Source organism: Aestuariimicrobium sp. T2.26MG-19.2B (assembly GCF_950101875.1).
Lineage (GTDB): Bacteria > Actinomycetota > Actinomycetes > Propionibacteriales > Propionibacteriaceae > Aestuariimicrobium > Aestuariimicrobium kwangyangense.
In genome coordinates this window covers 685,961-916,646 of the sequence record NZ_CATNLW010000001.1, presented here as the reverse complement: position 1 = coordinate 916,646, position 230,686 = coordinate 685,961, and the positions used below count along the sequence as shown (strand labels likewise).

184 protein-coding genes, 7 tRNA genes, 1 other RNA gene and 1 pseudogene (2 of these 193 cut by a window edge) are annotated in these 230,686 nt (G+C 69.3%); 93 read left to right on the top strand and 100 right to left on the bottom strand.

Going from position 1 to position 230,686, the window contains the following annotated elements; translation table 11 throughout:
• Both QQZ11_RS04115 and QQZ11_RS04110 read left to right on the top strand, forming a co-directional pair.
• Positions 1 to 259: the 3' end of a hypothetical protein gene (locus tag QQZ11_RS04115; RefSeq protein WP_022909139.1), read on the top strand. It extends 407 nt beyond the left edge of the window; 259 of the gene's 666 nt are visible here — the last part of the coding sequence; the start codon falls outside the window, past its left edge; the stop codon is at positions 257 to 259.
• A 25-nt stretch (positions 260 to 284) separates the two neighbouring features.
• Complete coding sequence (locus QQZ11_RS04110) at positions 285 to 1,013, top strand: class I SAM-dependent methyltransferase (RefSeq protein ID WP_284548833.1); 729 nt, start codon at positions 285 to 287, stop codon at positions 1,011 to 1,013.
• On the opposite strand, the gene QQZ11_RS13625 is transcribed toward QQZ11_RS04110, so the two are convergent.
• On the bottom strand, positions 973 to 1,548 hold the full coding sequence (locus QQZ11_RS13625; protein ID WP_446698810.1) for a DUF3995 domain-containing protein: 576 nt from the start codon (positions 1,546 to 1,548) through the stop codon (positions 973 to 975). The two genes, QQZ11_RS04110 and QQZ11_RS13625, sit on opposite strands and share 41 nt — an antisense overlap.
• Before the next feature lie 46 nt (positions 1,549 to 1,594).
• Positions 1,595 to 2,992 carry a type VII secretion integral membrane protein EccD gene (eccD, locus tag QQZ11_RS04105; RefSeq protein ID WP_284548832.1) on the bottom strand — a complete coding sequence of 466 codons (1,398 nt, stop codon included), beginning with the start codon at positions 2,990 to 2,992 and terminating at the stop codon, positions 1,595 to 1,597.
• 82 nt (positions 2,993 to 3,074) lie between these two features.
• On the opposite strand from eccD, the gene eccCa reads away from it, so the two are divergent.
• A complete protein-coding gene (eccCa, locus tag QQZ11_RS04100; RefSeq protein WP_284548830.1) occupies positions 3,075 to 7,193 on the top strand; it encodes a type VII secretion protein EccCa in 4,119 nt (1,372 codons plus the stop codon).
• Between the two features lie 7 nt (positions 7,194 to 7,200).
• Here eccCa and QQZ11_RS04095 read toward each other — a convergent pair whose 3' ends face one another.
• A complete protein-coding gene (locus QQZ11_RS04095; RefSeq protein WP_284548829.1) occupies positions 7,201 to 8,583 on the bottom strand; it encodes a S8 family peptidase in 1,383 nt (460 codons plus the stop codon).
• A gap of 92 nt (positions 8,584 to 8,675) precedes the next feature.
• On the opposite strand from QQZ11_RS04095, the gene QQZ11_RS04090 reads away from it, so the two are divergent.
• Both QQZ11_RS04090 and pheA read left to right on the top strand, forming a co-directional pair.
• Positions 8,676 to 9,611, top strand: a complete 936-nt coding sequence (locus QQZ11_RS04090) for a DUF2510 domain-containing protein (protein ID WP_284548827.1) — start codon at positions 8,676 to 8,678, stop codon at positions 9,609 to 9,611.
• 65 nt (positions 9,612 to 9,676) lie between these two features.
• Positions 9,677 to 10,579: a prephenate dehydratase gene (gene pheA / locus QQZ11_RS04085; RefSeq protein ID WP_022909145.1), complete on the top strand. Its 903-nt coding sequence runs from the start codon at positions 9,677 to 9,679 to the stop codon at positions 10,577 to 10,579.
• Positions 10,580 to 10,675: 96 nt separating this feature from the next.
• Here pheA and QQZ11_RS04080 read toward each other — a convergent pair whose 3' ends face one another.
• Positions 10,676 to 12,235, bottom strand: coding sequence for a diacylglycerol kinase family protein (locus QQZ11_RS04080; protein ID WP_284548826.1), 1,560 nt, complete (start codon positions 12,233 to 12,235; stop codon positions 10,676 to 10,678).
• Between the two features lie 108 nt (positions 12,236 to 12,343).
• Between QQZ11_RS04080 and QQZ11_RS04075 the strand changes: the two genes are divergently transcribed.
• Together QQZ11_RS04075 and serS are read left to right on the top strand one after the other, a co-directional pair.
• The gene (locus QQZ11_RS04075; RefSeq protein ID WP_022909147.1) at positions 12,344 to 12,697 is read left to right on the top strand and encodes a YciI family protein; all 354 of its coding nucleotides are present in this window, start codon (positions 12,344 to 12,346) and stop codon (positions 12,695 to 12,697) included.
• 23 nt (positions 12,698 to 12,720) lie between these two features.
• Complete coding sequence (gene serS, locus QQZ11_RS04070) at positions 12,721 to 13,995, top strand: serine--tRNA ligase (protein ID WP_284548824.1); 1,275 nt, start codon at positions 12,721 to 12,723, stop codon at positions 13,993 to 13,995.
• Positions 13,996 to 13,998: 3 nt separating this feature from the next.
• Here serS and QQZ11_RS04065 read toward each other — a convergent pair whose 3' ends face one another.
• The 3 genes from QQZ11_RS04065 to QQZ11_RS04055 form a co-directional block, all read right to left on the bottom strand.
• Positions 13,999 to 14,784 carry a Cof-type HAD-IIB family hydrolase gene (locus QQZ11_RS04065; protein ID WP_022909149.1) on the bottom strand — a complete coding sequence of 262 codons (786 nt, stop codon included), beginning with the start codon at positions 14,782 to 14,784 and terminating at the stop codon, positions 13,999 to 14,001.
• Between the two features lie 97 nt (positions 14,785 to 14,881).
• Positions 14,882 to 20,437, bottom strand: a complete 5,556-nt coding sequence (locus QQZ11_RS04060) for an ATP-binding protein (protein WP_284548823.1) — start codon at positions 20,435 to 20,437, stop codon at positions 14,882 to 14,884.
• Between the two features lie 124 nt (positions 20,438 to 20,561).
• The gene (locus QQZ11_RS04055; protein WP_022909151.1) at positions 20,562 to 21,125 is read right to left on the bottom strand and encodes a WhiB family transcriptional regulator; all 564 of its coding nucleotides are present in this window, start codon (positions 21,123 to 21,125) and stop codon (positions 20,562 to 20,564) included.
• Between the two features lie 788 nt (positions 21,126 to 21,913).
• Between QQZ11_RS04055 and QQZ11_RS04050 the strand changes: the two genes are divergently transcribed.
• From QQZ11_RS04050 to QQZ11_RS04020, 7 genes are all read left to right on the top strand, one after another.
• Positions 21,914 to 24,031 carry a GxGYxYP domain-containing protein gene (locus tag QQZ11_RS04050; protein ID WP_284548821.1) on the top strand — a complete coding sequence of 706 codons (2,118 nt, stop codon included), beginning with the start codon at positions 21,914 to 21,916 and terminating at the stop codon, positions 24,029 to 24,031.
• 132 nt (positions 24,032 to 24,163) lie between these two features.
• Positions 24,164 to 26,137, top strand: a complete 1,974-nt coding sequence (locus QQZ11_RS04045; RefSeq protein WP_284548820.1) for an ABC transporter ATP-binding protein — start codon at positions 24,164 to 24,166, stop codon at positions 26,135 to 26,137.
• Positions 26,134 to 28,098, top strand: coding sequence for an ABC transporter ATP-binding protein (locus tag QQZ11_RS04040; protein WP_284548819.1), 1,965 nt, complete (start codon positions 26,134 to 26,136; stop codon positions 28,096 to 28,098). The genes QQZ11_RS04045 and QQZ11_RS04040 overlap by 4 nt, the downstream gene beginning before the upstream one ends.
• On the top strand, positions 28,086 to 29,090 hold the full coding sequence (locus QQZ11_RS04035) for an ABC transporter ATP-binding protein (RefSeq protein ID WP_284548817.1): 1,005 nt from the start codon (positions 28,086 to 28,088) through the stop codon (positions 29,088 to 29,090). The genes QQZ11_RS04040 and QQZ11_RS04035 overlap by 13 nt, the downstream gene beginning before the upstream one ends.
• Positions 29,087 to 29,923 carry an ABC transporter permease gene (locus QQZ11_RS04030; protein WP_284548816.1) on the top strand — a complete coding sequence of 279 codons (837 nt, stop codon included), beginning with the start codon at positions 29,087 to 29,089 and terminating at the stop codon, positions 29,921 to 29,923. Before QQZ11_RS04035 ends, QQZ11_RS04030 begins: the two co-directional genes overlap by 4 nt.
• A 1-nt stretch (position 29,924) precedes the next feature.
• Positions 29,925 to 30,719 (top strand): ABC transporter permease, encoded by a 795-nt coding sequence (locus QQZ11_RS04025; RefSeq protein ID WP_284548815.1) that lies wholly within the window; start codon positions 29,925 to 29,927, stop codon positions 30,717 to 30,719.
• A 172-nt stretch (positions 30,720 to 30,891) separates the two neighbouring features.
• A complete protein-coding gene (locus QQZ11_RS04020) occupies positions 30,892 to 32,175 on the top strand; it encodes a M23 family metallopeptidase (RefSeq protein WP_284548814.1) in 1,284 nt (427 codons plus the stop codon).
• Here QQZ11_RS04020 and QQZ11_RS04015 read toward each other — a convergent pair.
• The 4 genes from QQZ11_RS04015 to QQZ11_RS04000 form a co-directional block, all read right to left on the bottom strand.
• Positions 32,147 to 33,886, bottom strand: a complete 1,740-nt coding sequence (locus QQZ11_RS04015; RefSeq protein ID WP_284548813.1) for a DUF2264 domain-containing protein — start codon at positions 33,884 to 33,886, stop codon at positions 32,147 to 32,149. The two genes, QQZ11_RS04020 and QQZ11_RS04015, sit on opposite strands and share 29 nt — an antisense overlap.
• Positions 33,887 to 33,898: 12 nt before the next feature.
• Positions 33,899 to 35,317 carry an argininosuccinate synthase gene (gene argG, locus QQZ11_RS04010; protein ID WP_022909159.1) on the bottom strand — a complete coding sequence of 473 codons (1,419 nt, stop codon included), beginning with the start codon at positions 35,315 to 35,317 and terminating at the stop codon, positions 33,899 to 33,901.
• Positions 35,318 to 35,409: 92 nt separating this feature from the next.
• The gene (locus tag QQZ11_RS04005) at positions 35,410 to 36,609 is read right to left on the bottom strand and encodes an MFS transporter (protein WP_284548812.1); all 1,200 of its coding nucleotides are present in this window, start codon (positions 36,607 to 36,609) and stop codon (positions 35,410 to 35,412) included.
• Between the two features lie 368 nt (positions 36,610 to 36,977).
• Positions 36,978 to 37,757 (bottom strand): HAD-IIA family hydrolase, encoded by a 780-nt coding sequence (locus tag QQZ11_RS04000; protein ID WP_284548811.1) that lies wholly within the window; start codon positions 37,755 to 37,757, stop codon positions 36,978 to 36,980.
• Between the two features lie 76 nt (positions 37,758 to 37,833).
• On the opposite strand from QQZ11_RS04000, the gene QQZ11_RS03995 reads away from it, so the two are divergent.
• A complete protein-coding gene (locus tag QQZ11_RS03995; protein ID WP_284548810.1) occupies positions 37,834 to 38,439 on the top strand; it encodes a DUF2461 domain-containing protein in 606 nt (201 codons plus the stop codon).
• A 15-nt stretch (positions 38,440 to 38,454) separates the two neighbouring features.
• Here QQZ11_RS03995 and QQZ11_RS03990 read toward each other — a convergent pair whose 3' ends face one another.
• Positions 38,455 to 39,471: an NAD(P)H-quinone oxidoreductase gene (locus QQZ11_RS03990; protein ID WP_284548809.1), complete on the bottom strand. Its 1,017-nt coding sequence runs from the start codon at positions 39,469 to 39,471 to the stop codon at positions 38,455 to 38,457.
• 54 nt (positions 39,472 to 39,525) lie between these two features.
• Here QQZ11_RS03990 and QQZ11_RS03985 point away from each other — a divergent pair.
• A tRNA-Ser gene (locus QQZ11_RS03985) sits at positions 39,526 to 39,608 on the top strand.
• 86 nt (positions 39,609 to 39,694) lie between these two features.
• Entirely contained in the window at positions 39,695 to 40,162 is a 468-nt protein-coding gene (locus QQZ11_RS03980; protein WP_284548808.1) for a hypothetical protein, read from the top strand.
• A gap of 85 nt (positions 40,163 to 40,247) precedes the next feature.
• Here QQZ11_RS03980 and QQZ11_RS03975 read toward each other — a convergent pair whose 3' ends face one another.
• A complete protein-coding gene (locus QQZ11_RS03975; RefSeq protein ID WP_284548807.1) occupies positions 40,248 to 42,245 on the bottom strand; it encodes an LCP family protein in 1,998 nt (665 codons plus the stop codon).
• A 151-nt stretch (positions 42,246 to 42,396) separates the two neighbouring features.
• Between QQZ11_RS03975 and QQZ11_RS03970 the strand changes: the two genes are divergently transcribed.
• A tRNA-Ser gene (locus QQZ11_RS03970) sits at positions 42,397 to 42,489 on the top strand.
• A gap of 47 nt (positions 42,490 to 42,536) precedes the next feature.
• On the opposite strand, the gene QQZ11_RS03965 is transcribed toward QQZ11_RS03970, so the two are convergent.
• Positions 42,537 to 44,450, bottom strand: coding sequence for a phosphoenolpyruvate carboxykinase (GTP) (locus tag QQZ11_RS03965; RefSeq protein ID WP_446698809.1), 1,914 nt, complete (start codon positions 44,448 to 44,450; stop codon positions 42,537 to 42,539).
• A gap of 244 nt (positions 44,451 to 44,694) precedes the next feature.
• Here QQZ11_RS03965 and QQZ11_RS03960 point away from each other — a divergent pair.
• From QQZ11_RS03960 to QQZ11_RS03950, 3 genes are all read left to right on the top strand, one after another.
• Positions 44,695 to 44,767: transfer RNA gene (locus QQZ11_RS03960), tRNA-Arg, on the top strand.
• A 170-nt stretch (positions 44,768 to 44,937) separates the two neighbouring features.
• Positions 44,938 to 45,225, top strand: a complete 288-nt coding sequence (locus tag QQZ11_RS03955; RefSeq protein ID WP_284548806.1) for a hypothetical protein — start codon at positions 44,938 to 44,940, stop codon at positions 45,223 to 45,225.
• Positions 45,226 to 45,242: 17 nt separating this feature from the next.
• Positions 45,243 to 45,965, top strand: coding sequence for a glycerophosphodiester phosphodiesterase (locus QQZ11_RS03950; RefSeq protein ID WP_284548804.1), 723 nt, complete (start codon positions 45,243 to 45,245; stop codon positions 45,963 to 45,965).
• Between the two features lie 186 nt (positions 45,966 to 46,151).
• Here the strand turns inward: QQZ11_RS03950 and QQZ11_RS03945 are convergent, their stop codons facing one another.
• The 6 genes from QQZ11_RS03945 to QQZ11_RS03920 all read right to left on the bottom strand — a co-directional run bounded on the left by QQZ11_RS03945 (position 46,152) and on the right by QQZ11_RS03920 (position 53,031).
• On the bottom strand, positions 46,152 to 48,212 hold the full coding sequence (locus QQZ11_RS03945; RefSeq protein WP_284548803.1) for a M3 family metallopeptidase: 2,061 nt from the start codon (positions 48,210 to 48,212) through the stop codon (positions 46,152 to 46,154).
• Between the two features lie 72 nt (positions 48,213 to 48,284).
• Entirely contained in the window at positions 48,285 to 50,327 is a 2,043-nt protein-coding gene (locus tag QQZ11_RS03940) for a S9 family peptidase (protein ID WP_284548801.1), read from the bottom strand.
• A gap of 9 nt (positions 50,328 to 50,336) precedes the next feature.
• Entirely contained in the window at positions 50,337 to 51,023 is a 687-nt protein-coding gene (locus tag QQZ11_RS03935) for an ATP-binding cassette domain-containing protein (RefSeq protein ID WP_284548800.1), read from the bottom strand.
• Positions 51,016 to 51,807, bottom strand: a complete 792-nt coding sequence (locus tag QQZ11_RS03930; protein WP_284548799.1) for an ABC transporter permease — start codon at positions 51,805 to 51,807, stop codon at positions 51,016 to 51,018. The genes QQZ11_RS03935 and QQZ11_RS03930 overlap by 8 nt, the downstream gene beginning before the upstream one ends.
• Positions 51,800 to 52,495, bottom strand: coding sequence for a molybdate ABC transporter substrate-binding protein (modA, locus tag QQZ11_RS03925; RefSeq protein ID WP_284548798.1), 696 nt, complete (start codon positions 52,493 to 52,495; stop codon positions 51,800 to 51,802). Before modA ends, QQZ11_RS03930 begins: the two co-directional genes overlap by 8 nt.
• 125 nt (positions 52,496 to 52,620) lie before the next feature.
• The gene (locus QQZ11_RS03920; RefSeq protein ID WP_284548796.1) at positions 52,621 to 53,031 is read right to left on the bottom strand and encodes a TOBE domain-containing protein; all 411 of its coding nucleotides are present in this window, start codon (positions 53,029 to 53,031) and stop codon (positions 52,621 to 52,623) included.
• 131 nt (positions 53,032 to 53,162) lie between these two features.
• Between QQZ11_RS03920 and QQZ11_RS03915 the strand changes: the two genes are divergently transcribed.
• Positions 53,163 to 53,666, top strand: coding sequence for a MogA/MoaB family molybdenum cofactor biosynthesis protein (locus tag QQZ11_RS03915; protein ID WP_284548794.1), 504 nt, complete (start codon positions 53,163 to 53,165; stop codon positions 53,664 to 53,666).
• Between the two features lie 37 nt (positions 53,667 to 53,703).
• Here QQZ11_RS03915 and moaC read toward each other — a convergent pair whose 3' ends face one another.
• Genes moaC through moaA form a run of 13 tightly spaced genes read right to left on the bottom strand, consistent with a single transcriptional unit; the run spans position 53,704 to position 68,052 of the window.
• Complete coding sequence (gene moaC / locus QQZ11_RS03910; RefSeq protein WP_284548791.1) at positions 53,704 to 54,189, bottom strand: cyclic pyranopterin monophosphate synthase MoaC; 486 nt, start codon at positions 54,187 to 54,189, stop codon at positions 53,704 to 53,706.
• Positions 54,186 to 55,448: a molybdopterin molybdotransferase MoeA gene (locus QQZ11_RS03905; protein ID WP_284548789.1), complete on the bottom strand. Its 1,263-nt coding sequence runs from the start codon at positions 55,446 to 55,448 to the stop codon at positions 54,186 to 54,188. Before QQZ11_RS03905 ends, moaC begins: the two co-directional genes overlap by 4 nt.
• A complete protein-coding gene (locus QQZ11_RS03900) occupies positions 55,445 to 56,209 on the bottom strand; it encodes a HesA/MoeB/ThiF family protein (protein WP_284548787.1) in 765 nt (254 codons plus the stop codon). The genes QQZ11_RS03905 and QQZ11_RS03900 overlap by 4 nt, the downstream gene beginning before the upstream one ends.
• Entirely contained in the window at positions 56,200 to 56,640 is a 441-nt protein-coding gene (locus tag QQZ11_RS03895; protein WP_284548785.1) for a molybdenum cofactor biosynthesis protein MoaE, read from the bottom strand. The genes QQZ11_RS03900 and QQZ11_RS03895 overlap by 10 nt, the downstream gene beginning before the upstream one ends.
• On the bottom strand, positions 56,640 to 58,040 hold the full coding sequence (locus QQZ11_RS03890) for an MFS transporter (protein WP_284548783.1): 1,401 nt from the start codon (positions 58,038 to 58,040) through the stop codon (positions 56,640 to 56,642). The genes QQZ11_RS03895 and QQZ11_RS03890 overlap by 1 nt, the downstream gene beginning before the upstream one ends.
• 34 nt (positions 58,041 to 58,074) lie before the next feature.
• Positions 58,075 to 59,385 (bottom strand): MFS transporter, encoded by a 1,311-nt coding sequence (locus tag QQZ11_RS03885; protein ID WP_284548781.1) that lies wholly within the window; start codon positions 59,383 to 59,385, stop codon positions 58,075 to 58,077.
• Between the two features lies 1 nt (position 59,386).
• Entirely contained in the window at positions 59,387 to 60,142 is a 756-nt protein-coding gene (narI, locus tag QQZ11_RS03880; protein ID WP_284548780.1) for a respiratory nitrate reductase subunit gamma, read from the bottom strand.
• A gap of 3 nt (positions 60,143 to 60,145) precedes the next feature.
• Positions 60,146 to 60,796: a nitrate reductase molybdenum cofactor assembly chaperone gene (narJ, locus tag QQZ11_RS03875; RefSeq protein WP_284548778.1), complete on the bottom strand. Its 651-nt coding sequence runs from the start codon at positions 60,794 to 60,796 to the stop codon at positions 60,146 to 60,148.
• On the bottom strand, positions 60,796 to 62,379 hold the full coding sequence (gene narH, locus QQZ11_RS03870) for a nitrate reductase subunit beta (RefSeq protein WP_284548776.1): 1,584 nt from the start codon (positions 62,377 to 62,379) through the stop codon (positions 60,796 to 60,798). The genes narJ and narH overlap by 1 nt, the downstream gene beginning before the upstream one ends.
• On the bottom strand, positions 62,379 to 66,089 hold the full coding sequence (locus QQZ11_RS03865; protein WP_284548774.1) for a nitrate reductase subunit alpha: 3,711 nt from the start codon (positions 66,087 to 66,089) through the stop codon (positions 62,379 to 62,381). Before QQZ11_RS03865 ends, narH begins: the two co-directional genes overlap by 1 nt.
• Positions 66,090 to 66,142: 53 nt before the next feature.
• Positions 66,143 to 66,745: a molybdenum cofactor guanylyltransferase gene (gene mobA, locus QQZ11_RS03860; protein ID WP_284548773.1), complete on the bottom strand. Its 603-nt coding sequence runs from the start codon at positions 66,743 to 66,745 to the stop codon at positions 66,143 to 66,145.
• A gap of 3 nt (positions 66,746 to 66,748) precedes the next feature.
• On the bottom strand, positions 66,749 to 67,003 hold the full coding sequence (locus tag QQZ11_RS03855; protein WP_022909188.1) for a MoaD/ThiS family protein: 255 nt from the start codon (positions 67,001 to 67,003) through the stop codon (positions 66,749 to 66,751).
• A 23-nt stretch (positions 67,004 to 67,026) separates the two neighbouring features.
• A complete protein-coding gene (moaA, locus tag QQZ11_RS03850; protein ID WP_284548771.1) occupies positions 67,027 to 68,052 on the bottom strand; it encodes a GTP 3',8-cyclase MoaA in 1,026 nt (341 codons plus the stop codon).
• 102 nt (positions 68,053 to 68,154) lie between these two features.
• Here moaA and QQZ11_RS03845 point away from each other — a divergent pair, with 102 nt between their 5' ends.
• Both QQZ11_RS03845 and QQZ11_RS03840 read left to right on the top strand, forming a co-directional pair.
• Positions 68,155 to 68,787 carry a helix-turn-helix transcriptional regulator gene (locus QQZ11_RS03845; protein ID WP_284548770.1) on the top strand — a complete coding sequence of 211 codons (633 nt, stop codon included), beginning with the start codon at positions 68,155 to 68,157 and terminating at the stop codon, positions 68,785 to 68,787.
• A 69-nt stretch (positions 68,788 to 68,856) separates the two neighbouring features.
• Positions 68,857 to 69,381, top strand: a complete 525-nt coding sequence (locus tag QQZ11_RS03840) for a 2'-5' RNA ligase family protein (protein WP_284548768.1) — start codon at positions 68,857 to 68,859, stop codon at positions 69,379 to 69,381.
• A 139-nt stretch (positions 69,382 to 69,520) separates the two neighbouring features.
• On the opposite strand, the gene QQZ11_RS03835 is transcribed toward QQZ11_RS03840, so the two are convergent.
• Entirely contained in the window at positions 69,521 to 71,521 is a 2,001-nt protein-coding gene (locus QQZ11_RS03835) for an alpha-amylase family glycosyl hydrolase (protein WP_284548767.1), read from the bottom strand.
• Between the two features lie 65 nt (positions 71,522 to 71,586).
• Between QQZ11_RS03835 and QQZ11_RS03830 the strand changes: the two genes are divergently transcribed.
• The 4 genes from QQZ11_RS03830 to QQZ11_RS03815 all read left to right on the top strand — a co-directional run bounded on the left by QQZ11_RS03830 (position 71,587) and on the right by QQZ11_RS03815 (position 78,850).
• The gene (locus tag QQZ11_RS03830) at positions 71,587 to 74,613 is read left to right on the top strand and encodes a glycine--tRNA ligase (RefSeq protein WP_284550149.1); all 3,027 of its coding nucleotides are present in this window, start codon (positions 71,587 to 71,589) and stop codon (positions 74,611 to 74,613) included.
• A 66-nt stretch (positions 74,614 to 74,679) separates the two neighbouring features.
• The gene (locus QQZ11_RS03825; protein WP_284548765.1) at positions 74,680 to 75,615 is read left to right on the top strand and encodes a 1,4-dihydroxy-2-naphthoyl-CoA synthase; all 936 of its coding nucleotides are present in this window, start codon (positions 74,680 to 74,682) and stop codon (positions 75,613 to 75,615) included.
• A 293-nt stretch (positions 75,616 to 75,908) separates the two neighbouring features.
• Complete coding sequence (locus QQZ11_RS03820) at positions 75,909 to 77,540, top strand: molybdopterin-dependent oxidoreductase (protein ID WP_284548763.1); 1,632 nt, start codon at positions 75,909 to 75,911, stop codon at positions 77,538 to 77,540.
• A gap of 107 nt (positions 77,541 to 77,647) precedes the next feature.
• Entirely contained in the window at positions 77,648 to 78,850 is a 1,203-nt protein-coding gene (locus QQZ11_RS03815; RefSeq protein WP_284548762.1) for an MFS transporter, read from the top strand.
• A gap of 23 nt (positions 78,851 to 78,873) precedes the next feature.
• On the opposite strand, the gene QQZ11_RS03810 is transcribed toward QQZ11_RS03815, so the two are convergent.
• The 9 genes from QQZ11_RS03810 to QQZ11_RS03770 form a co-directional block, all read right to left on the bottom strand.
• Complete coding sequence (locus QQZ11_RS03810) at positions 78,874 to 79,980, bottom strand: glycoside hydrolase family 172 protein (protein WP_284548761.1); 1,107 nt, start codon at positions 79,978 to 79,980, stop codon at positions 78,874 to 78,876.
• Between the two features lie 229 nt (positions 79,981 to 80,209).
• Positions 80,210 to 80,455, bottom strand: coding sequence for a DUF6457 domain-containing protein (locus QQZ11_RS03805; RefSeq protein WP_284548759.1), 246 nt, complete (start codon positions 80,453 to 80,455; stop codon positions 80,210 to 80,212).
• Positions 80,456 to 80,494: 39 nt separating this feature from the next.
• A complete protein-coding gene (locus QQZ11_RS03800; RefSeq protein WP_284548758.1) occupies positions 80,495 to 81,607 on the bottom strand; it encodes a uroporphyrinogen-III synthase in 1,113 nt (370 codons plus the stop codon).
• A gap of 63 nt (positions 81,608 to 81,670) precedes the next feature.
• Positions 81,671 to 82,129, bottom strand: a complete 459-nt coding sequence (locus QQZ11_RS03795) for a precorrin-2 dehydrogenase/sirohydrochlorin ferrochelatase family protein (protein ID WP_284548757.1) — start codon at positions 82,127 to 82,129, stop codon at positions 81,671 to 81,673.
• Positions 82,126 to 82,590, bottom strand: coding sequence for a nitrite reductase small subunit NirD (nirD, locus tag QQZ11_RS03790; RefSeq protein ID WP_284548756.1), 465 nt, complete (start codon positions 82,588 to 82,590; stop codon positions 82,126 to 82,128). Before nirD ends, QQZ11_RS03795 begins: the two co-directional genes overlap by 4 nt.
• Positions 82,587 to 85,157, bottom strand: coding sequence for a nitrite reductase large subunit NirB (gene nirB, locus QQZ11_RS03785; RefSeq protein WP_284548754.1), 2,571 nt, complete (start codon positions 85,155 to 85,157; stop codon positions 82,587 to 82,589). Before nirB ends, nirD begins: the two co-directional genes overlap by 4 nt.
• A gap of 3 nt (positions 85,158 to 85,160) precedes the next feature.
• A complete protein-coding gene (locus tag QQZ11_RS03780; protein ID WP_284548753.1) occupies positions 85,161 to 86,660 on the bottom strand; it encodes an FAD-dependent oxidoreductase in 1,500 nt (499 codons plus the stop codon).
• The gene (locus tag QQZ11_RS03775) at positions 86,657 to 88,813 is read right to left on the bottom strand and encodes a molybdopterin oxidoreductase family protein (RefSeq protein WP_284548751.1); all 2,157 of its coding nucleotides are present in this window, start codon (positions 88,811 to 88,813) and stop codon (positions 86,657 to 86,659) included. The genes QQZ11_RS03780 and QQZ11_RS03775 overlap by 4 nt, the downstream gene beginning before the upstream one ends.
• Positions 88,814 to 88,815: 2 nt before the next feature.
• On the bottom strand, positions 88,816 to 90,297 hold the full coding sequence (locus QQZ11_RS03770; protein ID WP_284548749.1) for an MFS transporter: 1,482 nt from the start codon (positions 90,295 to 90,297) through the stop codon (positions 88,816 to 88,818).
• A 169-nt stretch (positions 90,298 to 90,466) separates the two neighbouring features.
• Here QQZ11_RS03770 and QQZ11_RS03765 point away from each other — a divergent pair, with 169 nt between their 5' ends.
• Together QQZ11_RS03765 and QQZ11_RS03760 are read left to right on the top strand one after the other, a co-directional pair.
• Positions 90,467 to 91,006 (top strand): YbaK/EbsC family protein, encoded by a 540-nt coding sequence (locus QQZ11_RS03765; RefSeq protein ID WP_022909206.1) that lies wholly within the window; start codon positions 90,467 to 90,469, stop codon positions 91,004 to 91,006.
• Between the two features lie 4 nt (positions 91,007 to 91,010).
• Entirely contained in the window at positions 91,011 to 92,552 is a 1,542-nt protein-coding gene (locus QQZ11_RS03760; RefSeq protein ID WP_284548747.1) for a GMC oxidoreductase, read from the top strand.
• On the opposite strand, the gene QQZ11_RS03755 is transcribed toward QQZ11_RS03760, so the two are convergent.
• Positions 92,497 to 93,198 carry a GNAT family N-acetyltransferase gene (locus QQZ11_RS03755; RefSeq protein WP_284548746.1) on the bottom strand — a complete coding sequence of 234 codons (702 nt, stop codon included), beginning with the start codon at positions 93,196 to 93,198 and terminating at the stop codon, positions 92,497 to 92,499. The genes QQZ11_RS03760 and QQZ11_RS03755 overlap by 56 nt on opposite strands.
• 167 nt (positions 93,199 to 93,365) lie before the next feature.
• Between QQZ11_RS03755 and QQZ11_RS03750 the strand changes: the two genes are divergently transcribed.
• Complete coding sequence (locus tag QQZ11_RS03750) at positions 93,366 to 93,938, top strand: CueP family metal-binding protein (RefSeq protein WP_022909209.1); 573 nt, start codon at positions 93,366 to 93,368, stop codon at positions 93,936 to 93,938.
• A gap of 17 nt (positions 93,939 to 93,955) precedes the next feature.
• Here the strand turns inward: QQZ11_RS03750 and upp are convergent, their stop codons facing one another.
• Positions 93,956 to 94,582 (bottom strand): uracil phosphoribosyltransferase, encoded by a 627-nt coding sequence (gene upp / locus QQZ11_RS03745; protein ID WP_026377677.1) that lies wholly within the window; start codon positions 94,580 to 94,582, stop codon positions 93,956 to 93,958.
• A gap of 261 nt (positions 94,583 to 94,843) precedes the next feature.
• On the opposite strand from upp, the gene QQZ11_RS03740 reads away from it, so the two are divergent.
• The 6 genes from QQZ11_RS03740 to QQZ11_RS03715 all read left to right on the top strand — a co-directional run bounded on the left by QQZ11_RS03740 (position 94,844) and on the right by QQZ11_RS03715 (position 102,176).
• Positions 94,844 to 95,587, top strand: a complete 744-nt coding sequence (locus tag QQZ11_RS03740) for a tRNA adenosine deaminase-associated protein (RefSeq protein WP_284548744.1) — start codon at positions 94,844 to 94,846, stop codon at positions 95,585 to 95,587.
• 88 nt (positions 95,588 to 95,675) lie between these two features.
• The gene (gene tadA / locus QQZ11_RS03735) at positions 95,676 to 96,110 is read left to right on the top strand and encodes a tRNA adenosine(34) deaminase TadA (protein ID WP_446698808.1); all 435 of its coding nucleotides are present in this window, start codon (positions 95,676 to 95,678) and stop codon (positions 96,108 to 96,110) included.
• Positions 96,111 to 96,175: 65 nt separating this feature from the next.
• Positions 96,176 to 96,263 (top strand) — tRNA-Ser (locus tag QQZ11_RS03730).
• A 119-nt stretch (positions 96,264 to 96,382) separates the two neighbouring features.
• Entirely contained in the window at positions 96,383 to 98,419 is a 2,037-nt protein-coding gene (locus QQZ11_RS03725; protein ID WP_284548742.1) for a cytochrome c oxidase assembly protein, read from the top strand.
• Entirely contained in the window at positions 98,416 to 100,683 is a 2,268-nt protein-coding gene (locus QQZ11_RS03720) for a heavy metal translocating P-type ATPase (RefSeq protein WP_284548740.1), read from the top strand. Before QQZ11_RS03725 ends, QQZ11_RS03720 begins: the two co-directional genes overlap by 4 nt.
• Positions 100,680 to 102,176 carry a potassium/proton antiporter gene (locus QQZ11_RS03715; protein ID WP_022909219.1) on the top strand — a complete coding sequence of 499 codons (1,497 nt, stop codon included), beginning with the start codon at positions 100,680 to 100,682 and terminating at the stop codon, positions 102,174 to 102,176. Before QQZ11_RS03720 ends, QQZ11_RS03715 begins: the two co-directional genes overlap by 4 nt.
• Here the strand turns inward: QQZ11_RS03715 and QQZ11_RS03710 are convergent.
• Positions 102,173 to 102,727: a LytR C-terminal domain-containing protein gene (locus QQZ11_RS03710; RefSeq protein WP_022909220.1), complete on the bottom strand. Its 555-nt coding sequence runs from the start codon at positions 102,725 to 102,727 to the stop codon at positions 102,173 to 102,175. The two genes, QQZ11_RS03715 and QQZ11_RS03710, sit on opposite strands and share 4 nt — an antisense overlap.
• Positions 102,728 to 102,755: 28 nt before the next feature.
• Positions 102,756 to 103,049, bottom strand: coding sequence for a type II toxin-antitoxin system VapB family antitoxin (locus tag QQZ11_RS03705; protein ID WP_022909221.1), 294 nt, complete (start codon positions 103,047 to 103,049; stop codon positions 102,756 to 102,758).
• Between the two features lie 121 nt (positions 103,050 to 103,170).
• Between QQZ11_RS03705 and QQZ11_RS03700 the strand changes: the two genes are divergently transcribed.
• The 7 genes from QQZ11_RS03700 (at position 103,171) to QQZ11_RS03670 (ending at position 111,033) form a co-directional block, all read left to right on the top strand.
• Positions 103,171 to 104,880 carry a helicase HerA-like domain-containing protein gene (locus QQZ11_RS03700; RefSeq protein WP_284548739.1) on the top strand — a complete coding sequence of 570 codons (1,710 nt, stop codon included), beginning with the start codon at positions 103,171 to 103,173 and terminating at the stop codon, positions 104,878 to 104,880.
• A gap of 19 nt (positions 104,881 to 104,899) precedes the next feature.
• Positions 104,900 to 106,129, top strand: coding sequence for a multidrug effflux MFS transporter (locus QQZ11_RS03695; RefSeq protein ID WP_284548737.1), 1,230 nt, complete (start codon positions 104,900 to 104,902; stop codon positions 106,127 to 106,129).
• On the top strand, positions 106,126 to 107,097 hold the full coding sequence (locus tag QQZ11_RS03690) for an N-acetylglucosamine kinase (RefSeq protein ID WP_284548736.1): 972 nt from the start codon (positions 106,126 to 106,128) through the stop codon (positions 107,095 to 107,097). Before QQZ11_RS03695 ends, QQZ11_RS03690 begins: the two co-directional genes overlap by 4 nt.
• 137 nt (positions 107,098 to 107,234) lie before the next feature.
• Positions 107,235 to 107,951, top strand: a complete 717-nt coding sequence (locus QQZ11_RS03685; RefSeq protein WP_022909226.1) for an EcsC family protein — start codon at positions 107,235 to 107,237, stop codon at positions 107,949 to 107,951.
• 175 nt (positions 107,952 to 108,126) lie between these two features.
• Positions 108,127 to 109,272: a LolA family protein gene (locus QQZ11_RS03680; RefSeq protein WP_284548735.1), complete on the top strand. Its 1,146-nt coding sequence runs from the start codon at positions 108,127 to 108,129 to the stop codon at positions 109,270 to 109,272.
• A complete protein-coding gene (locus tag QQZ11_RS03675; RefSeq protein ID WP_284548734.1) occupies positions 109,269 to 110,219 on the top strand; it encodes an ABC transporter ATP-binding protein in 951 nt (316 codons plus the stop codon). The genes QQZ11_RS03680 and QQZ11_RS03675 overlap by 4 nt, the downstream gene beginning before the upstream one ends.
• Positions 110,209 to 111,033 (top strand): ABC transporter permease, encoded by an 825-nt coding sequence (locus tag QQZ11_RS03670; RefSeq protein WP_284548733.1) that lies wholly within the window; start codon positions 110,209 to 110,211, stop codon positions 111,031 to 111,033. Before QQZ11_RS03675 ends, QQZ11_RS03670 begins: the two co-directional genes overlap by 11 nt.
• 136 nt (positions 111,034 to 111,169) lie before the next feature.
• On the opposite strand, the gene QQZ11_RS03665 is transcribed toward QQZ11_RS03670, so the two are convergent.
• Positions 111,170 to 112,360, bottom strand: a complete 1,191-nt coding sequence (locus QQZ11_RS03665; RefSeq protein ID WP_284548732.1) for an MFS transporter — start codon at positions 112,358 to 112,360, stop codon at positions 111,170 to 111,172.
• A 166-nt stretch (positions 112,361 to 112,526) separates the two neighbouring features.
• Between QQZ11_RS03665 and QQZ11_RS03660 the strand changes: the two genes are divergently transcribed.
• The 5 genes from QQZ11_RS03660 (at position 112,527) to QQZ11_RS03640 (ending at position 119,407) form a co-directional block, all read left to right on the top strand.
• Positions 112,527 to 113,381, top strand: a complete 855-nt coding sequence (locus tag QQZ11_RS03660) for a phytanoyl-CoA dioxygenase family protein (RefSeq protein ID WP_284548731.1) — start codon at positions 112,527 to 112,529, stop codon at positions 113,379 to 113,381.
• The gene (locus QQZ11_RS03655) at positions 113,378 to 114,280 is read left to right on the top strand and encodes an AraC family transcriptional regulator (RefSeq protein ID WP_284548730.1); all 903 of its coding nucleotides are present in this window, start codon (positions 113,378 to 113,380) and stop codon (positions 114,278 to 114,280) included. The genes QQZ11_RS03660 and QQZ11_RS03655 overlap by 4 nt, the downstream gene beginning before the upstream one ends.
• A gap of 101 nt (positions 114,281 to 114,381) precedes the next feature.
• The gene (locus QQZ11_RS03650; protein ID WP_284548729.1) at positions 114,382 to 116,580 is read left to right on the top strand and encodes a sialate O-acetylesterase; all 2,199 of its coding nucleotides are present in this window, start codon (positions 114,382 to 114,384) and stop codon (positions 116,578 to 116,580) included.
• 53 nt (positions 116,581 to 116,633) lie between these two features.
• Positions 116,634 to 117,683 (top strand): Gfo/Idh/MocA family protein, encoded by a 1,050-nt coding sequence (locus QQZ11_RS03645; RefSeq protein ID WP_284548727.1) that lies wholly within the window; start codon positions 116,634 to 116,636, stop codon positions 117,681 to 117,683.
• Positions 117,684 to 117,733: 50 nt separating this feature from the next.
• A complete protein-coding gene (locus QQZ11_RS03640) occupies positions 117,734 to 119,407 on the top strand; it encodes a glycoside hydrolase family 13 protein (RefSeq protein ID WP_446698807.1) in 1,674 nt (557 codons plus the stop codon).
• A gap of 343 nt (positions 119,408 to 119,750) precedes the next feature.
• Here the strand turns inward: QQZ11_RS03640 and QQZ11_RS03635 are convergent.
• The 3 genes from QQZ11_RS03635 to QQZ11_RS03625 form a co-directional block, all read right to left on the bottom strand.
• Positions 119,751 to 119,838 (bottom strand) — tRNA-Ser (locus tag QQZ11_RS03635).
• Between the two features lie 72 nt (positions 119,839 to 119,910).
• Positions 119,911 to 120,153, bottom strand: coding sequence for a hypothetical protein (locus QQZ11_RS03630; RefSeq protein WP_022909236.1), 243 nt, complete (start codon positions 120,151 to 120,153; stop codon positions 119,911 to 119,913).
• Positions 120,150 to 120,536 carry a hypothetical protein gene (locus QQZ11_RS03625; RefSeq protein ID WP_284548725.1) on the bottom strand — a complete coding sequence of 129 codons (387 nt, stop codon included), beginning with the start codon at positions 120,534 to 120,536 and terminating at the stop codon, positions 120,150 to 120,152. Before QQZ11_RS03625 ends, QQZ11_RS03630 begins: the two co-directional genes overlap by 4 nt.
• A 142-nt stretch (positions 120,537 to 120,678) precedes the next feature.
• Here QQZ11_RS03625 and QQZ11_RS03620 point away from each other — a divergent pair, with 142 nt between their 5' ends.
• Positions 120,679 to 121,947 carry a sensor histidine kinase gene (locus QQZ11_RS03620; RefSeq protein WP_284548723.1) on the top strand — a complete coding sequence of 423 codons (1,269 nt, stop codon included), beginning with the start codon at positions 120,679 to 120,681 and terminating at the stop codon, positions 121,945 to 121,947.
• On the top strand, positions 121,944 to 122,600 hold the full coding sequence (locus QQZ11_RS03615) for a response regulator (RefSeq protein ID WP_284548722.1): 657 nt from the start codon (positions 121,944 to 121,946) through the stop codon (positions 122,598 to 122,600). The genes QQZ11_RS03620 and QQZ11_RS03615 overlap by 4 nt, the downstream gene beginning before the upstream one ends.
• Positions 122,601 to 122,604: 4 nt before the next feature.
• Here QQZ11_RS03615 and QQZ11_RS03610 read toward each other — a convergent pair whose 3' ends face one another.
• Entirely contained in the window at positions 122,605 to 123,489 is an 885-nt protein-coding gene (locus QQZ11_RS03610; protein WP_284548720.1) for an oxygenase MpaB family protein, read from the bottom strand.
• Between the two features lie 104 nt (positions 123,490 to 123,593).
• Here QQZ11_RS03610 and ffs point away from each other — a divergent pair.
• From ffs to recR, 5 genes are all read left to right on the top strand, one after another.
• An RNA gene (gene ffs / locus QQZ11_RS03605) (signal recognition particle sRNA small type) lies at positions 123,594 to 123,684 on the top strand.
• A 1-nt stretch (position 123,685) separates the two neighbouring features.
• Positions 123,686 to 126,382: a DNA polymerase III subunit gamma and tau gene (locus tag QQZ11_RS03600; RefSeq protein ID WP_446698806.1), complete on the top strand. Its 2,697-nt coding sequence runs from the start codon at positions 123,686 to 123,688 to the stop codon at positions 126,380 to 126,382.
• 23 nt (positions 126,383 to 126,405) lie between these two features.
• On the top strand, positions 126,406 to 128,493 hold the full coding sequence (locus QQZ11_RS03595) for an NAD(+) synthase (RefSeq protein WP_284550146.1): 2,088 nt from the start codon (positions 126,406 to 126,408) through the stop codon (positions 128,491 to 128,493).
• Positions 128,494 to 128,578: 85 nt separating this feature from the next.
• Positions 128,579 to 128,890, top strand: coding sequence for a YbaB/EbfC family nucleoid-associated protein (locus tag QQZ11_RS03590; RefSeq protein ID WP_022909243.1), 312 nt, complete (start codon positions 128,579 to 128,581; stop codon positions 128,888 to 128,890).
• Position 128,891: 1 nt separating this feature from the next.
• Positions 128,892 to 129,509 (top strand): recombination mediator RecR, encoded by a 618-nt coding sequence (gene recR, locus QQZ11_RS03585; RefSeq protein ID WP_022909244.1) that lies wholly within the window; start codon positions 128,892 to 128,894, stop codon positions 129,507 to 129,509.
• 51 nt (positions 129,510 to 129,560) lie between these two features.
• On the opposite strand, the gene QQZ11_RS03580 is transcribed toward recR, so the two are convergent.
• The gene (locus tag QQZ11_RS03580; RefSeq protein ID WP_284548717.1) at positions 129,561 to 130,994 is read right to left on the bottom strand and encodes a threonine/serine ThrE exporter family protein; all 1,434 of its coding nucleotides are present in this window, start codon (positions 130,992 to 130,994) and stop codon (positions 129,561 to 129,563) included.
• 135 nt (positions 130,995 to 131,129) lie between these two features.
• Between QQZ11_RS03580 and QQZ11_RS03575 the strand changes: the two genes are divergently transcribed.
• On the top strand, positions 131,130 to 131,906 hold the full coding sequence (locus QQZ11_RS03575; RefSeq protein ID WP_022909246.1) for an alpha/beta hydrolase: 777 nt from the start codon (positions 131,130 to 131,132) through the stop codon (positions 131,904 to 131,906).
• A 115-nt stretch (positions 131,907 to 132,021) separates the two neighbouring features.
• Positions 132,022 to 133,671 (top strand): glycoside hydrolase family 10 protein, encoded by a 1,650-nt coding sequence (locus tag QQZ11_RS03570; protein ID WP_284548715.1) that lies wholly within the window; start codon positions 132,022 to 132,024, stop codon positions 133,669 to 133,671.
• 133 nt (positions 133,672 to 133,804) lie between these two features.
• On the opposite strand, the gene QQZ11_RS03565 is transcribed toward QQZ11_RS03570, so the two are convergent.
• The 5 genes from QQZ11_RS03565 to QQZ11_RS03545 form a co-directional block, all read right to left on the bottom strand.
• The gene (locus tag QQZ11_RS03565; protein WP_284548714.1) at positions 133,805 to 136,198 is read right to left on the bottom strand and encodes a glycoside hydrolase family 2 TIM barrel-domain containing protein; all 2,394 of its coding nucleotides are present in this window, start codon (positions 136,196 to 136,198) and stop codon (positions 133,805 to 133,807) included.
• On the bottom strand, positions 136,179 to 136,892 hold the full coding sequence (locus QQZ11_RS03560; protein ID WP_284548713.1) for a YesL family protein: 714 nt from the start codon (positions 136,890 to 136,892) through the stop codon (positions 136,179 to 136,181). Before QQZ11_RS03560 ends, QQZ11_RS03565 begins: the two co-directional genes overlap by 20 nt.
• Before the next feature lie 123 nt (positions 136,893 to 137,015).
• A complete protein-coding gene (locus QQZ11_RS03555; RefSeq protein WP_022909250.1) occupies positions 137,016 to 138,587 on the bottom strand; it encodes an ABC transporter substrate-binding protein in 1,572 nt (523 codons plus the stop codon).
• Positions 138,588 to 138,678: 91 nt separating this feature from the next.
• The gene (locus QQZ11_RS03550) at positions 138,679 to 139,707 is read right to left on the bottom strand and encodes a carbohydrate ABC transporter permease (protein WP_022909251.1); all 1,029 of its coding nucleotides are present in this window, start codon (positions 139,705 to 139,707) and stop codon (positions 138,679 to 138,681) included.
• Positions 139,708 to 139,735: 28 nt separating this feature from the next.
• On the bottom strand, positions 139,736 to 140,710 hold the full coding sequence (locus QQZ11_RS03545; RefSeq protein ID WP_022909252.1) for an ABC transporter permease: 975 nt from the start codon (positions 140,708 to 140,710) through the stop codon (positions 139,736 to 139,738).
• Between the two features lie 522 nt (positions 140,711 to 141,232).
• Here QQZ11_RS03545 and QQZ11_RS03540 point away from each other — a divergent pair.
• Positions 141,233 to 141,526: a DUF2249 domain-containing protein gene (locus QQZ11_RS03540; protein ID WP_022909253.1), complete on the top strand. Its 294-nt coding sequence runs from the start codon at positions 141,233 to 141,235 to the stop codon at positions 141,524 to 141,526.
• The gene (locus QQZ11_RS03535) at positions 141,526 to 142,011 is read left to right on the top strand and encodes a hemerythrin domain-containing protein (protein WP_284548711.1); all 486 of its coding nucleotides are present in this window, start codon (positions 141,526 to 141,528) and stop codon (positions 142,009 to 142,011) included. The genes QQZ11_RS03540 and QQZ11_RS03535 overlap by 1 nt, the downstream gene beginning before the upstream one ends.
• 117 nt (positions 142,012 to 142,128) lie before the next feature.
• Here QQZ11_RS03535 and QQZ11_RS03530 read toward each other — a convergent pair whose 3' ends face one another.
• On the bottom strand, positions 142,129 to 143,025 hold the full coding sequence (locus QQZ11_RS03530) for a MerR family transcriptional regulator (protein ID WP_284548710.1): 897 nt from the start codon (positions 143,023 to 143,025) through the stop codon (positions 142,129 to 142,131).
• A 137-nt stretch (positions 143,026 to 143,162) separates the two neighbouring features.
• Between QQZ11_RS03530 and idi the strand changes: the two genes are divergently transcribed.
• The 3 genes from idi to QQZ11_RS03515 are packed head-to-tail and all read left to right on the top strand — an operon-like array spanning position 143,163 to position 147,177.
• On the top strand, positions 143,163 to 144,812 hold the full coding sequence (idi, locus tag QQZ11_RS03525; RefSeq protein ID WP_022909256.1) for an isopentenyl-diphosphate Delta-isomerase: 1,650 nt from the start codon (positions 143,163 to 143,165) through the stop codon (positions 144,810 to 144,812).
• Complete coding sequence (gene crtI, locus QQZ11_RS03520) at positions 144,797 to 146,287, top strand: phytoene desaturase family protein (RefSeq protein WP_284548709.1); 1,491 nt, start codon at positions 144,797 to 144,799, stop codon at positions 146,285 to 146,287. The genes idi and crtI overlap by 16 nt, the downstream gene beginning before the upstream one ends.
• Positions 146,284 to 147,177: a phytoene/squalene synthase family protein gene (locus QQZ11_RS03515; protein ID WP_022909258.1), complete on the top strand. Its 894-nt coding sequence runs from the start codon at positions 146,284 to 146,286 to the stop codon at positions 147,175 to 147,177. Before crtI ends, QQZ11_RS03515 begins: the two co-directional genes overlap by 4 nt.
• Here QQZ11_RS03515 and QQZ11_RS03510 read toward each other — a convergent pair.
• Genes QQZ11_RS03510 through QQZ11_RS03495 form a run of 4 tightly spaced genes read right to left on the bottom strand, consistent with a single transcriptional unit; the run spans position 147,130 to position 150,812 of the window.
• Entirely contained in the window at positions 147,130 to 148,824 is a 1,695-nt protein-coding gene (locus QQZ11_RS03510; RefSeq protein WP_284548707.1) for an FAD-dependent oxidoreductase, read from the bottom strand. The two genes, QQZ11_RS03515 and QQZ11_RS03510, sit on opposite strands and share 48 nt — an antisense overlap.
• On the bottom strand, positions 148,821 to 149,171 hold the full coding sequence (locus QQZ11_RS03505; RefSeq protein WP_284548706.1) for a lycopene cyclase domain-containing protein: 351 nt from the start codon (positions 149,169 to 149,171) through the stop codon (positions 148,821 to 148,823). The genes QQZ11_RS03510 and QQZ11_RS03505 overlap by 4 nt, the downstream gene beginning before the upstream one ends.
• Positions 149,164 to 149,550, bottom strand: coding sequence for a lycopene cyclase domain-containing protein (locus QQZ11_RS03500; protein ID WP_284548705.1), 387 nt, complete (start codon positions 149,548 to 149,550; stop codon positions 149,164 to 149,166). Before QQZ11_RS03500 ends, QQZ11_RS03505 begins: the two co-directional genes overlap by 8 nt.
• On the bottom strand, positions 149,547 to 150,812 hold the full coding sequence (locus QQZ11_RS03495; protein WP_284548704.1) for a cytochrome P450: 1,266 nt from the start codon (positions 150,810 to 150,812) through the stop codon (positions 149,547 to 149,549). The genes QQZ11_RS03500 and QQZ11_RS03495 overlap by 4 nt, the downstream gene beginning before the upstream one ends.
• Positions 150,813 to 150,916: 104 nt before the next feature.
• On the opposite strand from QQZ11_RS03495, the gene QQZ11_RS03490 reads away from it, so the two are divergent.
• From QQZ11_RS03490 to ileS, 5 genes are all read left to right on the top strand, one after another.
• Positions 150,917 to 152,332 carry a cryptochrome/photolyase family protein gene (locus QQZ11_RS03490; RefSeq protein ID WP_284548703.1) on the top strand — a complete coding sequence of 472 codons (1,416 nt, stop codon included), beginning with the start codon at positions 150,917 to 150,919 and terminating at the stop codon, positions 152,330 to 152,332.
• A complete protein-coding gene (locus QQZ11_RS03485; protein WP_284548702.1) occupies positions 152,325 to 153,086 on the top strand; it encodes a CPBP family intramembrane glutamic endopeptidase in 762 nt (253 codons plus the stop codon). Before QQZ11_RS03490 ends, QQZ11_RS03485 begins: the two co-directional genes overlap by 8 nt.
• A 1-nt stretch (position 153,087) precedes the next feature.
• The gene (locus tag QQZ11_RS03480) at positions 153,088 to 154,017 is read left to right on the top strand and encodes an NAD(P)H-binding protein (RefSeq protein WP_284548701.1); all 930 of its coding nucleotides are present in this window, start codon (positions 153,088 to 153,090) and stop codon (positions 154,015 to 154,017) included.
• A complete protein-coding gene (locus tag QQZ11_RS03475) occupies positions 154,014 to 154,820 on the top strand; it encodes a tryptophan-rich sensory protein (protein WP_284548700.1) in 807 nt (268 codons plus the stop codon). The genes QQZ11_RS03480 and QQZ11_RS03475 overlap by 4 nt, the downstream gene beginning before the upstream one ends.
• A 215-nt stretch (positions 154,821 to 155,035) precedes the next feature.
• Complete coding sequence (ileS, locus tag QQZ11_RS03470) at positions 155,036 to 158,293, top strand: isoleucine--tRNA ligase (protein WP_284548699.1); 3,258 nt, start codon at positions 155,036 to 155,038, stop codon at positions 158,291 to 158,293.
• Here ileS and QQZ11_RS03465 read toward each other — a convergent pair.
• Both QQZ11_RS03465 and QQZ11_RS03460 read right to left on the bottom strand, forming a co-directional pair.
• Complete coding sequence (locus QQZ11_RS03465; RefSeq protein WP_284548698.1) at positions 158,274 to 159,296, bottom strand: Gfo/Idh/MocA family protein; 1,023 nt, start codon at positions 159,294 to 159,296, stop codon at positions 158,274 to 158,276. The genes ileS and QQZ11_RS03465 overlap by 20 nt on opposite strands.
• Before the next feature lie 26 nt (positions 159,297 to 159,322).
• Positions 159,323 to 159,805, bottom strand: coding sequence for a DUF1707 SHOCT-like domain-containing protein (locus tag QQZ11_RS03460; protein WP_284548697.1), 483 nt, complete (start codon positions 159,803 to 159,805; stop codon positions 159,323 to 159,325).
• 465 nt (positions 159,806 to 160,270) lie between these two features.
• Here QQZ11_RS03460 and QQZ11_RS03455 point away from each other — a divergent pair, with 465 nt between their 5' ends.
• From QQZ11_RS03455 to QQZ11_RS03445, 3 genes are read left to right on the top strand one after another with little or no spacing between them, the layout of a single operon-like run.
• On the top strand, positions 160,271 to 161,551 hold the full coding sequence (locus QQZ11_RS03455; RefSeq protein ID WP_022909268.1) for an aspartate kinase: 1,281 nt from the start codon (positions 160,271 to 160,273) through the stop codon (positions 161,549 to 161,551).
• 54 nt (positions 161,552 to 161,605) lie between these two features.
• The gene (gene murJ, locus QQZ11_RS03450; RefSeq protein ID WP_284548696.1) at positions 161,606 to 163,345 is read left to right on the top strand and encodes a murein biosynthesis integral membrane protein MurJ; all 1,740 of its coding nucleotides are present in this window, start codon (positions 161,606 to 161,608) and stop codon (positions 163,343 to 163,345) included.
• Positions 163,345 to 164,307, top strand: a complete 963-nt coding sequence (locus QQZ11_RS03445; RefSeq protein ID WP_284548695.1) for a DUF1648 domain-containing protein — start codon at positions 163,345 to 163,347, stop codon at positions 164,305 to 164,307. Before murJ ends, QQZ11_RS03445 begins: the two co-directional genes overlap by 1 nt.
• Here QQZ11_RS03445 and QQZ11_RS03440 read toward each other — a convergent pair.
• From QQZ11_RS03440 to QQZ11_RS03425, 4 genes are all read right to left on the bottom strand, one after another.
• The gene (locus QQZ11_RS03440; RefSeq protein ID WP_284548694.1) at positions 164,282 to 165,706 is read right to left on the bottom strand and encodes a bifunctional dTDP-4-dehydrorhamnose 3,5-epimerase family protein/NAD(P)-dependent oxidoreductase; all 1,425 of its coding nucleotides are present in this window, start codon (positions 165,704 to 165,706) and stop codon (positions 164,282 to 164,284) included. The genes QQZ11_RS03445 and QQZ11_RS03440 overlap by 26 nt on opposite strands.
• Before the next feature lie 165 nt (positions 165,707 to 165,871).
• The gene (locus QQZ11_RS03435; protein ID WP_284548693.1) at positions 165,872 to 166,528 is read right to left on the bottom strand and encodes a DUF6320 domain-containing protein; all 657 of its coding nucleotides are present in this window, start codon (positions 166,526 to 166,528) and stop codon (positions 165,872 to 165,874) included.
• Entirely contained in the window at positions 166,525 to 167,940 is a 1,416-nt protein-coding gene (locus QQZ11_RS03430; RefSeq protein WP_284548692.1) for an alcohol acetyltransferase, read from the bottom strand. Before QQZ11_RS03430 ends, QQZ11_RS03435 begins: the two co-directional genes overlap by 4 nt.
• Entirely contained in the window at positions 167,937 to 168,923 is a 987-nt protein-coding gene (locus QQZ11_RS03425) for an alpha/beta hydrolase (protein ID WP_284548691.1), read from the bottom strand. The genes QQZ11_RS03430 and QQZ11_RS03425 overlap by 4 nt, the downstream gene beginning before the upstream one ends.
• Before the next feature lie 101 nt (positions 168,924 to 169,024).
• On the opposite strand from QQZ11_RS03425, the gene QQZ11_RS03420 reads away from it, so the two are divergent.
• The 6 genes from QQZ11_RS03420 (at position 169,025) to QQZ11_RS03395 (ending at position 173,450) form a co-directional block, all read left to right on the top strand.
• Positions 169,025 to 169,570: a PadR family transcriptional regulator gene (locus QQZ11_RS03420; protein ID WP_284548690.1), complete on the top strand. Its 546-nt coding sequence runs from the start codon at positions 169,025 to 169,027 to the stop codon at positions 169,568 to 169,570.
• Complete coding sequence (locus QQZ11_RS03415; RefSeq protein ID WP_284548688.1) at positions 169,558 to 170,562, top strand: zinc-binding alcohol dehydrogenase family protein; 1,005 nt, start codon at positions 169,558 to 169,560, stop codon at positions 170,560 to 170,562. The genes QQZ11_RS03420 and QQZ11_RS03415 overlap by 13 nt, the downstream gene beginning before the upstream one ends.
• Positions 170,559 to 170,741: a hypothetical protein gene (locus QQZ11_RS03410; protein WP_284548686.1), complete on the top strand. Its 183-nt coding sequence runs from the start codon at positions 170,559 to 170,561 to the stop codon at positions 170,739 to 170,741. The genes QQZ11_RS03415 and QQZ11_RS03410 overlap by 4 nt, the downstream gene beginning before the upstream one ends.
• A complete protein-coding gene (locus QQZ11_RS03405; RefSeq protein ID WP_284548685.1) occupies positions 170,731 to 171,390 on the top strand; it encodes a hypothetical protein in 660 nt (219 codons plus the stop codon). Before QQZ11_RS03410 ends, QQZ11_RS03405 begins: the two co-directional genes overlap by 11 nt.
• Positions 171,391 to 171,490: 100 nt before the next feature.
• Positions 171,491 to 172,321 carry a hypothetical protein gene (locus tag QQZ11_RS03400; protein ID WP_284548684.1) on the top strand — a complete coding sequence of 277 codons (831 nt, stop codon included), beginning with the start codon at positions 171,491 to 171,493 and terminating at the stop codon, positions 172,319 to 172,321.
• Between the two features lie 394 nt (positions 172,322 to 172,715).
• Entirely contained in the window at positions 172,716 to 173,450 is a 735-nt protein-coding gene (locus QQZ11_RS03395) for a DUF72 domain-containing protein (RefSeq protein WP_284548683.1), read from the top strand.
• A gap of 384 nt (positions 173,451 to 173,834) precedes the next feature.
• Here QQZ11_RS03395 and QQZ11_RS03390 read toward each other — a convergent pair.
• The 6 genes from QQZ11_RS03390 to QQZ11_RS03365 form a co-directional block, all read right to left on the bottom strand.
• Positions 173,835 to 173,917, bottom strand: a tRNA-Leu gene (locus tag QQZ11_RS03390).
• A gap of 91 nt (positions 173,918 to 174,008) precedes the next feature.
• Positions 174,009 to 174,638, bottom strand: coding sequence for a histidine phosphatase family protein (locus QQZ11_RS03385; protein WP_284548681.1), 630 nt, complete (start codon positions 174,636 to 174,638; stop codon positions 174,009 to 174,011).
• Positions 174,639 to 174,706: 68 nt separating this feature from the next.
• Positions 174,707 to 175,951: an MFS transporter gene (locus QQZ11_RS03380; protein WP_284548680.1), complete on the bottom strand. Its 1,245-nt coding sequence runs from the start codon at positions 175,949 to 175,951 to the stop codon at positions 174,707 to 174,709.
• A 76-nt stretch (positions 175,952 to 176,027) separates the two neighbouring features.
• Positions 176,028 to 177,242 carry a cutinase family protein gene (locus QQZ11_RS03375; protein WP_284548678.1) on the bottom strand — a complete coding sequence of 405 codons (1,215 nt, stop codon included), beginning with the start codon at positions 177,240 to 177,242 and terminating at the stop codon, positions 176,028 to 176,030.
• An 89-nt stretch (positions 177,243 to 177,331) separates the two neighbouring features.
• On the bottom strand, positions 177,332 to 177,796 hold the full coding sequence (locus QQZ11_RS03370; protein ID WP_284548676.1) for a YbhB/YbcL family Raf kinase inhibitor-like protein: 465 nt from the start codon (positions 177,794 to 177,796) through the stop codon (positions 177,332 to 177,334).
• 125 nt (positions 177,797 to 177,921) lie between these two features.
• Positions 177,922 to 179,418 carry an aminotransferase-like domain-containing protein gene (locus tag QQZ11_RS03365; RefSeq protein ID WP_284548674.1) on the bottom strand — a complete coding sequence of 499 codons (1,497 nt, stop codon included), beginning with the start codon at positions 179,416 to 179,418 and terminating at the stop codon, positions 177,922 to 177,924.
• Between the two features lie 94 nt (positions 179,419 to 179,512).
• Between QQZ11_RS03365 and pdxS the strand changes: the two genes are divergently transcribed.
• The 3 genes and pseudogenes from pdxS (at position 179,513) to QQZ11_RS03350 (ending at position 181,749) form a co-directional block, all read left to right on the top strand.
• On the top strand, positions 179,513 to 180,418 hold the full coding sequence (gene pdxS, locus QQZ11_RS03360; RefSeq protein ID WP_022909290.1) for a pyridoxal 5'-phosphate synthase lyase subunit PdxS: 906 nt from the start codon (positions 179,513 to 179,515) through the stop codon (positions 180,416 to 180,418).
• Positions 180,393 to 181,020 (top strand): annotated as a pseudogene (pdxT, locus tag QQZ11_RS03355) (pyridoxal 5'-phosphate synthase glutaminase subunit PdxT); the annotation flags it as partial. The gene pdxS and the pseudogene pdxT, both read left to right, overlap by 26 nt.
• Before the next feature lie 81 nt (positions 181,021 to 181,101).
• Positions 181,102 to 181,749: a hypothetical protein gene (locus tag QQZ11_RS03350; protein WP_284548670.1), complete on the top strand. Its 648-nt coding sequence runs from the start codon at positions 181,102 to 181,104 to the stop codon at positions 181,747 to 181,749.
• A gap of 21 nt (positions 181,750 to 181,770) precedes the next feature.
• On the opposite strand, the gene QQZ11_RS03345 is transcribed toward QQZ11_RS03350, so the two are convergent.
• The 4 genes from QQZ11_RS03345 to QQZ11_RS03330 form a co-directional block, all read right to left on the bottom strand.
• A complete protein-coding gene (locus tag QQZ11_RS03345) occupies positions 181,771 to 182,856 on the bottom strand; it encodes an ABC transporter ATP-binding protein (protein WP_284548668.1) in 1,086 nt (361 codons plus the stop codon).
• Positions 182,853 to 184,337: an ABC transporter permease gene (locus QQZ11_RS03340; RefSeq protein ID WP_284548666.1), complete on the bottom strand. Its 1,485-nt coding sequence runs from the start codon at positions 184,335 to 184,337 to the stop codon at positions 182,853 to 182,855. Before QQZ11_RS03340 ends, QQZ11_RS03345 begins: the two co-directional genes overlap by 4 nt.
• Before the next feature lie 83 nt (positions 184,338 to 184,420).
• A complete protein-coding gene (locus QQZ11_RS03335) occupies positions 184,421 to 185,467 on the bottom strand; it encodes an iron ABC transporter substrate-binding protein (RefSeq protein ID WP_022909295.1) in 1,047 nt (348 codons plus the stop codon).
• Positions 185,468 to 185,596: 129 nt separating this feature from the next.
• A complete protein-coding gene (locus tag QQZ11_RS03330) occupies positions 185,597 to 186,277 on the bottom strand; it encodes a hypothetical protein (protein ID WP_284548664.1) in 681 nt (226 codons plus the stop codon).
• 296 nt (positions 186,278 to 186,573) lie between these two features.
• On the opposite strand from QQZ11_RS03330, the gene QQZ11_RS03325 reads away from it, so the two are divergent.
• The gene (locus tag QQZ11_RS03325) at positions 186,574 to 187,665 is read left to right on the top strand and encodes an SH3 domain-containing protein (RefSeq protein WP_284548662.1); all 1,092 of its coding nucleotides are present in this window, start codon (positions 186,574 to 186,576) and stop codon (positions 187,663 to 187,665) included.
• 120 nt (positions 187,666 to 187,785) lie between these two features.
• Positions 187,786 to 189,462 (top strand): glucose-6-phosphate isomerase, encoded by a 1,677-nt coding sequence (pgi, locus tag QQZ11_RS03320; RefSeq protein WP_284548660.1) that lies wholly within the window; start codon positions 187,786 to 187,788, stop codon positions 189,460 to 189,462.
• Between the two features lie 154 nt (positions 189,463 to 189,616).
• On the opposite strand, the gene QQZ11_RS03315 is transcribed toward pgi, so the two are convergent.
• Complete coding sequence (locus QQZ11_RS03315) at positions 189,617 to 190,042, bottom strand: MarR family winged helix-turn-helix transcriptional regulator (protein ID WP_284548659.1); 426 nt, start codon at positions 190,040 to 190,042, stop codon at positions 189,617 to 189,619.
• 125 nt (positions 190,043 to 190,167) lie between these two features.
• Between QQZ11_RS03315 and QQZ11_RS03310 the strand changes: the two genes are divergently transcribed.
• Positions 190,168 to 192,000 (top strand): ABC transporter ATP-binding protein, encoded by a 1,833-nt coding sequence (locus QQZ11_RS03310; RefSeq protein ID WP_284548657.1) that lies wholly within the window; start codon positions 190,168 to 190,170, stop codon positions 191,998 to 192,000.
• 71 nt (positions 192,001 to 192,071) lie between these two features.
• Here the strand turns inward: QQZ11_RS03310 and QQZ11_RS03305 are convergent, their stop codons facing one another.
• From QQZ11_RS03305 to QQZ11_RS03295, 3 genes are all read right to left on the bottom strand, one after another.
• Positions 192,072 to 193,238 (bottom strand): nucleotide sugar dehydrogenase, encoded by a 1,167-nt coding sequence (locus QQZ11_RS03305; RefSeq protein WP_284548656.1) that lies wholly within the window; start codon positions 193,236 to 193,238, stop codon positions 192,072 to 192,074.
• 47 nt (positions 193,239 to 193,285) lie between these two features.
• Complete coding sequence (locus QQZ11_RS03300; RefSeq protein WP_284548655.1) at positions 193,286 to 194,206, bottom strand: hypothetical protein; 921 nt, start codon at positions 194,204 to 194,206, stop codon at positions 193,286 to 193,288.
• A gap of 105 nt (positions 194,207 to 194,311) precedes the next feature.
• On the bottom strand, positions 194,312 to 195,154 hold the full coding sequence (locus QQZ11_RS03295) for an aldo/keto reductase (protein ID WP_284548653.1): 843 nt from the start codon (positions 195,152 to 195,154) through the stop codon (positions 194,312 to 194,314).
• Between the two features lie 121 nt (positions 195,155 to 195,275).
• Between QQZ11_RS03295 and argS the strand changes: the two genes are divergently transcribed.
• The gene (gene argS, locus QQZ11_RS03290) at positions 195,276 to 196,943 is read left to right on the top strand and encodes an arginine--tRNA ligase (RefSeq protein ID WP_284548651.1); all 1,668 of its coding nucleotides are present in this window, start codon (positions 195,276 to 195,278) and stop codon (positions 196,941 to 196,943) included.
• Between the two features lie 109 nt (positions 196,944 to 197,052).
• Here the strand turns inward: argS and ppgK are convergent, their stop codons facing one another.
• From ppgK to QQZ11_RS03260, 6 genes are all read right to left on the bottom strand, one after another.
• Entirely contained in the window at positions 197,053 to 197,865 is an 813-nt protein-coding gene (gene ppgK / locus QQZ11_RS03285) for a polyphosphate--glucose phosphotransferase (protein ID WP_284548650.1), read from the bottom strand.
• 315 nt (positions 197,866 to 198,180) lie between these two features.
• Positions 198,181 to 199,623: a PH domain-containing protein gene (locus QQZ11_RS03280; RefSeq protein ID WP_284548649.1), complete on the bottom strand. Its 1,443-nt coding sequence runs from the start codon at positions 199,621 to 199,623 to the stop codon at positions 198,181 to 198,183.
• Complete coding sequence (locus QQZ11_RS03275; RefSeq protein ID WP_022909307.1) at positions 199,620 to 200,108, bottom strand: PH domain-containing protein; 489 nt, start codon at positions 200,106 to 200,108, stop codon at positions 199,620 to 199,622. Before QQZ11_RS03275 ends, QQZ11_RS03280 begins: the two co-directional genes overlap by 4 nt.
• A gap of 43 nt (positions 200,109 to 200,151) precedes the next feature.
• Positions 200,152 to 200,883: a DUF1707 SHOCT-like domain-containing protein gene (locus tag QQZ11_RS03270; protein WP_284548648.1), complete on the bottom strand. Its 732-nt coding sequence runs from the start codon at positions 200,881 to 200,883 to the stop codon at positions 200,152 to 200,154.
• Between the two features lie 124 nt (positions 200,884 to 201,007).
• Positions 201,008 to 202,819: a hypothetical protein gene (locus QQZ11_RS03265; protein WP_284548647.1), complete on the bottom strand. Its 1,812-nt coding sequence runs from the start codon at positions 202,817 to 202,819 to the stop codon at positions 201,008 to 201,010.
• A complete protein-coding gene (locus QQZ11_RS03260) occupies positions 202,816 to 203,367 on the bottom strand; it encodes a SigE family RNA polymerase sigma factor (protein ID WP_040437725.1) in 552 nt (183 codons plus the stop codon). The genes QQZ11_RS03265 and QQZ11_RS03260 overlap by 4 nt, the downstream gene beginning before the upstream one ends.
• Before the next feature lie 322 nt (positions 203,368 to 203,689).
• Between QQZ11_RS03260 and QQZ11_RS03255 the strand changes: the two genes are divergently transcribed.
• The 3 genes from QQZ11_RS03255 (at position 203,690) to QQZ11_RS03245 (ending at position 207,089) form a co-directional block, all read left to right on the top strand.
• Positions 203,690 to 205,318, top strand: a complete 1,629-nt coding sequence (locus tag QQZ11_RS03255; protein WP_284548646.1) for a PxKF domain-containing protein — start codon at positions 203,690 to 203,692, stop codon at positions 205,316 to 205,318.
• Between the two features lie 340 nt (positions 205,319 to 205,658).
• Positions 205,659 to 206,546: a serine/threonine-protein kinase gene (locus QQZ11_RS03250; RefSeq protein ID WP_284548644.1), complete on the top strand. Its 888-nt coding sequence runs from the start codon at positions 205,659 to 205,661 to the stop codon at positions 206,544 to 206,546.
• Positions 206,547 to 206,603: 57 nt separating this feature from the next.
• The gene (locus QQZ11_RS03245) at positions 206,604 to 207,089 is read left to right on the top strand and encodes a MarR family winged helix-turn-helix transcriptional regulator (protein ID WP_022909313.1); all 486 of its coding nucleotides are present in this window, start codon (positions 206,604 to 206,606) and stop codon (positions 207,087 to 207,089) included.
• Between the two features lies 1 nt (position 207,090).
• On the opposite strand, the gene QQZ11_RS03240 is transcribed toward QQZ11_RS03245, so the two are convergent.
• Both QQZ11_RS03240 and QQZ11_RS03235 read right to left on the bottom strand, forming a co-directional pair.
• Positions 207,091 to 207,405 (bottom strand): hypothetical protein, encoded by a 315-nt coding sequence (locus QQZ11_RS03240; RefSeq protein ID WP_284548642.1) that lies wholly within the window; start codon positions 207,403 to 207,405, stop codon positions 207,091 to 207,093.
• A complete protein-coding gene (locus QQZ11_RS03235; RefSeq protein WP_284548640.1) occupies positions 207,402 to 208,418 on the bottom strand; it encodes an SDR family oxidoreductase in 1,017 nt (338 codons plus the stop codon). Before QQZ11_RS03235 ends, QQZ11_RS03240 begins: the two co-directional genes overlap by 4 nt.
• A gap of 127 nt (positions 208,419 to 208,545) precedes the next feature.
• Here QQZ11_RS03235 and QQZ11_RS03230 point away from each other — a divergent pair, with 127 nt between their 5' ends.
• Positions 208,546 to 210,312, top strand: a complete 1,767-nt coding sequence (locus QQZ11_RS03230) for a glycoside hydrolase family 15 protein (RefSeq protein ID WP_284548639.1) — start codon at positions 208,546 to 208,548, stop codon at positions 210,310 to 210,312.
• Positions 210,313 to 210,345: 33 nt separating this feature from the next.
• Here QQZ11_RS03230 and QQZ11_RS03225 read toward each other — a convergent pair.
• The 9 genes from QQZ11_RS03225 to QQZ11_RS03185 all read right to left on the bottom strand — a co-directional run bounded on the left by QQZ11_RS03225 (position 210,346) and on the right by QQZ11_RS03185 (position 219,468).
• Positions 210,346 to 210,416 (bottom strand) — tRNA-Gly (locus tag QQZ11_RS03225).
• 65 nt (positions 210,417 to 210,481) lie between these two features.
• Positions 210,482 to 211,081, bottom strand: coding sequence for a type II toxin-antitoxin system PemK/MazF family toxin (locus tag QQZ11_RS03220; RefSeq protein ID WP_284548638.1), 600 nt, complete (start codon positions 211,079 to 211,081; stop codon positions 210,482 to 210,484).
• A 39-nt stretch (positions 211,082 to 211,120) separates the two neighbouring features.
• A complete protein-coding gene (locus QQZ11_RS03215) occupies positions 211,121 to 211,807 on the bottom strand; it encodes a hypothetical protein (protein ID WP_284548636.1) in 687 nt (228 codons plus the stop codon).
• 207 nt (positions 211,808 to 212,014) lie between these two features.
• Positions 212,015 to 213,325, bottom strand: coding sequence for an MFS transporter (locus QQZ11_RS03210; protein ID WP_284548635.1), 1,311 nt, complete (start codon positions 213,323 to 213,325; stop codon positions 212,015 to 212,017).
• Between the two features lie 49 nt (positions 213,326 to 213,374).
• On the bottom strand, positions 213,375 to 214,592 hold the full coding sequence (locus tag QQZ11_RS03205) for a M20 metallopeptidase family protein (protein ID WP_284548634.1): 1,218 nt from the start codon (positions 214,590 to 214,592) through the stop codon (positions 213,375 to 213,377).
• 184 nt (positions 214,593 to 214,776) lie between these two features.
• Positions 214,777 to 216,291, bottom strand: a complete 1,515-nt coding sequence (locus tag QQZ11_RS03200) for an acetyl-CoA hydrolase/transferase family protein (protein WP_022909321.1) — start codon at positions 216,289 to 216,291, stop codon at positions 214,777 to 214,779.
• A 269-nt stretch (positions 216,292 to 216,560) separates the two neighbouring features.
• A complete protein-coding gene (locus QQZ11_RS03195) occupies positions 216,561 to 217,391 on the bottom strand; it encodes an aldose epimerase family protein (protein ID WP_284548633.1) in 831 nt (276 codons plus the stop codon).
• 41 nt (positions 217,392 to 217,432) lie between these two features.
• Positions 217,433 to 218,347: a phosphoserine phosphatase SerB gene (gene serB / locus QQZ11_RS03190; protein WP_284548631.1), complete on the bottom strand. Its 915-nt coding sequence runs from the start codon at positions 218,345 to 218,347 to the stop codon at positions 217,433 to 217,435.
• Complete coding sequence (locus QQZ11_RS03185; protein WP_284548630.1) at positions 218,344 to 219,468, bottom strand: class I SAM-dependent methyltransferase; 1,125 nt, start codon at positions 219,466 to 219,468, stop codon at positions 218,344 to 218,346. Before QQZ11_RS03185 ends, serB begins: the two co-directional genes overlap by 4 nt.
• Before the next feature lie 165 nt (positions 219,469 to 219,633).
• Between QQZ11_RS03185 and QQZ11_RS03180 the strand changes: the two genes are divergently transcribed.
• The 5 genes from QQZ11_RS03180 to QQZ11_RS03160 all read left to right on the top strand — a co-directional run.
• Positions 219,634 to 221,070: an FHA domain-containing protein gene (locus tag QQZ11_RS03180; protein ID WP_284548629.1), complete on the top strand. Its 1,437-nt coding sequence runs from the start codon at positions 219,634 to 219,636 to the stop codon at positions 221,068 to 221,070.
• A gap of 26 nt (positions 221,071 to 221,096) precedes the next feature.
• Entirely contained in the window at positions 221,097 to 227,234 is a 6,138-nt protein-coding gene (locus QQZ11_RS03175; RefSeq protein WP_284548628.1) for an Ig-like domain-containing protein, read from the top strand.
• 73 nt (positions 227,235 to 227,307) lie between these two features.
• Complete coding sequence (locus QQZ11_RS03170) at positions 227,308 to 228,279, top strand: AAA family ATPase (RefSeq protein WP_022909327.1); 972 nt, start codon at positions 227,308 to 227,310, stop codon at positions 228,277 to 228,279.
• A 5-nt stretch (positions 228,280 to 228,284) separates the two neighbouring features.
• The gene (locus tag QQZ11_RS03165) at positions 228,285 to 229,604 is read left to right on the top strand and encodes a DUF58 domain-containing protein (protein WP_284548627.1); all 1,320 of its coding nucleotides are present in this window, start codon (positions 228,285 to 228,287) and stop codon (positions 229,602 to 229,604) included.
• Positions 229,601 to 230,686: the 5' portion of a transglutaminase family protein gene (locus tag QQZ11_RS03160; RefSeq protein WP_284548625.1), read on the top strand. Its footprint extends 1,281 nt past the window's final position; only the first 1,086 of its 2,367 coding nucleotides appear in the window; its start codon is at positions 229,601 to 229,603; the stop codon falls past the right edge of the window. The genes QQZ11_RS03165 and QQZ11_RS03160 overlap by 4 nt, the downstream gene beginning before the upstream one ends.

The window sequence follows — 230,686 nt, the reverse complement described above, 5'->3', positions numbered from 1 at the left end:
GGCATGGCAGGCGATGGCGACGATCACCTCGACCTCGTCGAGTTCGGCGGTGCACGCTCTGCGGAACTGTGACCTGGCGCTGATCGGGCAGACGAGCGGCAAGTCCGTCGACCACCTGCGGAGGGCCTATCTGCTCAGCCCCCAGCACACGGCCCTGTTCGATGACCTGGGTTCGGCGGTGGTGCTGGCAATGCCGCGCAGGGCGGTCCGAGTGGAGTTCCCGCCCACCCAGACCGAGTACGAATTGCTGTTCGCATGACGTGCTGGACCGGGGGCGGTGAGCCGTGACCTCCGAAACTCCGCTCCAGGAGCAACCCCCGGATCACTACGACGCCTTCGCGGATGCCTACGCGACGGCGAACGAGAACGGCCTGTTCAACCGGTGGTACGCGCGGCCAGCAGTCCTTGACCTGCTGGGTGACGTCACCGGACGCCGGATCCTCGACGCCGGCTGTGGGTCGGGGCCGCTGCTGGGCGATCTGAGGGAACGGGGAGCGAGCGTCGCTGGCTTCGACGCGAGCCCCGAGATGATCCGGCTGGCGCAGCAGCGGCTCGGGGACGACGCGGCACTTCAGGTGGCCGACCTCAGCCAGTCGCTGCCGTACGGGGACGAGTCCTTCGACGATGCACTGGCCGTGCTGGTGCTGCACTACCTCGAGGACTGGTCGGGGCCGCTGCAGGAACTGCGCCGGGTGCTGAAGCCCGGTGGGCGCCTGGTTGTCGTGGTCAATCACCCGGCCATACCGCTGGTCATGTACCCGGAGGTCAACTACTTCGCGACGGTCGCCCATGAGGAGGAGTACGACTTCGGCGGGGTCTCGGCGACGCTGACCATCTGGTACCGACCGCTGGGCGCCATGTCGGAGTCGTTCACTGCGGCGGGGTTCAGGATCGCGGCGATCCGCGAGCCAGCCGTGTCGCCTGGGACGCCGCCCGAGCTGCTGCCGTCGAGCGCGTCGGACCCCCGTCGCTTCATCGGGTTCCTCTTCTTCGCCCTCGAGGCGATCGCGTAGGCAGCTCCTCTGTCGGGGCGGTCGCTGTCGAGTTCTCGTCAGCGTCGGGGCCCACGCGCCTGCGAGTGGCGAAGAGCCCTGTCGCAACGGCCGCACCCCAGAGCAGGAAGAGCGGATCCCACAACCAGGCGTGACCGATCATGCCAGGCCGGTCGAAGCCCGACTGCGGCTCGATGGCACCTGCGAGAACCAAGTTGGCGACGACGGTGTTCAGACCGCCCCAGATGATGAGGACCGAAGCGCCGAGCCAGCAGGCCGACCGCGTGAGGCGCCGAGCCGGCCAGCCCCAGAGGACGAGCGCCATCGGAGCCACGGCTGCGATCAGCTTGATCGCCCCGATGGGCGCGAGGAGCCACTCTCGCCCGTGGAAGCGTGCCACCAGGTCGCTGCCCAGCGACCACGCCAGAGCCGTCCCACCTGCCGCCCAGTAGAAGCTGAACCCGGCGTGGATGCCGCCCAGTACTGTCGCCGCAACGAACCAACGACTTGGCCCGGGGAGACCCGCGCCCTTGGACGCGCGAGTGTTCCGACTCACTCGCCGGCGACGCGGGGAGAGTTCACCCCGGCCCCACTCAGTCGCCTCATCCGCCGAGACCCCGCACGCGCACGTAGAGGTCGAGGACGCCCAACAACAGCGGCACCATGGTCAACAGCGAGACCCACTCGAGAATGTCCCCGGCCCGTCCCCAGGTGGGGGCGACGATGGTGTTGTACATGCTGGTGGCGAAGATCGCCAGCAGCAGCACGGCACCCACCAGCACCAGCCCGCTCACCAGGGCCTGCCACACCGGTGGCAGCCGTACGAGCGACAGGCCGAGGGCCCCCATCAGCACGAATGCTCCCGACAGCAGCAGGGCCAGGCGTTGCTGCAGGCCGACGAACGCTCGTCCGCGCAGGGCGAGGGCCAGACCGACGGCGGCGGTGAACCCCAGGGCCCACCACGATCCCGACAGCACCAAGGGGACGGCGAGCACGCTGACCACCAGACAGGTGGCGACCAGCAGGGCGGCCACCAGACGGTCTGCCAACAGGGCACGCGACACGATGTCGGACTGCACGGGCGTCTCGTCGGCCATCATCGCCTGGGCGTCGGGAGGAACGGCGGGCAGGGCGATCCGGGCGATCCGGTAACTCCACGTCGGGAGGACAGAGGTGGTGGCGACCATCACGGCGATGGTGACGGCTGCCACCGAGGTGGCCCAGGTGGGCTGCACCACCATCACCGTCGAGGCCACGAGCAGCACCGCCGCCGTGACCGCCGCGGTGAACAGTCCCATCACCTGCACCCCGGCCGCCAACGCACAGGCCGCAGCCACGACGAGCACCGCCGCCGCAGCCACCGTCACCCGCAGGGGCAGGGCAGAACCCGTCGGCAACACACCGAAACCCGCGAGCGCGGCGAGCGCCACGGCCGTCCACGAGAAGGTTGAGGCGACGCGGTACTCCCCGGCCGCACGTGACACCGAGACGGCAGCGATCGCGCAGCCGAGGGCGAGCACGCCGGCGGCCGCCGCCGCCCAGGCCGCGATGTCACGGAGCCCCGGTTCTCGTAGGGGTTGCACGACCATCAGCAGGGGGAGCCCGAACAGCAGGGCGACCATCACGCCGAGCGCCAGGCGCTGGGAGTGACGGGGCGCCCAGGAAGGACGGCGCTCGGTCGAGGTCGCGACAGCGTCCACCACGTCATCGAACGCGGCATCGGGCAGGGCGTTCTCGCGCTGCCTCAGGTGCAGCGTCTCGCCGTCGTTGAGCCCCAACTGCGAGACCAGCTGATGGGGGTCGAGCGGATCCTCCCCGAGGCGCTGCAGCACCCACGAGTGCACCGCATCGGAGGTCGTGTTCGACTCAAGACCTGCGAACCGGACCACACTGGGCAGCACCTCACCCAGGGTCACCTGACCCGGCAGGGCCAGGTCGACCCGCCGGTTCGGCGAGATGACGGTGACCCGGGCGATGTCTTCGTCGGTGGGGGTGCTCACGAAGACGCAGACTAGTGCCCGCAGGGGGCGTGAGCCGTTCGCCGACGCGACGGCTGAGCCTGACCACCGGCATGATGAGCGGGTGGCGACGATCACTTTCAACCGTCCGCGGCGTGCGACCCCACCGGTCATGCCGCGGGGTGACCTGTTGCTCGAACCGCCGCCCGAGATCCCGCCCCCGCAGAGCGCCAAGATGTTCACGCGCCTGCTGCAACTGCTTCCGATGGGCGCCGGCGCGGTCGCGATGGGTCTGATGATGATGGGCGGCAGCGGGGCGCGCGGTCCGATGGCGGGGGTCATCGGCGGCATGTACGCGGTGTCCATGCTGGGCATGATGCTGAGCCAGGGCGGACGTGGCCAGGACGAGCAGGCCCAGCAACTCGACGCCGGACGACGCGAGTACTTCCGCTACCTCGGGCAGACGCGCAAGCAGGTCAGGGCCGCCGCCGACCAGCAGCGTGCGGCCGTCGCCTACCGCCACCCCGATCCCGAGACCTTGTGGACCGTCGTCGGCAACAAGCGCATGTGGGAACGGCGCCGCGACCACGACGACTTCGCCTCGATCAGGGTCTCGGTGGGCCCGCAGCAGTTCGCCAAGAAGCTCACCCCACCCGAGGCCCAGCCACTGGAAGACCTCGAGCCGCTGACCACCGGGGCACTGCGCCGGTTCATCCGCACCCACCGGCTGGTGCAGGGTGTGCCGCTGGCCATGAACCTCGACGGATTCCGTGAGATCAGGCTGGTCGGTGACGTGCAGGCCTGCCGCCAGCTGGCCTGGTCGATGGTGGCGCAGATGGCCACGTGGCACGCCCCCCAGGACGTGCGGTTGATGGTCTGCGCCGACCCCTCGGTGCAGCACCAGTGGCAGTGGGTGAAGTGGTTGCCGCACCTGCAGCACCCCGCCAAGGTCGACGGCGTGGGCAGGGCACGCCTGTTCGCCACCAACGCCGACGACCTGGTCGAGCTGTCGCTGGGCGGTCCGGGCCTCGAACAGCCACCCGCGCAGATCGTGGTGGTCGTCGACGGGGTCGATGAGGTGGCCGCCGGACAGTTCCAGACCGGCACGTCGCACGCCATCGGGCTTCACGTGACGGGTGAGACCACGGTGCCGGCACGCCTGCTCGACCAGGTGGCCGTGCTCGAAGTGCGTGACCAGACGGTCACCCTGCACCGGCGCACCTCGCGTGGGGTGATCGCGAGGACGCCGCTGGGTCGTCCCGATGCCGTTCCCATGGTCTACATGGAGATGCTGGCGCGGGCCATGGCCCCCTATCGGCTGCCCGTGACGAGCGCCACCGGAAGTGAGGACGACGAGTCGTCCGAGGTCGTCTTCGAGCCTCCCCAGGACTACCCGGCCATGCTCGGGGTGGGTGATCCGCTCACCCTCGACGTGCGGCAGGCGTGGAAGCTCCGGCCCCTGCGGCAGCACCTGCGCATCCCCTTCGGCACCGCCGAGGACGGTCGTCCGGTCGAGCTCGACATCAAGGAGGCGGCCCAGGGCGGTATGGGGCCGCACGGCATCTGCATCGGCGCCACCGGGTCGGGCAAGTCGGAGTTCCTGCGCACCCTGGTGCTCGGGCTCGCCATGACCCATTCGACCGAACAACTGAACTTCGTGCTGGTCGACTTCAAGGGCGGCGCCACGTTCCTCGGGCTGGACGACCTGCCCCACGTCAGTGCCGTGATCACCAACCTCGAGGGCGAGGCCAGCCTGGTCGAACGCATGCAGGACGCCATCGGCGGCGAACTCGACCGCCGCATGGAGGTGTTGCGCGCAGCCGGCAACTTCAAGAACCGCGAGGACTACGAGCACGCCCGTCAGGCCGGCGCCGACCTGCCCCCGATGCCCCACCTGTTCATCGTGGTCGACGAGTTCTCGGAACTGCTCACGGCTCGTCCTGAGTTCATCGACCTGTTCCTGCAGATCGGACGGGTCGGCCGCTCCATCGCCGTGCACCAACTGCTCGCCTCCCAGCGTCTGGAAGAGGGCAAGCTCAAGGGCCTCGACACCTTCCTCTCCTACCGGATCGCGTTGCGCACCTTCTCACCGTCGGAGTCGCGCACGGTGATCGGGGTACCGGACGCCTACGAACTGCCACCGGGCCCCGGGAACGGTTACCTCAAGTTCGACACGGTGGGCATGACCCGGTTCAAGGCCGCCTACGTCTCGGGACCGTGGCACGGCAATGCCGCCACGCCCGCGGCCAGCGGGGTGGCCGGTGAACTCGGGGCCTCGGTCATCGAGCGGCGGTGGGTACCGCCGGTGCTGGAGTTCCTGGCCGAACCCGTCCCCGTCGTGCAGGCACCGCCAGCGGAGGACCCACGCCCCCAGGCCGTCCGGGCCGGGGTGGAGGGTGCCTCCGTGACCGACCCCATGGCTCAGCCCGCCGACGCGGCTGCCCCGAAAGCCGATGCCGACCCCGAGGACGACGAGGAGACGATGCTCTCCATCGCCGTCAACCGGATGAAGGGTCACGGTTGGCCGGCGCACCGGGTGTGGCTGCCACCGCTGGACGACCCGCCGACGATGGACCTGTTGCTGGGTGCCCCGGTCGTGGTCGCCGGACGAGGCCTCACCGCTCCCGACCCGTCGACGCACGGTCAGTTGCGCGCCCCCATCGCCCTGGTCGATCGTCCTCGTCACCAGCGACGCGACCCCTGGTGGCTCGACTTCTCGGGCTCCGGCGGCAACATGGCCGTGGTCGGGGGCCCCCAGTCGGGCAAGTCCATGGCCCTGCGCGCCACCATCGCCGGTCTGGCCCTGACCCACACCCCGCGGGAGGTGGGCTTCTACGTGCTCGACTTCGGCGGCGGGGCGCTCACCTCGATGCGCGAACTCGTCCACGTCGGCTCGGTCTGTGGACGACTCGACGTCGACCGGGTGCGCCGGACCATCGCCGAACTGACGAGCCTGCGCACCAGCCGTGAAGTGTTCTTCGCCGAGCACGGCATCGACTCGATGGCCACCTATCGGCGCGGTCGCCGGGACGGGACCATCCCGGCGGACCGGTTCCCCACCGATGTCTTCCTGGTGGTCGACGGGTGGGGCACGGTCCGGCAGGAGTTCGAGGCGCAGGAGCAGGTGATCACGAACCTGGCGAACGGCGGCCTCGGATTCGGCATCCACGTGGTGCTCGCCGCGTCCAAATGGTCGGAGATGCGCTCCACCATCCGCGACAACCTGCAGACCCGGGTCGAACTCAAGCTCGGTGACCCATTCGAGTCCGAGGTCAACCGCAAGGTGCAGGCGCTGGTGCCGGCAGGTCGTCCGGGTCGGGGGGTGCAGGCCGAGGGGCTGCACACGCTCATCGCCCTGCCTCGCATCGACTCCGTCGAGAACGCCGACGACGTGCAGCGCGGGCAACGCGACCTCATCGCCCGCATCAACCAGGCCTGGGACGGGCCCCGGGCCGCCGAGGTGCGCCTGCTGCCGCTCAGCCTGCCGCCGCAGACGCTGCCGGCCATCGGGTACGACGGCACGGACCGCCGTATTCCCTACGCCATCGACGAACTCGAGTTGGCGCCGGTCTGGTTCGACCCGACCGCTGATCCGCACCTGGTCGCGTTCGGCGCTCCCGAGACGGGCAAGTCCAACCTGGTGAAGCTGATCCTGCGTGGCATCACCGAGCGGTACACGCCGAAGGAGGCCAAGATCGTCCTGATCGACTACCGCCGCTCGCAACTGGGCTTCGTCGAGACCGAACACCTGATCGGCTACGCACCGTCGGCCGGTGCCGCCGGGGAGATGCTCAAGAACTCGGCGGACGCGGTGCGAGCCCGGCTGCCCGGGCAGGACGTCACCCAGCAGCAACTGCGGGATCGGTCGTGGTGGACCGGCGCCGACCTGTTCGTGGTCGTCGACGACTACGACCTCGTCGCCACCTCCATGGGAAACCCGCTGGCACCCTTCGCCGACCTGGTCAACCAGTCCCAGGACATCGGGCTGCACCTGGTGATCGTCCGCTCAATGGGTGGTGCGGGACGCACCGTCTTCTCCGACCCGATCGTCGCCCGCATGAAGGACGCCCAGATGCCGGCACTGATCATGAGCGGCACCAAGGACGAGGGGGCACTGTTCTCGGACGTGAAGCCCTCACCGCTGCCGCCTGGACGGGCGACCCTGGTGAACCGCTCGGGCAAGGTGATGGTGCAGATGGCCCACCTCGACCACGGACGGGACCCGGGCCAGCAGCCCGACTGAGACGAGGTCAGCCGCGCCGCGGCCGAGCCGCCCGGAACCCTCGCCGGGCCGCGGCCGGAACGACCAGCCGCAGCACCAGACCGGCACCCGCGAGGGTGAGGGCAACCGCGGCCACCGCCAGGGCCAGCCACATCGGACCGCGGTCGATCGTGACCGACTCGCGTGGTGGCACCGGCGGGGGAGTGGGGCTGGACGAGGGGTGGCTCGAGGTCGGCGCGGCCGGTCCGGTGAGCGCCCGCAGTGGGTTCACCACACCGCTGCCCAGGTAGGGGTCGGGCACCGATGCCACGGGCGGGTCGGCCGTCTCGACCAGCCGCTGCTTCACCTGGGCCGGCGTCAACCCGGGATGGCGTTGCAGCATGAGCGCCACCACCCCGCTGACGATCGGGGTCGCGAAGCTCGTGCCGCTCACCTGCGCGTACGCCTGGTTGGCCAGCTTCGCCTCGACACCCGACCCCTTGCCTGACGGAAGGGGCCGGCTGGGGGAGAGCGCGAGGATGCCCGCGCCGGGGGCGGCCACCGTCACCCGCATGGCGGAGTTCTGGTAGGCCTCCGCGGGTACCGCCTGGTCTTGTGGGTTGGTCATGCCCACCGCGATCACACCCGGGTACGAGGCGGGGAAGGCCGGCCCCTGCAGTCCTTGGGCGGCGTTCCCGGCGGAGGCGACCACCACGACCCCGTGGTCGATGGCGTTGCGGACGGCCGCCGCGTACTCATCGGTGCCGAAACTCATGGCCTGCGAGATGTTGATGACGTCGACCCCCATGGCCACCGCGTCGTTGATGGCGGCGATCGTGGCGCTGGGGTCCTCCTTCTGGGCCGAACCCTGGTCGTCCGCCTGGTTCGTGAGGGCACGCATGGCGATCACCTTCGCCCCCGGGGCGACACCGGAGTAGCTGGTGCGCGGGTCTACACCGGGCTCGCCGACGATGATCGAGGTCACATTGGTGCCGTGGGTGCAATTGATGCCCTGCTCGGTGTCGCCCGGACCGCGCGGCCGCAACCTTTCCTTGTCGTCAAGGGGGAGGTAGTTGCGGGTGGAGATGCGTCGAGGGTCGAGCAGGGCAGAGTTGAGGTTCGAGACCCCGGTGTCGATCACTGCGATCGTCACCCCCGAGCCGTCGGCCAACTGCCACGCGCGGGTCAGGTCGAGTCGCTCCAGGTGCCACAACTTGGGAATGGCCGCCCCCGGTGTGGGCGAGACCGTCTGACACAGCGAAGCGTCCAGCCCGACGCCTTCGGCGCGGGCCGGGACGGGTGCCTGCGTGACCAGCAGCGACACCAGCGCACCGACGACGGCCGCCTGTCCCAGGCGGGAGCGAGGGGCCAGGCGGGGGCGGGGAGCCACGGTGGAGTGGGGGGCCAGTCGTGGTTCTCGGGGGCTGGTCACGCTGATCAGGCTAATGGGCCCCGGTGGCAGCGTCCGCGCCGTCGCCCGCACGCAGGGGGCCGGTGACATCACCCGCGGCTAGGGTGTCGGCCATGGTCGGCAAGCGTGGACTGCCCCTCGGCAAGGGTCCTCGGGCGGGGTGGTACCCCGACCCGGACGTGTCCGCGCGGTTCCGCTGGTGGGACGGCGGCCGGTGGACGACCTGGTTGTCGTCGACCAGGGAGCAGACCTTCCCGCCGCCCGGCGGAGCCACCGTGGTGCCCGTGCCCACCCGTCGCGACCGGGTGACCCGCGCCCTCTGGCTGGTGCTCGCGGTGCTCGTGCTGGCGATGGCCGTGATGGCTGCCGTCGGCATGGTCGTCAACCAGAGACGTGCAGAGGCTCGTCCACAGGTGTCGTGGGCACGGTCGGTCGCGCCGGCCCCCACACTCACCCCGGCAGGCCAGTACGGCACCATGCGCATCGACGGGTCGGGACTGGTGACCTTGGACGGCTACCTCACCGTGCGAGCCCCGCACGGCAGCGGGTGGACCGTGGGGAACGATGGGGGGACCACATCGTTGTCACCCTTCCTCGACCCGGCGCTGACCGTCGCTCATGCGTCGTCGGTCGACCCCAAGGGGTCCAATGGCACGTTCCTGGTGGGTCTCCCCGAACAGGCGCTGATCCCCGAGACGATCGACCAGACCGGGCCGGCGACGACACGCGCGCTGATCGAGGCGGCCTGGGGGGCCGACGAGAAGGAGCCCACCCGGGTCTCGATCCGCTCCTCCCGCAAGGCACCGGCGATCGGCCAACCGCAGGGCACGACCGGTGCCGGGACCTCGCTGAGCGCGTGGCGGGTGACCGCCGACTTCGTCACGGGGCCGCGCTCGTCCGAGAAGGCCATGGTGCTCGACCTGACCTTCCTGCAGGTCACCCCGGGGCAGTGGGTGGTCATCGGCATGGCGATGGGACGCGCCGTCGAACCCGAGTTGATGCCGCAGCTCGACGCGGCGCTCGCCTCGGCTGCGACGGCCCAGCGCTGACCGACGCAGCCATCCGGACGAGACCCCGGGCGAAGGGGGCGGGTGGTCGTCCTAGAGTGACAGCCATGCTCGGATACTTCGGCCCCGCCGGAACCTTCACCCACCAGGCACTGCTGAGCCTCGACCAGGGTGATGGCATCCCCTTCGCGACCGTGGGGGCAGCCCTCGACGCCGCCGCGGTCGGTGAGGTGTCAGCGGCGCTGGTGCCCATCGAGAACTCGGTCGAGGGAGGGGTGTCGGCCACCCTCGACACGCTTGCCTCCATCGGCTCGCTGTGGATCGTCCGTGAGGTGCTGCTGCCCGTTCAGTTCGGGCTGTTCGTCCGTCCGGGCACCCCGCTGACGGAGGTGCGGCGGGTGCTCACCCACCCCCACGCCGCGGCCCAGTGCCGCGACTGGTTGCGGACGAACCTGCCCGGTGCCATCGTCACCGAGGGCGGCTCGACTGCCGGTGCGGCCCAGGAGGTGTCGGATCCCTCGTCCAAGTACGACGCCGCCGTGTGCGCGCACGTCGCGGGCGAGATGTACGGGCTCGAGCTGGCCGCCGACGCCATCGCCGACAACACCTCGGCGGTGACCCGGTTCGTGCTGGTGGCCCGCCGCGGGCAGGTGCAGGAACGCACGGGCGCCGACAAGACGACCCTGGTGGCCTACATGCACGAGGACCACCCGGGCGCCCTGCTCGAGATCCTCGAACAGTTCGCCACCCGCGGCATCAACCTCTCGCGCATCGAGTCGAGGCCCACCAAGACCACGCTCGGCTCGTACTGCTTCTCGATCGACGCCGACGGCCACCTGAGGGACGCACGCATGTCCGAGGCCCTGCTCGGGTTGAAGCGGGTGTGCAAGGACGTCATCTTCCTCGGTTCGTACCCGCGTGCCGACCGTGCCCAGCCCTCGCTGGCGCGGGGCACCTCGGACGCCGAGCACGAGGCCGCCAAGGCCTGGCTGGAGGGCCTGGGCGCCTGACCCCACCGCCGGCAAACTCACCTCTTGGTCACACTGCATGGCCATGAGCGTGAAGTTTGCGCGAGAAGGTGAAGTTTGCGGGTGCCGCCCAGACGATCAGGGGCGAACGATCAGCAGACAGCCGGGCTCGATCCGGGCCTCGAAGCTGCGTGCCTGGTCGATGGTGTCGCCGTCGAGTTCGTAGGGCAGGGGTTCGGCCACGTCGAAACGCAGGTGGCGCCCTTGGCGCATCAGTACCTTGTGCCGTCGCCTGAGCAGCACACCCACCCCGTAGGCGAACCACTCCCCGACGTTGCGGGGTGCCGTCACGACCACGTCGAGCAGGCCGTCGGACGGGTCCGCCTCGGGGAACAGCGACAGCCCCGACTGCACCTCGCCGACGTTGCCGACCAGCATCAGGGTGGCCGGCCCCTCGTGGATGACGTGCCCATCGAGGGTGACCGTGGCCTGGACCGGCGGGGTCAGCAGGTTCTGGGCGATGGCGACGGCATAGGCGACCGACTTCACGGTGCGCTTGAGGCGCGGATCGGTGGAGGCCATCACCAGTCCGTCGATGCCGAGCCCGGCCATGACAGCGACGTGCTCGGACTGCCCGGCTCGTCCGTCAACGGTGACCTTCAGCAGGTCAATGGCGCTGGGACGACCGTCCAGGGCCAGGGCGAGGGCGGCGTCCAGGTCGGTGGGGACCCCGAGGTTGTGGGCCAGCAGGTTCGCCGTGCCACTGGGGATGAGGGCGAGCGGCACCCCACTGCCCGCGAGTTCCCCGGCGACGATCCGGACGGTGCCGTCACCGCCGGCCGCCAGCACCAGGTCAGCCTTCGCCGCGATGGCGTCGCGCGCCATCTGGTGACCCGGGTCGGCCACCGACGTCTCGAACCACAGCGGCTCAGCCCAGCCCCGGGCAGCGAGTTCTCGGGTGAGCACCCTGCGGAAGGTGGCCAGGTCGAGCACCTTGGCGGGATTGACGATCACCGCGCACCGCGGCAGCGGCCCCTCGACCGCCGGTGGTGCCAGCGCCCAGCGAGGGTCGACGTGCACCCCGCAGACCCACAGCGACAGCGAGGTCAGACAGGCGCCCAACAACACCGCGCCCACGAGATCGGTGGTGTGGTGCGCCGCGAGCAGCCATCGGTTGACCCCGATCGCCACCACCGTGAGCACCGCCAGCACCCGCACCAGCACCTGGGTTCGGCGCTTGCGGCGGGCGATGGTGACCGCCACCGAGACCAGGATGGCCGCGACGGTGAAGGCGAGCACGTGCCCGGACGGATAGGCCCAGCCCCGGTCGGTCGACAACTCGGAGAAGTCGTTGGGCGGACGAGGTCGGTGCAGCACCCGTTTGAAGAGTTGGTCCACCAGCCAGCCCACGGAGGCCGCCACCACCACGGCGGTGCCGAACCGACGCAGATTGGCCCGCAGGGCCCACCAGCCGAGGGCGATCGTGAGCAGCGGCATCACCACGACCGGCTGGGTGACGAACGCGATCGCGGTTGCGGCCTCGGCCCACCAGGTTCCTGGTTGCACGGTGAAGTGGTCGGCGTCCAAGGGGGCCAGCACGGTGGTGCGCAGGGTCAACCACGTGAAGACGGCGAAGGCGACGCCGAACCCCAGACTCGTCCACGCAGCGAGTCGCACGGGGTGGGGACGCGGTGCCATGGCGCGAGCCTAGCGAGAGCGCACCCGCCAACGGTGTCGAATGGGTGCCACCCCATCCGTGGACCAGGTGAGGCGGCACCCGACCGTCGCACACGAGAGGAACCTGTCATGCCCCAGTACCTGATCGCGTTCAATGACGAGTGGGTGCCCCCGCACACGCACGACCAGCTCATCGACAAGCGCGACCGGTCCCTGGCCGTGCTCGACGAGATGGAGCAGGCGGGGGTGTTCGTGTTCGGCAACGGAGGCATCGACGCCTCCACTGCCCTGTTCTCGGTCGAGGCCCGCGAGGGCCAACCGGTCTTCACCGACGGCCCCTTCGTCGAGACCAAGGAGCACCTGGGCGGGTTCACGGTCATCGACGTCCCCGACGACGAGGCCGCCCGAGACTGGGCCGGACGACTGGCCGTCGCCCTCGACTGGCCGCAGGAGGTGCACCGTTTTCCCGGCATGCCCGAGTGAGCGGTGGCCGATAGGCTGAGGCCATGATCGACCCGAAGCTGCTGCGCACCGACCCCGACCGCATCCGTCGCTCCCAGATCGCCCGCGGCGAGTCGGTCGAGATCGTTGACGAGCTGATCGACGCGGACGAGGGACGACGCGCGGGTATCGGTGGGTTCGAGGCGCTGCGTGCCGAACAGAAGGACCTCGGCAAGCAGGTCGCTCGCGCCTCCGGCGACGAGAAGGCCGCCCTCCTGGCGCGAACCAGGCAACTGGCCGGCGAGGTCAAGCAGGCGCAGGTCGACGCCGACCTTGCCGGAGCCCGATATGACGAACTCATCCGCCAGATCGGCAACCTGGTGATCGACGGCGTTCCGACCGGGGGGGAGGACGACGGCGTACTGCTCGAGACCGTCGGCACTCCCCGTGACTTCGCCGCCGAGGGCTTCGAGCCCGAGGACCACCTCGCCATCGGTGAGCGGCTCAAGGCCATCGACATGGAGCGCGGTGCCAAGGTCTCCGGCAGCCGCTTCTACTTCCTGACCGGGGTGGGCGCCCAGTTGGAGTTGGCCCTGCTCAACCTGGCCATGCAGAAGGCCGCGGAATGGGGCTTCACGCCGATGATCCCGCCGGCCCTGGTGAAGCCCGAGGCGATGGAGGGCACCGGGTTCCTGGGGCAGGCCGCCCAGGACGTGTACCGGCTCGAGGCGGACGACCTGTACCTGGTCGGTACGTCCGAGGTGGCCCTGGCCGCCTACCACTCCGACGAGATCCTCGACCGGGGCTCGCTGCCGCTGCAGTACGTGGCCTTCAGCCCCTGTTACCGGCGCGAAGCCGGTTCCTACGGCAAGGACACCCGTGGCATCTTCCGGGTGCACTGGTTCGACAAGGTGGAGATGTTCGTACACTGCCGGCCCGAGGACGCCGAGGAGTGGCACCAGAAGTTGCTGGGGTTCGAGAAGGAGTTCATCCAGCTGCTCGAGATCCCCTTCCAGGTGCTGGACGTGGCCGCCGGGGACCTGGGGTTGTCGGCTGCCCGCAAGTACGACTGCTACGGCTGGGTGCCGAGCCAGAACCGCTACCGCGAGATCACCTCGGCCTCCAACTGCACCGACTTCCAGGCCCGCCGGCTCAACATCCGCTCCCGGGACGAGCACGGGGTGGGGCCGGTGGCCACGCTCAACGGCACGCTGTGCTCGATGGCTCGTCCGATCATCATGATCCTCGAGAACCACCAACAGGCCGACGGTTCGGTGCGGGTGCCGCAGGCTCTTCGTCCGTACTTCGGTGGCAAGGAATTCCTCACGCCCCCGAACTGAGCGTCAGCCGAACCAGCGATCGAGCTCTGCGGCGGTGCCGTGGTCGTCGAAGTCGCCGGTGACGTCGTCGGCGACCTCGTGCACGCCGGTGGGGGCGTTGCCCATGGCGACCCCGCGCCCGGCCCACTGCAGCATCTCGAGGTCGTTGAACCCGTCACCGATGGCGAGCACGTCTGCGCGGTCGACACCCAGGTCGTCGGCCACCTGCGCCAGGCCCGAGGCCTTGTTGACGCCCAGCGGCGCGATGTCGAGCCAGGTCGACCAGCCGATGGCGTAGCTGACCCCGTGCAGGCCCACGTGTTGGGCCAACTCCTCGAACTCCTCGATGGGGGCATCGGGGTCGCGGATCACCACGCGGCTGGCGGGCTCGGCGCACAGCTGTTCCACCGACTCGATGATCATCTCGCCCTGCAGGTCCCCGTCGGGAAAGGGCTTGGTGATGCGGTAACCGGTGCCGATCACCTCGACGGCGATGGCCGCGTTGGGCGCCAGTTCGTTGACCCGCCGGATCACGGGCCCCGGGTCGAAGGTCTGCACGACGCGCAGGTCGAAGGGTGGGTAGTGCACGACCACCGCCCCGTTGGAACTGACGTGGACGCCGCGGGGGAGCCCGAGTTGGTGGACGACCGGCTCGGTCGAGAACCAGCCTCGTCCGGTGGCGAGCACGACGGGAACGCCGGCGTCGACCACGCGCCCGACCGCCTCCCTGACCGGGTCGGGCAGCACACCGTCATGGGACAGCAGGGTGCCGTCGATGTCGAGGGCGACAAGGCGGGGGCGGAAGCTCATGGACCCAGCCTGCCAGTCGTTGCGGCATGCACCACATCGGCCCGTGTGGCCCGGACCCGAACTTTGGGTGACACGCCCATGTCAACGCTCCGCGCGACTACCGGCCAGCCGCCTTCTTCGCGGCCGCCCGCAGGATCTCGATGATCCGGGGACGAAGCCTCGCCACCGACACGATCTCGTCGACCGAGCCGACCTGCACGGCTCGCTCGATGGAGTGCACCGCGTCGAACTCCTGACCGACGATCGAGATCATGTCGGCCCGCACCGTCTGGCGCAGTTCGCTGAGCTCGGCCTGCAGCAGGGAGCGCTCCTCGTCGCGGGCGCACTCGAGCCGGGTGCGCAGGTCGACGATGCGGGGATCGTCCTCGACCCGCTTGGCGACGTCACGGGAGAAGACGACGGCTGCGGCCGGGGCGCCACCGAGCACCGACGCGTAGGAACCCTCGAGCGCCAACACCGTCATGTTGGGGTTGAGCGCCTTCGAGAAGACCACGAAGGCCCCACCGTGGTATCGGGAGATGACCACGAAGATGATCGGTCCACGGAAGTTGACCATCGCCCGGCCGATCTCGGCGCCGTACTCCAACTGCAGGTGGCGCAGGCTCTCGGGCGACCCGTCGAAGCCCGACAGGTTCGCCAACACGACCAACGGACGATTGCCCGAGGCCGAGTTGATGGCCCGTGCGGTCTTCTTCGAGGACTGCGGGAACAGGGTGCCGGCCGTGAACTGGTCGGGACCGTCGGCAGGGAGGAAGCCAGCGCGGGGGATCGCCTTGGACTCGATGCCGACCAACTGCACCGGCATGCCGCCGATGGTGGTGTCGTGCACCACTGCGGTGTCGGCGTCGGCCATGCCGGCCCACCGCTCCAGGGGTTCGTGGTCGCTGTCGGCCAAGGCCCTCATCACCGTGCGGATGTCGAACGGCTTCTTGCGCTGCGCGTTCTTCTCCACCGAGAAGATCTCGCCGACGGTGGCGAAGTCGCTGCCCTCCAGTTCGTGGGGGGTCGACGAGATGTCGCGGTCGTCCGGGTCGTTGGTCTCGATCACCCGGGGCCCCGGTTCGCCGGGTGCGACCCAGGCGTGTTCGTGGTGGCGCATCAGCACGCTCTGCGCGGCAGCCAGGTCGGGCGCCCAGTACTGCGCCTCACCGTTGGGACCCATGATCCGGTCGTAGCCGCCCAGCCCGAAGTTGTCCTCGGCGCTGACGCCACCGGAGAAGTCGAGTGACTGCTTGCCCGTCAGCACCATGGCCGAGTCGGGGGTCATCACCAGGATGCCCTTGGTGTGCATCAGCATGGTCGCCTCGGCGTTCCAGTACGGCTGGGCGCCGACGTTGATGCCGGCCACGACCACGTTGATCTCGCCGCCGTCCTGGGTGAACTCCACGATCCGCTTGAGGGCGAAGGCCACCGCGTCCATGTTCTCGGTGCCGGAATCCATCGAGATCCGCGCCCCCGAACTGAGCGTGAACCAGTCGACGGGTACCTGCAACTGCTCGGCGAGGTCGAGGGCAGCGACGATCCGGTCGGCCTCGGGTGCGCTGATCGATCCCAACGACTTCAGCGGGTCACCGAACAGCACGATCCGACGCACACCGTCCGGGTGCACGGCGGTCGGCGTCGAGACGTCGGCGACGACGATGCCCGCGGTGTTCCGTCCGGGTGCGCGGTCAACGGGGACGAGGCGACCCGACTCGTCCAGGTCGAGTTCGACGGCGCGGCCGCGTGAGCTGGCGACCAACCCGAACAACTCGTAGGGGTAGACCAGGCCACGGCGGCGGGCTCGGAGCACCAGTTCGTCGTAGCGGCTGATCTCGGCGACCGGGTCGGTGGTGGGATCCTCGATCTGGAACCGCACCCCGAAACCGGGCTGGTGCGAGAAGCGGACGACCGTGGGCACCGGTTCGCTGGAACCGGGGCGGGTCACCAGCGACTGGATGCGTACCTCGGTGATGCCGGCGTCGGCGGTCAACGGTGCGAGCTGTTGTTCGATGCGTCCGAGGTTGCGCAGGTCGACGTCGAACTCGCCCCACACGTGGATCCACACGTGGTTGTGGTCGAGTTGCTTGGGAGCCAGGTCGGCGCGGGCGCGGCGGATGGCCTCGACTGCGGTGATCAGGGCTCGCTCCAGGTGGGGGAGTGCAGAGATCTGACCGTCCTCGTCGCGCACCAGCGACAACCGGCGCACCTGGGTGAGGGCGAACAGGCGCTCGTCGGCGGGGTTCGACTTGGCGACGGCGTCGAGCAGCAGCAGGTTGCCGGGGGTCTCGATGCGGGTCAGGTCGAAGTTCGACAGTCGCCACAGGTTGAGTCGACGGGCGACCATAGGGTGCACCCCGCGCTCGAGGCGGTCCTCGACCACCTCACCCGGCTCGTCCGGGCTGCCCGAGGAGCTCAACCGGAACGTGTACGAGCCCACCTGGCCGCTGCGCATGGGCAGTACCGCGATGGCGATGCGGCGCAGGTCGCGCATGACGGGCAGGTCGGCCAGTGTCGCCCGCAGTTGGTCGGCGAGGGGGTCGCCGTCGTCGCCACGTTCGCAGGTGAGATACAGGTCGACGACGGCCTGGTGACCGGCCGGACGGGCCGCCACCTCGGCAGCCAGCAGGTCGGCCAACTCACCGTCGGGGGTCAACTCGTCGAGCGTCGCCACCATCGAGACGAGCCAGATCGGGTCGCCGTCAGCCACGAAGCTGGCGGTGGCGACCGCGTGCATCTGCACGACCTTCTCGTTGAGGTCGGTGAGCTGCATGGCGTTGTAGTGGCGCAGGGCCAGGATGCCGAGCAGGGGCTGTTCGGCCGTCACCCGCTGTGCCGGGTCGGTGGTCAGGAAGCCCACCAGTCGGTCGGGGGCGGCCACCAGTTCGTCGGCCACGACCCTGCGGGCAGGGCCGTGGGGGAGGGCGTCGAGGTGTCCCAGGAGTTCGGGCACCTGGGCCAGCGCCGCCGACTGCTCGGCGTCGACCATCGGCTTGTCGAACCAGCGGAAGCGGATGGAGCGGGCCAGGTCACCGATGGCGGGGAAGCGAACCTGGGTGGCCAGCACCAGTCGGTCGAGGGTCGCCCTGGTCGAGGGACGGGGTCGGTTCGAGCGGCTCCAGGCGCGCAGGATGCCGGTGGCCACGGCCAGTGCCGGTGACCAACGCTGCTGCACGAGGAACAGTCGGAAGACGGCCTCGCTGAGCTCGTCGCCCTGCTCGAGGTCGTCGACCCCGTAGTGGGCGAGCACCGTCGAGAGTCGGCGGGCGAAGGTGCCGGGCAACTTCTCCCGCTCGACGTCGAGGCTGCGCAGGTAGCGCTGGAAGAACTCCCGCGAGGTGTGCACCCGGGAGTCCGAGAAGGCCTCCTGGTCGCGCTCGTCGGTGGCACGTCCGTTGCTCGGCTTGTTGCGGTGCAGTTCCGCCACGTCGGCGAACACCTCGAGCAGCACGGCCTCACGGGCCAACGTCTCGGGGTCGTCGGTGCGACCGTCCAGGTAGGTGCGCAGCAGGGTTCCGGGGTCGCCCTGGTCGGCGTCGTACCCCAGCACCACGTTGCGCAGGGAGTCGAGCAACTGTTCCTGGCTGGCCTGTTGGGCAGCCTCGGGGAGTTCCAGGTCGATGCTGGACTCCTCCTCGTCGGCCTCCGGCTGGTCCTGCAACGGCTCGAGGCGAGCCAAGGGGGCACCGGTCTCGACCTGGGTGCCGGCGCGCACCATCACCTCACGCACGCGGGCAGCGAAGGGGGCCGCGATGATCGTCTCCATCTTCATCGACTCGAGCACCAGCACGCGGTCGCCGGCAGCGACCAGGTCGCCCTCCTGGACGGGGGTGGCCACGACCAGGGCCGGCGCCTGCGAGCGCAACACGCCGCCCTCGTCCCGGCTGACCCGGTGGGTCTGGCCGTCGATCTCGATCATCTGCACCGGGCCCGGTGCGCCCAGCAGCACCCGGTGCACCCGGTCGCCGAGCGTGAGCCGGGCGTTGAACTCGTCGAGCCGGTCGAAACGGGCCAGCACCGATTGGGCCGCCGCGTCGGTTCCGATGGTCACCTGGAACTCGTGCCGTCCGACCCGCAGCGCACGGACCACATGGGTGACCCCACGCAGCTTCAGTTCGATCGGGCGTTCCAGGTCGTGGTTGGCCAACGGACGACCCCGTCGCGCCGTGTCGAGGAAGCGGGCCCGCTCGATCTCCTCGGCGGCCAGGTAGGCCTCGATGGTGGCCACCACGAGGGCGGCCCCGGAGTGGGCGGTCTGCTGCAGACCACCCTCGGCGCGCACCCGGTCGATCCAGCCGGTGTCGGCCCAGCCCTCGGGGCCTGACCCGTCGGTCACCTCGGGGTGGCGCAGCAGGTCGAGCACGAAACTCTTGTTGGTGGTGCCTCCGTCGATCACCACGGAGGTGTCGGCCATTGCGCGGCGCAAACGGGCCAGCGCCTCACGGCGGGACGATCCGTAGGCGATCACCTTGGCGATCATCGAGTCGAAGTCTGCCGGGATCGTGTCGCCCTGCTCGACTCCCGAGTCGACCCGGATGCCCGGGCCCTGGGGCAGGTGCAGGTGTTGGATGCGTCCCGGGGCGGGCGCGAAGTCGCGGTCGGGGTCCTCGGCGTTGAGGCGGGCCTCGACGGCATGGCCCAGTTCGGCGGGACGATCGCCTTCGAGACGCCCGCCCTGGGCGACGTGGATCTGCAACTTCACCAGATCGGTGCCCGTGGTCAGCTCGGTGATCGGGTGCTCCACCTGCAGTCGGGTGTTGACCTCGAGGAAGGCGAAGGCGTCCTGGTCGGGTTGGTAGAGGAACTCGACGGTGCAGGCGCCGCGGTAGCCGACCCGCAGGGCGAGTCGCTCGGCGCTGGTCTTGACGTCGGCGACCCGCTCGCCGCTCAGCAGGGGGGAGGACGACTCCTCGATGATCTTCTGGTTGCGCCGCTGCACGGTGCAGTCACGCACGCCCAGCGCCCAGGCGGTCTCGCCGTCGCTGATCACCTGCACCTCGACGTGGCGGGCGCCGCTCACCAGGCTCTCGAGGAAGACCACCCCCGAACCGAAGGCCCGCTCGGCCTCTCCCCGAACCCGGTCGAAGACGTCGCTCAGGCTCGCGTCGTCGACCACCTTCTGGATACCGCGACCACCGCCGCCGGCGGTCGCCTTGAGCATCAGCGGGTAACCGATCCGGTGGGCGACATCCAGAGCCTCGTCGAGGGTGTGCACCTCGCCGCGGCTCCAAGGCGCGACCGGGACACCGACCTCCTCGGCGATGAGCTTGGAGCCGATCTTGTCGCCCAGTTGCCGCATGGCGGCCCCGCTCGGGCCGATGAAGGTCACGCCCAGTCGTTCGCACAGTTCAGCGAAGGCAGGGTCCTCGGCGACGAATCCCCAGCCCACCCAGACTGCGTCCGCGCCGGTGGCGAGCAGTGCCTGCTCGAGCAGTGCGTGGTTCAGGTAGGGGCGCTCCGAGGCCGGTCCCAGGTTGTAGGAGACGTCGCTCTCGCGGACGAACATGGCGTTCGACTCGCCCTCGGTGTGCAGGGCGATCACCTGGATGGGTGCCTCGTCCAACCGGTCGGCGTTCAGGTCGCGTACCGCACGGATGAGGCGGACCGCCGCTTCTCCACGGTTGACGACGGCGATGCGACGAAGCCGCGTGGGCGAGGCAGGGGTCGAGGCCATGGGTACGTCCTGAGGATGGGCGAATGGGTCACCCTGACGCTACGGCCAAGTGGGTGTCGGGGGTGGGATGCTCGCTCAGGACTTCACCGACGGATTTTGTGGGGTTCCCACAAATCCGGCTCGGTCAGGCGGCGGATCGCTCGCGCCGGTTCGAGCGCTCCACGACGTCACGGTGGGCTTGGAGCACCTGCTCGACCGAGGGCCTCACCGACTGCAGCGTGGCTGTCGGCTCGGGCGCGTCGGCGGCGCGAGCCTTGCGCAGGTGCCGCTTGACCGTGGAGAGCGAGCAGCCGAGTCGACGCGCGATCGAGTCGAGCGATTCGTACGGGTTGGCATTGCGGAGCCGGATGACCTCTTCGTGGTCGATCTGCCGATTGGGGGTGGTGACGCCGGCCAGGGTGTCGAGGTCCTGGGCTGCCACTCGGACGCCGAGTCGGGCACGGATCTCTGCCCGCTGCCGTTGGGTGGTACCAGCGACGAACCCGGCCACATCGTGGTCGACGACTGCTGTGTAGAGGCAGTCGGCCATCAGGGGGCAAGCCGCGCAGGCACGTTCCGCCCGGCGGATCAGCAGGTTCTGCTGCTTGCGGGCCTCGGCCCCGGTGACGGTCCCGTCCTCGAGGAGGGGGTGCTGGAAGACCTTGGGCATGGTCGCGCAGGCGGGGGCGGTGATCGCGGTGGTGCTCATCAGTGGTCCAACTTTCTTTCCCTGACCTGACCCCAGCGTGGGCGATGCTCAGTGGGACAGATCTTTCTTCCATGGGCGTTCAATGCCTCGTGTGACGAATCCATTGGCCCTCCGGTTCCCCCGGAAAGTGCCCGGGTTCAACCCTTGCAGAGGGCGCCCGAACCGGCCATGGCTAGCGGTGACGTGCGTGACTCAACTTCTCTGTGCGCCCTTGCCCAGACCGTCTGAGTAGGTGCACAAGTGGCACTGAGTACCGCTACTTATATTGCTTCAATGCTGAATTCTGCAGCCGTGAACCAATGGCGTGGAGGTGCGGCCAGGACTCGGTCGGCATGAATGCTGCATGAACGGACGGCTCTGTTTGATCGCGTTGAACGACTGCCCTTCTGCTACGTCTTGTCGTAGACGTCTGACGCGCGACACGATTCAGGGCCAGACCTCCATGTTCGTGGGCTTTGACGGGCGGCGGACGGCCCCGGCATGGGCTCGGACGTGCTGCCCACGGGCAGTTCTTCCCCATCGCTTGACAGTCCCCGCGGTGCGGGTGAGGGTGAGGGAATGCATTCCCAACAATGAACTGGCGTGGAAATCTCGGTTCCGTTCAGAATCGCGCGGATCGTCGAGACCCATACCGTCATTGTGTCCTTGGGGGGAGGGTCTGACGCCGTCGTGTGCTCCTCTGCCGCGGTGGCGACCTCTGGATGCTGGTCGGCGACGTCGCCGAGGGGCGACGTCACACCGATGTGATGTCAACCACGGACCATCCCACCACCACAGGAGAAACATCCATGCAGGTTCATCGCCGCTCCATTCTTTCCGCGGGAATTGGTGCCACAGCACTGTCGCTCGCCGGTCACATTGCCGGTGCCCCACCCGCCCATGCGGGTCCACAGCCGTCCACCGGCATCAGCTGGCCGCAGGGTCAGGTGTTCCCCACCTTCGCCAAGGCGAAGAAGGTCGTGATCGCAGACGCCACCAGACTGGACGGGTTCGACCGGTTGCTGCTGACGAGCCTGCAGGGGGTCATCAACGCCCGGGTACCCGAGATCTACCTGATCGTCGACCCCGTGGACAGCACCTGGGTGGCGAACCTGCCCGTGACCACGTCCTCCGTCGCTGATCCCATGTCACTGGTGTCCCGCTACCGCGACCGGGTGAACGGTGCGATCGTGTACGACCTCGCTGCTCCGGACACCATCAACCTCGCCACCACCATGGCTGGACTCAAGGGTTGCGTGGTGGCGTCGGCGGCACAGGCAGAGGCCCACCAGTTGCCGATCGTCACCGACCTGCGGGGTCAGTTCGCCGATGACCCAGCGGCCATCCATGAGTGGCAGATGGCCAATCTGTGGCCGCAGTGCACCCACCGCGTCCTGGTCGGGTTGCCGCCCGCCACCACCGTTGAGGTCGCCGATGTCACCTGGACGGAGGTGGCGCGGGAGGGAAACGAAGTGCGCGACTCCTCGAATCGGAAGGTGTACACGTTCGACCTCTCTGCCCATGTGTCGGGCAGTGAACTGTTCGTGAAGTTCTCGGACTCGTTCCCGACAGACGGATGGGGAGCCTCCGTCCACAGTGTGACAGCGCTCGCGAACGGCGCCACCATCGCATCCTTCACCCCCGGGTCGGATGAGGAGGCGAGTCATCTCTTCGATGGTGCGCACAGCCAACTGGGGGGCAGCAGCAATCGCTTTGCCGATGGCAACAATTACTTCATCTACCGATTCGCGATTCCTGCCGGCACGACGTCGTTCGTTCTCGAGGTCGACCTCGAGAACGAGTACGTCGTCTCCACCACGGCGACAGCGCCGACCCGACTCGAGCCGTTCGCGCAGTTCCGCGACTTCGCCGTCGCCACCAAGGCCCTGGTGTCGTGGCTGCCACCGTCGGGCGACAGTGGTTCGCAGTTCGCGGACCTGCTCAACCGCGTCGAGCCCGGCAGTGCCTACGCGGGGTGGTTCTCCAACGACGTCTCGGGCGAGTGGTCGGGAGTCCAACTCTGCAGTGAGCACGGCGTCGTCGTGGTGGCAGCGGACTTCTATGCCAACGCCAGCGTGCTGTCAGGAATCCAGGTCAGCACGAAGGCGTCCCCGTCCAGGCGCACCACCCCGTCGGTGCGCAACACCACCTATCTGACGCTCACCATCGGGGAGGGCGACAACGTCCAGTACTGCCAGCGCCGCATGCGTGACCTGTGGGACGACCCGGGGCGCGGTCGCGCGCCCATGAACTGGACGGTCTCACCCCTGTTGGCCGAGATCGGTCCGGCCCTGCTCCGCCACTACCAGCAGACGGCGACGACCAGTGACCTGCTGGTGTGTGGCCCCTCCGGGGCCGGCTACACCTACGGTGACTCGTGGCCACAGGACACGCTGGACACCTACACGACCATGTCAGGACGCTCCATGGCGGCGACCGGGCTCGACATCGTCTACGCCTACTCCACGCCGAACTCGTCGGGCTTCCCGAAGCTGCCCGACTGGGTCGTCCAGTCCTATGCGCGCAACACCAACCTGCGCGGAATCATCCAGACCGACGAGCACGGCCGCTACAGCGAGCCGGGCGCGTCCGTGCCCCTGATCGGCACCCTGTGGCCGCAGGGGAGCCCCGCCGACTACAAGCAGGGGCTGCTGGACCACATCTCGGCCATGGGCGGCACCAGCGATCAACCCCTGTTCATCGCGGGCCTGGTCAACGCCTGGCAGTGGACGCCCTACGACATCTGGACCCTCGTGCGGTCGCTGCCCTCGTCCATCGAGGTCGTGCTCGCCGACCGCTTCTTCGACCTGTTCGCCCAGACCCGCCAGCGGGCGACCACCGCGCCCGCCCAGAAGGTGACGGTGGCGTCGTCGGCCAAGCCCCACGGCTCGTCCAGCGCGGCGCCGACACCCGGCCCCAAGCGCTGAGGAAGTCGGCACCGCATCGACGACCCATCGCGGCCGGTGGCTGCCAGCTTCGCCACCGGACGCAGGGGGCCGTCACCCCCACCGAAAACCGGTTTAGTGGGAGGTCCTCCCGCCCTTAGGCTTGACCCCGTCATGGAGACCTTCCCGCCGCGGATTCACGCGTATGGGCTGCCCTCGGTCGCAGCCAACCCCACCCCTCGTCCCCTTCCCACAGCGGATGAGCGCCCCGACGTCCGCTCACCCCTGCGATTCCTGCTCTGGTTCCTGGGCAGGCAGTGGAAGATCCTCGTCCTGTCGGCGCTCAGCTCGGTGCTGTGGTTCGGTTCGTCCGCCATCACCCCGTGGATGTTCGGACGAGCCGTCGACACCGGTATCGGCCAGCGTGACCTCCCAGCTGCGCTCGGCTGGGCAGGCTGGATGCTGCTGGCCGTCTCGATCGGCGTGTTCTTCGGTGTCTTCGGGCACACCATCGTGGTGGCCGGCTGGGTCGTGTCCATCTACCGCACCGTCGGGCTGATCAGCCGACGTGCACTGTCGATGGGTCACGTGCTGCCCCGGCGCACCCCCACCGGGGAGGTGCTCTCGGTGGCCGGCGGTGACGCCGACACCTTCGGTGCCACCCAGGAAGTGCTCACCCGCGCCATCGGGGCAGTCTCCGCCTTCATCTTCGTGACCGTGCTGGTGTTGGGGGAGTCCCCCAAGTTGGGTCTGGTCGTGCTGGTCGCCGCGCCGCTGCTGGTCGGCGCCGCAGCACCCTTCCTGCGCCCCCTGCAGGCAGCCCGCACCAAGGAGCGCACCCGCTCGTCCGAGCTCACCGGCATGGCCACCGACATCGTCGCGGGACTGCGCATCCTGCGCGGTATCGGCGGCGAGAAGACCTTCGGCGACAACTACGTGCGCCAGTCGCAGCACGTGCGTCGGGCCGGCGTCGAGGCCGGCGCCTGGCAGTCGGCCGTCGACGCCCTGGCCACCCTGCTGGGTGGACTGCTGCTGGTGCTGTTGACCTGGCTGGGCGTGCGGGAGGTGCTGGCCGGGACGTTGTCGGTGGGCCAGCTGATCAGCTTCTTCGGCTACGCCGTCTATCTCGTGTGGCCCGTCTACACCATGTACGAGTTCGTGCAGAAGTGGGTACAGGGTCTGGTCGCTGCCAAGAAGACCGTCGTGGTGCTCGGCCAGAGCGCCCCGTGGAAGGCAGGCACCGACACCGTCGAGCTGCCCCGCGATGCGGTCATCAAGGACGAACAGTCGACCTTCCTCGCCCAGCCGGGACAGTTGACCGTGGTCGTCTCGTCGCTGCCCGACGACTCCGCTGCCCTGGCCGACCGGATCGGTCGCTACCTCACCGGCAGTGAGGACCCCGTCAGCCACGAGATCGACGAGAACCTCAAGGGACGAGCCGCCAAGCGCGCCCGGGCCGAGAAGGCGGCCGAACTGGAGGCCCTTGCCCAGGCCGACGAGGAGCGGGCCAATCTTCCGTGGGGAGTGACCTACGACGGCATCGACGTCTCGCGCTTCGACCTCGCCGAGTTCCGCCGCCGCGTGTTGGTGAGCGACACCTCCGCGATGATCTTCGCCGGCACCCTGCAGCAACTGGTCGACCCGCTGGGGCGAGCGACCCGCGAGCAGGCGGAGGAAGCCCTGCGCGTGGCATCGGCCGAGGACGTCTACGACCTGGTTCCCGGCGGCTGGCAGGGCCGCATCGACGAGCGGGGACGAGGCCTCTCCGGTGGCCAGCGCCAGCGGCTGGTGCTGGCCCGCGCACTGCTCGCCGACCCCGAGGTGCTCGTGATGGTCGAGCCCACCTCGGCCGTCGACGCGCACACCGAGGCCCGGATCGCCACCCGCCTGGCCGAGGCCCGCCGCGGTCGCACCACGATCATCACCACGGTGTCGCCGCTGGTGCTGCACGTGGCCGACGAGGTGGTCTTCATGGTGGACGGGGTCTGTGTCGAACGTGGCACCCACCACGACCTGATGCAGCACTCCCCGGCCTACCGCAGCGTCGTCGAGCGGGGCATCGACGACGACCCGGCCGCCATCGAGCACCCCCTCCGCGACCACGCCCTTCTCCCGACCCCTTCCGGGGCAGTGCAGGACCACTCATGACCGCCACCGACAACCTCGTGATCGAGGGCCTCGCCGTGACCACCTTGGTCGACTCCGCAGAGACCTGGCTCGACCACACCGGCGACGACACCCGCGTCGACCCCTCCCTCGACACCGACCACCGCGGGTCCGCGGTCGAGCGGTTGACGGCCTGGCGTGCCCGCCACCGGATGCGTCGCCAGTTGGCCGAGGCGGTGCTGGCCCGCCAGCGCAACCCCGACCGCGGCCTGCCCGTGGCCAGCAACGAGCGGGTCTTCGCCTTCCTGCGCACCCTGGTCGCCAGCCGCAGACGGACGATCATCGCCCTGATCACGTTCTCCCTGCTCGCCGCCGTGGCCGGGCTGATCGTCCCCCGCATCCTGGGTGGTGTGGTCGACCGTGTCACCGGCGGCGACCCGACCCTGGCCTCGTCCCTGAACGGCATCTGCCTGGCGGCTGCCGGAGTCGTGCTCGTGCAGGGAGCGCTCACCTACCTCACTCGCCTGATCACCACCGTGTTCGGCCAAGACCTGCTCTCGTCGGCCCGCGAGGAGGTCGTGCGCACCGTGCTCCGCCTGCCGCTGTCGCGCGTCGAGACCGCCGGCACCGGTGACCTGGTCACCCGAGTCACCCGGGACGTGTCAGCGATGGCCTCGGCGGCGCAGTGGGCCCTTCCGCAGTTCGTGACCACCGTCGGCCTGGTCGGCCTGACCCTGGTCGCCCTGTTCCTGAACTCACCGTTGCTGACCATCCCCACCCTGCTGGGCATGGCCCTGCTGTTCTTCACGGTGCGCACCTACCTCAAGCACGCCCTGGCCGGCTACATCGCCGAGGGCGACTCGTACTCGACCATCAACTCCACCCTCACCGAGTCGGTGGAGGGCGCCCGGACGGCCGAGGCTCTGGGCCTGCAGCGTCAGCGTGCCCGCCAGACCGACCTCGACGTCGAGGTCTCGGCGCAGACCGAGCGCTACACCATGAGCCTGCGCAACCTGATGTTCCTCACCATGGACTATGCCTTCCAGGGTCCGCTCATCCTGGTCGTCGTGCTCGGCGCCGTCGGCTACACCCAGGGCTGGGTGACGCTGGGGCAGGTGACGGTGGCCGCCCTCTACCTGCAGCAACTGATCGGGCCCATGGACGTGCTGGTGCAGACCCTCGACCGGGCCCAGGTGGGCATGGCCTCGACCACCCGACTGCTGGGCATCGCGGAGGTGCCGCAGGACCGCACCCCCTCCGGTGAGGAACCTCGTGACTCCCACCTGGTGGGCCGCGACCTGCGGTTCGCCTACCGCGAGGGTCATGACGTGTTGCACGGTGTCGACCTCGATCTGGTGCCCGGTGAACGGCTCGCGATCGTCGGGCCGTCCGGGTCGGGGAAGTCAACGTTGGGACGACTGCTGGCCGGCATCAACGGACCGCGCACCGGCGAGGTGACCGTGGGTGGGGCGAGCCTGATGGGGCTGCCGCTCGACCGGTTGCGCACCGAGGTGGCCCTGGTCACCCAGGAGCACCACGTCTTCGTCGGGACGATTCGCGACAACATCGTGCTGGCCCGCGAGACCACCGCCACCGAGGACGAGGTGCGCGAGGCGCTCGCCGCCGTCGACGCCCTCGAATGGGTGGAGCGGATGCCCCTCGGCATCACCACCAAGGTGGGGTCGGGCAACACCAGGCTCACCCCGGCCCAGGCCCAGCAGGTGGCGTTGGCCCGCCTGGTGATCGCCGACCCGCACACGCTGGTGCTCGACGAGGCCACCTCGCTGATCGACCCCCAGACCGCTCGTCACCTCGAGGGTTCGATGTCCTCGTTGCTGACCGGACGAACCGTGGTCGCCATCGCCCACCGTCTGCACACCGCACACGACGCCGATCGGATCGCGGTGGTCATCGACGGGAACATTGCCGAACTGGGTTCCCACGATGAGTTGATGGCCCTGGACGGGGAGTACGCCAAGCTCTGGCGGGCGTGGACGAGTTGAGCTCGCCGGCCATGATCGAGGTCGACGCGCTGGTCAAGGAGTTCCGGACCGCCGGCAGCGTCGACGGTCGTCTCGCCGGGCTCCGACGCCTGTGGGCGCCCAGTCGGCTCGTCCGCGCCGTCGACGGCGTCTCGTTCACGATCGAGCGGGGTGAGGTGGTCGGCTACCTGGGCGCGAACGGTGCCGGGAAGTCGACCACGATCAAGATGCTGACCGGGATCGTGCGTCCCACCTCGGGCACGGTGCGGGTGAACGGAGTCGTGCCGTGGCAGAACCGGCGGGCCCATGCCCACAACATCGGGGTCGTCTTCGGCCAGAAGTCGCAACTCTGGTACGACCTGCCCCTTCGGGTGTCGCTGGAGACGATCCGTGACCTCTACCGGGTCGAGGACCGCGACTACCGTGCCCGGCTGGCCGAGTTCGACGAGGTGCTGGGTGTGCGCGACTTCCTGGACACCCCGATCAGGTCGCTGTCGTTGGGTCAGCGGATGCGCGGCGACCTGGTCGGGGCGATGCTCTACCGGCCCGAGGTCTTGTACCTCGACGAACCCACCGTCGGTCTCGACGTGGTGGCGAAGCAGGCGCTCCGGGAGTTCATCGCCGCCCAGAACCAGCAGTACGGCACCACCGTGGTGATCACCACCCACGACATGGACGACATCGAACAGTTGTGCCGCAGGATCGTCATGATCGACCACGGGTCGGTCGTCTACGACGGGGACCTGCCGGTGCTCAAGAAGCGCTACCTGCCGTTCAGGGATGTGGTGATCACGCCCGCGGACGACTCCGATGCGGCCCTGATACGCGCCGACCACAGCGAACGGATCGAGGGCGAGGACGGCACCATCACCCTGCGCTTCGACCCCGACGTCACCACGGCGCCAGCGGTGATCGCCCAGGCTGCGTCCGCCACGGGGATCGACGACCTGAAGGTGATCGAGCCCGACCTGGAGGACGTCGTCAGGCTGATCTACGCCGAGGCGGGCCGGTGACCGCAGGAGCCCGGACGTCGGTCGCCCGTGGTGTGCATGACACCGTGGGCAGGGCATGGGCGATGGTGCGCCTGGGTGCCGCCAACGCGCTCGTGTTCCGGGCCAACGTGGTGGTCTCGATGCTCAGCGTCGCCCTGCAGACGGTGCTGCTGGTCACCGTCTGGAGGGCCGTCTACTCGGGTCGCCACTCCGTCGCCGGCGTGACCGGTGAACGTGCGGTCTCGTACGCGGTGCTGGGGCTGGTGCTCGGGCACCTGGCCCTTCCGTGGCGGCTCTCGTCCCTGCCCGAACGGGTGCGTGAAGGGACGGTCGCCACCGACATCATCCGCCCCGTGGGAGTGGTGGGGCAGAGTCTGCTGCAGTCGATCGGTGCTGCCGTCGGTGCCCTCCCGGGGGTGGCCACGGCGCTGCTGCTCGGTGCACTGCTGGGAGGGCTGACCATGCCCGCCACCGTGTCGGCCGCGTTCGGCTTCATGCTGACAGCCGCCCTCGGCTGGCTGATCGCGACCCTGCTGAACCTGGTGGTGTCGATGGTCGCCTTCTGGACGACCGACACCAGAGGCCCCTTCTATGTCTACCGCGCCGTCGCCAGCTTCGCCTCGGGAGCCCTGGTGCCGTTGTGGTTCATGCCCGACTGGCTGCGCCCCACGCTCGAGGCGCTCCCGTTCGCGCTGCAGGTCTTCGCACCGCTCCAACTGTGGTTCTCGGAGCAGCCCCTGGGCGGGGTCGGGGGAGTGGTGCTGGCACAGGTGGGATGGCTGGTGGTGGCGGCGCTGCTCACCGCCCTCGTGTCGTGGCGTGCCCTGCGAACGGTCGTGATCAACGGTGGTTGAGGTGGCCAGGGACTTCCGGACCCTGCTGCGGGTGGCCTGGCTGACCGAGATGGAGTACCGGGCGAACTTCCTCATCTCCATCGTCGGCGCGCTCGCCTACAACGCCAGCCAGTTGCTGTTCATCTCGGTGTTGTTGCACGCCTTCGGAGGGGTCGCGGGCTGGACGGGCCCCCAGGTCTTCGTCCTGTTCGGCATCCGCATGGCCAGCCACAGTGTCTGCGCCTTCTTCTTCCGCCGGATGACCGACCTCGACACCGTGGTGCACACCGGCGAGTTCGACCGCTACCTGCTCCGTCCGGTCAGCCTGTTCCTGCAGTTGTTGATGCGTCGGTTCAACCTGCAGCAGTTCGGCGACGTCGTGATCGCCGCCACCGTCCTCGGCTTCGCGCTGCCCCGGGCAGCCATCGACTGGACACCGGCCAAGGCCCTGTGGCTGGTCGCTGCGGTGGCGGCCGGGGGCATGTTGGAGGCAGGGCTCCAACTCGTCCGGGGGGCGCTCAGCTTCCGGTGGACGAACACCGAGTCGATGACGGGACTGATCGAGACCGTCTTCGGCACCTTCGGGAACTTTCCCCTGCAGGTGTTCGGCGCGGTGGGGGCCGTCTTCTTCACCCTGGTGCTGCCGCTCGCCTTCGTCGGCTGGATTCCCGCCGCCATGCTGCTGGGTCGGCAGGACTCCTTGTGGTTCCCCGGGTGGCTCGGTTGGTGGAGTCCCCTGGTGGGGCTGGGCTGCTTCGCTCTGGCCATCGTGTTCTTCGGCCGCCAGTCGCGCCACTACGCGAGCCCCGGCAGCTGAGGCGGTGGGGTCGGGGCGCCGACTTCTGTCAGGTCCCACCGGCGGGCATGGGGATCCGCCGCTGTGGGCTGCAACTCGGAGCGCAGCGGCTCACGGATTCGCTCACTCGCCCCTACCCATTCGGACGAAACCGTGCTCTGATGGGTCCGTCGAGCTGACGGGGGGAGGCACGATGCGACGCCGCGCCGTGTACGGGCACAGGTGCGCCACCATGGTGGTGGCGCTCTGGCTCGGTTTCGTGGCGTTCGTGGGCGCCCATGCCGCCTCCCTGAGTGTAGGCGCGGCCTACCTGGCGGTGCCGGTGCAGGAGCCATCGTCGGTGGTCGTGCAGGCAGTCACCCGGTCTGCACCGTCCCAGCGACCCGAGGGTGGTGCCGTGCTTCGCGTGGACGAGGAGGCGCTGCCCTGGGTTTCGCTGCTCACCGACCCTGGCCATCTCGTGGACGAGGGGGTCGCCGTCGACCTGAAGCCGCCGCGGGTGATTCCCACGCGCGTGACTCCGGCGGTGGTCTCCACGACCGGTGCCCTGCTGTCCCGGCCAGTGATGGGGGCGATCACGTCGCCGTTCGGCATGCGGGTGCACCCGATCACGCACATCTACAAGTTGCACACGGGCACCGACTTCGGGGTCCCTTACGGCACCCCGGTCGGTGCCGCCGCGGCCGGAACCGTGCTGTCGGCCGGCTGGGGCGGTGCCTACGGCATCCGGGTCACCATCGACCACGGCATGCTCGGTGGCCACCGGGTGGTGACCACCTACAACCACCTGTCCTCGCTGGCGGTGCGCGCCGGTGATCGGATGAGGGTGCACCAAGGGGTCGGGCGGGTGGGCAGCACCGGCTACTCGACCGCAGCCCACCTGCACTTCGAGGTGATCGCGGACGGGCAGTTCACTGACCCCGTGCCGTGGCTGGACGGCCGTCCCGTGGTCGTCGACCTGAATGCGGCGGAGTATCGGACCGGTGGTCTGACGCCTGTGCGCCCTCCCGCAGGGGCGCTGGCTTCCAGTCCTTCGGCCACCAGTTCGCCGCAGCCCACCCCCACGCCGAGCCCAACACTCACGCCGAGCCCAACACTCACGCCGAGACCGACACCGGCGCCGATCCCGACACCCACCGTGGCCCTGACCCCCACACCGAGCCCGACACCCACGGGCGGGGCATCGCCCGAGGCCAGCCCCGACCCGACCGGCTCGCGCTCGCCGACGGCTTCGCCCACGCCGACGCCAACTCCCACGCCGAGCCCAACACCGACGCCGACGCCGAGCCCAACACCGACGCCGACGCCGAGCCCAACTCCGATGCCGAGCGCGACGCAGCCACCCCCCGAACCCAGCCCGGTGCCGACCAGTCCGGCCGCGTCCAGCCCAGTCCCGACCACTCCAGTCCCGACCACTCCAGTCCCGACCACTGGGTCATCGTCCGCGGTCAGTCCCGAGCCCTCAGCCTCACCCTGACGACGATCCACTCCCCGGCGGCCACCTCGAACTCGACGCCCGCCACCGTGACCGCCGCAGCCATGGGCTGATCGGCGTGGGTGGCGACCACCCGGCGCCGCACCTGCCCGCGCACCGGGTCGATGGTTGTCTCGAGGTCGGGGCCGACGGCCCAGCCGCTGAGGGTCACGAGCCCGGGTCGGTCGAGGCGGACGGCGCGCAGTTCACCTCCGTCGACGACGGTGGCCAGCGCCGTCACCACGGGGGCGTCGGCGGCTGTGCCAGTGCGGTTGCCCGTGCTCCAGCGGCTGAGGGCGACCGGTCGTCCGCGTCGGGTGTGCCGCATGTCGCAGTCGGTGAGCAGTCGCTGTGACCAACGGCGACCTGCGGCGTCGACGACCGCCACCTGGTTGTCGACGAGCGATTCGGGGTCGTCGGTCTCGACGGGGGCGGTGGCGGTCGAGTAGGCCAGCCGGTCGTAGAGCGGGTCGCTGGTGCCACTCGGCGAGGCGTGGTCGACACCGTGGTTGAGCACGCGGACGATGCCGTCATCACCGGGGTCGATGATCCAGCCGACTGCGCCCACAGCCATGGGCTCCGACGGGCGGTCGGCGGGACCAAGGGGCGGCAGGGTTCGGTCGATGTGGGCCGGGTCGGGGGTTGGCGTGGTCGTCCACACCGGATGGTCGACGGGCAGCGCCAGACCGGCGAACCCGTGCAGGGCCCAGTACGGCGAGCCGGGCCCTGAGTAGGGCTGCCGGAGGCGCTCGTGGGCACCGAACCAGCCCAGGCTCAACAGTCCGTCGGGCTCGGTGAAGCAGCCATGGCCCACGAAATGCTGCATCGTCCGCCCGGCGATCCTGCGCACACGGGCCGGATCGGGGCCCACACCGCTGGCCGCCGCGTCCCACAGGCCGGCCAGCACGCCGAATCGGTAGGTGAGCGACCGGCCCTGGTGGAGGGGGGCGCCGTCGTCCCCGAAGAGATGGACGGCCTGTTCGGCCCAGTCCCCCAGGCGCTGCTTCCACAGGGGAGCGAGGCGTGCGGTGGTCGGCTGGTCGGGGGCCATGCTCGCCTGGTGGTGGAACAGGTGATGGATGACCCAGGAGTTGTACCAGTCGACCTGGGGTCGTCCGGCGTCGAGGGGGGCGTCGGAGTACCAACCGTCCCCGAGGTGACAGGAGGTCATGAACTCCAGGTGCTCGGCCACCCGGCCGTCGTCGCCCCCGGCACCCACCGAGGCGAGGAAGGCCTGGGTGACGGTGTGGAAGAGCACCCAGTTGCAGCGCGGGTAGTCCACGGAAGCCGAGTCGGCCAACCAGTCGACCAGGTGTTGCTGGGTGCGCCCGGGCAGCCGCTCCCAGATCTGGTCGCGGGTCTGGTGCAGGGCGACCGCCAGTGCGGCAGCCTCCACCCGGGGCTGCCCCTGCTCGGTCAAGGTCGGCCAGCGCTCGGGGGATGCTGGATCGACCCCCGCCGAGATGCCCGCGGCATACCACTCGGCGAACCCGTCCGGGTCGTCCGCCTGCCCGGCGAGCAGGTTGCCGACCCCGATGAACGAGCGGGCGAAGGCCTCGAGCGCGTCGGAGTCACGGCCCGATGAGGAGGTGGGACCGGGCAGGTCGAACCGTGCCCGGCCAGGCGAGGCGAACGGACGAAGCGCCAGCAGCGCTCGGGTGAGGACCTGTGCGTGCTCGGCTCGTCCCCAGCCGGGCTCAGACTCGGCGTGCACGGTGGCGGTGGATCAGTCGACGCCCGACTCGATGGCCGCCCGGTCGAGCGACTCCTCGTCGTCGGTCGTGGTGAGGCCCAGGCTCGGGATGGTTCCCGCCTGTCCCTGCTCGAGTTCGCCCACCAGCTTCGCCTGGGCACCCCCCAGCTGCCCCTGGGCGGCGTAGAGCTCGAGCTTCTCGCGGGTGTCGGCGATGTCGAGGTTGCGCATGGTCAACTGGCCGATGCGATCGGTGGGACCGAAGGCGGCGTTCTCGACGCGCTCCATCGACAACCGATCGGGGTGGTAGCTGAGGTAGGGGCCGGTGGTGTCGAGGATCGTCCAGTCCTCACCGCGGCGTAGTCGCACCGTCACTTCGCCCGTGACCGCTGAGGCCACCCAGCGGATGATCGACTCGCGCAGCATCAGCGACTGCGGGTCGAGCCAGCGTCCCTCGTAGAGCAGCCGACCCAGCCGCAGGCCCTGGGAGTGGTAGTTGGCGAGCGTGTCCTCGTTGTGGATCGCGTTGAGCAGACGTTCGTAGGTGATGAACAGCAGGGCCATGCCCGGCGCCTCGTAGATACCGCGGCTCTTGGCCTCGATGATGCGGTTCTCGATCTGGTCCGACATGCCCAGGCCGTGGCGTCCGCCGATGGTGTTGGCCTCCATCACCAGGTCGACGGGTGAGGCGAAGGTCTGGCCGTTGATGGCCACGGGACGTCCCTGGTCGAAGCGCACGGTGACGTCCTCGGTCTCGATGACCACGCTGGGGTCCCAGTACTTGACCCCCATGATCGGCTCGACGGTCTCGAGCGAGACGCTGAGGTGCTCCAGGGTCTTGGCCTCGTGGGTGGCCCCCCACAGGTTGGCATCGGTGGAGTAGGCCTTCTCCTGCGAGTCGCGGTACGGGAGCTCGCGTTCGGTGAGCCAAGCGCTCATCTCGTGGCGGCCGCCGAGCTCGCGGACGAAGTCCTCGTCGAGCCACGGCTTGTAGATGCGCAGGGCCGGGTTGGCGAGCAGCCCGTAGCGGTAGAAACGCTCGATGTCATTGCCCTTGAAGGTCGACCCGTCGCCCCAGATGTTGACGCCGTCCTCATGCATGGCGCGCACCAGCAGGGTGCCGGTGACCGCTCGTCCCAACGGGGTGGTGTTGAAGTAGGCGCGCCCGCCGGAGCGGATGTGGAAGGCGCCGCAGGCCAGGGCCGACAGGCCTTCCTCGACCAGCGCCTCGCGGCAGTCGACCAGCCGTGACAGCTCGGCGCCGTACTGCATCGCGCGCCCGGGCACCGACTCGATGTCGGGCTCGTCGTACTGCCCGATGTGGGCGGTGTAGGTGCACGGGACGGCACCGTTCTCGCGCATCCAGGCGACGGCGACGGAGGTGTCGAGACCACCGGAGAAGGCGATGCCGACCTTCTCGCCGGCGGGGAGCGATGTGAGGACCTTGGACATGCCCTCGAGCCTACCGCATAAGTATTCCGTCCTCCGAATAAGTATTCCGTCCTGAGATCGGGGGGCGGAGCAACGGACTGACGGCCGGGCGATCAGGGGGTCGGTGCCGCCAGTCGTCGACGGCGCAGGCCTTGGAGGGCCATCAGTGCCGGAGCGAGGACAAGACCGACCCCGCCCGCGAGGATGAAGCCCGCGTGCCATCCGCGCAGGTCCATCGCCAGACCGACGGCGGGTGGGGCGAGGGTGTTGCCGGCGGTCATGAAGGATCCCTGCCAGCCGAGCAGCTGGCCACGCTCGCGCGGGGAGACGATCTGCTGGAGTTGGTCCTGGGCAGCAACCAGGGTGGGAGCGCAGAAGGCCCCGGCGACCAACAGCAGCAGGTTGAGGGTGAACACACCCGTGGCCAACGAGACCAGGGCGGTCGACGCGCCCAGTCCCAGCACCAGCCAGACGACGGGGACTGCCCGGTGGAGGCCGCCGTAGGCCAGACCCGCGACCGCCGACCCCAGCCCCCACACGGCCAGGGTGAGCCCGATCAGTTGCGGGGCCCCCAGTTGGCGCAGGGCAGCCACGACACCGATGTCGGTGCCGGCGAGGATGAACCCCGCCACTGCGCTGGCAGCGAGGATTCCCAACACCTGCGGGGTCGCCCAAGTGAGTCGGCGGCGGCCGGGCTCGGGCTCCTCCGAGCGGTGCCCTGCCTCGTCCGGGCTGACGATCGCGACGTTCACGAGGGTGAGAACCAGGGCGCCCAGGACGGTCATCATGCCGAAGATCAGCAGCGCCCAGGTGGTGCTCCACATGGTGCCGATCCAGATTCCGAGCGCGGGGCCGACCATGAAGCAGACCTCGACGATGGTCGAGTCGAGCGAGATTGACGTCCGTCGCATGGCCGGCGGGGTCGCGGCCAGCACCGCCTGCCGGATGACCGAGAACGAGGGGAACATGACCAGGCCGAGGAGCGCCGCCAGCACCAGCAGCAACCAGTACTGGCGCACGAAGGGCAACAGGATGAACACCGGGGTGAGCACCACGAGCGAGGGCACCATGGTGCGACGCAAGCCGATGCGGTCGAGCAGGGATCCCCGCCAAGGGGCGCTGATGGCCAGGCCGATCGTCCACACCGCCGAGACGATGCCGGCTCGCGAGTAGGGCAGGTGCAGGGCCTCGACCAGATGCACCGTCAGCAACACTCCGAAGCCGAACTGCCCGATCCGGGAGATGGTGCCGAGGATGATGATGGTTCGCACGCTCGCCAGGGCCAACACTTCTCGATACGCGCCGAACTTCACCGGACGATCATAGGGCCCGGGCCGGGTGGGGCTTCGGGGGGTTTCGCCGGGGTTGCCGGGAGCGGTTGGGTGTCTCTGCCGATGCCTGGTTGCGCGCGGTTGCCCTTGTTCAGCGCGGATGCCCGCGTGAGGAGCACTTGCACTCGTTCCTGCCCAGTTGCCCTCGCGAGGCGCACTTGCCCTGCCCCTGGCCGGGGGCAACTGCACCGGACGAGGGCAGGTGGTGCGTTACGTGGGCAAGTGCGAGCGGGACGAGGGCAGGTGGTGCGTTACGAGGGCAAGTGCGAGCCGGACGAGGGCAGGTGGTGCGTTACGAGGGCAAGTGCGAGCGGGACGTGGGCAGGTGCGAGCCGACGCCGTCCCGAACCTCAGAGCATGTCGCGCAACTCGGCGACCGACTCGACCACCAGGCTGGGCTGGTAGGGGAAGCGCTCGAGGTCGTCCCGGCTGGTGATTCCGGTCAGCACCAGCACGGTGAACAGGCCTGCCTCCATGCCAGCAACGATGTCGGTGTCCATGCGGTCGCCGATCATCGCGGTGGTCTCGGAGTGGGCCTCGATCTTGTTGAGGGCCGAGCGGAACATCATCGGGTTGGGCTTGCCCACGATGTAGGGACGACGGTTGGTCGCCGTGGTGATCATGGCGGCCACGGCGCCGGTCGCGGGCAGCAGTCCCTCGGGGCTCGGGCCGGTGGCGTCCGGGTTGGTGCAGATGAATTTCGCACCCTTCGAGATCAACCGGACGGCGGTGGTGATCTGCTCGAAGGAGTAGGTACGTGTCTCGCCGAGCACGACATAGTCGACGTCCACCTCGGTGAGGATGAATCCCGCCGAGTGCAGGGCGGTGGTGAGACCAGCCTCACCGATGGCGTAGAGACGGGCCCCCGGGTGCTGGTCGCGCAGGAAGGCGGCGGTGGCCAGGGCAGAGGTCCACAGTGTCTCCTCCGGCACCGACAAGCCGCTCCGCTCCAGTCGTGCGGCCAGGTCGCGCGGGGTGAAGATGGAGTTGTTGGTGAGCACCAGGAACCGGTGCGAGGTGTCGACCCACAGGCTCAACAGGTCGGCCGCTCCGGGGATGGCGGCGTTCTCGTGCACGAGCACGCCATCCATGTCGGTCAACCAGCATTCGATGTCGCGAGGTGTGCGCATGTCGGCAGTGTAGGCGGGCCATGTTGCGCTCCGATGACAGGGGTCGACGCGGCGATCCCGACCTAGAATCTGACGGGTGAGCTTCTCGCAGGCGACCTTCGACTTCTACCGCGACCTCGAGGTCGACAACTCCCGGGAGTTCTGGACGGCCCGCCGCCAGGACTGGGAGGAACACGTGCGCCAACCGATGCTCGAACTGGTCGAAGCGCTCGCCGGCGAGTTCGGGGAGGCCAAGATCTTTCGTCCCAACCGCGACGTGCGGTTCGCCAAGGACAAGTCGCCCTACAAGATGCACCAGGGCGCCTGGGTGCCGGTGGGACCAGCGATGGGCTGGTACGTGCAGGTCTCGGCCGACGGCCTGATGACCGGTGGAGGTTTCTACCATGCCGAACCGGCGGTGCTGAAGAGCTTCAGGGACGCCGTGAACGGCGACGGCGGCACCTTGCAGAGACGGCTGGACGAGCTACCCCGGGCCTTCGAGGTGGCCGGGGACCGGCTGGTGCGCGTCCCCCGGGGCTACGACCCTGAGCATCCCCGGGCCGATCTGTTGCGGCACACCACGCTGACGGTTGGCAGGCGCTACCAGACCCTGCCGGCCAACGTCGTCTCCCAGGTGCGTCGCGACTGGCGTGCCCTGCTTCCGGTGATCGACTGGCTGGACGAGGCACTCGCCGACATCTGAGGGTCGGCTCGGCCGTCAGTGCACCAGCACCAGCTTGCCGCTGACCTCACCCGACTCGAGTCGGGCATGCGCGGCCGCGACCTCGGTGATCGGGAACCGCTCCACGGGAGCGGGACGGATGGCACCCGATTCGAGCAAGGGCCAGACCACCTCCGCGACCCGGCTGCAGATGGCCGACTTCTGGTCCACGGGCCGGAAGCGCAGGGAGGTCGCTGTCACCGTTGCTCGCTTGGCCAGCAACGAGGCGATGTCGAGGGTGCCCTTGGTGCCTCCCTGCATGCCGATGATGACGCAGCGGCCATCGGTCGCCAGCGCCTCGACGTTCTGCTCGAGGTACTTGGCGCCCATGATGTCAAGGACGACGTCGGCACCGTGGCCGCCGGTGGCCTCCTTGAGCCCGGCCAGCCAGTCATCGTGGTAGTCGAGCGCGATGTCGGCGCCCAGGTCACGGCAGTACTGCAGCTTCGCCTCGCCGCCTGCGGTGACGGCGACCCGGCAGCCGAGGTGCTTGGCGTACTGGATCGCGAACGAACCGATGCCGCCCGCGCCGCCGTGCACGAGGAAGGTCTCCCCCTCGGAAAGGTGTACGTGGTCGGCGTTGGAGACCACGGTGGCCGCCACCTCCATCAGGGTCCCGGCAATGACCAGGTCAACACCTGCCGGTGCCCGCACGACCTGACCGGCCGGCACCACGAAGTACTCGCCGTAGCCGCCACCCGACAGCAAGGCCACCACCTCGTCGCCCACCGACCAGCCGTCGACCTCGGAGCCCACCTGTGCGACCACGCCGCTGGCCTCGAGGCCGATCACATCGGTGATGCCGGGCGGCGGCGGGTACAGGCCCTGGCGTTGCAGCAGATCGGCTCGGTTCACCCCCGACGCGACGGTGCGCACCAGCAGTTCGTCCGATGCAGGGGTGGGTCGGTCGACCTCGACCAGCCGGAGCCGGTCGGCGCGCGGACGGACGGGTCGTCCCTTCTGGTCGAGGGGTGCCTCACCGGCGGGGTAGGGCTCAACGCTCACGGCTCGCATGCCCCCAGCCTGCCATGGACGCTACGATGACGCTCGAGCAGGGCAACCTGCTCTGGCGAGGTCGCATAGTGGACTAGTGCAGCCGCCTTGAAAGCGGCCGAGGGCAACCTCCGTGGGTTCGAATCCCACCCTCGCCGCGTACCCAACAATCGCCAGCTCCGGGACTCGCGGCACTCTGTGTCGCAGGCGCCAGGTGTTGCCGGGACCAGGCAGGGAGGCCACCGTGGCGGAATACGTGCTCCGACCCCGTCCGGCGATCCGCGCGTTCGCCGTGGCGGCCGTGCTGAGTGTGATCGGTGCCGTCATGGTGGTCGGCGGCCAACTCGCCAGCTCGACGACCTGGGTGACCATCACCGGTGTGGTCGTGCTGGCTCTCGCCGTCGCCCTGGTGGCGCTCGCGTGGCTCGCGAGCCGGACGAACGCGGTCACGGTGCAGCTCGACGCCGAGGGCTATCGCGTGCTCGCGCCGAAGCTCTCGCGGGGCGGCGGCGGCGACAGACACGGACGGTGGTCGGAGGTGACCAAGGTCGGGGCCTCCGAGGACGGGTCGCACCTGGTGATCAGCCACGGCGAGGTCGAGCGGGTGCACATCTGGTCACCCCTGGGCGGCTCCGACCCGCAGATGCTGGGGCTCCAGGCCGAGATCGTCGAGCGACTCGACGCCGACCGCGGTTACACCCACTTCGGCTGAGGCTCGTCCCACTCACCTCGCACTCTGCAAGGACCGGATGTGGCACGGGGCTTCCGGTCTCTCCTCGATCCGCGAGTCGGGCAGATCAGCGACGAGGAGTCGCCGACGGACTCGCCGTCGAAGCCGGGTCCCAGGCGCAGGCGTCGACCAAGCTCTCGGCCGGTGCCGGCGTGGCCGAGGTCGACCCGGCGGGGGCGCTGGGCGTGGCCGAACTCTCTGATCCGCTGGGAGTGGCCGAGCTCGGCACGGCACTGGGAGTACCGGACGGCTGCTCGTCCACGGCCTTGATCGCGGCGGCGACCCGGGCGCGCATCATCGCGTAGTCGGGGTCGTAGGTGATGAATCCGTCCTTCTGGTGGACGAAGAGCACCCGCGCCTGCCGACCGTTCTTCACGCGCACGGCCAGTTCCAGCAGTGCCGGCAACAGGTCTTGCGGGATGTCGGTCTCGACCATCTTCTCGGACGCCTTGGCGATCGCCTCGTAGCGGGTGAGCATGGTGGCCGGGTCGGCCTGGTCGAGCACTCCCTTGATCACGCAGGTCTGGCGGCCCATGCGTGAGAAGTCGCCGCCGTCGAGACCGTGCCGGGCCCGGGCGTACCACATGGCGTAATAGCCGTTCAGCAGCTTGTTCTGGCCGGGTTCGATGTAGCCGACCGGCCCGCGGACGTCGTTGCCACCGATCGGGATACGCTGGTTGACGTTGAGGCGGACGCCGCCCATGGCGTCGATCAGGGCCATCAGCCCGTCGATGTTGAGGGCGACGAAGTAGTCGATCTTGAGGCCCAGGGCACCTTCGAGCCCGTACTTGAGGGCGTCGGCGCCCGGGTAGTCGGTGTTCTTGAACAGATCGGGCTGCTCCGCAGGCAGGTGGCCCCAGATGGCGTTGGCGAAGTAGTTGGAGTTGTCGGCGTTCTTGCCGTCGTACCAGCCACGCGGGTACCGCTTGGACAGCTCACTGCCGGTGGGGAAGGGCACCCGGGCCATGTTCCTCGGCACCTGGGTGATCACCATGTTCCCCGTGGAGGTCTCGATCGAGGCCACCATCATGGTGTCCGTGGAGACGTCGACGTCGGAGTAGTGGCGTGCCGCGGTGTTGTCCAGACCCACGAGCAGGATGTTCAGACGCGGCTTCTTCGCCCACACGTCCGCGGCCTTGCCCTTCGTGTCGATGGTGGGGCGGGTCTGCGACTTCTTCTGGTCGCTGCTCGAGAAGACACCCTCGACCAACCCGGCCTGGGTGGCGGAGTAACGGCTGGCGACTGCCATCGGTGCCGCGATGGCGAAACTCAGCCCGCCCACCACGAGCGCGCCCACGATCGACTGCGCCCGGGTGCGGTGCGCCGGACGGGTGATCAGGTGCGTCCCCACGATGACGACCACCCACAGCAGGGCGACCACGACGAGGACGATCGACAAGGGGTGCAGCACGGAGGGCTTGACGGCGGTGGCGGCAGCCGCCACCGGGTCGCTCAGGGCCCATCCGCCGATCACGATCACGGCCAGCAGCACGGCCCCGGTCAGTGTGACGCCCAGCCACCGCGCCCGGGAACGGATCAGTCCCAGCCCGGGGATGATGGCCGAGGCCAAGGTCTTGACCAACGAGCGGGTGAACGGGTGGTGCCGGTCGAACTCGCCCACCTGGGGACCGCCCTGTGGCGGCTCGCCCGACTCGCCGGCGGCGGTGAAGGGGCGTTGGGCGCCTCCGCCCGGGGGGCCGCCTCGTGGCTCGTCCGTGGGCTGGGCGGGGCGGGCCGCACCGGCCGCGAAGGCCTGATCCCACGAGCCAGGGAAGTCAGAGGCAGGAAAGTCAGAGGCGGGCAGGTCGGAGGACAGGAAGGGACCGAAGGCGTCGACCCGTTTGGGACTGTAGCCACCGGTCTGGGGGTTGACCACTGCCTCGGGATGTCCGTCGTCGGGGGCCGCCCGTCGCCGGCTGCGCCGGAAGAGGGTGTCGTCGGTGAGTTCGTCCCCGAACTTCGAGACCGGACGATGCCACATGCCCTCGCCCTCGGTTCCACCGCGGAACAGCCCGTCGGGCAGGCGCGAGCCATCGTCGGGCTCTCCCGACTGGTCGTCGCTCATCCTGCTCCCTCCGCAGCGCTGCCAAGCAATCATAGGCACGCCGATCCACCGCAGCGGAGTCGCCTGCGTTGGCGGCATGCTCGGGCGTCGGATAGTCTGAGCCGTCGATGCCAGCCTCGTGCTGGTGTCATGGAGCCCCACGGGGCACCACGGAGGCGTCGCCTAGTCCGGTCTATGGCGCCCGCCTGCTAAGCGGGAGCGGTCTACAAGCCGCACGCGGGTTCAAATCCCGCCGCCTCCGCCAGACCAGACAGCACCCCCGGCCCACCAGGGCCGGGGGTGCTGTCGTCCTCAACCGAGACGTGCCTCCACCTCGTCGACCTGCCGGTGCAGCGCCGCAGGCACTCGCTCGCCCAGGGACGCGAGCCACGCCCGGATGCGCGGCACCTCGGCCCGCCACTCGTCCGGGTCGACCCTGAGCGCCTCGCTCACCTGTTCCACGGCTAGCTCGAGCCCGGTCAGGTCGAGCGCGTCCACCGTCGGGACGACCCCGATCGGGGTCTCAATGCCGGTGGCGGTGCCCTCGAGGCGGCCTACCATCCACGCCAGTACCCGGCTGTTGTCGCCGAACCCCGGCCACAGGAAGCCGTGCTGGTTGCGTCGGAACCAGTTCACCTGGAAGATCCGCGGCAGCTGGCGTCCCGGGGCGTCCTGCGCGAGCCAGTGGGCGAAGTAGTCAGCCACGTGGTAGCCGATGAACGGCAGCATCGCCATCGGGTCACGGCGCAGCACACCCACCGCGCCGGACGCTGCGGCCGTGGTCTCCGACGAGAGGGTCGCTCCCAGGAACACCCCGTGCGTCCAGTCACGTGCCTCACTGACCAGTGGCACGGTGGTCGCCCGACGCCCGCCGAAGATGATCAGGTCGACCGGCACCCCGGCCGGGTCATCCCAGTCGGGATGCAACGTCGGGCACTGTTCGAGCGGGGTGCAGAAGCGACTGTTGGGGTGGGCCGCCTTCTCGGGTGAGTCGGGGGTCCAGTCATGGCCGCGCCAGTCGATCAGGTGGCCGGGACGGTCCGGGGTCATGCCCTCCCACCAGACGTCACCGTCATCGGTCAGAGCCACATTCGTGAACAGCGACTGCCCCGGCTCGAGGGTGCGCATGGCAATCGGGTTGGTCGCCATCCCGGTGCCCGGTGCCACCCCGAAGAACCCGAACTCGGGGTTGATCGCCCTCAGCCGCCCTTGGTCGTCCCAGCGCAGCCAGGCGATGTCGTCGCCCAGCGTCTGCACCGTCCAACCGGGCAGCGTCGGTTCGAGCATGGCCAGGTTCGTCTTGCCACAGGCCGAGGGGAACGCGGCGATGGCGTGGTGGGAGCGTCCCTCGGGACTGGTGAGACGGATCACCAGCATGTGCTCGGCGAGCCATCCCTCGTCTCGCCCCATCACCGAGGCGATGCGCAGGGCGTAGCACTTCTTGCCCAGCAGGGAGTTGCCGCCGTAGCCCGATCCGAAGCTCCAGACGCTGCGTTCCTCGGGGAAGTGCGCGATCCAGATGTCGGGGTTGCAGGGCCAGGCGACATCGTCGGAGCCCGGCTCGAGTGGGGAGCCGACCGAGTGCAGGCATTCGACGAACTCGACCTGATGGGCATCCATCACCTGCTGCACGGCGGAGCCCATCCGGGTCATCACCCGCATCGACAGCACCACATAGGCCGAGTCGGAGACCTCGACACCGAACTTGGCCCCGGGGGTCACAGGGCCCATGCAGAACGGCATCACGTACATCGTCCGGCCGCGCATCGACCCCCGGAAGAGGGGACGCAGGTGCTCCTTCATGAGGTTCGGGGCCATCCAGTTGTTGGTGGGCCCGGCGTCGGCCTCGTCCACGGAGCAGATGAAGGTGCGGTCCTCGACCCGGGCGACGTCGCGAGGGTCGGTGCGCGCGAGGTAGGAGTTCGGACGACGGCGCTCGTCCAGCCTGATGAAGGTGCCCACGTCGACGAGGTGGTCGGCGAGGCGATCTGCCTCCTGCCGGGATCCGTCGCAGAAGTGCACGGCGGCCGGTTCGACGAGTCGGACGACCTCGCGCAACCACGCCAGCATGCGGGTGTGCGTCGGCAGGACTCCGGTGGCGGGGACACCCTCGAACAGGTCGTCGGTCGCCTTCTGCTGCGTATCGGCGAGGGGTTCGGTGGCCGGGGGTGTGGCGGCGCGGGGTTCTGCGGCCAGGTCGGTGTGGGAACGGTCGGTGAGGGTCATGACGCGGTCTCCTGTACGGCGGTGTACGACAGCGAATCGGATGGCCACCGACGGTGGTGGGCTGGGCGGACCTCGTCGTCCGGCAGTTCCGCGACATCGTCGGCAACGTGTCTGACTCCACGGTACGAAGCTGGAGGGTGCGGACGAAATCGCCGCACGCGGTGTGGGGTGCTTCGGTTTGGCGACTCGCGCGCGGCTGGTCTAGAGTGGGGGACTGCCCAACGATGTTCCGCATCGGGGCAAAGCGCTCGTGGCTCAACGGATAGAGCATCTGACTACGGATCAGAAGGTTGGGGGTTCGAATCCCTCCGAGCGCGCAGCTGGCCCCGCAGAGAGTTCTGCGGGGCCGTTTGCGTTCCATGGTCCCGGGCTGAGTGATCGTTCAGTACGAACGGGCTGGTGGGAGAGGGATTCCTCTCGGTGATGTGGGATGAATCACACCGGACGCTGGGCCCGACCCGACCCCGCGGCTCCCTACCATCGACGCATGGCTGGAACGGGATTGTTGGTGCTGGCGCTGATCGCCGGCCTCGGGGTACTACTGGTGCTCGGCGTGGTGTTGCTGGTGGTGACCCTGACCCGTCGGCGGGAGCCCGAGTCGTACGGGGAGCCCTCCCAGTACGGCGACGCCGTTCCGAACGAGTCAGCCCAGTACGAGTCAGTCCAGTACGAGCCAGTCCAGGACGAGTCAGCCCACTACGACGAGCTTGGGGGCAGTCCCGCTGAGTCGCCCTGGGCGCCGCGGACCACGATGGAGCCACCCACGCAGCGCTGACGGGTAACGTCAGGACCATGACGAAGATCCTCGCGCATCGAGGCGCCAGCGCCTACGCACCCGAGAACACCATGCCCGCCTTCGAGCTCGCCCTCGAGCAGGGGGCGGACGGCTTCGAGCTCGATGTTCACCTCACCAAGGACGGCCAGATCGTCGTCATCCACGACGAGACCGTCGAGCGCACGAGCAATGGCGAGGGCCGGATCGTCGACCTGACCCTCGAAGAGCTGCGCGCGTTCGACTTCTCGGCGGGGATGGGTGGCTATGCCAACTCGACGATTCCCACCCTGCGTGAGGTGCTCGACCTCGTGGTCGGCACGGATGCCCTCGTCAACATCGAACTGAAGAACACCATCGAGCCCTACCCCGACCTGGCCCAGGACCTCGACGCCCTGGTCACGAGCATGAACCTCGCGGGTCAGGTCATCTACTCCACGTTCAACCACTACTCGGTGCGCGACATGATCGCCGCCGGCACGCCGGTACCCGTGGGGGTGCTGCACTCCGACATGCTCGTGGAGCCGTGGGACTACGCCGTCTCGCTCGGCGCGCAGGCCCTGCACCCTCACTACGGGCTGGTCGCGGTCAACGGCGACTACGTTCCCCACGCCCATGAGGCGGGGCTGCGGGTCAACGTCTGGACGGTCAACGACCCCGGACACATGGCGATGATGCTGCGCGACGAGGTCGACGCCATCATCACCAACCACCCCGACGTGGCGGTTGCGCTGCGCGGCTGAGGATCGTCCGGTTTCATGTCGCTGTTCCGGACGACACCGGGCGCCGAGCTCCACCGGACCCCCCACCCCCGCAAACTCTCACCGTTTGGGCAAACTCTCGCGCCAGAGCGCGAGAGTTTGCCCCGAAGGTGAGAGTTTGCGCACGGGGCGGGGGCAGGGGCAGGGGCACGGGCCGGAGCCGACGGGTCAGGCGTCCAGACCCAACCGGGCGAGCAGGTGGCGCACGTCCGGGTCGGAGCCGCGGAAGCGTCGGTACGACTCCTTGGCCTCGATCGAGCCACCGCGTCCGAGCAGCTCCCGGCGGAACCGATCACCGGCGGCGCGGGTCATGCCACCGGGCTGCTGGTCGTCGGCCTGCTCACGGAACCAGGCGACGGTGTCGGCGTCCATCACCTCCGACCACAGGTAGGAGTAGTAGCCGGCCGCGTAACCACCGCCGAAGATGTGGCTGAAGTACGACGACCGGTAGCGCGGCGGGACGAGGCGCGACCAGGCGCCGGTCCGTTCCAGGGCCGCGCGCTCGAACTCCTCGACACCCTCACCGCTGGCGGGTAGTTCGTCCACCGAGGCCTGGTGCCAGGCTTGGTCGAGCAGCATCGCGGCCAGCAGTTCGAAGGTGTGATACCCCGACTCCTGACGGTTGGCGACCAGTTGGTCGATCCACTCCTGGGGCACCGGCTCGCCGGTCTGGTGGTGGCGGGCGTAGCGGGCGATCAGGGCGGGCTCCCAGGCCCAGATCTCATTGACCTGGCTGGGGAACTCCACGAAGTCGCGCGGCACGGCCGTGCCCGCCTTCGACGGGTATCGCACCTTCGACAGCAACCCGTGCAGGTCGTGGCCGAACTCGTGGAACAGGGTGATCACGTTGTCCCAGCTCATCAGGCTGGGTGACCCCGTCGCGGGCGGTGGCACATTGCAGGTGTTGGTCACCACTGGCAGGTCGCCGAGCAGGTCGGACTGGTCGACGATCGAGGTCATCCAGGCTCCGCCCTTCTTGGTGGGCCTGGTGTAGGCGTCGATCACGACGGCACCCACGGGGCTGCCGTCACCCTCACGCACCTCGAAGACGCGAGCCTGGTCGGTGTAGCCGACCAACTCGGGACGCTCCACGAAGGTGATCCCGTACAGGGCGGTGGCGGCGGCGAAGACGCCTTCGTGCAGCACGCGCTCGAACTCGAGGTAGGGCTTCAACTGGTCGGTGTCGAAGGCTGTCTCGGCCGCCTGCTGGGTGGCCAGGAACTGCCAGTCCCACGGCTCCAGCGTTGCTCCCGGGTCGATCGCGTGCAGACGCTCCTGCAGCTGGATGGCCTCCCGGTTCACGATGCTGGCGACCCCCGGGGTGAGCTGCGCGAGGATCTGGTTGACGGTCGCGGTGTCGCCCGCGCACGTGACCTCGTGGGCCCACGAGGCGTGATGGGGGTGGCCGAGGAGCTGGGCACGTTCGGCCCTCAGCCGGGCGATCCGCACCAGCGTCTCGCGGGAGTCGTGCTCGCCCGACAGGTTGCGGGTGACGGAGGCCTCGTACACCCGGCGGCGCAGTTCTCGGTTCTCGAGGGAGTCGAGCACCGGCTGCCCCGAGGTGTTGACGATGGGGATGAGCCACCCGTCCAGGCCGCGGGCGGCCGCATTCTCGGCGAGGGCCTGCCGTTCCGCTTCGTCCAACCCAGCCAGTTCAGCCTCGTCGGTGACGTGGACGGCTGCCGCGTTGCGCCCGGCCGTCAGCTGGGTGTCAAAGGTGGTCGACAGGCTCGCCAGTTCGGAGTTGAGCGCCCGCAGCCTGTCCTGCTGGTCCGCCGGCAGTCCGATGCCCGAACGGTCGTAGTCGCGCAAGCGATCGGTGAGCAGCCACCTGTCCTGCTCGTCAGCCTCGACCTCACCGGCATCCACGCGCGCCTGCAGGGCCAGCAGGCGCTGGTGCAGGCGGGAGTCGAGGGCGATGGTGTCGCTGTGCGCGGCCAGCAGCGGCGATGCCCAGGCCATCAGTGCGTCCCGATCGGGCGTGGAGTGCGCCGACCGCGCCACCCAGAAGGCGTTCAGTGAACGCTCCAGGGTTGCCCCCGAGCGCTCCCAGGTGCCGAGCACGTTGTCGAGGGTGGCGGGTGTCTCGTCCGTCGCCACCTGCTCGAGTGCGGCCAACTGCTCGGCCATGCCGACCGCGATGCCCTCCCGGTACTGCTCGGTGGTGAGGGTCGCATAGTCGGGCAGCTTGAACGGCAGCGTCGAGGGGGAGAGCAGGGGATTGGTCATGGGTGTCCTGTCGTCATGCGTGCTGGCTGGTCATGGTTGCGGGTTCGTGAGGGGCGATGCGGCGTTGGGAAGTCAGGCCTTGACGGGGAGGTGCTTGCCCCAGAACTCCAGGATCTTCTCGAAGCGCTGGCGACGGTGCCACGGGCTGCCCGACCGGGTCAGTTCGTGGTTCTCGCCCGGGAAGACCAGCAACTCGGCGTCAACCCCCGCCTGCTTCAGTCGTCCGTAGTAGTTCAGACCCTGCGCGATCGGGCAGCGCAGGTCGAGTTCGGAGTGCAGCACCAGTGTCGGGGTGGTCACCTGGTCGGTGAGCCACATCGGTGACTGGCGGTTCATCTCCTCGGCTGAATGGCCCTGGTACTCACCGGCGAAGAACCAGCCGATGTCGGACGATCCCACGAAGGTCGCCCCGTCGAGGAAGCCGCGTTCGACGATGGCACCGGCCCAGCGGTGGTCGTGACCGATGATCCACGCCGTCATGTAGCCGCCATAGGAGCCGCCCATGATGCCGACCCGGTCGGCGTCCAGATCGGGGTTGGCTGCGAGCGCCCCGTCGAGGAAGGTGAGGATGTCGGCCATGTCGAGATTCCCGAAGTCGCCCTTGATGGCCTGACCGTGCTCGGCTCCGTAACCCATCGCACCGCGGGGGTTGCAGGCGACCACGGCGTACCCGGCCTCGAGGTAGGCCTGGAACTCGTCGAAATAGGTCTCGTGGTAGGCGGCGTAGGGCCCGCCATGGATGTTGAGCAGGACCGGGGTGCGTCCCTTGCCCCGGCGGGTCGGCTTCAGCACCCAGCCGTGCACGGGGTAGCCGTCGGCGCCGGTGGTCTCGAACTCGATGGGGTCGACGATGCTGGTCTGCTGCTGCAGGGCTGCCGAGAAATCGGTCAGCACCGTGACCGAGCCGTCGCGGACGAGGGCGACCTCGCCCATCGTCCGTGAACCGGCCACGGTCGCGACCACGGTGTCGCCCACTGCGGCGACGGCCTGGGCCATCAGCGCACCGTCGAAGATCACCTCGACCTTGCCCTTCGCCGTGGCCGTGAGGATTCGTCCCGACCCTCGATGGTCGTCGGTGAAGATGACCCCGTCGTCCCCGAAGGGTCGGGGCTGGCTGGCCACGGTGATGGAGGCATCGGTGACGATCGTGGGCTTGCCCTTGACGCCCTTCTCGGTGGTGGCAGGCAGCACGTACACCTGCGCGTGGTGGCCGATGAAGTCCCGACCCGTCTCACCCAGGGGCTGTCCCACGAAGAAGAGGTGCTTGCCGTCGGACGAGTGCACCGGGGCAGCGGCGCCGATCCACTGCTTGGGCTTGCCGGTGTTGGTGAGCCGGGTGAGCTGCCCGGACTTCTTGCCCTGCAGTTCGAGGCGGTAGAGATCGTCGACCAGGTCATTCTCGCGGCCGTCGTGGGCCTCGCCGGAGACGATCAACGCGGCGCCGTCGGGGGTGAAGGTGGGGTTGGACCAGTCGACCTGGTCTTCGGTGACCCGCGTCGCCCTCGGAACCAGCGTGACGGCCTCGGGGTCGTCCTTCTCGCCCGAGGGGCTCGGCTTGGCCCGCCCGACGGGCTTCAGTGCCGGTTCGCCATCAAGGGCCGGCACCGTCAGGGTGAACACCTGCAGCGGTCGACCGTTGAGCCACCCCAGGCCGTTCATCTGCAGCTTGTTGCCGGTGAAGTGCCGGGGGTCCTCAAGGGCGGCGGGAATGTCGTCGTCGGTGCCGTAACGCCCCGCCTCGGGCACACGGGCGGTGAAGGCGATGGTTGACCCGTCGGGTGAGAAGCAGAACTCGCGCACCCCCAACTTCTGGTCGGTCACGGCCAACGGCTCCCCGCCGGTGGCCTCCATCAGGTGCAGTTGGGGCTTGCCGTCGACGGCGCGCAGGAAGGCCAGCACGCTGCCATCGGGGCTGAACCGGGCACCGGAGTCGGCTCGTCCGCGGGTGATCCGCCGCGGCTGGCCCGCCCCGTCAAGAGGGATGCGCCACAACTGGCCCACGTAGGAGTCCACCTCGAAGCTGGGGCGGCTGGTCGAGACGACGGCCCAAGTTCCGGAGGGGTGGATCTCGGGTTCCGAGACGGTGGTCAGCAGGTCAAGTTGGTCGGGGCGCATGGGCCCAACTTACCCAGCCGAGAAGTCACGCATGAATGTGGTGGGTTTGGTCGCCACCCTGCCGCCGGCCAGTTCGACCAGGTGGTGTGCGAGCACCCGGACGTCCTCGGGGTCGTGCGTCACGAGCGCTGCCGTGCAGCCGGCCAGACGTGCCCCGAGCACCGACCTCAGCTCCGGCAGCGCGGTCGCGTCGACGCCCGCGAAGGGCTCGTCGAGGAGCACGAGTCTCGGGTCGACGGCCAGCGCCCGGGCGATCGCCACCCGCTTGGCCTCGCCCCCACTCAACTGCCGCGGACGACGGTCGGCCAGACCGGACAGGCCGAGTGAGTCGAGTTCGGCCCTGGCCCGGTCGCGGGCGAACCGTCGGGAATGTCGGTGGGCGAGGGGGCCGTAGGCGACGTTGTCGAGCACCGACAGGTGGGGGAACAGTCCCGTCGTCTGGCCCACCACCGCACAGCCCCGTCGTTCGGGGGGCACCCACACCCGTCGTCCCTGACCGATGCGCACCCAGCGACGCTCACCAAGCGCGATCTCCCCCTCGTCGGGCACGACCGAGCCCTGCAACAACTGCACGAGGGTCGACTTGCCGGCCCCGTTGGGCCCGACCACGGCGGTGGTCAGCCCCGCCGGCAGGGTGAGGTCGAGCGCGACCCCTCGTGCGTCCACCACGGCCCGCACCCGCGCCGCGTCAGCCACGGTTCCCGCTCCAGCGGGAGGTGGCGACCACCAGCACCGCGGCCACGACCAGCAGTACCAGGGAGAGGGCCAGCGAGAGATCGGAATCGGACTCACGGAGCAGGTAGATCTCCAGCGGCAGGGTGCGGGTGACCCCCGGCAGGGAGCCGGCGAAGGTCAGCGTGGCGCCGAACTCCCCCAGGGCGCGGGCGAAGGCCAGTGCCGCCGCGGCGCCGATGGAGGGGGCAGCCATCGGCACCGTGACCGTCAGGAACACCCGAAGAGGGCTCGCTCCCAGACCCGCAGCCACGACCTCGTGTTGGGTGCCGGACGACCGCAGCGCCCCCTCGAGCGAACCGATCATGAACGGCAGCGAGACGAACACCTGCGAGATGACCACCGCCGTGGTGGTGAACCCGATCTCGATCCCTGCGTGGGAGAGCGGACGGCCCACCACGCCCCAGCGGCCGAAGGTGGCCAGCAGGGCCAGTCCCGCGACCACCGGCGGCAACACCATCGGCAGGCTGAAGAGGGTGCGGGCCACCTGCACCCAGCGCCCGGTGGATCGGGCCAGCACCAGCGAGGTCGGTACTCCCAGCACCACCACGACCGCGGTGCTGACCAAGCAGGTGCCCAGACTCAGCACGAGCGCCTGCTGTGCCTCGTGACCGGCCAGCAGTGAGGGCAGGCGCGCCCACGGGGCACGCACCATGAGCCCGAGCAGGGGCAGCCCGATGAGGGCAGCCGCGAGGCTGAACGCCAGCCAGGCGGTGCGGGGTGGTGGAGTGACGAGCGGTTCAGCCACCAGCGCCGAACCCCCGTTGGCGCAGCAGGGTCTGGCCCGTCGTGCCGACGACGGCGGAGATGAACGCGTCCGCGGCCGCAGGGTGCGGGGAGTCGGTGACGACGGCGATCCACAGGGTGGTGAGGTGTCGTTCCGCGCCGGGCAGGGGGACGACGCTCACCCGGTCGGTGCCGTCGGTGGTGTAGGCCAGCCCGGCGTCGGCTTCGCCAGAGGCGACCTTGCCGACGACGTCGGCCACCTTGAGTTCCTGGGAGACGGGTCGGAGCGGGATCGACCGGTCGGCGGCGATCTGGGCGGCGGCTCGTCCGCAGGGAACCTCGGGCGCGCAGACGACGAGTTTGCGCCCCGTCAGGTCGGTGAGGTCGGTGATGGACAGGGGGTTGCCGCGGGCGACCACGATCGCCAACCGGTTGGTGGCGAACTGACGGGGGGTGCTGACCAGTCCCGCCTTGACCGCGCGGTCCATGGTGGTGCGGTCGGCCGTCGCGAGCACGTCGGCCGGGGCCCCGCCGGCGAGTTGGTCGACCAGGCCCGAGGAGCCGTCGAAGCTGAAGGTCGCGGGGGCCCGGGCCGCGTCCGAGATCTGCGGGAAGACGGTGGCCAGGGATGATGCGGCGAAGACCGTGGTCGTCCCGTTCCCGGAGCGACAGCCGCTGACGGTCAACCCCACGATGAGGAGCAGGACCATGCCGAGCCTGGTCCGGCGAAGCGATCCAGAACCGTGCTGAGGCAGGGAATGTTGCTCACCACGAGCAACATGTCCGGCCACGGCACGGTTGTGGATCGGAGCTTGCGAAGCACCACGGGCCGACGTCACTCCGGAGCTCCTTCGAGCCCGACGTTGGTGGCCTTGATGACGGCGGTGGCAACGGATCCGACCTGCAGACCCAACTCGTTCACGGCCTCGGTCGAGATCAGGGAGACCACCCGGTTGGCGCCACACTGCAGTTCGACCTGGCTCATGACGGGGTCGCTCACCACCCGGGTGACGATCCCGGTGAGGTGGTTCCGGGCGGAACGCCGGTGGCTGCCCGGGTCGAGGCCGTCCCGATCGAGGTCGGCAGCCAGGTCCTGGGCCAGTCGCGCCACGTCCGCCCCGTCGGCGACCAGTCGATTGGCCTCGTCACGGTGGGCAGGCAGGCGGTCCTGGTCAACCCAGCGACGCACCGTGTCATCGCTGACGCCCAGCAGCGTCGCCACCTGTGAGATCCGAAGGTGCGGCATGGATGAAAGGTAGCAGCCGCATCTGCGGAGGGAACGCGGTCCGCGAGGTGATCCGGTCGAGCCCCGGCTGGAGCCGGTGACCGGGCCTCCCTGCCCCGTGGCCGGTGCTGGCTCATCACTAGGATGAGTGCATGAGTCGAGCCCTCGTGATCACCTGCTCCGACCGCGCCCATGCCCAGCTCTACGAGGACAGGTCGGGCCCGATCCTGCGCGACGGGTTGGTCGACCTGGGGTTCGAGGTCGACGCGGCGGTGATCGTGCCGGACGAGGTCGAGGCGATCAGGCAGGCGATCATCGACGGTGTCGAGTCCGGCGCGCGGGTGGTGATCACGACCGGGGGCACCGGGGTGGGGCCGCGTGATGTGACGGTGCGGGCCACGCGCGACCTGCTCGACCAGGAGATCCCCGGTATCAGCGAGGCGATTCGCGCTGCTGGTGCCCACAAGACCCCGCAGGCGTGGTTGTCGAGCGGTCTGGCCGGGGTCGCTCGACGAGAGGGACGAGCGCCGGCGCTGGTGGTCAACGTTCCCGGCAGCCGGGGTGGTGCCCGCGACGCGCTGACCGTGCTCGGCCCGCTGCTGGGCCACGTGGTCGACCAACTCGACGGCGGCGACCACCCGGTGGACCCCGTCTGACCGGGACCACTCTGGCGCGACCCGTCCCGTCGGCCCGCTACTGGGACGAGGTGTCCGGTCGCTCCCAGTCGCCTGACTTGCCACCGGTCTTGGCGACCACCATGGCCCCGGTGATCTCGGTGAACTTGTCGACGCCCTTGACCATGTCGACCACGGCCAGCGCGGCCACCGTGGCGGCCGTCAGGGCCTCCATCTCGACGCCCGTGCGGTCGGCCGTGCGTACGGTGGACCGCACCGACACGCCCTCGTCGGTCACCTCGAGGTCTACCACCACCCCGTGCACACCGATGACGTGGGCGAGGGGGAGCAGGTCGGGCACTCGCTTGGCGGCGGCGATCCCGGCCACGCGGGCCACGGCGAGCACGTCGCCCTTCGGGACCGTGCCGTCACGCAGGGCTGCCACCACTGCGGCCGAGGTGCGGACGAAGGCAATCGCCGTCGCGCTGCGCACGGTCGGTTGCTTGCCCGTGACGTCGACCATGCGCGCCTGACCGCTGGCGTCGAGGTGGCTGAACTCGCTCATGGGCCAACCCTAGGGCCGTGCAGGGGGAGCACCTCGACCAGGTCGCCGACCCTCACCTCGGTCACCTGCTCGTCGACCACCACCAAGCAGTCGGCCAGGGCGAGGGAGGCCACCAGGTGCGACCCGGAGCCCAACCGGTGCACCGGCTCCACGCCCGAGTCGACGCGTCGGGCCGGCAGGTACTGGCGGCGGCCCGGAGGGCTGCGCCAGCCCTCGCGCGCCGGCAGGTCCACCCCCGGACCATCCCGCAGCCCGTCACCGGGCCAATCCTCACTCCACCCGCCCAGCTTGGCCACCAGGGGGCGGACGAACAACCAGCTCGACACGAACACACTCACCGGGTTCCCAGGAAGGCCGAGCAGGGGGACGCGTCGTCCGTCGGGCGCGGCGACCAGGCCGCAGGCCTGCGGCTTGCCCGGTTGCATGGCCACTCGGGTGAACGTGACCTCACCCTCGACCACCTGTCGGACCACCTCGAAGGCCCCCACGGAGACCCCGCCCGTGGTGACGACCAGGTCGCTGGCGCCGGTCGCCTCGGCCAGGGCGGCCCGAAGGGCCTGTGGGTCGTCGCCCACCCGAAGGACGGGTCCGAGGTCGGCGCCGAACGACGAGAGCAGACCGGCGACCAGCGCGCTGTTGGAGTCCGGGATCTGCCCCGGCCCGAGGCGGTGACCGGGTGCGACCAGCTCAGACCCGGTGGCGATGACCGACACCCGCGGGCGGGCCACCAGCCTCACCTGACCATGACCCAGCGAGGCCGCGGACGAGGCTGCGCCGGGGGTCCAGCGCAGGCCGGCGGGGAGCACCACCTCGTTGACCTCGACGTCCTCTCCTCGCTGGCGCACGTGGCGGCCGGCGGGGACCGTCTCGTGCACGACGACGAAGGCCGGCAACGCCACATCACCCCAGGGCTGGTCGGTGAGTTCGACCGGCACCACGCAGTCGGCGCCGGGGGGCATCGGCGCACCGGTCATGATTCGCGCGGCCTCTCCCGGCCCGATCGACGGCCACGACGTGGCCCCGGCGGGAATGTCACCCACCACCCTCAGCCGGGCTCCGGTGACCAGGTCGCACGAACGGACCGCGAAACCGTCCATCGCCGAGTTGTCGAAGGGGGGAACGGCCACCCGGGCCGAGACGTCATCGGCGAGCACCCGTCCCAGACCCTCGTCGATGGGGCACCACTGGGGAGGTAGCCGTTGGCCGAGGGCGAGCACCTGCTCGAGGTGGTCCTCGACGCTGAGCAGGGGGCTGCTCAACGCTGTCCCCTCGAGCGGAGCGGCAGTACGGACCAGCGGGCCGTCAATGCGTCGAGCACCATCACCCGCCCGACGAGCGGCTGGCCGACCCCGGCGAGCAGTTTGATCGCCTCGGTGGCCTGCAGTGACCCGATCTGGCCGACCATGGCGCCCAGCACGCCGATCTCGGTGGCGCGAGGGTAGTCGTCGGGGTGTGGCTCCTCGGGAATCAGGTCACGCAACCACAGCCGGTCGCCGTGCCTGTCGGGCACCCCGAACACTGAGCACTGGCCCTGCATGCCCACGGCGGTCGCCCAGACCAGCGGCCGACCCGCCCGGCGACAGGCATCGCTGATCATGAACTTGGCGTCGAAGGTGTCGCAGCAGTCGACCACCAGGTCGTAGCCGGCGAACAGGTCGGGGGCCTGATCGGCGCTCAGGTACTGCTCGAGCGCCTCGACCCGCACGTCGGGGTTCAGCAGCCGCAGCCGCTCGGCGGCCGATTCCGCCTTGTTGCGTCCCAGGTCGGTGTGCAGCACCTGCCGCTGCATGTTCTTGAGCTCGACGACGTCGCCGTCGACGATGCCGATCCGGCCCACGCCGGCGGCCGCGAGGTAGGGGAGGGCCGCCGAGCCCAGTCCTCCGGCGCCGATCACCAGGACGGACGAGGCCAACAAGCGCAGTTGCCCCTGCTCACCGAGTCCGACCACTGAGGTGTTGCGCAGGTAGCGCTCCCGCTGCACCTCGTCCAGCCCAGCCACCGGCACCCCGCTCACGGGCATTCAGACCACTCGTGACTGCCGTCGGCCAGGTACTGCTTCTTCCAGATCGGTAGCCGGGCCTTCACCTCGTCGACCAGTTCGCTGACGGCGGCGAACGCCTGCCCGCGGTGGGAGGCCGCGACGGCCACGAACAGCGCCACGTCGCCCACCACCAGTGAGCCCACCCGGTGCTCGGCCGAGATGGCGTGCACCCCCTGGCGACCGGCGAACTCGGCGACCACCTGGGCCATCACCTCGGACGCGGTGGGGTGGCCCAGGTAGTCGATCGAGGTGACGTCTCGTCCGTGGTCGTGGTTGCGGACGATGCCCGCGAACGTGGCCACCGCGCCCGCAGCCGGGTCGTCCACCTCGGCCAAGAGGCGGGCGGTGTCGATGGGGTGGTCGGTGACGCCGGACGAGCCGATGCGTGCCGTGGTGGGGGCCGCTGCCATCAGCTCGGCTTCGGAGCGTGCTTGCGGGCGTAACGCCACCATGTGATCGCGATGCAGGCAACGGCCCAGCAGGCGCCGATGACGTAGAAGGCGGTGGCAGACATGATCGTCAAACCTACCCCGAACAGGAAGGGGCCGAACGCTGCGATCGCGGCGGTCCAGCCGATCACCCCGCCGGCCTGGCGGCGCTCGAAGATCATCGGCATCTGTTTGAAGGTGGAGGCATTGCCGATGCCCGCGAACAGGAAGATGGCCAGCATGCCGCCCAGGAAGAGGTTGAACCCGCTCTGCAGGCTCGCGGCCGATGAGGTGTCGGGGGTGAGGGAGGGGATGGTGACGATGATCGACACCAGGATTCCCAGTCCCGAGATGAGCGTCCAGATGGCACCGCCCATGCGGTCGGTGAGGGGTGAGAAGATCACGCGGGCGGCGGCACCGACCAGCGGCCCCAGGAAGACGAACTTCACCGGGTCGGGCACGTGGTAGCCCTCGATCAGCACCCGCGCGGCGGCGCCGGTTCCCTGGACGATGGCGGAGTTGCCACTGCCGTAGAGGTTTGACATCAGCAGTCCGAACTGGGCCGAGAGCCCCGAGAAGGTGCCGAAGGTCATGATGTAGAGCACCGTCATCCACCAGGTGTCTTGGTTGCGGAAGATGTCGAACTGCTGGCGGATGCTGGCCTTCACCGGCACGGACCGCAGCACGATCCACGCCCAGATGGCCACGCACACGATCAGCGGCACGTAGAAGAAGGCTGCGTTCTGGTACCAGACGTCGACCGGCTGTTGGCCGGGGCGCTTCATCGCCTGCGAGGCACCCAGGAAGCCGACCATCGAGAAGCCGATCATCCACGGGGTCAGCAGCTGCACGAGCGAGACACCGAAGTTGCCGATGCCGGCCTGCAGGCCCAGGGCGGTGCCCTGCATGCGCCGCGGGAAGAAGAACGAGGTCGAGGGCATGAATCCCGAGAAGGCGCCACCGCCGATACCGGCGAGGAAGCTCAGCGCGAGGAACTTCCAGTAGGGGGTCTGTCCGATGTGCTGCACCTCCACTCCCCAGCCCAGCATCGGCAGCAACAGCAGCAGGGTGGTGGCGGCCACCATCTTGCGGGTGCCGATCTTGGGTGGCAGCACCATCCAGAACAGGCGCAGCAGACCGGCCGACAGTCCCGGCATCGAGGCGAGCCAGTAGAGCTGTGACTTGGTGAACCCGAAGCCCAGCGCGTTCAGCTTCGGGATGATGGCGCTCGGCAGGAACCAGGCGACGAAGCAGAGGGTGAGGCTGACGGTGGTGACGATCAGGGTCTGCCAGGCGAGCGGCTTGTTCCAGCGCTGCTCGTCCTCCGGGTCCCAACTGGTCAGCCAGTCCCCCTGGGTGGCGGGTCGTGTGGTGGTGGTCATGGTGATGTCCTCGATTGTTCTCGTGAGGGGTTTCTCAGGTGGGTTCGATCTGGCCGGCAAGTTCGGGGGCTGCCCGGTGCAACATGCCGTGGATCGTCCACTGCATCCAGGCGCCGCAGATCACGACCAGCACGAAGATGCAGAAGAAGGTGGACGAGGGAAAGCCTGACCACTGCTTGGAGTAGGCGAACAGGGGCGGCAGCACGAACCCGCCCAGGCCGCCGAGCATGCCGACCAGCCCTCCGACGGAGCCGACGTTGTCGGGGAAGTACTCGGGGATGTGCTTGAACACCGCCGCCTTGCCCAGACCCATCGCGCAGCCGAGCACGAAGACCAGGGCCACGAACGCCGGCAGCGCCATCCGGTAGGCGAGGTGTTCGGTCTGGGTGCCGTCGGGGTGGGCGATCACGATGTGCCCGTTCGGCATCATCAGGATCCCGGAGGTGATCGCCATCAGCACGAAGGTCAGGTACATCACGCGTCTGGCCCCGAAGCGGTCGGACAGCCACCCGCCGACCGGACGCAGCAGGCTGGCGGGGAAGATGAAGGTGGCGCTCAACAGTCCGGCGACGGTGAGCGACACGTCGAAGTTGTCGACGTAGTACTTCGGGAGCCAGGCCGACAGGGCGACGTAGACCCCGAACACGGCCACGTAGTAGAGGCTGAACCGCCACACCCGCACGTGCCTGAGCGGTTGCAGCATCTCGCGCACCGGCTTCGATCGGCCGGGCACGTGGTCGGGACGGGGCACGACCAGCAGGGTGATGACCCCGACGACGACCAGCAGCCCGGAGTAGATCACCGGCACCAGCCGCCAACCACCCTGGATGCCGAAGGCGAAGGTGGTGCCGGCAGTCGCGAGGATGAGCGGGGGTCCGATGAATTTTGTCACCGACGCGCCGACATTGCCGGCCCCGAAGACGCCCAGGGCCAGTCCCTTGCGCTCCTTGCCGAACCAGGCGGAGTTCCACGCGGTGCCGACCGAGAACAGGTTGCCGGCGAAGCCGACCAGGAAGGCGAGGACGAGCACGGCCCCGTAGCTCTCTGCCCGCGACACCAGGAAGGCCGGGACGGCGGTGGCGAAGATCAGCACCAGCGTGACCACGCGTCCGCCGAAGCGGTCGGCGAGGATGCCGGCTGGCAGTCGCCACAGCGAGCCGTTGAGCACGGCCAACGCTGAGATCCAGCTCAGTTGTTCGTCCGAGAGGCCCAGTTCCTTCTGGATGGGGATGCCGAGGATGCCGAACATCAGCCAGACGGCGAACATCAGCGTGAACGCGATGCTCGACATGGCCAGCACGCGGCCGGCCCCCCGCTGCGTGGGGACCACGGTTGCCTCGCTCATGTCAGCGGCGGCGGTTGTCGGGGGTACCGATCGGGTCCCACCCACGGCCCTTCACGGTGGCCGAACGGCGGGCTCCGACCGCGTCACGGGAGCGGTAGACGATGTAGGGCCTGAACAGGTAGTGCACCGGTGCAGAGAATGCGTGCACCAACCGGGTGAACGGGATGCCCGCGATCAGCAGCAGGGCGATCACGACGTGCGCCTGGAACTGCCAGGTCGAGGCGGCCATGGCGTCGACGTCAGGCTGGAAGGTGAACAGCGAGCGGAACCACACCGAGACGGTCTCGCGGTAGTTGTGCTCGGCTCCCGACGGGGTGCGACCACCGGTCAGGGTTGCGAACAGTCCGAGTCCGACGACCAGCGCCAGCACCAGGTACATGATCTTGTCGTTCCAGGTGGTGGCCCGGAACACGGCCGGCGTGCGGCGTCGCCGCCAGACGAGCAGCGCGAGGCCGAGCACCAGACCCAGCCCCGCCAGGCCGCCGCCGTAGAGGGCCCCGGCGTGGTAGTTGTGCTGGCTCAGCCCGATCCAGTCGGTGAACGACTTGGGCACCATCAACCCGACCACGTGTCCACCGAAGACGGCCAGCAGTGAGAAGTGGAAGACGGGTGAGGCGATGCGCAGCACCTTCGACTCGTACAACTGGGACGACCGGGTCGTCCAGCCGAAGGCGTCGTACTGGCGCCTCCAGATGAGACCACCGACGAGCATCAGCAGCGTCAGGTAGGGCAGCACGCCCCACAGCAGCACCTTCACGGATCAGCTCCTCACGCTGGGATAGGGCAACAGCACGGGTTCGACGCCGACGCTCTCGGCGGGGGGCCCGGCCATCAGGGTGCGAACCAGCTCGCGGGTCTGCGGCGACTCCCCGCCGAGCTCATGGCAGATGGCGGCCACCAGGCCGGCGTGGGGGAGGGAGTCCTTCTCGAGGCCGATGCGCAGCAGTTCGAGACTGGCGCGGTAGCGGTTGAGGATGGCCCGTCCCAGCTCGGGGTGTCCGGTGGCGGCGAACTCCAGCACCATCGGCAGGTGGTCGGGCAGTTCACCGTCGAGGTCGACCAGCAGTCCGGAGTCGCGGTAGGTCTGCTTGATGCTGGCCAACACCTCGCCGCGGCGACGGGTGTCCCCGTCGGTCCAGTAGGTCAGGTGCAGGGCGTGACGGCGGGAGAGGTCGAACTCCTGCACGTGCCACGACTGCAGTTCCATCAGCGGCAGGCGACGCAGGTGGGCCAGCGTCTCGACGAAGAACTCGCGTGCCCCCACCTCGGTGACCGCCTCGTCGATCAGGTCGAGGTTGTCGATCATGGCCTGGTCGGGGTAGTCGAGCAGCAGGCCAGCGGCCCGGAACACGACAGCGCTGCGGCGTTGGGCGTCGATGGGTGAGTGCTGGCTCGTGGCGGACTTCGCCATCACGCCCCGCTCTCGTCGCGCTGGCGCGCCTTGGCGTCGGCGTACGACTCGATCGCGACCGGCACCACCCGACCGGACGAGGACCCGAATGGCCCCTCACCACCCGAACCGGGACCGCCCTCGAAGTCGAGCGAGCAGCCCATCTCCTCGAGGTTGTGGGCCTGTTCGCGGTGGGCCTTGGGAATGACGTAACGGTCCTCGTACTTGGCGATGGCCAGCAGCCGGTACATCTGTTCCATGGCGGCGGGCTCCATGCCCACGGCCCGCGCCAGTTCGGGCTGGCGATCACGCCCCAGGGTGACGTCGCGCATGTAGGAACGCATCGCCGCCAACTTCTGCAGCACCCCGCGGACGACCTCGACGTCACCGGCCGAGAACAGTTCGGCCAGGTACTCCAGCGGGATCCGCAACGAATCGATGGCCCCGAACAAGTTGCCCCCGGCCTCGGAGTCGTGACCCTGCGCCTTCAGCAGGTCGACGACCGGCGACAGCGGCGGCACGTACCAGACCATCGGCATCGTCCGGTACTCGGGGTGCAGCGGGAGGGCGACCTTGAAGTGCTTGATCAGTGCGTAGACCGGGGAGCGCTGGGCGGCCCGGATCCAGTCCATGGGCACGTCGTTGGCCTGGGCGTCGGCGATCACCTGGGGGTCGTTGGGGTCGAGCATCAACTCGAGTTGTGCCTCGTAGAGGTCCTTGTCGTCGGCCAGGGCGGCCTCGGTGACGCGGTCGGCGTCGTAGAGGATGATGCCGATGTAGCGCAGTCGTCCCACACAGGTCTCGGAGCAGACCGTCGGCAGTCCGACCTCGAGGCGGGGGTAGCAGAAGGTGCACTTCTCTGCCTTGCCCGAGCGGTGGTTGAAGTAGATCTTCTTGTAGGGGCAGCCGGTGATGCACTGGCGCCAACCGCGGCACTTGTCCTGGTCGACGAGCACGATGCCGTCCTCGGCGCGCTTGTAGATGGCGCCCGAGGGGCAGGAGGCCATGCACGAGGGGTTGAGGCAGTGCTCGCAGATGCGGGGCACGTAGAACATGAAGGTCTTCTCGTACTCGAGCTTGATCTGCAGGTTCGCCTCGTCGCGAAGCTTCCTCAGGATCGGGTCGGACTCGGCGGTGGCGCCGACGCCGCCCAGCGCGTCGTCCCAGTTTGCCGAGGCCTTGATCTGCAGGTCGTCGCCGGTGATCAACGACTTGGGACGGGCCACCGGGAAGTCGTCGCCCAGCGGTGCCTGGACCAGGTTCTCGTAGTCGTAGGTCCACGGCTCGTAGTAGTCACTGATCTCGGGCTGCACTGGTGAGGCGAAGATGCTGATCAGCTTCTTGAACCGCCCTCCGGAGCGCAGCTTGAGGCGTCCCGAGCGGGTGCGGACCCAGCCGCCCTGCCACGTGTCCTGGTCCTCGTAGCTGCGCGGATACCCCTGCCCGGGTCGGGTCTCGACGTTGTTGAACCAGACGTACTCGGTGCCGGCCCGGTTCGTCCAGGCCTGCTTGCAGGTGACCGAGCAGGTGTGGCACCCGATGCACTTGTCGAGGTTCATCACCATGGCCACCTGGGCCATCACGCGACGTGGCTTGGTCGCCATCAGTACTGAACCTCCTGGGAGCGGCGGCGCACGGTCGAGACGATGTCTCGCTGCACGCCGGTGGGGCCGATGTAGTTGAAGGCATAGGCCTGGTGGGCGTAGCCGCCGATGAGGTGGGTGGGCTTGAGCAGGATGCGGGTCACCGAGTTGTGGATGCCCCCGCGTCGGCCCGTCGCCTCGGACTTGGGCACGTCGATCGTCCGTTCCTGGGCGTGTTGCACGTAGCAGATGCCGTCGGGCAGTTTCGAGGTGACGACGGCGCGGGCCACGAACACGCCGTTGGCATTGGTGAGCTCGATCCAGTCGTTGTCGGCAACCCCGATCGAGGCGGCATCGGCGACGCTCAGCCACGCCTGGGGGCCGCCTCGTCCGAGGCTCAGCATGAACAGGTTGTCCTGGTACTCGGAGTGGATCGACCACTTGTTGTGCACCGTCAGGTAGCGCACGGTGATCGCCTTCTCACCGGTCGGGCCCAACTCGGGTTCCCCGTAGGCCCGCCGCATGTCCAGGGGTGGACGGAAGATCGGCAGCTGTTCGCCGGCGTCGATCATCCAGTCGTGGTCGAGGAAGAAGTGCATCCGGCCCGACAGGGTGTGCCAGGGCTTGAGCCGCTCGGTGTTGATGGTGAACGCGGCGTAGCGGCGTCCACCGGTCTCCGACCCCGACCACTCCGGTGAGGTGATCACCGGCTGGGGGCTGGCCTGGGTCTGGGCGAAGGTGATCAGTTTCTCCTCCGAGCCCGCAGCCAGGTCGACCAGGGATCGTCCGGTCTTGTGTTCGAGGGTGCGGAACCCCTGGGTGGCCAGTTCGCCGTTGGTGGTGCCCGAGAAGGTCAGGATGGCCTCGGCCAGCCGCTGGTCGGTGTTGATGGCCGGACGACCCGCCGCAGGGCCCGACGGGTACACGCCGTGGAGCCTGCCCAGTCGCTGCACCTGGTGGGTGACGTCGTAGGTGATGTTCTTGGTGGTGAAGCCGAGCTTCTCGGCCAGCGGTCCGACCGTGAGCAGCTTGTCGGCGATCGCGGTGTAGTCACGTTCGACGACCTGCAGCACCGGCAGGTTCTTCCCGGGGACGGCCGGCAGGTCGGTGTCGAGCCATTCGGGCACCCGACCGCCGGGTTGGGCGATCTGTCCGGGGGTGTCGTGCTGCAGTGCGACCGCCACCAGGTCGCGGCGGGTGTCGAGCCGTCCCTTGGCCAGTTCGGACAGCTTGAGGGCCAGTTCGGTGAAGACGTCGAAGTCGCTCTTGGTCTCCCACGGCGGGTCGATGGCCGGGGTGAAGGCGTGCACGAACGGGTGCATGTCGGTCGAGGAGAGGTCGTGCTTCTCGTACCAGGTCGCCGCCGGCAACACGATGTCGCTGAGCAGGGTCGAGCTGGTCATGCGGAAGTCGGCCGTGATCAGCAGGTCGAGCTTGCCCTCGGGTGCCTCGTCGTGCCAGACGACGTGCTCGGGTCGCAGGTCTGCTCCGTGGCCGTTCTCCATCACGTTGTTGTGGGTGCCGAGCAGGTGCTTGAGGAAGTACTCATTGCCCTTGGCCGAGCTGCCGAACAGGTTCGAGCGCCACAGGATCATGGTGCGTGGCCAGTTCTGGGGGGCGTCCACGTCCTCGACCGAACTGCGCAGCGTGCGGTTCTTCAACTGTGCGGCCACCCACGCCTGCGGGGTCTCCGCCTCGCCGCGTTCCACGGCTGCGGCGGCCTCGTCGGCGAGGTCGAGGGGATTGCGGTCGAACTGGGGGTAGAAGGGCATCCATCCGAGGCGGTGCGACAGGGCCACGGCGTCGGCGGTGTGCAGTCCGTCGAGCTTGCCGGTCGACAACGGCGACTTCACCGAGTCGGACGAGAACCCGTCGGTGCGCCACTGGTCGGTGTGCATGTACCAGTAGGCGGTGCCGATCATGGTGCGCGGGGGCCTGCTCCAGTCGAGTGCGTTGGCCATGTTGAACCAGCCGGTCATGGGTCGGCACTTCTCCTGGCCGACGTAGTGGGCCCAGCCGCCGCCGTTGCGACCGATGCAGCCGGTCATCATCAACAGGGCGATGATGGCCCGGTAGGTGACGTCGGCGTGGAACCAGTGGCAGATGCCCGCACCGATGATGATCATGGTGCGGCCCTTCGACTCGGCCGAGTTGGCGGCGAACTCGCGGGCGATGCGAACGCAGGCCTCGGCGGGCACCGAGGTGATCTCGGCCTGCCAGGCGGGGGTGTAGGGCACCGATGCGTCGTCGTAGTCGGCGGGCCAGACACCGGGAAGGCCCGGGCGTCCCACCCCGTACTGGGCGAGCATCAGGTCGAAGACGGTCGTGACCAACTGGCCGTCGATGACGGTGGCGGGCACCCCACGACGGATGATCGTGCCCTCACCCTTGGCGTCCTCGAAACAGGGCAGGGCGATCTCGACGGCGCGTGTGTCGGGTTGGTCGATCAGGCTGAGGGCCGGCTGCAGGTCGCCGAGCTCGAGGTTCCACTGGCCCGCACCGTCCTCGGAGTAGCGGTCGCCCATGGTGCCGTTCGGCACCACCGGTGCGTGGCGGGCGGTGTCGTACATCACCGTGCGGAAGGAGGCATCGCTGCGGTGTGCCTCGGCGGGCAGGTCGGCAGCGGTCAGGAACTTGCCGGCCGTCAGCCCATGTCCCTCGGGGTGGTCGACGAGGGTGACCAGCATGCCGAGGTCGGTGTACTGCTTGACGTAGTCGGTGAAGTAGTCGACCGACCCGTCGACGAAGTTCTCCTTGAGGATGACGTGCCCCATGGCCATCGCCAGGGCCGCGTCGGTACCGGCCTGGGCGGGCAGCCACTCGTCGGCGAACTTCACGTTGTCGGCGTAGTCGGGGCTGACGGCGACCACCTTGGTGCCGCGGTAGCGCACCTCCGCCATCCAGTGGGCGTCGGGGGTGCGCGTGACCGGGACGTTCGAGCCCCACATCATCAGGTAGGTGGCGTCCCACCAGTCACCCGACTCGGGAACGTCGGTCTGGTCACCGAACACCTGCGGGCTGGCCACCGGCAGGTCGGCGTACCAGTCGTAGAAGCTGGTCATGGCCCCACCGATCAGGTGGGTGAAACGGGTGCCGATGGCGTGGCTGACCATGCTCATGGCCGGGATCGGCGAGAACGAGACGCAGCGGTCGGGTCCGTAGTTCTTGATGGTGTTGACATAGCTGGCGGCCGCGATCTCGACGGCCTCCTGCCAGCTGATGCGCACCAGTCCGCCCTTGCCGCGGGCCCGCTGGTAGCGGCGACGCTTCTCGGGGTCGGTCGAGACCTCGCGGAAGGCCTCGACGGGGTCGCCGAGGCGGGCCTTCGCCTCGCGGTACATCTCGATCAGCACCCCGCGGCCGTAGGGGTAGCGCACCCGGGTCGGGGAGTAGGTGTACCACGAGAACGCGGCTCCGCGGGGGCAGCCGCGGGGCTCGTACTCGGGACGATCGGGACCGGTCGTCGGATAGTCGGTCTGCTGCGACTCCCAGGTGATGATCCCGTCCTTGACGTAGACCTTCCAGGAACATGATCCGGTGCAGTTCACCCCGTGGGTCGAGCGCACCACCTTGTCGTGGCTCCACCGGTCGCGGTAGAAGACGTCACCGGCCCGGCCGCCCTCGCGGAAGACGGCGCGCCCGTCGTCCGTCTCGTCCCAACGACTGAAGAACCTGCCCAGTTTCAGCAGGGCATCCGAGGCAGGTCCGTCGATCCGGGCGGGTGAACTCATGCCGCGATTCAAGCATGCCCGCTCAGGTTTCCACCGGCGGAGGGGGGAAATTCCTACAACGTGTCGTAGACCCCTGCCTCGCGGGCCTGCTCAGGCGTGTCGAGATCGGAGACCGCGCTCGTCGGGGCGGGAATCAGCCTGAGGCGCAGTGGCTTCAGTGCCCGGTGCACGCCGCGGTTGCGGGCATGCTCCGGGGTGCCGACCAGGGCCGCGAGCGGTCGCCGCAGGTAGCGGGCCGCCAGGAACTGCGTGAATCCCTCCGCATCGACCAGGGCCGCACCGTCGAGCGGCGGCTCACCGGCGTCGGGCAGAGGGTCGGTCAGCAGGTCGACGGTCTCGTCGGGATGGGCCAGGTCTCCGGCCAGTACCAGCACCTGGTCGACATCGGGCGGCAGGACGGCAAGCGCCGCAGCCAGACCGGCCAGGGGTCCGCCCAGGGGAGGGTCCTCGGCCACGAAACCAACCGACCCCCCCAACCCTTCGCGGGACGGCCCCGCCACCAGGACCCGATCACTCACCCGCTGGGCGGCGTGAACCGCCCGCTGCAGCAGGCTTCGGCCCTCGAGGGTGAGGGCCAGCTTGTCGGTGCCCATCCGCTGCGAGGTGCCCCCGGCCAGGATGATCGCCGCGGTGGTGGAGCGGCCGCCCGGGGCCATCGGTCAGCCGCCGGCGAAGGGCGGCAGCACGTCGAGTTGGGCCACCCCACGCAGCGAGAGGGACGGATCGTCCACCCTCACCCCGTCGGCCAGCAGACTGCTCACGCGCAGCACCTTGGCGAGTCGCTCGGGGTCGTGGTCGGGCAGGTGGGCGGGCAGTTCGCTGAGCAGCCCCGTCACCGTGAGGTCGTCGGCCAGCAAGCGGGTCTCCTCGGTGCCGGCCGCCTCAGCGGCACCAGCGAAGAAGCGGATCAGCATGGTTCTCCTGGGCTCGGGCGGCGTCAACCGCCGATGGCGCTCATGGTACGCAACGGGGGCAGGAAGGTGGGCTCATCGATGCCATGGCCGGCGGGCTTGGAGGCGTGGGCCCCGACCCACGCTGCGGCCAGGTCGTCGTCGGATCCTCCCGAGCGCAGGATCGTCCGCAGGTCGGTCTCGGTGCGGCTGAACAGGCAGGTCCGCACCTGGCCGTCGGCGGTGATGCGGGAACGGTCGCAGGCCGCGCAGAAGGGGTGGGTCACCGAGGCGATCACCCCGATGGTTCCCCCGGCGTGTGCGGTGCCCGGGCGGGTGTCCGGCTCGACCCGCCACAGCTCGGCCGGAGCATGCCCGCGCGGCTCGTCGACGGGGGTCAGGGTGTGGTGCTGGTGGAGCACGTCGAGGATCTCGGCCTGGGTGACCATCGCGGAGCGCACCCATTCATGGCGGGGACCCAAGGGCATCTGTTCGATGAAGCGCAGCTGCAGGCCGCGCTCGAGGCAGAACTGGGCCAACGGGGCAATCGCCTGCTCGTTCTCGCCGCGCATGATGACCGCGTTGATCTTGATCGGGCGAAGCGGTGAGGCGATCACCGCGTCGATCGCGGTGAGCACGTCGGGCAGGCGGTCGCGACGACTGAGCCGGGCATAGGTGGCGCGGTCGAGGGAGTCGAGGGAGATGTTGACCCGGTCGAGGCCGGCGGCCACCAGGTCGTCCAGCCGTTTGTCGAGACCCAGTCCGTTGGTGGTCAGCGAGGTCTCGGGGGGTCGGCCGTCGGCGGTTCGCAGCTCCTTCGAGGCGGCGATGATGCGGGCAAGTCCTGGCCTGAGCAGGGGCTCGCCGCCGGTGAATCGCAGCTTGGTGATTCCCAGGCGTTCGACGGCGACCGTCAGGACGCGCACCACCTCCGGGTCGGTCAGCGCCTCCTCGGTCGGAAGCCACGGCAGGCCATCGGCGGGCATGCAGTAGGTGCAGCGCAGGTTGCAGCGGTCGGTCAGCGAGACCCGCAGGTCCGTGGCCACCCGGCCGTGGCGATCGCCCAGTTGCATGGGCCGAGACTACGCGGACGCCCCCCGCTCACCACAATGGCCCGGGCCACGAGAGACCGCCCCAACGACGGCGCCGCGGGGTGCGGGTGGCAGAATGAGCGCGTGACCGGTGAGCATGCCCCCCTCGGGGCAACCCGCAGCGAGGTGCTGCGCGTGGTGCAGTCCGCTGGGTCGCCCGTGGGAGTGTCCTGGGTGGCCAGTGTCCTTGACCTGCACACCAACTCGGCCCGCAACCACCTCGAGGAACTGGTGGCCGCCGGGTTCCTCCATCGGGCCGTTCAGCCCAGCGGTGCGCACGGTCGTCCCCCCGCCGTCTACGCCGCGACCGCCGACGCCCCCACCTTGGGGCAGACCCATCTGGTCGAACTGGCACAGGTGCTGATCGACACCTTCGTGCTCCCGCTGGAGGGTTCGGAGCAGCGGTTGGTGGAAGCGGGTCGTGCCTGGGGACGAGGAGCCGAGCCGCAGGTCGACTCGGGAGACGATCTCACGGCCGTGGCTCGCATCTTCGGTGAACGCGGGTTCTCTGCCCTGGCGGGCGATCGTCTGGTCACCTTCGTCAAATGCCCGTTCCGTGAGGTGCTGGACGGGTCCCAGCTGCCTGCCGCCTGTGCCCTGCACCGCGGGTTCATCGACGGGGTGCTCGAGCGACGGGGCAGCCGGGATCGGCTGGCCACCCTCCAGGTGGGGGAGCGGGAGTGCCTGGCCAGGGTGGAGGACGTCCCCGCCCTCTGAGAGGGTCGGACCCGGTGAGGTCGCCCGTCAGGTTCGGTGTTGTGCTGTCCGGTCTGTCAGGGTTGAGCGGTGAGTGAGTGGCCCGGGCATGCGGTGTTGCAGGTGCCGTGCCCCCCGCTGGAGCCATGGGTGCGGGCCCGCTACCAGCACTACGACGCAAGCCTGGTCTCGTCCGATCCGCGGCACGTGCACGCCCATGTCACCCTGCTGGGGCCGGTGCCGGCTGCACTGAGCCCTGCACAGTCGACCGCGGTGGAGTCGATCTGCAGCGGTCATGCCAGGTTCGAGGTGAGGCTTGACCGGGTGGCAACCTTCCCCAACGGGGTGGTGCACGTCGTCCCCGAGCCGCTCGACCCGTTCCGCCGCCTGACGGACGACCTGGTCGCCGCCTTCCCCGAGTGGCCCGCCTACGCCGGCGCGTTCACGCCCACCCCGCACATCACCCTCGATGCCCTCTCGGAACAGGTCAGCGAGTCGTCCGTGGCGGCCGCGGTGGCGCACCTGATGGGTCGACCGTGGCGACCCGATCGGGTGGACCTGGTCTGGTACCGCTCTCATGAGGTGAGGGTGTTGCGCACTTGGGCGCTCGGCTGAGGCACCCGCCAGCGGTGGACGAGCGATCATGCTGCCAAGACCACCACCGTGGCTTGACCAACCCCCCGTTTTCGGGGGTTGGTCAAGCCATGGTGGTGATCCTGGCGACACGGCGTCCCAGGTCAACTGCAGCAGGGGCTCAGGCCCGTCCGAACACCAGCACCGAGTAGGCGGCGATCGAAATGACCGCTGATGCCGGCTGGCCGTCCTGGTCGACGGAGTCGTCGGCCGTCACGTCGGTGGCCGGCTGGTCACCGAAGGTGTCGGAGTAGACCTTCGCGTCGGAGTTGAGCAGGAGCTTCCACTCGCCGGCGGCGGGGAAACCGATGCGGTACTCGCCCCAGACCTGGTTGCGCAGGTTCACCACCACCACGACGTCATCGCCGGGACCACCGTTCATGGACCGGTGGTAGGCGAACACCTTGTTCTCGTCGTTGGCGTGCAACACCGCCGTGTGCTGGCCCATCAGTCCCAGTGAGGTGCCGTGCGCGTTGAGCCGCAGCCGAACCAGGTCGCGGTAGAGGCGAGCGATGCCGACGAAGTCGTCGAGCAGGTCCCAGTCGAGGGGGATGTCGTCGGAGAACCAACCACCCTGCAGGAACTCCTGCCCCTGGAACAGCATGGGCACGCCCGGGCTGGTCAAAGTGAGGGCCGCCCCGAGGGTTGACCGCTTGGTGGCGAACCAGCCCTGCGGATCGTCGGGGTCGACTTCCTGGTTCACCCGGGCCTTGCCGTTGGCGACCTCGTCGTGGCTCTCGGTGTAGATGGTCCGCTCGTAGGCGTCGCCGTAGCTGAAGGTGACGGCATTGGCCACGGCCGTGACCGAACGCGAGTTGTCGTCCAGGGTCGTCAGTTGGGCCCGCACCGGATGCACGAAGTGCTGGTCCCACTGCGAGTGGAATCCGGCGCCGCCCTCCTCGATCGAGGTCACGTCTGCCTCGCCGTGGAGGTCCTCGGCGATGGTGATGGCGCCGGGGTGCAGGCGGCGGACCTCGTCGTTGATGAACCGGCAGACGTCCCAACCCTCGGGGATCGACCGGTCGAAACCGGTGACCGAACGCATGTACGGGGTCATGTCGAAGCGCAGACCCTGCAGGTGGTACTCCCTGAGCCACATCAGGGCGTTGTCGCGCAGGAACTGGCGCACCTCCGGTCGTCCGTAGTCGGGGCGGGTGTCGCCCCAGGGGGTCTCCGAGCGCCAGTCGTTGAAGAAGTAGATGCCGCCCTTGTCGTTCTCGCTCCACCCGTCGAACTGCCACAGCTCGAGGTCGGAGGGTCCGAAGTGGTTGTAGACCACGTCGACCAGTACCGAGATGCCGCGCTTGTGCGCCTCGCGGACGAAGACCTTGAGGGCGTTGGGGCCGCCGTAGCTCGACTCGACGGCGAAGATGTGGGCGGGGTTGTAGCCCCAGGACTGGTCGCCGGCGAACTCCATCAGGGGCATCAACTCGATGCAGTTGATGCCGAGCCGGTCGAGGTGGTCGAGCTGCTTGGTGACGGCCTGCAGGTCACCGGTGCCGTCGGGTCCCTGGGCGAACGAGCCCACGTGCATCTCGTAGATGACCAGGTTGTTCAGGTGGGGGGTCTCGAAGGTGTCGCCCTGCCAGTCGAAGCTCGAGTGGTCGACGATGACGCCGTTGCCGACCGAGTTCGTGACCTCGTAGGCGTACGGGTCGATCTTCCACAGTTCCTGGTCGCCGTTGCGGAGCACGAACTGGTACTCCTGGCCGGCCTTGGCGCCGGGCACGTCGGTGTACCAGTACCCGTCCTGTTCGTGGTCGAGCGGGTGGGCGTCCTTGTCCCAGTCGTTGAACTGACCCACCACGGTGACGCTCTGGGCGTTGGGTGCCCACACGCGGAAGGCCACCCCTCCGTCGTGGACGATGGCGCCCATCCCGGTCTGCACCTCGGGCTCGCTGCGTCGGGCGGGGACGGAGGGTGCCTCGTCCGGTTCGTCATCGGTGTCGGCAGGGACGACGGTGGTCTGGTTCGCGCGCCGGGGGGCACCGGCCGGGGTCACCTCGGCGTCGTCCCACCGGGCGTCGTCGTTGTCCGACGGGAAAGGCGTCGAAGTGGGCAAGGTGACCTCCGTCTTCCGTCCCGAGATGGAGTCGCGAATGCGGGACCACACATTGTTCATGGGGCCACAGTATCGGCCGGTCGGTAGGCGCCCGGCCGCAGCACTAGGCTGGCCCGGTGCTGACCATGCAAGACGCCCTGACCAAGCTGTCCGAGTACTGGACCTCGCGTGGCTGCCTGATCTGGCAGCCGTTCAACACCGAGGTGGGTGCGGGAACCATGAACCCCGCCACCGTGTTGAGGGTGCTCGGACCGGAACCGTGGGACGTCGCCTACGTGGAGCCCTCGGTGCGTCCGGACGACTCCCGCTACGGGGAGAACCCGAACCGTCTGCAGACGCACACCCAGTTCCAGGTGATCCTGAAGCCTGAGCCGGGTGACCCCCAGGAGCTGTACCTCGGCTCGCTCGAGGCCATCGGCATCGACCTGTCGAAGCACGACGTCCGCTTCGTCGAGGACAACTGGCGTCAGCCCGCCATCGGGGCGTGGGGGCTGGGCTGGGAGGTGTGGCTCGACGGCATGGAGATCACCCAGTTCACCTACTTCCAGCAGGTGGGCGGGGTGAACCTCGACCCGATCCCGGTCGAGCTGACCTATGGCATCGAGCGCATCCTGATGAACCTGCAGGGGGTGACCCACTTCAAGGACATCGCCTACGCCACCGCAGCCGATGGCCGCATCGTCACCTACGGCGAGGCCTACGGCCAGCAGGAGTACGAGATGAGCCGCTACTACCTCGACGACGCCGACGTCGAGGCGAACCGCACCCTCTACGAGACCTACGTGGGTGAGGCGACCCGCATGGTCGAGGCCCGGCTGCCCGTGCCGGCCCACAACTACATCCTGAAGAGCTCGCATGCGTTCAACGTGCTCGACGCCCGCGGAGCCATCTCGACCACGGAACGCGCCAAGGCCTTCGCCACCATGCGCCGCCTGATGCGCGACACCGCCAATCTGTGGATCGAACGTCGCCAGGAACTGGGTTTCCCGCTGATGCGAGAAGCCGAGCAGGAGCCAGCCGCTCCCGAGGCGACCGATCCCGCCAGCCTGCCCACCGAGGCCCAGACCTTCGTCCTCGAGATCGGCCTGGAGGAACTGCCCCCGCACGAGGTGCCTGCCCAGGTGGCTGCGGTCCGTGTGGCACTCACCCAGGCCCTCGCCGGCACTCGCCTCGAGCACGGCGAGATCCGGGTGGACGGCACTCCCCGTCGGTTGGTCGCCGTCGTCGACGGCGTTGCGGCCCACGAGCCCGATGCCGAACTGCTGCGCAAGGGCCCCAAGTGGTCGGCCGCCTTCGACGGCGACGGCAACCCCACCAAGCCGCTCCAGGGTTTCCTGCGCGGGCAGGGGGTGAGCATCGACCAGGTCGAGAAGGCCGACTTCAACGGCACCGAGCACGTCGCCGTCCGTTCCAGTCAGGAGGGACGTCCGGCGCTCGAGGTGTTGGCCGCGATCGTCGAGGGCCTGCTGCCGGGGCTTCGCGCCGAGAAGAACATGCGCTGGAACGATCCCAAGTTGTCCTACTCCCGCGCCATCCGCTGGCTGGTCGCCCTGTGGGGACCGGCCGTCGTGCCGGCGCGGGTGTCGTCCGTCGTCGCGGGACGTACGACCCGACTGCAGCGCGAGGTGACCGGCCACAGCGACGGCCGGGTGCGCGGCGAACTGGCCCTCGAACGGGCGGACGACCTGCTGCCGGCCCTGGCGGCGAACGGCATCGTGCTGAGTTCGGACGAGCGCCGTGCCTCCGTGGTCCAGCAGGCCCAGCGGCTGGCGTCGAGCGTCGGGGGGACCATCGACGTCGAGGCCGAGGCCGCCCTGATCGACGAGATCACCAACCTGGTCGAGGAACCCCACGGGGTGCTCGGTGCGTTCGAGCAGAAGTACCTCGACCTGCCCGCGCGCATCCTGACCACCGTGATGCGCAAGCACCAGCGCTACCTGCCCGTCAACGGACCCGACGGTGCCCTGCTGCCGCACTTCGTGACCATGGCCAACGGCACCTGCGACGACGACCTCGTGGCAGCCGGCAACGCTTCGGTGGTGCGCGCCCGCTACGAGGACGCCCAGTTCTTCTGGAACTCCGACCTCAAGGCGACCAAGGCCGACGAGTTCGTGCCCGGGCTCGAGCAACTGACCTTCGAGGACCGGCTCGGCTCGGTCGGGCTGCGCGCCCGCCGCATTGCCGACGTGGCCGGCAAGCTCGCCGACCGAGTGGGGCTGGCAGGGGACGACCGGGCCACGCTGGAGCGTGCGGGGCAGTTGGCGAAGTTCGACCTGTCGAGCCAGATGGTCGTCGAGATGAGCTCCCTGGCCGGGTTCGTGGCCCGTGAGTACGCGGTCCGGCTGGGCGAGTCCCGAGCCGTGGCCGACGCCCTCTACGAGATGGAGCAGCCGCACACCTCCGCCGACGCCGTGCCCGCCTCGGTGCCCGGGGCTTTGTTGGCCCTGGCCGACCGGTTCGACCTGCTCGCTGGGCTCTTCGCCCTGGGCGCCAAGCCCACGGGCTCGTCCGACCAGTTCGGTCTGCGCCGGGCTGCCCTCGGTGTGGTGCGCATCCTGCGCGAGAAGCCCGAACTGGCCGCCATCACCGTGCGCGACGGCATCGTCGACGCGGTCGCCCGGGTGCGCTCGCAGGGGGTCGAGGTGGCGGACGACGCCGTCGAGGCAGCCGTCGAGTTCACCGTCGTCAGGTACGCCCAGTTGTTGCGGGACGAAGGGGTGTCAGCCGATCTGGTGGGCGCCGTGCAGCCCGCGGCGGAGGCTCCCGGGGTCGCGCAGGCTTTGTTGTCGCAGGTGCAGTCGCGGCTGGGCTCGGATCACCTGCGTAGTCTCGTCGCCGCTCTGGTGCGCATCGGACGGATCCTGCCGGCCGGCGTGGCCGCTGATTACGACGAGTCGGCGCTGTCGGAGCCTGCCGAGAGGGACCTGGCTTCGGTGGTCGGTCATTCGGTCGGTCACGGGGAGTTCGGCTCGTTCGTGGACGGGTCGTCCGATCTGGTCGCCAAGACGCAGGCCTTCTTCGACCAGATCCTGGTGATGGCCGAGGACCCCGCGGTGCGGGCAGCCCGGCTGGGGCTCTTGGCCTCGGTGCTCGCGTCGGCCCCGGCCGGCATCGACTGGCGCTCTCTCGATCTGGCCCTGGGTCAGAACTGAGTCCGATCGTCGGTTGAGCAGCGAGGAATGATCCGGCCAAGGTCGGTTGAGTAGCGAGGAACGAGCGTGTCGAAACCATCCCAGCCCTTCAACCCCGACCTGTGGGACGAGATCACCGGCGACCAGGTCGACGGGGGCGCCGCCTTCACCGACATCACCTACCACCGCGCCAAGCGGGTGCCGGCGGTCAGGATCGCCATCGACCGGCCCGAGGTGCGCAACGCCTTTCGTCCGCACACCGTGGACGAGCTGTACCGCGCCCTCGACCACGCCCGCCGTTCGGCCGATGTGGGCTGCGTGCTGCTGACCGGCAACGGGCCGTCCGAGAAGGATGGCGGGTGGGCCTTCTGCTCCGGTGGTGACCAGCGCATTCGCGGACGATCCGGTTACCAGTACGCCGAGGGTGAGACCGCCTCGACCGTCGACGCCAGGCGAGCGGCCGCCGAGGGAGGACGGCTGCACATCCTCGAGGTGCAGCGGTTGATCCGGTTCATGCCGAAGGTGGTGATCGCGCTCGTCAACGGATGGGCCGCCGGTGGCGGTCACTCCCTGCACGTGGTCTGCGACCTGACCCTAGCCTCGGCCGAGCACGCCCGCTTCAAGCAGACCGATGCCGATGTCGGCTCGTTCGACGCCGGGTTCGGCTCGGCGTACCTGGCGCGGCAGGTGGGGCAGAAGGTGGCCCGTGAGATCTTCTTCCTGGGTGAGACCTACGACGCGCAGCGGGCCTACGAGATGGGCACGGTCAACAAGGTGGTGCCGCACGAGGATCTCGAGACGGTGGGTCTGGAGTGGGCGGCGAAGGTGTGCGGCAAGTCGCCGACCGCCCAGCGGATGCTGAAGTTCGCGTTCAACGCCATCGATGACGGGCTGATCGGGCAGCAGGTGTTCGCGGGGGAGACCACGCGGTTGGCGTACATGACGGACGAGGCGGTGGAGGGGCGGGACTCATTCCTGGAGAAGCGTCCGCCGGACTGGTCGGCCTTCCCGTACTACTACTGACGGGCGATCGGGCGCCGCTCGCGGTTTCGACACACGGTCGCTTCGCTCCCCACTCAACCGGCGGAACTCGGGTCGCTCGTGCTCGAGATCGGTGGTCCCACCTGCCCGCGTTGCGTCGCACCTGCCCGCCTTCGGAGCACCTGCCCTCTCCCTGTCCATGGGCAACTGCGCCGAACGTGGGCAACCGCCCCCGCACGCGGGCAAATGTGCCGTTCGCGGGCAACTGCGCCGGACGAGGGCAACCGCCCCCGTCCGCCCTTGGTTCCTGCCCGCGACGAGGGGACGATGGTGATGTGAACTCCGTCACCAGCCCTGCGGACGCTGCCGCTGATCCGTCCGGCCAACAGCCGCCGCCGAAACAGGCCAGGACACCGCCGCCTCGTCCGGCCACCTCGCCGCGGCTGGCGGGGTTGTGCGGCGTGGTGGCGACCGGCACGGGGTTGGCAGCGGCCGCGCTGGTCGCGCAGGCGACCGGTCCCGGGTCGGCGCCCGTGACCGCCATCGGGAATCGGCTGATCGACCTGATGCCAGCCCCGCTCGTCAACTGGGGCAAGGAGACACTCGGCCACGCCGACAAGCCGGTGTTGCTCGTGATCGTCAGTCTGGTTGCGCTGGCCCTCGGCGCCCTGGCCGGTCTCCTGGCGGCCAGACGAAGACACCTCGGCTGGGTCGTGATCGCCCCCTTGGCCGCGCTGTCCCTGCTCGCAGCTTCCACCGACCCGGCTGCCTCCTTCCCGTCCTCGCTCGTCCCCACCCTGGTGGCACTGGTGGTGGCGGTACCGCTGCTGTCGGCCCTGGTCGAGAGAGCGCACTCACGCACCTTCGCCGACGGCACTCCCGACACCGAGGCACGCCGCCGGTTCTTGACCCTGCTCGGGGGAGCGACCACCGCTGCCGTGGTCGGAGTCGGTGCCGAGCGCGTGATCGACGCCCGCGTGGGAGCGGGCTCCGACGCCGGACTGCCCCCACTGCCGACCCCCCCAGCGACCGAGGCCGTACCCGCCCGCGCAGAGTTGGGCATCGCCGGGCTCAGTCCCTACGTGACCCCGGCCAAGGACTTCTACCGCATCGACACCGCCCTGGTGGTTCCCCGCGTCTCCGCCACGAAGTGGACGCTCTCGATCGTCGGCCAGGTGCGCAAGCCCGTCACCATCGACTACGCCACCCTCCTGTCGCGCGGACTCATGGAGCACGTGACCACCCTGACCTGCGTGTCGAACGAGGTCGGCGGCAACCTCGCCGGGAACGCCGTGTGGCTGGGCCTGCCGGTGCGCGAACTGCTGGCCGAGGCCGAGCCCCTCCCTGGTGCCGACATGGTGCTCTCGCGCTCGGCTGACGGGTGGACCGCTGGCACCCCGCTGGAGGCCCTCACCGACCCCCACCGCCAGGCACTCCTCGCCGTCGGCATGAACGGCAAACCGCTGCCTCGTGAGCATGGCTACCCCGTGCGGATGGTCGTCCCCGGTCTCTACGGCTACGTCTCGGCGACCAAGTGGGTGGTCGAGTTGAAGGTGACCTCCTTCGCTGCCGACCAGGGCTACTGGACCCCGCTGGGGTGGTCCGCCAACGGCCCCATCAAGCTGGCCTCGCGCATCGATGTCCCCGTCAACGGGGGTGCGGCCAACGCCACCACGGTGCCCTCGGGGGACGTGGTCGTGGCAGGCGTCGCGTGGGCCCAACACACCGGGGTTCGCGCCGTCGAGGTGAGGGTGGACGAAGGTCCTTGGCAGCCAGCCACCCTGGCCGAGGTGACATCGGTCGACACGTGGCGGCAGTGGCACTGGACGTGGCCGTCCACCAGGGGCAGGCACCTGCTGCAGTGCCGCGCGCAGGACGCCACCGGAGCCTGGCAGACCGAGGAGCAGGCACCCCCGGCGCCCGACGGGGCGACCGGCCTCCACAGTGTCGACGTGGTGGTCGGCTGATCACCGTGCGGTCGGCACCTGCGCGCTGGACCCTCACGAGCACGCGACACTGACGGCAGGGCTGCAACCACCTCCCGTGCGCCCCCCGGTACCCCTACAGTGACGGCGTGTCCTCCCTCAGGTCGGGTACTTACCGGTGGTGGCTGGTCTCCGACTCCTCCGGCGTGGTCGGAGGCTCACTTCGCGGTTTCGCCGTGCCCCTGGTCGTCTACCTGCTGAGCGGGTCGCCGGTGTGGGCGGGCGCGGTGGGCACCTCGGCAGCCGTCATCACCACCATCGTCTCCCTGCCCGGTGGGGTGATCGTCGACCGGTACGACCGCGGACGACTCGTCCGCCTGTACGCGCTGGGGTGCGTGGTGATCTGGGGCAGCGTCACCGGGTTGGGGGTCGCGGGTCTGTTGACCTGGCCGATCGTCTTCGCGGCGGCCGTGGTCGGAGCCGTGCTCGCCGCCCTGTTCGGATCGGCCACCGATGCCGCCCTGCGCAGCGTGGTCGACGTGGAGGACTTCCCCGGCGCCATGGCCGTCAACCAGGGGCGCGACGCGGGCATCCGACTGGCGGCCGGACCCTTGGGCGGCCTGCTGCTGGGGCTCACGACCTGGCTGCCGTTCGCCGGTACTGCCGTGGCGCACCTGATTCAGGGGATCACCATCTCCCGCGTGGCCACCGATCTCGCACCCCCAACTCGTGAACCGAAATCGGTGCTGCACGACCTGCTCGAAGGTCTGCGCTGGATGCGTGGCCAACGGGTGATCATCGACATCTCACTGATCGCGATCCTCACCAACTTCGGGTTCGGCGGTGCCTTGTTCACCTTCAACCTGGTGCTGCTGGCCAACGGCCACACTCCCTTCGAGGTGGGCATCCTCGACGCGGCCTCGGCCGTCGCGGCACTGATCGGCTCACTGTTCGCCGCCCGCCTCGTCAGCCGCCTGCCCACCGGGGTGCTGGTGATCGGTGCGATCGGTGTCGACACGCTGCTGTTCGTGCCCGCAGTCGTCTGGCAGACCTACCCCGTGCTGATCGCCGTGGTCACGGCGGTGAGCTTCGTCGTCCCGGCGCTCAACGCTTCCGCGCTGGGCTACCTGTTCGGGCGAACCCCGGTCGAACTGCAGGGGCGCATGCAGTCGGTGCTGGGCGTCGTCTCGATGGGACTGGGGTCTCTCGCTCCCGGGTTGGCCGGGTTGCTGTTGCACTCCAGGAGCGCCGGTCTCACCATCGGGGTGTTCGTCGCGGTGATGGTCCTGGCCACGGTGATGACGGCGTCCTCCCGAGCCGTGCGGACGATCCCCCGCCCCACCCAGTGGTGAGTCCTTGGTTGTTGCCCGCAGGCCTAGACCACCTCGAGGTGGTCGACGCCTCCCAACCCGGGGAAGGGGGCGTGCGGCTCGGACTGGTACCAGAAGGTCGTTGAGGCGATGTCGTCGCGCAGGGGGAGGTAGCGTCCCTCGCCGTCGCGCTCCGACCCCCAACCAAGGGCCTGGATCGTGACCCTCAGGTCGGAGCTGAACCTGATCGGGTCGGGCACGTGCCAGCGGTACATGCCGAACCGCTGGTTCATGCGGTAGAGGCCATCGGGCTGGATCACCTGGTGCAGTCCCAACCACGGCGTGGAGTAGACGCCGTACTGGCCCTGCGGCTGTTCGAAGTTCCACGCGCCGCCGAAGTAGTCCTCGGTGCCGGTGCCACAGATGGTCGGCCACTCGTCCCCGTCGAGGTGGAACTTGATCTCGCCCTCGCCCCACCACCCGTTGTTGTTGGCCTGCCACGCCAGATAGGTGCCGACGTAGTGGCCCTGTCCGCTGACCCCGTCGAGCAGGGTGTGCACCTCGCCACGGCCGAGTGGCGCCGACCGACGCCATTGGGCGTGGAAGTACGCGGCATCGTCCGGCACCCAGGACAGCGCGTAGGTCGCCTGGTAGTAGAAGCCCTGGCAGACGTCGCCGACCAGGTTCTCGATCGTGATCCGGGCGCGCTGGCGGAAGGGCATCTGCCAGTAGGAGTTGAACCCGCCCGCCGGGTTCACCGCGATCGGCATCGACGCGACATTCGCCCGTTCGCACCATCCGTTGGCGAAGAAGTCACCCAGCGGGGTCTCGACCGAGGGGGCGTCCTCGTCGTCCCAGTACATGCGCAGCACGAGCCGGCGCCACCAACTCGGGTGCACCGTCAGCCAGAGGTGCTGCAGGCAGCCCGGGCCCTCGATGTCGGCCAATGTCACCGTCTCGTGACCGCCGATGTCGATGGATGGCGAGATCTTCCAGCCCTGCCCGAGTTCTCGTCCGACGACGGCGCCCGTGCCCTCGGTCGCGCGACCGCCGGCTCCCTTGGCGCCGGTCGGGTTCTCGGCCGAGATGGATCGGGTCTGGGCCGGTGAGAGCAGCGCGAGGTTCCCCAAGTGAGTACCGAGACCATTGAACGAGTACGGGTGAGAGGTCATGACTCGACGCTTTCACCGGTCGACGCCCGATGGGCGGTATCGCGGCAAAACTGGTGCAGGTTCCACGCGAATCGGGGCACGTGAGGGGCCTTGTCGTCACGTGGCGTGACGAGCAGGCCGCTCACCTGCCTGATCTGGCGTGGAAATCGGGCGCGAGACCACCGGCAGGCGAGGACTGAGAGCCGCGGCCCGGACGTCCCCGGCACGCCGGGCACGCCGGCGGGCCACCTCAGGCGCCCTTGCCCCACTCGCTGGTGAGTCGGGTGGCCCGGGCGATCGCCTCGTCGACGGGCATCCCGCGCCCGACCGCGACCCCCACCAGGAAGGTCGTCAGCGGGGCTGCGGGTCGCATCACGGCGTGGGCCGCGTCGCGTGCCAGGTCGAGCACCCCGTCGACCTCGCAGCAGCCGCGGTCGATCCCCAGGTCGGCGCAGACGGCTGTCGCCCAGTACTGCAATTCCTGACCGGTCGCCATCACCGGACCACCGACGCCATCACCGGACCACCGACGCCATCACCGGACCACCGACAGGGCGTACCCGCGCTTGACCACGGTGCGGACGATGTCCCGGTTCCCGGCTGACTCCCGCAACCGGTTGATGGCAGCATCCAGGGCGTGCGAACCGGCCCGGTCACCGGGCAGGAGGTCGCTCAGGTGCTCGCGGGGGAGCACGCCACCGCGAGCCTCAGCCAGGGTTCGCAGCAGATCGAGCCCCGTCGGTGACAGGGGCAGCACCTGCCCGTCGAGCACCGCGGCATTCGCCCTCATCACCAGCCGTCCCGCCGAGGTCGGGACACCTGCGGTGGGGTCGGAGTAGTGCTGCACCACCCACCGCACCAGCGCGCCCAGCCTCCACCGATCGGGGTGGTGCACCTCGAGGCCCGCCTCCTGGAGCGGGGCGCCCGTCACGGGACCGACGGCTGCCAGCAGCACGTCACCGGCCACCGATCGTGACCGGATGGCATCGACCAGGCCCGCCGACCGGGCCGTGTCGAGCCAGGACCGCGAACCGGGGGCCGAGGTGAACAGCACCGCATCGGCCCGTCCGGCGGCGACCCGCTCGATCCACCGGTGGTGCGCGTCGGGGTCCGGAGGCGGGCCCCAGCCGTAGACGACCACGGGAACGACGTCGGCGCCGGCCGCAGTGAATGACTCGTCCAATCCGTCGGAGCCGTTGCCGTGGTGCTGCACCGCGACCCGCAGTCCGGCCAGCCCCTCGGCCACCAGGTGGTCGCGCAGTTCGGCGGCTGTCTCAGACTCGGCGACCCAGTCGGCCTCCAGCCCCGCGGCCTGGATGGCACCCCGTGCCTTGGGGCCGCGCGCGACCAGCCTGGCTCCGCGCATCGCCGCGATCAGGGCATCGGCGAGCCCGGCTGCGTCCGCCGCCTCGATCCACCCGCGGAACCCGATACCGGTGGTGGCGACCACGACCTGTGGGGGATGGGCGATCAACTCGCGGCTGCGTGAGACCAGCTGGGCATCGTCCAGGTGGGGGATGGTGCTCAGGCTCGGTGCGTGGGCGACGGTGGCACCGCGTCGCTCGAGAGCCGACGCCAGTTCTCGTTTGCGCCGGTCGGCGGTGATCACGACGGTGCACCCCACCAGCGCTGTGCCCTCCTCGGACATGGTGACCCTCCCTCGCTCCGACCAGCGCTTTCGACGCTAGACGTGAGATGTTTCACTGCTGTTTCAGGCAGGCAACGAGCCCGAGCCGAACAGGTCGGCGATGGCATCGCGGATCGCCATGCTCCGTCGTGGGTCAGGGGCACCGGACGAGACCACCCCCACGGTCACCGGGCCGTGAGTGGTGCTGGCGGCCTGCTTGGCCGATCCCGACCCCGACCGTGAGCCGTTGATGCACCATGCCCGGCGCTCGTCCGCCCAGCCGGCGACCCGCTCGTCGACCTCGGGGGAGTCCGTGGCCGCCACCACGAACCACACCCCGTCCAGGTCGTCCTCGCACACCTCACGCCGGACGAGCGCGACCACTCCCGCGTCGACCAGGCGTTGCAGGTCGGGGCACACCCGTGGCGAGACGACGGTGATCCGCGCCCCGTCGGCGAGAAGGCAGCCGACCCGTCGGGTGGCGATCCGTCCACCGCCCACCACCAGCACCCGTCGCTCGGCGAGGTCGAGTTCGAGCATCATGATCGCGAGTCCCCGGGAAGGGCCCGCCCCGCCAGCGGGCCAGGACTCCCCAGGAGCCCATGCCCATCCAGGACGGCATCGAGGGGAACCTCGACCACCACCCGAGCGCCGTCGAGGGTGACCGGGTAGACGGTCAGGTCGCGATCGAGTCCGGGGCGTGGCTGTTTGTCGAGATCGGCGAGGCACCGCCCGTCGAGCAGCGAGAAGACCTGCTTGTACAGCGGTGATGCGACGGTTGGTTCCCCACCCAGCGACCCGGTGATCCCCCGGCTCATCACCGAGGCCCCCGAGAACGGGCACAGGTTCTGCACGGCGTGCACGCTGCCGTCGTCCAGTCGGAACACCGCCACCTGCAGGGCCCCGGCGAGGGCGGCCACCCCCAACTCGGGAGTGAGCAGGTCGTACTCGCACACGGTCACCAGAGTGGTGACCGGGGTCTCCACGTCCACGGTCGGGTTCATCGACGCACCTCCAGGGTTGAGCCGGCGATCAGCACGGCGGGGTCTCGTTCCTCGGTCGTCGCCGGACGACGCTGGCCCCGCTGCTCGACGTAGGCCAGCGTGGGGTCCGGTTGTTCCGGAGCGTTGACGAAGCTGGTGAACTGACGCAGCCGTTCAGGGTCGTTGAGCACCGCCTTCCACTCGTCCTCGTAGGACTCGATGTGGCGCGCCATGTGGGCGTCCAGGTCGGCGCAGATGCCGAGGGAGTCGTCGATGATCACCGCCCGGATGGCGTCGAGACCGCCCTCGTGCTCCTCCTGCCAGGCCGCTGTGCGCTGCAGTCGGTCGGCGGTGCGGATGTAGAACATCAGGTAGCGGTCGATCACCCGCAGCAGGGTCTCGTCGTCCACGTCCTCGACCAGCAGCTGTGCATGCCGAGGGGTGAACCCACCGTTGCCGCCGACGTAGACATTCCAGCCCCGGTCGGTGGCGATCACGCCGACGTCCTTGCCGCGGGCCTCGGCGCACTCCCGGGCGCACCCGGAGACGCCGAGCTTGAGCTTGTGAGGGCTGCGCAGTCCGCGGTAGCGGAGTTCGAGGGCGATCGCCATGCCGACGGAGTCCTGCACCCCGTAGCGGCACCAGGTCGAGCCGACGCACGACTTCACGGTGCGCAAGGACTTGCCGTAGGCATGCCCCGACTCCATGCCCGCGTCGACGAGCCGCCTCCAGATCTGCGGCAACTGTTCGAGGCGCGCACCGAACAGGTCGATCCGCTGGCCCCCGGTGATCTTGGTGTACAGCCCGTGGTCCTGGGCGATCTGGCCGATCAGGATCAGGTGCTCCGGCAGGATCTCACCGCCCGGCACCCGCGGCACCACGGAGTAGGTGCCGTCCTTCTGCATGTTGGCCATCACGCGGTCATTGGTGTCCTGCAGGGCCGCACGGTCGTCCGCCAGCACGTGCTCGTTCCACAACGAGGCGAGGATCGAGGCGACGGTCGGCTTGCAGATGTCGCAGCCACGGCCGCTGCCGAAACGCTGCAGGATCTGCGAGAAGGTCGTCAACCCGGCCACCTGGACCGCCTCGAACAACTGCGCTCGCGAGAGGGGGAAGTGCTCGCACAAGGCGTTCGACACCTGGATGCCCGCCCGGGCGAGTTCGTTGCCCATGATCTTCTTCACCAGCGGCAGGCATGACCCGCACGAGGTGCCGGCGCGGGTGCACGCCTTCACGCCCGCCAGGTCGGTGCACTGTTGCTGGCAGACCGCCTCACGGATGGTGCCCGCCGTGACGTTGTTGCAGGAGCAGACCGTCGCGGTATCTGGCAGTTCGACCGACGGACGTTCCACGGCTCCCTCGGGCAAGAGCCAGCCAGCGGGGTCGACGCCCAGGTTCGACCCGACCAGCGGACGGAGGGCCGAGTACGCCGAGGCGTCCCCGACCAGGATGCCGCCCAACAGGGTGCGGGCGTCGTCGGTGAGCACGAGCTTCTTGTAGACCCCGGCGACGGGGTCGGAGTAGACGAGTTCCAGGGCTCCGGGGGTGGTGGCGAAGGCGTCACCGAAGGAGGCGACGTCGACACCCAGCAACTTCAACTTTGCCGCCGTGTCCGCCCCCGGGAAGGTGGCGCGCCCACCGAGCAGACGGTCCACGGTGATCTCGGCCATGGTGTAGCCGGGGCCCACCAGTCCGATGCAGGCGCCCTGGATGCAGGCCACCTCACCGATCGCAGAGATCCCCGGGTCGGCCGTGAGGCAGGTCTCGTCGACCACCACGCCGCCGCGCTCGCCGATCGGCAGACCCGCGGCTCGCGCGAGGTCGTCGCGGGGCCGCACACCGGTGGCGAAGATGACCACGTCGACCTTGAGGTCGTCCCCGTCGGTGAACGTCAGGCGGGCGGCTCGTCCACGATCGTCGGCCCGCACGGCCTTGGTGGCGGTGTTGCAGCGCACCGTCACCCCGAGGCCCTCGATCAGCCGGGCCAGCGCGTTGCCGCCGCCCTCGTCGACCTGCAGGTTCATCAACCGGTCGGCGAACTGGATCACCGTCGAGGTGGCCCCCAACTCCTGGAGGGCTCCGGCGGCCTCCAGCCCGAGCAGTCCGCCACCGATCACGGCACCGCGCACGGGGCGTCCCAGCTCCTCGGCGCGCTGCACGACCCAGGCGTTGAGCGCGGCCACGTCGTCGATGGTGCGGTAGACGAAACAGCCGGGCAGGGTGGCCCCGTCCATCGGCGGGGTCCACGCGTACGATCCGGTCGCCAGCACCAGGTGGTCCCAGGCGAAGACCCGTCCGTGGCGGTCGGTGGCCGTGCGCGCCTGCCGGTCGATGGCGACCACCCGCGACTCCCGCTGCAGGCTCACCAGCGGGTCGTGCCACAGCCCGGCGTCCCCCAGGGAGAGTTCCTTGGGGTCGCGTCCCGTGAAATAGGTGGTGAGGGCCACCCGGTCGTAGGGCGCGCGCGGCTCCTCGGCGAGCACCGTGACGTGGAAGCGTGCCTCGGTGTCGCGGGAACGCAGGGCCTCGACGAAGCGGTGGGCGACCATGCCGCCCCCCACCACGACGATCTTCTCGGTTGTGGTCATGGTTCATCCCTCCGATCGGCCCGCGAGTGCGGGAATCCGGTTGGCGTTGCCCGTCGGGCAGTCGCGAATGATGTCGCCCACGAGCCGGGCGCAGTCCCCGCAGCCGGTGCTGGCGCGGGTGGTCCGGCTGACCTCGTCGACGGTGGTGCAGCCCTCGTTGACGGCGCGCACGATGCGTGCCTTGGTGACGCTGTTGCAGCGGCAGACGGTGTCGTCGTCGGTCAGGTCGGCAGCGGTGGCCGAACTCGCCCGGACGGTGGCCAGCGGGCGGACGATCAGGTGGGCCGGGTCGCGGGGCACCGGGAGCATGCGGGTGTAGAGGGCCGACAGTTCCGAGGCGCACTGCTGGTCGCCGACGACGGTGGCCCCCACCAGCAGTCCCTGGCTCACCACCACCTCGACGTGACGTCCGATGGCAGGGTCGGAGAGGCGGACGGTGCGCACCTCGCGCTCGCCGTGGTCGACCTGACCCGACAGGCCCATCGTCACCACGTCGAGGCCCGGGGCCTTCACCCGCACCACGTCGGTCAGGTCGGGCGTTTCACTGCCGGACGGTTCACCGGCGGACGGGGCGACCGTCGCGGGGTGGCCGGTGAGCAGTTCGACCAACCGGGACGACTGCCGCCACCCTTGGGCGACCAGACCGGTCGCCCCCTCGGGCGGCTGAGCACAGTCGCCGATGGCGAAGACGTCATCGGCGGCGGGTGAGCAGAGGTCGTCGCCGACCAGGATGCCCCGGTCGCAGGGCAGTCCCGCGCTGCGGGCGAGGGTGGTCTCGGGGATCGTGCCTGCGCACATCACCAGCAGCTCGCACGGCAGGTGGGTGCCGTCGGTCAGGGTGAGACCGGTGAGCACCCCGCGACGGTCGGTGACGGCGGCGACAGAGGTGTTGGTGACCACCCGCACCCCGAGTTCGCTGAGGCGCGAGGTGGCGACCTGCGCCGCGGCTGCCCCGAGTTGGCGTTCCATCACCCGCCCCGAGTGGTGCACGACGGTCACCCCCAGCCCCCGCGAGGCGAGCCCCGTGGCCACTTCGAGCCCGAGCACGCCCGCACCCAGCACCACGGCCTGCCGGGACCTCGGCAGCGCCGCCATGATGCGGTGGGCGTCGTCCAGGTCCTTGAGCACGCAGATGCCGGGCAGCAGGCCACGGGGGTTGGCGATGCCGTGGATGTCGGGGATGCGAGCCTGCGATCCCGTGGCGAGGACGAGTCTGTGCCACGGGTGCACCTCGCCGTTGGCGTCGGTGACGGTGTGCCCGTCGAGGTCGATGCGGCCGGCAGGCACCCCGGTCAGCACGCGGGCCCGTTCGGACTCGACCCGGGGCAGCGCCAGAGTCGACGGGTCGGTGCGTCCCGAGACGACACTCGACAACAGCACCCGGTTGTAGGGGGCATGTGGCTCTCGGGCCAGCACGGTGAGGTGCGCCGACGGATGCTGTTCGACCAGGTCGGCGGCGAATCGGGACCCGACCATGCCGTGACCGATGACGACGACCCTCATGCGCTGATCACCCCGTCCGGTGCGCCCGCGGGTTCGATCCTGACGGCGGTCACCTTGAACTCGGGCATGCCGCTGATCGGGTCGGTGGCGTCCTGGGTGAGCCGGTTCGGGCTGCCGAGACCGGGCCAGTGGAAGGGCATGAAGATGGTGTCGGGGCGGATCCCGTCGCTGAGCCGCACCTCGGCGATCGCCTGGCCGCGACGCGTCGTGAGCACGGCGTCCTCGCCCTCGACGAGCCCGAGGCGGTCGGCCAGCACGGGGTGCACCTCGACGAAGGGCCCGGATTGGGCGGCGTTGAGTTCGGCCACCCGGCGGGTCTGTGCTCCCGACTGGTACTGCTGCAGCACGCGGCCGGTGACCAGGTGCAAGGGTGCGTCGGCGCGCACGTCATCGGCCGGGCCGTGATGCCGCACAGCGATCATCCTCGCCCGCCCATCGGGGGTGGGGAAGCGCTCCAGGAAGGCCCGCGGGGTGCCGGGGTGGTCGTCCTCCCCGTCGCCGGTGGCCGGGCACGGCCAGTGCACCTGCTCGCCGGCATCGAGTCGCTCCCAGGTGATGCCCGAGTAGTCGGCGACCCCACCCGCGGACGCCCGGGCCAGTTCCTCGAAGACGGATCGGGGATCGTCCGGGAAGCCCGTGGTGACACCCAGGCGGCGGGCGAGCTCGCGCAGCAGCCACAGTTCGGAACGGGCGCCGGCGGGGGGATCGACGACGGCACGCCGCCGGAGCACCCGCCCCTCGAGGTTGGTCATGGTGCCCTCCTCCTCGGCCCACTGGGTGACCGGGAGGATCACGTCTGCGAGCAGCGCTGTCTCCGACGGCACGAAGTCGGCGACGACCAGCAGGTCGAGCCGCCCCAACGCCGCCCGGACCGCGGTGGCGTTCGGCGCCGAGACGATGACATTGCTGCCGTGCACCAGCAGCGCCCGAGGGCCCCGGGGTTCCCCGATCAGTTCGAACAGGCGTACGGCGGGTACTCCCGGGCCGGGCAGGGTGTCGGGGTCGACCCCCCACACGGCGGCGACGTGGGCCCTCGCGGCCGGGTCGCTGATGGAGCGGTACCCGGGCAGTTGGTCGCACTTCTGGCCGTGCTCGCGGCCACCTTGGCCGTTGCCCTGCCCGGTGAGGGGTCCGAACCCAGACCCCGGACGACCGACCAGTCCCAGGGCCAGTGAGAGGTTGATGGCCGCCTGCACGGTGGCGGTGCCCTGGGTCAACTGCTCAACCCCACGACCGGTGAGCACGTACGCGCCCGCACCGCCACGGTTCGGGGAGGCGGCCGCCAGCAGGCGGGCAGTGCGCCGCAGGTCGTCCGCGGCCACGCCACACAGCGACTCGGCTCGTTCGGGCCACCACTCGGCGACCGAGCGGGCCACCTCGTCGATTCCGGTGGTCCGGCCGGTCAGGTATGCCTGATCGGCCAGTCCCTCGGCCAGCACCACGTGGGTGAGGGCCAGCAGCACCACCAGGTCACTGCCGGGTACCGGAGCGAGGTGGATCCCCTGGCCGTCCCGCGTGAGCGAGGCGGTGGCGGACTCGCGGGGGTCGACCACCACCAGCCCACCGCGGGACCTGACCCCCGCCAGGTGCTGCACGAAGGGAGGCATGGTGACCGCCACGTTCGAACCGAGCAGCAGCACGGCGTCCGCGCCGTTGAGGTCGACCAGCGGGAAGGGCAGACCGCGGTCCATGCCCAGACCGCGATTGGATGCCGCGGCCGCCGATGACATGCAGAACCTGCCGTTGTAGTCGATGAACCGGGTGCCCAACACCACCCGTGCGAACTTGCCCAGGGCGTAGGCCTTCTCGTTGGTGAGTCCGCCGCCGCCGAAGACCGCCACCGCATCGGGGCCGTGCTGACGGCGCAGGTGACGGAGGCGATCGGCCACCAGGTCGAGTGCCTCGTCCCAGTCGGCCTCGCGGAAACCACCGTCGGCGGTGCGCAGCAGCGGGGTGGTGATCCGGTCGCTGGCCCGCAGCACCTCGGCCGAGGTCCAGCCCTTCTGGCAGAGCCCACCCCGGTTGGTGGGGAAGTCTCGTCCGTCCACCTCGACGGGCAACCTGTCGCCGGGGGTGGGGGTGAGGGTCTGGGCGCACTGCAGGGCGCAGTAGGGGCAGTGCGTGGCGACACCGGGCGGCGTGGGCGCGGTCACGGTCAGACCTTCCGCATCAGGGTGCCGCGTCGCAGGAAGAACAGCCAGGTGATCGCGGCCAGCACCAGGAAGACACCGACGTAGACCTGCAGGGCCGGCACGATCGACCCGCCGAAGCTCTCCCGCGACCACTTGTAGACGAAGGGGATCGCGAACCCGCCCAGGGCGCCGACGGCCGAGATGATTCCGACCGCACCAGCGCTCTGCCGCTTGAACTCGAGGCTGACCTCGGACGAGGTGTCGGGGTCGAGTGCCCGCAGCCGGCCGAAGATGGCGGGAATCATGCGGTAGGTCGAGCCGTTGCCGACACCGGTCACGGCGAACAGGGCGACGAAGCTGGCGAAGAACAGTCCGATGCTGTGGGTGCGCACCCCCGCCACCGCGATGCAGCCCGCGGCCGCCATCAGCACGAATGAGGTGAGGGTGATGATCGATCCGCCGAACCGGTCGGCCAACCTGCCGCCGAACGGACGGGCCAGTGAGCCCACCAGGGCACCGGCGAAGCCCCAGCCGAGTGCGAGGTCGGGTCGCCGGAAGACGACGGTCAACAGGGTGGGGAAGGCCGCCGAGTAGCCGATGAATGATCCGAAGGTGCCGATGTACAGCAGCGCCATCAGCCACACGTGGGAGTGACGGACGGCCCGCAGGGTGGGCGCCGGGTCGGCCTTCGCCTCACGCAGGTTGTCCATCAGCAGGAAGGCGCAGACGGCGGCAGCGATCGCCAGTGGGGCGTACACCAGCCCGGCGGCGGCCAGTCCCACCCCACCCAGTCCCACGACGAACGGCACCACCTTCTGTGCCACGGCGACCCCGATGTTGCCCCCGGCCGCGTTCAGTCCCAGTGCCCAGCCCTTCTGCCTGTCGGGGTAGAAGAACGAGATGTTGGCCATCGACGAGGCGAAGTTGCCCCCACCCAGACCCGCGGTGGCCGCAATCGCCACCAGCACGCCGAACGAGGTCTCGGGGTGGCTGACGGCCCAGGAGAGTCCGAGCGTGGGAACCAGCAGCAGCAGCGCCGAGACGACGGTCCAGTTGCGTCCGCCGAAGATCGGAACCATGAACGTGTAGGGCACCCGCAACACCGCTCCGACCCCGGAGGCGACCGCCAGCAGGGTGAGTCCCTGCCCGGCGGTGAGCGCCCAACCGTTGACGCCGGGCTCCACCAACGTCCCGGCCGAGTCGTAGGTGCCGTACATCGTGACGACGACGATCGACCACAGCATCCACACCGAGAACCCGATGTGTTCGGCGACGATCGAGAAGATGAGGTTGCGCCGCGCCACGGCCTTGCCGTGGGAGGCCCAGAAGGTGGGGTTCTCGGGGTCCCAGTGCTCGATCCAGCGACCGGTGGCGAGCCGCGAGGGGGACTCGGGGGCGATCTCGCCCGAGAGCGTCCCGGCGCTACCCGCGGCCTCGGTGCTGGCGTCGGCCTCGGTGCTGGAGTGGGCTCTGGGGGGGCTGGTGGTGACGTCCTGCGTGGTCATCGGGCACTCCTGGTGTGATCAGCGGGGATGTGGTTCCACGCTAGGGAGCCCATGTTTCGGACGATCAGCCGCATGTGACGCACCCGCGAACACCTGCTCACAGCCGCCGGGCCGTCCGGTGTGAGGTCCTCGGAGGGACCCCGCCCGCGGCCCCTCTACCGTGGAGCCCATGGATGCCCTCCCCCCTCATTTCTCCGTCCTCGGTGCCGTGCCCGCCTCCGGACGTCCCGACCTGCTCGCCGAGCCGGTGGCGGCGGCCATCGCGCGGTTGCCGGAGGCGTTGGTCTTCGAGATCGACCCGGCCCTGGCCGACACCGCGGCGCTGAACGCCGCGTTGAACCTGCCCGCCGACTCCGCCGCCAACTGCGTCATCGTCACCGGCAGACGCGCGGGGGATGAACGGACCGTCGCCTGCCTGGCCCTGGCCACCACGCGGGTCGACGTCAACCGCACCGTGAAGCAGAAGCTGGACGTGCGCAAGGCGAGCTTCGCCCCGATGGAGCACGCCACCGAGGTGTCGGGCATGGAGTACGGCGGTATCACCCCGGTGGGCTTGCCGGCGGGGTGGCCGATCTGGATCGACGCAGCGGTCGACGCCCAGCCGTGGGTGTGCATCGGTGCCGGCACCAGGGCGGCGAAGTTGCTCGTGCCCGGGTCGTCCCTCAAGCACCTTCCTGGTGCCGAGGTGGTCGAAGGACTGGCAGGCTGATCCCATGACTGAACCCGTCAACGACGCTGTCGACGTCCTCATCATCGGTTCCGGGCCAGTGGGCTCCACGTGGGCGCGCACCCTCGGTGAGGCCGACCCGCAGCTGTCGATCCTGATGGTCGAGGTCGGCCCTCCCACCCACGGCGAGGGCATCCCCGGACCCCGGGGGAACCACACCCGCAACCTCGACCCGCACCATCGCCACGCCGTCGAACTGCTCACCCAGGGACCCGACCGGGGCATCGTCCGCGCCGATGCGCTCGACGACATCGCTCCCGGGCTCGACCCGAGCCTGGAGTTCCGACTGACCATCCTGCCCGGGCTGTTCTTCCTCGACCCCCGACCCGAGCGGGCCGACGACGAGGTGGGCCTGCCTGCCGCCAGCATGGCCTCGGGGGTGGGAGGCATGGGCATCCACTGGGGCACCTCGTGCCCTCGTCCCCACCAGTCGGAACGCATCAGCTTCATCCCGGCCGAGGAGTTGGACGAGGCGCTGGATGCCGCCGAGCAGTTGCTGCAGGTCACCACACCACCGGTGCCGGGGCACGGCCTGGCCGAGGCGGTGCGGACGGCCATGGCCGAGGTCTTCGACGGCCCCGGTCTGGCGCCGGCCCAGTTCATGCCCACCGCCACCCATTGGGAGCAGGTGGAGGGCCAGCCCGACAGGCTGGTCTTCTCGGGGGCCGGCACGATCCTCGGTGACCTCGAGTCGCATGTGCCCGGGTTCCAGTTGCTGACCGAAACCCTGGCCAAGCGGGTGATCATCGAGAACGGACGGGCGGTCGGTGCGCTGCTCGAGGACCGTCGCACCGGTGCGACCCGCGAGGTGCGTGCCGGCCGGGTGATCGTGTGCGCCGACGGGCTGCGCACCCCCCAGGTGCTGTTCGCCTCGGGTGTGCGCCCCCCGATGCTCGGGCGCACCCTGAACGAGCACTTCCAGGTGAACACCTTCGTGCAACTGTCGGACGAGTTCGATCCCGACCACTTCGAGCACGGCCCCCGCGACATCGTGCAGCCGATCGTCCCCTTCTCCGATGACCGACCCATGCAGGGGGGCGCCATCCTGCTGGCCAACTCGGCCTTCGCCGACGCCGACGACCAGCACGAGCACTCCAAATTCGCGCTGCTCGCCTGGTACGGCGCCAAGGACCTGCGCGAGCAGGACGCCGTGGAGTTCTCCGAGGAGGAGACCGACTTCTACGGGATGCCCAGGATGCGGATCCGCTACGGCCACTCGGAGGTCGACCGGCAGACCCTGGCCGAGATGAAGGCCAACTCCGTGCGGATGGGTGAGCGCATCGGAACGATCACCATGCAGCCCACCGAGGCGGCGGGCGGTTCATCCCTGCACTACCAGGGGACGGTGCGGATGGGCGAGACGGACGACGGAACGTCGGTGTGCGACCCGTGGCTGCGGGTGTGGGGAGTCGAAGGGCTGTACGTCGGCGGGAACGGGGTGATCCCGACGTCCACCGCCTGCAACCCCACGCTCACCTCGGTGGCGTTGGCGTGGCGAGCGGCCCGAAGGCTGGCCCAGGAGTTGTGAGTCCGATGAAGGCGCGGAAGGCTTCCACCCCCGCGTACTCGATGGGCTGGTCAGGGCGGACGAACCCCTGCGGGTCCAGCCGGAGCATGTGATGGGTCTGCCAGCCCTGCTCGTCGGCTCGCGCCTCACGGGTCGTGTCGACGATCTCGTAACCCACCTTCCGGCTCACTCCGAGCGAGCGGGCGTTGTCGCTGAACGCTCCCGAGCGGCACTCGACGGCGCCCAGGTGGTCGAAGGCCAACGCGCAGACGAGTTGCCTCATCAGGGTGCCCACGCCGCGTCCCTGGAACTCACGGCCCAGCCAGCTGCCGGTCGACGCGGTACGGGTGGCCACGAAGTGCTTGCCGGCCAGTTCCTGGATGCCAGCGATCCGACCGCCGACGAACACCCCGAACGTCAGGTTCCAGTCCTCCGGGGTGATGGCGGCCCGCCTGGACCACAGGAAACGAAGGGTGTTGGTCGGCAGTTCGGCGCGCGGGGCCAACGTCCATGGCGACTCGAAGGGCATGTAGTCCTCGTCGTGCACACCGCGCAGCGCCACCTCGACGAGGCCGGGCAGGTCGTCGTCCGACAACCAACCGAGACGCAGGTCGCCGCAGCGTACCTCGACTCCGGCGGGTGGGAACATCTGGGCCAGAGGGGTCATGCAGCCATCCAATCACTGGGCCCCCTCACCGCGCCCTCTCGATCACTGGGCCCTCGCAATCACGGGGGACCCTCAATCAGGGGCTGCTTGCCCCGACGGAGCGCCACCGTGTTCCCAATATGGCACCCCCGGTGCGAGGGGTACGTGGGCAACGGAAGAGTGTCGCCATGATCACACGTCGTCAGCTGGCCATCGGTGGGCTGGGTGTGGGTGCCGTCGTCGGCCTCGGCGCGTGGGCGCGTGGTGCTGCGGACGGGGACGACTCGGCCCGGGTGCTGCTCGAGAAGTACGGCCTCGCGCAGCTGACACCCGAACAGGTCATCGACACCCTCGACGCCGACGGCCGCGCCCGACCCCTGCCCCTGTCCGGTTCGGTGCGCGCCCGCGAGGTGATCCTCTCCGACGGTGAGACCCGGGCCTCGGTCGCGCTCACGGGCGACCGGTTCTACCTGGCCGTCATGCCCTTTCGCAGCCGGACCCACGAGTGCTTCTTCCACGACGTGGGTCGCTGCTCGGGGGAGTACGCGCGGCAGGCCGTGCACCTGACCATCACGGACTCCTCCGGTGCCGTGCTGGTCGACGAGGACGCGGTCACCGGGGCCAACGCCTTCGTCGGTCGCTGGCTCCCGCGCAACCGCACGGGCACCGTCACTGTCACCGCCGAGGGTCTGCGCGGGGAGGCCGCCTTCTCGTCCAAGGACGATGCCGCCACCTGCCTGACCACACTGCAGCTGGTCTGACCAGCCTGCCGGCGGGCTTACTCGGCCAACCCGTAGAGCCGGTCGCCGGCGTCACCCAGTCCCGGCACGATGTAGCCGTGCTCGTTGAGTCGCTCGTCGACGGCGGACACCACCAGGGTGCAGGGCACCTCGAGGTCGGCGACCAGCTTCTCGAAGTTGGCGATGCCCTCCGGTGCCGCCAACAGGCAGATGCAGGTGATGTGGTCGGCGCCTCGGTCGACCAGGAACTTCACGGTTCCACCCAGTGACCCACCGGTGGCGAGCATCGGGTCGAGCACGTAGCACTGGCGCCCCGTCAGGTCGTGCGGCAGGCGCTCGGCGTAGGTGACGGGCTGCAGGGTTTCCTCGTTGCGGGCCATGCCGACGAAACCCACCTCTGCGGTGGGGACCAGCTTCATCATTCCCTCGAGCATGCCCAGACCCGCGCGCAGGATGGGTACGACCAAGGGGGCAGGGCGCGACAACCGCACGCCCATCGTCGGCGCCACAGGAGTCTCGATCGGGTGTTGCTCGACCCGCACCTGTCTGGTCGCCTCGTAGGCGAGCAGGGTGACGAGCTCCTCGACCAGTTGCCGGAAGGTCGTCGAGTCGGTCTCACGCTTGCGCAGCAAGGTCAGCTTGTGATCGACGAGCGGGTGTTCCACGACTCTCAGTTCCACGGCCCCACTGTCCCACACGCCCATCGGGGCGCACACGTCGGGCTGGCATGGCACGATGGGGACGTCGTCGCGATTGCACTGGGTGCTCGAGGCGGCACTGGGACATCGAGATCGCACTGGGTTGTCGAGATTGCACTGGGTTGTCGAGATTGCACTGGGTTGTCGAGATTGCACTGGGTTGTCGAGATTGCACTGGGTTGTCGAGATTGCACTGGGTTATCGGATTGCACTGTGGAGGAGGCCGCGATGACCGCATACGGTGATGACGTGAACACCCACACTCGTGCTGACGAGGACCTCCTTCCCGATGCCCCCGACCTGGACGACGATGCTGCTGACCTCGATGACGACGCCGTCGTCGACGGGGATGTCGACGTCGATGATGATGACGACGATGACGACGATGACTCCGACGACGAGGATGACGACGACTCGGACGACGACGACTCGGACGACGACGACTCGGACGACGACGACTCGGACGACGATGACGACGACGACCTCGAGGACGCCACGGCCGAGGACATCGACTGCGTGGTCGCCCTGTACCGGGAGGACGGCCTGCCGGTCGGCCAGGCCTTGGCCTTCGAGCTCGCCAACGACCTCGACGAACTGATCGACCAGTTGCGTCGGCTGCCCGGTGACGCCGGAGCCCTCGGTGCGGTCTCGATCGCGGGTGAGTTCTTCGTCCTGGTCAGGGTGCGCGGTCGCAACGTGCAGACGATGCTGTCGGACTCGATGTCGGCCAACGACTGGCCACTCGCACGCGACGTGGTCGAGTTCCTGGGCATGGACGTTCCCGACGAGGACGAGGACGACTCCGAACTGGTCGGTGACCTCGACATGCTGGCCGATCTCGGCATCAGCGAGTTCGATCTCGAGAACCTGGTCGAGGACCTCGACGAGTCCTCCGACGACCAACTGGCGGGCATCGCCAAGCGGCTCAAGTTCGGGCCCCAGTTCCAGCGCGCCATCCAGTCGCAGCGCTGACCGGGTCCTGGCGCATGGGCGATTGCCGTCCGAGGTTCACTGCCGTCAGCCGGTCGGCGGTGTGAGGGTGTCGAAGTGGGACGACGCGATGGGACTCGCACTGGCCGAGGCCGCCTTGGCCCCCGGGCACGGCGACGTGCCCATCGGTGCCGTCATCCTCGACGAACACGGAACCGTGATCGCGCAGGGCCACAACGAACGCGAACTCACGGGTGACCCCACCGCCCACGCGGAAGTGTTGGCGCTCAGGCGCGCGGCCGAACGGGTGGGCCACTGGCGACTGTCGGGGTGCACCCTCGTCGTCACCCTCGAGCCCTGCACCATGTGCGCCGGTGCGCTGGTGCTCTCCCGCGTCGACCGGCTCGTGATGGGGGCGTTCGACCCGAAGGCGGGGGCGGTGGCGTCGCTGTTCGACGTCGTCCGTGACCCTCGGCTCAACCACCGGGTCGAGGTCGTGACCGGAGTGCTGGCCCAGGAGTGCTCCCTTCCACTGATCGAGTTCTTCGCCGGACACCGTCAGTGACTGGGTAGGGAGGCCTGAGGGCGACGATTGGCGGCCGACGGCCGGCTCACGGTATGGTTTTCGGCGGTGACGTGTCTGAGCGGCCGAAAGAGCTCGCCTCGAAAGCGAGTGTGGTGCAAGCCACCGAGGGTTCAAATCCCTCCGTCACCGCCACGCAATGAGCAGCCCTCGAACCTCGCGGTTCGGGGGCTGCTCGGCGTCAGGGCCCAGATGGCCATCCGATAGAGTCGGCCCACAGAGTCACAGCTCGATGGAGTCACCGCCTCGACATCGTGACAGCACCGCTCGAACACGAGGTGAGCACCATGCCGGACGAGGCCCTGACCCGCGAGCCCACCGGTCGAGGTGCGCAGGCAGTGAGCCTGCTGCTGGTGGTGCTGGTCACAGTGGCTGCGGTGATGGTGCCGGTGCAGGCCACGTTGGCCGGGGGTGAACAGGCCTACCGCAGGATCGGGCTCACCCACCCCGGCGCTCTGACCGGTTCGATCACGGCCGCCCTGCGCGGACTCGCGGACCTCGCCTCGGCCACCACGGTCGGCGCTCTGGTCTGGCTGCTCCTGCTGGGGCGCACCCGCAGCCGCAGGGCTGAGCACGGACGCTCCCTCGAACCAGATGACCGACTCGTCCAATCCGTGCTGCGTCATGCCGCGGGGTGGTGGCTGGCCACGGCAGCCGGCTCGGTGCTGTTCACGGCGGCCGACAGCAACGGCCTGCCCGTCGAGACCCTCAGCGACACCACCGCCTTGAGGTTCGCCCTCTTCTCCGGCGACCTTCCCCGCGCCTGGATGGTCAGCGTCGAGGCCTCGTTCGTGATCGTGCTGCTGGCCAGCCTGGCACGCGGGTGGACCCCCCACCTGGTCGCCCTCTGGGCGGCGCTGATCGGATCCCTCGCGCCGGTGGTCGTGGGTCAGGTGTTGGTCGGTCCCAACCATGACTTCGGGGGCGACGCCGCCGTCGTCCAGACGGTGGTGGGGCAGGCGCTGCTGGGTGTCGCCCTCGTGATGGTGCTGAGGCTGGCCACCGGACAGGTCCCAAGGTGGCGCACGGGCGGGCTCCCGGCTGGGTGGATCCGGGCCGCCTGGGTGGGCTGGTTCCTCCTGGTGGCCACCGAAGTGGTCGTGACCTGGTTCAAACTGGCCGGCAGCGGTCCCACCTCGAGCCCCACGGGCATGCTGGCGCTCGTCCGGTTCGGCGCGCTGGTGCTGCTGGGTGTCGCGTTGGCTGTGATCGGTCGTCGACCCGCCGTCGGCACTCTCGTCGGCGGACTTGCCGCGGGGGCGACGGTGGTGGTCGGCGCTGCGATGACCCGCATCTCGCCACCGCAGTTCTTCGTGCCCACCAGCATCAGCCAGACCCTGCTCGGGTTCGACGTGCCCGACGCCCCCAGTCTTCGCGTGCTGCTCACCCAGTGGCGACCCAACCTGCTGTTCTGCACCGTGGTCGCGACCGCCCTGGTCGCCTACGGCTGGGGTCTGTGGCGGCTGCGCCTGCGCCGCGAGGGCTGGCCTGCGATGAGGACGCTGGCGTGGGTGCTGGGCTGGCTGGTCGTGCTGATCGCGACCAGTTCCGGCTTCGGCAAGTACTCGGCGCCGGACTTCGCCGTGCACATGGGGGTGCACATGACGCTCAACATGCTGGCACCGGTGCTGATCGTGCTGGGCGCCCCCATCACCTTGGCCCTGCGGGCCCTGAGGCCCTCGTCCGAACCCGACCAGGTGGGTGTCAGGGAGAAGCTGGTGGCCCTGCTGCCGTCGCGACTGTTGGCCTTCGTCTACCATCCCCTGCTCGTGTTCGCCCTCTACATCGGTTCGTACTACGGCCTCTACCTCACGGGGCTGTTCGGCGCCTTGATGCGGTTCCACTGGGCGCACCAGCTGATGAACCTGCACTTCCTGATCGTCGGGGCCCTCTACTTCGGGCTGGTGATCGGTGTCGACCCCAACCCTCGGCGCCTGCCCCACCTCGCCAAACTGGGCATCCTGATGGCGGCCATGCCGTTCCATGCGTTCTTCGGGGTGATCCTGATGGACTCGACCCGGATCGTCGCCGAGACCTTCTACCGCTACCTCGCCCTGCCGTGGGCCCACGACCTCGCCGCCATCCAGCGGGTAGCCGGGGGAGTGGCATGGGCCGGGAGCGAGTTGCCCCTGCTGGTGGTGGTGTTGGCGCTCGGTGCCCAGTGGGCCCGACAGGACGACAAGGAGGCCAAACGCATCGATCGTCACCTCGACACCGGTCTGGACGACTCCCACGAGGCCTACAACGTCATGCTGCAGAGGCTCGCCTCCGAAGGTGAGGCACGCCCGTGAGCACCGATCAGTCCGAGGTCGTCGAACTCAACATCGGCGGCATGACCTGTGCCGCCTGCGCCACCCGTGTGCAGAAGGCACTCAACAAGCTCGACGGCGTGCAGGCGAGTGTCAACTACGCCACCGAGCGTGCCGTCATCACCGGACCTCCGAGCAGCGACGACGGCACCCTCGTCGAACGCAGTCTGGCGGCCGTGGTCCGCGCCGGGTACGAGGCCCAGCAGCGTGCCGACGAGAGCGACGACTGGTTGCATGACGTCTCGAGCCAGCGGATCACCTCGTTGCGGCGCCGACTCATCGTCTCGACCCTGCTGGCGGTGCCGTTGATGGACGCCACCATCATCCTGGCCCTGTCACCCAGCCTGCGATTCGCCGGCTGGGAGTTGGTGTGCCTGCTGCTGGCGCTGCCGATCGTCAGTTGGGCCGCCTGGCCCTTCCACCGCACGACGGTCCGGAACCTGCGCCACGGTGCCGTCAGCATGGACACCCTGGTCTCGCTCGGCATTGTGGTCTCGTTCGGGTGGGCCGTACTCACCCTGCTGTGGCCCGCTCTGGCGCAGGGACAGAACCGTGGCTTCTGGTTCGGCTACGGGCGGGTGCCCGAGGGCGCCAGCAGCGTGTACCTCGACGTGGCTGCCGGCATGACCGTGTTCCAACTGGCCGGTCGCTACTTCGAGACCCGATCACGGCGACGTGCCGCCGACGTGTTCAACGCGATCGGCAACCTCGCCGCGCCCACCACCCGGCTGCTGGTCGACGGCGCCGAGATCGAGGTTCCCACCCTGCAGGTGCGCGCCGGTGACGTGGCCGTGGTTCGTCCGGGGGAGATCATCCCCGTCGACGGCACCGTGGTCGAAGGGACCGCCTCGGTCGACACCAGCATGGTCACCGGCGAGGCCCAACCTCGTACCGTGGCCGTCGGCCAGGCCGTGGTCGGCGGCACGATCTCGACCGACGGACGACTCGTCATCACCGCCACCGCGGTGGGCGCACACAGCCAACTGGCCCAGATGGCCGCCTTGGCCGAACAGGCCCAGGACCGCAAGGCGCGGGTGCAGCACACGGTCGACCAGGTGATCAGCTGGTTCGTGCCAGCCGTGATCGTCTGCGCGCTGCTGGTGGCAGCTGGCTGGCTGGTGGCAGGATCCTCGACCGCCACCGCCGTCGGCATCGGCGTCTCGGTGCTGATCATCGCCTGTCCCTGCGCCCTGGGTCTGGCCACGCCGACCGCCCTGATGGTGGGCATCGGGCGAGGTGCCAGTCTGGGGATCCTGATCAAGGGCCACGACGCCCTTGAGGCCAGCGGCGCCATCGACACGGTGGTGCTCGACAAGACCGGAACCCTCACCACCGGCCAGTTGCAGGTGACCGACGTTGTCGTCACCGACGGCGAATTCACGCACGGGGACGACGAGCCACTGCTCGGCTGGGCGGCAGCGCTGGAACGCGGCTCGGAACATCCGGTGGCACGTGCCATCACCTCGTTCGTGGATGAGGGCACCGCCGGGGCCTTCACGGTGGAGCAGTTCGAGGTGATGCCCGGCCTGGGCGTCAGCGGGCGCGTGGCAGGTCACCACGTGGTGGTCGGCAACCGCGCCCTGTTGACCGGTCACGACATCGACCACTCAGCCGCCTCGACGACCTTGGCGGACACGGCCGGGCCCCTGGCCCTGGTGGCCGTCGACGGCACCCTGCGTGCGGTCGTCCGGATGCGCGACGAGCTGCGACCCGGTGCCCACGAGGCAGTCGCGGCGCTGCGTCGCCAAGGTCTGCGCACGGTCCTGCTGACCGGGGACGAGCAGGCCGCGGCCGACCACATCGCCGCTGAACTGGGGATCGACGAGTCGTTGGCCGGGGTGCTACCCACCGAGAAGGTGGCGGTGCTGGCACGCATCCAGGCCGACGGTCACAAGGTCGCCATGGTCGGCGACGGCATCAATGACGCCGCCGCGCTGTCGACCGCCGACCTGGGCATCGCGCTGATCTCGGGCACCGACATTGCCCTGAAATCCGCAGACATCATCCTCGTCCGCGAGCACCTGGCGGTGCTGCCCGACTCGATCGACCTGGCCCGACGCACGCTGCGGACGATCCGGGGCAACCTGGTCTGGGCTTTCGGCTACAACGTCGCCGCCATCCCCATCGCCGCCGCCGGGCTGCTCAACCCACTGGTCGCCGCGGGCGCGATGGCGGCCTCATCCCTGCTCGTCACCTGGAACAGCCTGCGCCTCAACTCGTTCGCGGGAGCGGGACGCCGCCCGTGAGCCTTGACCTCTCCCTGCTGCTGGCCGCCGCGGTCACCCTGGTGGCGATCGGTGCGGCCCGGCTCTCGGCGCGGGTGGGGTTGCCGGCCCTGCTGCTCTTCCTGGGGGTGGGCATGTTGCTGGGGGACTCCGGGTTGGGCATCTCGTTCTCCGACCCCCAACTGGCCGCCAAGCTCGGGTTCGCCGCCCTGGTCATCATCCTGGCCGAGGGGGGACTGACCACCAAGTGGTCGGAGATCAGGCCAGCCGTCGGGGTCGCCATGCTGCTGGCCACCGCGAGCGTCGGCGTCAGCGTGGCCGTGGTGGCCCTCTTCGCGCACTACGTCTTCGGCCTCACACCCGCGGTGGCCGTCGTGCTCGGTGGCATCGTGGCCTCGACCGACGCGGCGGCCGTGTTCGCCGTGCTGCGCAATGTGGCGATCCCCGGGCGGCTGCGCGCAACCCTCGAGGCGGAATCCGGTCTCAACGACGCGCCCACCGTGTTGATCGTCACGATGGCCACCTCGGTGGCGCTGCATCGGGCGCCCGAGGGCGGCACCTGGGTGGCGGTCGGGCTGGTGGTCATCGAACTGCTCGCCGGTCAGGCCCTCGGTCTGGGGGTCGGACTGGTGGCCGCCTGGCTGATGCGGCGGGTGCAACTGCCCTCATCGGGTCTGTACGCCATCGCCGCGGTGGCCTGGGCCTTCGGAGTCTATGAACTGGCCGGCGTGCTGCACGTCTCCGGGTTCGCCGCTGCCTACGTGGCCTCGGTCGTCCTCGGCAACTCCCAACTGCCGCACCGTCAGTCGGTGCGAGCCTTCGCGGAGGGACTCGGCTGGATCGCCCAGATCGGCTTGTTCGTGATGCTGGGACTGCTGGCCAGCCCCTCCCGCATCACCTGGGGAGTGGTGGGCGCCGGCCTGGTGCTGGGTCTGTTCCTGCTGCTGGTGGCCCGCCCCTTGTCGGTGGTGCTGGTCGCTGCCGGTTTCCGCCTCCCCTGGCGGGAGCAGGCCTTCATGAGCTGGGCCGGGCTGCGCGGGGCGGTGCCCATCATCTTGTGCACCATCCCGATGGCAGCAAGGCTGCCCGGTGCCGAGCGACTGTTCGACATGGTGCTGGTGCTGGTGATCGCCTTCACCTTCCTGCAGGGCCCCACCCTTCCGTGGCTGGGGCAGCGCCTGGGTCTGGTCGACCCGCACGGACCTCGCGACGTCGACATCGAGGCAGCTCCCCTCGACCGGCTGCGGGCCGAACTGCTGCAGGTGCGGGTGCCCGACGGGTCGAAGCTGGCAGGAGTGAGCGTGCGCGAACTACGTCTGCCCAAGGACACCGTCGTGTCGTTGATCATCCGTGACGAGACACCCTTCGCTCCCACCGGCCGTGACCGGCTCGAGGTCGGCGACGAGATGATGATCATGACGCCCACCCAGCACCGGGCGAAGGTCGAGGTGCGGCTGACCGAGATCGGACGAGGCGGACGCCTGGCCCGATGGAACGGTGTGCGGGCCGACTAGCGCTTGGGCGTCACCGAGGGGGCCGGGGTGCCCGAGGACGAACCCGACGGGGTCGGGGTGGCCGAAGTGGGCAGGCAGACGGCTCCGCCCGGCACGGCGATCGAGGTGGCGGCCTTGGCGTTCATGCCCGCGTAGGCGGTGCCGATCATCACGTCGACCGTGTGGTCGGGACGATCGTCGGCCTTCACCGTGGCGCCCTTGAAGTGTCCGGCCACCAGCTTGACCTCGGGGTTGGTGGCCGCGGCCCCGACGATCACCGTCTGCTTGATGCGCTGGTCGGTGTTGTCGACGTGCTTGATGATGAAGCCCTTGGCCTTGAGGGCCTTGGCGACGGTGTTGGCCTGACCCGCGACGTAGCCGCCGTTGTAGACGCTGACGGTGACCTTGTTCGCCTGCAGGGTCTGACCGACGCTCTGCGTCACGCACGGGTCGGGCAGGTGAGCTGGAACAGGTGCCATCACGTTCCGGTATCCCCACCACGCGCCCCAGGTCAGGAAGCCCAACAGGGCCAGCAACAGCACAGGGGTGGCGATCATCCGCACGATGCGCATCTGGCTCCTTCGTCCCCTGCTCGCGGGATCAGTTGAGGTCGAGCACGCGCGCGTGCATGGTCTGGCGCTGCTGCAGTGCGGCGCGCAGGGCTCGGTGCAGTCCGTCCTCGAGGTACAGCTCGCCGCGGTAGCTCACCACGTGCGCGAACAGGTCACCGTAGAACGTGCTGTCGTCCTCGAGCAGCGCCTCCAGGTCGAGGGTGCGCTTGGTGGTCACCAACTCGTCCAGTCGCACCTGGTGAGGAGCAATGGCCGCCCACTGCTTCTGAACGTACCCGTGGTCCGGGTAGGGCCGGGTGTCACCCACACGCTTGAAGATCACCCCGCCACTCTAGCCAGCAGTGGGTGCCGACCGCCCCATCAGCCTCAAGCCGTGCTGAAGCCGTGACCAAGTCTTTGGCGAACTGTCAGGCTGGTCTCAGGCGGTGGCATAGATTCTGGCCATGAGCGATCCGGCCGCCGATACCGCCCCCCAGACCCCCAGCACCCAGAGCCCCAGCACCCAGAGCCCCAGCACCCAGAGCCCCAGCACCCAGAGCCCCAGTACCCAGACCTCCAGCGCCCAGACGTCGGTGATCACGAAGGGCTACACCTTCGACGAGCCGAGCATCGAACTGGGGGTGCTGGTGCAGGACGACGTTCCGGTGCCCGAGACGAAGATCCGCATCCCGTTGAGCATGCTGAACCGGCACGGCCTGGTCGCGGGTGCGACCGGCACCGGCAAGACCAAGACCCTGCAACTGATGGCCGAACAGGTCTCGGCGGCGGGGGTGCCGGTCTTCGCAGCCGACATCAAGGGCGACCTGTCGGGACTGGCCTCACCGGGGCAGTCAAGCCCCAAGCTGCTGGAACGCACCCAGAAGATCGGTCAGGACTGGCAGCCGTCGGCCGCACCCGTGGAGTTCTACGCGTTGGGCGGCGAGGGCATCGGCGTCCCGCTGAGGGCGACCATGTCGTCCTTCGGTCCCATCCTGCTGTCGAAGGTACTGGAGCTCAACGACACCCAGGAGTCGACCCTGGGCCTGGTGTTCCACTACGCCGACCAGGCCGGGTTGCCGCTGCTGGACCTGTCCGACCTGAGGGCCGTGCTCACCCACCTGACCTCGGACGAGGGCAAGCAGGAACTGAAGAACCTCGGCGGGGTCTCCGCGTCGACGGCCGGCGTGATCCTGCGCTCGCTGATCACCCTGTCGGACCAGGGAGCCGACGCCTTCTTCGGCGAGCCGGAGTTCGACACCGCCGATCTGCTGCACGTCACCGCCGACGGACGAGGCGTGATCTCGCTGCTGGAACTGCCGAACCTGCAATCGCGTCCGGCGATCTTCTCCACCTTCCTGATGTGGCTGCTCGCCGACCTCTTCCACGACCTGCCCGAGGTCGGCGACGTCGAGAAGCCCAGGTTGGTCTTCTTCTTCGACGAGGCCCACCTGCTGTTCGACGGGGCGTCCAAGGCCTTCCTCGACGCCATCGCGCAGACGGTGCGCCTGATCCGTTCGAAGGGTGTGGGTGTCTTCTTCGTCACCCAGACCCCCAAGGACGTGCCCGATGACGTGCTGGCCCAGTTGGGTTCGCGGGTGCAGCACCAGTTGCGCGCCCACACCCCCAACGACGCCAAGGCCCTGAAGCAGACCGTGCAGACGTTCCCGACCTCGGACTACGACCTCGCCCAGGTGCTGCAGCAACTGGGCATCGGTGAGGCGATCGTCACGGTGATGGACCCCGACGGGGCCCCGACGCCGGTGGCGTGGACGAGGATGCGTGCCCCCCAGACACTGATGGCCCCCACCCCCGAGGACGCCATGCGCGCTGGGGTCGCCCAGTCGCAGATGCAGGCGAAGTACGGCCAGCCGATCGACCGCGACTCGGCCCGCGAGATCCTCGCCCGCAAGCTCGAGCAGGGTGCCGCGGATGCCCGGGCCGAGCAGGACAGGGCCCAACAGGACACGCCCCAGCGGGACAGGTATGAACAGACCCAGCAGGACGGGTATGACCAGCCCCAGCCCCGCCCCGAGCGCAGTTCGACCCGCACCACCCGGCAGCAGAAGTCGGCGGTCGAGAACGTCATGACCAACCCCGTGGTCAAGTCGTTCATTCGCACCGCGGGCAATGAGATCATCCGCTCCATCTTCGGCACGGCTCGCCGTCGTCGGTGAGGGCTGCTTGGATGAGCCGGTGACTCCACCAGAACACCGACACCACGTCGGCGCCACGATCATCATCGCGATGCTCGGCATGATCGGCCCGTTCACCATCGACTCGATGTTCCCGGCGTTCGCCCAGATCGGGCGTGAGTTCAGCGTCGACACGGTGGCCCTGCAGCAGTTGACCAGCGTGTACCTGGTCTCGTTCGCGGTGATGTCGCTCTTCCACGGCCCCATCTCTGACGCCGTGGGCCGCAAGCCGGTGATGATCACCGGCCTGCTGGTCTACGCCCTGGCGTCGGTGGGGGCCGCACTGGCACCCAGCTTCGGTGTCCTGCTGGTCTTCCGCGCCATGCAGGGACTGTCTGCCGGTGCCGGCCAGATCATCTCGAGAGCCCTCATCCGCGACCTGTTCCATGGAGCCGCTGCCCAGCGACTGATGGCGCAGGTGTCGATGATCTTCGCCATCTCCCCGGCCCTGGCACCGGTGGTGGGCGGCTGGATCCTGCTGGTCGGCAACTGGCGGCTCACGTTCTGGTTCCTGGTCGCCTTCGGTGTGTTGCTGTGCGTGCTGGTGAGGTTCGGCCTGCCCGAGACCCACCCCCACCAACGCCGGGTGCCCCTGCGGGTCGGCACCCTGCTGAGGGGGTTGGCGCAGGTGATGGGCAACCGGGTCTTCCTGCGGCTGGGGTTCGCGTCGGCCTTCGCGTTCGCCGCCCAGTTCCTCTACATCTCGGCGGCACCCATCTTCATCGTCGACCTGTTGGGCAAGGGGGAGCAGGACTTCTGGATCTTCTTCGTGCCCATGATCGCCGGCATGATGACGGGTTTCTTCCTCAATGCCCGCCTCGCCGAGCGGGTGCCGGGACGCCGTCTGGCCACCATCGGCTACGTGGTCGCCATCTCGGCTGGGCTGGTGAACGTCGCCCTCTCGGCCCTGCCCAGCGCCCCGCAACTGCCGTGGGCGGTGGTGGGTCCCATGCTGATCGCCTTCGGGGTGGCCCTCAGCTTCCCGGTGGTCAACCTCGTCATGCTCGACCTGTTCCCCAGCCTGCGTGGTTCGGCCGCCTCGGGCCAGTCGTTCATGCAACTGATGCTCAACGCCGCCCTGGCCGGACTGGTCGTACCCATGGTGACCGGGTCGGTGCTGCAACTGGCGCTGGCGGCGGCCTGCTTCTCGCTGGCCGGGTTCGGGATGTGGGTGTGGCACCTACGAGCGGTTCCCGCCGACGCCACGGCGGGCCAGGTGGTGGTCGCGTGATCGTCGTGGGCGTCGATGCCGGCGGTACCTCCACCCGTGCGCTGGCCTGGGACGACACCGTCCGGGTGGTGGTGGGGGTGGGACGATCCGGCCCCGGCAATCCGAACTCCTCGGGGCACGACCTGGCGAGGCTGAACGTGCTGCGGGCCGCGCTCGACGCCGCCGGCGGCAGAGCCGACGAGGTCACCCGTCTCGCCGTGACCATGGCGGGCGGATCGGCCACCGGGGGAGCCCTCGACGGACTGGCCGCGGCCGCCGCTGCTGCGGGACTGGGGTGTCCGATCGACATCGAGCCCGATCTGCTCGGGGCATGGTTCTCCGGCTGCTCGGAGGAGCAGGGGGTGGTGCTGATCGCGGGCACCGGTGCCGTGGCCGCCACCATCGTGGGCGGACGCATCAACCGTCTGGTCGACGGCGCCGGCTGGCTGCTGGGTGATGACGGAGCCGGGTTCTGGATCGGGCGTCGGGCGGTGCACGACGTGCTGGCTGCCATCGACGGACGAGGCCCCGACACGGCCCTGACCGACCTCGTGCTGGCCCGCACGCCGCAGTTGGCGAGTCATCGCGATCGCCCCGGCGACCCCCGCAGGGTCGCCCTGATCGAGCACTGCTACGGGCTTCGTCCGGTGCAACTGGCCGGCTTCGCCCCGCTGGTGGTGCAGTCGGTGGGTGACCCCGTGGCTGACCGCATCCTGGCAGATGCCGCAGACCTGATCGAGAGCACGGCCAGGGCTGCGCTGGTCGGGGTGCACGAGAGCAGTCCCGTGGTGCTGGCGGGTTCCGTGGCCGGGCTCGACTCGGTCATCCGCGACCGGCTGGTCAGCCTGCTGGGCGACCGGGCCAGACTGGCCTCGGACGGGGTGGTCGGGGCCACCATGGTGGCGCTGAGGGCAGCCGGCCGACCGGCGGACGAGGCCACCCGGGTGGCGATGGGGGTGCCACCCGAAAGGGTTCAGGGGCAACCCTGAGCCCACCCGCGCGGGCCCTCGCTGTCGGCAGAAATGCCGCTGACTGCGACTTTCCCATGCCACTGTTGGGGATGGGTCAGGCTCACGCCGCCCCCGGGAGCCGGATCAGTCGGCCCCGCGCACCACAGGAGGACACCATGGGACTGTTCGACATGTTTGACAAGTCCAAGGACACCAAGGCCCCCCAGCGCCCTGCCATGGATGCCGCGACCGACGGCTCGGGGGACGACGTCGCCACCAAGCTGATCGAGCAGCTGATCTCGGTGGGCATCGACGGCAGGGGGCCCGCCAAGAGCGCCCAGGTCGTCGCCGACAGGGCGCTCGCGGATGCCAATGGCGATGTCGAGAAGGCGATCAACAAGCTCTCGGCGGCCTACCTGCGCACCGCGGCCGGCGCCGGGTTCCTGACCGGACTGGGTGGCTTCGTCACGATGCCGGTGGCCCTGCCGGCCAACATCCTCGAGTTCTACGTCGTCGCCACCCGCATGGTCGCCGGCATCGCGCACCTGCGCGGTTATGACCTGAACAAGCCGCAGGTGCGCACGGCCGTGCTGTTGACCCTGTCGGGATCGGGCGGCTACGACGTGCTGCAGAAGGTGGGCGTCAACCCCGTCACCGGCAAGGCGACCGCCGTTGCCCTGGAACGGCTGCCCCAGGCGGCGTTGATGATGGTCAACAAGGGGATCGGCTTCCGGTTGATCCGGCAGCTGACGACCAAGAGCCTGTCGAAGCTCGGCAAGCTCGTTCCCTTCGCCGGCGGAGTGATCGGCGGCGGACTCGACCTGTACCTGATGAACCGGATCGCCGACAACGCCCGCAAGGAGTTCCCGCTGGTGGTCGGCTCGACCCTCTGAGCCCTGACGGCTCGGGCACACCTCGGTCGGACGATGCAGGCCCTCGGGCCCCGGCATCGTCCGACCGTTGTGTCCGGGCCGGTTCGATCACACAGGCCGCGGTCATGGACCCTGGTGTGACAGGTCGCGACCTTGGTCTGATTGCCCGTTTCGTGCACGCGCGCAGAATGGGTGCATGAGGAATCTGGCAGCTCTCACCCGTGCGCGCCGAACCCGCGCAGCTCTGGCCGGGGCAACCCGAGCTGGGGCAGCCCGAACCCGGGCAGCATGGATCGCCCCCGTGGCCGTCCTGGGCGTCGCACTTGCCGTGCCGGCGCTGGTGCAGACCACCGCCAAGGCTGACCCGACCCTGCCCCCGATCACTGCCCAGCAGTTGGTCGCCGACGTGATCGCGGCCAAGCCGGTGGCGATGCAGGGTGAACTCACCCAGACCATGGACATCGGACTCCCCGAGGTGCCGGGTGGGGTGCAGAAGCCCTCGACCCTCGACCCGTTGAACCTGCTGCAGGGCAGCCACACGTGGCGGGTCTGGTACGACGGCAAGCAGTCGGCGCGAGTCGCCCTGGTGGACGGCACCAGCGAGGCAGCCGTGATCACCAACCCCACCGACACCTGGGTGTGGAGTTCGTCCACCCGGGAGGCCGTGCACTCCAAGACCCCCGACACCTCGGGCCCAGGCCCGAGGGAGGAGCTGAACCTCACCCCGGCCGAGGCCGCCAGGAAGCTGCTCACCACCGCTGACCAGTCGACCACCGTCAGCGTCGCGGGCACCACGACAGTCGCCGGGCACGCCGCCTACGACCTCGCCCTGACCCCCAAGTCGGGCACGACCTTGGTGAAGAAGGTGTCCATCGCCGTCGAGGCCACCACCAAGCAGCCGCTGCGCGTTCAGGTCTACTCCACCCGCAGCTCCGGCCCGGCGGTGAACATCGGCTTCACCCAGCTGAGCTTCGCCCAGCCCGACCCTGCGATGTTCCGGTTCACCACCCCGCCGGGCACGAAGGTGACCGAGAAGTCGGCCGACACGACCGGTGCGAACGACCACCCGTCGATGCCCACCAAGGTCGACCCGAAGTCCGGTCACAAGCCCACCGTCACCGGTCAGGGCTGGGGCACCGTGGTCGTCGCGGACCAGCTGTCCGACCTGAGCGGGGTGCCCGCCGAGCTGCAGGGGGTGCTGTCCAGCTTCCCCAAGGTCTCGGGTACGTGGGGGAGTGGACGCATCTTCGAAGGGACCCTGTTCACGGTCGTCGTGACCGACCAGGGCAAGGTCGCCGCCGGTGCGGTGCCCGCCGGCACGCTGTTCGCGGCCCTGGGATGAGCGAGGGTGGCGCCGCCGTCGTCACCTCGGGACTGACCAAGACCTTCGGCCACCAGACGGCGGTCGACGATCTTGCCCTCGAGGTGCCCACGGGCTCTGTCTACGGATTCCTCGGCCCCAACGGTTCGGGCAAGACCACGACCATCCGCATGCTGCTCGGCCTGGTGCACCCGACCGCCGGTCACGTGAGGCTGCTGGACGAACCCATGCCGGCTCACGCCAACCGGGTGCTCCCCAGGGTCGGTGCGCTGGTCGAAGGTCCTGCGTTCCACCTGCACCTCAACGGACGAGACAACCTGCGCCGCCTCGATGCCGCTGACGCGACCGCCGAGGCGCGCACCTCGTCCGCCCGGATCGGAGCCGCGCTGGAGCGGGTCGGACTGACCGCGGCGGCCAGGAAGCGGGTCAAGAACTACTCCTTGGGCATGAAGCAGCGCCTCGGTATCGCAGCCGCTCTGCTGCAGCCGCACGACCTGCTGGTGCTGGACGAGCCCACCAACGGGCTCGACCCGCAGGGCACCCGTGAGGTGCGGCACCTGGTCGCGGGCCTCGCCCATGACGGCACCACCGTGCTGGTGTCGAGCCACCTGCTGGCCGAGGTCGAACAGATGTGCAGCCATGTCGGGGTGATGAGCCGCGGACGACTCGTCGCCCAGGACTCACTGGCGGGACTTCGCCGTGCCCACGGGGTGCGCGTGCGGGTGACCACCCCCGACCTCGCGCAGGCCACCCAGGCGCTCACGGTGCTCGGGTTGGACGAGGTCGCGTCGTCCGCCGGTGAGGGTGCCTCGGGTCAGGTGACAGCGGCCCTGGGAGACCATCCGGTCGAGGCCGTGGTGCCCGCGCTGGTGTCGGCGGGGGTGCGGGTGCTCGGCTTCAGTGCTGACTCCGCCAGCCTCGAGGAGCGTTTCGTCGAGCTGACCGGGGAGGGCTTCGATGTCCGTTGAGGCACGACCGGTTCGTCCGTTCGCGTTCTGGCGACTGGTCGGCAGCGAGATCTCATTGATGATGTCGCGGCGCCGCAACCAGTTGGGGCTGGTGATCCTGGCGGCGGTTCCCGTGGTGATGGCCATCGCCATCAAGACCTCCGGTGACACCGGGCTGATGGTCTCGGTGGCCAATGGCACTGTGCTCCCGATGTTGGCGCTGATGATGGAGTCGGCCTTCTTCCTGCCGCTTGCCATGTCGTTGTTGGCGGGTGACGCGATCGCGGGGGAGGCGCACGGCGGCACGCTGCGCTACCTGCTCGTCACCCCTGTGGGACGGGCCAGGTTGTTGGCGGTGAAGTTCGCCGGCCTGCTGGTGGGAGCGTTCTTCGGCACCTTCCTGATCGCCGTGGTCGGACTCGTCGCCGGTGTGATGGTGTTCGGGTCGGGTGCGTCCATGACCCTCTCGGGCACCGCGATCACGTTCACGGAGTCCTTGGGGCGACTGGCCCTGATGGCCCTGTTCCTGGCGCTGATGATGACGGCCGTCGGCACCATGGGGTTGTTCCTGTCGACCCTGGTCGACCAGCCGCTGGCGGTGACGGTCGGGTGCATGGTGGTGGTGATCCTCAGCTGGCTGACCGAGGCGACGAGCCAGCTGGCGTGGCTGCAGCCCTACCTGCTCACCCACTGGTTCCTGCAGTTCGCCGACGTGCTGCGCGACCCTCCGCTGTGGTCGCGTGCCGTGAAGGGGCTGGGCGTGGCAGCCGCCTGGATGGCGGTCACCGGCGCGGCCGCCTGGGCCAGGTTCACCAGCAAGGACATCGGCAGCTGAGACCAGGGTCGTGGAGTCCCCTGCCACCTGTCAGGATCTCTCACGCCCGGCCGGGGGTCCACCTGCCGGCAAACTCTCAGGCTGTAGCGCGCGAGTTCGTCCCGGAAGCTGAAGTTTGTGCGGGGGGGCCGGGGGCTCAGGGAGCGGCGGGGGCTGCGGGGGCGGTCGGAGCGGAGCCCGCCCCGCCGTTGGCCGACCGCGCAGCCACCCCGACCAGCACCAGTCCGATGAAGGCCGTGGGCACCGCCAGGTAGAACACCCCCGGGTAGTTCCAGGTCTGGTTGGCCCCCAGCGCGATCAGGGCCCCGGAGACGATGGCCCCCACCTTCGAGGCATTGTTGAACAGGCCCGAGGCCAGACCCGGTCGGGCGATCACGGCCTGGAACAGGGTCAGTCCCACCCCGGTCATGGTGGCGAACCCCCAGGACTTCAGGGCCTGCAGGGGCAGCAGCAGCCATGGGTCCCTGACCAGCGACATGCCGGTGTAGTAGGCCATGAAGCTCACCGCTCCCGAGGCCACCAGTGCGAAGGACGAGAACCGTCGGTTGAGTCGTCCCAACACCAACAGGGCGGGGATCTCGAGTCCGGCGGCCAGCCCCAGCGCGATGCCGGCCCAGATCACGGGCAGTCCGCGGTAGTCGTGGACGAGCAACTGGGTGACCGCGACCGTGCCACTGTTGGCGGCGCTGAGCGCGACGAAGGCACCGAAGATGGCCACCAGCGACAGCCGTGAGATGTGCAGTTCTGGTTCCTCGCGGCGATGGGCGGCATGGTCCTCGGCGCTGACCCGAGGACGGGTCAGTTGCAGGCCGACGGTCACGACGCAGACCAGCACCGAGGTGCCCAGGATGAGCCACAGCACCGAGCGGGCGCCCCAGGCGCCGATCGAGAAGGTCGCCAGCGGCTGACCGGCGATCCAGGCGAAGGACACCCAGGCGCGCACACTCAACACGTCCGAGGCGGTGAATCCGGCGTGGCGCATGTGCGCGAACAGCAGGGTCATGCCCACGGTCGCCGGCGCCGCCAGGAGCAGCAGGGCCCCGAACGCCACCACCAACGAATGCGTCATCAGCAGGGCCGCGCACCAGGCGGCCGCAGCGATCCCGCACACCAGCATCGGCCGCAGGTAGTTGCCGTGTCGGTCGGCCCAGGCCGGGATCAGCAGTGAGACCACCAGCCCCAGGCCGTTGTAGATGCCCAGGATCCAGCCGACCTGCTGCGGGGTCGCCCTGAACAGTTCGGTGAGGATCAACGCCAGGGTTGGCCCCAGGAAGCTGAACAGCAGTCCCCAGAGCAGGGCCGAACTCGAGACCAGGAATCGCTGCACCCGCTCACCTTGGCAGGTGTTCAGTTCGGGTGCGAGGGTGCCCGCAGATTCGCTCAGTGGTCACCGGACGATGGCGGGATCGCCCCCGGTACCCGGCTGTCGGCCCCGTTGTCGTCCCTCCTGCCCGGGCCTAGCGTCGAGACATCGACCCGACAGGAGAGACCCCATGACCATCACTGCCACCCAGCAGCGTGACCTGACAGCGCCGTCCTCGGTGTACGACCCCGACCAACTGGCCGACTACGCCCGCCAGTACAACGAGCAGGGCTTCGTGCGAGTACGGGGGATGCTCAGCAAGGACGAGGCCGCCGCCTACCGCGCCGAGACCCACCGGCTGTTGGCGGCCCTCAACCGCGGCGACGACCCCACCTGGGCATCGGCCGCCGGTGTCGCGGGAGGCCAGAAGACCTCGCTGCAGCACCTGCATGACGCGCAGTTCTACTCGTCCGCCTTCACCCGGTTGCTGGTCGACCCCCGGTTCACCGAGGTGGCGACCGCCGCACTCGGCACCCCCAACCTGCAGTTGCACCACACGAAGGCGTTCGTGAAGCCGCCGGCCAACGGCTCGCCCTTCCCCTTCCACCAGGACCACCCGTTCTTCCCGCACCGCGACCACAAGGTGGGGGCCGTCATCTTCCACTTCGATGACGCCCCCGTGGTCAAGGGCTGCGTCAAGGTCGTGCCCGGCAGCCATCTCGCTGGCCCGCGGGAGCACGACCCCGAGGGCAGCTTCCACCTCAACGACATCGACCCGACGACAGCAGTCGACATCGAGTGCGAGGCGGGGGACGCCATCTTCTTCCCCTACCTGACGGTGCACGCGTCCGGGGTCAACGTCTCCGACGAGGCCCGTACGACCTGGCTCGTCCAGTTCCGTGACCCGGCCGACCGTCCCACGGCGAAGACCCATGACCACTCGTTGGGGCAGGGGCTCATCCTGGCCGGGGTCGACCCGACCGGACGCTCCGGTGGCGAACCCCCGGCCCCCGCCGCCGGTGCGCCCGCCATGATGGGTGGATGAGCGAAGACCGTGACGTCTCCGGCTTGATCGGACGCCTCACCGCCACCCGGGTCGAGGGCTTCGAGGTCGACTTCACCGACTGGGGGTACTTCCCCGGAGCCGACCTGGGTGGGGTGTGGTGGCGGAACCACTGGCACCGGCACACCTACCTCGAGGTCTGCCTGGCCAACTCCGGAAGTGGCGTGTTCCGCCACGGTGACGAGAGCTTCTCCGTCGCGGCCGGGGACCTCTTCCTCGCCCGTCGTGGGGTGCTGCACGAGATCGAGTCCAACCATGATGACCCCTTGGGGATCAGCTTCTGGGGCTTCGACCTGACGCCGGGGCGGCGAGCCCCGCGCGTGGGGGAGGGCGGTTGGTGGTCGGGACTCTTCCGCGGCGCGGTCGTCTCGCGCCGGGTGGGGCAGGTGCCCGCGCTGCTGCAGGCGTTGGCCGCCGAGGCGGGCTCCTTCCGCTCGGGCCACCGGCCGGTCACCCGGGCGCTGGGCGCGGCCCTCGTGGTCGAGACCGGACGGGCCTTCAGCGAGGCCGAGGAACTGGTGACCGAGCCGCCGGCCCTCGACCGGAGCGAGCAGTCGTATGCCGTGATGCACCGCTTCCTGCAGGACAACCTGGCCCAGCCGGTGAGTGTGCGCGACGTCGCCTCGGCTGCGCACCTGTCCGACCGGCAGGCCGAACGACTCTTCCACCGGCACGGCGGCGCGTCGATGATGACCGTGCTGAGGCGGTTGCGGATCGAACGCGCAGCCAGGCTGCTGCGCGCGGACGACGCCGTGGTCGGTGGCGTCGCAGCCGAGGTGGGCTACACCGACCTGCCCTCGTTCCGCGCCGCCTTCAAGGCCGTCACGGGGCAGTCCCCACGTGACTTCCGCCGGACCAACGGCACCGTGCACCTGGGCTGAACCGGACGGTGTCGCTGGTCAGCGGGTTTGGCCAGCCTCCTCCAGCGCGGGAGGATGGGCGGAGCCCGAGGAGCCCCGGGTGAGCCGGAACGGGAGGACGCATGCCACGCCGACATCGTCCGTTGCCCGTTCCCGCCTGGGTGTTGGTGAGCCTGGTGACGGCCTTGGCCCTCGCCGTGGCTGCGGCCGGAGTGCTGGCACAGCGACTCGCCCGCGATCGGGCCCCTGAACCCCGTCCCGTGGTGTCGACGGGCGCCGACGGCCTTCCCTCGACGAGCTGTGACAAGCAGGCGAGGGCCGAAGGGCTGGTGCCGATGCGGGTGCTCGACGTGCCCGAACGAGCGAGTTGGACGAGCACGCCACCGGTCTGGTCCTACGACCGGGTGCCCGAGGGATTCGTGCCGGACAGGGTCGGCTACTGCCTCGAACTCGGCGGCCCGTCCTCGTCCGGTGGGCCTCAAGCGGGCGAGGGCACGACGAAGGGGAGCAGCCAGGCGCCCCGGTGGGCGTTCGCCTCGATGCTGCCCACGGGCAAGGCCTCTGACCTGGCCATGCCGGTGAGGGTGGGTGAGATCACCCGACAGTCCGCGCGTGACCTCACGGTGTCCAGCAACGACCCCGCGGTCACGGCAGTGCAGCACGGGCAGGGGTGGCTCGAGATGTGGCCCAATTCCTACGTCGCCACCGCCTCCCGGCAGGTTCCGGGCCCGTACACGGGCGACGACTACCCGTCCGACCACAGCTACGACTCCGACGACACCCCCAGTGGTGGGGAGTACGGCTCATTCCAGGTGCACGAGGTCGACACCACAGCGCGCACCCCGGGGGCCGGGGCCTCCCGCACGGTGCTGGCGCTCAACGGGTGGGCTGGCAGAGGCGGCATCGACGTCGGGATCGGCACCGCCCCGGCTCCGGGCAGCCCCGACTGGACCTTCTCCCAGGACGCCGGCCAGTACTCGATGCGCAGGCTCACCTTCTTCGCCCGACAGGCGACGGCGGTCGTCGAGAACGGTCCCCGCCCGATGCAACTCCTGGCTCGCGCACCGGGTGCCACCCAGGTCGCGACCACCATTTCGGGGGGTGTCACCGACCCTCGCGCCACGGTCGCCCTGGTCACCAGCCGGGCCGGTCGATCGTCCACCCAGCAGCTGAAGCTGAGCCAGGGACGATTCACGGTGCGGGTGCGGGTGCCTGTTGCGTTGGTCGGCACCACCTTCGAGGTGCGCTCGACCTTGGACGGCGTGACCCGGCTGGCGTGGCGGGCCGAGGACGTGCTCGCCGGTGACGCGCTGCTCGTGCAGGGACAGTCCAACGCGGTGGCGGCGCAGGTGCAGGGCTCCGCGCACGCCGTGGAATCGGAGTTCGTGCGCAGTTTCGGGTCGCAGACCCCTCTGACCTCGGTCAGCCTCGCCGACGACCAGTGGAACCGCGGCATCGCCGACACCTTGGGCAATGCGGGTTCCATCGGTCAGTGGGCGGCAGAACTGGGCCACCGCATCGTCACCCAGCAACGGGTGCCGGTCGCCATCATCAACGGGGGCGAGGGTGGTCGTCCGGTCGCGTTCTTCCAACGCTCGCCCGATGGGGCGGCCGATCCCGACACGAACTACGGGCGGACGATCCTCAGGCTGCGCGGGGCAGGAGTCCAGTCCAGCCTGTCGGCGGTGCTCTGGTACCAGGGCGAGGGCGACCACGACCAGGCCGACGTGTATGCGGCCGGGTTCACCCAGCTGGTCAGCGACTGGCGCGACGACCTCGACGGCCCTCGCATCTACCAACACCAGGTACGGGTGTCGCCGTGTGATTCGGCCACCGCCATCAATCTGCGCGAGCGCCAGCGCGAACTCGGACCTCAGCTCGACGTGGGGCTGCTCACCACCCAGGGACTGACGGCCCAGATCGGCTGCCACTTCGCGTTCGAGAACGGGTACCGCACCCTGGGCGACTGGAACCACCGGGTGTTGGCGGCCGATCTGTACGGCGGCAGCAGGCGTGGAGTCCTCGCCCCCGACGTGACCGGCGCCCAGCTCGATCCGTCCGACCCGCGGGTGGTGTGGCTGAGCCTGCGCGCGACCGACCCGTTGACGGTCGAACCGGGGGTGGAACGGGACTTCCGGGTCAACGGTGCGGCACCGACGTCGGTGGCTTTCGAGTCCGGACGGCTCCGCCTGACCAGCGCGACGGCTGTTCCCACCGGCACAGAGGTGCGCTACCTGGGCCACGTGGGGGCGGGCGCCTTCGTCCGCACCGGCGACGGGGCAGGCATGCTCGCTTTCGCCGGGGTGCGGGTGCGGGGCTGACAACCTTTGGCAAGCCGGGGGGACCGTCCCGGCCCCTTCCTAGGGTGGGGACCATGAGCCCTGCACCCTTTCGCTTCGCCGCCATCGGTCTCGACCACGCCCACATCTTCGGGCAGGTCAAGGGCCTGCTCGAGCAGGGGGGTGAGCTGGTCGGCCTGTGGACCGGGGACCCTTCGTCCGCCGTCGCCCAGACGGTGAAGCAGACCTGGCCCCAGTTCCCCTGGGTCGAGAATGCCGATGACCTGTACGACGACGCGACCATCGACCTGGTCGTGACCGCTGCAGTGCCCGGGGACCGCTCCGAGATCACCGTCAAGGCACTGCGCACTGGACACCACGTCGTCACCGACAAGCCGGGTGCCATCTCGATGGAGCAACTGGACGAGATCGAGCGGGCCGTCCAGGAGTCGGGCAAGTTCTGGTCGGTCACGTTCTCGGAGCGATTCGAGGTGCCGAGTGTCACGAAGGCTGGCCAGTTGGTGCGTGAGGGGCGGATCGGCACCGTCGTCCAGACCTTGGGCCTCGGCCCCCACCGTGAGATCGACCGCGTGCACCTGGGCACGGGGGCGACGGGGCGTCCCGACTGGTTCTACGACGACTCGCGCTTCGGGGGCATCCTCTGCGACATTGCCTCACATCAGATCGACCAGTTCCTGTGGTTCACGGGGAATTCCGACGGTGAGGTCGTGCATTCAGCCGTCGGCAATTTCGCCCACCCCGACACCCCGAAGATGCAGGACTTCGGCGAGATCCTGCTCAAGGCCGGCGATGCCCAGGGCTACATTCGCGTGGACTGGTTCACCCCGCAGGGCCTGCCCACCTGGGGCGACGGGCGACTGATCATCCTCGGCACCAAGGGCTACATCGAGCTGCGCAAGTATGTCGACATCGCCGGGCGTGAGGGCAGGGACCACCTGTTCGTCGTCGACGACAACGGCACCGAGTACCTCAATTGTGAGGACGTCGCCCTCGACTACTACCCCGACCTGGTGCGGGCACTGTCGCACGGACTGGATGCGGCCGAGCAGCAGCAGATGTTCACGGTGATGCGGTTGGCGATCACGGCCCAGCAGAAGGCCGGGAAGCGCGGGTTCGCTGTCTGACTCGCATCCACCGCCGGTCAGGCGGGACGTGCCTCCACTAGATTCCGTGCATGGCAGTGATGCGTGCTGGCGGGTTCCCGTTCCCTCGTGAAGGGGCCGACTGGTGGCGGTCGGCGGTGGTCTACCAGATCTATCCGCGCAGCTTCGCGGACTCCGACGGCGACGGCATCGGTGACCTCGCCGGCGTCACCTCCCGGGTCTGGCATCTCGCCGCCCTGGGGGTGGACGCAGTCTGGCTGAGCCCCTTCTACCCCTCGGCCCTGGCCGACGGCGGCTACGACGTCGACGACCACCGCGACGTCGACCCCCGCCTGGGTACGCTGGCTGACTTCGACGAATTGGTGGGCGCGTTGCACGGGGCCGGGCTGCGGATCATCGCCGACATCGTGCCCAACCACACCTCCGACCGTCACCCATGGTTCCGGGAGGCGTTGGCCAGCGGACGAGGGGCTCGGGAGCGGGAGCGCTACATCTTCCGCGACGGCAGGGGGCCCGGCGGCGCCGAGCCGCCCAACGACTGGCAGTCGGGATTCGGGGGACCGGCGTGGGAGCCGGTCGGCGATGGCCAGTGGTACTTCCACTACTTCGCCAAGGAACAGCCCGACCTCAACTGGGACGACCCCGGCGTGCGTGAGGACTTCCGCACCACCCTGCGGTTCTGGTCGGACCGAGGCGTTGACGGATTCCGGATCGACGTGGCCCATGGGCTGGTGAAGGACCTCTCGGAGCCGTTCGCCCCGTGGTCGGAGGTGGCCGAGGTGACCCGCGCCGACGGCACCCACCCCCTGTGGGACCGCGAGGGCGTGCACGAGATCTACGCCGACTGGCGCAGGGTGTTCGACGAGTACGACCCGCCCCGGTTCGCGGTCGCCGAAGCAGCGGTCCATCCCACCCGGCGCGCCCGCTACGCCTCCGCTGAGGGGCTCGGGCAGGCCTTCAACTTCCAGATGCAGGAGGCGGGCTTCCAACCGGACGAGTTCCGGGCGGTGATCGACGCCGGTCTTGCCGACATGCGAGTCAGCGGGTCGACCACCACCTGGCTGCTCGGTTGTCATGACACGCTGCGGGTGGCCACCCGCTACGGACTGCCCCGTGACCCCGACCTGAACTCCCACCAGGTGGGCCAGCGGTGGTTGCTGACCAACGGGGCGGAGCCCGTGGCCGACCTGGCCCTGGGTGAGCGCCGCGCCCGCGCCGCAGCCCTGGTGCTGCTGGCACTGCCCGGCGCCACCTATGTCTACCAAGGAGACGAACTGGGCCTGCACGAGGTGCCCGACCTGCCGCCGGAATCCCTGCAGGACCCGATCGCGACGCGCTCGGGTGGTACCGCCAAGGGACGCGACGGCTGCCGCGTTCCCCTGCCCTGGACGCCCGACGGGCCGTCCTTCGGTTTCGGACCGGGTGGTGCGCAACCGCCCCAGCCCGCCTGGTTCGGGCGCTACGCGGTCAGCGTCGAGGCGGACGACCCGGACTCCACCCTGTCGATGTACCGACGGGCATTGTCGTTGCGGCGTTCGCTGACCAGCGAGGAGGAGTTCGCCTGGGTGTCCGATCCGGACGAGTCGGTGCTCCACTTCGTCCGGCCGGGTGGCTGGCACTGTGTGTCGAACTTCGGGGGCGCTCCAGTTGAACTGCCCCACGGGACGGTGGCGGTGAGCAGTGTTCGGTTGGAGGACGGACGACTGCCCAGGGAGGCGACGGCCTGGGTGCTGGTGGAGGACTGACGTTGTCGGGGCTGGGGGTAGCTGCCCAGGAGCTGCAGCAGTTGCCCTCGTTTCGCGCCAGCTGCCCTCGTTTGTTGCAGTTGCCCCCGCCCAGGGGTAGGGCAGGTGCCCCGCGAGGGGGCAGGTGGTGCGAGATGAGGGCAGGTGCGCCGGACGCGGGCAGGTGGTGCGCGATGAGGGCAGGTGCGCCGGACGCGGGCAGGTGGACGAGCGGTCGGCACCTGCGGCACCGATCCAACCCCCGGCTCCAACCACCCCGCAGCACAACGCCCCGCCCGGCTCGAGGCCGGACGGGGCGTTTCCCTGATCCACAACTGGTCGGAAATCCCAGCTGTTCAGGGGCTGGCGGAGGATACGGGATTTGAACCCGTGAGGGCTTGCACCCAACCCGCTTTCCAAGCGAGCGCCATAGGCCACTAGGCGAATCCTCCGCCGGGCAGCTTACAGGCTCACGCTCGTCCGGCGCGAACCGGGGGTGACCGGCGCGAACCGGGGGTGGACCGTCAGCGCTCGTGCATCAGGGCGGAGCGCTCAAGGTACTCGTCAGGGGTGATCTCACCGTCGGCGAGGCGCCCAGCCAGCACTTCGGAGGGAGACGGCTTCTCCGGTGCCGACGGACGAGCACCCAGCATCCGTGGGTGTGACTGGCCCGCGAGGTGTTCCCGGCCCGCCCAGGTGAGGGGTCCCACTCGTCCCCGCGTGTACAGCAGCACGACCAGCAGCACGACGGCTGCTCCGACGATCACTGGTCTGCCTTCGGCGGGGCAGTGGTTCCCGAGGGGCTGCGGAGGACTGAACTGCGCTCGAGGAACTCCTCAGGAGTGATGTCGCCCGTGGCCAAGCGCATCTTCAAGGTCTCGAAGGCTTGGTCCTCGGCGGCCCTGGCCGACGTCCAGCCCGAACCCGATCCGGGGGTCGAGCCGTTGCGGGTGCGGTCGAGCCGGATCGGCCCGACCCGTCCCTTCGTCAACAGGAGCACGACGACGACGATCAGGGCGAGCACCAGCAGCAGGCCCGGCAGGAATCCGAGGAATCCGAATCCGTATCCGTGGTGGCCCCCCATGGGGCCACGGTTCATGTGCATCTCGAGCAGCGGCAGCTGGAGTGCAGGAAGCAGTGTGGTCAACATGCATCCAGTGAACTCCGCCGTTCCCGGGCACACATCGGTCACGGTGTTGATCTTTGACCCACGAGACCTACGTCAACTGACGTAGTCGAATCTCGTCCCGACAACCGATGTCATGGCCGCCCCGGCCTCGTAGGCTCGAGGGGTGACCACAGGGATGCCCGCACTGACCGAGCGCACCCGCGCGCACGGGTGGAGGTGGCTGCTCGACGTGGCCCTCGCCGTCGCAGTCGGGTGGGTGATGTCGATCGCGTGGGTGGCCGTTGCCACCCCCGACCGCATGGGCATGGGCATGGGTCGGGGCCGGATGCGTCCCGAGGTCGAGCTGACCTGGTCGCCCATCGTCCAGCTTGCGGTCGCGACCGTCGCCGTCGCGGTGGTGCTCGGTCGCGTGCTGCCCCGCACCGGTTGGGTGCTGGGGCTGGTCGGCGTGGCCGGCTACCTCGCGGCGGGCGGATCCCCGGTCGCCGCCGTGGTGGCAGCGATCGTCCTCGGGGTCCGGTTGCTGGTCCTCTCGTCCGTTCCCGTGACCACGCCCGGGAGCGCGGAGTCGGACCGCCACCCTTCACACCTCGCCCCCGCCCGGCTGTGGCCCTGGCTGGTGGCGCTGGTGCCCGCCTACCTCGCCAACGGTCTGGGCGACGGTCACCCGTGGGTCTCGGTGTTCACCACCGCGACCATGCTGGTGTGGACGACCCTCCCCCTGGTCGCCGCCGCGGCCTTCCTGGCCCGCCGGGGGCAACGGGTGAGGGAACGAGCCCTGGAACTCGAGGGGGTGGCACGGGCCGAACGGTTGCGCCTGGCCCGAGACATCCACGACGTCGTCGGGCACTCCCTGTCGCTGATCTCGCTGCAGTCGGGAGTCGCGCTGCGAGTGCTCGACACCGACCCGACCCAGGCGAGACGCAGTCTCGAGGCGATCCGGCAGACCTCGAAGGAGGCGCTCGCCGAGGTGCGCACGACCCTGGGCGTCTTCCGCGAGTCCGATGAGGCCCCGTTGGCCCCCACCCCGGGCCTGGTCGCCATCGAACGCCTGGTGCAGCAGGTGGCCTCGTCCGGTGTCTCCGTCACGTTGACGGAACTCCCGGATCCGGCGGAGGTTCCCGCCGTGGTGCAGTCGGTGGCCCATCGCGTCGTTCAGGAGTCCGTGACCAATGCCCTGCGCCACGCCCCCGGCTCACCGATCACCGCCGTGGCGGTCGTGGTCGGCCGCGACCTGAGGGTGCGGGTCGCCGACAGCGGTGCCCCGTCCCTCCCGATCCGCGAGGGCAATGGTCTGACAGGCATGCGTGAGCGGGTGCGCGCGATCGGGGGGACGATGACCATCGACGCTGGGCCGACGGGGTTCGCGGTCATGGCCACCCTGCCGCTCGAACCCCCGCTCGGTGTGGTCCCGACCGGGGCTGACACATGATCACCGTGGTGCTCGTGGACGACCAACCGCTCGTCCGGATGGGGTTGCGCGCCCTGCTCGATGCCGAGGGCGACATCGAGGTGGTCGCCGAGGGCGGCGACGGGTCCGAGGCCCTCCCCCTGGTGCGGCGCCACCACCCCGACGTGGTGCTGATGGACATCCGCATGCCCGGACTCGATGGTCTGGCGGCGTTGCGGCAGATCGTCGAGGATCCCTCGCTGTCCGGCTCGAAGGTGGTGATGCTGACGACCTTCGAGTTGGACGAGTACGTCTTCGCCGCGCTCGAGGCCGGAGCCTCGGGTTTCGTGATCAAGGACGCCGAGCCTGACGAGATCGTCCGTGCGGTACGCGCCGCGGCAGCCGGCGAGGGGATGCTCTCGCCCACGGTGACCAAGCGGGTGATCGGCCGTTTCGCCTCACCCGCCGGCCACGGACGACGGGCGCGCCCCCACCCGGGGCTCAGCCAACTCACCGAGCGGGAGAAGGAGGTGCTGGGGCTGGTGGCCGAGGGCCTGAACAATGACGAGATCGCCGGCCGACTGGTGATCTCGAAGGCCACAGCCCGCACCCACGTCGGCAACATCCTGGGCAAGCTGGGGGCCAGGGATCGCGCCCAGTTGGTGGTGATCGCCTACCAGTCGGGGTTGGCCTGAGGGCTCACTCGGTCGGTCCCGGCACCCTGCTCCCGTGCACTCCGGCCAGGCCCCAGCGCACCGCTGCCACCCCGATCCGTCCGCGGGCTCGTCCGCCACGGGGCTGGCGCAGTCCGAGCATCTGCGCGGCCCAGGGCTGCAGGATCGCCAGTCCGCCGGCGGCCAGCAGCCCGTAGGCGGGACGAGCCCACCACTGCAGGGGCGGGTCCTCGAGCAGGAAGTGGGCGGCCTCCACCGCGGCGGGGGAGACCTCGAGTTCGGGGCGGAAGGAGTCGATGGCCGCCTCGAGTCCGGCGACCGTGGTGGGCGGGTCGAGCACCCCCAACTTGGCTGCGGCGTGGCCACTCTGTTCGACGTAGCGGTCCTGCTCCGTGGGAGTGAGCGGGTCGATGCCGTAGGCGCGGTGACCGGCGAGGAACGACCAGATCTCGGCGACGTGCACCCACTCGAGCAACCGTGGGTCGCCGGCCCGGTAGGGGCGTCCGCGGAAGTCCTTGCCGCGTACGCGGTCGTGCACGGACCGCACCCGCGCGATCATCGCCTCGGCGTCGTCGATGGTTCCGAAGGTGGTGCGTCCGATGTAGTCACTGGTGCGTTGCAGTCGGCCCCACGGGTCGGACTTGTAGCCCGAGTGGCCCGCGACCCCGGCCATCGCCAACGGGTGCAGCGACTGCAGCAGCAGCGCCGTCACGCCGCTGGAGAACATGGCGGCGTCATCGTGCACCCGCCAGACGGGGTCGGTGCTCGTGAACCATCGGGGACCGGGCTTGTCGACCGTGTCCGACCTGCGTCCCAGCGCATCGTCACCGCCGACCCGACCCACCACCGCCAGTCCCACCCGGTACTGCAACGCGGAGAGGGGCTGCAGGGGGGCGGGGGCACGGGTCATGTCGTCCAGCCTAGTCGGGGCGGGCGAACCCCCCGGGGGCGACGACCCGGGCGGTGAACACCGGGGAGTTGGGGGTGCGGGCGGGCACCGGATAGACTTCTGGGCAACCCCCGTGCGGCGGCACCTCGCCCAACTCCCCCAGGGTCGGAAGACAGCAAGGGTAAGTGAGCTCTGTCGGGTGCGCGGGGGCCCTTTCATGCCTCCGTCCGGAAGGTCCGTCGGGGAGTGCTCCGGTCGTCCGGTTCGGGTGGAAGTGTCGGGAGCCTTCTCTAGAGTGGGTCCCGTGACTGACGACAATGACGACGACGCCCTGGATTTCGATCTCGACCAGGGCGTGACGGAGCAGGGCGGGCCCGGCCTGTTCGACTTCGACGAGTCGTCAGACCTCGACACCGCCGGTGAGGACGTCGGCTCGGCTGATGCACCCGACGACCCAGCCACGAGCATCGAGCGGGACGAGGCCTGGGCCGACCAGGTCGCCGCCGCGGACGCCGAGGGCCCCTCAGTCGCCGAGGTCGGCGCCGCATCCCCCGGTCTGGCCCCTCCGGCCGCGCCGGTGCGCGCCCCTCGTGCCCAGACTCCCGACGCCCCGCTGGCCCTCTACCGCCGCTACCGCCCCGACACCTTCGCGGACGTGATCGGCCAGGAGCACGTCACCGAACCGTTGCAGCGAGCCCTGGCCAACAACAAGGTGAACCACGCCTATCTGTTCTCGGGGCCTCGAGGCTGCGGAAAGACCACCTCGGCGCGCATCCTGGCCCGCGCCCTCAACTGCGAGCAGGGGCCGACCCCGACGCCGTGCGGGGAATGCCTGTCGTGTCGGGAACTGGCTCGCGGTGGCTCCGGTTCGATCGACGTGATCGAAATCGATGCGGCCTCCCACGGTGGCGTGGACGACGCCCGAGACCTTCGTGAGCGGGCATTCTTCGCGCCCGTCAACAGCCGCTACAAGATCTACATCGTCGACGAGGCGCACATGGTGACCTCGGCCGGTTTCAACGCCCTGCTGAAGTTGGTCGAGGAGCCGCCGCCCCACGTGAAGTTCATCTTCGCCACCACCGAGCCCGAGAAGGTGATCGGCACGATCCGGTCGCGCACGCACCACTACCCGTTCCGGCTGGTTCCGCCGAAGGTGCTCTCCGGCTATCTCGGACGACTCTGCGAGGCCGAGGGGGTGCCCGTCGACGACGCGGTGCTGCCACTGGTGGTGCGCGCCGGCGCCGGTTCGGTGCGTGACTCGTTGTCGGTCCTCGACCAGTTGTTGGGTGGCGCCGGCGAGGGGGGTGTCAGTTACGACCAGGCCGCCAGCCTGCTGGGGTTCACCCCGGACACCCTGCTCGACGAGATCATGGACGCGTTCGCCGCCGGTGACGCCAAGGGCGTCTTCGCCACCATCGACAAGGTCATCGAGGTGGGTCAGGACCCTCGCCGGTTCGCGGAGGACCTGTTGCGCCGTCTGCGTGACCTGGTGATCGTGGCCGCGGTGCCCGACGCGATGTCGTCCGGCCTCATCGACGTCGCCGGCGACCAGGCCGACCGACTGACGGTGCAGGCCCAGGGCTTGGGGGCCGGGGAACTGACCCGCGCGGCCGAGGTGATCGCGCAGGGTCTCACCGACATGCGGGGCACCACGGCCCCGCGGCTGCACCTCGAGCTGATGTGCGCGCGCGTGCTGCTCCCCGGCGCCGACGTCGACGGACGAGGTGTGCACGCCCGCCTCGACCGTCTCGAGCGACGCCTCGCCGACACCGGCGTGCCGGTCGACCGCCAAGGGGCCGCCACGCAGCCGGAGCCCCTCGAGCCCAAGGTGTGGCCCGACCAGGAGCGGGTGCACCAGGGTCGCCCCGGCCACCCCGTCACCCCCGGCCACGCAGCCGCAGCGGAAACGGTGGGACCTCCCACCCCTGGGCAGGAGCGGCCGGTCGAGCAACCCCCGTCGCCGGCGAGCCAGGCCCACCAGTCGCAGTCGGACGAGCGCCCGGCGGATCAGCCCCCGGAAAGTCCCACGGCGGAGCAGCAGCCGCGGTCCCTCCAGCGAGCCCCCGGACCGCGCGCCGCCACCCCGCCCCCGACGGACGAGTCGACGAAGCGGTCGCAGGCCCAGGTGCCGCCGGGCACCATCGATGTCACCCGCCTGCGTGCCGAGTGGCCACGGGTCCTCGAGGAGGTGCGCTCCCGACGACGGTTCTCGTGGATCCTGCTCAGCCAGAACGCCCAAGTGCTGGATGTGACCGATGGAGTGCTCACCCTCGGGTTCGCCAACCCGGGTGCCCGTGACAACTACACCCAAGGAGGCACGCCGGACGTGCTCCTGGACTCGCTGGTCGAGGTGCTCGGAGCCAACCTGCACGTGAACGCCGTGGTCGACGGCACCGAGCGCAGTCACGCGGCCCGCGGCGGCCAGCCCACCCACCCCAGCCAGCAGCCCTCGGGCAGGACGGCCCCTGACGCGGGACGCCAGCAGGAGTCGGCGCGCCACCTGCACGCGGTGCCCGACACCGCGCACCCCTCCGCTGTGGGACACGACCTGCCCGCCGAGCCACCACACGACCCCGACGAGGACCCCGACCCGGCCGGTGGCCCGTTCCCCCCTGACCGGACCTCCCCGGCCCAAGCCACCGACGCCGCTCTCCCGAACAAGGCCCGGACCAGCCGTCCGAGCAGCCAGCCGGGGGCGTCCGAGGACAGCCGACGCGAGCACGTGCGCCGCGCGAAGGAGGCGATTCGTCCGATGGCCCGGGGGAGTTCCACGGCTGGCTCACCCACCACACCCCAGGACGACGCCGACGAGGACGTCTTGGCCGAGGACGACGACCCGGTGATCGACTCGGGGGAGTCGGCGCACGAACTGATTGCCAAGCACCTGGGTGGCACGGTCATCGAGGAGGGGTGAGCAGCCCCACTAGGCTCACGGGCATGGACTTCCGCAACAGCTACGCCCAGGGGTTCGCACGCGTCGCCGCCTGCACCGTGCCCGTCGCGGACTTCGACGCTGCCACCAACGTCGAGCGCATCCTGGAGCAGGCCGCCGTCCTCCACGACCAGCACGTGGCGGTGGCCGTGTTCCCCGAACTCGGTGTGTCGGGCTATGCCATCGACGACCTGTTGCTGAACGACTCCCTGCTCGACGCCGTGCACGGCGGGATCACCGAGATCGTCCACGCCTCCCGTGAGCTGATGCCGATCCTGGTGGTCGGTGCACCGTTGTCGGTCGGCAACCGTCTGTACAACTGCGCAGTGGTCGTCCACCGCGGCGAGGTGCTGGGGATCGTCCCCAAGACCTACCTGCCCAACTACCGCGAGTTCTACGAGAAGCGTCACTTCGCCTCGGGCGCCAGCCTCGAGATCGACGAGATCGAGCGTCCCGAGTGGGTGCGTCCCGGATCCGACCCGTGGGTTCCAGTCGGTGCGCGGCTGCTCTTCCAGGTGGACGACGTGCCGGGTCTCACCATCCACGTCGAGGTCTGTGAGGACATGTGGGTTCCCGTGCCGCCGAGCGCGCACGCGGCCCTGCACGGCGCCACTGTGTTGCTCAACCTCTCGGCCTCGCCCATCACCATCGGCCGCGCTGCCGACCGCCACCTGCTGGCGCGGAGCGCCTCGTCCCGCGACAACGCCGTCTACGCCTACGCCGCCGCCATGTTCGGGGAATCGACCACCGACCTGTCCTGGGACGGCATGACCATGGTCTACGAACTGGGCACGCTGCTGGGGGAGACCGAGCGATTCCCCCAGCAGGCGCAGGCAACGGTCGTCGACGTCGACCTGGACCGTCTGCGCCAGGAACGCCTCCGGCAGGGCTCCTTCGACGACAACCGGGCTGCGCTGACCTCCCAGGGCTGGGACGACACCTACACGGTCGTCCACACCGAACTCCAGCCGCCCTCCGGCGACCTGGGTCTGTTGCGCAAGGTCGACCGGTTCCCCTTCGTACCGGACGACGCAGCCCGCCTCGCCCAGGACTGTTACGAGGGCTACAACATCCAGGTCTCGGGGCTCGAGCGTCGCATGCTGGCCATCGGCGGGGGCAACCCCGAGAAGGCGCCGAAGATCTGCATCGGTGTCTCGGGCGGGCTCGACTCCACCCATGCCCTGATCGTCGCTGCCAAGGCCTGCGACCGACTGGGGTTGCCGCGCACCCACATCCTCGCCTACACGATGCCCGGTTTCGCGACCACGGCCCACACCAAGTCCAACGCCCAGGCATTGTCGGAGGCGCTCGGCGTCACCTTCGAGGAGGTCGACATCCGGCCCTTGGCGACCCAGCTGCTGAAGGACCTCAAGCACCCCTTCGGCGACGGCCACGAGGTCTACGACATCACCTTCGAGAACGTTCAGGCGGGGGTCCGCTACGACTTCCTCTTCCGGGCCGCCAACCATCACGGTGGCATCGTGCTGGGTACCGGAGACCTCTCGGAACTGGCCCTGGGCTGGTGCACCTACGGGGTCGGTGACCAGATGAGCCACTACGGGGTGAACACCGGTGTGCCGAAGACCTTGATGCAGCACCTGATCAGGTGGGTGGTCTCGTCTCGTCAGTTCGGGGACGACGTCAACGGCCTGCTGACCAGCATCCTCGACACCGAGATCACCCCGGAGTTGATTCCCACGAAGGAGGGCGAGACACCCCAGTCGACGGAGGCCTCGGTCGGTCCCTACGCGCTGCAGGACTTCACGCTCCACCACCTGCTGCGCCACGGCATGCGTCCCCGTCGGATCGCGTACCTCGCCTGGGTGGCCTGGCATGACGAGTCGCTGGGGGAGTGGCCCGAAGGGTTCCCCGACGACCAGCGGGTCGCGTACGACCTGGCAGCGGTTCGGGCCTGGCTGGTGGTGTTCGTGAAGAGGTTCGCCACCAACCAGTTCAAGCGCTCGGCCCTGCCCAACGGCCCCAAGGTGATCGCCGGCGGAACGCTCAGTCCGCGCGGGGACTGGCGGATGCCCTCGGACGTGTCGGCCAAGCTGTGGCTCGACGAGATCGAGCGCGACGTGCCGTCCGCATAAGCTGGACCGGTATTGCGGCTCGACACCCCACTCAACCAACCCGGGGTTGAGCCACCCACTCGACATCCCAGACAGAGGAGACGCCATGTTCGGTGAAGGCATGGACATGAACGCCCTGCTCGCCCAGGCGCAGGCGATGCAGTCGCAGTTGCAGACGGCCCAGGAGGAACTGGCCGCCAGCGAGTTCACCGGATCGGCAGGCGGCGACCTGGTCGTCGCCACCGTGCTGGGCACCGGCGAACTGACCCACCTGGTCATCAAGCCGGAAGCCATCGACCCGGACGACGCCGAGGGTTTGGCTGATCTCGTGCTCGCAGCCGTCCGTTCGGCCAACTCACAGCTCCAGGCCAAGGCCGCCGCCGTCATGCCGCAGCTGCCCGGCGGGCTCGGCTTCTGAGGTGTACGAGGGAGCACTGCAAGAACTGATCGACGCCCTCGGCACGTTGCCGGGCATCGGTCCGCGCTCAGCCCAACGGATCGCGTTCCACCTGCTCGACGCGCCCACCGAGGACGTGAACCACCTCGCGGACGCCCTGCGCGAGCTGAAGTTGCGCGCCAAGTTCTGCGAGGTCTGCTTCAACGTCTCGACGGAGGACAAGTGCGCCATCTGTCGTGACCCGCGCCGTGACCACAGCTACCTGTGCGTGGTCGAGGAGTCCAAGGACGTGATGGCGATCGAGCGCACCCGCGAGTTCCGGGGGCTCTACCACGTGTTGGGTGGAACCATCTCGCCGATCGACGGGCGGGGCCCCAGCGACCTGCACATCCGGGAACTGTTCGTCCGGTTGCAGGATCCCGCGATCAGCGAGGTGATCCTCGCCACCGACCCCACTGTCGACGGTGAGGCGACGGCCACCTACCTCACCCGCCAGTTGGCACCGACCGGGGTGACCGTCTCCCGGCTGGCCAGTGGACTCCCCGTGGGTGGTGACCTGGAGTACGCCGACGAGGTCACCCTCGGACGAGCCTTCGAGGGTCGCCGCGTGGTCGCGTCCCCGCCTGCAGCGCAGGTCTGAGGCCGGACGAGGGCAGCTGGTGCGGCCACTGGCGCCGACGAGCCTCGAGACTCAGCGGCGTCGCGAGGCCTCGGGCACGTTCCGTCGCCACGCCTTCAACAGCGAGCGCCGCTGTTGCGGGTCGTCCGGCAGTCCGAACGGACGAGCAACCATCGCCCCGAACGCCGATCCGGCTGCCAACCAGACCGCCGTCAACACGGCCGTGAGCAGGAGCCGGGGCGACTCCGAGGCCAGCACCGTCTGGCCCTGGTTGAGCTGGACGGTGGCGAGCAGACCTCGATAGGTGACCATGCCCGGCAGCAACGACACCACCCCCGCCGAGAGCAGCGCCAGCTGGGACACTCGCCACCGGCGGGTGCCCAACTGGGCGATGAACGACACGGCGAACGCCCCCAGACCGGCCGCGGCGGCCGTCCCGACCTGGCTGGTCAGCAGTCTCGACACGGCGACTCCCAGCCCACCCAGGGCGGCGCTGAGGGGGAGCGACCGGGGCCCGAGGTGGCAGACGACGGCGAATGACACCGAGATCACCATGGCGGCGGGCACCTGCACCAGCAGGGGTGTGAGTGCCCCCACCTGCGGGGTGAGGTAGGCGGGAACGCCGAACCGCAGCCCGACCCACAGGGTCGTCAGCAGACCGAGGATGATGCCGCCTGTCTGCAGCAGCACCTCGACCATCCGAGCGCCCGAGGTCACGTAGTACCCGTCGATGGCGTCGCGTGCGGCGGTCATCAGGGCGAGGCCCGAGAGCATCGCCACCATGCCGGCCGAGACCACCATGGACGGTGACACCGACAGCGGCACCCAGGGGGTGGAACGTCCCAGCATGATCGCGATCGCGACCAGTCCCAGGGCGGAGGCCCCGGCGATCTGCTGGAAGAAGCCCGGCATCCGGCTGCGCGCGACCCACCCCTGCACCCGTTCGATCAGGCCGCACACCAAGGCAGCGAGCACGATCTCGAGCCCGTTGGCGCCGATCAGCCACGCGACCGCACCCCCCAGCGCGCCGGTGGCCGTCGAGACGAGCCAGCGGCGGTAGGTCCGGGGGCTGTGGGACTCGTCCAGTACGGCTTGGCGGGCATCGTCCAGCGCCAGTCGTCCCGAGGCGATGTCGGCGCCGATCCCTTCGAGGCGAGCGAGCCGCTGGTAGTCGGTCTCCCGCGAACGGACGGTGCGCAGCAGCGTGATGGGGTCCTCGTCGTAACCGCGCTGGTGGGTCATGGTGACCGAGGTGAAGGTGACGTCGACATGGGCGGGAACGTGGTGGTGGTCGGCCACCAACAGCGCGATCGCGGTGGCGTCCGCGGCCGAGGCACCCGCACCCAGTGACAACGAGGCGAGGCGGGTGGCGATGTCGAGCACCATCCGAGCCTGTCTGGCCTCCATCTGTCGCAGCGTCTCGTCGTCGCTGCGAGCGGGCGTCTGATCGCGCCCGGCTTGCCAGACGGCGCGAGCCCGGTCACGCCAGCCACGTGGGTCGCCCATCGTCGCTCTCCTGTGGTCTGGGATCGTGGCATCTGTGGCACGATCGGCCCACGTCGTGGACGGGGCCGGTGCGAGCCTGATGCTAGTGGTGCACCCCTTCGAGCGCATCGGCGGCCCGCACCCTAGGGTCGAGTCATGATTCATTCCCGCCTCGAATTGTTCAGCGAATCCCTCGGCATGTGCACCTCGGTGACGGTGCTGCTGCCCCAGCGCACGAGCGGTCAGATCGGCATGGCGGGGGCGACCGCTGCCGGCCCGCCACCGGTGCTGTGGCTGCTGCACGGTGCCAGTGACGACGACACCATCTGGCTGCGGCGCACCTCGATCGAGCGCTACGCCGCCGAGTACGGCCTGGCGGTGGTCATGCCCCATGCCGGTCTCAGCTTCTACTGCGACGAGGCGCGGGGGCAGAAGTGGTGGACCTGGATCTCGCAGGAACTGCCAGCGGTTCTCGACGACACCTTCAAGCTGGCCACCGAGCGTGACCAGACCTTCGTCGCGGGGCTGTCGATGGGCGGGTTCGGTGCCTTCAAACTCGCCCTCAACCAGCCCGGACGATTCGCCGCCGCCGCCTCGCTGTCGGGGGCCCTGTGGAAGGCGAGCCCGGATCTGCGCGAGCGCCTCGGCGAGTGGTACGACCGCATCTGGGGCGAGGCGGGTCTGCAGGTGGGCGGGGTGGACGACCTGGCTGGGCTGTTGGGATCGGCCGACAAGAACTCCCTTCCGAAGCTGTGGACGACCTGCGGCACCGAGGACTTCCTCTACCAGGACAACCTGGACTTCGAGGCTGCTGCCGCCGCCGCCGGGGTGCCGCTCGAGATCGAACACCGGCCCGGTGGGCACGAGTGGGGGTACTGGGACCAAGCCATCCAGGACGTGCTCGCGTGGTTGCCCATCGAGAAGCTCGCCTGAACACGCCCCTGTGACGGGCGAGCGAATCCGCCGAATCGGGGGCCCATGGCCCCCCGGCGTGTTTCGCTGGGCGAATCCGCTCCGCAGGAGCGGTCCGACTCCCGGAAGGTTCGCCATGTCCCCCCACGGTTCCCTGCCGTCCCGAGATCCTCTGCTGCCCGGCTCCGCACTGTCGCGGCGCTCGCTCATCAGCGCCGCCGCGGTCGGTGCCGCGGCCAGTTCCCTCGCTCTCGGCCAGACTCGGACGGCGGCAGCAGCTCCGCCGTCCGATCCGGCCGCCGTCACCCCGGGTGACCCCAACGGCGCCGGCACCGACCCCCACCTGCGCAAGTTCGACCTGCGCGCGATGTGGGTCGCGACCGTCGCCAACATCGACTTCCCCTCCAAGCGGGGCCTCTCCGCCGACCAGATGAAGGCGGAACTGGTGGCCTGGCTCGACCTGGCCCGAGCCTCGAACCACAACGCTGTGGTCTACCAGGTTCGTCCCACGGCCGACACCTTCTGGCCCAGCGCCCTGGAGCCGTGGTCACACTGGCTGACGGGCACCCAGGGGGTCGATCCCGGCTTCGACCCCCTGCAGTTCTGCATCGACGAGGCCCATGCGCGGGGCCTCGAGGTCCACGCCTGGTACAACCCCTTCCGGGTCGCCATGGACGAGGCCGGTTCGGCCCTCATCCCCAGCCACCCGGCGAGGGTGCATCCCGAGTGGACCATTCCCTACGGCGGCAAGCTCTACTACAACCCCGGGGTGCCCGAGGCGCGGCAGCACACCATCGACGTCATCATGGAGTCCGTCGCGGCCTACGACGTCGACGCCGTGCACTTCGACGACTACTTCTACCCCTACCCGGTGGCGGGCAAGGTATTCCACGACGAGGAGCAGTACGAGCAATACGGCGACGGCCAGAGCCTGGCGGACTGGCGCCGATCGAACATCGACGACCTGGTCGTGCGGCTGGGCCGGGCCATCAAGGCCGTCAAGCCCACGGTGCAGTTCGGCATCTCGCCGTTCGCGGTGTGGCGCAATGTCGGGACCGACCCCGAGGGCTCGGACACCACGGCAGGTGCCCAGACCTATGACGACCTCTACGCCGACACCCGTCGCTGGGTGCGTGAGGAACTGATCGACTACATCGCCCCGCAGATCTACTGGTCCCTCACCCTGGCGGCGGCCGAGTACGACAAGGTCGCCGAGTGGTGGCTCGAGCAGTGCGAGGGCAGGAACGTGCACCTCTACATCGGGCAGGCGACCTACAAGGTCGGGGTCAACTTCGACCCGCCGTGGAAGGACCCGCTCGAACTCAACCGGCACCTCGAGTGGAATGCCCAGTACGGGTCGCGGATCGGCGGGAACATGTACTTCTCCGCCAAGGACGTGCGCGCCAACCGGCTGGACGCCACCGGCATCGTCAACCGCACCTGGTACTCCAAGCCGGCGCTGACCCCGCGTTCACCCTGGCTGGACGCCGTGGCCCCGCCGACCCCCCAGCGCGCCTGGTTGTTGCCGGGCGGCCGGATGAACGTGCTGTACGGGTCACCCGAGGCGACATCCGTGCTCGTGTACCGGCTGCCGGAGGGGGTGGCGGCCACGCCGACCACCCTCGCGGACACCCAGTACCTCGCAGCCGTCGTGCCCGCGGTGCCGAACACACCGGACGAGCGGCTGCAGACCATCACCCTGCCGCCCTCGTCGACCGGTGACCGCTGGTGGGTCAGCGTCGCCGATCGCTGCAGCAACGAGTCCGCGGCCGTACCTGCCAGCTGACCGAACCCGGAAACTCGTCGCCAGTCGACGTCCGTGCCCCCCAGGAGGGGGTCAGGGACGAACTGGCGACGAGTTTCCGGGTTCCTGGGTCCATCTGCGTGGTTCTTGGGCCTGTCTCCGTGGCCCAAGTCGCTCACTGTCCGACCGTGACCGTCACCACCTGGTCCAGAGCGTTGAGACGGACGGTCCCGGCGCCGCGCACGTACACCGCGAGGCGTCCGTGGTGTGTCCGACGCCACGGCTCCCGGTAGGCCGTCGTGTCGGACAGGTTGCCGCTGTCGAGACCGAGCAGCTCAGCACCCTCGACCTCCACGGTCACCACCGGCTCGTGATCCTCGGAGGGGTCGGAGGGCCCTGACCCCGCGCCCGTGACGGCTGGACGGCCCTGGTCGTCCACCACCTCGCACAACAACTGGTGCACGTCCGAGACCCCGGCCACGTCTGCGACGAGCGGGGCGAGGTCGTCCGGTGCTGACCACATCGTCACCCGCAGGGAGGCCGGAGCCCCGGCCGACACCAGTTCGTCGGTCAGCTGCTCGTCACCGGACCCGGCCACCACGCGCAGCGCTCCCGATGCGGGCACGGCGCGCCCGAGATGGTGCCCACGGGTCTCGTCGAAGACCAGGTCGACCGGTTCACCGCCGCAGGTCACCTCGATCGAGTCCGCATTGGTGAAGACGGCCACCTCGACCTCGTCGGTGCCGACCCAGTCACGCCCGAAGGGGCGCTGCCAGTCCTCCCCGTCAGCGATCGGCCGTGAGGCCAGGCGGACGACGGGCTCCTCACTCCACCAACTGCGACGCAGGTGCCACCGCTCCTTGGGGAAGCCGGCGGTCGTCATCAGGCCGGCGGGGGAGCCGTGGCTCGGCCAGCCGTGGGTCTCACCCAGGTAGTCGATGCCGGTCCACAGGAACTGTCCGGCCACGAACTCCTGGTCGACCACGGCCCGCCACTCGGCCCATCCGTGGCCGTTCTCGGAACCGACCAACGGTTGGTCTGGGAAGCGCGGGTGGTCGTCGGCGTAGAGGTGTTCCTTGTAGTTGTAACCGATCAGGTCGAGCCGATCGAGCAGACCGGTGCGGCTGGAGAGTTCCGGGAACGCTGCAGCCAGGGTCACCGGTCGCGAAGGATCGGTGCGGCGCACGATGTCGATGAGCTCGTTGGCCAGCGTGGTGAGTCGGCGGGTGTCGGGCCGGCTGGGGTCGTACGCCCGCTCGGCGGCCGGCTTGTTGGCGTCGTTGTTGCCCGTCATCTCGGCGAACAGCGGGTTCGCGTAGGGGTCATTGGGGTAGTCGATCTCGTTGCCGATGCTCCAGGCGATCACCGAGGGGTGCAGCTTGTTGACCTCGATCATCGCCACCAGGTCACGCTCGTGCCAGGCCGGGTAGTCGTGGGCATAGCCCTCGTGCTTGGGCGGGTACACGTTGTGTCCCTGCCACCACTTGTTCTTCGGGTTCTCCCACTCGTCGAAGGCCTCGTCGATCACGAAGAACCCGAGCAGGTCGCACAGGTCGTACAGCTCGGGGGCGTGGGGGTTGTGCGCCATTCGCACGGCATTGCAGCCTGCCTCGCGCAACGTCAGCAGGCGCCGCAGCCACACCTCGGTGGGCACGGCGACGCCCAGGTTGCCGGCGTCCTCGTGCAGGCAGACCCCCTTGAGCAGGCGCGGCTCACCGTTGATCGAGAAACCGTGGTCGGGGTCCAAGGCAAAGGTGCGCAGGCCCACCACCTCGACCCGTCGGTCGAGTTCAACCCCGTCGGCCGAGGTCACGGTGGTGGTCCAGCGGTGCAGGTGCGGGTGCTCGTCCGACCACAACTGCGGCTCGCCGACCCGCTCGGTGCTGGTCAGTTCGGCCCGCTCGCCGGCGGCCAGGTCGAGTCGGTGTTCGCGGCTCGCGACCGTTCGGCCCTCGGCCGTGGTCAGGGTGTGCGCGACGACCACCCGCTGCGGCTGCAGGGAGTGGTTGACGACCGTCTGCATGAGGTCGACCACCGCGACGCCGGAGTCGGTGCTGGTGGTGGTGAGCATCGAGCCGTGCTCGGCCACCGAGACGGCGCCGTGTGCCTCGAGGGTCACCCGGCGCGTGATACCGGTGCCGTTGTACCAGCGGCAGTCGGCCAGGTCGCGGCGGTCAACACGCACCGCGATGACCAGGTCGTCATCGGGGGCATACCCCACGATCTCGGTGAGGTCGAACGAGAACTCGACCCAGCCGTTCGGACGACCGCCCAGGTGGTAGCCGTTCACCCAGACATCGGCGTTCTTGTAGACCCCGCTGAAGACCAGACGCAGGTGCTCCACCCCCGCGACCCCGAGCTGCGCGAGGGAGACGTGCGCGCGGTACCAGCCGATGCCGCCGGGCAGGTACCCGGTGCCGCTGGAGGCGGTGGGGTCGAAGTCCAGTTCGACGGCCCAGTCGTGGGGCACGCGGACGGGTCGGAACGCTGACTCGTCGGCATTCTTGCGGCTGGCCGCTGGGTCGTCACCGAGCAGGAAGAGCCAGTTCTCAACGGGGAGGGTGTGCATGCGGGAGGTCCTTGGGAGGGTGGCGGGGGTCGGGGACGGACTCGAAGGTGTCGGGCCCCGGTTCGGGGAAGGCGCCGTAGCGGCGGAAGACCTGGACGAAGGTGATCGAGTTGAGGAACGCCACGGCGGCGAACCCGAAGGCCAGCCACGCGATGCCCCAACCCACGACGATCGGGTACCAGATCGAGACCATCACGGCGAGCACCGTGACCAAGGCCACGGTGAGGGACGAGATGGGGTGCCTCGCCGACAGACGGCGAGAGGTGTTGAGCACCTCGAGAGGGGTGTTCTCGAAGGTGGCCTGGTAGGGAAAGACGAACATCACCGTCGAGATCACCCGCACCCCGAACAGGATGACGGCGACCCACAGCGCCACCCGCACGGGGGTGGAGACGTTGAGGTTCTCGGCCACGACCCACCAGGCGCCCACCACCGCGAGCAGACCCAGGCAGGCGAGGCCCAGGATCGTCCCCTGCTTGAGGTTCGCCCGGAACGTGTCGAGGTAGCGCTTCGAGACGGAGTCACACTCATCGGTGACCAGCCTCATGGCCGTGTCGTGCAGGGCCGTCAGGGAGGCGCCGAGGGTGACGATCGGCAGCGAGGTGGCGATGAACAACAGGTTGAGGATCATCAGGTCGGCGAGCTTGCCGAGGAACCGCGAGAGCGGCGAGTACGGGCTGAACAGTGAGCTCACGGGCATCCGTCAGTCGGTGTGGACGAGGGGAGGTGACGAGACGAACCCGGGTGCGGGCTCCCGTCCAGCAAGGGGGAGGGCGCCGCACCCGGGTTCGGTCACGTCAGGCGGCGGGCAGGGGGCTCACTTGAGCTTCTTGTCGGTGGCCCACTTGTCCATGTCGGCCTGGATGGACTTCTTGGCGTCCTCGTAGCCGGCCTGCTTCAGCTTGTCGCGCATCTCGTTGATCGCCTTCTCGGGGTCGGCGAACTTGCCGTACTGCAGCTGCGGGATGTACTGCGAGAACACCGAACCCATGGCTGCCAGGGTCGACTCGATCTGGGTCTTGTCGAAGATCAGCGTCGAGTACGGGTAGTCCTTGGCCATGCCGTCGAGTTCCTTGAACAGGGCCTCCTTGTTGGCGGGCTGGTTCACGCGCGGCAGCTCGAACTCGTCCATGCGACCGGCCCAGAAGTTGGTGCCGAGACCGTCCTTGGCGGGGTCGAACCCCTTGGGCTGGTCGATCTTCTTGTCGCTGGTCAGCACGTAGTCGGAGCCCTCGATGCCGAAGTTCATGAGGCGGTAGCACTCCTCGTCATTGCGGATCAGGTCGTAGACCTTCAGCGCACGCTCGGGGTGCTTGGAGTTCGCCGCGACCGCCATGGCGCCGTGGGTCTTGATGTCACGGAAGATGTTCTTGTTCTCCTGACCGAACCAGAACATCTTCGGGTTGGCATCGGGCTGGCGCGTGGCCATGGTGGTCTCGACGCCGAGGAAGGTCTGGGTGTGGTGCTGGTCGGCACCCGACAGACCGGCGAAGAACTCCTCGCGGGTGTCGCCGTCGTAGTTGAGGGCGTCCTCACGCCAGACGCCGATCTCGGCCCACTGCTTGGCGATCTTGGCGGCGGCGAGCAGTTCGTCCGACTCGGCGTACCAGGAACCGACGGTGTAGGGGTCGGCAGCCGTCGTCTGGAAGGGGTAGTAGTTCCCGGCGCTGAGCTGCTGGATGGTCTGACCATCGGTGTGGCCCTGCAGGTAGCCGGTGAGCGGGGTCTCGTTCGCCCCGGCGACGTCCCAGGGGAAGGCCTTCTTCTGGTTCTGCTTGACCCAGGTGAAGTAGGTGGTGAGCTCGTCCCACTTGGTGATGGTGCCGTCGGGGATGCCGGCCGCCTTGGCCCAGTCGCCACGGTAGAAGTAGCCGTGGTTCGTCCACTGGGTGTAGTTGTCCTCGGGCATGAAGTAGATCTTCCCGTCGGGAAGCTTGCACAGGTCCCAGTCGCCCTTCTTGTTGACCTGCTCCCAGGTCTTGGGCGCATTGGCCTTGAGGATCTCTTCGTCGAGCGCGTAGAAGGCACCCTTCTGGGCGTTCTCCCAGCCGAACAGCCAGTCGGTGGCGGTCGTGATCAGGTCGATCTTCGAGTCGCCCGACAGCAGCTGGACGTTGTACTGGGTCTGCCAGTCGGCCCACTCGACGTAGTAGAGGTCGAGGGTGGCGTTGGCCTTCTTGGTCAGGATCGGGTTCAGCTTGGCCAGCATCTTCTGGTAGCGGCCGTTGGTGGGCTTGTCGCCGAGCACCAGCATGGTGATCTTGACGGGAGCGCCACCGGTCGGGTCTGAGCTGGCGGTGTCCTTGCTGCAAGCGGCCAGGCCGGCGGCTGCGGCGACAGCGGCGACCGAACCGAGCACGGCCCGGCGAGAGAGTGCGGAGTTGAACATGTGGGTTCCCTTGGGGGTAGTGGTGGTTGGGTCGGTTGGTGGTCGGGACGGACGGGGACGAGCGGGTGGTGCGAGGTGAACGGCGTTTCGGTCAGCCCTTGACGGCGCCGACGGTGATGCCGCTGACGAAGTACTTCTGGACGAACGGGTAGAGCAGGATGATCGGACCGGTGGCGACGACGGCACTGGCCATCTTGAGGGTGTTGCTGGGCAGGTCTGTGATGGTGACGTTGGCGCCCGCCACCGAGGTGCGCAGGGCATTGGCGGTGTTGATGATGTTGTAGAGGTAGTACTGCAACGGCTTGAACTCGACAGTGCTGCCGAGGTAGAGCGAGGACAGGTACCACTCGTTCCAGTAGCCCAGGGCCAGGAAGAGGCCGATGGTGGCCAGGGCGGGCTTGAGCATCGGCAACACCAACTGCGCGAAGATGCGGAAGTCACCGGCGCCGTCGATCTTGCCTGACTCGATCACCTCGTAGGGCACCGAGCGGGCGAAGTTCTTCATCAGGATGATCAGCCACGGCGACAGCAGCAGTTGCAGGAACACCGCGAGGTAGTTGCCGCGAAGCCCCAGCGTGACCGCCACCCACAGGTAGGTCGGGGCCAGGCCCGCCGAGAAGAGGGTGGTGAAGTAGATGAAGAACGAGATGTGGTTGCGCAGCGGGAAGTCCTTGCGCTGCAGCGCGTAGCCGGTCATCGCCGTGATCGCCAGGCCCAGGGCCGAACCGGCGACCGTCATGATCACGGTCACGGCGTACGACCCGAGGATCTGCCGCGGCGAGCGGAAGATCAGTTGGTAGGCCTCGGTGGAGAACCCACGGGGGAGCAGGCTGAAGCCGTGCTCCATGATCTTCGACTCCTGCGAGAACGAGGCCGACACGATCAGCAGGAAGGGCAGGGCGCACAGCAGGGCGAACACCCCCACGACGGCGTACGAGATGGATCGCAGCGCCACCTCTGAGTTGTCGAGCTTCATCTTGCGCGGCGCGCCGGGAAGGGTCGTCCCGGTGAGATCGGGGGTCTCCAGGCTCGGTCCCCCGGGGACTGCCCCGGCGGCTGCGGGAACTCCGGCCCCGGGCAGGGCACCTCCGGTCGCTGGACCGGTCACGTTGGTGGTCATCGCTTGCTCCTCAGTTCCTGGTTCCCGCTCAGAAGAGGGCGTAGTCGGAGTTGATGCGGCGGACGATCCAGTTGACCGTCATCACCAGCGCGAAGCCGAACAGCGACTGGTAGAGGCCGACCGCGGTCGAGGTGGTGAAGTTGTTCTGCGAGGTGAGCATGCGGTACACCGAGGTCTCGATGATGTCGGTGGTCTGGAAGAGCTGGGCGTTGTTGCCCACGAGGTTCCAGAACAGGCCGAAGTTGCCGCGCATGATGCCGCCCAGTGAGAACAGCAGCAGGATCACGAAGGTCGGCTTCAGGCTCGGCAGGATGATGTAGCGGATGCGCTGCCAGGCCGACGCCCCGTCGATCGCGGCCGCCTCGAACATCGACGTGTCGAGCCCCATGATGGCCGCGAAGTAGACGATGGAGCCGTAGCCGGTGCTCTGCCACAGGTGGGCGATCACGATGATGAACGGCCACAGACCCGCTTCGGAGTAGATCTTCACCGGGTTGCCACCGGTCGAGATGATCAGGGCGTTCAGCGCGCCGGTGTCGTAGTTGAGCAGGTTGAACGCGATCACGCCGATCAGCACCACCGACACGAAGTAGGGCAGGAACATCAGCGTCTGGCTGACCTTCTTGAAGTACTTCGAGCGGATCTCGTTCAGCATCAGGGCCAGGGCGATCTGCAGCACGTTGCCGATCACGATGAAGGCGACGTTGTAGAGCACCGTGTTCTTGGTCAGCAGCCACAGTTGGCCCGACTTGACCAGGAACTCGAAGTTCCGCAGGCCCACGAACGGGCTGCCGAAGATGCCGTCGCGGTAGTTGAAGTTGGTGAACGCGATGTAGGCACCGGGCATCGGGCCGTAGGCGAAGACCAGGAAGAAGACGATGGCCGGCAGGCACATCACCAACAACACCTTGCTGTGCCGCATGGACTTCCAGAAGCTGGCGCTGCCCGAGCGGGTCGCAGCCGGGGTGGAAATGGCGGGTGGTTCGGTGGTTCGGGCTGCCACGTACCGGTCCTCACTGTCGGTGGGGGGCTGGTCGACCATCGGTTTCGCGCCTGTGCGGGCAATGGTCGGGGGCCGCCCCGGGTTGTCGTCCTTGACTGGATGTCGTCCTTGACTGGTTGTCGTCCTTGACTGGGTCGTCCTGGACTGGGAGGGTCTCGCCGACGTTGACGGCCCCTCGGTGAATGGAACGATACAAATCGCTTCGCGCGAGTGTCAAGGGAAATCATGGTTGCGTTGCCATTTCGTGATCTTGCTTGTCACGGGGTGGTCGGTCGCCGGGGTGGGAGTGGGGCTGCTGGGGCGGCGGGTGGGCTCTCGTCCGGCGCAAACCTCACCTCCTGCGCAGACTCTCGCCGCCGAACGCGAGAGTTCGTCCCCGAAGGCGAGAGTGTGCGCCCGACTGGTCGGGTGGGACCAGGTGGCGGGGTGAGGGGGTCCACGTCGACCCGGTCCGGGGCGAGCAGGCGTCCCAATGGCGACCCCCGCTGTTTTCCACAACGAGGGTGTAGTAAATATGGACCCATGACCGAAGAGCGCCCCACCCTGACCCTGACCGAGACCCACCACTGCGCCTGCGGGGAGCATGACTCCGAGCTTCCCGAACTCGACGCGCGCACCATCCCGCATGCCATCCGCCACGGGGCCATCCTCGGCGCCCTGGGTCAGCTGAGCCCCGGATCCGGCCTGGTGCTGGTCGCCCCCCATGACCCACAGCCGCTGTTGCGTCAGATCGACGAACTGTTCGGCGATGCCGTCACCATCAGCTACGACCAGCGCGGCCCGGAGGCCTGGAAGCTGCGGATGGTGCGCTCCTGATGTGCAGCTACTGCGGCTGCGACTCGATCGACGTGATCGGCAGGTTCATGAGTGAGCACGTCGAGATCATCAATGCCACCGGCGACCTGCGCCGGGCGGTCGAGGCGGACGAGCCCCCACTCGTCCACCAGCGGGTCGCGGAGGTCGCCGGGCTGCTCGGCCCGCACACCGGTGCCGAGGAGGTGGGCCTGTTCAGCGTGATGAAGCGCCAGGACGAGTTCACCGACTACATCGGCCAGCTGTGCGGCGAGCACGTCACCCTGGACGACCTGCTCGAGCGGGTGGCCGAGGCCACCGATCCAGCGGTGCGACAGCACTTGTTCGAGGCCTTCGAGCAGGCGCTCCGCACCCACATCGACCGGGAGGACAATGCACTCTTCCCCGCCGCTGCGGTCTCGTTGGTGGGGCCGGACTGGGACGAGGTCGACTCCCTCACCCACGACCACGACCACACCACGGGCCGCCCGCACGCCCATCAGCACTGACCGGTCCGGATTCGGTCCGGGACCGGGGAGCAACGGTTCGGGCGCGCGTCTGCGCTCGAGGCGAGGCCCGTGTCGAGGAGGGCCGCGCCGAGCACTGCTCGTCGCCCTGCGGTCGGCTCAGGCGCGTCCGCCGAGCAGTGCCCGGTGCAGGTGGTGGGCCGCCTCGACGACGTCGTCGGGAAGTGGTGATGCCCCCGTCACCTGTCGTGCCGCGGAACCTCCCGACCACACCGGGACGAGCGGTGACAGGTCGGCCAGGGCCGCGGCCACCTCTGTGGCGCCCGCGGCATCGGTACCGCAGTGGGCGCCCACCACCGCCACCCTGGCCTGACTCCTGATCGCCGCTGCGCGCCAGTCGTCCGGTGGCAGGTCGGCCCCCAGGTAGATGACCCGAGATCCCAGTCGACGCAGACACGTGGCGAAGGCCAGCAGCGCCAACTCGTGACGCGCGCCCGGTGGGAGTCCCACCAGCGCCGTTGGCCCACCCCGGTCGGGGGCCTCATGGAACAGGTGCGAGAGAGCGCGCATCAGCTCGGCGGTGATCTGGTGCTCCTGGGCGACCGAGATCTCACCCCTGGCCCACGCCTGCCCGATCCGGTGCAACTGAGGCATCAGCCAGGTCCTGACCACCTGCTCGAACTCGCGGGAGTCGAGCGCGCCGTCGACGGTGTCGGCGAGGCGTCTGGGATCGAGGGAGACCACCGCCTCGACCAGGTCGAACGCGACCCGATCGTGGCCATCCGCGTGATCGTCACCGTCAGGCCGACCCGCGTGTCCGCCAACCTGTCTGCCGTCGAGTGAGGCTCCGGCCAGGCTCGCCGCGGCCTGGGCCGCCCGCATGCCTCCCTCCACCCGCGCCGCCATCTCGCGCAGCAGGGCCACCTGGCCCGCGTCGTAGAGGCGATAGCCACCCTCGGTCCGGGAGGGGTGGATGATGCCGTAGCGCCGCTCCCAGGCGCGCAGGGTGCTCTTGGAGACACCGGACAGTGCTGCAGCCTGGCTGACTGTGTACACCCTTCCCCCTCCTGTTCCCCGTCCCGGGCGAGCCCGACAAAGATGGCACGGATTGCTTGCGCCGACCGATCGGCCCAGCTACGTTGGTACAACATTAGACAAACATTCGACAGCTTCGTCGACTTGAGGGGGACGACATGTCGCAAACTTCCACCCAGGGGGGCTCTCCCTCGGGCGATGACGTGGTGTTGCTCGACGACGCGGCCCGACCCATCGGCAAGGCCGACCGGTTGACGGTGCACTCGTCGACCACTCCACTGCACCTGGCCTTCTCGACCTACCTGTTCAACGCGCACGGCGACGTGCTGCTGACCCGCCGGGCCGTCACCAAGGCCACCTGGCCAGGGGTGTGGACGAACTCGGCGTGCGGGCACCCTCGTCCGGGAGAAGACCTGGAGTCCGCCGCCCGGCGCCGGATCAAGGAGGAGTTGGGACTGACCGTGGGGCCGCTGGTGCCTCTGCTGCCCGACTTCCGCTACCGCGCCACCGATGCCTCGGGGGTGGTGGAGAACGAGGTCTGCCCGGTCTACGCAGGCTTCGTGACCGATGACGACCCGACCCCAGACCCCGACGAGGTGGCCGAGTGGGTCTGGGTGCCTTGGCGCAGCCTGACCACCGCCGTCGCTGCCGTCCCGCAGGCCTACAGCCCGTGGGCCGTGCTGCAGGTGCCCCAGGTCGACCGCGCCCTCTCGGCGGGCATGGCCGGGGGTCTGACCGTCACCCCGGACCTCGCCGCCGCGAAGCGGGAGGTCGACCAGTTGTTGCGCGAGACCCTGGTCACGCTCGGCGCCCAGTGGGCCGTGCACACCGAGGGCCTGGGGGTCGACGTGCTCGCCGAAGACCTGCCGGACTGGTTGCTCGGCCTGCTCGCCAACGGAGGCAAGCGGCTGCGCACCACGATGGTCTACTGGGGATTCATCGCCGCCGGCGGTGTGCAGGACGGTCAGGGGCACCGGCACATGGTGCGTGCCGCTGCCGCCATCGAACTGCTGCACCTGTTCGCATTGATCCACGACGACGTGATGGACGAGTCCGACCAGCGCCGCGGTCACCCCTCCGCGCACGTCCGTGCCACCCGCTGGCACCTGGCACACGGGGCGCGGGGCGACAGCGACGTGTTCGGACGCAACCTCGCGATCCTGCTGGGCGATCTCGCCCATGCCCTCGCCGACGGCCTGGTCGACAGCCTGCCCGAGTCGATGCGCCGCATCTGGCGGGAGTTGTCGGTGGAACTGATCGCCGGACAACGTGCCGACCTCACGGGGGCCGCGGCCGGGCGCCTCGACCGCCCCCACGCCGAGCACGTGGCGCGCACCAAGTCGGGGCGGTACACGGTCACGCGGCCGCTGCAGTTGGGGGCGGCCGCGGCTGGCGCCCAGGACCGGGTGCTCGACTGCCTGACCACCTGCGGAGACCATCTCGGACGAGCCTTCGCCCTTCGGGACGACCTGCTCGGGGTCTGGGGCGACCCGGCCCAGACCGGCAAGCCCGCCGGCGATGACCTGTTCGAGGGCAAGGCCACGGTGCTGCTCTCGCTGGCCAGGGAGAATCTGACCGGGGAATCGGCCGCCCTGCTGGCCAGGGTGGGCACGCCCGCGTTCACCCATGAGGACGTGCCCGTCCTGGCCGATCTGATGCGAGAAGCGGGGGTGGAGTCGATGGTGGAGTCCATGATCACCGATGCGGTCGACGACGCCATGGCGTGCCTGTCCGGCGCACCACTGGCCCGCGCCGGCGTCAACGGTCTGACCGAGGCGGCGCAGGTGCTGGCATGGCGCTCCGCATGACGGGCCGCCACACCGTCGTGGTCGGGGCCGGGCTGTCGGGGCTCGCGGCCGCGATGCACCTGGCCGGTGCGGGAGAGCGGGTGACCTTGCTGGAGCGGGAGGACCAGCCCGGCGGCCGCAACGGTTCCCTGGAGCAGGACGGGTTCCGCTTCGACACCGGCCCCACCGTCTTCACCATGGTCTCGCTGCTGCAGGAGGCCTTCTCAGCGGTGGGCCGACGGGTCGAGGACTACGTCGGCATGACCCTGCTCGACCCTGCCTACCACGCGTTCTTCGCCGACGGCTCGCGACTGCTGGTTCGCCCGGGACACGAGAAGATGCGTGAGGTGATCGCCCAGGAGTGCGGGGAGCACGATGCGCGGGCCTTCGACGACTTCGTCGTCTGGTTGCGTCGGCTGAACGACGTCGAGGTGCCCCATTTCATCGACACGAACTTCGACTCCCCGTTGGGTCTGGTCCGATCCCCAAGGGCGGTGGCCGAGTTGCTGCGCCTGGGCGCGTTCCGCAGTCTGGGACCGGAGGTGGCCAGGCGCTTCCGCGACGAGCGACTGCACCGGGTGTTCAGCTTCCAGGCCATGTACGCGGGCCTGGCGCCGCGGCAGGCCCGCGCCCTCTACGCCGTGATCACGTACATGGACTCCATCGAAGGGGTCTGGTTCCCCGAGGGTGGCATGCACGCGGTCCCGCGGGCCATGGCACGGGCGGCCACGGATGCCGGGGTCGAGATTCGCTATTCGTCCCCGGTCGAGCGCGTGGTGAGGCGACAGGACGGCTCGGCTGGAGGCCTGGAACTCGAGTCGGGGGAACGGATCTCGTCCGATGCGGTCGTGGTGACGGCAGACCTACCGGTGGCCTACGAACGACTGCTTCCCGACCTGCGGGGGCCACGGGTGGCCCGACGAGGACGTTTCTCGCCCAGCGCCGTGGTCTGGCACCTGGGGGTCCGGGGTGGGGCTCCCTCGGGTCACGGACACCACAACATCCACTTCGGACGGGCCTGGGACTCCGCCTTCGACGACCTGTTGGTGCGCGGCCGGGCCATGCGCGACCCGTCGCGGTTCGTGGCCATGCCGTCCTTGGACGACCCGACCGCAGCCCCCGCGGGGAGCAACACCCTCTACGTGCTCGAGCCGGTTCCGAACCTCGAGGTGGGCAGGCTCGACTGGACGACGGAGGGTCCACGACTGCGGGAGCGGATGCTCGCCTTCCTGGCCGGCGCCGGCTACCCCACCGACATCGTCACCGAGCAGCTGGTCACCCCGGCCGACTGGAAGCAGCAGGGGATGGCGGCCGGGACCCCCTTTGCACTGGCCCACACCATCGCCCAGACCGGCCCCTTCCGACCCAGCAACGTCGACAAGCGAGTTCCGGGCCTGGTGTTCGCGGGCTCTGGCACCACACCCGGGGTGGGAATCCCGATGGTGCTGATCTCGGGCAAACTGGCCGCCCAGCGGGTGAGGGAGATGACCCGGTGAACCAGCTCGAGCTCGGCTACCGGCGCTGCGGTGAGCTCACCCGCCAGTACGGCACCACCTACTACTGGGGGGCACGGCTGTTGCCGCCGGCCCAGCGCAGGGACGTGTTCACCGTCTACGCGCTCTGCCGCCTGGCCGACGACATCGTGGACGAGCCGGACCGGGTCGACCTGGCCGTGCCCCAGCAGGGCACCTCGGCCGAGCGGCTGGCCGCCTTCCGCGCCCAGTTCTTCGAGGCCCTCGCCGTGGGCGGGTCGCAGGAACCCGTGATGGCCGCCATCGTCGACAGCATCAACCGCCGTGGCACCGACCCCGAGTGTTTCGAGCGCTTCTTCGCAGCAATGGCCGCCGACCTCGACCGCACCACGTGGGAGACCTGGGACGAGCTCCGCGAGGTCTACATGGAGGGCTCGGCCGCCGTCATCGGCGAGATGATGCTGCCGGTGCTTGAGCCCTACACACCTGAGGCCAAGGGCCCGGCCCGGGCACTGGGCAACGCCTTCCAGCTCACCAACTTCCTGAGGGACGTGGCGGAGGATCTCGACCGCGGACGCGTCTACCTGCCGCAGGCCGATCTGCGGCGCCACCACGCCGATCCTTGGCTGCGCGAGGTGACCCCGCAGTGGCGGGCCATGATGACCGAACAGATCGCCAGGAACCGGGGGCTCTACGCGGAGGGTCAGCGTGGCCTGGCGATGCTTCCCCCCGCCTCCCGACGCTGCGTCGGTACCGCGTTGGTGCTCTACAGCCGCATCCTCGACCGGATCGAGCGCGCCGACCACGACGTCTTCTCCGGGCGGATCAGGGTGCCCGACTCCGAGAAGCTTGCGGTACTGGTGCGTTCACTCGTGGTGGGAGTCCCGCGGGTCGACTTCGGCGCTCGGGGCTGATTCCCGGGATCGGCGTCCACCAGCGTCCACCCTGGGGGCGAGCAGTCCACGCAACGGCACCGTCCAGACGTCGACCCCCTGCACCCCCCACCCCTGCAGCAGCTGGTTGGCCGCCTGGAAGCCGGTGGTCGCCGCCCGCTCCATCAGGGCCACGGGTTGGTCACAGCGCACCCAGTCGCCGGCCAGCACCAGCCGGGGGGAGGGAGTCGCCACCCCGGGACGCTCGTCCCACGGGTCGGGGGTGATCAGCCCGCAGTCGTCCCGCACGAGCACCTCCCGGTGCAGGACCGCCGACGTGGCCGTCTCGGGGTAGGCGCGATGCAGCTCTGACTCCAACGCACTCACGATCGCATCGGCCGCGGCGGGATCGTCCATCACGTTCGCCGGGCAGGCGTAGGCATGCAGTTCGACCACGGATCCACCATGCTCACTGGCCCAGGTCGCCGCGCCGGCCTCGAACCGTTCGAGCACGGAGATGTTGTCCAGCGGGCCGTAGCCCGCCGTCCCGAGGAAGGGGGCACGGTCGGGGGACACTGGCGTCCCCAGCCACAACCTGACCACCACGAAGGGCGGGGCGTTGCGGGTGCCTGCCACCCGCCCGGCCCATGCGGGATCGACACCGGGCATCCCTGCCACCAACTCACGGGCCGTTCGCGGGTCGGTCGCCAGTACGCAGGCGTCGGCCTCGAGGACGACGTCCGAGAGGTGCACGCGGACACCGCGACCCCCAAGATCGGTGGAGGCAGAATCGGTGGGGGCAGGTTCGGTGTGGGCAGGATCGGTGGGGGCAGAATCGGTGGGGGCAGCATCGGTGTGGGCCCCCTCCGATGGGCTGACGTCGATCCGGGTCACCGGCGACCCCGTCAGCACCGTCACGCCCAGATCGCTCAGGTGGCGCCCCAGCGGCGCCCAGAGGCGGGTGTCGTAGTCGTCGTCGGGCACGTCGAAGAGCAGGCCCTCGGCCGACCCCATGAAGTAGGTGTGGAACATGGCGACCAGTTCGCCGGCCCCGAACTCGCGTGGGTCGGCGAAGAACGACCGGGCGAACACCTCCAGCGCCAGCTCACGGGCGGGCTGGGGGAACCGGAGCCGGTCGAGGAAGTCGGCCGCGGACTGACCGTCATAGGCGGCGTGCGTGCCGGGGAACCGAGTGCTCAGCAGTTCAAGGGCTGCGGGGACGTTGACCCGGCTCAGCGAGCGCAGCGTGAACGCAGGGCTGCGCATCACGAACCGCAGCACCGACCACGGCGGGGTGGTGGGCAGGCCGGCGAACGAGTCCCGCATGCCGTCGGGGCGCTGCAGCGGGTAGTCCTCGATCGGACGAAGGGAGTCCATACGGGGATCGACCCGCTTCAGCAGGGCCCGCAGGTTGTAGTACTGACGGAAGAAGGCATGGAAGCCGCGGCTCATGGTTCGCCCGTCCGGCAGACGCCATGCCGCCACTCGGCCGCCCAGCCGGTCGGTCGCCTCGAGCAGGGTCACCCTGACGCCGGCCTCCGCCAGCACGGTGGCGGCCGCCAGTCCGGCGATGCCCCCTCCGACCACGACCACGTGCCGCGAGCCGTCCACGCGCGGGCTCCCGGAGGGCCCGGGGTGACGGGCGGCCCGTCGGTCGCGACCGGGGAGTTGACGGTCCACGGAGCTCATCGTGCTTCCTCCTGCAGGGCGCGGCGCGGGCGTGGCCCCTGGTCGGCCCGGCTGCCCAGGCGGCACCACATGAGCAGCGTCAGGGTCACCATGGCCCAGCCGAAACCGAAGTCCTCCACCGGGATGTCCCACGGCGCGCGAAGCCCCAGGTGTTCCTGGGGCGAGTAGAGCACGATCGGGTTGCTCAGCTTGGTGAGCCACCCGTCGACCGGCACCTGGAAGGCGAAGACGATGGCCATGGCGAGCCAGTACTGCAGGCGCCGGAACAGGCCGGTCCGCAGCCACACCACCTCGACCAGGGCGACGGCCACCACCGCGAACACCGTCAGGGCCGTGTACTCAGGCATGGTCGGTCCCCCTCGGTGCTCCGACCCGCTCTCGTCGCAGCGGACCTCGCCCAGCCCTGTCCGGTCGGACGCGGTCGAGCACGGTGCCGACCGCCTCATAGGTCAGCAGGCCGCAGATCGGGATGACGATGAAGAAGACGAGTTCCTCGAGCGGCATCGGGCCGATCATCAGCCCGCTGGTGAAACGAGGGCTGTAACTCCAGTGGTCGCGGATGATGCCCAAGACGTCCCAGGCGACGAACACCGCCACGGTGGGCAGCAGCGACACCAGCAGCCGGAGCGGTCGGCGATAGACGCGGGCGCGCAGCACGAACTCCAAGGGCAGGGTCAGGACCAGGCAGGCTGCCATCAGAGCCAGGTACTGCAGGTGGTCATTCACTCCACACCTCCTGGTGGTGGGGTACGGCCGCTGGCGGCCTCGACACGGTTCAGGCTCACTCGCAGCCCGCGCAGCACGTATCCCTCGATCAGGTCGACCCACCCGATCTCGGGTTCGGAGACCACGACGGGGTGCAGCTCCAGCAACCTGCTCAGCAACACTTCCGCCTCGACGATCGCCAGCGGCTGCCCGGGGCAACGGTGTGCGCCGTCTCCGAAGGTGAGCCCGGTGGCATTCACCCCTGTGGGCATGGCACGTCCGGGGCACAGGTCCATCGCGTCGGCCCCGAAGGAACGCGGATCGGTGTTGGTCTGCCTCACCGAGACGTCGACCAGTTTGCCGGCTGGGATGGTCCACCTCTGCTCACCCTCGACCAGGTCGACAGGTTCTGTGGTGCGGCGGTAGAGGTGCCCGACCACTGGTTCGAGGCGCAGGATCTCGGCAAGGATCGTCCGCCTGCCCTCACCGTCGGCGGCGCGGTAGCGGTCGGCGAGTTCGGCGTCGGTGAGCAGGTGCCAGGCAGCCATGGTGATGAACTCCCGGGTGGTCACCATGCCGGCTGTGCCGTAGGTGACGCACTCGACGAGGATGTCGGTGTCGGTGTACCCCTCGGCGATCAGGTGACTGATGATGTCATCCTGGGGGTGTGCCCGGCGCTCCCGGATCGCCGGGCGGACGTCCGCGACATGGAAGCGGAGGATCGGCAGCAGCCCGTTCACCGCGGCCATCGCCCACTGTCGTCCGGTGCGCCCCAGGCGTGGTTTCGACAGGTCGAGAGGCGGCTGGCGGAAGAAGGTGGTCAGTCGTCGGGCCATCGCCGGAGTGCTGGAGTGGGTCAGTCCCACCACCGCCCCGGTGACCTCGACGCTGAAGTGGAGAGCCAGCAGGTCGAGGTCGAAAGGAGCGGTCCAGGCGACCTGGGCCAGCATGCGGTCGGCCGTGCGCTCCATTGACTCGAGGTAGCGCTGCTCGATCACGGTCGGGGCGAAGAAGCGGGCCACCTTCGAGCGCTGGGCATCGTGCACGGGCCCGTCGGAGAGCAGGATCGGGTGGTTCCTGAGCCAGGTCTTCGGGATCCATTCGGCGGTGAACCCGGCCTGGGTGGTCTGGTGTCTCGCCCGCAACACCTGGCGGGCGACCATCAGCGACCGGATCCGCCAGATGCCCTGCTCGTACGCGACCCGCGGTTCGGTCGTTTCCCCGCGACGGACCGCCCGGCGCCGGGAGCGCGCCGAACCCGGTGCGGCTGCATCGTCGCCCATCCGTCCCCCTCAAGCCTGGATCCCTGCATCCACCCTAGTGGGTCGATCACCGGTTTTGTGCACTGTTTGTTCAACGTTGGGCGTGAGTCGGTCTAGGCTGACCCATGAGCAGGGGCGAAACGTTCGTCGGACCAGCGGGGAGGATCGCGATGACGGCCATGGTGTGGCTGCGCAGGGATCTGCGTCGCGCTGACCTGCCGTTGCTGGCGGCCGCCCACGACCACTCCGGCGGTGCGCCGGTGAAGGTGGTCTTCGTGCTCGACCCTGTCTTCCTGGAGGGAGCAGGCGCCGCCCGAACGGCATGGCTGGCTGCGACCCTGCTCGCGCTGCGACAGAGCTACGAGGGAAGGCTGACCCTGCTCGAGGGTGATGCCACCGAGGTGATCCCCCGAGTGGTGTCGGCTGGGGGAATCACCTCCGTCCACGTCTCGACGGAGACGGAACCGGGCGGTGTCGAGCGTGACCGGCAGGTGGCTCGTGCCCTCGGCCGCGTTGGCGTGGAGTGGGTCGAGACCGGCAGCCCCTACGCCGTCACCCCGGGCCGGGTGCGCACCAAGGCCGGCGGCCCCCATGGAACCTTCTCGAGCTTCGCCCGCACCTGGGTCGAACACGGCTGGCGCGCCCCGGCCGAGGAGCCCGCCGACCTCGCTCTCGTCCCGGACGCGTCCGACCAGGGCGCGTGGGCACGGGTCGAGCAGCTACTGCGGGCACCCGGTGCGCCGGAACTGCCTCCCGCCGGCGAAGTGGCTGCCCACGAGCGCTGGTCGCAGTTCCTCGCCGATGACCTCGACGGGTACTCCACCCAGCGCGACAGAGCCGACCTGGCCGCCACCTCGCAGCTGTCACCCCATCTCAAGTTCGGGGTGCTGCACCCGAGGACCCTGCTGGCCGACCTCGCTCCTCGTCCGGGGCAGGGCGCCGAGCGGTTCCGCACCGAACTGGCGTGGCGTGAGTTCTACGCCGATGTTCTCCACCATCACCCCGGGAGCCTGACCGGAGACCTTCGTCCCACACTCGCCGGCATGGCCTATGACCCGGATGGCGACCATGTCGAGGCGTGGCGCCGGGGGCGCACGGGGTTCCCGCTCGTCGACGCAGGGATGCGCCAACTGTTGGCCACCGGCTGGATGCACAACCGGGTGCGGATGGTGACCGCCAGCTTCCTGACCAAGGACCTGCACGTCTGGTGGCCGATCGGCGCCCAGTGGTTCCTCGACCACCTGGTCGACGGCGACCTTGCCTCGAACACCCACGGCTGGCAGTGGGTGGCGGGCACCGGCACCGACGCGGCCCCCTACTTCCGCGTCTTCAATCCCGTCAAGCAGGGGCTCACCCACGACCCGCAGGGCGACTACGTGAGGCGCTGGGTGCCGGAGTTGGCCCATCTCGCCGGTGACCTGGTGCACCAGCCGTGGGAGGCGTCCGACGGCTACGCCCACGGGTACCCCACCCGCATCATCGACCACGCGGACGAGCGCCGAGAGGCCCTGGCCCGACTGGAGATGGCCAGACATGCCTGAGGTGACCACGCACCGGACGAGCCGGCTGGGACTCGGCCGAGGGGTCTCGGAACTGCGGGCCTTCGTCGAAGCGGCCCTGCTCGACCCGGTGGACGAACCACCGATGCAGACCGGTCGACAACTCCTGCGCCGCCGGTTCGTCGTCGTGGTCACCATCGCCGTCGGCGCCGTGGCCCTCGGGCTCGCCCTCGACATCGCCCCCGGGGACGTCAGCTTCTACCCCGCCGCCCTCGGTGTCGCCGCGTTGTGGATGGTGGGGGCCGTCGCCTCCGGGCCGCTGCACCTGGGGCGTGGCCGTACCCGCTCGGGTGGCGGCAGCCGCGGCGTGCTGCAGGGATTCCTGCTCGGGCTTGGTCTGCTGGTGGTGTTCCTGCTCGGTGCCGTCGTCGTCGGCCGCATCCCTGTGCTGCGTCGACCGGTGGACGACCTGCTCGCCCACGCGGCCCACGGCTCGCTGCCCATCGTGGCCGCCATCACGTTCGTCAACGGTGTCGCCGAGGAACTCTTCTTCCGCGGCGCCGTCTACAGTTCGTCCCCCCGCCGGTGGGCGATCCCCGTCTCGACGCTGTGCTACGCGGCGTCGACCCTGTGGTCGGGGGTACCACTGCTGACCTTCGGCGCGCTCTGCCTGGGTCTGCTCACCTCCGCCCAGCGGCGGGTGACCGGCGGTGTCGCCGGCCCCATCGCCGCCCATCTGACCTGGTCGCTCGGCATGCTCCTGCTGCTCGGCCCCGCCCTTTCCCTGGGAGATTGAGATGACCTCGACCGTGCTCGTCACCGGCGCCACCGGCGCCATCGGGACACCGCTGGTGTCCTCGCTGCTCGATGCCGGCTGGCACGTGCGCGTGCTCGCCCGGCACCCCGAGCGGATCGATGCCCACTGGCGCGACCGGGTGGAGGTGGTGGTCGGCGACATCTCCGACGCCTCGGTGCTGGACGAGGCACTGTCCGGATGTCGGGTGGCCTACTACCTGGTGCACTCCATGAGCGCCGGTCACGACTTCGTGAGCCGTGACCGCGAGTTGGCCACGTCGTTCGCCGAACGGGCGAAGGCCGCGGGGGTGCAACGCATCGTGTACCTCAGCGGACTGCACCCGCGGGGCAAGTTGTCGCACCACCTCGGATCGCGCGTCGAGGTGGGCGACATCCTGCTGCGGTCCGGGGTCCCGACCGCCGTGCTGCAGGCGGGGGTGGTGCTCGGCGCCCAGTCCGCCTCGTTCGAGATGTTGCGCTACCTCACCGAGCGGCTGCCGGTGATGGTGGGTCCCAAGTGGCTGCGCAACCGCATCCAGCCGATCGCCCTCGACGACGTCATCCACTACCTCACCGCAGCCGCCTCGCTGCCCCCCGACGTCAACCGCACCATCGACATCGCGATGCCCGACGTGATGACCTACACCGAGATGATGCAGCGGTACGCCCGTGTCACCGGCAGGCGTCGCCGGATCGTGGTCACCCTGCCCGTGCTGACGCCGTGGCTCGCCTCCCACTGGGTGGGCCTGGTGACGCCCGTCGACCCGGACGTGGCCAAGCCCCTGGTGGGCAGCCTCATCCATGAGGCCGTGGCGCACGAGGACGACGCGGACTCCCTGCTGGGAGCGCCCCCGGGCGGGATCCTGGGATTCGACGATGCCGTCAGGCGAGCGCTGGACGAGAGCCACTCCGGGAAGAAGGACGAGCAATGAACACGACGCGTCGACTGGTCGACACCGCAGCCCTGCTGATGATGATGGTCGGAACCCTGTGGGGCTTCGGGCTGCTGGGCAGCCCGGTCAACCAGACCAATGGGGGAGCGCTGTCGGCCGAGGCGACCCTGCTGGCGCCGTCGACCGCCGCGTTCTCGATCTGGTCGGTGACCTACCTGCTGCTGGTGGCCTACGTCGTCTGGGTGTGGACCCCCAGTGGTGGCCGGTCCCGCCGGGCGGCGAGCCTGGGCTGGTTGCCCGCGGCGTCCATGGTGCTGAACGGGGCCTGGCTGGCCATCACCCAGGCGGGTGGGCTCTGGCTCAGTGTGGTCGACATCGCCGCGTTGGCCCTGGTCCTGGGACTGCTGATGCGCAGACTCATGGTGCGTCGTCCCGCGGGAACCCTCGAGGCATTGCTGCTCGACGGAACCTTCGGGCTGTACCTGGGGTGGGTCACCGTGGCCACGTGCGCCAATGTCACCGCCGCGGCCGTCGCCTCCGGCGCGAATCTGGGCCGGGTCGGAAACACGGTGGCCGCGGTCGTGGTGCTGGTCGTCGCCGCAGCCCTCGGTGTCACCTTCTCGCGCGTCTACCGGGGTGCCGGCGGGGTCGCTGCCGCCATGGTCTGGGGGCTGGGCTGGATCGCCCACGGACGACTGGCCGTCGGCCCCCACAACACGGTCGTGGGGGTCGTCGCGGCCCTCAGTGCGCTGGTGGTGCTCGCCGCCTTCCTGCGCCTGTGGTGGCGCGCCGAGTCGCTGCGCGGTTCAAACGAGTTGGATGGCGCCGTCGCGGCGAACTAGAATCTGTCCGTCCACACGGCTGGGATGGGGCCATCACCCCGGAGCCGCCGGAAGAACGGGCACTCCTGCGGGAGTGCCTCACTAGAACCGGCAGTGGCGGCGATGAGTGGGTGCGTGACCTCGTGCAGACGGGGAACGCGCCAAGGAGGGTGGTACCGCGGGGTCCGCGTGAGCGGGTTCTCGTCCCTTCGTCCGTGAACACAGACGAGGGAACCATGAGCACCGAGATCTCCCCGGCCGCGCCGAACGACGCCCAGCAGCAGGGCGGCACCACCTACCACCCCGTGCCAGCCAGCGTCGACCTGCCCGAGATCGACCGGCAGGTGCTCGAGCTGTGGTCACGACAGGGCACCTTCGACGAGTCGCTCGCGCAGACCGCGCAGGGTCCCGCCTGGACCTTCTACGAGGGACCCCCCACCGCCAACGGCCAGCCCGGTACCCACCACGTCGAGGCGCGTGTCTTCAAGGACGTCTTCCCCCGCTTCAAGACCATGCAGGGGTTCCACGTCGAGCGCCGTGCGGGCTGGGACTGCCACGGGCTCCCTGTCGAACTCGCCGTCGAGAAGGAACTGGGATTCGACGGTCGCGCCGACATCGAGACCTACGGCATCGAGGCCTTCAACCAGAGGTGTCGCGAGTCCGTGGGCCGCCACGTCGGTGAGTTCGCCAAGCTGACCGAGCGGATGGGCTACTGGGTCAACATGGACCAGGCCTACTGGACGATGTCTCCCGAGTACGTGCAGAGCGTCTGGTGGGCCCTCAAGCAGATCTTCGAGTCGGGGCTGCTGGTCGAGGACTTCCGGGTGGCACCGTGGTGCCCGCGCGACGAGACCACGTTGTCCGACCACGAACTGGCGCAGGGCTACGAGGATGTCGTCGACCCCTCGGTCTACGTCACCATGCCCCTGACGTCGGGCCCGTTGGCCGGTCAGGCGTCGCTGCTGGTGTGGACCACCACCCCCTGGACGCTGCCCTCCAACACCGCCGTGGCGGTGCATCCCGGGGTGACCTACGTCGCCGCCACGAACGGTGAGCAGACCTTGGTGGTCGCCGAGCCGCTGTTCGAGAAGAACCTGGGCACGGTCGCCGAGGGGGAACGGCCCTGGCAGGTCACCCAGCGTTTCCTCGGCTCCGAGATGGAGTACTGGACCTACGACCGCGTCTTCGACCTGGTCGAGTTCCCCGAGAGCGACCTGGTCGGCCCGCCCGGACGCGAGGCGGTCGGCACCCGCAGCCACTTCGTCGTGCTGGCCGACTACGTCACCACCGAGGACGGCACCGGTCTGGTGCACCAGTCGCCGGCCTTCGGAGCCGACGACATGGCCGTCTGCCGCGCCTACGGATTGCCGATGGTCAACCCGGTTCGTCCCGACGGGACCTTCGAGGCCGGCATGCCGGTGGTCGGTGGGGTGTTCTTCAAGACCGCCGACCCGTTGCTGGTCACCGACCTGGCCGAGCGCGGTCGTCTGTTCAAGAAGGTCGACTACGAGCACAGCTACCCCCACTGCTGGCGCTGCCACACGGCCCTGCTCTACTACGCACAGCCGTCCTGGTACATCCGCACCACCCAGCGCCGCGAGGAGTTGCTGCGCGAGAACGAGAAGACCACCTGGTACCCCGACAACATCAAGCACGGCCGCTACGGTGACTGGCTCGACAACAACATCGACTGGGCCCTGTCCCGCAACCGGTACTGGGGCACCCCGCTGCCGATCTGGCGCAACGATGCCGACCCGTCGAAGCTGGTCTGTGTCGGCTCCCTGGCCGAACTGTCGGAGCTGACCGGCCTCGACCAGTCGGGGCTCGACCCGCACCGTCCCTTCGTGGACGACGTCACGTTCACCAAGCCGGGGGAGCCGGGCACCTATCGTCGGGTGCCCGAGGTGATCGACGCCTGGTTCGACTCCGGGTCGATGCCCTTCGCCCAGTTGGGCTACCCGCACGCGACCGGTTCGGTCGAGGCCTTCCAGAAGGCCTACCCCGCCGACTTCATCTGCGAGGCCATCGACCAGACCCGCGGCTGGTTCTACACGCTGATGGCGATCGGAACCCTCGTGTTCGACGAAAGCTCGTACAAGAACGTGCTCTGCCTGGGTCACATCCTCGCCGAGGACGGCAAGAAGATGTCGAAGCACCTGGGCAACATCCTGCTGCCCATCCCACTGATGGACGAGCACGGTGCCGACGCGGTGCGCTGGTTCATGGCAGCCTCCGGGTCGCCGTGGGGGGCCCGCCGGGTCGGTCACACCGCCCTGCAGGAGGTCGTCCGCAAGGTGCTGTTGACCTACTGGAACACGGTTGCCTTCCAGGCCCTGTACGCCCGCGCCAACCACTGGTCACCGGCCGACGGCCTGGTCGAACCGACCCATGTGCTCGACCGGTGGTTGACCTCCTCGCTGAACCAGTTGGTCGGAGAGGTCACCGCCCGACTCGAGGACTTCGACACCCAGGGCGCCGGCGCAGCCCTGTCGGAGTTCATCGACGTGCTGTCGAACTGGTACGTCCGCCGCTCCCGCCGTCGCTTCTGGGACGGCGAACCGGGTGCGCTGTCGACCCTGCACCGGGTGCTGGTGACGCTCACCCAGTTGATGGCACCGATGATGCCGTTCGTGACCGAGCGGGTCTGGCAGGACCTGGTGGTGGCCACCGACCCGTCGGCGCCCGCCTCGGTGCACCTGTCGACGTGGCCCGTCGCCGACCCGGGCCTGGTCGACGAGTCCCTCGACCGTGCCATGCTGACCACCCGCAGGATGGTCGAGTTGGGCCGGTCGGCGCGGGCCGAGTCGAAGATGAAGACCCGCCAGCCGTTGTCGCGGATCCTGATCCCCTCGCAGGCGCATCGTCACCTCGACGAAGCCCTGCTCGCTGAGATCAAGGCCGAACTGAACGTGCAGGCGGTCGAGTCCTTCGCCTCGGCCGGAGACCTGGTCGACCACTCGGCCAAGGGCAACTTCCGCGCCCTCGGCAAGAGGTTCGGCAAGCAGACCCCGCAGGTGGCCCAGGCCATCGCGGACGCCGACGCGGCTGCCCTGGCGGCCGCCCTGGCCGCCGATGGGGTGGCCACCGTCGACTACGCCGGAGGCACCCAGGTCACCAGCGAGGAGGTGCTGATCTCCGAGCGTCCGCGCGAAGGGTGGTCGGTCGTCAACGAACAGGGCGAGACCGTCGCGCTCGACCTCGTGCTGACCCCCGCCCTGGTGGCGGCGGGACTGGCCCGCGAGGTCGTCCGCTTCGTGCAGGAGACCCGCAAGTCCTCGGGACTCGACGTCTCCGACAGGATCTCGCTGGACTGGGCGGCATCCTCGGACGACCTGGCCGCTGCCGTGCGCGAGCACCAGGCGATGATCGCCGACGAGGTGCTCGCGACCAGCATCACCGAGGTGGACGAGCCGTCCTTGGCCGAGGTCGGCAAGGAGTGGGTCCGGGAGCCCGATCTCGGCCTGACGGTTCGCGTCAGTCGTCGCGCTGGGTGACGCCCAGGTCGTCCAGCGCCCGTTGCATCAGCGACTGCACGTGCAGGGTGTCGACCACCGGCACCCGGTCGACCTCGGTGCGGCCGGCGCGGACGGCCTCGGTGGCCGCGATGAACTCGTGGGTGTAGCCCTTGCCGATCAGACCCTCCGCCGGGAACTCGCGGCTGGGCTCACCGGGGCGGTTGAGCACCAGCCCGGGTGAGTGGTGGAAGCGGGGCAGGATCTCGATGAAGCCGCGGGTGCCGCACAGGATCACCCGTCCGGGGCCGGCCGCAGCCAGGGAGATCATCAGGGACGAGTGCCGTCCGTTGCCGTGGTCGAGCACCATGGTGGCCTGCCCCTCGACACCGTTGGGCAGCTTCGATCCCCAGGTGTGGATCGACTCGGCATGGCCCAGGAAGTCGGTGGCCACGTGCAGGGCGTACGGACCGAGGTCGAGCATGGCCCCGCCCCCCAGTTCTGGCTTGAACAGTCGGTCGTCGGCGTCGAACTCCCGCAGCGCGTAGAGGTCGCCCTGGATGCTGCGCAGTTCGCCGATGTCGCCGGCGTCGATGAGGGCGTGGGCCTGCATGATCACCGGATGGAAGCGGGTCCACATCGCCTCCATGCAGAACACCCCTGCGCTCTGGGCCGACTGGACGACCTCCTCGGCACCGGCGAAGGTGGCCGCGAACGCCTTCTCGACGACCACCCCGGCACCAGCCGCGATGGCCTCGAGGGCCGCCCGTCGGTGGCCCGGATGGGGGGTGCCGATGTAGACCACGTCGACATCGGGGTCCGACGCCAACGCGGTGACGGAGTCGTAGGCCTGGGGCAGGTCGTGTTCGTCGGCGAAGGCCTGGGCACGGTCAAGGCTGCGCGAGGCCACCCCCACCACTCGCACGCCGGGGACCAGTCGAAGGTCGCTCAGCACGGTGGCACTCACGCGCCCCGGGCCGACGATGCCCCAACCGATCTCCCGCTGCTCGGTATTCGGCTGTTCGGCATTCGGCTGCTCAGTCACGCGGTCGCCCGTCCCTCGGTCATCAGTCACTCGGATTCCTCCCTACGCCGATCCCGGCCCAACTCTCGCTGTTCCGTCTGACGCTGGCGACGCTGCCGTCCGGACTCCAGCCCGACCGCGTTCAGGATCGCAGGCGCCGCGAAGATCGGCACGAGGAACAGCCACCACCACTCCCACCCGAAGGCGAAGTTGATGACCAGCGCCAGCGGCCACATCAGCCCCACCACCACCTTGGCCGCACGCTGCAGCGAGGTCTCGGCAGATTTGGCCAGCGGGGCCAGTGCACTGGAGGGAGCACTCGGCACGGCGAGGGTCCGGGCGGAGAAGTCGGTGCTCGGCAGGTCTCGGAACAAGGGAACCAGGTCAGCGTTCGTGCGGGCCTGGAGGGCTGCCTGCATGCGCTCGTCGAACTCCGCGAGATCGAGTCGACCCGCGGCGTGGTGGGCCTGCAACTCCTGCACGGCCCGGTCACGCTCGGCATCGCCGATTCGCTGCGGCACGTCTGACATGAGTGCAGCCTAGTCACCTGCGTCGTTCGGCAGCGCACGGGCACCTGCTCGGGGACGGCTCGGGGACGCGCGTGACGGGTTGGCGTCCGTCTGCTCCCCAGCCGTGGCCGACCACCTGCTCCATCTGGTGCACCTGCCCTCATCCGGTGCAATTGCCCCCTCGCCGCACCAGTTGCCCTCGTCCGGTCCAGGTGCCCCCTCACCGGACCAGTTGCCCTCGCCCGGTGCAGTTGCCCCCGTTCAGGGATAGGGCAAGTGGCGCGAACGAGGGCAGCTGGAGCGGAACGAGGGCAGCTGGGAACGGAGCGAGGGCAGCTGGGGCCGTCGGGACAGGGTGCGCCGACAAACGACGACCGAACGAGCACACCCTGACGGCCGGACCTTCGCCGAGGTCGTACCGCAGGCGGACTCCGCACCTGTCACCGTGCGGCGATGACTACAGTGGTCGGCGACCCAGGAGGTGTGATGGCTCGAGTCGTCCAGAAGTTCGGTGGATCGTCTGTCGCGGACGCGGAATCGATCAAGCGCGTGGCCCGGCGCATCAGCGCGACCAAGCGTGCCGGCAACGAGGTCGTCATCGTCATCTCGGCCATGGGTGACACCACCGACGAGCTGATGGACCTCGCCCTGCAGGTGTCGCCGCAGCCGCATCCCCGCGAGCTCGACATGTTGCTCACCACCGGGGAGAGGCAGTCGGCCGCGTTGTTGGCGATGGCGCTGTCCGATCTGGGCATGAAGGCGAAGAGCTACACCGGTTCCCAGGCCGGTGTGATCACCACCGGCACGCACGGCGATGCCCGCATCACCAAGATCACCCCCGGCCGCATCGAGGACGCTCTCGTCGACGACAACATCGTCATCGTGGCCGGCTTCCAGGGTGTCAGCCAGGACTCGAAGGACGTCACCACTCTCGGACGAGGCGCCTCCGACACCACGGCGGTCGCACTCGCCGCCGCGCTGCAGGCCCAGTACTGCGAGATCTACTCCGACGTCGACGGCGTGTTCACAGCCGACCCACGCATCGTCAAGGGCGCCCAGCGCATCCCCGAGATCAGCTACGAGGAGATGCTCGAGATGGCCGCGAACGGTGCCAAGATCCTGCATCTTCGGTGCGTGGAGTACGCGCGCCGCGAGAACGTGCCGGTGCACGTCCGCTCGTCCTTCTCGGACAAGCCGGGAACCTGGGTCAAGGACGCCAACGACATCAAGAAGGACGAGGACAACGCCATGGAGCAGACCATCATCTCGGGTGTCGCGCATGACCGCAGCGAGGCCAAGATCACCGTCGTGGGTGTGCCCGACCAGGTGGGTCAGGCAGCCCGCATCTTCGACGTGATCGCCCGCGCGAACATCAACGTCGACATGATCGTGCAGAACGTCTCGGACATCTCGTCGAACCGCACCGAGGTCTCGTTCACCCTTCCCTCCAATGACGGTCGCAAAGCCATCGATGCCCTGCGCGCCGCCCAGTCCGAGATCGACTTCACCGACGTGTTGTTCGACGACGGCATCGGCAAGGTCTCGGTGATCGGCGTCGGCATGCGCTCCAACCCCGGCGTGACGGCCCGGTTCTTCTCGGCCCTGGCCGCCGAGGGCATCAACATCCAGATGATCTCCACCTCCGAGATCCGCATCTCGGTGGTCGTGGCCGCCGAACGGGTCGACGACGCCGTGCGCGCCGCCCACACCGCGTTCGGTCTGGACGCCGACGGCGAGGCCGTGGTCTACGCCGGCACCGGTCGCTGAGCCCGGCCGCCTTCGACGTCTCGGTGGGTGCAGCGCGACCGCTAGCCTTGCGGCATGTCTGATCCAGGGGTCGAAGCGGGTGCTCGTCCTCAGCGTGGTTTCGAGCTGCCGGACGCGGCCCCCGAGGTGAGTGGTGAGGCCGGAGCGGCGCCTCTTCGCGGAGCCGAACCGGCGGCACCCGAGGAGCCCTCGATCGGACGTAGCTCCGCGCTGATGGCGGCGGGCACCCTGGTCAGCAGGGTGCTGGGCATGGTCAGGGCCTCGCTGTTGGCCGCGTGCGTGGGCATCTCACTGGGCGCCGACGCCTTCGCCATCGCCAACACCCTGCCCAACTACATCTACATCCTGCTGTCGGCGGGCGTGCTGAACGCCGTGCTGATCCCGCAGATCACCAAGGCGATGAAGAACCCCGACGGTGGACGCGACTTCGTCGACCGCCTGATCACCGCCTCGCTGTTGTTGGTGGTGGCGGCCGCCGTGGTCGCGACCGCTCTGACCCCGCTGTTGGTGCGCGCCACCTCGAACCTTCCCCCCGAGCAGTACCGGTTGGCGGTCATGTTCGGGTTCGTCTGTCTGCCACAGATCGCCTTCTACGGCCTGTACGCCGTGCTCGGCCAGGTGCTCAACGCCCGGAACCAATTCGCTGCCTTCATGTGGACACCCGTGCTCGCGAACGTGGTGCAGATCGGCGGGCTGGTCTACTTCCTCGCGGTGTGGGGCAGGCAGGGGAGCAACGCCGCCTGGACCTGGCCGATGGTCGGCGTGCTGGCCGGCACCACCACCCTGGGCATCGTGGTGCAGGGGCTCGCGCTCATCCCACCGCTGGTCCGTGGTGGCTTCCGGTACCGTCCCCGCTTCGGCGTGCGCGGACGAGGATTCGGATCCGCGTCCAAGATGCTCGGGTGGACCTTCACCGCACTCGTGCTCGCGCAACTGGGCGGGTTCGTCGTGCAGTGGGTGATCACCACGGTGCGCGGCGACAACGGCGGCGTGCCGGGTGTGATCGCACGCGACAACGCCTTCCTGATCTTCATGCTGCCCCACAGTTTCGTCACCACCTCGATCCTGACGGCCCTGTTCCCCCGCATGACGAGGGCCCACCAGGCCGACGACCTGACCGCACAGCGACGTCTGGTGCGCCAAGGGCTCGAACTTCCCGCGGTCGCCGTGCTGCCGATGAGCGCCGGCATGATCGCCCTCGCCCTGCCGATCTTCCGGGTGCTCTTCCCCCGGTTGACGCCGGGGGAGGCGCAACAGGAGGCGTGGATCCTGACCGCGATGGCGATCGGGACGATGGCCTTCGGGGTGACGACCCTGCAGCAGCGGTACTGCTTCGCCCGCGAGGAGGGACGCAAGAACCTGTGGCTGCAGGCCCTGCTCACGACCGTTCAGGTGGGCTTCGCCGCCGCCGCCTTCCTGGTGCCGGTCGGCTGGGCCGTGGCGGTGACGGGACTCGGCATGTCGGTCGCAAACATCGTCACCGGACTGGTGTTCGTGCTGGTGGCCCGGCGTGACCTCGGCCACCTCGGCCTGGCCGAGACCCTGCGGCTCTACGTCAGGGTCGGGTTCGTCTCCGCCTGCGCGGGGCTGATGTGTTGGGGAGTGTCGACGGCCTTGGGGGTGCTGGGCAGTGGGTTGCTGGTCCAGGGCCTGCGCCTGGCCGCGGCGGGGCTGGTCTTCGTCCTGGCCTACCTGGCATTGGCCAAGCTCTTCCACATCACCGAGGTCGACGACTTCGTTCGTCCCGTGCTGCGGCGCCTCCCGTTCATTCGCCCTTCTTCCCAGGAGTCCTGATGTCTGCAACCGCCCGCCCGGGCGGGGCCGCCCTCGCGGTGGCCGTCCCCGTGGTCACCGCACTGCTGGTGCTCGGCGTCACCAGCGCGTGGGCCTGGTCGGTGCGCGACTCGTTGGGTGACCGGGTGGCGGTGCACTGGGGAGTGGCCGGACGACCTGATCGTTGGACCTCGCTGACGTCGGCCCTGGTCACCACCGCGGTGCTGACCGGGGTGATGACCGCCCTGCTGGTCGGACTCGCGGTGGTGATGCGCGATCGCATCGCCGTGCCGTCGGCGGCCAGCGGGATGGCCGTGTTCCTGGCCGGGTCGGGCAACGGGCTGCTGGTCACCCAGGCCGGTGACCCCAACCACAGGCTGGGCTTCGAGCTGGTGTTCGCGTTGGTGGCGGGACTGGTGGTGGGGGTGCTGGTGGCCGTGGTGCTGCGCGCACTGGACCGGCGCCGCCCCCACCCCGTGGCCGCTCGCCCGACCCCCGCAGCCGGGGACGCCAGCGTCCCCCCCATGCCCTGGTCGGGGCTCACGCGTACCGGTACGGCCGTGTACGTGCTACCCCTGGTGGGCATGGCTCCCACCGCGGTGCTGCTCGCCTACGCCGCTGTCTACCGCGTCTGGGGACTGGTGGTGTTCATGCTCATCCTGATGCTGGTGATGGGGCTGCTGTTGACCATGCTGAAGTGCGAGGTCACCGTCGACGAGCGGGGGCTGCGCGCCACGGGCGGGCGCCTGACCTGGCTGAACGTGCCCCTGGAGCAGATCGAGTCGGCCGAGGTCGACCACGTGGAGCCCATGCGCGACTTCGGCGGCTGGGGCATCCGCTTCGGGCCTCGTGGCCTCGGTCTGGTCACCTCCCGCGGAGCCGCTGTCTGGGTGCAACGAGCCGGTGGACGGCCCGTCTGCGTCACCGTCACCGAGCCCGAGGCCTGCGCGGCGGCGGTCAACTCCTGGGCGCGGGTGGGCTGATCCGTTCGAGGTGCTCCACCAGCCGGGAGTCGGCCGACACAGGCATGAACCCGGTCGCACTGAGGCGTTCGAGCGACAGCGTGCTGTGGGTGGGGCGTGGCGCCGCTCCCGTGCCGGCGGTGTACTCCTCGGTGCTGACTCCGGTGACGTCCTTCGGGTCCCGTCCACACAGTTCGAACACTCGGGCGGCGATCTGGGCCCAACTGGTCACGGGGCCGGAGTTGGTCAGGTGGTAGGTCCCCGGCTCCGCCTGTGAGGTGAGCAGGTGGACGATCCCGGCCGCCAGGTCGGTGGCGAAGGTGAGTCGTCCGAACTGGTCGTCGACCACCCGGGGGCTCACCCCGCGTGCGGCCAGCGAGGCCATGGTGTCGACGAAGTTCCGGCCCTCCCCGATCACCCAGCTGGTGCGCACGATCCAGTGCCGGTCGACGGTGGCGGCCAGCAGGTCACCCGCGGCCTTGGTCTGCCCGTACACCCCCAGGGGAGCGAAGGGTTCGTCCACCTCGTGCACCTCGTGGGTGCCGTCGAAGACGTAGTCGGACGACACCTGGACGAACCCGAGCCGGTGCCGACGGCACAACCCGGCGAGGTGGGCCACGGCTGTCGCGTTGAGGGCCCAGGCGGTGCGGCGCCCGGTGGTGGTCTCGGCATCGTCGACGGCGGTGTGGGCCGCGGCGTTGATGATGGTCTCGACGCCGGTGACATCGAAGGCGTCGATCGCGGCGGGGTCGAGCAGGTCGAGGTCATCGCGGGTGAGGGCGGTGGCGTGGGGGAGCAGCCGCACCAGCGCTCGTCCGAGCTGACCGTCGGCACCCAGGATGACGGTGGACCGGCTGTCGACGGCTGGGGGTGCCATCGGGGTGACCTCGGCCAGCGGCGGATGGTTGGCATCCGCGGCCGAGACCTCGCACTGCTCGCGGGGGATCGGCCAGTTGATGCCGAGGTCGGGGTCGAACAGGTTGACGTAGGTGTAGCGCTCGCGTGCCTCGGCGCTCCAGTGGTCGTTGACCAGGTAGGCGTAGGTGGTTGCGTCCTCGAGGGCCTGGTAGGAGTTGCCCACGCCGCGCGGCACGAAGATCGCGGTCTCGGGGCCCAGTTCCACCGTCACCGTGGTGCCGAAGTGGTCGCCGGGGCGCAGGTCGACCCAGGCGCCGAAGACCCGACCGGTGGCGACACTGACCAACTTGTCCCACGGTTCGGCGTGCACACCGCGGGTGGCGCCCCGGGAGGCATTGAACGACACGTTCTGCTGCACCGGGCCGAAGTCGGGCAGCCCGAGTGCGGTCATCTTCTGCCGCTGCCAGTTCTCCTTGAACCAGCCGCGGGCGTCACCGTGCACGGGCAGGTTCACCACCAGCAGCCCCGGGATCGCGGTCGGGTCGATGGTCAACTGGGTCACCACTGTCGCCTGTTCCTTCGGGTCACTGGGATGGGTGCTGGATGGTCTGCTCGCACTCGGCCGGGTCAGCCCACCTTCAGGGGATCCTACGGCCTGTGCGGGCGGGTGCGGGCCGCGCGCCGTGGGTGAGCGACGGCCAGCATCCCTGCCCGGGCACGGACGGGGTCACACGTGCAGGCGCTTGCGCACCTCGTGCTGGATGTCTGCCCCGTGGAAGACCTGCATCCACACCAGCATCAGGAATCCCATGGCGACCGAGATCCACGAGGGCAGGGTGTGGTGCACCCAGCCGAAGGCGAGGAAGAGGGCGGGCACCACGCTGAACAGCAGTGTCAGCCACGAGTACACGAGGTAGTCCGGTGGGCGCATCCTGGCGATCCGGACGGCCACGAGCAGGGCGATGATCGAGACCGCGCAGATGATCGGTATGACGAAGGTGGTCGACCAGGCGCGCCACCCGCTCATGAAGTCGGCGTAGACGCAGAGGCCGCAGGCAGCAACCACCAGGTAGACGATCGTCTTGGCGATGTTGCGTCGTTTGCGCACCGTGATCAGGGCAACCAGCCACAGGGCGGCGAGGCCCATGACCATCAGCCGCACCCACGGCACGGGGATGAACACGACCGTGCCCAGGGTGCCCGCGATGACGACCAACGAGACCAGCCCGACCACCTTCAACCACACCCGCCTGTCGAAGCGCAGCGGCACGTCCGGCCACGGGGCGGGTGCCGGGGCACCCTCGCCGACGATCGGTCCGCGGCAGAGCGGGCAGGTCGTCCACCCACCCCTCACGTCGACCCGGCAGGCGGGGCAGCGGTTCATGGGGCCACCGCGGCCAGTTCATCGGCGGTGACCTTCACCGCTGCCACGGTCACCTGCACCCCGCGCTCGGTCAGTTCGCGGACGAAGGCTGTCTGGTGCGCGGTCTCGGTGAAGGGCGAGGTGAAGTCGACCGTCAGCAGGTCGCCGTGACTCGCCATCGAGAACTGCGGACGGGCCGCCGACACGGCCAGGTGCACGGCACCCACGTGGGCGTCGACGGGGTCGGGGAAGCTGACCCGTCCGATGTTGGTCATCGCCACGGTGAGGTTGCGGTTGTTGAGCCGGTTCACCGCTCCCAGCACCAGGTCCTTGAGGGGGCGCGGCAGCACTCGTCCGATCGGATGGTGTTCGAACCCGATCAGCTTGCGCAGCTTCGCCTCGAGCGCGGCGGGTGTGGTCTGCTCGGCGAGTTGGCGGGCGAGCGAGGTGCACATGGCGTCGAAGCTGTCATCACTCTGGCAGTGCTCCAGTCGGGTGGTGGCGAAGAAGTTGCGCGCCGACCGCGACCCGAAGCGTTGGCGCAGGTCGACCGGCACCGACACGGCCATCGTCCGACCGGCCGCCGTCTCGGCGTCCACGTCTCGGATGGCGTGCAGGAACAGGGCCGTCAGGTAGACCGTCAGCGACACCCCCTGGGCTCGGGCCAGGGGCAGCACCTGGCCGACGGGCATGGTGAGTTCGATGATGCGGGTGCGGTGGTCGGGGTTGAGGTGCCCGCGCACCCGATGGACCCGTCGACGACCGCGGCGAAAGAGGTCATGGGCCACCAGGTGGCGCGGTGGCGTGGCGGCGGCGACCGCGGCCGGGGCGGAACCCTCGACCGCGCCCTCGGCCTGCAGCGGGGCGGGTTCGGCTGCGACGGCGAACTGCCGGGGTTGGCGCGGGTGGAAGGCGCCGAAGCTGTCGGGGTCGAGGCCGTGCTTCACGCGGGTGGGCAGGGCCGGCGCTCCGGGCTGCCCGCCGTCGAGCGGGCTCTCGCCCCATTCCTCGGGGTGTCGCAGCCGTACGTACTCGCGGACCAGGTCGTGCAGCACCCAGGAGGCGCCGGTGCCGTCAGTGAGGGCGTGCAGCACCTCGAGGATGATCCGCCGGTCGTGGTGCATCACCCGGAACAGCAGGTTGTGGCGGTCGAAGTGGTACAGGTGGTCGCAGGGTGGCAGGACGTCGTCGGTGACCTCGGGACGCAGCTCGCTCTCCTCGAGGTAGTACCAGAACACGCCTCGCCGCAGCACGGAGTGGTAGAGCACGTACTGGTCGTAGACGATCTCGAGGGCCTGCTGCAGCAGCACCGGGTCGACGACGTCGTCGAGTTCGGCGCTGATGCGGAAGACCTTGGTGTCGACATCGCTCATGGCGGCCAGGAAGATGTTCGAGGCGTTGTCGAGACGCACCCAGGCGCGACGATCACTCACGGCACGCTCCGGTGCTCGGTGACGCGGGGAGCGTGGTCGGTCTCTTCGAGGAACTCGTTGACCAGTTCGTGCAGCCGCACGACCGGACGGGCGAACCGCGGCAGTGTCATGAACCCGTGCAGGGCACCCGGGAGCCGTTCGAGTCGGACGAAGGTGCCGGCCTCCTGAAGGCGCTGGGCGTAGGCCTCGCCCTCATCCCGCAGCAGGTCGAGTTCGGCCGTCACCACCAGGGTGGACGGTTGCCCGCTCAGGTCGCTGGCCAGCAGGGGAGCGATCAGCGGGGTGCGGCGGGCCTCGGGGTCGGGTTGGTAGAGGGCCATGTAGTCGCGCAGTTCGGTCGACGTGAGGCGAAGCCCGCTGCCGTAGGTGCGCACCGACTCGTAGGGTGAGGTGAGCGGGTCGTGGTCGTACCAGGTCGCCGGGTACAACAGGATCTGGCGGCTGGGCATCGGGCACCCGCGCTCCGCCAACCGCAGGCTGACGGCCGCCGCGAGGTTGCCGCCCGCGGAGTCGCCGATCAGCGTGATGCCGCCGGCGTCGTCAAGATCGAGGGTCTGGGGTGAACGAGCCAGCACGTCGGTCACGCGGAGGCAGTCCTCGAACCCCTGCGGGAAGGGGTGTTCGGGGGCGAGTCGGTAGTCAACCGAGAGCACCAGCCGCCCGGTCGCATCGGCCAGGGCCGCACAGGCGGGGGTGTAGCTGTCGATGTTGCCGACCACCCAACCGCCCCCGTGGAAGAAGACGAGCACGTCATCGTGGGTGCGCTGCTTGGGCAGGAACACCCGCACCGGGATCTCGTGGCCGTCTGTGGCCCGGATGGACTGGTCGAGGGTGTGGAACCGTCCCGTCGGTCCGGCCGCCAGTCGCTGGACGAGCCGCACGCGGCGGTAGTCCTCACGCATGTTGAGCCGCGGGGCGGCGAAGAGTCCCAGGACGGCGCTGACCACCGGGTTGATCGGTGGGTCGGGCTCGTCGGTGGGCATGACGCCACCCTACGAGGTGGGTGCTCGGTCGTACGTCGGGCGCGGCGGGAGGGAGGCCCCCTGACTCCGACATGCATCGATTCGAGGTATAGGATGCGACCGTGATCGAGTTGATGATCCTCGGGTTCCTCGCCGAGGGCCCGCTTCACGGCTACCGGCTGCGGGAGCGGATGGAGCAGTTGCACGGGCACGCCCGCGCGATCAGTGACGGCACCCTGTATCCCGCCATCTCAAGACTGGTGGCCCAAGGACTCGTCCGATCCGACTCCGCTCCCGGTCGGGCCGGCGCTGCCAAGCGGATGTTGAACCTAACCGAGGTGGGACGCGACTCCCTGCGGCAACGGCTGCGGGAAGCCGGCGGCCACGACATCACCGACGGACACCGCTTCATGGTGGTGCTCGCCTTCCTGTCACTGCTGCCCGAGCCCACCGAACGCGACGAGGTGCTGCGCCGCCGGCTGCAATTCCTGTCCGAGCCCGCTGGCTTCTTCTACGACGGGGATCATCCTCTCCGGGCCGACGAACTCGACGACCCGTACCGGCGGGGGATCCTGGTCTCTGCCCGGGCCACCAGTCGCGCCGAACGCGCGTGGCTCACCGAGATGCTGGAGGGATCCAGCGGAAGGGTCGCACCATGGACGAACTGATGCGAGCAGTCGTGCTCACCGCCCCCGGGCCGGTGTCGAACCTTGAGGTGCGCGACCTCCCGATCCCCTCCCCGCGGGCCGGTGAGGTGCTGATCCGGGTGATGGCCTTCGGGCTCAACCGCTCCGAACTGTTGACCCGGCTCGGCTTCTCGGGGGACGCGGTCACCTACCCCCGGGTGCTGGGCATCGAGGCCACCGGAGTCGTGGCGGCCGCTCCCGGTGGGGAGTTCAGACCGGGCCAGCAGGTGGTCACCCTGATGGGCGGAATGGGCCGGACGATCGACGGGGGCTACGCCGAGTACACCTGCGTCCCTGTCTCCCAGGTGATCGGCTTCTCCTCCTCCCTGCCGTGGTCGGTGCTGGGCGCTGTCCCCGAGATGCTGCAGACCGCCCATGGCTCCTTGACGGTGGGTGTCGACGCGCGTCCGGGCCAGACCCTGCTGGTGCGGGGCGGCACGTCCTCGGTGGGGATGGCCGCGGCCGTACTGGCCCACCGGTGGGGGCTGACGGTGATCGCGACCACCCGGGACCCGGGCAAGGCCGAGTCGCTCACCCGCTTGGGGGTCGACCACGTGCTGGTGGACGATGGCCACGTCTCCGACCAGGTTCGCCGGATCATTCCGGCGGGGGTCGACGGAGCCATCGAGCTGGTGGGAACCGGGACTTTGCCCGACACCCTGCGAGCGACCGCAGTGCACGGGACGGTCTGCCTCACCGGCATGCTCTCCCACCAGTGGACGGTGCCCGACTTCTACCCCATCGACTACCTGCCGGCGGGGGTGCGGCTCACCGCCTACTCCGGCGACGCGGCCGACCTGCCCGCAGAGGTGTTGCAGGACTTCCTGGACGATGTCGCCGACGGTCGGGTGCGGCTTCCCCTCGGGCAGGTGTTCGGTCTCGACGAGATCAGGCGGGCCCACGAGGTGATGGAGGCCAATCAGGCCCGCGGCAAACTCGTGGTCGTCACCCGGACCGAGGACCTGCCCCGATGAGCCTCGACGTCGTCCCGGCCGGCCACCGGGCACAGGTGGGTCTGGTGCCGGTCACCGCCACACTGATCGGCACCATCGCCCTACAGACGGCCGTACCTCCGTTCGCCACCGACATGTACACCCCTCGTGTGGCCAGCTTCACGCTCCTGACTCGGAGGACGAGCAACCATGACCAGTGAATTCGTCCACCGCCTCGACGGTGTGCCCAAGGGTGCCCGCGCGCACTCAGTCTCAGCCGTCGCCGCGACCGTGGAGGGACGCGGCGCCTTGCGGATCTCGTTGACGGATGAGGTCTCCCTGCACGGAGTGCCTGGCAGGGACTACATCGATGCCCCGACCTTCCTGGAATTGCCGGTAGCTTTCGCCGACGGCACCATTGAGGTCGACATTCGCAGTGGTCTCCATCGGTTGGCCCCCGACTATGCGAGAGGTTTCGCAGGTGTCGCCTACCGGATCAGTCCGCGGCGTGATCACTTCGACTGTGTCTACGTGCGACCCCTCAACGGTCTGCGGACGAACCCACCCCCGCCTCGGGACCGTCGTGCCGTACAGCACTTCAGCTACCCCGAATGGACCTTCGACAGGCTGCGCGAGGCCTACCCCGACGGCCGTTACGAGGCCGGGGCCGAGATCGGACCGGACCAGTGGCTGCACCTGAGGCTGGACGTGCAGGGCGAGCGGTGTCGGGTGACCGTTGACGGGGTCCCCGTGCTCGAGGTCACGACGCATGGGAGATGGGGGATGGGCGCAGTGGGGCTGTTCGTCGACATCGGCACCGAGGCCTACTTCGCGGACCTGAGAGTGGTCAGTGGCTCGGTGCTCGATTGATGGAGAGCAAAGCGGTCGCATCGGGACCACCTACCGCCACGGCCGCGACAATGCCGGGGGTGCCCATAGCGCCCGGGACCGGCCGGATAGCGTGACGCGCATGACCCCCAGCGTTGGGCGCAGACCACGACTCGTGGTGTGGACCTCAGTGATCGTCCCTCTCGTGCTTCTCGCCAGCCTGATGGGCTTGTTCCACCCAGCTCCCTACGCGGATGAGACCCGCAACTGGGCGCTGCAGGCGAAGGGGCAGGACGTCGGGAACCTCATCGCCGTGGTGGTCCTGCTGGTGGCGGCACTTCGCCATCACCGCCGGGCGTCCGCGAGGGCTGCGTCGATCTGGCTCGGAGCCATGCTCTACCTGATCTACGCGTACATCGTCTATGGCGTCGCGGTTCACCTGAACGCGCTGTTCCTCGTCTACGTGGCGATCCTGGGTGTGTGCTCCTGGGGGGTCATCCTCACCGTGCCGGGACTTGGGGGCGACACGGTCCTCCCGAGCCGCGGACGACGGAGTTTCCCCGCTGTCACCCTGATCGCGATCGGGGTGGTCTTCGCGTTGCTGTGGCTCAGCGACCTGGTGCCAGCACTGCTATCGGGGACGGTGCCGGCAACGCTCAAGGAGGCAGGCCTGATGGTGAACCCTGTTCACGTCATCGACCTCTCCGTGGTTCTGCCCGCCCTGGTCGTCGCAGGAGTCGCGACCCTTCAAGGGCGTCACCACGGACTCTTCTGGGCGGCGCCATGGCTGTGCTTCTCGGCGCTCATGGGCGCCAGCATCGTCGCCGCCATGGGATGGATGGCCGCGGCGGGCTTCCCGTCCGTGCTGGCTCCCGCGCTGATGGTGTCGGTGGTCGTGCTCGTGAGCCTCGCGGCACTCGCGTGGTTGCTCGGGAGCAAGCCGTCCTCGTCGGAGTCGATGTCCCTCGCGTGATCGCAGGGGACGCGGCGGTGCGTGGCTGCCCTCGAAACACACACCTACCCTCGTCCTGCACCGCCTGCCCGCGAAGCGCACACCTGCCCCAGTCCTGCACTACCTGCCCGCGAAGCGCACACCTGCCCCCAACCAGGGGCAGGGCAACTGCGCCGGACGCGGGCAACACGCACGGGACGAGGGCAAGTGCGCGGCAGCCCGTCACTGCGGGTGCGTCAACCGCAGCTGCGTGGCGGCCGCCATTCGCGCCGCCCGTCCAGCCCGACCTGGCCCGCCGTGAGGACACCGGCCATACGATCGTGCTGGGACGAGAGGCCGTGCCCGGGAACCGAACCGGCCGCCGAGCGCCAAGGGCATTCTGGATCGTGGCGACTGTGGGAAGGGGTGGCTGCCCATGGGCACGTGGATCGGGACATCCGGGTGGTCGTACGACCACTGGCAGGACGTCCTCTATCACGGCTGTTCTCCCGCCGACCGACTCTCGCGGTACGCCGCGGAGTTCGACACCGTCGAGCTGAACGCGAGTTTCTACCGATGGCCCCGGGACGTGACCTTCAGCTCCTGGCAGCGTCGCCTCCCGGAGGGCTTCCGGATGTCGGTGAAGGCGCCGCGTGCGCTCACCCACGCCCGCAAGCTCTACTCACCTGAGTACTGGACGGGACGGATCTCGGCCGCCTGGGATCGGCTCTATGACAAGCGGGGACAGTTGCTCGTCCAGTTGCCGCCCGGGATGGAGCGCGACGACGCCAGGCTCGAGTACTTCCTCGGACTGCTCCCGTGGTGGGTGCCTTCAGCCGTGGAGTTCCGCCACCCCTCGTGGGTGTGTGACGAGGTGTTCGCGCTGCTGGAGCGACACCAGTCGGCCTATGTGGTGATGTCGGGTGCCGGTCTGCCGTGCATTCTGCGGGCCACGGCCCCGACGGTCTACGTGCGGCTCCACGGCCCGGACGAGCACGCGCTCTACGGGGGGTCCTACTCCGACGATGACCTGAGGTGGTGGGCCGACCGGATCGCCGAGTGGGAGTCCCAAGGTCGGGACGTCTACGCCTACTTCAACAACGACGGGGGCGGGAACGCGGTGCGGAACGCTCGCACGCTCCGATCGCTGGTGTCGGGGAATCGGGGCTAGGTCGTCCCAGGCATCGACGCGGCGGCATGTTGAGCCGCTGGACCTTCCCGACGGTGGACGGCCATCGCCACACTTGTCCGTCCGATCGGCTGCTTTGGGTGACCCGCCACCCCAGACCGTCGGGAGGCCGTACCTGCCCCCATGTCGTCCCATCTGCCCCGGGACGGCTCACTTGCCCCATCCCTGGACGAGGGCAACTGCGCGGCGCGAGGGCAACTCGGACGGTACGCGGGCAACCGCGCGGAAGGCGCGCAACTCCCACGGTGCTGGGGCAACCGCGCGGGACGGGGGCGACGTGGCCTCTACGCCGGCGCCCGGCAGGGGTTGCGCAGGGCCAATAAACGAAGAATGGCCCTGACCACTACGTAGTCAGAGCCATGTTCGTGCGCGAGAGAGGAGTTGAACCTCCACGTCCCAAGGGACACTGGCACCTGAAGCCAGCGCGTCTGCCATTCCGCCACTCGCGCATCGCCGGATCGCTCCAGCCCGAGAAGACTAGCACGGGCAACTTGGACGACGCACATCGAGCAGAGCTCCCCAGCAGAGGCCTCGCCCGAGTCACTCGCTCTGGCTCGCCTCGGCCAGCGGCAGCCAGTTCCAGTGGAGGATCGCCGGGTTGTGGCGCTCGTAGCCGAGCACGCACAGCCCGCCGGCGTCCAGGATCAGCTGGGCTCCGAAGCGCGGCTCGGTCCGCAACCACACCGAGGCCAGCACCCGCAGCAGGTGACCGTGGGCCACCAGGGCCACGTCACCGTCCTGCAGGGCCGGTAGCACCCGGTCGATCACCGAGCGGGCGCGGGCCGAGACCTGTTCGATCGTCTCGCCGGGCGTCTCGCCCGTGACCACGCCGTCGTCCCACACGTTCCAGTCGTAACCGAGCTCCTCGCGGATCTCGGCGGTCGTCCGTCCCTCGTAGCCGCCGTAGTCCCACTCGACGAGGTTCTGGTCGACCTCGTTGTCGCCCAATCCGGCCAGTTCGGCCGTCCTGCGAGCCCGCTGCAGGGGAGAGGTGAGCACCATCGAGAACTCGAAACCACCCAACTGGGGGGCGATCTCGGCGGCCAAGCGCTCGCCCTTGGGCAGGAGGGGCACATCGGTCAGGCCGGTGTGCTTCATGGCCTCCGACCACTCGGTCTTGCCATGGCGAATCAGCACCAGTCGGTGCTGGGGAATCGGTCGGGCGCTCATGGCACTACTCAAGCAGGTGCGCCCCGCGGACGTGCCCGAACGTCACGTCGCGGGGCCCGGGCGCCAGCTCAGATGGGGACGGAGGCCTCACCGACACCGTCGAGTTCGACGCCCTTGCGTTCGGGGACGAGAGCCAGCGTGACCACCAGGTCGATCACGTAGATGGCGGCCAACATGGCGATCGCGAACGCAAAGCCGCGCCAGCCCACCACGAGCCCGATCAGCCACGGCGCGAAACCGCCGATGCCTCGTCCGACATTGAACAGCAGGTTCTGCGCCGTGCCGCGGGCGTGGGTGGGGAACAGTTCGGCGGTCAGGGCTCCGTAGCCGCCCATCATGCCGTTGACGAAGGCGCCCATCACGGCACCGCCGATGAGCATCGCGATCGGGTCGTCCAAGCGGCTGAACACGACCACCGAGACGGCCGCGCCGACCTGGTAGGCGAGGAACATCGGGCGTCGTCCGACCCTGTCGGCCAGCACGCCGAAGATGAGGATGCCGATGATCATCCCGAGCACCGTGACGGCCGTCCACAGGGCCGACTTGTTGATCGAGAAGCCGTGCTGCTTGGACAGGTAGCTCGGCAGCCACAGCATCAGTCCGTAGTAGCCGAAGTTCTGCACCGAGGTGAGCACCATCACGGCCACCGAATGCTTGATGCGCGTGGCGGTCGAGAACAGTTCGCGCACGGGGTTCTTCGACCGCTCCATGCGGGTGAACATCTCGGGCTCGTCGATGTGACGGCGGGTGAAGAACGCCAACACGGCCGGGATCGCGCCGATCAGGAACAGTCCGCGCCAGCCGATCGAGGGGTGGCTGAGGGCCCACGCCGAGACCCCGGCCGCGAGCAGCACCCCCACCTGCCAGCCGACGGCGACGAAGGACGCCGCCCGGGCGCGCCACTTGGAGGGCCACGCCTCGGTCGCCAAGGTCATGCCGACCCCGTACTCAGCGCCCAGACCCACACCGGCCAGGAAGCGGAAGAACAGCAGCCATCCGTGGCTCGGCGACAGGCCAGTGGCGGCGGTGAAGACGGCGAACACGAGGATCGAGACGGTCAGCACCCTGACCCTGCCGATCCGGTCGGAGAGCACCCCGCCGATCGCACCGCCGAGCACGGCACCAATCAGGGTGACGGTCGCCAACATGCCCGATTCACCCGGCGACAGGGTGAAGTGGGCGGCGATGGCACCCAGCGAGAAGCTGAGGATGAGCAGGTCGAACCCGTCCATGGCGTAGCCGACGCTCGAGGCGAGCAGGGCCTTGAGGGCGTAACGGTTGGGTCTGGTCTCGACCGGCGCTTCGATGGTCATGCGGTCTCCGTGGGGGTGGGGAGCGGACAAAATCGCCGCTCACCCTAGCCCGAAACCGACCCTCCGCCCGACTCACTCACTCCATGCGGGCATGCTCGGGTGACGCTTCGGCGGAACCGTCGGTGACGTCCGACCTCCCCCGCCCTCGTCCGTGCCGGTGCCCCATCAGGTAGGCGACCACCAGCAGGGGCAGGGCGCTGCCCACCGCCACCAGCACCAGTCCCCACTGTCGATCGACCGTGGTGGTCGTCACGGGGGCTGGCTGCTGACCGTTCGGGTGCCGTCCGCCGTCGGGGGCGGACGCCGAGGAACTGGGCGCGGGTACGGCGAGGGGTGGGAGCTCAGCGATGGCCACACTGGCCTGGGCCAGCGTCGCCTCCAGCACCTGCGGTGTGTAGCCCGAGTGGATCGGTCGGGTACGGCTGATCTCGGAGTCGAGGGTCGTGTTCTGCAGCATCACCTGTGCCATCGAGGGACCTGCGTCGCACACGAGGTCGCCGCTCTGGCACACCGAATAGGTGGCCTGGTAGGCGCCGGGCGGGATCTCGGCCTGCTGGCCCACCATGGCGGCCCGGATCGCGGCCGTGTCGATCTTGCCCTCGTAGAGGTTGATGGTGGTCTGGATGAGATTCCGCACCGCCTGGTCGCGGTTGGTCTCGCCACCGCGACGGGCCTGTTCGCGCAGCAGGGCGAGCATCGCTCCAAGACCGATGGCGTTCTGTGACGCCGACCCAGACAGTTCGCGGACGCTCTGCCCCGGATAGTGACTCGGGTTGCCGATCAGGATCGCCGCCGCCAACCTCGACGGGGCCTGGGGGACTGCATCCAGCGCCGAGGTGATCACCTGGGCTCCCTGCGAGTAGCCGGCCAGGATCGTCCGCTCGGCGGGGCAGCGGTTGGCGGAATCGGCCAGCACCGTCGCCAAGTTCTTCGCACCCGTCTCGGCCGAGGTGAAGTACTCGGTGGTGGGCATCGGCTGGTCGAGCAGCAGCGACTGCATCGGTACGTTCGCCAAGGTGTGGGGGTCGCTCGCCGGGTACTCGAGCCACAGTTGGCGCACGGTTCCCTTCGTCCATCGGGACGCCAAACCGTCACGCACGCGGGTGACGGTCGGGCCGTAGCCGGGGGACTCGCCCGAACCCCTCACCCCGATGAACACGAAGTCGGCGCAGGCCTGCTGGCCGGCAGCGGACGAGGGTTGCACTCGGTCGGTCCACGCGGTGGGCACTGCGTGCGCAGGTGTGGCGCCGACCACACCGGTCGCGAGCGAGAACAGGCAGGCCAGCACCACCAGGCAACCGTGGACCGCGGAGCGCCGGCAGGCGACGAACCACACCGCCCCGACTGGCGGCGGGGCGGTGGGGGTGGCGGAACCCGACCTCACTCGGGCTGGGCGAAGGTGGCCGTGAAGCTGGCCTGGTCGAGCGCTTGCGCGAGGATCGTGAACCGCACCTGCGCCGAGGTGGCACCGTCAGGAACGTCGAGGTGCGCCCTCGGCAGGGCGTACACCGTGTGCACGTAGCGGTGCGCCGGTCCGGGCGGGGGGCACGCGCCTCCGTACCCCACGTAGCCGTAGTCGTTCACCCAGGCCCGGGCTCCGGCAGGCAGCGGCCCACCCTCGTCGATGCCGCTCAGCGTGCCGGGAATGTCGACGACCACCCAGTGCCACCACCCGGAACCGGTGGGGGCGTCCGGGTCGTAGATGGTGACGGCGAACGACTCGGTGCCGTCGGGTGCCTCGCTCCAGCGCAGGTCGGGAATGACGTTCTGTCCGCCGGCTCCCTGCTCGGCGTACTTCAGCTGGATGGCCGTGTCGGCCGGGATGGCGGTCGATTCGAGTTTCATGGTCTCCCCCTGTCGTGGGCAACGGCTCGTCGGTGGTGGTCACGTGTCCTGCCTCGAGGCTATCCCCCGCGCGGGAAGCCGTGGGCGAGGTCGGGTGCCCCGGTCGTCCTGAGTGCTGTCGACAGTCATCGCGACGAGGCGGCTCGAGCGATCTCGGTGAGCGCCCTGGTCAGCTCGTCCTCGTCGAGTGCGCCGAAGCCGAACACGAGCCCCGAGCGGTTCCCTCCCCCCGACCAGTACTCCGAGAGGGGGCTGACCTTGACCCCGGCTTGGACCAGCTGCGCCACCACTTCGGCCTCGGGACGAGCGGTCTCGACGACCGCGTGGAGTCCGCCGTCCATCGGGTAGACCGTCACACCCGGCAGCTTCGACAGCGCGGCAACGACCTGGGTGCGCCGGCTGCGGTACCGGCGTCGCATGCGCTGGGTGTGCTGCCGCAGGGCCCCCGAGGTGAGGTAGTTCGCCAGTGCGCGTTGGGTCACCAGGCTGACCGGTTGGCCGAGGTCGAGCCGGGCCTCGAGGACCGGTTCCAACAGTCGGGTCGGCAGGGCCAGGAAGCCCAACGCCAAGGTGGGGGTGAGGGTCTTCGAGAGGGTGCTGAGCAGGACCACGGTGCCGTCGTCCGGGTCGTCGAGGGAGGCCAGGGCGGGCAGGGGTTCGGAGGTGTAGCGCAGTTCGGAGTCGTAGTCGTCCTCGACCACCACGACCTGTTCGGCCCTGGCCCAGTCGAGCAGTCGCTGCCGCCGGTCGATCGGCAGTGAGCCGCCCAGCGGGTACTGGTGACTTGGGGTGACCACCAGCACGTCCGGGGCGGCGGTGCCTGTGGGAAGGTCGGTGGTGACCACCCCGTTCTCGTCGACCGGCAGGCCGACCAGCTCGGCCCCCAGTCGCGCCGGCACCCGGCGCAGGGAGGGGTAGCCCGGCTCCTCGACGGACACCCGCAGCGGTCGTCCACTCCGTGGGCCAGTGGTGGACGAGCCCGCCGCCGGTGAAGCCGACCCCGACGATCCCGGCGACTGCGACCCCGGCTTCAGTGACCCCAGGTTGAGCGCCCCGAGCGACAGCAGCAGCAGGGCCAGACCCTCGCGTCCGCCGCCGGTGACCACGACGTGGCCGGGGTCGCGGACGACGGCCCGCATCCGCCGCAGGTGCTCCGACCAGGCCTGTCTCAGCTCTGGCAGCCCCAAGGCCGGAACCGATGCCAGCACCGGAGCGGTCGAGGCCTGTCGCCACGCCGAGGTCCACGCCCGCCCCACCACCTCACCGGGCCACGGCCTGCCGGGGGTGAGGTCCAGGGCGGGGGGAGCGGGTTCCTGGCCCTGCCTGCGGCCGGCCGCCAGCGAGGGGCGAACGCGGCGCAGCTGTGGGTTCACCACCGTGGCGCTCCCGGCCGCGGCGCTCACGTACCCCTCGGCCATCAGCTGCTCGTAGGCCGCGACGACCGTGCCCCGTGACGTGCCGATCTGGGCCGCGAGGGACCGGGTGGACGGCAGGGGATCTCCCGGCACCAGCACCCCTTGGCCCAGCAGTTGACGCAGCTGGCGGGCCAGCTGGGCGGGCAGTGGCTCGACGTCAGTCCGGTCGAGGACCAGCGGAAGGCTCACCTCGCGGGTCGTTCGCATGGGCACCAGATTACTGGCGGACCCAATACTGGTCCACCAACATGGATCACTTCTGGATCTGGTGATGGTCCACTTTCGCGGAGATGATCGGTCCATGAACTCCATGCAGACCGTCACCGGCTCACCTCTCGTCAAGCGCGGCCTCGCCGACATGCTCAAGGGGGGCGTCATCATGGACGTCGTCACCCCCGACCAGGCGCGTATCGCCGAGGACGCCGGCGCCGTCGCAGTGATGGCCCTCGAGCGCGTGCCGGCCGACATCCGCGCGCAGGGTGGGGTGGCCAGGATGAGCGACCCCGATCTGGTGGAGGCGATTGTCGAGGCCGTGTCCATCCCGGTGATGGCCAAGGTGAGGATCGGGCACACCGTCGAGGCGCAGGTGCTGCAGCACCTCGAGGTCGACTACATCGACGAGTCGGAGGTGCTCTCGCCGGCCGACTACGCTCACCACATCGACAAGCACGCCTTCACCGTGCCGTTCGTCTGTGGCGCCACCAATCTGGGCGAGGCGCTGCGCAGGATCGCTGAGGGAGCGGCGATGATCCGGTCCAAGGGCGAGGCCGGCACGGGCGACGTGTCGGAGGCCACGAAGCACATCCGCACCATCCGTCGCGAGATCGCCGAGTTGAAGGCGCTCGCCGAGACCGCCCCCGAGGAGCTGTACCTGGCGGCGAAGAACCTGCAGGCGCCGATCGACCTCGTCCGCGAGGTGGCCTCATCCGGACGCCTGCCGGTGGTGCTGTTCACTGCCGGGGGAGTGGCCACCCCCGCCGATGCCGCGCTGATGATGCAACTGGGCGCCGACGGGGTGTTCGTGGGATCGGGCATCTTCAAGTCGGGCAACCCGGCTGCGCGTGCGGCCGCCATCGTCAAGGCCACTGCCTTCTTCGACGACGCCGCCGTGGTCACCGAGGCCTCCCGCGGACTGGGGGAGGCCATGGTCGGCATCAACGTCGCCGACCTGCCCGCACCCCACCGCCTGGCCGAGCGGGGTTGGTGACGGTCGTGACGACCGTCGGGGTGCTGGCCCTGCAGGGCGGGGTGCGCGAGCACCGTCTGCTGCTGGAACACCTGGGTGCCACCACCGTGCCGATCCGATCCGAGCGCGACCTGAGGGGTGCGGACGGCCCGCGGGTCGACAGCTTGGTGCTGCCCGGTGGGGAGTCGTCGGCCATCGACCGGCTGCTCCGCCTGTATGACCTGGCCGAACCCCTGCGCGAGACCATCGCCGCGGGAGTGCCAACCCTGGGCACCTGCGCCGGATTGGTGCTGCTCGCTGACGAGGTGCTCGACCCCGCACCGGGGCAGCAATCCCTGGGGCTGCTCGACGTGAGCGTGCGTCGCAATGCGCTGGGGCGACAGGTCGACTCGGCAGAGGTCGACCTCGACACGGCGCTGGGCGCGGTGCGGGTGGCCTTCATCCGCGCCCCCGTCGTCGTCCGAGTGGGTGGCGGAGTTGAGGTACTGGCTCGGCGCGACGACTCGGTGGTCGGGGTGCGGGCCGGGGCGATCACCGGCGTCTCGTTCCATCCCGAACTCACCGGCGACGAGACCTTCCACCGAGCCCTGCTGCAGTCATCGCCTGCGGCCATCAGCAGATAGGGGGCGCGCACCCACCACTGGGCCGCGCCCACCCCGTCAGCGGCGTTCGGGACGCTGGATGCCCACTGGCATGATGGGCGCATGAACGCGTTGCCCGCCTGCTTGGCCGAGCCGCGGCTGGTTGCCGCCCTTCCCCTGCGACCGGCTGAGGCCTCGTCCCTGCCGCGGGTGGGTGCCGTGCTCGAGATCCTCGCCCAACGCGGTTTCCGGACGGTGTCGTTGCACCACGGCAACCGGGACTGGCTCGCCGAACTGGTGCCCGTCTTCGGTGCCCGGCTCGCGTTCGGGCTGCACGGTGTGGTCTCCCCGGACGAACTGCAGCCCGCACTGGCGCAGACTCCGGCGTTCGTGCTGGCCAACAATGCCAACCCCGCACTGGTGCGCACCGGTATCGATGCGGGGGTGACGGTGCTGCCCGCGGCCCTGACCCCGAACGAGTTGCTGGCGGCCAGTGACCTCGGCGCCCCGGCGGTGCAGGTGCTGCCCGCCGACGTGATGGGTGGTGCCTACGGCGAGTCGCTCCAGCACGTGCTGCCGCCTTCGGTGCAGTTGGTGCCCCGTGGTGGTCTCGGGGCGTGGGCCCTGGGCCGTTGGTACAAGGTCGGTGCTGCCTGCTGCGTCGCCGACGACACCCTGTTCGCGGACGCATTCGACCCGGACGGTCACCTCGGACAGTTGCGTGAGCGGTGCGGCAGCTTCGTCGAGCAGGTGCCCGAACCCCTCGGCTGACTCGGCGGGTCGCCTTGCTCCCTACTCAACCGAAGCTGCGTGGTGGCCGCTGTCCGGAACCACCAGGGCTCGCCCGATCAGCGAGATCGACATCCGGTCGCCCACCCGCACCGGCTGGTCGGTCGACACCGTGAACGTGGCACCGCCCCCAGCCTGTTCATGGTCGACCGAGCCATCGGCCGAGCCCAGGGTCAGTCGACGGTGGTCACCGTGGAAGGCCAATTGGCGCACCACCCATCGTCCGCGAATGTCGAGTCGAGCCGACACCTGGTGGGGCCGGGCGATGACCGTGGCGCGCCCCTCGTCCACCCCCAGTGCCGGTACTGGCCCGATCACGGTCTGGGCGATGCCGCCCGAGACGATGGCATCCAGTTCGAGGGTTGAGCCGAGCAGACGGGCCGTGGCGAGGTCGACGGGGCGTTCGTAGACCACTTGCGGTGCCCCGACCTGGCGCAGTTCGCCGCCGTCGAGCACGGCGACCAGGTCGGCGAACGCCAAGGCCTCCTCCTGGTCGTGGGTCACCAACAGGGTGGTGACCCCGGCCCCCCGCAGCACTTCGCCGACCAGGTCACGGGTGGCCTCGCGCAGGTGGGTGTCGAGCGACGAGAACGGTTCGTCCAGCAGCATCACGGCGGGTCGCCGGGCCAACGCCCGCGCCAACGAGACCCGCTGCTGCTGGCCACCCGACAACTGGTCAGGACGACGTGACGCCAGGTCGGCGGAGAGGTTGACCTTCGCCAGCAGGTCAGCGATCCGGTCGGTGGTCCGCTCGTGGCGGGGCAACCCGAAACCGACGTTCGCGCCGACGCTCAGGTGAGGGAAGAGGGCGCCGTCCTGCGAGACATAGCCGATCGAGCGCTTGTGCGGCGGCACCCAGAGAGGGCCGCAGACGGGAGTGCCCTGGATGCGGACCTCACCGGCAGTGGGTGGCTCGAACCCTCCGATGCACCGCAGCAGGGTCGTCTTCCCGCTGCCGGAGGGTCCGACGACCGCCAGCACTGCCCCCGTGGGCACCGACAGGTCAACCCCGTGCAGCACCTCGGTGGGACCGTAGGAGGCGCGTACCCCGCGCACCTCGAGCGCCGCCGTCGTTGACGCTTCGCTCACGGTCGGTCTCCTCCGGTCTGGCGGAACAAGATGATGGTCATCGGCACCGACAACGCGATCAGCAACAGCGCGTACGGCGCGCTGGCAGGGTAGTCCAGTTCGCTCGAGAGCGACCAGAATCGCGTCGCCAGCGTGCTGGTGCCGGTGGGCGACAGCAGCAAAGTGGCGGTCAGTTCACCGGCAATGCCCAGGAAGGCCATTGACGCGGCGGCGCCGAAGGCTGGGGCGAGCAGCGGGATCGAGACGCGCACCAGCGACCTCACGGGACCCTGGCCGAGCGAACGCGCCGCCTCGCCCAGCCCCACCGGCACCTGCGCCATTCCCGCCCGGAGGCTGGCGACCGCGCGCGGCAGGAAGAGCACCACGTAGGCGGCGATTAGCAACGCGGCGGTCTGGTAGAGCGGCTGCACCCAGCGGATCGCGACCGTGACGAAGGCGAGGCCGACGACGATGCCGGGCAGGGACGAGCACACGAAGGCCAGCCCCTCGAGGGCGCGCGACCATCGCGCCGGACGACGAACCGACAGCCAGGCGATCGGTCCGGCGGCGAGACAGGTCGCCAGCGCGCCGACGAGGGCCAACCCGAGGGTGCTGCCCAGCGCGCTCACGATGGCCGGGTCGAGGGCCACCCCCACCGACAACCAGTGACCGAGCGACCAGACGGGAACGCCGAGTGCAGCGATGAGCAGGGCCGCCACTGCGATGGTCACGGGCAGGGCCCACCAGCCGAGCACGATCCGTCGTTGTCGGCGCGCCACGCCCGACCCGATGCGGGCGTGACGCTGTCGTCCCCGGACGGCTGACTCGCCGCCCAGCACCAGCAGGCAGAGCAGCACCAGCACCCCGGCGAGCATCGACGCCGCGGGAGCCGCGAAGGTCGAACGGAACTGGTCGTAGATGGCCGTGGTGAAGGTGTCGTAGCGGACGAACGCGAACGCGCCGTACTCCGCGAGCAGGTGCAGGGCAACGAGCAGCGCACCGCCCAGCACGGGGAGGCGGAGTTGGGGCAGGACGACCCGGCGCAGAACGCCGCCCGGGGTGAGCCCGAGGGCTCGTCCGGACTCCTCGAGCGAGGGGTCGAGCCTCCGCAGGGTGGCGAGCACCGGCAGGTACACGAAGGGGAAGTAGCTGAGGGTGGCGATCAGGGACGCACCGGCGAGACCGGCGATGGAGGGCCACACCGTCGCCCAGGCGTAGCTCATCACGAAGGCCGGCACGGCGAGCGGGGCCACGAAGGCCGCAGACAACCAGCCCGGCACCCTGGTCCGCTCCACCAGCAGCGCCGCTCCGACCCCGATCAGCACCGTGGCGGGCACGACGACGACCATCAGCGAGAGCGTGTTGACCAGCAACTCGCCGATCCGAGGGCGCCAGACCAGGCGGCGTACGAGGGCGGGCCCCGCGTCCACGGTGGCGGCGACGATGAACCCCAGCGGCACCAGGCACAACGCGACCACGAGCACCGCGGCAGCGATGGTCACCGGTTGGTGGTCCATCGGCCGCGATGCCCGGGTCGCGAGGAGGTCGGGTGCGCCGGTCGACGGCGCCAGCACCGGGGTGGTGGTCAGAGCAGTCCTGCCTCTTGCATGAGTTCGACGACCTTGGGACTGTTCAACGTCGCGGGGTCGATGGTCGGGGCATCCAGCTCCGACAGCGGCTTCAGTTTCTCATTGGCGGCCACCTTCGAGGCAACCGGGTACTCGAACGAGGTGCCGTCGCGCAGCACCGCTTGGCCGTCCTTGCCAGTGACGTAGGCCAGGAACTTCTGCGCCGCCTCCTGGTTCTTCGAACTCTTCAGCACACCGCCGCCCGAGATCGAGACGAAGGCACCGGGGTCCTGGTGGCCGAAGTAGTGCATGCCCACCTTGGCGCTGTTCTGGCCGCCCTTGGCCTGGTCGCCGAAGTAGTAGTAGTGGTAGATGACGCCGCCCTCGAACTCGCCGGCGTTGACGGCCTTCATCACCGCCGAGTTGCCCTTGATGGCGGTCGAGTTCTGCTTCATCGCCTTCAGCCAGGACAGGGTCTCGTCCTCGCCCTTGAGCTGAAGGATGGCGGTGATGATGGCCTGGAAGTCAGCGCCCGAGGGGGAGGCCGCCCAACGGCCCTTCCACTCCGGCTTGGCGAGATCCATCAGCGAGGCGGGCAGGTCGGCCTGCTTCAGCTTGTCGGTGTTGTACACGAAGACGGTCGAGCGGGCCGCGATGCCGGTCCAGGCGTTGGTGCTGGGACGGTACTGGCTGGGAACCTGACCCCGGATCTCCTCCGAGGTGGCCGCGAGCAGGCCCGCGTTCTCCACCAGGGTCATGGCCGGTGAGTTCTCGGTCAGGAAGACATCGGCGGGGGAGTTCGCCCCCTCGGCGACCAGCTGGTTGGCCATCTCGGTGTCGTCGCCCTGGCGGTGGGTCACCTTGATGCCGGTGGCCTTGGTGAAGCCGTCCATCCATTCCTGGGCGAGTGTTTCGTGCTGGGCGTTGTAGATGGTCAACGTGGCCCCATCGGCGCTTCCGGGGGTGGACGTCGACCCCGGCTTGGAGCACGCGGCCAGTGCCGCGGCTGAGATGGTCGTGGCAGCAGCGCCGATCAGGGCGCGACGGGTGATGCGAAGGCTCATGTGAGTAAGGGTTGCCTAACTACTGGCAATTAGGCAACTCGTCGGTTGTGAAATCTGACATGTGGACCGGTCCGGGGGTGGGAACGGTTTCTCGACCGGGCCGGGGCCGGGCTGGCCGACGGGGGTCGGTCAGCCGTCGATGAAGGAGTCAGTGGGCTCCTCGTCGTCCCCGCGGCCCCGGTTGAGCACCAGCCATCCGACCGACACCACCACTCCGGCCCCCACCAGCAGCCCGAAGACGAGCAGGACGACGCCGGGGGTGCCCCCGCCGCTGGAACCGGCTGGCGGGGCAGGGCTCATCGAGGGTGTCACGGGAGTCGCGGCGATCGTTGGTGTCGAAGGTGTGGCGCTGGGCGTGGGCGGTGCAGAAGTGGAGGGTGCTCGCTTGGGACTGGGAGCAGGTGTGGTCGTGGCCCGGGGTAGCACGATCGCCTTGGGCACCGTGATTCGGAGCCACGTCTCGCTCGCCGCGTATTCCGGGGTGCCTGCGAATCTGACCACCACCTTCATCACCTCGGGGGCATCCATCGGGGCCAGCAGCACGAGGGACCAGCGGCCAGCGGTGTCGGTGGACGAGATCAGACCCACCGGCCGCCCTCCCATGGACGCGCTGAGCTCGGCCTGAGGAACAGGCGATCCCGAGCTGGCGCGCAGCTTCCCGGTGAGCTCGACGGTGGTGCCGCGTGGGGCGACGACAGTGGGCAGGTCAGCGGTGAGGCGGGTGGCATGCACCGGCAGCGGCTGGATGACCGCGGGCGCGTCCCCCTCGGCCGGGGGATCATCGGCCAGGGCGGGCGGTGAGGTGGTCATGGCCACGGCCGCGCAGAGACAGAGGGTCCACCACAGCCGACGGGACAGCCGCTGTGGCCAGCGTGCCGCGGCGGCGTCGGGCTCCCGGGTCGAGCACGCGGAAGCGCCCTCAGGTCGTGCCCACACCACGCTCGTCCCTTCGCTCGGATTGCCACACGATAGCCACCACCACACCCCTGAGGGGGTGGATTCCTCCCCAGTCGCTTGGTTTTCCTGAGAAAATGTTGGAAAATACTCAGGTGGCCCGGAGGTGAGAGACCGGGCAATCCCCCCCCGATCTCGACCCAGAGGACGCGATGAAGAAGGCAGAATCTGCCGCCCCGCGCCGCGGCATGGCCGTCGATGAGGGTTCGCGGAACTCCAGGGATCGGGCCCCGGGCACCGTCCCTGCCCGTCATGCGCAACTCGATCCGTCCCTCACCTCTGGGCTGGCCACCCCCTCGTCGCGGAGGCACGGCGTGTCGGCTGCTGCCGTGGCGATCGCGGCCCTGCTCGCCGCGTCGCTGACGGCCTTCGCCAGCGGTCCACCGCGCATCGAGGCGGCAGTCCCGCCCCCGTCCTGGGCATCGAGCCAGTCGGCTGCCACGACCACCGGTCTGCCAGCCCGCCAGACCGACCAGGTCGACCGCTCCAATCGGCGCGCTCCCCTGATCGGTTCGAGCGAGGTCGCCCGGACGAGCGCCACCGCCTCCTCGACGAGTCCCGCTCCCAGCCGCACCCGGGCCCAGGTGAAGGTGACCCAGCCCACGAAGAAGCCCTCTGCGGCAAGCCAGCCGAGCTACCCCCGGGCTCTGTGGAGGGTCACCGGCACGCGCTTCGCCACCACTGGCCTGAACCTCAGGACGATCCCCGTGGCCGGGTCGCCGGTGGTGACGGTCGTCGGGGCCGGACAGGCGCTCAAGGTCACCGACGCCACCTTCGGGTCCTTCCGGCAGGTCAACTGGAGCGGCCAGTCCGTGTGGGTCAGCAAGGCCCATCTCGCGTCGTCCAAGCCGGTGGTCAGGTCCTCCTCGACGGGCGACAGGTCCGCGACGCCGACCGGCTCCTGCTCCAAGCAGATGCCCGCTGGGGTCACTGCGGCAGCCAGGACGGTGGCATGGGAGGCCTGCGCCCGGTTCCCGGCGATCTCGTCCTTCGGTGGTTACCGTGCAGGTGACAGCGGAGCCCACGGGTCGGGCAGGGCCGTCGACATGATGATCAGCGGCGATCCGGGCTGGCAGGTCGCCTTCTGGGCGCGTGCGAACGCCGGTCGCCTCGGCATCACCGAGGTGATCTACGCCCAGAAGATCTGGACGGCGCAACGCTCGTCCGATGGATGGCGCCCCATGTCTGACCGCGGCGGGCCCACGGCGAACCACTACGACCACGTGCACGTGACGGTGGGCTGAACCACACCTCCGGGGTGCCCGTCGGGGCGGCCCGAGCCATGCAGAGCGCTGCTGTGCCCCCGGCGGAGTTCCCCCGGGCACAGGGCGCGGTGGAAGGAGCCGGTGTCTAGGCTGGGGCCCATGACTGCTCCGGTTGATCCCACCACCACCCAGGCCTGGCAGAAGCTGGCCGACCTCGCCGACGACTTCACGCCCGACCTGCGCGGGTGGTTCGCCGGGGACGCCGACCGCGCCGATCGCTTCACCCTTGACGCCGGCGACCTGCACGTCGACCTGTCGAAGAACTGGATCAGCGACGAGGTCCGTGACCAGTTGTTGGCGCTGGCTGACGAGGTCGGTCTGGCCGGACGACGCGCCGCGATGGTCGCCGGGGAACACATCAACAGCACCGAGGACCGCGCCGTCCTGCACACCGCACTGCGGTTGCCCCGTGACGCCGCCCTCACCGTCGACGGGCAGGACGTCGTCGCGGACGTGCACGCCACCCTCGACAAGGTCTACGCGTTCGCCGACCAGGTTCGCTCGGGCGAATGGGTCGGGGTCACGGGCAAGCGCATCGAGACGGTCGTCAACATCGGGATCGGTGGCTCCGACCTGGGCCCGGTGATGGTCTACGAGGCACTGCTGCCGTACAAGCAGGAGGGACTGGCCTGCCGCTTCGTGTCGAACATCGACCCGACCGACATCGCCGAGAAGACTTCCGACCTCGACCCCGAGACCACCCTGTTCATCGTCTGCTCGAAGACCTTCACCACCCTCGAGACGCTCACGAATGCGAGGCTCGCCAAGGCCTGGCTCCTCGGTCGACTCGAGTCCGCAGGCCTCATCGAGGGATCGGACGAGGCCCGTGCCGAGGCGGTCGCCAAGCATTTCGTGGCGGTCTCGACCGCCCTCGACAAGGTGGCCGACTTCGGGATCGACCCCGCCAACGCCTTCGGGTTCTGGGACTGGGTGGGAGGCCGTTACTCGGTCGACTCGGCGGTTGGCACCGCCGTGGCCGTGGCCATCGGCAAGGAGAACTTCGCCGACTTCCTCGCCGGCTTCCACGCCATGGACGAGCACTTCCTCACGGCCGACCCCGCGAAGAACGTGCCGCTGCTGATGGGGCTGCTGAACGTCTGGTACGTCAACTTCCACGGAGCGGCCAGCCATGCCGTGCTGCCCTATGCGCAGTACCTGCACCGTTTCCCCGCCTACCTGCAGCAACTCACCATGGAGTCGAACGGGAAGTCGGTGCGCTGGGACGGGTCCGAGGTCACCACCGACACGGGGGAGGTGTTCTGGGGGGAGCCCGGCACCAACGGGCAGCACGCCTTCTACCAGCTGATCCACCAGGGCACCCGGCTGATCCCGGCCGACTTCATCGCCGTCGCCAACCCGGCCCACGCACTGCGGGACGGTGACGCCGACGTGCACGAGCTGTTCCTGTCGAACTTCTTCGCCCAGACGGCTGCACTTGCCTTCGGCAAGACCGCCGACGAGGTGCGGGCCGAGGGCACCGCCGAGGCGATCGTGCCGGCCAGGGTGTTCGAGGGCAATCGTCCGACCACCTCGATCATGGCCTCCGCACTCACCCCCTCGGTGGTGGGCCAGTTGATCGCCCTCTACGAGCACATCACGTTCACGCAGGGCATCGTGTGGGGCATCGACTCCTTCGACCAGTGGGGCGTGGAGCTGGGCAAGAAGCTGGCCCTGCAGATCGCTCCCGCCGTGTCGGGCGACGACCAGGCCCTCTCGCACCAGGACGGGTCGACCCAGTCCTTGGTCCGCTGGTACCGGGCCCAGCGGCGCCACTGACCGAACGAGCCGCCCCGGGCGGCGGGTCAGGCATCGGCGACCCGCGCCATGGGCTGGACCTGTCTGCAGCATGTGCACCTGAAACGGCCATCGCATCCCATTGGGGCTGCGATGGCCGTTTCAGCTGCGGGTCCTGCACGTCCTCTGCGATCCCTCAGTCGGACGAGGTCTCGATCACCCGCCGCAGGAGTGCCCCCAACTGCTGGCGCTCCTGCGGAGTGAGGCCCCGCAGGTGTGCCTCGTGACTCTCCCGCCGGACGCGCTGGCCGGTGGCGAGCACCTCTCGTCCGCGGTCGGTGAGCAGCACCCGGACGGCCCGGCGGTCGGTGGGATCGGGCTCGCGCAGCACCAACCCCATCAGCTCGAGGGAGTCGACCACTTCGGTGGCCGAGCGCGGATTGATCCGCAGTTCCTGGGCCACCACCCCCACCCGCGGACTCTCGGCCTGGTCGATGGCGACGAGTGCCCGGAACTCATGAGGAGACACCCCGACCGGCTCCAGCGCTTCCAGCCAGCGGCGGCGCATGCCTCGCGTGGCCCGCATCAGCAGACCGCCGAGGTCGTCCGGCTGTTCGATCACCCAGTCATCGTAGCGACCATTGACCCCATGCCACAATGTGAGGTAACCTCATAATTACATCGGCTAAGTGGGACCCCCGTGCGAGTGGACCACGAGAGCCGACCCTGCAAGGAAAGGAGGCATCCATGACTGCGATGCCACCCCCCGAAGGACGAGGCGGAGGTGGGGGCTGGAGCCCCCGCAGGATCGATCCTGCCGACCGACGCCAACTGGCCGAGTCGCCGGTCTCGCTGCGCCGGATCGCCCGTCTCTTCTCGCCGTGGAAGGGGCAGGTGGTGGTCGTGATGGTGCTGCTGGTGGGCGCCTCGCTACTGGGCATCGTGCCCCCTTTCCTGACCCGCGAGATCATCGACCGGGCGCTGCCCTCGCGCGATGTCCACCTGCTGGTGGCCTGCACCGTCGGCATGGTGGCGGTGGCGGCACTGGCGGCAATCTTCAACGTGCTGCAGACCTGGTTGTCGACCGTCATCGGGCAGAAGATCATGCACCGGCTCAGGGCCGATGTGTTCAGCCACCTGCAACGCCAGTCCGTGGGCTTCTTCACCCGTACCCGCGCCGGCGAGGTGCAGTCGCGCATCACCAATGACATCGGTGGAATGCAGTCCGTCGTCACCGACACGGTCACCTCGGTGGCCTCCAACCTGACCACTGTCATCGCCATGGCCGCGGCGATGGTGATGCTCGACTGGCGGCTGTCACTGGTCTCGCTGGTGGTGCTGCCGCTGGCCGTGTTCTTCTCCCGCCAGGTGGCGATGCTCCGACGTGAGATCACCTCCCGGCAACAGCGCACGCTGGCCGACCTGCTCAGTCAGGTGGGTGAGGGACTCTCGGTCTCGGGCATCCGGCTGACCAAGACCATGGGGGCGCAGCGGCAGGTGACCGACCACTTCGTCGACACCTCGCGCCAACTGATCGACCTCGAGGTGCGCTCCCAGCTCGCCGGACGCTGGCGGATGGCCACGATGAGCATCGTCTTCGCCGCCATTCCCGCGGTGCTGTATCTGGCCGCCGGTCTGCCGGGGGTGCGCAACGGCATCACCATCGGCACGTTGGTGGCGTTCATCGCGATCCAGGGCGGCATCTTCCGCCCCGTGATGGGGCTGCTCAACACGGGGGTGTCGGTGGTCTCGTCCATGGCCCTCTTCAGCCGCATCTTCTGCTACCTCGACCTGCCCGTCGAGGTGGACGACCCGGCCGACCCGGTCGAGCTCGACCTGGCCGCCGTGCGTGGCGAGTTGGGCTTCGACAACGTCACTTACCACTATCCGGGGGCCCAGGAGCCTGCCGTCGATGACGTCTCGCTGGAGGTGCCGGCGGGTTCGTCCCTGGCCCTGACCGGTGAGACGGGATCGGGCAAGAGCACGCTCGCCTCACTGGTGGCTCGGCTCGCCGACCCCACTTCGGGGCGGATCACCATTGACGGCGTCGACATCCGTCGGCTGCGGTTGTGTGACCTCGCCCAGATCGTCGGCGTGGTCAGCCAGGAGACCTATCTGTTCCACGCCACCATCCGCGAGAACCTGCTGTTCGCCAAGACGTCCGCGACCGACGATGAGCTGTGGCAGGCGCTCAGGGCGGCGCAGATATCGAGCCTCATCGAGTCGCTGCCCCAGGGACTCGACACGATCGTGGGGGAGCGAGGGCAGCGGTTCTCGGGGGGCGAGCAGCAACGCCTGGCGATTGCCCGGGTCGTGCTGCGCAACCCCCGCATCATCGTGCTGGACGAGGCCACCTCGGCCCTCGACAACGACACCGAACGTGAGGTGCAACGGGCTCTCGACGCGCTCGCCGAGGGGCGGACCTCGGTGACCATCGCGCACCGGCTGTCGACCGTTCGGGACGCCGACCAGATCGCTGTGCTCGACCATGGGCGGGTGGTCGAGATCGGACGCCATGACGACCTGGTGCTCGCGGGCGGACGCTACGCCAGCCTCGCCCGGGTGCCGCTGGTCGCCTGACCCCGTCCCGCCCAAACTGCCCCAGCCCAACCCGCATACTTCCACTTCCCGGACGGGCCCATTTGGCGGCCTCAGTCGGAGCCGAACAGGTCCCTCGTGTACACCTTGTCGGCCACGTCCGCCAGGGCCTCGGACTGCCGGTTGGCGACGATGACGTCTGCCGTCCGCTTGAACTCCTCGAGGTCGTTCACCACCCGGGAGTGGAAGAACTCGGCCTCCTCCAGCGCCGGCTCATAGACGATCACCTCGACGCCCTTGGCCTTGATCCGCTTCATGATCCCCTGGATGGACGATGACCGGAAGTTGTCGGAGCCTGCCTTCATGGTGAGGCGATGGATGCCGACCACCTTCGGGTTGCGGGCGAGGATGTCGCGGGCGATGAAGTCCTTGCGGGTGCTGTTGGAGTCGACGATCGCCTGGATCAGGGTCTGTGGCACATCGGAGTAGTTGGCCAGCAACTGTTTGGTGTCCTTGGGCAGGCAGTAGCCGCCGTAGCCGAAGCTCGGGTTGTTGTAGTGCGAACCGATGCGGGGGTCGAGCCCGACCCCGCCGATGATCTGGCGGGTGTCGAGCCCGTGCGTCGCTGCATAGGTGTCGAGTTCGTTGAAGTACGAGACGCGCATGGCCAGGTAGGTGTTGGCGAACAACTTGATGGCCTCAGCCTCGGTCGAGCCGGTCAGCAGCACGGGGATGTCGTCGTCCTCGGCTCCTTCGACCAGCAGATCGGCGAACCTGCGAGCTGCCTCCGTCTGGGATCCCACCACGATCCGCGACGGGTGCAGGTTGTCGTGGAGCGCGCGCCCCTCGCGCAGGAACTCGGGGGAGAAGAAGATGCTGTGCCCGGGGTGCTGTTCGCGCAGCGACGCGGTGTAGCCCACCGGGATGGTCGACTTGATGACGATGGACGCCTCCGGGGCCAGCTCCACCGCTTGGCCGACGACCGCGTCGACGGTGCTGGTGTTGAAGAAGTTGCGGTCGGGGTCGTAGTCGGTCGGGGTTGCCACCACGATGTAGTCGGCGCCCCGGTAGGCATCGGACGGATCGGTGGTCGCCCGCAGGTTGAGCTGCCGACTGGCCAGGTGGTGCTCCAACTCGTCATCGGCCACCGTGGAGCGGCGGCGGTTGACCAGCTCGACGCGCTCGGGGTTGATGTCGACGGCCACCACCTCGTGATGTTCGGCCAGCAACACGGCCAGCGACATTCCCACATAGCCCAGACCCGCCACGGCAATCTTCATGGCGTCACCCTATCGGCGCTCCTGCACCGGCCCAGGAACGACCCCGCTCAGCGCAGCCCTGACAGGTCGTGGCTGACCTGCTCGACCACGCCAGGCAGGCGCGACGCCAATGTCGGCTCAGACACGAGCCACGGCAGGGTCTCAACCGCGACCACGATGCGGGTGGTGAGGAACTCCCTCCAGTGGTCGTCGGCCTCACCACCCATCTCGGCGGCCGCGCACCATCGCTCGAACAGGGAGCGTTCCGCCTCCCCAACCAGGCCCGACACCTCCCGCAGCAGCGTCGCCGGGTCGGTGAACCGCGCCCGGGGGAAGCAGGTCTCCAAGTCGACCATCACCAATTCTCCCTGTGAGGTTCGTCCGATGTGCTGAAGGGCGAATTCGCCATGGCTCAGCGCCCGCGGGAACCCCGCGAGGGCGGTCCCGGCCGTTCGGTAGGCCAGAAGCCAAGCGGCTGGGTCCACCGCGAACCCCTCCTCGGTGAGGGCACCCAGAGTGCGGGCAACGATCCCCTCGAACACTGTCTGGTCCATCCCCGGCTGGTGAGGGAAGACGCTCTGGTCGACATCGGTGACCCGGGCCAGGCTGGCCGACAGCTCGAGCACGGAGTCGACCTCCGCGCTCGAGCCTGGCGTCATGGACGCGGCATCGGGTCCGGTCCGGGGCAGGTGCTCCAGCACCATCACCTCGGCCTCGTCCCGCTCGACGACGGTCAACAGCTTCGGGAGCGGGACCCGGCCGGCCAGCGCACGGTATCGGTTGGCCTCCCGGCGCAGCCGGTCCGCGGTTCTCTTGACGAAGACCGAACGGCGCTGGCCGTCCAACGGGACGACACTGATGACGGCGGTGTTGCCACCGCCGGTCAGCGGGCCACGCCGTCCCACGGTCAGGTCGAGTCGTTCACCCTCCTGGGGTGACACCCAGGGCAGGTCGGCCGGGACGAGGCCGAAGGGAAGTGTCGCGGTCACCCGATGTCCGCCCTCCCAGCGCGTCGCCCCAGAACCCCGGCCCAGAACCCCCGGCCCGAGGACCCCCGCCCCAGGAACCCTGCCCCAGAACCCGGGATCCCGGCCTCAGAATCCCGCAGTCACCGGGTCGGCGCCCTGGCGGAACCCGCGATCCAGACCGTTCAGCACCGCCATCTGGTCGTCGGACAACTCGAAGTCGAAGACGTCGAAGTTCTCGGAGATGCGGGTGGGTGTCACCGACTTCGGGAAGACGACCAAGCCCTGCTGCAGGTGCCAGCGCAGCACCACCTGTGCGGGGGTCTTGCCCACGGACTCTGCGAGCGCAGTGACCTCGGGCAGGGTGATGTCGCCCGGCTGCGACTGGGTGCCGAGCGGCGTGTAGACCTCGGTGGTGATGCCCCGCGAGGTGTTCAGCTCACGCAGTTCGCGCTGCTGGAAGGTGGGGTGCACCTCGATCTGGTTCACGCTGGGGGTGGTGCCCTGCAACTTGTCGAGGTGCTGCTGCACGAAGTTCGAGACGCCGATCGAGCGCACGAGCCCTTCGGCCTTGAACTGCTGCATCGAGTCCCACGCCTCGATGTAGGCGTCGCCGTACTTGACGGTCGCCGGCCAGTGGATGAGGTACAGGTCGAGGTGGTCGAGGCCCAGCTTCTCGAGCGAGGTCTCGATGGCGCGACGGGCATCGTCGGCCTTGTGGTCGCTGTTCCACAACTTGGTGGTCACGAAGAGCTCTTCGCGTGCGATGCCCGACTCTGCGATCGCCTTGCCGACGCCGTCCTCGTTGCCGTAGGCGGCGGCGGTGTCGAGGTGGCGGTAGCCAGCCTCGAGAGCGGTCGCGACGGCGGGCACGATCTCGTCGGCACCGACCTGCCACACGCCGAACCCGAGCTGCGGGATCACGACGCCGTCGTTCAGGGTGATGCTGGGAACGTTCGTGGGAACACTCATGGAGGAGAAGTCCTTCAACTGGAGGCCAATGGTCGCCATCGACCCTACCGACGCCGGAGCGTTCACCCCCAGCCCCGAAGGGGTGCACGTCGCCCATTTCGCGCGTGGAAGAATGACCCCCATGTCGCATGAGCCCGCTGCCCTCGTCGCCCCGGAGGAATCCCTCGTCACCATCCTGACCTCACGATTCGCCGCCGCCGTCGGGTCCGACCCGGAGCTGCGACCGGCCAGCAAGCCCCAGTTCGGCCACTTCCAGTGCAACGTGGCGATGCGGCTGGCCAAGCAGCAAGGACGAAACCCGCGCGAGGTGGCCGCCGACATCATCGCCGCCGCACAGGTGGACGACCTCTGTGAGCCGCTCGAGATCGCCGGACCGGGCTTCATCAACATCCGGCTGAAGCCCTCGGTCCTGGCCGCCGAGGCGGCCCGGGTGCTCGCCGACCCCCACGCCGGTGTCGCTGCCGCGAGCAACCGGCAACGGGTGGTGATCGACTACTCCGCCCCCAACGTGGCCAAGCAGATGCATGTCGGCCACCTTCGCACCACGATCATCGGCGACTGCTTCAACCGGGTGCTGACCGCCGTTGGCCACACCGTCATCCCGCAGAACCACATCGGCGACTGGGGCACCCAGTTCGGCATGTTGATCGAACAGATCCTGGACGAGGGTCTTGACGCCTCGACGCTCACCCTCGCTGACGCGGATGCGCTCTACAAGCGTGCCGCCGCCCACTTCAAGGACGACGTCGAGTTCGCCACCCGGGCCCGTGCCCGAGTTTCGATCTTCCAGGGCGGTGACGAGCAGTCCTTGGCCATCTGGCGGCAGCTGATCGAGGTGTCGAAGCAGGGATTCAACCAGGCCTACGAGCGTCTCAACGTGAAGCTGGTCGACGCCGACCTGGCGGGCGAGTCCACCTACAACGATGATCTGCCGGTGCTCGTCCGCGAACTGGAGGAGTCCGGTGTCGCTGTGGTCGACCAGGGCGCCCTGTGTGTCTTCGTCGACGGCATCGAGGCACCGCTCATCGTCCGCAAGTCGGACGGGGGCTACGGCTACGCCACCACCGACCTGGCCGCGATCCGCCGCCGGGTGAACCACCTGCACGCCGACCGCATCATCTATGTCACCGACGCCCGGCAGGGAGGTCACTTCGCCCAGGTCTTCGCCGCCGCCCGCAAGGCCGGCTTCCTGCCCGACGGCGTCGAGGTCGAGCACGTCGGCTACGGCATGGTGCTCGGCGACGACAACAAACCACTGAAGTCGCGGGACGGGTCGGCGGCGAAGCTGGTCGACCTGCTCGATGCCGCCGAGGAGGTGTCGGCCCCGTCCATCGCGCTCGCGGCGATCAAGTACGCCGACCTGTCGTCCGGCCTGCAGAAGGACTACGTCTTCGACCCGGCCCGTATGACCCAGACCACCGGCAACACTGGCCCCTACCTGCAGTACGCCCACGCCCGCTGCCAACAGATCCTGCGACGGGCCGAGGCCGAACAGTTGCCGGTCGGTCCGTTGACCCTCACCGAGGAGGTCGCCGAGCAGACCCTGGCCCTGATGCTGTCCAGGTTTGGCGACGTGGTGGCCGAGGTGGCCGAGACCTTGCAGCCCCACAAACTCTGCACCCACCTGTACGAGACGGCGGTGGCGTACGCGACCTTCTACGAGCAGTGCCCGGTGCTGCGCAGCGAGGGCGAGGTGCGTGCCTCGCGGTTGGCGCTGTGCGAGGCGACCGCCAAGGTTCTGGCGGCCGGACTCGACCTGCTGGGGATCGAGGCTCCCGACCGGATGTGACGGTCGAGGGCCCCCGCGTCAAAGAAGCACGCGTCAAGGAGGCCTGCGTCAAGGGCCCACGATCGGGCGCGTGGCGGAGCCAGCGCCCGACCATGGGCGAGCCGGTGGCTCAGTCCTCGTCGACGACCGTGTTCTCGGCGTGCGGCAGCACCGGTGCGGTGTCGGGATGCTCCACCCGCTGCTGGGCGAGCGTGGCCGCCCCGATGATGCCCGCCTTGTTGCGCAACACGGCCGGGATCATGGGGGTGCGCAGCTTGAGCAGGGGAATGAACTTCTCATGGTCCTTCGAGACCCCGCCGCCGACGACGAACAGGTCGGGCCACATGAGCGCCTCGACGACCTCGTAGTAACGCTGCAGGCGCTCGGTGGCCCACTTGCGGTACGAGAGGCCCTCCTTGTCCTTGATGGACGCCGCGGCGCGCGACTCGGCATCGTGGCCGTCGATCTCGAGGTGGCCGAACTCGGAGTTCGGGATGAGGATGCCGTTGTTGATGATGGCCGAGCCGATGCCCGTGCCCTGGGTGGTGAGGATGACCAGACCCTGCACGCCCTTGGCGGCACCGTGGTGCACCTCAGCGACGCCGGCGGCGTCGGCGTCGTTGACGACGGTGATCGGACGACCCAACCGCTCGGCGAAGAAGGTCTCGGCCTCGAGTCCCTTCCAGTCCTGGTGCAAGTTGGCGATCATCGGGATGTGGCCGTGCACGACCGGGGCGGGCACGGTGAGTCCGATCGGTGCGTCGCCGATCTGGTCGGCGAAGTGATCGACGATCTGCGCCACCACGTCGGCCACATTGCCCGGGGTCGATTTGGCCGGTGTGTCGATGCGCAGGCGGTCGGCGGCGAAGTCGCCGGTCTCGAGGTCGACGGGCGCGCCCTTGATGCCCGAACCACCGATGTCAATGCCAAGAACGATGCTCATGGGCTCAGCCTAGGGGGTGGGTGTCGAGGTCGACCGGTGCGGTCCGCGTGTCGCTCGCGGCAGGTCGGCGGACGGACCACCGAGCCCTCATGACGCGCTGTTCCGGCTGGCGGCCACGGCGTGCCCGATGACCCAGGAGGCGTGCCGTCCGAGCAGCGGAAGCGGGGCCGCGGTGGGGCTCGGAACTCGCTCAAACGCTCATTCAGCCGAGAGGAAACCTGAAGTTTTCACCCATCAAGCAGAAAACCTTTGCATTTGAAGGAAACACCCGTAACCCTGTTACGGAGGGCATCGATCGGGATGCGATCACTGTCCTCATGACTGTCGCTGGGGGGCGGCAGACAGGGCTGGGTCCGCGCAGGACCCGACCGGTCGGGATGCTGGGTCAAACAGTGTCCTGGAGGTCAGAGCAGCGCGGACCCACCCTGAAAAACTCTCAGCGAACGCCCGAGCCACTGTCGGTTCCACACCGGTCACGTTGAGAGCCACCACATGACCACTGATCTGAACCGAGAACCCGCTCAGTCCGAGCCGCCTCTCGAGTGGCCCCTGCTGCACTGCCCACGACTGGGCACGGGCGGGCGCCACCAGGCTGATGCGACGGTTCAGTCGTCCGGACCGGTCGGCCACCACCTGCGGGTTGACGGCCCAGCCGCGCTGGCGCCAGTCGAGAGGGTGCAGCCACCGGGCTCGCGAGGGCAAGGCCTGCCACTGCAGTGAGCCCAGGTCAAGACCTGGCCAGACGGCCGACAGTGCGACCTGGACCTCGGCCCACGAGCCGACGGGGAGCAGGACCGTGCTTCCCCCCTCGTCGGCGTCGTCGCCGCGATACCCCAACACGGTGAACCGCACCCGCCACCAGCCGAATCGTCGCCACAGCCATGACTGGGTCAGCTCGAACCCCTGCACGCGCTCGACGGGCACGGTCTGGCTGACGGTGTCGGTGAGCCCACGAGCCACCCTGACCACGCCCCGCTCAGGCGCGTGGAGGCGGTAGTCCCACTCCTTCACCACCCGGTTCACGACCAGCGCTCCCAGCCCCCAGACGGCGGGCACCAGGAGCCCGGCCAGCACGAACTGTCGGGTCAGGATCGATGGCAGGAGTGCGACCAGTGCGAACACGATCGAGCCGAGGAACTCACCACTGGTCACCACCGCTGCCACCAAACGTGCCGGCGGCACGCTCACCACCACGTCGTCGGACCGGTCCAGGGCACCCCGCTGCTGCGGCAGGGCACGAGCGTCGTCGGTGCGAACGGAGGTCGCTGCCCCGGCCATGGGGGTGCCGCCCCGACCGGCGTCCCGGACGAGAGCCGCGCGCCGTGCCAGTTCGTCCCTGACGCGTTCGGCCCTGGCCCGCCCCAAATACTCCAACTTGTGCGGGGCGCCGCTGCCGACGTCGATGCGCAGGCTGCACACCCCCACCAGTCGAGCGGCAAGCGGCGAGACGATGTCGATCGACTGCACCTTGGAGTAGTTGATGACCGTCGAGGTGTTCCAGATGAAACGGGTGGCGAGGCGCAGCGCGTCGTCGTCCATTCGGAAGGTGGTGGCACGCCAGCTCGCGAATCCTAGCAGCACGGAGCCGACCATGGCGGCCAGCAGGATCCACACCCACCAGGTGACGTGGTCGACGTCGAAGCGGCCCCCGTTCTCGAGCCATGAGCGACCCACGAAGAAGACGATGGCCAACAGCCCCACCCACCCCTTCACGAAGGGGGTCAGGGGGTGGAGCCGTTCGGGTGGTAGTTGGTTCACAGACCCATCCCGCGGGCCTCGGCGGCTGCGGTGAGACGGTCGCGCAGCTCACTGGCGGCCTCGGCTGACAGTCCGGGAATGGTGGCGTCGGACTGGTCGGCGGCCGTCACCAGCTGCACGGTGGCCAGTCCGAAGGCCCGCTCCACCGGACCGGAGCTGATGTTCACCGCCTGCATACGGCCGTAGGGGATGATCGACAGCGACCGCCAGAACAGGCCGTGGGTGAGGTACAGGTCGTCGTCCCTCTCGGCATAGCCCCAGCTGGCAACCCATCGCGCGATGCGCATGAACCGCCACACCATCACTCCCGCCAGGGCCACGCCGGCGAGGGCGGCAACCCACCAGGGCGCCCAGATCGCCGACGGCACCACGGCCAGCACGATCAGCACACCCCACGTGGCCAGGACCATCCGCCTCTTCAGGCGCAGGAAGTTCGGCGAGAGGCGCTGCCAGGTCTCGCGCGGTGGGGCGAACAACTCGTCCATGCTCGCGACCCTATCCAGTCGCGGCCTGAACCGGGTGGTGGGGTCAGTGGTGCCGCATGGCCCGGCGGTGGGCCTTCCGTAGTGTCTTGGCGAAGGAGGTGTGGTCGGGGCCCATCACCTTGATGTCACCCAGCACGACCACGCCGGTGATGGTGATGGTCGGGCCTTCGCCTGGCTTGGGGCGGGTGCCCATGACCTTGGAGTCGCCCAGGATGTTGGTGACCCGATCGATCACCTGCACGCCGGCGGGAACGATCAGCTTGAGGTCGCCCAACCCGATCATCACCTCGATCTCGACGTGAGGACTCTCCATCACCCCTTGGGTGAGGTCGATGATGGCGTCGCCGAGCCCCACGAGCACGCTGGTCTTGCGATGCATCCGCCAACCCGGCGCGCTCCGGCGTGCCGTACCGAGCAGCCCGAACAGGTTGTCGGTGTCGGGTGACTGGTGCGCGGGGTCGACCACCACCAGTGCGTCGACGTCGGCCGGACGCGGTGAGGGCAGGGGACTGGAGTACTCCTTGACGGGGGCGCTCGGCATCAGGTCGGCGGTCACCGGAGCCAGGTCGTTGAACGTCTTGGCCATCAGCACGGCAGTGCTGCGCTCGTCGAACTCCTCACGGGTGATCCGCCCCTCGGCGTACGCCGTGGTGAGCACGGTCGTCACCAGTTCGCGGTCCCCGTCGGAGATGCGCAGGTGCCCCCCGGGAAGCACCTCGAGGGGCTGCTGGCCCATCGCGTCGGGATCGTTCGTGGGGGAGTTCGGCGCCGTCATGGCGCCCACGGTAGGCCGCTCGGCGGCTGCTGGCGAGACCGTGGGGCGAGGTTCCGGGAGGGTTCGGGGTCGCCCCCGATCCGCCCTGGCGCGGGAGCGGATCACCTCCAGCTGTGCCGGTGGGTCAGCGGGGCTGCAGGGCTTCGAGGATCGCTGCTGAGGCGGCGTCCGGCGTCCACTGCATGGGTTGTCCGGCGGAGTCCGTCCAAGTGAGGGCGGTTGTGGAGCTGGGCATCGCACGAACCCAGATCAGCTCACCGTTGGTCCGCAGCAGCGCGAGCACCACTCGTCCGGTGTTGACCCCGGGTGCCGTGGTCTGGGGGGCGGAGGGTGCGGTGGACCCCGAGGGGGACGAATGCGTGGCCAGGTCGTCGAGCAGGGTTTGCGCGTCCGTGGGCTTCAGTACCAGTCCAGCCACCCTCGAGCCGTCGTCCTGGGTGACCTTCGACAGGTCACAGAAGCGAACCTGGGTGACGTCCTGCAGGCGGACGGGCATCAGCGTCTGCCAGCTGTCCCACGCGCACAGTTTCTGTGGTGGTGCCACGACCGTGGGCGTCCACCCCGGGGCCGAGCGCTGCTCGGTCATCAGCCGGACGAACGTGGTGACGGCCCGGGGCTGCGGATGACACGCGCCAGCTGGCATTCGCAACTTCACGGCGGTGCCATCGGGGTACACGGCCACGAAGGACTCGTCCTGGGGGTTGGCCAGGCAGGGTTCGATGCCACCACCGGTGCTGGCGAGGAACTCGTCGAGGTGGGTGTCCAGGGGCTCCGCGGGACCGAAGCGCCAATTCGAGCAGAACCAGACCTTGGTCGCTCCGCTGGGCAGCCCCGACGCTGGGGCGAGGGAGGCGGGCAGCGAGCAGGCCGGCACCGTTCCCTCGCTGGGGATCGTGGGCGACGCAGGGGGAACAGGGGTGATGGCCGATGGGGTCGTGGGAGTGGACGCCTGCGCGATGGCAACGCGGCTGGCCTCGTCCGGCGACCAGGAACGCTGGGCGCCGTCGAGGCTGAAGGTCCAGACCCCGCTGCTGAGACTGAAGGTGAGCACCAGCATCTCCCCATTGGCCTGCAGCAGCTGCATCGTCGGGCCGTCTGCGATGATCCCGTCGCCGGCGGATCGGTGATGGTGCCGGAGGTCGGCGAGCAGTGCCGGCAACGAAGAGCTTGCCACCTCCTTCGCGGTAGGTGTGGGGTAGCCCTCGCAGACCACCGCGCCGGTGATCCACTCCAGTCTCGCCGGGATGGTCGAGCCGTAGGCGGCGCACGGTTGGGACGACTCGGCGGGCGGCGCCTGGTTGCCGAACATCGAGGTGCGCTGTGCAGTGAGGGCGTCGATGGTGCGAGTGCGCATCGCCTCGAATCCTCCGCGTCCGCCGATGGTGCCGCAGCCGGCCCGCATGCCAGCTACCATCCGGGTGGTGCCGTCGGCGTAGGTGAGCAGGGCAGCGCCCGGGATCGACCAGTCTGCCGTGCATGCCGCGTCGCGCGGCAGCTTGGGCAGCGCGTTGAAGGCGGTCACCCACGCGTCGAGCCCCCGGGTGAGGGGTTCGGGTGGGGGGTACTCACTCAACATGGCGTCGCCGCCCCCGGTGCACCACCGCAGCGAGACAGCTCCCAGGGGCAGGGTGATGGTGGTGCCGTCGACGTAGTCCGACGCCTCGCGCGGACACGGGGCAGCGACGGGGCCGGTCGATCCTGCAGGCAGGGGAGTGGCTGGGATGCGGCCGTCGGCGTTCTGGCCGTCACCGATGCCTGGCAGGTACTGGGTGGCGAGTACGGCGGCGAGGGCCACGACCGCTGGCGCTGCGGCGCTGGCAGCCGCGTTGCGGGTGCGGCGGCGGGCTCGTCCGGTGGTGGCCGCTCGGGCAGCCCAGTCGTCGGTCGACGGTGGACGAGGGGTGAGGCCGTGCAGGCGGTCGCGGAAACTGGTCATGGTTGCTCCATGGGGTCGGTGGGCAGCACGGCCCGGTCGGCTTCGGCGAGGTGGGGGGAGCGGCGCAGGTTGGCCAGGGCGCGGTGCGCGTGCTGCTTCACGGTCCCGACGCTGACACCCAGCAGGTCAGCCGTCTGCGCCTCGGTGAGGTCGTCGTAGTAGCGCAGGACGATCACGGCTCGCTGCTGGCGGGGAAGTCCAGCCAAGGCGCGGGCGAGGTCACCCTCGTCGGACGAGGCCAACGGAACCTCGGGCCTGAGGTCGGCGGTGTCATCGAGTTCACGGGTGCGCTCACGCCAGGTTCCGCGACGCCACCAGCCCAGGTGGGCGTTGAAGATGGCCTTGCGCACGTAGGCCTCGTAGTTGTCGTCGGCGGTGTTGAGGCGGTCGAACTTCGACCAGCACCGGGCCAACGCGTCCTGCACGAGGTCCTCGGCTCGTTGGCGGTCACCGGTGAGCAGCCAGGCCGACCTCCACAGCGCCGGACCGCGGAGTTGCACGAACTCGTCGAAGCTCGACCAGTCCCGGCCCGTACGGGTCTGCACCATGGTGGTCATTCTCCCCCCCCTCACCCGGTAGAAGTCGGGTGGATGCCAAAGGGTTGACCCGCGCGGCGGCCGTGATCAAATCGTGACGTCGTTGGCTGGGGCGGGCGATCTGGGGAGTTTGGCCGGGTGAAGAAGTGCGCCCATTACGCGCAGCAGCCCTTGGTTTTCTGAGCACGTGCTGTGGGGCGACGGGAACCGGAAATATCCCAGGCGTTTTTGGGACTCCCTCTTGCGCTCGATCAATGGTGTCGTGCAATGATTCATTCTGCGCACAGGAGCGGTTAATGGGGACCGCGGCGCACCGTTTGAGTTGGGGGACTCCGTGACAAAACTTCGCAATGCCCTGCGCCGCTGTGCGGTCGCTGGATCTGCCGCCGCTCTGCTGCTGGTGGCACCGCTGGGCGCACATGCCGACAACACCGTGGTCGACGGGGACGGGGTCGTTCCCGTGACTGAGTCGGCCTCCATCGACCTGGGATCGTCCTGCGTCGGCACGCCCCTCACCAAGGTGGTGCAGGTGGCCGCCAAGCGGAATGGGAACTACGGGAACCCGCAGGTGTTCGCCAATGACGCCGTCCTGACGACCACCGCCAGCGTCACCGGCGCAGCTGCCGTCTCCGTGACAGACGGGTCGCTCAAGATCCCGTCGAACTGGGATCGTGCGGACAACAACGTCATGGCCGAAGGGTCAGCCCTGTCGATCACGGTGACGCCCACCGTGCAAGGCGGTCTCAGCGGATCTTTGACCGTGGAGCTCTCCGGTACGGGGTCCAGCAACAAGACCGGATACCCCGTCACGACGACGACTCGAGTGACCCTGCCGTGGACGGCCACCGGGGTGACCTGTGGGCCAGCCAAGGACACCACTGACCCGGTGATCCGGTGGGTCAGCACGACGCCCGCCGCCAACGCCCAGGGCTGGAGCAACGTGCCCGTGACGGTGACCTGGTCGTGTGAGGATGCGGGAGGCGTTGCCGCGCCCACCGTCAGCCAGACGCTCTCTTCCGAGGGAGCCAACCAGTCGGCCACGGGAATCTGTACCGATGCGGCCGGCAACACGGCCTCGGACACGGTGAGCGGCATCAACATCGACCTGACCGCCCCGACCATCGGTGGGAGCGCCTCGCCGGCGGCGAATGGCAACGGTTGGAACAACGGCGCCGTGACCGTGACGTGGACGTGCTCGGACAGCTTGAGCGGTGCCCTCAACGACACCGTGACCAAGGTGCTCAGCGCTGAAGGCGCGGGCCAGTCGGAGACCGCTACCTGTGCGGACAAGGCGGGCAACACCGCTGATGACACGGTGGGTGGCATCAACATCGACCTGACGGCGCCCAGCCTCAACATCAGCGGTCCCGCATCCGGCGCCTCGATCGACCTCTGCACTGCCGGGGCCCTGGATCGTCCGTCGTTCGCCCCTTCGGATGCACTGTCGGGTCTGGCCACCTCGAACGACTCGTGGTCACAGCCCACCACCGGCTCGGGTGTCGGCAGCTACACCTACAGCGCCTGGGCCACCGACAAGGCCGACAACAGCACCGCCGAGTCGCGCACCTACACCGTCAGGTACGGCGCAGCCTTCGGTGGTTTCTCCCAGCCGATCAATGGCGATGGCAAGAGCCGCTTCAAGCTGGGCAGCACCATCCCGGTGAAGTTCCAGCTCACCTGCAATGGATCGCCGATCTCGACCGCGGTGGCCAAGCTCTACGTGAGCAACGCCGACCTCAATCCTGATGCCGGTATCGACGAGGCCATCTCGACCTCTGCCGCGACCTCGGGCAACCTGTTCCGCTTCAGCGATTCGCAGTACATCTTCAACCTGAGCACGAAGGCCGGCTACACCAACCCGGGCAGCAGCACCGCAACCGCCTTCACCGCGGGTTCGTGGAAGCTGACGGTCGCCCTGGATGACGGCACCACCCGCTCGATCAACGTCCAGATCATCAAGTAGCTCCATTCGCCAAGGGCCCGGCCATTCGGCCGGGCCCTTTGGTGTGCCCGAGGCGAGTTCTTCCGGTGTGGCGAATCACACAACGCTGCTCGTGGAATGCACGGTGCAGCAGCGGAGTCAACCCCCTTTTGGGGTGCATCGACGCGTGGCCGTCACTTGCGAGGGTGGACGAGCCGTGCGTGCGCAGCCGCTTGCGGCGCTAGTCGTGGCTCTGCCGCTGAACGAGTATCGTGAGCAGTGACGCATGAGGATGAGTTCCTGACCGCATTGTTTCGGCCGTCGGCCCAGCCGGCAGCGACGAGCGCACGGCCACGGTGGTGAGGGTTGATCGGAGTAGGAAATGCAGCGACTGCGTCCAGGTTTGGTGCTCTCGGAGCGCTACCGACTGGTCCGTCACGTGGCGTCGGGAGGCATGGGTCAGGTCTGGGAGGCGCTGGACGACACCTTGGGCCGTCGAGTGGCGCTCAAGATCATGCATCCGAACAGCCCGGACGAGGCCGTCCTCGCCGACCGTTTTCGCGACGAGGCCAGGTTTGCCGCCCAGCTGTCGCACCCCAACATCGTGACCATCCATGACTTCGTCGACTTCGAAGGTCTCTCCTACCTGGTGATGGAGTTCGTCGACGGCCCCACGCTCTCGCGGGTGTTGTCGCTGGGCCCGATGGGACCGGAGGCGGTGCGGACCGTGCTCGCCGAGCTGGCCTCAGCCCTCGTCCAGGCCCACGAGGCGGGCATCATCCACCGAGACATCAAACCGGCCAACGTCCTGATGGCCGAGGGGGGCGCCAAGCTGACCGACTTCGGCATCGCTCGCCCCGTCGGCGGGGAGTCGCGGACCATGACGGGCCAGGTGCTCGGAACGGCGCACTACCTCAGCCCCGAACAGGCGCTCGGGCAGACGGTCAGCACCGCGACCGACATCTACAGCCTGGGTGTGCTCGCGCACGAGATGCTGACCGCCTCCAAGCCCTTCGACAAGGGAACTCCGATCGCCACGGCGCTCTCGCACGTGCAGGACCCGCCACCTCCGGTGCCCCCGGGCACCCCGGCAGACCTGGAGGCGACGATCACGGCGTGCCTGGAGAAGGAGCCGGGGGACCGCCCGACGGCTGCAGCCCTGTGCGTCATGCTCGAGGCTCAGTCGGCCCCGGTGGACGACCGGGAGCCGGTCGACCCTGAGGCGACTGTCGCCATGGCCGTGCTGCCACGCCGCATGGCCGCCAGCTGACACCTCTGGCCCCACGCAAGGGTTGCGCGAGCGCAAAAGCTGTGGGGATACTGTGCCGTGGAGCATCCCGAGCTGAGCAGCCGACCGGCACAGGTCGAGGCCGTGATGAGGGCCGCCGATGTGCTGTTGCGGGTTGCGGCCCGATCGGTCATCGAGGTGGAGGATCGAGTCACCTCCCCCCAGCTGCGGGTGTTGGTGCTGATCGCCCTCCACGGTCCGCAGAATCTCGGTGCGGTGGCGCGCGAACTGGGCGTGCACGCGTCCAATGCCACACGAACCTGCGATCGCCTGGTCGCGGCTGATCTGTTGAGCCGCCGGCAGGAACCGACTGACCGCCGCTACCTCAAGCTCGACCTGACCGCCCAGGGTCGGGCCCTGGTCGATTCGGTGCTCGGGCACCGCCGCACGGCCATCGCCGACGTGATCGAACGCATCCCCTCCCCGGAGCAGGAGTCGGTTGCTCGTGCCATGCAGGTGTTCGCCGATGCCGGCGGTGGGGAAGGGTCCGAGGACGGCCGGTTCGCACTCGGCCCGGCACGCTGATTCAGCGAAGCTCTGCCCAGGCGAACCCAAGTGCCGTGGCGGCATTCGCCGCAGCCGCAGTTCGGCGCGCCGGATCGGCCGTCGCCACCACGATCATGCTGATGGCGTGCAGGACGTCCACGAGCCCTCCCAACCGGCGCACACCATGCCCTCCGACCGCCCCGACTGCGGCCTGGACGACGTGGCGTGCCCCCAGTACTCGCAGCGCCGTCCGCCCCCTCGCGTCGTCCGTGGGGAGCAGTCGACCCTCGAGGAGCCGAGGGGCCGCAGGCTCGGCCAGCCCGTACCCGAGCCGGAGCGCGTCCTGTGCTCTCATCGTGATCCCTTGCGGGAGAGGATTCGGGCCGTGATGGACACTCCCAGCAGGGCCCCGGCCGCCGCGACCATCGCCCCATGGTGCTGGGAGCCCCAGAGCTGGTGGCTGCGCGAGGTCGACCGCGCGTCGAAGATGCCGTGGGTGCCGAAGTCGCGTTCGGAGTCCGCCGGTTCCCACAGGTTGGCGGGTTGGTCGGCCGGCTTCGGGTCGGGGGCCTGCTGGGACGAGAACCCGGTCTTCGCCAGGTACCGGTCGAGCAGGCCGGGCACCACGGCGTTGGCGATCAGGGTGGCCGCGGTGCTCCCGCCCACCCAGTACTCGCGCCGCTGGGGATGGGCCGCGGCGAACAGCACCGCGTCGGCGGCCACTTCGGGCTGGTAGATCGGCGGCACGGGCTGGGCCTGCCGTGGCAGCCGCGACAGCACCCACGAGAACTGGGGTGTGTTCACCGCGGGCATCTGCACCATGGTCGTGTGGATGCGGCTGTGCTCGTGCATCAACTCGGTGCGCAGTGATTCGTTGAACCCCTGGATCGCGTGCTTCGCGCCGCAGTAGGCCGACTGCAACGGGATGCCCCGGTAGGCGAGGGCTGAGCCGACCTGCACGAGGGTTCCCCGGTCGCGCGGCCGCATGTGGGAGAGGGCCGCCATGGTGCCGTAGACGTAACCGAGGTAACTCACCTCGGTGACACGCTTGAACTCCTCGGGGGTGATCTGGTCGAACCGCGAGAACACGGAGGTGAAGGCGACATTCACCCACACGTCGATCGGACCAAGCTCGTCCTCGACCCGGTCGGCGGCGGCCTGGACGGCCGCATGATCGGCCATGTCGACCGGGATCGTCATGGCCCGTCCGCCCGCTCGCTCGACGTCGGCAGCCGCCCCGGCCAGGCCTGCCTCCCCACGAGCGAGCAGGACGACGGTGGCCCCCTGCCTGCCGAACGCCACAGCGGTCGCGCGACCGATTCCCGCGGTCGACCCGGTCACGACGATGATGCGCTGATCAGTGCCCATCTGGACTGCTCCTTCGGTTGTCAGCTGGTGGTCGTCGACCGCTGCGCACGAACCGCAGCACCCGAACCCATTCCAATGACGCTAACGCAACGATTGCGTGCACGCAATGGTCGACTAGGGTGGGGGCATGGCCCACTCCGACCAGTTCCCGCCACACGTCCTTCGTGAATACGCGTTGCTCGCCGACGGGGAACGCGGCGCACTGATCGGCCCCGGCGGGGACATCGCGTGGATGTGCGCCCCCCAGTGGCACGACGACGCTGTCTTCTCCGGACTGCTGGGCGGGCGGGGCGGCTTCGCCGTGACCCCGACGGATCCGCGCTACGTGTGGGGTGGCAAGTACGAGGACGGGACCCTGATCTGGGTGAGCCGGTGGATCACCAGCACCGGGATCGTGGAGTGCCGTGAGGCTTTGGCCTATCCCGGCGACAAACATCGATCCGTCCTGCTGCGGAGGGTGCAGGCGGTGATGGGGGAAGCCGAGATCCGGGTGGTGTTGAACGTGAGGGCCGGCTTCGGACGGCATGCCATGGGCCACCTGCGCCAGCGCGGCGAGGTCTGGCTGGCGCGAAGCGGACCACTGAGGGTCCGGTTGGGTGGTGCCGCCGAGGCGGTCGTGCGAGACGGCGAAGTCGTGCTCGATCTGCGGCTGCGTGAGGGGGAACAGCACGACCTCGTCCTCGAGATCTCGGACGAGGCGCTCCCGGACGAGCCCGTCGATCCCGACCAGGCGTGGAGCGCCACCGAGTACAACTGGCACCGCGAGGTGCCCCAGTTCGACAACACGATCGCACCGGACGACTGCCGCCAGTCGTACGCCGTGTTGCGGGGCATGACCGGGGGCGGTGGCGCGATGGTCGCGGCCGCCACCATGGGACTGCCCGAGCGGGCGCAGGAGAAGCGCAACTACGACTACCGCTACGCCTGGATCCGCGACCAGTGCTTCGTCGGGGTCGCTGTCGCGGCCTGCGAGGAGTTCGCCCTGCTCGACGACGCGGTCGGTTTCGTCTCGTCCCGGCTGCTGGACGACGGCGCCCAGATGCGCCCCGCCTACACCGTGCAGGGCGGCCCGGTGCCCGATGAGTACGACACGGGACTACCGGGCTATCCGGGTGGGTCGGGCAGGGCAGGGAACTGGGTGAACCAGCAGTTCCAGCTCGATGCCTTCGGCGAAGCCCTCTTGTTGTTCGCCGCGGCCGCCGAGAACGACCGCCTCGATCTGGAGCAGTGGAAGGCCGCGGAGATCGCAGCGGACGCCATCGCCCAGCGGTACCAGCAGGCCGACGCGGGCATGTGGGAGTTGCAGGACGCCCACTGGACGCACTCCCGCCTGATCTGCGCCGCGGGGCTGCGCTCGATCGGCCGTCACGCCCCCGGCCCGCAGGGCGCCCTGTGGAGTTCGCAGGCTGACCAACTCGTCGCCGACGTCACCCGCGACTGTCTTCATCCTTCGGGACGCTGGCAGCGGTCGCCCGATGACCCCCGGGTCGACTCCTCCCTGCTGCGGCCGATGCTGCGCGGGGCGCTGGCCCCGCAGGACCCACGCTCGATCGCGACGCTGCGGGCGATCCAGGAAGACCTGGCCCGGGAGGAGTACCTGTACCGGTTTCGGCAGGACGAGGGTCCACTGGCGCAATCGGAGGGTGCGTTCCTGTTGTGCGGGTTCGACATGGCGATGGCCCTCCACCAGGGCAACCGTCCCCTGGAGGCGGCCCGCTGGTTCGAACGCAACCGCGCTGCCTGCGGCTCACCGGGTCTGTTCACGGAGGAGTACGACGTCGAGCAGCGGCAGTTGCGGGGAAACCTGCCCCAGGCCTTCGTCCACGCCGCGCTGCTGGAGTCGGCTCGTCGCCTCGCGAGCGAGCCACCACCTTGGGGCGGCCTGCGGAGCTGAGGGACGACGGGTCCAGCCACCCGGACGCAGGAGAGCGGGCGACGGGAATCGAACCCGCGTGTCCAGCTTGGGAAGCTGGCGCTCTACCATTGAGCTACGCCCGCGAACCGGCCTCACAGCCGGACGATGGTCGAGTCTAGCGGCTCTTGTCCGCGGCTCCCACTCGGGCTCACCGGTGTCGACGAACCTCGTCCGCCACCTTCTGGAAGACCCCTTCGTCCAGCCTGATTCCCGCGGTCCGGCAGGCCGCCGGATCGACCCTGATGATCCGGTCGACCCTGGCTTCGCTCTGCCGTCCACGCTTGTCCCACGTGCCGGTGCCTATGTCGATCCAGTGGCGCCCTGCCCTGGCCTCCTGCTCGACGTCCCGGTCGTGGTCCTTGCTCGTCAGGGGAAGCGCCAAGAGCCAGTCACCGTCTCGCCCGATCAGCAGGACCGGACGATCCTTCCCCGCACGGTGGTCCTCCTCGTAGGGCACCCACGTCCACACCACCTCGCCGGGGTCGGGCAGGTCACCGGGGTTGGGGGCATAGGTGATCGACAGGTCACCTTGGTAGTCGCCGGGATAGGCGCTGGTGTCCGCTGCGTCCTCGTGGGGACGTGCGCCTGGGGGTCGAGCGCCTCGCGCCTTGGAGGTTGTCCTCGTTGTCGGCCGGCGGCGGGTGGTCGTCCGCTTCGATCCCGTCTGCTTGCGCAACTGGTCGCGCAGGGTGCTGCGCGCAGCGCGAGCGAGAGCGTCGGCAATGATGCGGCCCCAGGAGTTCGCCATGGCGGCGACTCTAGCGGCCGCGCACCGACCGGGAGGGGCTCAGAGGTAGCGCGGCTCGGGCCCGTAGTGCACGTTGCTGAGGTCGCGGGGGTGGCGCTCCTCGGGAGTGCGGAACGCCTGCCAATGGCCGAAGTAGCGACTGACCGGCGGGAGCCACAGCACGGCGGCGCCGATGGCCGACAGCGGGATGGCCGCGTAGGACCAGTCGTTCAACAGGATGGAGAGCAGCGTCAACGCCACGGCCGCGATGGCGGCGATCCTGCTCCAGCGGTATCCGTTCCAGGCATTGAAGCCGGCGATCGCGGGAGCGGCGACCATGGTGGCCCCTGCCGCAGCAGCCGCCACGGCCAACAGGACCGCCGTGAGTGACCAGGAGTCTGGCTTCGCCCACTCGACCATCCGGATCGAGGTGGGGAAGGTGTGGAGGTGGATCATGTCCCACCACACCTTCACCAAGGCCACCGCCGACACAATCGAGGACGCATAGAGGAAGCCGATGCCGACCAGCATCACGGGGTCACGCCGGGGTTGCCCCGTGGCCTCCGAGACGGGGATGCCGGGTTGGATCTCGTCCAACGGGGGCAGGGTCAGGATCGGTTTGGGGGCCGGGGCCGGATGGGGCTCCTCGGGTTGGCTGCGCCGCGGACGAATCTGGGTGGCATCCAGGTCCTCAGGTTCGTCCCACGCGGGCACGGACCGCGCGCCCATCTCGGGGTTCTCGCCCACGATGCCCTCCTGACCTGCCCTGAACTGACCGAACCACCGTTCGGCTCCCGACCAGCCTAGCGGCCGCGCGGGCGAGACCCCGAGGCCATCGATGTGCAGCGACGCCGTCCCCGGACGGGCGCTGCCGCGAGTGCCGGCATGGCGAAGCCCGGGTCTCGAGCACGTGCAACGAGACCCGGGCTTCCCGCGGGTGGGCCCATCAGTGGGTCAGTTGGTGACTGCCTCGCCGAGGTGCTTGCCGCGGCTCTCCTTCAACGTGAGGATCGTGGCCGCGGAGATCAGCAACGCCACGATGGCGTAGCCGGCGAAGTGCCACCGGCTGTAACCCGACAACCAGGTGTTGATGTAGGGCGCGGTGCCTCCGAAGGCTGCAATGGCGATCGAGTAGGGGAGCCCGAAACCGGTGGCCCGCACGTGGGTCGGGAACATCTCGGCGTACGCCGCGGGGGCGATCGCCAGGAAGGCGCCGAGCAGGATCAGCATCACGCAGATGGCGACCAGCAACTGCCAGAACTGTCCACGGACGAGCATGAGCATCGGCACGTAGGCAATGGCTGCCCCCACCATCGCGATCAGCATGGCGGGCTTTCGTCCGTACCGGTCGGAGAACATGCCCCAGAAAGGCAGCACCGCGATGAACACGATGTTGCCGATCAGGGAAGCCTCGAAGGCCTGTTCGGCGGAGTAGCCCAACGACTTCTGCGCGACGGCGGCGATCGACACACTCCAGATGTAGTACGTGATGGTCAGACCGACGGTCATGCCGATCACCTGGAGCGCCGGCTTCCAATGGGCGGCCAGGTCTCGCCAGACCGAGACCTTCGTCGCCGCCGCGTCCGACTTGCCTGACTCGAACACCTCCGACTCGTCCATGCGGGAGCGGATGAACAGGGCGAACAGGCCCAGCACGGCACCGACCACGAAGGGGATGCGCCAGCCGAAGTCACCCATCTGTTCCTTGGTGAGCACCGCCTGCAGCAACAGGCCCAGACCCAGACCGACCAGCAGTCCCAGCGTTCCCGTCATGTAGATCGCCGAGGCCCACAGGCCACGTCTGGCTGCCGGAGCCTGCTCCGAGAGGTAGGTCTGCGCGCTGGGCAACTCACCGCCGTGGGCGAGTCCCTGGATCAGCCGGGCGACGAGCAACAGGGCCGACGACCACGCGCCCCAACTGGCGTAGCTCGGTGTCAAACCGATCAGCAGCGAGCCGAGGGAGGCGAAGATGACGGCCAGCGCCAGCGAGTGCTTGCGCCCGATCTTGTCGGCGATCCAGCCGAACACCAGCCCTCCGAACGGACGAGCCACGAACCCGACCGCGAACACGGCGAGCGTCTTCAGGAAGGCCGACTGGGGGTTGTCCGTCGAGAACAGGGCGGCTGCGAGGTACACCGAGAAGGTCGCGTAGACATTCCAGTCGTACCACTCCAGGGCATTGCCGACACCCGTGCCGAACAGTGTCTTGAGGGCACTCTGGCGGGGTCGGACGGTGCCGGGGGTGGGCAGGGTGGACGTGCTCATGGGGAGTCTCCTGGGGGCAGGGGGCAGGGGGTTTGGGGTCGCGGAGCGGTCAGCCGTTGAGCTTGGCGAACGTCCGTACGGCCAGTTCGGCCAGCAGCGCCGCCCCGTCGGCGATGACGCCGTCGTCGAAGGTGGCCTGCGGGGCGTGGTTGTAGGTGGCGGTCGCGGGGTCGACGTCCGCCGGCACGGCCGACAGGGCCACGTAGCAGCCCGGCACCTCGAGCAGGACGCGGCTGAAGTCCTCCGACCCGGTCAACGGGTTGGCCCATTCGGTGAAGCGGTCGTCGCCGAACACGTCGCGAACCGTCTGCGCGGTGAAGGCTGCGTAGTCGGGGTCATTGAGGGTGACGGGGTACGACTCGGTGTAGGTGGCGTCGACCTCGAGACCGTGGGCCGAGGCGATCCCCTCGGCAAGGCGCACCAGCGTCGTCCCGAGCTTCTTGGTGTTCTCCTGCGAGTAGCAGCGAACGGTGGTCTCGAACATGCCCTCGGCAGGGATCACGTTCTCGGCGGTGCCGGCGGCGAGCTTGCCGACCGTGACCACCACCGGGTCGAAGGGGCTGTACTCGCGGGTGACCATGGCGTGGGTGGCCGTGACCAACTCCGCCAGCGCCGGTACCGGGTCCTTGGCCATCCACGGGGCCGACCCGTGGCCGCCTTTGCCCTTCATCGTCACCTTGAACTTGTTGGTCGCCGCCATGATGGCGCCGGGACGAGTGGCGAAGGTGCCGTACGGCTCCAGGGCTGAGAAGACGTGGATGGCGAAGGCGGCGTCGGCCTTCTTGCCCGCGGCGGTGAGGATGCCCTCGTCGATCATGGACTGGGCACCGTCCATGCCTTCCTCGCCGGGCTGGAACATGAACACCACGTCACCGGTCAGGTCGTCCTTCACGTGGCACAACGTGCGGACAGCACCGATCAGCAGGCTCATGTGCAGGTCGTGACCGCAGGCGTGCATCGCGCCGTTGGTGCTGGCGAAGTCGAGGCCGGTCTGCTCGGTGACGGGCAGCGCGTCCATGTCGCCGCGCAGCAGAACGACGGGCCGGTCGGCCACCCGCTCGGGCGCCTTGCCGCCGCGCAGCACCGCGGTGATGGAACTCACCTGCTCGCCGGTGCTGATCTCGAGGGGGAGACCCTCGAGTTCGCGCAGCAACACTGCTTGGGTGGCGGGAACCTGCAGTCCGATCTCGGGGATCTGGTGCAACTCGCGGCGAAGCCGCACGAGGTCGTCCTGAAGCGATGAGGCGTGGTCACGAAGGTTTGACAAGGGGCTTCCTTTGGTCGAGGGGTCCAGGATTCCTGTCGACCGTAGACCCGTTGCGGGCCCTGGGGCAGCCAATGACGCGGAAGTGGAAACCCCCATGACGTGGAACGGAGGACGAATCCCCGAGGGGTTCGTCCTCCGTCTCGCGGCCAGTCTGCGTGGCACACTGCCGTGGGCTGGGGCCAGGTCAGGCCTTCATGGTGCCGTCTTGCAGGAACTTGACGTGCCAGCTCAGGGCGGTCGCCAGGTCGTGCGGGGTGTGCAGCCCGTTGGCCTTCTTCTCGGCCTGCGCGACGTAGTCGAGCAGTTGCTCCTTGTAGTCGGGGTGGGCCACCTTCTCGATGATCACCTTCGCGCGCTTGCGCGGGGCCAGTCCACGCAGGTCGGCCAGACCCTGCTCGGTGATGATCACGTCGGTGTCGTGCTCGGTGTGGTCGACGTGGTTGACCATGGGCACGATGCACGAGATGGCCCCGCCCTTGGCCGTCGAGGGGGTCACGAAGGCGGAGATGTAGCCGTTGCGGGTGAAGTCACCCGAGCCGCCGATGCCGTTCTGCATGCGCGAACCCATGACGTGGGTCGAGTTCACGTTGCCGTAGATGTCGGCCTCGATCATGCCGTTGCAGGCGATGACACCTTGTCGCCGAATCAACTCGGGGTGGTTCGACACGTCCTGGGGACGAAGGATGATCAGGTCGCGGTACTTCTTCGCGTTGTCGTTCACCTTCGCCGCGGCTTCGGGCGACAGCGAGAAGGCGGTGGCCGAGGCGACGGTCAGCTTGCCCGAGTCGAGCAGGTCGACCATGCCGTCCTGGATCACCTCGGTGTACGAGGTGAGGTTCTCGAACGGACCTTCGAGCAGACCGGCCAGCACCGCGTTGGCAATGTTGCCCACCCCCGACTGCAGGGGCAGCAGGTTCTCGGGGAGTCGTCCGGCCTTGACCTCGACGTCGAAGAAGTCCAGCAGGTTGCTGGCGATCGCCTTCGAGTCCTCGTCGAGCGGCTTGAAGGGGCTGTTGCGGTCGGGACCGTGGGTGACGACGACGGCGGCCACCTTGTCGGGATCGACGTGAAGCGTCTTGCCACCGATGCGGTCAGAGGGCTTCGTCAGGGGAATCGGGACCCGATTCGGGGGCAGCGCGGCGATGTCGTAGTAGATGTCGTGCATGCCGAAGAGGTCTTCGGACTGCCACTCGTTGACCTCGAGGATGACCTTCTCGGCGGCATCGAGGTAGGTGCGGTTGAGGCCCACCGAGGAGGAGGGGATGAGCTCACCGTCGGCGGTGATGCCGCTGATCTCGATGACGGCCACGTGCAGCTTGCCGAAGAAGCCCTGCGAGACGTAGGTGGCGGCGTGGGAGAGGTGGATGTCGGAGTAGTAGGCCGACCCGGCGTTGATCTTCGAGCGCATGGAGGGGTCGGACTGGTACGGCATGCGCCAGTCGACGGCGTCGGCCTCGGCCAGGGCACCGTCGAGCTCGGGGGCGGTCGAGGCGCCGGTCCAGACGCCGATCTTGAACTCCTCGCCCTTGCTGTGCGCGGCCTTGGCCCGCTCAGCGATGGCCATCGGCACATCCTTGGGGTAGCCCGAACCGGTGAAGCCCGAGAAACCGACACTCATGCCGTGGTGGACGATCGCGGCAGCCTCGTCGGCGGTCATCACCTTTTGGCGAAAACCCTCGTTGGCGATGCGGTTGGACATCTTTCCTCCTCGAAAGTTCTGCGGGTCGTGACCCATCTGGGGTCACGCTACCGGAGGGGCTTTCGCGATCGGGCCGCGGGTCGAGAGATCGCTGGCGCCCGACGATCGATGACCACCGACGCCGGCGGGGCCGCGTCGGGAGTGGCGGGGTGGGCCCGGTGCTCGACCTGCAGCCTGTGCACCTGGAACGGCCTTAGCGTCCCGAATGGGCCGCGATGGCTCGTTCAGCTGCACTGCCTGCAGTGGAGGGCCATCCCGCCCGGGGCTGGTCACTGGGTCGGGGTGACCGTCAATCGGGTGACGAGACGGTGGGTGGCTCCGGGGGCGAGGGGGAGCGCATGCTCGCGGCACAGGGCCGATTCGATGCAGACGAATTCGCGCCAGTGGTCATTGGTGACCCCCAGCCCGGGGTCGACCGCGGGCCGGGAGTTCCACACCACGACCTGGGGTGACCCCTCGCGCTCCACGGTGATGCTGCGACCCCATCCAGGGTCGCCCAGCCTGACCACGCCGGTCGTGTCGATCACGGCATCGGTGCGCGGATGGATGCTCACCGGGCCTGGTGGGATGACATCGCGGCGGTCGCGGGCCGCATCCCAGTACGGCGCACCGGCGAGCCCGTCGATGCTGACGCGGGTCACGTCCGAGACGGCCAGGTAGGTGTGGTGGGCAGCCTCGACCCGCTGCTCGTCTGGGCTGTTGTTGGTGAACTCGAGCACCAGTTCGAGCGAATCGGGGGTCATCGTGACCGTGTGGAACGCCTCCAACTGGTCATGGATCAGCCAGTGCCTCACCCGCAGCGTTGCGCCGTCGTCGGACCAGTCCTCGTCGAGCCGTTCCCAGACCTGCCTGCGCGCGAGCCCGTGCGCCGGTGTGCCGCCGGTGCCGAACCAGGGGAAACAGATCGGCACCCCGCCGCGCAGGTAGGCGCCGTCCTGGTCGTCGAGGGCTGACTCCCACAAGGATTCCGGTGCGTGCCACAGCACCGGGTGATCCGACGCCGCCGGCTGCCACGCCATCACGTGGGATCCGTGGTCGGCCACCCACCACCTGCCGTCGTCGGCCCCGACACCCTCGAGTGCGGTCAGTTCTGCTCCCATGCCCCCACAGTAGTGAGGGCATGCCGGGGGCGCCCCCGGGTTCAGTCCTGATGCACCATCGGGTCGACGACCAGCGCCATTACCGCGTCGAGTCGGGGGAACGAGATGGACGCGTCGGCCCGCTCGGCGGTGAGGGGTTTGGCGCAGTAGGCGATACCCAGGCCGGCGGCGTCGAGCAGGTCGAGGTCATTGGCGCCGTCGCCGACGGCCACCGTCAGGTCGAGCGGAATGTCACGTTCGGACGCCCAGGCGCGCAGCTGGTCGGCCTTGAAGGCGCGGTCGACCACCGGGCCGCGGGTGCGTCCGGTGAGTCGTCCATCCACGACCTCGAGCACATTGGCCGCCGAGAGGTCGATGGCGAGGTCGTCCACCAGCGGGTCGACCAAGGCCGTGAAACCCCCACTGACCACGCCGAACAGTGCTCCCAGGGCGTGCACCTGCTGCACCAGTTCACGCGCGCCCTCACTCAGCCGGACGCTGCCGAACACCTCGTCCAGCACCGTGGACGGCAATCCCTCGAGCGTGGCCACCCGCTCGGTCAGGCTCGCCGTGAAGTCCAGTTCGCCGCGCATCGCCCGCTCGGTGATCGCAGCCACCTTCCCGCCCATGCCGGCGGCCTCGGCCAGCAGGTCGATCGCCTCGGTGGTGGTCAGGGTCGAGTCGACGTCGGTGACCACGAGCCGCGGGGGCCGGGTCGCCAGACGCCCGGTCACCACCGCGTGGTCGCAGCCGTGCTCGCCTGCGAGCGCGCGAAGGCGCGCGGCCGTCGTCCGCACCTTCTCGTCGGACGAGGGCGCCAGCGCAGCGACGCACCAGCCCCAGTCGCCGCGTCGGATCTCGATCTCGAAGTCCTGGTCGGTGATGGTGGCGTCGTCGAACAGGTCGAGCAGGTCGTCGCCGACCGAATCATCGAGGGTTCCGGGGCCGAACAGGACGTGTCGCACGGGCTGGGTCACGCTCCCAGCCTAGGCATGCGCCGGACGGTGCTGGGACTGCTGGACGCCCCGGTGGTGGGGGCGGGCACCCGAATCACCGAGAAGTGGCGGTCCTGCGCCAACCGCTCGGCACCCGGGTGTCGCTGGCGCAGCAGCGGAAGCCACGGCAGGTGGGTGTTGTGGACGAGCCAGAAGGCCCCTCCGGGCGCGAGGTGCGATGGGGCCTCGTCCAGTAGTTCTCGGGCGAAGGCGGAGTCCTTGGCCACACCCTGGTGGAACGGCGGGTTGCTGACGATCAGGTCGAACGGTTCACTCTCGCGCAGCACCTCGATGCCGTCGGCCCAGAGCACCCGTGGCTGCGGGTGCCCCGGCGCCACGTTGGCCCGGAGGGTCTCGCCCGTGGCCGCGGCGCCCGCCCACGACAGGTCGACGGCGGTGACCTCGCACGAGGGCAGTGCGCGCATCAGCACCGCGGCGATGGTGCCGTTGCCCGACCCGACGTCGAGCACCCGCAGCGGCCGCGACCGGTCGGCTGCGTCGACCAGGATCTCGTCGAGTTGGGCGAGCAGCAGGCGGGTACCGGCGTCGAGCCTCGTCGTGCCGAACGTGCCTCCGTGGGCGACGATGGTGAGGCCGTCCCGGAGCGCCCGACGGGGCCATCGCGCCTCCGCGGGAACCCGCGGCTGGGAATGGGGCAACGAGGCGTGCAGCACGCGGTGCTTGTTGCGACCGCGTGAGGCGTGCACCTCGCCGAACCATCGTCCGAGCACGTCGTTGAGCCGGTGGACGAGGTCTTTCTCGCGGCCCACCGCGGCGATCTGCTGGACCCCGCTGTCCCAGGCCCAACCCACGTACTCGTCCCACTGGTCGAGCGAGGTGGGCAGGCGCAGCAGGGCGACCGAGGCGTCCGCGGGCATCCCGGGCTCGACGCGCGCGACCCCCGCCGGCAGACAGGCGTGCAGGTCGCCGCGGTCACAGAAGGCCGACACCTGATGGTCGGGGCTGAGCTGATCGGCGAGCAGTGGTTCATCGACGACCAGCACCCTGGACTGTGGGGGGAGCTCGACCTCGTCGAGGAGCAAGCGGGTGCCATGGTCGAGGGCGGGGGGGTCAGCGGGTGGGCGTGCGGGGTCGAGGGCCATGCGGCCGAACGTACCGGTCGCTCTCGAGGGCGTCCGCCCGGACGGACCCGCGACCGGCTGCGGGCCCCGGGAATCGTGACTGATCAGAGACCCACGTGGCACTGTGGCACGACACAATGGTTCCGCCCGTGGCCCGGGAGGAGCCGCAAGCCTGGAGGAGACCGTATGCCGCAGCGTCACGCAGCCTGGCGAGCCACGTACACCCCGGGTCGCTGGGTGGTCCTGGCGGGTCCGAGCGCCCTGGTGATCCTGCAGCCCGCCCCGGCGCGCGTGTCGAACCTGCTCAACAGCATCTGGGACTCGGTGGTCGACGCATCGTCCATCGACGACCTCGTCACCCGCATGGCCAGCTTCGGTATCGAACGGATGGGACATTTCGCGGCCTTCAGCTGGGACGAGAACGGCATGCACTCGCTGTGCCGGGGCAAGATCTCGGTGATCGACCCCCGCACCGGTGACCTGCTCAACACGGGCGAGGGGATGGTCACCTGGCGTGAGGTCGGCATCTCGGTCGACCTCGTGCGTGTCGACATGGAGCAGGTCGACCAGGAGTCCGAACTCCAGCTGCCGCTCATGGTCGGGGCCGTGACTGCGTCGGCGATCGTCCTGGACGCAACCGGCACCGTGCGGGCGAGGTTCCCGTCGGTGGTGTCCCCCGAGCAGCAGCCGGTTCCCGAGGCAGAACCCGAGCCAGAACCTCAGCCCGAACCCGAGCGCGCACCCGAGCCAGAATCTGCACCTGAGCCAGAACCCCAGCCCGAGCCAGAACCAGAACCGCGCCCCGATCCGCCGACACCCTTCGGCCAGCAGGCCCAGCCGCGTCCGTTCGGTGCCCCAGCGCCCTTCCCCACGCCACCGACTGCACCGCTGCCCGCCGTTGTTCCTGCACCAGCACCCGCAACGGCAGCCCCTGTGCCGGAGCCGACCGTGGCGCTGGACGTGGCAAGCCTGGGCGAGGCAACCGGGCCGACCGAACCAACCAGGCCGACGGAACCAACCGCGCCGGTGGAAGCAGCGCCAGCACCAGTGGGGGCAGGCTGGGCCCCGCGGATCGGGCGCGCGGATGAGGACTCCCAGGACGGCGACACCATCTTCGTCACCGGCATCGCTGCGACCCACAAACCAGGCGCCGGGGCCCGCGCTGACGAGGGCTTGGTGCTGGCCTCCGTGTGCGCGGCCGGTCACCCCAACCCGCCCGGCAGCCAGCACTGCCGTCTCTGCCCTGCCCCCGTGGCCCCCCAGAGCCAGCGCCTGGTGAGTCGTCCCAGTCTCGCGACGTTGGTCTCGTCCGCCGGTGACCGCCTCGACGTGGTCGGGGCCGTCGTGATCGGACGAGCACCGTCCACGGCCGGGCACGAGGCTGGTGCGACCACCCTGAGGGTCCCGTCCCCCTCGAGCGACATCAGCCGCAACCACCTGCTGGTCGCGCCTCGTGAGTGGAACCTGGTGGCCACCGACCTTCACTCCACCAACGGCACCATCGTCCGGCACGGTCACGACGCCCCGATTCGTCTGAACCCGGGGGAGGGTGTGACGATCGGGGTGGGAGATCTGCTCGACCTGGGTGACGGAGTGATCATCCGAGTCGAACCCCCGACCTGAACCGATGTCGACCGCAGCGAGACGCCATGGCCGCCCATGACCGCACCCTGATCGACTCCCGGCTGCTCCGCCGAGCGGCCCGGGGGTTCCGTCGTGTGTGGGGTGCGCTGCTGGTCCTGGTGCTCGCCCTGGGGATCAGCATCGCTGCGTGGCTCCTGCCGGGGCTGAAGATCCGCGACCTGCATCTCAACGAGGGTTCGATCTTCGCGGTCAACACCTCCCAGTCGTTGGTGGGCAACCTCAACCTGCAGTCGGACGACCTGACCAACGCCGCACCCGTGGGGGCGGCCAACTACCAGGTGATGCAGGACGAGACTACGGTCATCGTCCGCTCGACCAGCCCGAACCAGCTGTCGGCCTACGACCCGGCGCGCAACCAGATCGGCAGCCCCGTGACGCTGCCGCCGAACTCCGTGGTCGCCTACGGTGCGCGCGTGCTGGCCGTTGCCAACCCCGACAACGGCAGGGTCTGGTACGGCAGCGTCGACGAGATGTTGCAGACCGACTTCCAGCAGGCCAAGGCCCAACTCGAGGTGGGCGACCAGGGCACGGCCACGGTCACCGCCACCGGGCACGTGATCGGGCTGTCGGTGGCCTCCTCCCGGTTGGTGCGCCCCGACCGGACCACGGTGCAGCTGCCGTGGACCCTCGACCCGGCCGCCGACGTGCAGCTCAGCGCCGTGGGCGAGAAGGCGGTCGTGCTCGACCGCACCAGCCAGCAGATCTGGGTCGAGGGCACCGACCGCCCGCGTGCCGTCGACGCCGGTTCGACGGCCCAGTTGCCGCGCCCCACCGACGACCTCTCCGGGTTCGACGGTGCCGAAGCGGTCTACGCCACCCGCGCGGGTCTGATCGCCCTCACCAGGAACGGTGCGCGCTCGCTCTCGGGGCTGGTCAACCAAGCCCCGATCGTGCCGGTGGTCGTGGGCTCGTGCGTGCACGGGGTGTTCGGGTCGCAGTACGTCCGTCGATGCATGGGTGACCCCCGACCCACGGTGCGGACGATCCCCGAACTGCCCTCGGGAGCAGACCTGAGCCTGCTCGACAACCGCGGGGCCACGGTGCTCAACGACTCGGCCACGGGCTACATCTGGCTGGTCGACAAGGACCTGAAGCTGATCAAGGACTGGACGAGGGTTGCGCCACCCGACAAGCGCTCCGACCAGGACTCCGACCAACTCGAGCAGATCGTCAACCTCGACCGCAGCAAGCCCAACCAGCCGCCGATCGCACGCAATGACCTCGGCCTGACTGCCCGGGTCGGCCGCTCGACGGTGCTGCCCCTGCTCGACAACGACTCCGACCCAGACGGCGACATCCTCACCATCCTCGGACCACCCAAGGTGTCCGGGGCCTCACTGGAGCTGATCCAGGGCGGTACCGGCATCCAGGTCACGTTGCCTGCCGGGGCCACCCAGCCGGTCGAGTTCAACTACACGATCTCGGATGGACGAGGCAAGACCGCCACCGCCCGGGCGCAGGTGAAGCCCATCCCGGCCGACCAGAGCGTCTCGAACCAACTGCCCCAGCACTTCCGGCCCACGGTGAAGTTGCGGGTCAACTCCGGCCAGAGCGCCACCAAGCGGGTGCTGCTGGACTGGCGTGACCCCGATGGGGACGACATGATCCTGCTGGGCGCCAAGGTCGAGGGTCTCGACGACGAGGTGACGTTCACCTCCGACGGCACCGTCACGTTCCAGGACGCGGGCAAGACCACCGGTCTGAAGAAGATCGAGCTGACGGTGTCCGACGGCAATCCTGCGGGCAGGACCACGGTCTCGGAACTCCTGGTCGAGGTGATCAAGGACAAGATCGTCCCGCCCATCGCCAACGGCGACCAGGTGGCCACCCGGGTGGGCAACGAGATCACCGTCGACCCGCTGGCCAATGACGTGGGCAACAACCTCACGCTGCGCGAGCCGACCCTGGAGGGCTCGTCCAAGAACGCCACCCTGACGCCCAACCACCAGGACAACACGTTCAGGTTCAAGGCCTCGGTCGAGGGCACCTACTACGTGCAGTACAAGGCCAGCAACGGACCCTTCGACACCGGCCTGGTACGGATCGACGTGGCGGGCGCGACCAGTCAGAACTCGCGCCCGGTCGCCGCCCGTGATGTCGTCCTGCTGCCTCCGGGAGGTTCGGCGCTCGTCGACCCCCTGCTGAACGACTCGGACGCCGACGGCGACGTGTTGGTGCTGCAGACGGTCTCGTCCGATCCCGACCTGAAGATCGTGATGGAGCAGCGCCGCTACCTGACCGTCACTGCGGAGCGCACCCCCGACAAGCCCGTCACCCTCACCTACCGGGTCTCGGACGGAACCTTCACCGCCGACGGCACCATCGTGGTGATCCCCACCAAGCTGGTGGGCAGCCAGAAACCGCAGGCCGAACGCGACCGGGTCAAGGCCAGGGCAGGCTCGATCGTCACCATCAACCCGCTCGACAACGACTCGTCCCCGATCGGGCTGCCGTTGAGCGTCGACAAGATCGTCGAGGGTCCACGCGGACGCGCCTGGGTCGACGGCGACAAGATCCGTGTGTCGGTTCCCCCCACCTCGACCGGCGTGGGGCTGACCTACCAGATCAAGGACTCCGACGGCCAGACGGCTTCGTCGACGATCGAGATCGCCGTGGTCTCGACCGACGCCCAGAACGAGGCACCCCAACCCGTGTCGGTCGAGGCCAGGGTGCTGGCCGGCACGTCGAATCGCATCCTGATCCCGCTGGACGGCATCGACAACAACGGTGACCCGGTGCGCCTGCTCGGGCTCGATGCGGGGCCCCGGCTGGGCCGGGTGACCGCCGTGGGTGACCACTACCTCACCTATCAGGCCTTCCCGAACTCGCAGGGCACCGACGCGTTCCGCTACAGCGTGGTCGACTCCTACGGGGCGGTCGGGGTCGGCGAGGTGCGAGTGGGGGTCGCTCCGTCGGTGGGCGCCAATGCCCAACCGGTCGGCACCGACGACTCCATCACCGTGCGCCCGGGGCGTCCCGTGCACCTGCTGCTGCTCGGCAACGACTACGACCCCGACGGCGACAACTTCGGGTTCGCGGCTCGCAACCCGATCGACCTGCGCATCCCCACGAAGGTCGTCAACCGCAACGCCATCACCTTCACCGCACCGAAGCAGGTGGGCCAGGTGCCCGGCAAGTACTACCTGCAGGATGCCCGCGGGGCCACGGGTTCGGGCACCATCACCGTCGACGTGCGCTCCGATGCCCGCAACCTGCAGCCGGTGGCCGTCGATGACCAGGTCGACGTGGCCGAGATCATCGACAAGGACTACATCGAGGCTGCCGTCCTCAAGAACGACTACGACCCCGACGGGTCGGCCAACCGCCTCACCGTGACGGTGCCGCCCCAGGAGGGTGTCGAGGCGACCGCGACGCCCGGCCGCCAGACGATCCGGGTCAAGGTGGCCGACAACGCCCAACAGGTTCGCTACACCATCACCGATGCCGAGGGGGCGGCCGCGACAGCCATCGTCAACGTCCCCGGACGAAACGACGTCGTCCCGCGGCTCAAGGACCCCAGCACCGCCCTGCAGGTGGTCGCCGGCCAGCGCACGACGCTCGACCTGAACGGTCTGGTCAAGGGGACCAACGGACGACGGGTGCGGCTCACCTCGGTCGACCGGGTCTACCGCACCAACGGCGAGGTCATCCCCTCGGTCGACACGATCGACTGGACACCGGCGATCGAGTACGCCGGTCCAGCCGCCATCGTGTTCGAGGTGATGGACGACGTGCCCGCCGGTGACAAGAGCGCCAAGCGTGCGGTCATCTCGATCCCGGTGACCGTCAAGCCGGCCCCGAACCTGTCGGAGACCGACCGCAAGAAGCAGCAGCGGCTGGAGCAGCCACCACAACTGCGGGGGGAACCGCCGGTGCTGGAGGTCGGCCAGGGCGAACCCGAGGAACGCATCGACTTGGCTGGGTTCTGGGTCGACCCCAACGGTCAGGACTTCCACTTCGAGAACTGGCGGGTCGCCTCCGGGTCGGGCATCAGCTGGCGAGCGGACGAGTCACGGTCGAGCATCTACGCCGCCGCTCCCGTGCAGACCAAACCGGGCACGTCGATGAAACTGCGTGGCACCGTCGTCGATGCCGCGGGCTCGACGGTCGGCGCTGAACTCACCATCCGCGTGATCGGGTCGACCCGTCCTCGGCCCACGGCCGCCAATGACGTGGTCGACGACGCGAACGCCGGGCAGGAGCGCGCCGTCTCGGTGCTCGCCAACGACAAGTCGAACCTGCTCAACAACACCAGCCTGAAGCTGGTCAGCACCGCGGTCGAGGCCGGGCAGGGCACGGCCCGGGTGAGCGGTGACCAGGTGCTCGTGAGACCCGCTGACGGATTCGTCGGCACCATGACGGTGCGCTACACCATCGTCGATGCCACGGATGACCCCTCGCGGCAGTCGGACGGCCGCATCAGGCTGACCGTGCGGGCGGCACCCGGGGAACCGGGCACGCCGCGTGGGGACTCGGTCGGTGACGGCAAGGTGGTGCTGGTCTGGACCGACGGTGCGGCGAACGGGCTACCCATCGACAAGCGAGTGGTCCACGGGTCCGCGCCCGGCGGTGCGGCGGTGGAACAGTCCTGCGGTGCCAACACCTGCACCGTCACCGGGCTCACCAACGGCCGCGACTACACCTTCACCGTCACCCAGTACAACCAGCTGGGTTCTGCCACCTCGCGGCCGTCGGCCACCCTTCGGCCGGACGTGAAGCCAGAGACGATGAGCCCGCCGCAGGTGCAGTTCGACGACCGGGCACTCAAGCTGAACTGGGCAACCGGGGTCACCCGGGGTTCGCCCATCGTCGAGTACCGCGTGACCATGCTGGGCACCACCCAGACCATGACCACCAAGGGCACCTCGCTGATCTGGCCCAACCTCGAGAACGGCAAGGACTACCAGTTCACGGTGGCCGCCTCGAACCGCCGCGCCGATGCCGGCCCCGCAGACCCCACGGGGTGGTCGGACGAATCCGAGGCCTCGACCCCCGAACACCCCACGGGTGCACCACCGGCTCCGACAGCGGTGGTCGCCCGCGACACCGGCTCGGCGACCGGCGGCGAGGTCGAGGTCAGCTGGCAGGCGCCCGAGGTGCCCTCACCGGCCAACCGCGACGCGGTGCAATACCTCGTCTACGCCAACGGCAAGCTGATCAGCGGGGCCGACCCGATCAACGGCACCAGCCTGTTGTTCCGCGAGGCCCAGAACGGCACCGGCTACACGTTCACGGTGCGCGGCAAGACCCGCTACCAGCAGCCCGGCCCCGAGAGTGCCCCGTCGGAGTCGGTCACCCCCTTCGGCAGGCCGGGACGACTCGTCGGCGCCAACATCGTGGGCCACGACCGCTACGTCACCGTGGTGTTGCCGAACTCCCTGCCCGAGAACGGCAAACCGATCGACCGGGTCTTCGGTGAACTGACCGACCTCGGGGGGCGCTATGACTCGGTTCCGTTCGATCTCAAGGTCGTCAACGGCCAGGTGCAGGGGTCCATCCGGACGCCCAAGAACGGCCCGCTGTACTACCTGGTCATCTCGGCGTCCGCCGGTGGCAAGGACTCCGTCGAGCCGGGAGGCACGAACTCGGTGCGCACCGTGGGCTCGCCCCTGTCACCGGCGGTGATCTCCCGTGGGGTGGTCCAGGGTGACCAGAACCTGCCGACGATCTCGGTCGAGGTCTCGGTGCCCTATGACTTCGCCGACAGTACGGGTCGCTACAGCAACGGCAACCTGGTCAACGACCTGACCGTCAGGGTCACCAGCGTCAACGGTCCGGGCACCCAGGCCGGCAACGAACTCAGGCGCTGGACGAAGACCTACGGCAATGACCCGGGCACGGTGACGGCGTCGATCGTGAACAGCGACGTGTCGACGACCAAGACCTTCCAGCCCCCCATCCACTATGTCGAGAAGGCCGACTCGCTCGACGTCAGCGTGGTCGGCTGGCTCGGCGGGGGAGCCACCTGCTCGGTGCGCGACGGCTACCTCGGCCTCGAACACATCAGCAACGACGGCACGGTGACCTACCAGCGTGCTCCCACCCCACCGGGCCAGACAGCGCCACCGACCGCCGGCCCCTTCAGCATCCGCTGCAGCGAGGACGGCTTCGGCACCGTGGTGGCCCAACTGAACGGCCCCTGACCACGTCCCCTCGTGACGGCACCCCACGACCCCTCCGACGACCCCCACCGAGCAGCAGAGCAAGGACACCCCCATGGCCATCACTCCCGACCAGGTCGCCTGGTTCTCCGAGACCTTCGGCAACGTCGTCCACAACGTCGAGCGCGTCATCATCGGCAAGACAGAGGCGATCAGGCTGGCCGTGACCTGCATGATCGCGGAGGGCCACCTGCTGCTCGAGGACTACCCGGGCACCGGCAAGACGACCTTGGCCCGGGCCCTGGCCCAGTCGGTCGAGGGCACGTCCAGCCGCATCCAGTTCACTCCCGACCTGCTGCCCTCCGATGTCACCGGCGTCACGATCTACGACCAGAAGTCGGGGGAGTTCGAGTTCCACCAGGGGCCCATCTTCGCCTCGGTGGTGCTGGCCGACGAGATCAACCGGGCCTCGCCCAAGACCCAGTCGGCGCTCCTCGAGGTGATGGAGGAGAGCAGGGTCACCGTCGACGGCAAGACCTACTCGGCGGGGAGCCCGTTCATGGTGATCGCCACCCAGAACCCCATCGAACAGGCTGGTACCTACCGGTTGCCCGAGGCCCAGCTCGACCGGTTCCTGATGAAGACAACCCTCGGCTACCCCGACCGCGAGGGCACCCTGCGCATCCTCGCCCAGGGAGGAACCCGGCCCAGGTCGGCGGCCCTGTCTGCGGTCATCACCTCGCAGGCGGTGGCGGAACTGAGCCAACTCGCGGCAGCGGTGCACATCGAGCCCTCGGTGCTCGACTACATCGCCCGTCTGGTCGAGGAGACCAGGCACACCGCCGACGTACGGCTGGGTGTCTCGATCCGCGGGGCGCTCGCGCTGGTGCGCACCTCCCGGGTGTGGGCCGCCTCGCAGGGTCGCCACTTCGTGGTGCCCGACGACGTCAAGATGCTGGCGGTGCCCTGCCTCAGCCACCGCATCATCCTCGACCCGGAGAGCGAGTTCAACGGGGTCACCGCCGCCGACGTGATGGCGCGCGTGATCGGTACCGTCCAGCCGCCCACCGAGCGCGCCTCGGCCTGAACCGCATGACCCAGACACAGGTGACCGCTGCACCCACCGTCACACCGACGGCCGGGGTGCTCGGCGCGCCCGAATTGCCAAGGGTCCCGGGGGAGTCCCCGGCGTCCGGGTGGCAGCTGCCCGACAGCGTCGAACCGCCCAGCCTGGCAGGGGTGCGCGGGGCCATCCTGCGGACGAGCGACCTGGTCGGTCTCACCCCCGCTGGCTGGACGGCGCTCGTGGTGGTGCTCGTGGCCGCGAGTCTTGGCCTGGTGCTGCACTGGCAGGAACTGGTCTTGGTGGCAGTGATGGTGCTCGCCCTGGTCGTGGTGGCGGTGGCCTTCACCATCGGACGCCCCCGGTTCGCGGTGCGCCTCGACCTCGAGTCGAGCCGGGTGCGGGTCGGCGAGACCGCCCACGGCGCTCTGGCCGTGCGCAACCAGGCGGTCCGAAGGAGCCTGCCGTCGCGGCTCGACCTGCCGGTGGGCGAACAGGTCGCCAGTTTCGGCGTCCCCACCCTGGCAGCCGGGGCCGAGCACGAGGAGCAGTTCGTCGTGTCCACCGACCGGCGCGGGGTGATCCTCCTGGGGCCGGTGCAATCAGTGCAGGGCGACCCTTTCGCCCTGGCCGGTCGAGCCACCCGCTGGACCCAGGTCGCCGAGTTGTTCGTGCACCCGCTGACCGTCGACCTGCCGGGACGCCACACCGGGTTCGTCCACGACCTCGAGGGCCACGCCTCGAACCAGTTGACCAATTCCGACATGAGTTTCCATGCCCTGAGGGAGTACGTGCCGGGTGACGACCGACGCCACATCCACTGGCGTTCGAGCGCGCGCACCGGCCAGCTGATGGTGCGCCAGTTCGAGGAGAGTCGCCAGTCGAGGGTGGCGGTCGCCCTCGACACCAGCCCGCAGTCCTACCTCACCGACGAGGAGTTCGAACTGGCCGTGAGTGCCGTCGGCTCGGTTGCCCTGCAGTGCGTGCGCGAGGACAACCCGTTCGCCGTGATGACCCAGACGGCAAGCCTGCCGGCCGTGGGGGCGTTGCGGGTGCTGGACGAACTGGCGCGGGTTGAGCAGTCCTCGCGAGGGGGCGTGCTTGCCCTGGTGCGAGCCGTGCAGAACCGGGAACCCGGGGCGTCCATCGTGGTGCTGGTGACCGGGTCGGGGCAGGGCCTCGAGAGCCTGCGGCGGGCCGTGCGCGCCTTCGACGTCGACACCCGCGTGATCGCCCTCGCAACCCAACCCGATGCCGAGTTGTCGGTGCGCACCGTCGCGAACACGACGGTGGTGCGGCTGGACGACCTGGCGAACCTGCCCCGCGCGATGCGGAGGGCGATGGCATGAGCGAATCCCAGAACCGGCCACGCCGGGCCATGGCCGACGCTGACCGACGTTCCCCGCGCCGGCTCTCGGCGAAGGCGCGCACCCGGGTCGATGCGAGGGTGCCGTTCGAGCGGATGCGTGGTTCGGCCCGGTGGTGGTGGCTGGGCGTCGACCTGGGCGTGCTGATGCTGCTCGCCGGATTGCAGGTGGTGGCCTGGCTGCCCACCTTCGGCTGGGGTTGGGTTGCCGTGACCGTGCTCGGCGGGTCGGCGATCGGACTGGTGATCGCCTGGTTGGGTTGGCGGTTCCGCTGGAACAGCGCGGGGGTACTTGCGGCAGGAATGGTCGCCTGGTTCGCGATCGGTGGGGTGCTGGCCATGCCCTCGTCCACCATCGCGGGCGTGGTGCCGACGATGCGCACGCTGGTCGGACTGGCCACCGGCCCGGTGACCGCCCCCAAGGCGGTGCTCACCCTGGAACCGCCCATCGGTGAGACCTGGAACCTGTTGACGTCGCCGCTGCTGGTGGCGTTGGTGTCTGCCGCCGCCGGACTGTCGATCAGCCTGCGCTCGCGTCGTCCGGCTCTGGCCTGGGTGCCCTCGATCGTCGCCCTGATGGTCAGTTGGGCCCTGGGCACGGCGGTCACGCACCTGCCCGCTGCGGTGGCCATCGCCACCGTGGTGATCGTGCTGGTGTGGACGAGCACCCGGCGTCGCATGATCCGCGAGACGCTGGTCGGCCAACGCCGTCGCTCGGCCTGGCTGACCCCCCTGATCGGCGCCCTGGTGCTCGCCTTCGCCGGTGGACTCACGTGGGTCGTTGCGACCCCGCTCACCCCGACCGCGGCCCGGGCGATCGCCCGCCGCCAGGTGGAGCCCCCACTCGAGATCAACCGCTATGCCTCCCCGCTGCAACAGTTCAGGGGTGAGATCACGATGGACGAGACGACGGCACTGCTCTCGGTCTCGGGCATGCCGCGTGGTGCGGCGATCCGTGTGGCGACCCTCGACACCTACGACGGCCTCACCTACAACGTCAGCAATGCCGACACCGGTGACCCCGACGGCGGAGTCTTCACCCGGGTGGGTGCCCGCATCGTCGAT

Excerpts from the sequence above, each read along its gene's own strand:
- QQZ11_RS04090 (WP_284548827.1), top strand. The coding sequence starts at position 8,676 with ATGGTCGGCAAGCGTGGACTGCCCCTCGGCAAGGGTCCTCGGGCGGGG.
- pheA (WP_022909145.1), top strand. The coding sequence starts at position 9,677 with ATGCTCGGATACTTCGGCCCCGCCGGAACCTTCACCCACCAGGCACTG.
- QQZ11_RS04080 (WP_284548826.1), bottom strand. The coding sequence starts at position 12,235 with ATGGCACCGCGTCCCCACCCCGTGCGACTCGCTGCGTGGACGAGTCTG.
- QQZ11_RS04075 (WP_022909147.1), top strand. The coding sequence starts at position 12,344 with ATGCCCCAGTACCTGATCGCGTTCAATGACGAGTGGGTGCCCCCGCAC.
- serS (WP_284548824.1), top strand. The coding sequence starts at position 12,721 with ATGATCGACCCGAAGCTGCTGCGCACCGACCCCGACCGCATCCGTCGC.
- QQZ11_RS04065 (WP_022909149.1), bottom strand. The coding sequence starts at position 14,784 with ATGAGCTTCCGCCCCCGCCTTGTCGCCCTCGACATCGACGGCACCCTG.
- QQZ11_RS04060 (WP_284548823.1), bottom strand. The coding sequence starts at position 20,437 with ATGGCCTCGACCCCTGCCTCGCCCACGCGGCTTCGTCGCATCGCCGTC.
- QQZ11_RS04055 (WP_022909151.1), bottom strand. The coding sequence starts at position 21,125 with ATGAGCACCACCGCGATCACCGCCCCCGCCTGCGCGACCATGCCCAAG.
- QQZ11_RS04050 (WP_284548821.1), top strand. The coding sequence starts at position 21,914 with ATGCAGGTTCATCGCCGCTCCATTCTTTCCGCGGGAATTGGTGCCACA.
- QQZ11_RS04045 (WP_284548820.1), top strand. The coding sequence starts at position 24,164 with ATGGAGACCTTCCCGCCGCGGATTCACGCGTATGGGCTGCCCTCGGTC.
- QQZ11_RS04040 (WP_284548819.1), top strand. The coding sequence starts at position 26,134 with ATGACCGCCACCGACAACCTCGTGATCGAGGGCCTCGCCGTGACCACC.
- QQZ11_RS04020 (WP_284548814.1), top strand. The coding sequence starts at position 30,892 with ATGCGACGCCGCGCCGTGTACGGGCACAGGTGCGCCACCATGGTGGTG.
- argG (WP_022909159.1), bottom strand. The coding sequence starts at position 35,317 with ATGTCCAAGGTCCTCACATCGCTCCCCGCCGGCGAGAAGGTCGGCATC.
- QQZ11_RS04000 (WP_284548811.1), bottom strand. The coding sequence starts at position 37,757 with ATGCGCACACCTCGCGACATCGAATGCTGGTTGACCGACATGGATGGC.
- QQZ11_RS03990 (WP_284548809.1), bottom strand. The coding sequence starts at position 39,471 with ATGCGAGCCGTGAGCGTTGAGCCCTACCCCGCCGGTGAGGCACCCCTC.
- QQZ11_RS03975 (WP_284548807.1), bottom strand. The coding sequence starts at position 42,245 with ATGAGCGACGACCAGTCGGGAGAGCCCGACGATGGCTCGCGCCTGCCC.
- QQZ11_RS03965 (WP_446698809.1), bottom strand. The coding sequence starts at position 44,450 with ATGACCCTCACCGACCGTTCCCACACCGACCTGGCCGCAGAACCCCGC.
- QQZ11_RS03955 (WP_284548806.1), top strand. The coding sequence starts at position 44,938 with ATGGCTGGAACGGGATTGTTGGTGCTGGCGCTGATCGCCGGCCTCGGG.
- QQZ11_RS03950 (WP_284548804.1), top strand. The coding sequence starts at position 45,243 with ATGACGAAGATCCTCGCGCATCGAGGCGCCAGCGCCTACGCACCCGAG.
- QQZ11_RS03945 (WP_284548803.1), bottom strand. The coding sequence starts at position 48,212 with ATGACCAATCCCCTGCTCTCCCCCTCGACGCTGCCGTTCAAGCTGCCC.
- QQZ11_RS03940 (WP_284548801.1), bottom strand. The coding sequence starts at position 50,327 with ATGCGCCCCGACCAACTTGACCTGCTGACCACCGTCTCGGAACCCGAG.
- modA (WP_284548798.1), bottom strand. The coding sequence starts at position 52,495 with ATGGTCCTGCTCCTCATCGTGGGGTTGACCGTCAGCGGCTGTCGCTCC.
- QQZ11_RS03920 (WP_284548796.1), bottom strand. The coding sequence starts at position 53,031 with ATGCCGCACCTTCGGATCTCACAGGTGGCGACGCTGCTGGGCGTCAGC.
- QQZ11_RS03915 (WP_284548794.1), top strand. The coding sequence starts at position 53,163 with ATGAGTCGAGCCCTCGTGATCACCTGCTCCGACCGCGCCCATGCCCAG.
- moaC (WP_284548791.1), bottom strand. The coding sequence starts at position 54,189 with ATGAGCGAGTTCAGCCACCTCGACGCCAGCGGTCAGGCGCGCATGGTC.
- QQZ11_RS03900 (WP_284548787.1), bottom strand. The coding sequence starts at position 56,209 with ATGCCCGTGAGCGGGGTGCCGGTGGCTGGGCTGGACGAGGTGCAGCGG.
- QQZ11_RS03895 (WP_284548785.1), bottom strand. The coding sequence starts at position 56,640 with ATGGCAGCGGCCCCCACCACGGCACGCATCGGCTCGTCCGGCGTCACC.
- QQZ11_RS03890 (WP_284548783.1), bottom strand. The coding sequence starts at position 58,040 with ATGACCACCACCACACGACCCGCCACCCAGGGGGACTGGCTGACCAGT.
- QQZ11_RS03885 (WP_284548781.1), bottom strand. The coding sequence starts at position 59,385 with ATGAGCGAGGCAACCGTGGTCCCCACGCAGCGGGGGGCCGGCCGCGTG.
- narJ (WP_284548778.1), bottom strand. The coding sequence starts at position 60,796 with ATGGCGAAGTCCGCCACGAGCCAGCACTCACCCATCGACGCCCAACGC.
- narH (WP_284548776.1), bottom strand. The coding sequence starts at position 62,379 with ATGGCGACCAAGCCACGTCGCGTGATGGCCCAGGTGGCCATGGTGATG.
- QQZ11_RS03865 (WP_284548774.1), bottom strand. The coding sequence starts at position 66,089 with ATGAGTTCACCCGCCCGGATCGACGGACCTGCCTCGGATGCCCTGCTG.
- mobA (WP_284548773.1), bottom strand. The coding sequence starts at position 66,745 with ATGGCCCCGGGCGGCCGCTCCACCACCGCGGCGATCATCCTGGCCGGG.
- QQZ11_RS03855 (WP_022909188.1), bottom strand. The coding sequence starts at position 67,003 with ATGCTGATCCGCTTCTTCGCTGGTGCCGCTGAGGCGGCCGGCACCGAG.
- moaA (WP_284548771.1), bottom strand. The coding sequence starts at position 68,052 with ATGCAACTGGGCGATCGCCACGGCCGGGTGGCCACGGACCTGCGGGTC.
- QQZ11_RS03835 (WP_284548767.1), bottom strand. The coding sequence starts at position 71,521 with ATGAACAATGTGTGGTCCCGCATTCGCGACTCCATCTCGGGACGGAAG.
- QQZ11_RS03830 (WP_284550149.1), top strand. The coding sequence starts at position 71,587 with ATGCAAGACGCCCTGACCAAGCTGTCCGAGTACTGGACCTCGCGTGGC.
- QQZ11_RS03810 (WP_284548761.1), bottom strand. The coding sequence starts at position 79,980 with ATGACCTCTCACCCGTACTCGTTCAATGGTCTCGGTACTCACTTGGGG.
- QQZ11_RS03805 (WP_284548759.1), bottom strand. The coding sequence starts at position 80,455 with ATGGCGACCGGTCAGGAATTGCAGTACTGGGCGACAGCCGTCTGCGCC.
- QQZ11_RS03800 (WP_284548758.1), bottom strand. The coding sequence starts at position 81,607 with ATGTCCGAGGAGGGCACAGCGCTGGTGGGGTGCACCGTCGTGATCACC.
- QQZ11_RS03795 (WP_284548757.1), bottom strand. The coding sequence starts at position 82,129 with ATGATGCTCGAACTCGACCTCGCCGAGCGACGGGTGCTGGTGGTGGGC.
- nirD (WP_284548756.1), bottom strand. The coding sequence starts at position 82,590 with ATGAACCCGACCGTGGACGTGGAGACCCCGGTCACCACTCTGGTGACC.
- nirB (WP_284548754.1), bottom strand. The coding sequence starts at position 85,157 with ATGACCACAACCGAGAAGATCGTCGTGGTGGGGGGCGGCATGGTCGCC.
- QQZ11_RS03780 (WP_284548753.1), bottom strand. The coding sequence starts at position 86,660 with ATGAGGGTCGTCGTCATCGGTCACGGCATGGTCGGGTCCCGATTCGCC.
- QQZ11_RS03770 (WP_284548749.1), bottom strand. The coding sequence starts at position 90,297 with ATGACCACGCAGGACGTCACCACCAGCCCCCCCAGAGCCCACTCCAGC.
- QQZ11_RS03765 (WP_022909206.1), top strand. The coding sequence starts at position 90,467 with ATGGATGCCCTCCCCCCTCATTTCTCCGTCCTCGGTGCCGTGCCCGCC.
- QQZ11_RS03760 (WP_284548747.1), top strand. The coding sequence starts at position 91,011 with ATGACTGAACCCGTCAACGACGCTGTCGACGTCCTCATCATCGGTTCC.
- QQZ11_RS03755 (WP_284548746.1), bottom strand. The coding sequence starts at position 93,198 with ATGACCCCTCTGGCCCAGATGTTCCCACCCGCCGGAGTCGAGGTACGC.
- QQZ11_RS03750 (WP_022909209.1), top strand. The coding sequence starts at position 93,366 with ATGATCACACGTCGTCAGCTGGCCATCGGTGGGCTGGGTGTGGGTGCC.
- QQZ11_RS03740 (WP_284548744.1), top strand. The coding sequence starts at position 94,844 with ATGACCGCATACGGTGATGACGTGAACACCCACACTCGTGCTGACGAG.
- tadA (WP_446698808.1), top strand. The coding sequence starts at position 95,676 with ATGGGACTCGCACTGGCCGAGGCCGCCTTGGCCCCCGGGCACGGCGAC.
- QQZ11_RS03710 (WP_022909220.1), bottom strand. The coding sequence starts at position 102,727 with ATGCGCATCGTGCGGATGATCGCCACCCCTGTGCTGTTGCTGGCCCTG.
- QQZ11_RS03700 (WP_284548739.1), top strand. The coding sequence starts at position 103,171 with ATGAGCGATCCGGCCGCCGATACCGCCCCCCAGACCCCCAGCACCCAG.
- QQZ11_RS03685 (WP_022909226.1), top strand. The coding sequence starts at position 107,235 with ATGGGACTGTTCGACATGTTTGACAAGTCCAAGGACACCAAGGCCCCC.
- QQZ11_RS03680 (WP_284548735.1), top strand. The coding sequence starts at position 108,127 with ATGAGGAATCTGGCAGCTCTCACCCGTGCGCGCCGAACCCGCGCAGCT.
- QQZ11_RS03675 (WP_284548734.1), top strand. The coding sequence starts at position 109,269 with ATGAGCGAGGGTGGCGCCGCCGTCGTCACCTCGGGACTGACCAAGACC.
- QQZ11_RS03670 (WP_284548733.1), top strand. The coding sequence starts at position 110,209 with ATGTCCGTTGAGGCACGACCGGTTCGTCCGTTCGCGTTCTGGCGACTG.
- QQZ11_RS03660 (WP_284548731.1), top strand. The coding sequence starts at position 112,527 with ATGACCATCACTGCCACCCAGCAGCGTGACCTGACAGCGCCGTCCTCG.
- QQZ11_RS03655 (WP_284548730.1), top strand. The coding sequence starts at position 113,378 with ATGAGCGAAGACCGTGACGTCTCCGGCTTGATCGGACGCCTCACCGCC.
- QQZ11_RS03650 (WP_284548729.1), top strand. The coding sequence starts at position 114,382 with ATGCCACGCCGACATCGTCCGTTGCCCGTTCCCGCCTGGGTGTTGGTG.
- QQZ11_RS03645 (WP_284548727.1), top strand. The coding sequence starts at position 116,634 with ATGAGCCCTGCACCCTTTCGCTTCGCCGCCATCGGTCTCGACCACGCC.
- QQZ11_RS03640 (WP_446698807.1), top strand. The coding sequence starts at position 117,734 with ATGGCAGTGATGCGTGCTGGCGGGTTCCCGTTCCCTCGTGAAGGGGCC.
- QQZ11_RS03625 (WP_284548725.1), bottom strand. The coding sequence starts at position 120,536 with ATGTTGACCACACTGCTTCCTGCACTCCAGCTGCCGCTGCTCGAGATG.
- QQZ11_RS03615 (WP_284548722.1), top strand. The coding sequence starts at position 121,944 with ATGATCACCGTGGTGCTCGTGGACGACCAACCGCTCGTCCGGATGGGG.
- QQZ11_RS03610 (WP_284548720.1), bottom strand. The coding sequence starts at position 123,489 with ATGACCCGTGCCCCCGCCCCCCTGCAGCCCCTCTCCGCGTTGCAGTAC.
- QQZ11_RS03600 (WP_446698806.1), top strand. The coding sequence starts at position 123,686 with ATGCCTCCGTCCGGAAGGTCCGTCGGGGAGTGCTCCGGTCGTCCGGTT.
- QQZ11_RS03595 (WP_284550146.1), top strand. The coding sequence starts at position 126,406 with ATGGACTTCCGCAACAGCTACGCCCAGGGGTTCGCACGCGTCGCCGCC.
- QQZ11_RS03590 (WP_022909243.1), top strand. The coding sequence starts at position 128,579 with ATGTTCGGTGAAGGCATGGACATGAACGCCCTGCTCGCCCAGGCGCAG.
- QQZ11_RS03580 (WP_284548717.1), bottom strand. The coding sequence starts at position 130,994 with ATGGGCGACCCACGTGGCTGGCGTGACCGGGCTCGCGCCGTCTGGCAA.
- QQZ11_RS03575 (WP_022909246.1), top strand. The coding sequence starts at position 131,130 with ATGATTCATTCCCGCCTCGAATTGTTCAGCGAATCCCTCGGCATGTGC.
- QQZ11_RS03570 (WP_284548715.1), top strand. The coding sequence starts at position 132,022 with ATGTCCCCCCACGGTTCCCTGCCGTCCCGAGATCCTCTGCTGCCCGGC.
- QQZ11_RS03565 (WP_284548714.1), bottom strand. The coding sequence starts at position 136,198 with ATGCACACCCTCCCCGTTGAGAACTGGCTCTTCCTGCTCGGTGACGAC.
- QQZ11_RS03555 (WP_022909250.1), bottom strand. The coding sequence starts at position 138,587 with ATGTTCAACTCCGCACTCTCTCGCCGGGCCGTGCTCGGTTCGGTCGCC.
- QQZ11_RS03550 (WP_022909251.1), bottom strand. The coding sequence starts at position 139,707 with ATGACCACCAACGTGACCGGTCCAGCGACCGGAGGTGCCCTGCCCGGG.
- QQZ11_RS03540 (WP_022909253.1), top strand. The coding sequence starts at position 141,233 with ATGACCGAAGAGCGCCCCACCCTGACCCTGACCGAGACCCACCACTGC.
- QQZ11_RS03535 (WP_284548711.1), top strand. The coding sequence starts at position 141,526 with ATGTGCAGCTACTGCGGCTGCGACTCGATCGACGTGATCGGCAGGTTC.
- idi (WP_022909256.1), top strand. The coding sequence starts at position 143,163 with ATGTCGCAAACTTCCACCCAGGGGGGCTCTCCCTCGGGCGATGACGTG.
- crtI (WP_284548709.1), top strand. The coding sequence starts at position 144,797 with ATGGCGCTCCGCATGACGGGCCGCCACACCGTCGTGGTCGGGGCCGGG.
- QQZ11_RS03510 (WP_284548707.1), bottom strand. The coding sequence starts at position 148,824 with ATGAGCTCCGTGGACCGTCAACTCCCCGGTCGCGACCGACGGGCCGCC.
- QQZ11_RS03505 (WP_284548706.1), bottom strand. The coding sequence starts at position 149,171 with ATGCCTGAGTACACGGCCCTGACGGTGTTCGCGGTGGTGGCCGTCGCC.
- QQZ11_RS03495 (WP_284548704.1), bottom strand. The coding sequence starts at position 150,812 with ATGGGCGACGATGCAGCCGCACCGGGTTCGGCGCGCTCCCGGCGCCGG.
- QQZ11_RS03490 (WP_284548703.1), top strand. The coding sequence starts at position 150,917 with ATGAGCAGGGGCGAAACGTTCGTCGGACCAGCGGGGAGGATCGCGATG.
- QQZ11_RS03485 (WP_284548702.1), top strand. The coding sequence starts at position 152,325 with ATGCCTGAGGTGACCACGCACCGGACGAGCCGGCTGGGACTCGGCCGA.
- QQZ11_RS03480 (WP_284548701.1), top strand. The coding sequence starts at position 153,088 with ATGACCTCGACCGTGCTCGTCACCGGCGCCACCGGCGCCATCGGGACA.
- QQZ11_RS03475 (WP_284548700.1), top strand. The coding sequence starts at position 154,014 with ATGAACACGACGCGTCGACTGGTCGACACCGCAGCCCTGCTGATGATG.
- ileS (WP_284548699.1), top strand. The coding sequence starts at position 155,036 with ATGAGCACCGAGATCTCCCCGGCCGCGCCGAACGACGCCCAGCAGCAG.
- QQZ11_RS03460 (WP_284548697.1), bottom strand. The coding sequence starts at position 159,805 with ATGTCAGACGTGCCGCAGCGAATCGGCGATGCCGAGCGTGACCGGGCC.
- QQZ11_RS03455 (WP_022909268.1), top strand. The coding sequence starts at position 160,271 with ATGGCTCGAGTCGTCCAGAAGTTCGGTGGATCGTCTGTCGCGGACGCG.
- murJ (WP_284548696.1), top strand. The coding sequence starts at position 161,606 with ATGTCTGATCCAGGGGTCGAAGCGGGTGCTCGTCCTCAGCGTGGTTTC.
- QQZ11_RS03445 (WP_284548695.1), top strand. The coding sequence starts at position 163,345 with ATGTCTGCAACCGCCCGCCCGGGCGGGGCCGCCCTCGCGGTGGCCGTC.
- QQZ11_RS03435 (WP_284548693.1), bottom strand. The coding sequence starts at position 166,528 with ATGAACCGCTGCCCCGCCTGCCGGGTCGACGTGAGGGGTGGGTGGACG.
- QQZ11_RS03425 (WP_284548691.1), bottom strand. The coding sequence starts at position 168,923 with ATGCCCACCGACGAGCCCGACCCACCGATCAACCCGGTGGTCAGCGCC.
- QQZ11_RS03415 (WP_284548688.1), top strand. The coding sequence starts at position 169,558 with ATGGACGAACTGATGCGAGCAGTCGTGCTCACCGCCCCCGGGCCGGTG.
- QQZ11_RS03410 (WP_284548686.1), top strand. The coding sequence starts at position 170,559 with ATGAGCCTCGACGTCGTCCCGGCCGGCCACCGGGCACAGGTGGGTCTG.
- QQZ11_RS03405 (WP_284548685.1), top strand. The coding sequence starts at position 170,731 with ATGACCAGTGAATTCGTCCACCGCCTCGACGGTGTGCCCAAGGGTGCC.
- QQZ11_RS03400 (WP_284548684.1), top strand. The coding sequence starts at position 171,491 with ATGACCCCCAGCGTTGGGCGCAGACCACGACTCGTGGTGTGGACCTCA.
- QQZ11_RS03395 (WP_284548683.1), top strand. The coding sequence starts at position 172,716 with ATGGGCACGTGGATCGGGACATCCGGGTGGTCGTACGACCACTGGCAG.
- QQZ11_RS03385 (WP_284548681.1), bottom strand. The coding sequence starts at position 174,638 with ATGAGCGCCCGACCGATTCCCCAGCACCGACTGGTGCTGATTCGCCAT.
- QQZ11_RS03380 (WP_284548680.1), bottom strand. The coding sequence starts at position 175,951 with ATGACCATCGAAGCGCCGGTCGAGACCAGACCCAACCGTTACGCCCTC.
- QQZ11_RS03370 (WP_284548676.1), bottom strand. The coding sequence starts at position 177,796 with ATGAAACTCGAATCGACCGCCATCCCGGCCGACACGGCCATCCAGCTG.
- QQZ11_RS03365 (WP_284548674.1), bottom strand. The coding sequence starts at position 179,418 with ATGCGAACGACCCGCGAGGTGAGCCTTCCGCTGGTCCTCGACCGGACT.
- pdxS (WP_022909290.1), top strand. The coding sequence starts at position 179,513 with ATGAACTCCATGCAGACCGTCACCGGCTCACCTCTCGTCAAGCGCGGC.
- QQZ11_RS03350 (WP_284548670.1), top strand. The coding sequence starts at position 181,102 with ATGAACGCGTTGCCCGCCTGCTTGGCCGAGCCGCGGCTGGTTGCCGCC.
- QQZ11_RS03335 (WP_022909295.1), bottom strand. The coding sequence starts at position 185,467 with ATGAGCCTTCGCATCACCCGTCGCGCCCTGATCGGCGCTGCTGCCACG.
- QQZ11_RS03330 (WP_284548664.1), bottom strand. The coding sequence starts at position 186,277 with ATGACCACCTCACCGCCCGCCCTGGCCGATGATCCCCCGGCCGAGGGG.
- QQZ11_RS03325 (WP_284548662.1), top strand. The coding sequence starts at position 186,574 with ATGAAGAAGGCAGAATCTGCCGCCCCGCGCCGCGGCATGGCCGTCGAT.
- pgi (WP_284548660.1), top strand. The coding sequence starts at position 187,786 with ATGACTGCTCCGGTTGATCCCACCACCACCCAGGCCTGGCAGAAGCTG.
- QQZ11_RS03310 (WP_284548657.1), top strand. The coding sequence starts at position 190,168 with ATGACTGCGATGCCACCCCCCGAAGGACGAGGCGGAGGTGGGGGCTGG.
- QQZ11_RS03305 (WP_284548656.1), bottom strand. The coding sequence starts at position 193,238 with ATGAAGATTGCCGTGGCGGGTCTGGGCTATGTGGGAATGTCGCTGGCC.
- QQZ11_RS03295 (WP_284548653.1), bottom strand. The coding sequence starts at position 195,154 with ATGAGTGTTCCCACGAACGTTCCCAGCATCACCCTGAACGACGGCGTC.
- argS (WP_284548651.1), top strand. The coding sequence starts at position 195,276 with ATGTCGCATGAGCCCGCTGCCCTCGTCGCCCCGGAGGAATCCCTCGTC.
- ppgK (WP_284548650.1), bottom strand. The coding sequence starts at position 197,865 with ATGAGCATCGTTCTTGGCATTGACATCGGTGGTTCGGGCATCAAGGGC.
- QQZ11_RS03275 (WP_022909307.1), bottom strand. The coding sequence starts at position 200,108 with ATGGACGAGTTGTTCGCCCCACCGCGCGAGACCTGGCAGCGCCTCTCG.
- QQZ11_RS03270 (WP_284548648.1), bottom strand. The coding sequence starts at position 200,883 with ATGACGGCGCCGAACTCCCCCACGAACGATCCCGACGCGATGGGCCAG.
- QQZ11_RS03265 (WP_284548647.1), bottom strand. The coding sequence starts at position 202,819 with ATGACCAGTTTCCGCGACCGCCTGCACGGCCTCACCCCTCGTCCACCG.
- QQZ11_RS03260 (WP_040437725.1), bottom strand. The coding sequence starts at position 203,367 with ATGGTGCAGACCCGTACGGGCCGGGACTGGTCGAGCTTCGACGAGTTC.
- QQZ11_RS03250 (WP_284548644.1), top strand. The coding sequence starts at position 205,659 with ATGCAGCGACTGCGTCCAGGTTTGGTGCTCTCGGAGCGCTACCGACTG.
- QQZ11_RS03240 (WP_284548642.1), bottom strand. The coding sequence starts at position 207,405 with ATGAGAGCACAGGACGCGCTCCGGCTCGGGTACGGGCTGGCCGAGCCT.
- QQZ11_RS03235 (WP_284548640.1), bottom strand. The coding sequence starts at position 208,418 with ATGGGCACTGATCAGCGCATCATCGTCGTGACCGGGTCGACCGCGGGA.
- QQZ11_RS03230 (WP_284548639.1), top strand. The coding sequence starts at position 208,546 with ATGGCCCACTCCGACCAGTTCCCGCCACACGTCCTTCGTGAATACGCG.
- QQZ11_RS03220 (WP_284548638.1), bottom strand. The coding sequence starts at position 211,081 with ATGGCGAACTCCTGGGGCCGCATCATTGCCGACGCTCTCGCTCGCGCT.
- QQZ11_RS03210 (WP_284548635.1), bottom strand. The coding sequence starts at position 213,325 with ATGAGCACGTCCACCCTGCCCACCCCCGGCACCGTCCGACCCCGCCAG.
- QQZ11_RS03200 (WP_022909321.1), bottom strand. The coding sequence starts at position 216,291 with ATGTCCAACCGCATCGCCAACGAGGGTTTTCGCCAAAAGGTGATGACC.
- QQZ11_RS03195 (WP_284548633.1), bottom strand. The coding sequence starts at position 217,391 with ATGGGAGCAGAACTGACCGCACTCGAGGGTGTCGGGGCCGACGACGGC.
- QQZ11_RS03185 (WP_284548630.1), bottom strand. The coding sequence starts at position 219,468 with ATGGCCCTCGACCCCGCACGCCCACCCGCTGACCCCCCCGCCCTCGAC.
- QQZ11_RS03180 (WP_284548629.1), top strand. The coding sequence starts at position 219,634 with ATGCCGCAGCGTCACGCAGCCTGGCGAGCCACGTACACCCCGGGTCGC.
- QQZ11_RS03175 (WP_284548628.1), top strand. The coding sequence starts at position 221,097 with ATGGCCGCCCATGACCGCACCCTGATCGACTCCCGGCTGCTCCGCCGA.
- QQZ11_RS03170 (WP_022909327.1), top strand. The coding sequence starts at position 227,308 with ATGGCCATCACTCCCGACCAGGTCGCCTGGTTCTCCGAGACCTTCGGC.
- QQZ11_RS03165 (WP_284548627.1), top strand. The coding sequence starts at position 228,285 with ATGACCCAGACACAGGTGACCGCTGCACCCACCGTCACACCGACGGCC.